Below are 186543 nucleotides of genomic sequence, written 5' to 3'. Positions count from 1 at the left end.
GGGCGGTAGGCTATAAGCGCCCGAAAACTTGGTGACGCGGGGTGGAGCAGCCCGGTAGCTCGTCAGGCTCATAACCTGAAGGTCGCAGGTTCAAATCCTGCCCCCGCAACCAAAAATTACAATAACTCTCGACGTATCTACATTTGCTACGGATCAGCACCCTTGTCGGCAGACGTTTGTCGTGAAATCTGGTTGCCGTCCGTCAAAGGTCCGAGTGTCGCTTTGCATTTTGAAATGGGCAAATCGACCGGTTCGCCTAACGAGGCCGCCTTGCCGCGGCAAGCTTGCCTGCATAATCTAACGCGGCCAGCATATTGACATGGTTTGCAATGCCCGTACCCGCAATATCGAAGGCGGTTCCATGATCGACTGAGCATCGGTCGATTGGCAATCCAAGCGAGACATTGACGGCGGTGTCGAAGGCGATGAGCTTGATCGGGATATGACCCTGATCGTGATATTGCGCGATCACAAGATCGAAAGCACCGGTATTAGCACGGTGATAGACCGTGTCCGCCGAGATCGGACCTTCGACGTCGATCCCTTCCTTTCTGGCTTTCGCCACGCCCGGCGCGATCCTTTCATCGTCCTCATCGCCAAATAACCCCCCTTCACCACAATGGGGGTTCAGGCCAGCAACAGCTATGCGGGGTGTCTGCAGGCCCATGCGACGAAGATGATTGTGGCCGGTTCGGATGGTCTCGTAAATCCGCTCGGGGGTCGCTCGCGCTATCGCCTCTTTCAGAGAGACGTGAGTCGAAACATGCAGAACATTGAGCGTCGGCGAGGCAAGTAACATCCAGGATGTTTTGCAACCGGTCAAATGCGCCAGCATTCCCGTGTGGCCGTCGTAGTGATGGCCCGCCGCATTCAGAGCTGCCTTGTTGATCGGAGCGGTGACAATGCAGGAGGCCGCATCAGATGTCGCAAGTTCGACCGCCTTTTCGATATAGCGGAACGATGCCTCGCCGCAGGTGTCAGAGAGCACACCGAACCGGCCAGGCAATCCGTCGACTGGCACGTCGATCACCTGCAGAGCGGCGGTGTCGCCGTCACCGCCCTGAGGGCGTAGGGAAAGGTCGAGGTCACAGGCGCGCACGGCGCGCTCAAGGGTTGCGTGGTCGCCAATCACGGCGTAACGCGCGCGTTCTTGCGGCTTCAGTTCGGCCATGGCCTTCACCGTCACCTCAGCGCCCACGCCGGATGGGTCGCCCATGGTAATTACGATGGGTTGTTCGGGCATCGGGTCTCTCCAGAGGACAATTTCATGATGGCGGCGCCGTCAGCGCAGAGCGAGTTCGTCGTCGTTGACGCAATAGGGAGGCGGATCTCCGGCGAAGATTGCGTCGAGGCTTTCAATGACCATCAGACCGACATTTTCGAGCGCTTCTCGCGTATCGGCGCCGGAATGCGGGGTAAAAACCGCGCGCGGATGCTGGAAGATCGGATGCGATACATCCGGCGGTTCGCTTCGGTAAGCATCGATCGCAACCCCGCCGAGACGCTCCTCTTCGAGTGCTGCGGCAACCGCGTCGAGATCGACCACGTCGCCACGCGCAAGATTGATGAGCTTGGCGTCGGGCTTCATCAGCGAAAGCGCCCTCTCGCCGATCAATGATATATTATCCGCTCCGCCGAACACATGAAGAGAAACATAGTCGGAAACCGCCAGCAATTCGTCGAGCGGGAGAAACGAAATCTCATAATTCCGCGCGAAAGCCTCGTCGGGAAATTTTTCGGTCGCGACGACCTTCATACCGAGTCCGACAGCCAATCTGGCCAGGCGTTTTCCGATATTACCAAGCCCGACAATACCGAGCGTCTTGCCGCCGAGTTGGGTGCCAATTTGCCGGTTCCATCCCCCAGAGGCCACGGAGATATGGCCCTGGGGTATGAAGCGGGCCATCGAGAACATCAAACCCACCGCCAGCTCGGCCACAGCATCGGCATTTGCGGCGGGCGTGTTGCAGACAGGAAGCCCGGCGGTGGTGCACGACGCTATGTCGATATTGTCGATTCCAACGCCATGCTTGACGACGCCCTTGAGATTTACGCCAGCGGCCAGTGTTTCCGGCGTAACGGGAACGAGGCCGACCACCAGCGCGTCGGCCCGCCCGATCTCTTCGGAAAGCCCGCCATCGGCTTTCTCCGTGTCAATGCAGCGGATGAATTCCCATCCACGATCGGCGATCAGCTCCGGAATCCGGCCATGCCTGCCAAAGCCGGGGGAGGTAGTGACGACAACCGGCATCAGATCAACTCGTATTTTTTCAGGATCGTCTCGATCTGCCTGTCCTGTTCGGGATCCGGCAGCAGAGCCGGCTGACGCGATGCGCCGACAGAATGATCCATGACCCAGAGCGCGCGCTTCACCAGAGCGGGCGGATAGCCGAGCTTGTAGAGATCGGTGCGGAAGCTGCCATAGGTTTCCTGCGCCCTTGCTGCACCCGCTTCGTCGCCGGCGTTGAAGCAGTCGACGATCTGCGCCAGCACGTCGGGCATGACGTTGCCGAGGCCTGAAATCGCACCTCTTGCGCCGTTCTGGAATGCCCAGTGGACCAGATGGTCGGGGCCGGAATAGACGTCAAAACTATCCTCTTCACGGCCGATCGCCATATAGGCTTCCAGCGTATCCTGCGCGCCGCCCGAATCCTTTATGCCGGCGATATTACCGTGTTCCGACAGCCTGCGGGCGGTCTCTGGCTCGATGTGGTTCTGGGTCCGGGCCGGAATGTCGTAAAGGTAGACCGGAGTGTCCACCGCATCGGCGACCGAGGAGAAATGCCGGATGAGCGCATCTTGCGTGCAGGAGATGAAAAAGGGAGTGATAACGGCAATGCCATCGACGCCGATGCGGTCGAACTCCTTGGCCAGAAGCACGGTTTCGTACGTCGCGGGCATACCGGCATTGACGATGATCTTGGTTTTACCAGCCACTTCTTCAACGACCTCTCGGGTCAGCTTGACCTTCTCATCAAAGGTCAAGGCGGAGAAATCACCGTTTGTGCCTGCGCACATGATATGATTGCCGGCAGCAACCTGTCGACGCACCTGCGTACGGGTGGCGTCATAGTTGATCGTCTCATCGTCATTGAAACACGTGACCAGCGCGACGAACGCTTCTTTTTTCGAATTCATTGAGACTCCGGCTTTGATTGGTTTCGTTCTGCGCGTCTGCGTACAAGTGCGCCGGCGACCAGTGGCCAGCCAGCCGACAAAACAGTGAGGGCGAGGAAAAGGAGTGTGATCGGTGTCGATACGAAGGCGATGACATCGTCATGGGTCTGAAGAAGGCCCCGCCGCAGGTTCGACTCCAATAGGGGACCAAGTATCAGGGCAATACAGAGTGCTGCCTGGCTGAAACCGAATTTCTGCATACCCCAGCCCAAGACGCCGAAGCCGACCATCGTATAGAGATCGACCGGGTTCAGGTTGATCGCAAAGGAGCCGATGAAGCAGAAGATAACGATCGACATGGCGAGGAGGCGGCGAGGGATCATCAAAATGCGGCTGAAAACCGGGATGAGAGCCATGCCGAAGATGAACATGAAGATCGTCGCGATGAACGTGCCGCCGAATATTCCGACCACGACGTCGGGATTGGTCTGAAAAAGCATCGGGCCTGGAGCAAGACCCTGAATTAGCAGGCCGCCCATCAGGACCGCCGTCACGACGTCACCCGGAATACCAAGAGCCAGTAGCGGAATAAGAGCAGCGGCGCAGACCGCATTATTGGCCGACTCGGTGGCCGCGATTCCTGGTGCATATCCGGTGCCGAATTTCTCCGGCGTCTTCGATGCGCGGCGGCATTCATTATAGGAGATCCACGAAGCCGTGCCCGACCCGGTTCCCGGCACGATACCGATAAGAGTGCCTATGATTGAGCCGCGTAGAAGCGCGCCTCGACTTTCCTTCATCTCGGACCGGCTCGGCCAGCGACCCGATACGATTTTAATCGGCTCTTCCTTAGCGGCAATTCGCTCCATCTGGGTGAACACTTCAGAGAGTGCAAAGAGGCCGATCAGTGCAGGAGTAAACGCGAAGCCCGAAGCAAAACCCTGGACATTGAATGTATAACGCAGAACGCCGGAAATCGGGTCGGCGCCTACCGTGGAAATGAGAATGCCGAGGAGGCCCGAAATCGCACCTTTCAGTAGATCGCCGGATAGAGAGGCGATGATCGTCAGGCCGAACAGCGCAAGGGCGAAATATTCAGACGCGCCGAACTCCAGGGCAATCCCGGCAAGTTGAGGTGCAAGCGTCGCCAGAACGACAGCAGCGATGAGGCCACCTACGGTCGAGGCGATCGTCGCCATTCCGAGCGCCCGTCCTGCTTCGCCCCTCTGCGCCATCGGATAGCCATCGAGAACTGTGGCGGCCGATGCAGGCGTGCCGGGCGTTCGCAGCAGGATGGACGATACGCAGCCTCCGTAAATACCGCCGATATAAATACCGATCAGCATGTTGAGACCCATAACGGGCGTCATGCCGAAGGTAAGGGGAATTAGAAGGGCGACACCCATCGTTGCAGTCAGTCCTGGCAACGCCCCTATAATGAGGCCGCCAAGCGTGCCGGCTGCTATTGTCAGCAGAATCTGCGGCTCAAAGAGTGGGGTAAGAAAGGCGATGGATTCCATGGTCCGCCCTGGGGGCTGTACGACAGCGGCCGTCTTCGTGAAAGAAAACCGGGGCGGCTTGGCGGCCCCGGTCCAATATCAGACGCCATCGGCGCCTGTTCTGATCAGTTATTCATCTCGAGCATGTGGAGCTTTTCGAGCACCTTTTTCGACGTTTCCATGTCTTTCCTGGCTCGAGCCTCAAATGCTTCACCGTCCTCGTACACAACAAACTCACCCATATCGGTCAGCGTCTTCCGAAACTGCTCATCATTGGCCACTTTCTCGACGGCATCGCGCAGCCAGGCCCGCGTATCTTCATCCATTCCTTTCGGACCAATCAGACCCTTCCAGGAGGACCAGGTGAAATCGACACCCTTTTCGACGGCTGTCGGCGTGTCCGGGAAGAGATCGATGCGCTCGTCTTCCATGACAAAGAGTGGGCTCATCTGTCCGGCTTCCGATGCCGCCAAAGCCTCCGCCGGTGAGGCGACCATCGCGTCGATATGACCGCCGATGCAGGCGGTGCGCGCTTCTGACGATCCGTTGAACGGCACGGACTCAATCGTGATGCCGGCGGCGTCCGCGAAAGCCTCTGCGGATATCTGGTTGGCGCCGCCGGCGCCTGAGTTGCCGACCTGGGGTGCTTTGTCCTTGGCATATTCGACGAACGCGTCGTAGTCGGAGAACGGAGCGTCAGCGCATGCCACCATGACCTGGAGCGAGCGGGCGTAGAGACCGATAAACTCGACATCGTCCAGTTTGTAGTCCGTTCCGCCGATTAGCGGTTTGATGACGAGCGGCCCTTGAGCGCCGGCACCCAGCGTATAGCCGTCCGCACGGGCATTGAGAGCGGCCGACGAACCTATCGCACCTCCGCCGCCTGGCTGATTGCGTACAACCATCTGTCCGTCGAAGAGGCGTTCGAACGTTTCGGCCACGACACGCATGGAGAGGTCCGTCGATCCGCCCGCAGAATATGGCACGACAACCTGGATGGGCCGCTGTGGGAAATCCGCGGCGAATGCTCCGGTCGCAGCGGTGGTCGCGAAAGCGGCGCCCATAAGGATAGATTTTAGCATTTGTTTCCTCCCTTTGATTTCAGATAATCGATGGCTATTCACGGCAGCCATACGGACAGCAGTTTTGTAAAACCGTAGTAGATGGCCAGGGTCATACCGACTGGAAACAGGACGATGATGAGCCAGTTACGCTCACCCAGCAGAAGCAGGCCAAGAATGAATGTCGCTAATGTCGAAGGCAGATAGCCTATTGGCATGAAGGATGCGGCATAACCGATCATCAGAAATGTAAAGCCAGCCATAGCCAGAAGCACCCGTCGGCCTGGTATCGCAATGTTCGCCGCTGCTTCATTTTCCATACGAAGCGCACGAACAATCAGCACAAGCGAAAGCATGCCGATTAAGGCAATCGTCAGCCATGGGACAAAACTCGGGCCTGCCGCGCCGGGGTTGAAGCCCTGCTTGATGAAGGTCGTGCGCCAGCTAGCGAATCCGCAGAAGGCCAATAGCCCGCAGCCGATCCACAAGTCCGCCTTCCTTTCCCTCAATATCATTTTGGCCTCTCCTGAGAGGACGGACACGAATGTCACGTCTCTTGAAAGTCGCGACACACTGTCAGCGATATGATAACATGTCAACTGAAGCAGAAAAAGTTTGAGTTATCGAGCCGTTTGCGAAGGCCTTTCTGGGGAAAGAATAGCTCGATTGAACGGAAATTATTCAGTATAAATCATTGAAAACAAGATAATTATGGCGATTTCACCCGTAACTTCCATGGCGCCGTCGTCTGACGTAAACATCCGTGTCGTCTTATTTGACAAGTCAAAAATTTGTAATTTATATGTCCTGAACTGCAGCTTGCCGCGAGGAAGTTCGGCTGCACGCTAGGATGAACTCGTGAGGACCGTGATGTACAATCTGACTACACCCGTCGAGTTACGACGTCCCGCGCTGGTGCACTACGGCAGCGGCGCGCTTGCAAAGCTGGCGGATTGGGTTGCGGCCTCCGGTTTTAAAGCGCCTTTTGTCGTCGCCGATCCGATCAATGCAGTTCGACTTTCACTGCTGGGTCTCGGTGAGGTCAATTGCTTTGGAGATGTTGTTCCCGAGCCTGGCAGCGATAATCTGGAAGATGCTGTTTCGGCTGCCAAAGGCGCCGATGTCGTGATTGGTTTCGGTGGCGGTTCGGCCATGGACCTTGCAAAGCTGGTTGCCGTAATGGTGGATCAGCCGGTTGAGCTATCGGACATCAGCGGTGCCAATAAAGCGCCCGCGCGCAAAGTAGGATTGGCCCAGATTCCGACGACGGCAGGCACTGGTTCGGAGGTCGGGACACGCGCCCTCGTCACCGATCCCGAGACCAACAGCAAGGTCGCCACGGAAAGCCCATACATGCTGGCCGATATCGCGATCATCGATCCTGACTTGACCATGACGGTGCCACCGCACATCACGGCAGCAACCGGTGTCGACGCGATGGCCCATTGTGTCGAGGCGTTTACTTCTAAACGTTCTCATCCTCTCATTGACGACTATGCGCTGCGTGGGATCCAACTGGTCGGCCGCTATTTGCAAAGGGCAGTTAAGAATGGCAACGACGCGGAGGCGCGCGCCGGGTTGTCGCTGGCGGCTTTTTATGGCGGCATTTGTCTCGGCCCGGTCAATACGACCGCAGGGCACGCACTTAGTTATCCGCTCGGCACGCAGTACAAACTGCCGCACGGAATCGCCAATGCGCTTATTTTCCCGCATGTTCTCGCCAAGAACGCTGAGGCTTGCGCCGAACAGACCGCCGCGATCGCTCAAGCGCTCGGTTTTAGAGGTGGCGATAGTGCAGAAATACTCGCCGGTGCTACCGCCTTCTGCAAAAGCCTCGGTCTCGACATGCGACTTCGCGCATACGGCGTGAAGGAAGATAGTTTGCGGGCTATGGCCGAGGAGGCTCATGCCATCCGCCGTCTGCTCGACTGGAACCCGCGTGAACTGTCGGTTGACGATATTGAGGCGCTATACCGGCAGGCGTACTGACCGACACAAGGTGCGACCGTGCAAGGCGATCAAATGAAGCGTGATCGAGTCTTTATCGTTGCCGATGACCTTACCGGCGCCTTGGACAGCGCGGCCACATTTGCCGAACACGGAGCGCGCGTTAGAGTTGCGTGCACTCCTGACAATTTGACAGAAGCGTTGGCTTCTCCAGCGGACGTTGTCGCGGTTGCGACCGGCACCCGTGAATTATCGGAGTCTGATGCGCGCGATGTGGTTACCTCGGTGGCGCGGCATCTGGCTGAACACAAGGGGCTACTTTTCAAGAAGGTCGACAGCCGTTTGAAGGGAAATATCGCGGCCGAAATAGATGCACTGATACCTTCGGAAAAAACACTTTTCTTCAATCCGGCCGTTCCAAAGCTTGACCGCTACTGCATGGATGGCGCTGTGGTTGGAAGCGGAATTGATGCACCCATCCCGGTGGCCGGGCGACTGGGCCGTTCGATCAAGATTTGTGACGCGCGAACTCAGCAGGATCTGATCGAACAACTGCCGAATGCGTTGGGGGAATCGGCGTTTGCAGGCGCGGCAGGTTTGGCGGAGGCGTTGGCATGCCGGCTTTGGCCAGAGGGAATAAAGATACGCCAGACACGCCCAACACTTCCCGCAATGATGGCCGTGGGTTCACGCGATCCTGTGACAGGCGGGCAAATCGAGGCTCTTGGAAATGTCCCAATTGTCACTGCGCCCAATGGTTTTTGCAGGCAGTTTCCTCAAGTTCCTCTCCTGCTCATTCGCATGACGCGGGGAGCAGAGGAAATCTCACCCGGAACTGCCTCTGACGAATTCGCGAAAACCCTCGAGCATGCCTATCGATTCCTGAGCCCGACGACCATTTTTGCCTGTGGCGGCGAAAGTGCGGGCGCGCTGCTCCAACGACTCGGCGTTGGACAGTTGGATGTTGATGGTGAGGTCATGCCTGGGATGCCTGTCGCGCGCTGCATTGGCCAGGTCCACTTATCGCTGATCACCAAATCGGGCGGGTTTGGGCAGCCTGATGCTCTGGTGAAACTTGTCAAATTACTGAATCTTCAATAGGTCGTGGTGCTGTCGACATCGGGGATTTGAATGGTAACGGCTAAGACGAAGACGCGGATGCCTCTAGCGGAGCAGGTCTATCGCTCGCTTCATGGGCGGATCGCCAATGGCGATTATCCCGCAAACGAGAAGTTACCACCCGAAATGAAGCTGGCCGAAGAGTTCGGCGTGTCTAGACCGGTGCTGCGAGCCGCGCTGGAGCGTCTGCGAAAAGAGGGTGTGGTCAATTCCCGTCAGGGTGCCGGTACCTTTGTGCGGCAAAGCCAGACTAGTGTTCCCATAGGCTTTGCAAAGGTCGAAACGCTTGCCGATGTGCAGCGATGCTACGAGTTTCGAATCAACTTGGAAACCGAAGCGGCGGCTCTTGCGGCTGAGCGCCATAATCCTGGCCTGCTGGCGGAGACCGAGCAGGCGCTTGAACTTTTGCGTGCGGCAACGGGCTCTTTGCAACATCGCGAAGATGCTGACTTCATGTTTCACAGCAGTATCGCGCGGGCATCGAACAACCATTATTTCGAGGCCGCTTTTCGTGCGCTGCGTGACCACGTGAATGTGGGCATGAAACTGCACGGTGAGTCGCTCATGAATGACGGACGCAAGGGTCTGGAAGAAGTTCTCGCCGAACATACGGATATATACGAGGCCATTCGTAACCGCGACCCTGAGGAAGCGCGCGCCCGGATGCGTCTGCATCTGGAACATTCGAGGGATCGCCTGTTCGGCGGTGGTCAGTTCGATCTCAGGCTCACCTGATCAGAATTGTCAGGCCGCGCCTGAGTGACAGCGAGTTGAACGCGACGCTCAAAACCAGCGGCCAACGCGGCGGCTAATATGCCTCATCGGCCCACAGAACGCGGACGGCAGTCGTCGCAGCCGCCGTACGGTTTTCCACGCCGAGTTTGGCGAAGATCTGTTCCAGATGCTTGTTCACCGTCCGGTGGCTCATCTCCAGAATATCGCCGATCTCCTTGTTCGATTTTCCGTGAGCGATCCAGAGCAAGACCTGCGCTTCGCGGACGGTCAGATCGAATGTCTGCCCCAGGCGTTCTTCGTCAGTCCCTCTGCTTCGATCCAGAAGCCTAATGAGAAACTGATCGGAGCCTGCTTCGACCACCCGCATTTCCAGCGCAATGCCGCTCTGCTTGAGACTGAGGGGCTTGTCGTTTTCCTCGGCCAGCCATTCGACGACGGCTACAGGCAATCGCTGGTTTTCGCCATTCGGCAAGCCGGCACGCTCGAGCAATTCAGCGGCTTGGCGCGTCGTCCAGTGAATCGCGCCATGGGGCGATACAGAAAGGATATGCCTTCCGGTCGCATCCAGCGCCTTCTGCGCGGATCGCTGGCGGTGAAACTGCCCGAGGTGGACATTCATGCGTGCGAACAGTTCATCCAGGTTGATGGGCTTTGCAATAAAATCGACCGCACCGGATGCGAACGCATGGACGACATGCTCCGATTCGTTGGCCCCAGTCATGATCATGACCGGAACGTGCTGCAGCCGTGGATCGGCGCGGACCATCTCGGTCGTTTCGAAACCGTTGATGCCAGGCATTCGCGCGTCCATGAGGACCATGTCGGGCAGGGCGCGTCCAATTGCCTTTAGAGCCTCAAGACCAGAATGGGCCGCTTCGGCCGCGAAGCCATGAAAGCTGACGGCGTCCTTCAGCATCGCAGCGGTTTCTGGTGAATCGTCGACAATGAGGATGGCGGGTTTTGGGGTCATGGTCATTGCACCAGATCGGCTGGCGCTCGCGCCAGAATCGTCAGAATGGTATCGGCACGACCGCGCTCGGCCAGATCGCGGATCGTATCGCAGAAGGCTTTGAGATCAGGATCGCGCTGCTCGATTTCACGCAATACTGCGACGAGCGAACGCAGAAAGCCGGTGCGAGCCAGTTTCTCCAGTTCACGAATGCGCTCGTCCGATGGCCACGTCCAGCTTTCCGATGCTGCCAGCCACCGCGCTTCCTCGCTCTCATTGGTCCATTGGAGTGATAGAAGCGTACCGAGCGCTTCGATCAGATCGGCGAAGGAAAATGGCTTTGTCAGATAGCTATTGTAGAGCGCCTGATATTCGGGCCGGTTTCTTTCCGGTCCCGCTTCAGCTGATATCATGACGATTGGCAGATCGGGATCCGACGCCCGCAATCGTCTGGCGACCTGCCAGCCATCCATATGCGGCATGGCGACGTCCAGCAACGCAAGATCGACCGGTGATATGGCCGCCGCCGACATCGCGGATCGTCCATCGACCGCTTCAATTACTTCGAAGCCGATCGGTTCCAGAAATTCGCGCGTAACCGCTCGGTGATTGGAATTGTCGTCGGCAACCAGAATACGCCGACGACACCCGACATAACCCTTCGGAAGCGGCTGCTGAACCTGGATTTCCTCTCCCTTGTGGGCTGAGCCGAGCATTATTCGCAGTGTAAATGTCGTACCGACGTCCAGTTCGCTTTGAACGGAGAGGTCGGCACCCATTATGTCGACGAGAAGTCTTGTTATGGCCAATCCGAGGCCAGTGCCGGGGGCGGCGTATTGGTCAACACCTTCCGCGGCTCGTTCGAAGGGAAGAAAGACCCTCTCCAAATCTTCCGGCGCGATGCCGATGCCGGTGTCCGCGATTGTGAACACGGCGATCTGGTTACGGTACGCAACGCTGAACCGGACGTCTCCTTCACGTGTGAATTTGACGGCATTGGAGAGAAGATTGATGAGAATTTGGCGCAACCGCTTGCCGTCCGTCCAGACATAGTCGGGAAGCGTCGCCGGTGGTTCGAATATGAAAGCGACATTCTTGTTCGCGGCCTGCAAACTGAACATGTCGATCAATTGGTCGAGGAGCGGTTTAAGCGCGACCTTATGCCGGAAGATTTCCAGCTTGCCCGCTTCGATCCGCGAAATGTCGAGCAGGCCGTCGATCATTAGCGTCAGGTGATCGCCGCTTTTCTTGATCGTGCGGGCCGCATTGCCTACCGGCGTTTCAGGCTGGGCCTGCCGTTCAAGAAGCTGGGCATATCCGAGTATCGCATTAAGGGGCGTACGCAGTTCGTGACTCAATCCGACAACATAACGGCTCTTGGCGAGATTGGCCTTCTCCGCGACTTCCTTGGCCTGTTGCAGTTGACGATCCGTTTCCCGGTGAGCGGCGATTTCGTCGATCAGAAGTCCGGTATGCCGACGCACTTCTTCCTCTGCTCGCGAATGGCTGTCCTGGGCAAGAACGACCAGCCAGACAATGACGCCAGCGGCGATCATCATGATTGCGTAGAGTTTCAGAAGCAGCGTATCTGTCGCGGCGTTGCCAAGACTGCCATTTAACTGACCGTCGAACGAAGCGAACACGAAAACGATCGCCATGACGATGGCCGTACAGGCCATGATGCCCAGATAGCGCGCAAGGGTCGAACCCAGCCAGCGCTCGACATTTTCGTGGTGAAAGGCAAGCTTACTGACGGCGCCGTGCATCTGCGCGCCGAGCCTGCCCTGCGGCTTGCAGCCATCGCCGCAGCGGGCGTCCAGAGAACAGCATAATGAACAGATCGGCCCGGAATAGACGGGGCAATGCGCCATGTCCTCGCCATCGTATGAATATTCGCAAATGCAGCAGGTCTTCAGACCCGGCGCAGAAACGGTCGGGTCTGGCTGACGGGCGAGGTAATATCGTCCCTCCGTCAGGAACGCCAAGAGTGGCGCCACCAAAAAGGTGACTGCGATGGCGACGTAGGAGTAAAGCGCCTCGGCGCTGGAGCCGAGGAGACCGAAATAGGACGCGATCGAAACGCCGATGCCGATCATCATCGCTCCGAACCCAACCGGATTGATATCGTAAAGGTGGGCGCGGCGAAACTCGATCTCTTTCGGTGAGAGACCGAGCGGCTTGTTGATGACGAGGTCCGCAACGAGAGCGGAAACCCAGGCGACGGCAAGGATGGAATACAGGCCGAGAATATGTTCGAACGCCCGATACATGCCGAATTCCATCAGCAGAAGACTGATGAGCACATTGAAGACAAGCCAGACCACCCGTCCGGGGTGATTGTGCGTCAGCCGGCTGAAGAAATTCGACCATGCGATGGAGCCCGCATAGGCATTGGTGACGTTGATTTTAGCCTGACAGATAACGATGAAAATTCCGGTCAGGCCGAGCGCCAGTTCGGGCGTGGACACCATCTGGGAGAAGACAGTGTGGTACATGTAAACGGGGTCCGATGCCTCGCCAAATCCTGTTCCATTGGCGAAGGCGTAGTAGGCGAGAAAAGAACCGGCGAGGATCTTCAGCGCTCCGATCACGATCCATCCCGGCCCCGCGCTGACCATTGCCACCCACCAGTTCAGATGACCGATTTTCGAGCGTTTCGGCAGAAAGCGCAGATAGTCGACCTGCTCGCCGATCTGCGCGATCAGCGAAAAGAGAACCGCCGATGCCGCTCCGAAGGCAGCTATCCCCACCCCGCCGTCCAGCGCGCCATATAGCCCGGTATAGCCGGTCCAGTTGCTTACCGGTTGAAAGCCGTTTGCCGCGATGAACACGAACGGCGCCAGCTGGAGCACGATCCATATAGGCTGGGTCCACGCCTGAAAGCGGCTGATGAAAGTAATGCCGTATAGAACAAGCGGGATTACGCCTAGCGATGAGACGATGTAGCCGAGCCATAGCGGCATACCGAGCGTGAGTTTCAGCGCCGTGGCGACAATGGCCGCCTCGATGGCAAAGAAGATGAAAGTGAAACTGGCGTAGATCAACGAAGTCAGCGTCGATCCGAGATAGCCGAAACCCGCTCCGCGCGTCAGAAGGTCGACGTCGACCCCGGCGCGGGCCGCGTGCCATGAGATGGGCAGGGCAGCCAGGAAGATCAGGCAGGATGTGACAAGGATAGCGGCGAGCGCATTCGAGAAGCCGAAGGAAAGGGTGATTGCTCCACCGATCGCCTCAAGCGCCAGAAAGGAAACCGCTCCGATAGCTGTATTGGCGATCCGTCCGGGTGAAAACCGCCTGACGCGATACGCCGTAAAGCGCAACGCACAGTCTTCCATTGTTTCGTCGGCCACCCAGCGGGAATAGGTGCGCTTCAGGCGGGCGATGCGGAACGTCTGCGACATATAGCCTCTCGCCGCGAAATTGGCCTGCCGCCGATTTCGCCTGATCTATCAGAAAATAGCTTCTTTGCTGCAGGCGCGAAGGTCAAGAAGCCGGCCAATTTTTCAACGACGGCAGTTAAGTTGAACGGTCCAAAAGCCATAGTTTCCTAGGAAAATCCTCCGATTGACCAACCGCCAACACGTGAAATCAGGCTATGGGGCATTTAACGCACCTTCCATACGTTAAATGGCCCATTGTTGCGTTGCAAAAAGCGTGGCCGGATACCCCTCGACCGGCGAGGTTCGTCGGATCTGAACCCTACAAGACCTTCAGAAACCGAGGGGTTTCCCATGACGCATTCGCGCTCTCGTGGTGCAGGCTTTCGCATGAGCCGCCGCCAGCTTATGGCGGGCATCGCTTCCATCTCCATCCTGGCATCGGCCGGTATTCCCGCCCTTGCTCAAGACAAGCCGCCGACATCCGAAATAAACACGACCGGCCTGGCGGTAACCGACGATACCGTAACGGTCGGCATCCTGCATTCGATCACCGGCACCATGGCGATTTCCGAGACCGGTTCGGTGCAGGCCGAAAAACTGGCTATCGAACAGATCAATGCGATGGGCGGCGTGCTCGGACGCAAGATCGAGTATATTCAGGAAGACGGCGCGTCCGACTGGCCGACCTTTGCCGAAAAGGCCAAGAAGCTGCTTGTTCAGGACAAAGTGGCTTCCGTTTTCGGATGCTGGACCTCGGCATCACGCAAGGCCGTTCTACCCGTTTTCGAGCAATATAACGGCATGCTCTATTACCCGACCTTCTATGAGGGCCTGGAAGAGAGCCCGAACGTTATCTACACGGGTCAGGAAGCGACCCAACAGATCATCGCCGGCATCGACTGGGTCGCCAAGGAAAAGGGGGCAAAGACGTTCTACCTCCTTGGTTCCGACTACATCTGGCCGCGCACCTCCAACAAGATTGCGCGCAAGCACATCGAAAAGCTCGGCCTCGAAGTGGTGGGCGAGGAGTACTACCCGCTCGGCCATACGCAGTTCAATTCGGTCATCAACAAAATCCGCCTGAAGAAGCCGGACGTCATCTATGCGATCGTCGTCGGCGGCTCCAACGTTGCTTTTTACAAGCAGCTCAAGGCGGCTGGCATCGATATGACGAAGGAAAAGCCGCTTCTGCTGACCATTTCGGTGACCGAGGACGAGATCCGCGGCATCGGCGGTGAGAACATCGAAGGCGCTTACGCCGCGATGAAATATTTCCAGAGCCTCGATAACGAGAACAACAAGGAATTCGTCTCCGAGTTCAAAAAGATGTGGGGAGACGACATGGTGATCGGCGACGTGACCCAGGCCGCCTATCTCGGTCCATGGCTCTGGAAGGCGGCGGTCGAAAAAGCCGGCAGCTTCGACATCGACAAGGTGCGTGAGGCATCGCCGGATATTGAACTCGACACCGCCCCAGAGGGCTACGTGAAGATCCACCCGAACCATCATCTCTGGTCCAAGACCCGTATCGGCCACGCCATGCCGGACGGTCAGTACGAGGTCGTCTACGAGACCGAAGAACTGATGGAGCCGGATCCTTTCCCGGAAGGCTATCAATAAGCCAGCCGGGTTGCACACTCCTCCACGCTTCGGCGTGGGGGAGCCTCCCCTCCTTTTCCTATCCAACAGGAAGGCCGGCATACGGCCGGAGCGACGGCGATGATTGGTGATTACACATACAGCGAATTCTTCTCCATCCTGGCAATGCAAGGCTTCGCCGGGCTGATCCTCTTCTCCGTGTTTGTTCTGATGGCTCTCGGGCTGGCTATTATTTTCGGCCAGATGGGCGTCATCAACATGGCGCACGGGGAGTTCATGATTCTCGGAGCTTATGTCACCTATCTTTGTTCGAACTTCGTGTCGAACTACGCGCCGGCTCTTTTCCCGATCTACTTTTTCGTCGCCATGGCGTTGGCGTTCCTGGCCTCATTCGCGCTCGGCGTCCTGGTCGAATGGGCGATGATCCGCCATCTCTACAAGCGACCGCTCGACACGCTACTGGCGACCTGGGGGCTGTCACTTGTCCTGCAGCAACTCTACCGCTCCGTTTTCGGCGCACGTGAGGTCGGCGTTACGCTGCCCGACTGGCTGATGGGTTCGGTCGCCCTGACCGACATTGTCGAAGTGCCGATCAACGGGCTGTTCGTGATGGGACTGACACTCGCCATCACCGTCGCGGTCTATTTCATCATGTTCCGCTCCGGATGGGGCAAGCGCGTCCGCGCCGTCATGCAGAACCGCATCATGGCCGGTGCTGTCGGTATCGATACACGACGCGTCGACCGTATGACGTTCGGCCTTGGCTGCGGCATTGCCGGGATCGCGGGTGCGGCCTTCACCATGATCGGTTCGACAGGACCGACGGCAGGCCAGCTTTATATCGTCGATACCTTCCTCGTCGTGGTCTTTGGCGGCGCGGCCAGCCTTCTAGGCACCATCGCATCGGCCTTCACCATCTCCCAGGCCCAGTCGACCATGGAGTTCTTCATGAGCGGGTCCATGGCGAAGGTCCTCACCCTGCTCACCGTCGTCATCATTCTGATGCTCCGGCCACAGGGTCTCTTCACCCTCAAAATCCGTCAGTGAGGCAATGGTCATGAACGCGATGTCCAACCCCTTCTTCACCCGGTCCGGCTGGCTCTATCTCGCTATTCTCGCGGCCATACTGCTCGTCGTCTTTCCGCTGGCGCTCGATCCATTCCGTCTCAATCTGGTCGGCAAATATCTGACATATGCGTTTGTCGCGCTCGGACTGGTTCTGTGCTGGGGCCATGGCGGCATCCTCAGCCTGGGGCAGGGGGTCTTCTTCGGCCTCGGCGGCTATTGCATGGCCATGTTCCTCAAGCTCGAGGCCTCGTCTCCCGAGAATACGGCCATTCAGTCGACGCCCGGCATCCCGGACTTCATGGACTGGAACCAGGTGACTGCCCTGCCGTGGTGGTGGGAACCCTTCCGCTCGCTGCCCTTCGCGCTGTTCGCCGTGATCGCAGTACCCGTCATCTTCGCCTTCATCATCGGCTTTGCGATGTTCACCCGGCGGGTCGGCGGCGTCTATTTCGCGATCATCACACAGGCCGTCGCCGCGATCCTGACGATCCTGATCATCGGCCAGCAAGGCTATACCGGCGGCGTCAACGGCATCACCGATCTGCGGACCTTGCTCGGTTGGGATATCCGCACCAACGACGCCAAAACGATCCTTTATTTCGTCTGCGCCGGGTTGCTGATCGCTTCGCTTCTATTGTCGCAGGCCGTGCATGTCTCCAAGTTCGGCCGGCTTCTGATCGCTATCCGCGACAAGGAGGATCGCGTCCGTTTCTCCGGCTACAATGTGGCGGCGTTCAAGATTTTCGTCTTCTGCTTTGCGGCGGCCCTGGCGGCGATCGGCGGCGCGATGTTCACGCTGCAGGTCGGCTTCATGAGCCCCTCCTTCGTCGGCATCGTGCCGTCGATCGAGATGGTGATATTCGCTGCGGTCGGCGGACGCCTTTCCCTGTTCGGCGCAATTTACGGTACGCTGCTCGTCAACTACGCCAAGACGTCCTTTTCGGAGAGTTTTCCCGAACTGTGGCTCTTTGCCATGGGCGGCCTGTTCATCGCGGTGGTGATGGCGTTCCCAGACGGTATCGCCGGTCTCTACAACCGCTATCTCGCTCCACATATCGCCCGGCTTCTCGGCACCATGCGCAAGCGTGACGCCGAAGGTCATTCCCTCGCCAACCCTGCGGAATGACAGGAGGAAAGAATGAACGCCGTATCTCCTCAAAAGGACTTCCTTCTTTCGGTCGAAGGGCTCACCGTTTCCTTCGATGGCTTCAAGGCGGTCAACGATCTGTCCTTCTATATCGATGAGAACGAGATCCGCGTCATCATCGGCCCCAACGGCGCCGGAAAGACAACGGTCCTGGATCTGATTTGCGGACGCACCAAAGCGACCTCCGGGTCGATCAGGTTTCGCGATACTGAACTGACCAGCCTGAAAGAGCACCAGATCGTCCATCAGGGCGTCGGGCGGAAATTCCAGAACCCCTCGATTTACGAAGAACTGACCGTTTTTGAAAATCTGGAGCTGTCGTTTCCGCGGGGCCGCAATGTATTCGGCGCTCTCGCCTTTCGTCGCGACGCGGAAGTGCGGGACCGGGTGGAAGAAATCGCAGGGATGGTTTTCCTGCACAATCAGCTTCACACGCCGGCTGCCATTCTGAGCCATGGCCAGAAGCAATGGCTGGAGATCGGCATGCTGCTGATCCAGGACCCGACACTTCTCATGCTGGACGAGCCGGTGGCGGGAATGAGCGTGGGCGAACGGCTGAAAACCGCCGAACTGCTGCACACCATCATCAAGGACCGCTCGGTCATCGTCATCGAACACGACATGAAGTTTGTCGAGGACATCGCTCACCGGGTCACGGTGATGCATCAGGGCAAGGTACTGTCCGACGGCAGCATGACGCATGTGCAGAACGATCCCAAAGTCGTTGAAGTATATCTCGGGCACTGAGGAGAACGATCATGCTCGCAGTCGAAAACCTGCATGTCGCCTACGGCGAAAGCGAAGTGATCCACGGTATGAATTTCGACGTCGCGCCTGGCGAGATCGTCGCAATCATGGGCCGTAACGGCATGGGCAAGACGACGCTGATGAAGTCCCTGATGGGCGTCGTGCCCTCATCGAAAGGCGAGATCGTCGTCGATGGGGCTCATGTCGAGAGCGAGGAGAGCTTCAGGAGGGTCGCAAACGGTCTCGCATACGTGCCGCAAGGCCGCATGATCTTTTCGACCATGACGGTCCGGGAGAACATTGAAACGGGCCTGACCGTCACCGGCGAACGCAAAGTGCCGGGCGACATATACGAACTCTTTCCCGTTTTGCTCGAGATGAAGGATCGACGGGGCGGTAACCTGTCCGGCGGTCAACAGCAGCAACTCGCCATTGCCCGCGCGCTCGCCAGCAAGCCGAAGGTCTTGCTGCTCGATGAGCCGACAGAAGGCATCCAGCCCTCCATCATCAAGGATATGGCCAAGACGCTCCGCCAGATTCGGGATGAGCGGGGCTTGTCCATTGTCGTCTCCGAACAGGTGCTGAGCTTCGCGCTCGATATCGCCGACCGCGTGCTGGTGCTGGAGAAGGGCGACATCGTTCACGAGAGCCCACGAGACGGGATCGATGAGAAGAAGGTGGCCGGCTTCCTGTCGGTCTGACTGCCCCAATCACCCGTATTTTTTGGAAATTTGAAGCCTGCGAAAGGAAAACGACATGGCCGACACGCTCATTTCCGTCGATCTCAGCGAGAGCCCGCACACCAATGAGAATATTCATAACCGCTGGCATCCGGATATCCCGATTACCGTGTGGGTCGATCCGGGCGATGAATTCAAGATCGAAACCTATGACTGGACCGGCGGGCAGATCAAAAATGATGACGACGCTGCTGACGTGCGCGATGTCGAACTTGAACAGGTCCACTATCTCTCCGGCCCGATCGGCGTAAAAGGCGCCGAACCGGGAGACCTTCTGGTTGTCGATATTCTCGATATCGGCGCGAAAGAAGAAAGCCTCTGGGGCTTCAACGGCTTCTTCTCCAAGCAGAATGGCGGCGGCTTTCTGACCGACCATTTTCCGGAAGCACAGAAATCCATCTGGGACATCAAGGGCATGTTCACCGAATCCCGCCATGTTCCTGGCGTGAAATATGCCGGTCTCATCCATCCCGGTCTGATTGGGTGCCTGCCTGATCGGGCCATGCTCGATATGTGGAACGAGCGTGAGGCCGCACTGGTCGCGACCGATCCGGAGAGGGTGCCGGAACTGGCCGCCCTGCCAAATACCCAGTCGGCGCATATGGGTAAGATGACCGGCGAAGCCCGTGACACGGCTGCTGCCGAGGGCGCACGGACAGTGCCGCCGCGCGAACATGGCGGCAATTGCGATATCAAGGATCTGTCGCGCGGTTCGAAAATCTACTTCCCGGTCTATGTGGAGGGCGCTGGCCTCTCCATGGGCGATCTGCACTTCAGCCAGGGTGACGGCGAGATCACCTTCTGCGGTGCCATCGAGATGGCCGGCTGGCTGCATCTTCGCGTCAATCTCATCAAGGGCGGCGTCGCAAAGTACGGGATCAAGAACCCGATCTTCAAGCCATCGCCGATCACGCCAAAATATGACGACTACCTGATCTTCGAGGGTATCTCTGTCGATGAGGGCGGCAAACAGCATTATCTCGACGTGCATATCGCCTACCGGCAGGCCTGCCTCAACGCCATCGAGTATCTGAAGAAGTTTGGCTATTCCGGCGCGCAAGCCTATGCGATCCTTGGTACTGCCCCGTGTCAGGGCCACATTTCCGGCGTCGTCGACATTCCGAATGCCTGTGCGACGCTATGGCTGCCGACGGATGTCTTCGAATTCGACCTGATGCCTGGCGTGGACGGACCGACGAAATATCTCGACGGCTCCATCGACGTGCCGCTGGCCCCCGATCTCTGAGGCAATTCCAATGCCTTTCTATGACTACAATTGCAGCGAGTGCGGGCCGTTCACTTCGGTCCGCACCATGGAAAAATCCGCCGAACCTTGCACCTGCCCCGATTGCGGGCAGGATGCGCCACGCGCGTTTCTCACAATGCCCTTCGTGGCAGGAATGGATGCAGCACGCCGCAACGCCTTCGCCACAAACGAGCGTTCGGCTCATGATCCCAAGCGCAGCAGCCAGACGGGACATGGACCGGGCTGTTCGTGTTGCTCGTCGGGAAAAAAGAACCGCAAAACGCTGACGAGGCCGGACGGCTCGAAAAGCTTTCCGACCGCAAGGCCGTGGCAGATCAGCCACTGACCGGGATCGTACAGTGCATGTCGCGCCGGGATGTTCGCGTCGCGGCATGTTCTAAAGTACAAGGATTATCGATGTGGGATTGCGTTGCAAAGCGTTGAACCCGGTGTGATCCTTCCGGAATGGCGAGGAGATTTGGCTGGTCGCTTTTGCGGTCGGCTTTACCAATACTGATAGGGCTTGCGGCGATCTGTTCGGGCGTCCGAGCGAACGGACTGACCGCTCAGGAGGCGAGGGGGTTTGTCGAGCCGCCCTACAGCCTGGGGGAAGAGTTTGCCGAGGACAGTTGGCAGCTGGTCAACCTCGACGGGCGCGTAGCGGGCTACGGTTTTGCTTCGGAACCTCGGTCGCCTTTGCCCGGCTTTTCCGGCGCGCCGATCAATCTCTTCGTACAGGTCACGACCGAAGGCCGTTTCATCGATGTCGACCTGATCGAACACAATGAGCCGATCTTCGTCTCCGGCCTCGGCGAGGCGCCATTTCGCGAGTTTGTGAGCCAGTACAAGGGCCATTCGATCACGGACACACTTGTCGTGGGCGTGCCCTACGGTTCGTCGAGTGAGGGCTCTTCGCTGGTTTATCTAGATGGCGTTACCAAAGCCACGGCGAGCGTCAGGATTGCTCATGAATCGATCTTGGCGGCTTCCTTTTCCGTAGCGCGCGAAAAGATGCAGGGGGTCGGCGCATCCTCTACTGCAAGGCCCGATCTGACCCATGACGAGAATCTCAGTTGGAGCGATCTGGTCGAACAGGGAATCGCTAGCCGCCTTGTCGTGACGAACGCCGAACTGCAGGAAGCCTTTGCGGGCTCGATCTGGGCGAATGACGATTCTTTAGCGCTGGACAATCCCGATGGCATTTATCTCGATCTTTGGGTCGTCGATATCGGCCCACCGGCCGTCGCAAGAGCTGCTCTCGCGCCGGGCACATTGCGTGAACTGCAGAATTTCCGCGAAGTCTCGGAACATGACGAGCCGATCCTTCTGATAGAGGCCGGACGCCACGGCCTCGTCGGCGAAGAATTCGTCCGCAACACCAGTCCTGACCTCATCTTCGCCGAACAGGGCGGCCTGCCGGTCGCGCTGCGCGATGCGGACTTTCTGATCGACCTCAAACCGGATGCGCCAGAGGGAAGGGCGCTTGTTTTGCGTACCGACCGCAGGCTGGGTTTCAATCCCATCGAAAAGTGGACCCTTTCGATCCGCGCCATCCGCGAACATGGCTCCTTTCAGCCCGAAATTGGCAAGGCGGACTTTTCCCTGAGCCACAAGACGGATGAACGCTTCTTTACCGTCAACCGTCCCCCCGATCCGCCGCCGGTCTGGCTGCAGGCGGTGCAGAACAGAAGCGCGGATCTGGCCGTTCTCGGAGCCGGGCTGGCGGGTCTCTTTATCCTTCTTGGCATGAAGATGAATGCTTTTGCAGGCCATCGCCATTTCACCGCGTTTCGTCTGGTCATCCTCGCTGCGGTCACGTGTTTCGTGGGCTGGTGGGGACAGGGCCAGCTATCCGTCGCCACGCCGCTGGGCGTGACCCGCTCTCTTGTCGAGCAGAAATCACTGGCGTTTCTTCTGTACGATCCGTTCTCGCTTGTGCTCTGGCTGGCGACGATCCTGGCGTTTTTCTTTTGGGGGCGGGCGCTCTTCTGCGGCTGGCTTTGCCCGTTCGGCGCGATGCAGGAGTTTACCGCAAAGCTTGCGCGTCTGCTTCGCTTGCCGGAGATCGAGGTGCCAGATCATCTCGACAGGATCTTGTCGAAGCTCAAATATGTCGTGCTGGCGCTTATGGTCGGCGCCGCACTGTTCGCTCCCGGTTTGAACGACAGGCTGATCGAGATTGAACCGTTCAAGACAGCCGTAACGACCTACTTCGTCCGCGAATGGTACTATGTCGCTTACGCGGCCGGGTTACTCGTGCTTTCCATGTTTCTGTTCAAGGGGTTCTGCCGCTATCTGTGCCCGCTCGGCGCGGTCATGGCCATTGGTGGAATGCTGCGGATGCGCAAATGGATCGATCGGCGCGTTGAATGCGGTACACCCTGTCAGCTTTGCAAGGTAAAATGCAGCTATGGCGCCATCGGGAAGAGCGGCGCTATCAAGTATGATGAATGCTTTGGCTGCCTCGATTGCGTGGCGATTCATGACGATCCGGAACGCTGCGTGCCACTTGTGTTGGCGGCGAAGGGCAAGAAGCGTGGGCTCAAGCTGTCTCCTTCTGGTCAACCAGCCACCGCTTCATAGACGTTCGGTTTACTCTCACGCTCTTCGCATAGAGCCTCGTCCATCCGCCATAGAGTTTTGAGCGCGATGAGCGTGGAGGGTGAGAACAGATGGTGCGCCGAGTGTCTCACGCTTTGAAATAGCAAGGAAAGCGATCAGCCGTGCGAACGCAAAAAAGAAAGCGCCCCGGAGGGCGCCTTCAGTCGCTTGGGAGCAACAAGCTTTGTTTTATTGAGCGGCCAGTTGCTTTGGCAGCTTGAAGGTCCAGATCATACCGCCCTGATTGAGGTAATTGACCTTCTTGGCGACTTCACCGCCCCATAGCGGCACCGCGCCACCCCAGCCGGAAGCGACTGCGACATATTGCTCGCCGTCCATCTCCCAGGTGACAGGCTGACCGACAATCCCGGAGCCAGTCTGGAAGCTCCAGAGTTCGTCACCCGATTCCGCATCGAACGCTTTGAACTCACCCTCCGGGGTTCCGGTGAAGACCAGGCCGCCAGCGGTCGTCATCACGCCGCCCCATAGCGGAGCATCGTTCTTATATTCCCACTTGATGTCGCCCGTGGCAGGATCGATCGCTTTCAACGATCCGATATGGTCTTCGAAAATGGGCTTGATCGTGAAGCCGGAGCCGAGATACGCAGCGCCCTTCTTGTAGGAGACAGGTTCGTTCCAGATATCCATGCCCCATTCGTTTGAAGGCACGTAGAAATAGCCCGTGTCCTGGCTGTAAGCCATTGGCATCCAGTTCTTGCCACCCAGGAAGGACGGTACGGCGAAAACGACCTCGCCCTTGCCGCCATCGGCTGCTTTAGACGGGTTACCGGGACGATTGGCTTCGTTAAAGATCGGTCGCCCGTTTTCGTCTATGCCTTCGGCCCAACTGATGTTTTTCACGAAAGGTGTCGCGTTGACGAAGGCGCCGTCTTCACGGTTCAGCACGTAGAAGAAGCCGTTTCGATCTGCTGTTGCCCAGCGCTTATTGCCCTCGGAGTCGGTGAACGGCACCATCTCGTTCACACCGTCGAAGTCCCAGCCTTCGCGCGGCGTCGTCTGAAAGTGCCATTTGATCTCGCCGGTGGCCGGATCCATGCCGATCCGAGAGGCGGCGTAAAGATTGTCGCCTTCATTGCCTTCCGGATTGCCTGCGCCGCGCAGCCAAGAGTTCCATGGGGCGGGGTTGCCCGCACCGAATACAATCGTATCGGTTTCGGCGTCGTAGCTGCCACCGAGCCAGGTCGCGCCGCCGCCCGTCTTCCACATATCGCCCGGCCAAGTCGCGTTCAGTTCGCCGGTCATGGTGCTTTCTTCGCCCTTGAAGGTTCCCATGTGCCCCTCGATCACCGGGCGGGTCCAGACCAGATCGCCCGTTTCAGCATCGCGGGCCTGCACTTCGCCGACAATGCCGAACTCGCCACCGGAATTGCCGGTTATGACAAGGCCGTTCACGATCAGCGGAGCCGATGTGTAGGAATAACCGGCGCGGTAGTCGGCGATGCGATCGCGCCAGACGACGTCACCGGTCTTAAGGTTCAGCGCGACAAGCGTCGCGTCGAGTGTGCCGAAGTAAATCTTGTCGCCGAAGATCGCTGCGCCACGATTGATGACGTCGCAACAGGGCAGGATGCCTTCTGGAAGGCGGGCGTCGTATTGCCAAAGTTCTTTACCAGTCTCGATATCGATGGCGTAGAGACGGGAATAGGAGCCCGTCACATACATTACGCCATCATAGACCAGCGGCTGGGTCTCCTGACCTCGCTGTTTCTCGCCGCCTAGCGAAAAAGCCCAGGCGGGAACGAGGTTCTCTACATTGTCTTTGTTGAGGGTCGTCAGCGGCGAATAACGCTGGAGATGCCGGCCCATGCCGTTCGTCAGGATGTCGCCGGTCGTCTGCGTATCGTTGGCAAGATCCTCTTCCGTCACCCCTTTGGCATCGGCCGCCATCGTCTCGCTTGTATCGGCGACTTTAGCGGGCTCCGTCGAATCTTGTGCATAGGCCGCGCTGCTAGCCAATATAGCGGCAAACGCCAGAATGAAGCTCTTCTTCATCAGGTTCCTCCCAGTTGAGTTGTGCGTATCGACGGGTGCACGGTCCTCCCCGGAGACACCCTCGGAAAACGGCCGGTCCCGTGTTCCCTTCAAACGCTAAGTGGAAACGCAGCCACCCGCTATTGTACCAAGGTGCAGACCTTGCGTTCTAATTCAAAATTATAATATAAATCAGTATCTTATTTAAAATTTTTGATGTGGTATGGTCGAAGGACCAGCTCGCTCTTGCGCTAGGAGAGCGTAAAGATCACTCGCATTAGACGCTGCCGGACAACAGGACTGAACGGGGGATGCTTCGTTGATTAGTGGAGTGCAAAAAAAACTCCGCCTAGAAAAGGTTCTTGTCGTAACGCCCTTCATCGGCATCGGGCGTGACAGCCCGATAATCGTAATCCGATTTCTGCAGTTCAATCGCTGCCGGTTCGCCAGCGGCTGCCGCACGATCAACCCATCGCTGCCCAGCCTCGGGGTCGGGAGCAACGCCACGGCCGCGGAGGAGGTCCAGACCGTAATTCAGCTGCGCGATGGGATCACCAATATCGGCGGCCTGCCGATCCCATTTCGCAGCCGATTCCGGATCGATATCGGAACGGCCAAAGCCATTCTCTTCCATGTACGACATCCAGGTCATCGTGCCGGTGTAGCCGGCTTCGGCGCACTTGCGAAAAATGGTGCGCGCGTCGACATGGTTGCCCATCTTGGTCATGATGTAACCTTGGGCGCAGGTCATCATGTCGACTTCGCCGCGCGTTGCATTTTCGATGGCTCGATTGAGCGTCATTTCATCGGGATTAAGCGTGCCGAACTCGTTCTGCTGCTGACTACCGGCATCGAGTTGCCAGGGGTCTTGCTGGGGCTGTTCGTTTGCAGCAGCCGGTTGGGCGACAAAGATGAAGGCGCCAAAGACCGCATGGGCCAGTAAGAACTTTTTCATGGCCGATTCCTCCAGATCGGGAGCGTATCTCGAAGACAGACGGCCTTCTATATGGCCTTTCGTACAGTCTCATTGGCGGTTGCCGGGTGGAATGGTCGAATCTCAAGGTGACGGACGATAGGCCACGCCCCACGGGAAACGGCCGACCTTAATGGTCTTAATCGGCTCGAGTTTCTCGACATCGATTACCGTGACATCGCCCGACACGCCGTTGGTCGTGAAGAGTAGGCTCTCGTCGCCGTTAAACGCCATGTGCCAGACCCGACGCCCGACCAGCAGATAATCGATGACCTCATAGGTTTTCTGGTCGACGACGGCGACGTGGTTGGACGGGCCGAGTGCAACAAAGACGTAGCGCCCGTCTTTCGTCATCTCGAACCCGACCGGTTGTACGCGGTCCTGATGAACGCCCTGAATCTTAAAATTGATCTTGGCTTTCTCGGTCTGGCTAGCGACGTCGAATACCGTAACGGTTCCGCCAATTTCCGCAGAGATCCACAATTCGCTGCCATCATGCGTGAACTCGGCGTGGCGCGGCCTCTGATCGACAAGCGTGTTGGCAAACAGCTTATCGGTTTCGGTATCGATCCAATGCGCCATATTCGTCGTTTCCGACGTTGTAATGGCGATCTTGCCATCGGGGGAAACGGCCATGCCTTCCGGCTCTATTCCAACATTGATCTGCTCGATCACTCGGCGCGTTTCGGTATCGACAACGGTGGTGATCGCATCGTCTTCATTGGCGATATAAAGTCGCCGATTGTCCGGATGGAGCACAAATTGCTCGGGGTCCTCGCCCGATGGCAGATCGTGCAATATCTCGCCAGTCGCCGGGTCGATGACCTGCACGGCATCGCTATCGGATGCGCAGACGTAAAGCACATCATGGTCTCTGGAGAATGTGATACCACGTGGGCGTTCTCCAACCTCGATCGTCCGCACCACTTCCATTGTTTCGATATCGATGACCGAGAGTGTGTCATCCTTCTCGTTCGAGACCCACATTTCATCCGCCGCTGCGGAAGTCGTAATCGCTATCGACATAAAGACCGCAGTGGTTTTCATTGATTTTATAAGCATTTCATTGTCCCGTGACGAAAGCCCGGCAGCCGGACTCGGGCTGATCCAAACCAAGCGTATCGAGTTCATTGCGCTGATGAAGAAATCCCTCTAGCGGGGCCATAGCGACGAGAGCGCGCGGATGGGTGAGGGGGATCGGCTGGCGCAATTGGCCGTTCCATGTGCGATAGGTGAGGGGGCGACCTTTGAAACCGGCCAGTTCGAAGCGATCTGATAGTATGTAATCCCTAACGGTCACAGCCTCGGCAGACTGAGAGCGCGTGACGGCTTCGCCGATGGTTCGCACAGCGGCCCATGCGGCGTAATCGACGGCAAACATCTCGCGGTTTGCCAGATATGAAAACCGCCTCTGCAACTGTGCCGCACCGTGCTGTTCGACGGCAGCGCTCCAGCCCGATGGTACAATACCCTCCGACCCGCCCACCGGTCGCGGCAGCCATGTGTTGTAGAGAACGTAGCGACCATAATCGTGTTTTTCATCTGCGATCACCAGCATGTCGTGGTCCGGCGCAGCTTGCAGGAAAAGGGGCACTTCGGCGGCGGCGTTGCGTCGCATGTCGGCCTCGAATGTCCAGACCATGTGTTCACGAAGTGACAGGCGAAATTTTGTGGCCGAATGCGTAAAACTATCGGCAAGCGCGATGTCGGCTTTGCTTTTCGACCCGATCAAAACCCAATTCGTCCAGCGTTTGCTGGCCGCGAATTGAGCCAATGCATCGGTCAGCATGGCTCGGGATGGATGGGTGTGGAGCAGATTGCTGCGGCACGCGCTGTCTCGAAGATCGTTATCCGCCAGATTGGTATTGATAACGATAGCCGTCTGCGCTTCCGGTATATCGGCCAGCGCAAGCATATCGTCACGCGGGGCTTTGACGACAATAAAGGGCGTTTGCGAGAGAAGTTTTCGGGCGGCCTGCAGGAAATTGCCATCCGGCTCGACGATTGAAGAATTCAAGGTCCATGATTGGTTGAGGAAGCTTCCTGTGGTCGCATTGTCCTTTAGGGCTAGCTGTGCACCGGCAATGCCGAGATCGTCAGGCGTCTTCTCTAGATTCGACAGAACAGGCGGTGGCGGAACGCGACGTTCTATATAGCCGACGACGACATCGGTCTGATCTTGAGCGGTGGCTGGCATTGAGCCGCATATTGTCAAGATAAGCGCGATTGTCGCGCCCATTATCAATGGCGCCAATGTCATAATTGGCATTCTGCCAGTCCTCCCAGAAACGCAGTCGACAGGAACTTGACACCGCCATCGGATTTCGTCGCTTGTGCTTAAGTACCAATGCGCCACACAAGCACAGCGGGTATATCGGCAGCATCTACACGGGAGGATGCTAGATGCGAAGCTGGGCTCTGTTGAGCGCCGCCATTCTAGGCGCGTCGACTATAACGATAATATTCGATGACGCCGTTCTGGCGCATGGCGACGTCGCCCCGCAGGCGGTCGACACGTCTTCACTACCCACACTTGACGGTGAGTGGCTTCTGGAAAATCCCTGGCGTGATCCTGAAAGCGAAAACTGGGCGACTGCGGTTCGTGTCGGCGCATCGGGCTACAACCAAAACTGTGCGCGTTGCCATGGGCTTGAGGTAATTTCCGGCGGGCTGGCGCCCGATCTTCGCTATCTGGAAGCCGACGAATTCGGTGACGAATGGTTTTTGGAACGTTTCCGGCACGGTTATAGGCAGAACGGCATCACCAAGATGCCGGCATTCGGCGACCTGCTCGGACAGGAAGCGGCGTGGGCCATTCGAACCTACATAGAAACCCGTCCGGATGACGGCGCTCTCGACGACCACGACGATCGGCTTCACGACATTCTCGGCGAACTCAAAGCCTTGGCGCAAAATGCGGATGCAGCCTCCGATGATCAGATCGAGGCATATAAGATCGAATTGAGTGGCATTGCGGAGGAGATCAAGACAGCCTCCGGCGCGCCGAAGGCCGACTCTGTGGCCTCCCGCGCTGCAGCAGCACTCAACGGGTCCGATAACAGTCTTGATGAGACGGTGGAAATCATGACCATCGGTCTATCCGCAGCAGAATGATGCGCTGGCTGTTGCTGGCATTGCTGATGGTCTGGGCGCAGTTTGCCAGCGCCCAGAATTGCCGCGACATGCAATTTGGCGATCAGGCCCCTCGGCCGCCGCAAAATGCTTCTCGAGACATTATCGGCCAAAGTCTCGACCAGATCGTCGAGCGCGGCTGGATACTTTTCGCTGTCTACGAGGATTTTCCGCCCTTTGTCTTCACGAAGGATGGCAAACGGACCGGTATCGATATCGAGCTGGGCGAGTTGATCGCCGATGCTCTGGGCGTTGAGGCTCGTTTCAACGTCGTGCAGGCTGACGAGAATGTCGATGCCGACCTCCGCAACCATGTCTGGAGAGGCACCATTGTAAGTGGGCGCATCTCCAACGTGATGCTGCATATACCTTACGATAGAGAACTACAGTGCCGTAACGAACTCGTGGTTCTGACTGGCCACTACTTCAATGAAGAGATCGCTATCGCCTATCGGAAGGATGATTATCCGGATGGTGGGCCGACGCCACCCTATTTCCGGTATGACACGGTGGGTGTCGAAAACGACTCGCTATCCGATTTCTATCTGAGCGGCATGGCCAATGGGCAGATCGTGCCGAACATGACACGCTATACGTCCACCGAAGCTGCGATGGCAGGCCTGAAAAACGCCGAGGTGAAGGCTGTGATGGGCCCACTCACCCAACTCCAGTTCGGAAAAGACGAGACGATAGCGGTGCACCAGCCGCCACTGGTCGGTCTGGCAAGAGGAAACTGGACGCTGGGCGTTGCCGTCCGCCACAATTGGCGTCCGCTGAGTTATGCGGTGGATGACGCCATTCGGGCGGCGGTGGAGGACGGACGCATGGCCAGGATTTTCAATCGATACGGTGTAGATTACAACAAACCGGAGTGGTGAGAGGAGCGGGCGAAACCGTGGGAGCGCATCACAGGGCAATGGGAGGAGGGCCGCATGATACTATCCGTAGCAGAAGCTTCGCGTCGTTGCCCGCGGCGGTTATGAGCGAGGCGGTCAATTTCCGGTTCCTGGTGATCGACGATCACCCGATGTTTCGCGAAGCGCTTCAGTCCGCCATTCGGGCCGCCTATCCAAAATCCGAGATCGTGGATGCCGCGTCGCTGGCCGAGGCGAACAAGGCGCTGGCGGAAAACGCCAATTTCGATCTCGCACTGCTCGATCTCGCTATCCCCGATACGGAAGGCTATTTCGGCCTGCTTGAGCTACGCAATCAGCATCCGCGAATGCCTATTGTCGTCGTTTCCGGCCATGAGGAAGCACATATTATTCGGGACGTTATGGCGCAGGGCGCGTCTGGCTTCGTTCCGAAATCGACCCCCCGCGGCACTTTGGCCGACGCAATCGCCAGGGTCATTCAAGGCGATATCTATCTGCCGGAGGATTACTCACCGCCGGTGGATGTCGAACAGCCCGAACAGGACCGCCTCGCGATACTCGGCAAACTGGCATCGTTGACGCCGCAGCAATTGAGGGTCACCCGCATGGTGCAGAGTGGGCTTCTCAATAAGCAGATCGCCTATGAGCTTGGTGTCGGCGAAACGACGGTCAAGGCACACGTCTCTGAAGTTCTGCGGAAGCTGAATGTTCACAGTCGCACACAGGTGGTGATCGAGCTCAGCAAGCTTGACGACAAAGATCTCAACCGTTTTCAAACCGAGGAATGATCCATCGGCCATCGGCGGTTGAAGGGTTCGACTTCTTCAGACGCTCTAAGCCGTTGGACCTTCTTCCTGATGCGCGAGCATGTGACTCATCAACGCTCTTAGTTGGGCTGGTTTGACCGGCTTTTGCATCATTTCCATTTTCATCTGATCGGCCAGATATTCCAGCTCGCGGCTCGCATTTGCCGAAACGATCAGGGCCGGGATGCGCCTTTTGGTGAGGGCGCGAATGGCGGCAACCGCCGATGTGCCAAGGTCGCCGTCATCCAGGTTCTGGTCAGCGATGATCAGATCCGGCACGGTTTTGCGGTCCAGAACGAGCCGCATCGTTTCGTCAAGAGACGACACTGCGATCACATCGAGTTGCCAGGAACGCAGCAGTGAGGCCATCGCCTTGGATACGGCGGGATCGTTTTCTATGAGCAGGATCGTCCGCCCCTCGATACTCGTGCTTTCGATTTGGCGTGTTGAGGGCGTCGATGGCAGGCTTCCGATAGCTCCCATTGCAGTAAGTGGCAGAGTCAATCGAAAGCGCGTTCCCTTACCTGGTTTCGACGACACAGCGAGCCGGTATCCGAGTGCGTCGACCATTCGCCTGACGATCGACAGTCCCAGACCCAGGCCTTGTTCAGCATAGGTCAGCCGTCTTCCGCGCTGAAATTCCTCGAATATCCTGTCGATATCGCTGGGATCGATGCCACACCCGGTATCGTAGATATCGATCACAATACCGTCGCTTCGATCTCGTACGCCGACAAGAACTCCTCCATGAGTGGTATAACGCAGCGCGTTCGATATAAGATTCTGTAGAATTCGCCTGATCATGGTCTTGTCGGAGCGGATATTCAGCGGCTGGCACCGCACCGTCAATTTCAATTTCTTCAGCTCGGCGAACGGCTGAAATGTTTCCTCCAATGACCTTAGAAGCTGATCGAGAGACAGGTCGGACAGGCTGGGTTTCACGGCGCCGGCATCGAACTTGGAGATTTCCAGCAGGGTGCGCAGCAGTTCCTCGATGGAGGTCATGGATCGATGCATCTGTTCGACCAAACGCCGACCTTCTTCCGTTGTCTGCTCATCCTCCAGCAGTGAGAGCGACAGAAGCGACGCGTTCAACGGCTGCATCAGGTCGTGGCTGGCTGCAGCGAGAAAGCGTGTCTTCGACCGGTTCGCTTCTTCGGCTGCTTCTTTTGCCGAGGCAAGTTCATGGTTGCTCTTTTCGAGGCGTCCGAGAGTAGTGGAGAGTTCGTCTGTTCTCCGCCGAACCTGCGCCTCGAGATTAAGCGCCGTCTGGAAGAGCGAAAACGAGTTGCCGTGATGGTTGGTGTCGCTTTCCACACGGTTCATCAACACGCGGTTGATACGCCGGAGTTGTTCGACGTCCTCGATCTCTTCGATTCTCATTGGGTAGCCTGATCTTTCTCAGTCGGCAGGCCGAATGCGACGCCAGTCAACGTCTGATTGAGATGCATGGACCGGTATTGTTCGCCGTAGGTGTTGAAGCCTATCACGTGGTTTTCCGCGTAAAGATGTGAAATCTTCTGAGTGATCTGACGATTGCGCGCGTCGATCCGACGCAGCACACAGTCGAATCCAAGAACGAAGTCGATGGTCCCGAGAGAAGAGCGAATTGAATCCAGTGTGGTTTCGGTGGAGCGCGCCATACCAGTCGGTTCGGCAACGGTCAGCACGATGCCGTCGTCTATGGCGCAGAAGAACGAGAGCGATCCATCGTCGTTTACCTTCTGGATCGACCGACAATAGAGCTCATTGCCGATCCGAACGACCAGCGGATGGGAAGCAAAGGTCATGGGTGAAAGCGACTGCGGATCGACGCCGATAATCTCCGCATAAACTTCCGCAGCGTTTTCAGCGTTCAATTCGTAGACGATACGGCGGGCAGGGTCTGACCGGGTGACGACAAGCCTTTCTTTGGTCGGGACAAAATTTTCTGTCTTGAAGACCTGATGCGGCAGGTCGGATGCAATGAGCAGCAATATGGTACCGCCGCGTAGAATTTCTCCATTCAGGATCAAACATGTTTTGCTGAAGTCGAGGCCGTCGCCCGCCGATCCGCCGAGCAGCGGCATATCTTCCAGGCCCCAGTGCAGCGTGGCTGCTACTGTTTCCTCATCGAACGACATGCCGTCTGTAATGCAGAGAGCAAAGCTTTGTCCTTTATCCGACATTTCCTGTCCGGCCAGGAATTGGCGGCGGAATGCGGCAACGTCTTCGGCGGATTCGCTAAGGGACTTCGTCTGATCGAAAGTCATTGGCGCCGCTTCAACATGAAAATGGCGCTTGGGCAGAAGGATAACGATCAGTTGCCCCTCGGTTACGCCCAGCGGGGTAAGCTCGCCTGCCGTCGAACACGCTGCATAAGACAGGTTCGGCGCGGCCTCGGCCATAAGGCCTACGATCTCTTCCGGCTCGATCATCGATTTGGAAAAATGGATCAGCGCAAAGGCGGCTTCTGCAGCGGCATCGGAGAGCGCGCTGGCCATGTCTTCACCCTTCTCAACTGCTTCATCCGCCGTGTAGAGGCAGACCGCGCCGCATTCATAATGAACACGATGACATCTCATTCCTATCCTCCCAAGGGATGGTGCAAGCACGCCGATCCCTTTGCCTAATACCCTAGGCGCGGGTCTTCAGCCAATCGAGTGTGCTAAAGTACAGTATGCTGGCCGGCGCTCGCGAAAGTTCGACCGGCATCATCGTATTTGAGACCGCTCGGCCCTGTCATCTTCGACGCTGTACACGTTTCCGGACCGTGAGCGCATGTTTCGGCATCTGACAATCGAATGTGATAGATACAAGCTGCGCGTGATCTTGTGGGAAGGAGGATTCAGCACGATGCGACAATTGCTAGCTGTTCTTATTCTCATCGCTGCCGTTCAATTCAGTTTCCCCGTTTTCTCGGCAGAGTTGCTCATGCTCGAACAGCCTGGCTGCCCTTGGTGCGCGCGCTTCAACGAGGAGATCGCGCCGACCTGGCCGCGAACGAAGGAAGGGCAGCGCGCGCCGTTACGCCGTGTGGATATAACCGAGCCATGGCCGGACGATCTTTCCAATATTCGTCGCGAGATTTTGACGCCGACTTTCGTCTTGATCGATGATGGCGAGGAAATCGCGCGGCTGCGCGGCTATCCCGGCGATGAATTTTTCTGGTTCCGGATCGGCGAGATGCTTGACCAGCTACCTCCGCCGGGTCAGCCGACTGAAACTGACTAAGGATGGGCTACCGCTTCGAACGGCATTGCGCGAAATGGGCCAAATACGCAATCGCTGTTCCTGACGCTTTGAAAACGAGCAGATACGCTCTCCTGCAACTTGCAGGAGAGCGTCATGGATTTCGTTCCGCTAATCGATACGGTCGGTGAACCAGCCACAGCGGCAATCATAGGTCTTGGCCTCGGCGCAGTATTTGGTATCGCACTGGAGCGGAGCGGCTTTTGCACGCGCTCGGCGGCCATCGAATTGTTTCGTAACACCAAAGGCCGTGCGCTGCCTATTTGGCTAATCGGTTTCGCGCTCTGCGTCGCTCTCGTTCAGGCGATGATCTGGTTTGGCGTCATCAATGTCGGCGAGTCCCGGTTCTTTGCCACCCCGCAAAGCCTGTCAGGTGCAATTGTTGGCGGGGCGCTGTTCGGGATCGGCATGGCGCTTGCCCGCGGCTGCGCATCGCGCCTGGTTGTATTGGGAGCGACTGGCAATTTACGGGCCATCTTCACTATTCTGGTAATCGCCGGGACCGCCTGGGCGACATTTCAGGGTCCGCTCGTGCCATTGCGCGACGCCATTGGGAGCTTGTTGAGTTCGGCAGCGCTGGGCGGCAACGATATCTCTGCACTGAGCGGGTTGGGCGATGCCTTCGGTCCCGTCTTTTCCTTGGCGCTCATTGTCGCAGCGGCGGCATTGGCGGTACGTCGTCGCCTTTCGCCGGCCTACGCCTTGGGCGGTGCCGTTGCAGGCGCGACGGTCGCATTTGGTTGGTACGCGACGTATCAATTTTCCGGGCAAGTCTTCGATCCGGTTCAGCCGGAGAGCCTTTCCTACATGCGGCCGCTGGCGAACACGCTGAATTTTCTCGGAGGCGGTGGCGCTGTCGACGCGCTTTCGACAGATGTTGGAATTATCGCCGGCACGATAGCCGGTGCATTTCTGAGCGCTCTCGCTTTCCGCAATTTCCGTATTCAAACCTTTGCAGAGACAGGCGTGCCGTCGATCTGGCGGTATGCGGCCGGTGGCGTTCTGATGGGCTTCGGCGGTATTCTCGCGGTGGGATGCACAATCGGCGCGGGCTTCACCGGAGGATCGGTGCTGGCGGCAACAGCCTTGGTCGGCCTGGCGATGATGATACTCTTCGCCGGTCTGACCGATCTTGTCTTAGGCAGCTTCGACAAGCGCGCTGCCAGCCGAAAGCCCGCGCAGCTCCAGCCAGCCGAATAGGCCGAACCTTCTTCCTCGAACTGAAGAAAAGGGCGTCATCGACGCCCTTTTTCGCTTTCTATGTGCCGAAAATGTCTTTCGTGATCGCCTCGTACCAAGCCACCGACTCTTCATAATTGGCTGCGCGGATAGCGGGTTCTTCGCCGGTCTGACTGATAAAACTCGCTGTCGAAGTTATCTTGCCGTCGTTCGGCTCATATTGCGCGCCGACCTTCACATCGTTCTGGGTTGCGATCAGGCTCCAGCAAGTATTGGCATAGCGAGCTGGAAATTTTCGCGCGTCGGTCAGATCGGCCAGGATCGCATTCGCGGCGACTTTGGCTTGGCTGTTGGCCGAAAAGCCGCTCTTTGGCATGTCGCCGGCTATGGAAGCGTCGCCGATGACGAAGATGTTCTCATCCATCGTTGAGCGCATACTCTCGGCATCGATAGGGCAGTAACCGCTATCATCGGTAAGGCCTGCTGCCGATGCGATTTCACCGGCCTTTTGCGCCGGCACGATGTTCAGAAGCGCCCCCTGGAACGTGTCGAAATCCGTCTCGACGGTCCCGGCTTTTGCATCGACATTCTTGATGCCACCATGGATGTCCGGGCCGATCCATTCGATCATACCCGGATATTCCTTCTCCCAGCCTTCAGAAAACAAACCCTGCTTAGAAAATTTCGGCTTGGGATCCAGAATGATGATCTTCGCTTCCGTAAAACCCTTTTCTTTGAGCACATGAGCCATCATCGATACCCGCTCGTATGGTCCGGGCGGACAGCGATAGGGGTTAGGCGGCGGGACCATGACAATCTGGTCGCCATCTTTGAGGGCGTCGAGCTTTTCTTTCAGTAGTTTGGTTTGTGGCCCGGCCTTCCATGCGTGCGGCGCAATCTCCACGTCCGCTTCGGTATAACCTGGGACGGAATCGTAGATCAGATCGATGCCCGGCGCGACGACCAGCATGTCATAAGCATGCGTCGATCCATCGGCGAGCTGAACCGTCCTGGCTGTCTTATCTATCCCGGTGGCAGTACCGGTGACTTTCTTGACGCCCAGCCGGGTCAGCGCATCCCAATTATGGGTAATGCTCTCAAAACTGCGCAAGCCGCCGATATAAAGGTTGGAGAAAAAGCAGGTGGTGTATTCCTCATCTTGATCGATGAGGGTGATCTCCAACGCATCGCCAGCATCACGCGCCAATTGGTGGGCGATCGTCCCACCACCCGCTCCGCCGCCAATAATGACGACTTTTGGCTTTTCGCCGTTTTGCGCAAATGAGAAGGACGGTAGCGCCACGTTTGCCAGCGCGGTCGCGCCAAGCAATGTGAATTGTCTTCTGGTCAGCTTTGCCATGCGATATCCTCCCGTTTCCGAACCAATCTAGCAGGAACCTAAGGAGACTGGCAGGCGCTTATTGTCCCTGTTCTGAGTACCAAGCGGCAAGAGACGCAATTTCCTCGTCGCCCTTCGTCGCCATTGCCGTCGTCATGACCGGATTTTCCCGATAGCCAGTTCGATATTCCACCATGGCTCGGATCAAATCCTCACGACGCCAACCCGCGATGGATGGAATGGGCGAGTCCTTTGCAGTTCCCGCGGGTGCGTGGCACGCGACGCATTCTCCCGAAAGATATTCGCCGTAGTCCGTATCGCCTTCAATCTGGATTATCGTCTCGACAGCCCTCTCGACCTCTTCATAGCTGGGATTGGTCTCCGCCATGGCGGCGGTGCCAAGGAGCATGGGCGCGATGAAACAAAACGAATGGGCCAGACGATGCAGTGAATGGCTCTTAGTCAATCGCACCTTCTCCCAGTTCGTCCTGCTCGTCACTATCGGCATTGTCGGGGGTCACGTCCAGCACCCGGGCACGCATGGTGATTTCTGCCGGCCCTTCCTTGCAATCCTTCATGCACAATTCGGCCTGCGCATTCTCCGCATTCTGCGGCTCGCTCTGGCGGTCGTCAGGCTTGAAGCCATCATGGTTCGGCAGATCGATTCCGCTGAAATTCTTGCTATTCAACTCGAAGTCGTCTTTCACCAGATCGTTCAGATAGAGCAGATAGGCCGTCACGGCATAGGTTTCGTCGTCGGTCAGCGAACGCGCGTCCCCAAAGGGCATGGCACGGTGAACGTAGTCGTAAACCGTTGAAAGATAAGGCCAATAAGAGCCGATCGTCTTTTCCGGACGTTCATCGGTCAGTGTTCCCTGACCGCCCGCCAGAACCGGCCAGCGGCCTTCGCCTTCACCAAACGCACCGTGACAGGACGCGCAACGTTCGTCATAAATCCCTTCGCCTTCCGCCACCGTACCGGACCCCTCTGGCAATCCCTTGCCATCGGGGCGAACATCGATGTCCCAAGCCGCGATTTCATCTTCAAGGGCAGGGCGGCCGATATTCATGGGGCCACCGCTTGGCGGGGGAGGCGCCATCGCCACGTCCTGACCAGCCGCCTCTTCGTCACCAGCCGATGCATCGACGCTCTCGCCTGCTCCATCCGCAATTTCAGCTTTCGGCGCGGCGGCTACATCTTCACCCGCGCCAGTCTGCTGCTGTTTTTTTGTCTCTTCCGCCATTTCGGCTTCAGAAGCATTGGCCTCCGGCTCGGCTTCCGCCATTCCCGGATTCGATTGTATCGCCCCGTCTGCATTCGCCTGCTCAGGTTTGGCGGCGCTGCCATCATCCGCAAATTGCCGCAGATAGGCGATAATGTCGGCGATTTCCTTATCCTTCTTGAGGCCGGCAAAGGCCATTTTCGTACCCTTCACCTTCTTACGTGGCGCTGCAAGAAATTCGCTCAAATGCTCTTCTGTCCATGCCAGGCCGTTTTTTCCGGCCTCGGTCATCGCCTTGGAATAGCGGAAGCCCTCAACCGCCGCTGCTTTCCGCTCTACCACACCATTTAAAGTGGGGCCGGATTTGTTCTTCGCGCCTGGACCGACTGCATGACATGCAGAGCAGCGCTTGAAAATCTTCTCGCCATTTGCCGCGTCCTGAGCGGAGGCAGGCTGGGCTACGAGGACCAGACCGCCGAGAAAGCCAACGGCAATGAGTGGCCTAAGAAACTTCGACATTTTCTGTCACTCCATCTTGGCGGACATGCCAGGTCTGGATGCCATTGTTGTGATAGATCGAATTCTCACCACGCTCCGCGCGGAGCTGATCCTTCGTCGGCTGGACGTTGCCTGCCTCGTCGATGGCTCTGGATTGAAGAAAGAGTTCGGCGCCGTCCCAGTCGAAATCGTGATAGAAACGGTAGACGCCCTTCGATGTGCCGCCCTCAAGGCGCGCTTCCGACCAGTTGCGGCCGCCGTCGATGGAGACATCGACTTTCGCAATCCGCCCATGGCCGCTCCAGGCCAACCCGGTGGCAACAGTTCGCCCTTTGCTGTGAGTCAGCGGCGCCTGCGGCGAAGGGTTGGTTACGACGCTTTTGACGTCCATCACCCAGGTGTGACGGCGGGCGACGCCGTTCGCCAGCAGATCGGTATATTTGCTGGTTTCCTCGCGCTGCGCCCATGGCTTATCGCCGAGTTCAAGCCGGCGTAGCCACTTGATCCACATATTACCTTCCCAGCCCGGCACGACGAGCCGAACCGGATAACCCTGCTCTGGTCTGAGCGCTTCGCCATTCATCTTGAAGGCGATCAGACAGTCATCCATGACCTTCTCGATCGGGATGGAACGGGTCATTGCCGCCGCGTCAGCACCTTCGGCCAAAAGCCATTTGGCATCGGCCTTGACGCCGGCTTCCTCCAATATGAAACGAAGCGGGATGCCGGTATATTCGACATTATGGATCATGCCGTGCGTGAACTGGCAGCCATTGAGCTGCGCGCCACGCCACTCCATACCGGAATTTGCAGCGCATTCGAGGAAGTAGACACGATTTTCGCGAGGAAAACGTTTGAGATCATCCATCGTGAAGACGAGGGGCCGGTCGACCAATCCGTGGATCATCAGACGATGATCGGCGGGGTTAATTACCGCGACGCCGCCATGGTGCCGCTCGAAGCAGAGACCACTTGGGGTAATCGTCCCATCGAGCGCATAAAGCGGCGTGAAATTGACAGATGACGTGGCATCGGCCGTTAGCCAAGGAACGTTGCGGCGTACAATGTCCGCTTCGAACTGGCTCGGAGACCCATAAGGCGACGCGTCGACGCCGTCTCCGAGATATCGGTTCCAATCCTGAATCTCGGTAATTTTCGGATCTGGCTGCGCGGCTTTCACACCGCTTGCAACGGCCAGTGTGCCGCCCGCAGCGGTCAGACCGGCTTTCAAAAACTGTCGACGCGCGTTCGGTATGCGACCGCGCGCTTTAGCGGACTCCACCATCGGCTCCTCCCGATACTTAAAGTATTCGAATATGAATATGTATCAACCGAGCCGGCTTGTCCACCTGATTTCAGCGACAGACAGGTTTAGATGCCGACAACCTTTACGACATCGGCTCCGGATGCGGTCACTGTCTGCTTTCGGGCGATATAGTTTTCCATGACATCCCAAATTGCAGGGCCCTCGACGTCTTCGTTGACCGAAGCCCAGCCTGCCACGACATAGTTCTTCTCCAGTTCGATGGGTTCGCCGGTCGCGGTCATGGTCATGTCTGAAATGCGGTTGCCGATCGTTTCTTTCGGCGCGCAGGTATAAGCCATGCCGCCAACGCGAACCATGTCGCCTCCCTGCTGGAAATAGGGATCTGTGTTGAAGAGATTGTCGCAGACGTCTTCCATGATCTCCTTGATCTGCTGGCCGGTGAACTCCAGCCGATAGACAGAAGGGTAGGTCATCGATGTCTGGTTATGCAGGTCGTCGATTGTTATGTCCTGACCGGGAAGCAGAGTCGCGCCCCAGCGGAAGCCGGGTGAGAAGGCCAGTTGCGCGTCGCGTTCTTCGATCATTCCCTGACAGATCACATCGTCCCATGTGCCGTTGAAATTACCCCGCCGGTACAGAAGCTCGTCGGCCTGCCCGATAACGCGATTGAGTTCGCTCTCATAAGGTGTGCGGATTTCGTCGATCTTCGCGCTCATGGCCGGATCGGGCGCGATCACATCGGAGAAGACTGGAATTGTCCTAGACTGGTGTGCCGTGACCTTACCATCCTTGATCTCCAGATCGACGCGGCCGACAAATTTGCCATGACTGCCCGATGCGAGGAGCAGCGTCTTTCCGATCTCGATAGCGCGCGGTATGGCGTCATGCGTGTGACCGGTCAGGATGACATCGATACCAGGGACGTCACGCGCCAGTTTCTGATCGACATCAAAGCCGTTATGCGACAGCAGGATCACAACCTCAGCGCCATCGGCACGCGCCTTCTCAACCTGCGCGGAAATGACTTCAGGCCGAATGCCAAAGCTCCAGTTCGGGATCATCCAGCGCGGATTGGCGATAGGCGTGTAGGGCATGGACTGGCCGATTACCGCGACCTTGTGGCCTGCCACTTCCTGCATCATGGCGGCTTCGAAGACGGGTTCGTCCCAGGTGGTGTCGAAGACGTTGGCCGAAAGGAAGGGGTAATCCAGCGCGTCGATCAGTTCGAGCACGCGGTCCTCGCCATAGGTGAACTCCCAATGGCCGACCATTGCATCCGGCTTCAGCAGCGCCATGGCGTCAACCATGTCCTGTCCCTTGGTCTGCAGGGAGGTGTAACTGCCTTGCCACGTGTCGCCGCCGTCAAGCAGCAGAACATTGCCATCGCCCCGTTCGGCGCGAACCGCATTTACGACCGTTGCGATCCTGTCGAGCCCACCCATCCGGCCATAGGTTTTGGCAAGGTTCACATAGTCGACCATCGTATGGGCATAGGCGAGGGCGCTGCCCGGCGTCAGATCGAAGTGCTTCAGGAACGCTTCGCCGACGAGGTGAGGAGGCACGCCTTCGAACATGCCGACACCGATATTCTCACTTGGTGGCCGGAAATAGATGGGCTTGAGCTGGGCGTGAATGTCGGTGACGTGAAGGATGGTGAGATCGCCGGTTGCGTCGAAGGCAAGCAGATCGTCCTGTGTCAGCTGCTGTTGCGCAGCTAGACGCGTGACGTTGGAGGAAAAGCCTATCGTGCCGGCGGCAACCGCCGTCCATTGCAAAAACTCGCGACGGGTGAACATGGCGATCCTTCCCGGCGGTGCTCTTCTCGCCGCCGACTGACAATGTCATATGTGACGAAAAACGAACCGGCCGCTTTGCAGCCGGCTCGCGCAACTTACTGACGAACCGCGGGTGTCTCGACCGAAAGGCCGGAGCCGCGCCAGGTCACATAGGTCTCCAGCGCCATCAGATCGTCGGAAAAGGCTTTCGGAAATTCGGCGCGTGTATCGCGGATGCAGCCACGGAAACGGTTATGGACCGAGACCAGCGCGCTCTGCTTCAGACGATAGGTGGGAAAGCCGTTGACCTGACCCTGCGACAGATGATCCGCGCGGATCATATTGCCGCTGTGGTCCTCGTGACAGTTCGAGCAGGAGAGGTTCAACTGGCCCGTCCGGGTGTAGTACATCTCCTTGCCCTGATCCCACCATTTCTGCATTTCGCCCTCGCTCAGATCGAGCTTGACGGGCATGCCGAGAGACTGGTGCTTGATGAAGGCTGTCAGCGCCTTCTGCTGAGGCGCGTCGAACTTGTAAGGCTCCGCGCCCATGTTCTCTTCGCGACACTTATCGATCTGCAACTCGATATTGATCGGCCGTTTGGAGTCCGCGTCCCATTTCGGGTACGACGCGCCAACGCCTTTCATGTCCTCTTCGGGATTGGCGTGGCAGGATTCGCAGGATTTGCCGGCCGAACCCTCGACCACAGACCAGAGTTCCGCTCCCTGTTCGACACCGAACATTCCTGGGTTCTCGAAGCTGTCCTCTTCCAGCGCGCGTGTCTCCGGCTCACGATAAAGCCAGCCGGAATAGAGCGTGTCGAAGGGGTGGCCTTCCGGCGCGGCCGCTGTGACGGCTATTTTCTCGCCGTCGATGGAAAGCTCTGCTTCTGCCGGATCGCCATAAGCCGTTACAAGCATGGCGGGACTGGAGAACAGCGCCAGCACCGATGCTGCCAGGATCACCTTTGTCTTCACCGTTTCGTCCTCCCTTTCGATCCGGCTGGCGCTCTCTGCGCCATCATGAACATTCGGTTGCGTACCGGCTTACGCCACTTCGATGGCCTCTTCGGTCTCGTAGACCGATCCATCATCGTCTTCCCATTTGAAGTGAAATGTCCCGCTCTCCGGCACCTTCACGGAAAACTCGAAATATGGGTTCGACGAGATGGCTGGCTCGATATCGGCTTCGAATACAGGCTTTTCGTTGAACGTGACCGTGAATTTGTTGATGATCTGGCGGGGGATGACCTCGCCATTCTTGTCCTTGCGCTGACCCGATTCCATTTCGTGGCTGATCAGTGTCTTAACGGTGATCACTTCACCAGCGCTTGCCGATTTCGGCAGTTTGACACGGGGCTTGGAAGCCATGTCCTGTACCTCCTGAAAACTGTTCTCGGTGGCGGGGCCTCGTCAGCCGCCGCAACCGCCGATTGTGACCTTGACCGGCGCCTTTGCCATATGGACGTCGCCATTGGCCATCTTCGCCACGGCAACCACGTCCTGTGTTTTGGCCAGCCGCATGCGTGTTTCTGCCACGGCCTCACCGGACAGTTCCGTGAACTTGAACGTCACGACATCCGGGTTGGGGTTGCCATCTGCGAGGATCATGATCTCTTCGACCATATCATCGCCTTCCATGGCGCTATCGACCGAAACGCCGACAGGAACCGAGTTGCCGTTTTCGGCGATCTCCGGCGTATTGAGCGTCAGCTTGCCACCGGTCTGCGGCTCCTTGCCGCCGGCAAATTCCCTGACCTTCGCCATTGCATCTTCGGGCGTTGCGTTGGCGATACCGACCGGAAGGCCGATAGCGGCCACGGTGGTGGCGGCGCCAACGATGCCCAGTACGCTACGTCTATTCATTTCCATCGGGTGAACCTCCTTCACCATCTCATTCCTTCAGTGTCTGCAAATAAGCGACCACGTCCTCGACCTGCTGGGCGGACAGGATCGTCTTGCCTACCAGGTCCTCACGGACATGCTTGCCCACGTCCAGCGTGTAGAAACCTGGCATGATCGTACCGTCGTATAAGGCCTTCTTGGGATTGACCACGATGGCGCGTAACATATCGGGCTCGTAACGGTCGCCGACACCATCCAGCGAAGGCCCGACATTGCCTTGGAACGGTGCATCGAGAGTGCTGACCTGATGGCAGGCCACACAATTGCCGAGCTTGCGATCGGTCAGCACCTTCTGACCGGCCTCAGCCGATCCAGCCTGTGCGGCGACCGGCGTTTCAATTCCCCCGCTGTCGCTGAACGCCACAGCCTCCGGCTTTACATCCTGAGCCATTGCGGAACCTGCAAGGGCCACCGCTCCAAATCCGGATGCCACAATCAGGGCGCGAAGTGTCGATGTCATGCGGCTCCTCCCTGCCATTTCCGCCCTCCCAAGCGGCTTTCATCATACGCTAGCCAAATGCCATACCGCTGGCAAGGACAAATAGTCATATGGATATATAATGATTTATTCATTGGGGATAGCACCGGCCTTTCGAGCCTCTTCAATCTTGCGAGCGTGGTATTTCTGAAAATGCTCTTCCCCCTCATAGCCCTTTTCATTCACCCATTTGAACATATCGAGAAAGGTGAACTTACCGAATGCACCCGGCATGGATGCAACCGCCGCTTTTGATGCCGGCATGGATTCGTCAGGAACCTCGTCGGGCATGAAAAGGATCGTCGGCGTATAGAGCAAACCCCATTTCCGGGCGGCACTCTTCTCTGTCAGCGATTCGCCATCCAGATCAGTCACCTCCTCGTCGCCGAACATATTGTACTGAACGACCTTGAAATTCTCGTTGATATAATCGCGCACCTCGGGATCGCTCAGCAGTTCTTCATGCATACGCTTGCAATAGATGCAGCCGCGCTGTTCGAAAACAAGCGCGAGACGCTTCCCTTCTGCCTTGGCATCTTCAATGTCTTCGGCAACGTCACGGAAGGTGACGGCGAACCAATCCTGCTTGTGTAAACCGTCCGGCCCGATTTCAGCACGGACGCCAAATGTCAGCACGGCGGCGGCCAATCCCGCCAGTGCGATTTTCAATACGTGTCGCATAATGGGTCTCCTCAACCGATGGACATGAAGAAGTCGGGGAAGGCGTCGAGCATCCATTGCGCAATAGCGCTCATGGAGCCAGTCATGAACAGGATACCCGTGATGATCAGCAGAACGCCTACGGCGATCTCGACGGCACGCATGTGTTTCTTCAGTCGACTGGATAATTCGATAAAGCGCGCGACGAATATGCCGGCCAATATGAAGGGAGTGCCGATCCCGAGCGAGTAGGCTGCGAGAAGTCCAGCGCCGCGTCCGGCCGACCCTTCCGCGCCGGCGACCATGAGAATCGACGCCAGAACCGGGCCCACGCACGGCGTCCAGCCAAATGCGAATGCGAGACCCATCACGTATGCTCCGACCAGACCCGCAGGTTTCGAACGGACATCGATCCTCGCTTCGCGATATAGAAAAGCGATACGAAACACGCCCAGAAAGTGCAGGCCCATAATCAGGATCAGCGCGCCGGCAATGATCGAGAAGATATCGAAATACTGGACGAGCGTCTGACCGAGAAGACTGGCGCTGGCGCCAAGCGCAACGAAAACCGTGGTAAAACCCAAAACGAAGGCGACGGACGAAAAAGCAATGCTGCGGGTCTTGGCTGAATCCAGCGTGTCGCTGCGCATATCGCCGAAGCTTACGCCCGCCATCCAGGCCAGATACGGCGGGACGATCGGTAAAACGCAAGGTGAGATGAAGGACAGAAGCCCCGCAAGAAGTGCCGCTGGATAGCTTACGTCCAACACAGAATTGCTCCCCATTCCGTACGGCCCGGCCAGAGAATAGCCAAACCGTTCGGGAAACATGCGCTGGTTCCTATGTTTTGGCAATGCTGGTACAAGAGACAGGCAGATGTCATATGTAGATTTCTGTGGCACCCGCATTAATCACAACGGCTTTTGAGAATGTCTCTTCCGAACGTCACGCTAGAAACAACTGATGACGAGAGGGCGGAATATGTACGCCGCGCACGAATCGCCAGCGATCTTCTGAAGGCGCTGTCGCACGAAACGCGGCTGCTGTTGCTCTGCCTGATGCACGAGCGGGAACGAAGTGTGTCGGAACTGGAAGATCTGCTCTGCATGCCGCAAGCGACGGTTTCGCAACACCTGGCACGATTGCGTTATGACCGCCTGGTTACGACGCGGCGTGAAGGCCGAATGATTTATTACTCGATTGTCGACAGCGATATCGCCGACCTCGTTGCACAGATTTATCAGACTTTCTGTTCTCCAGAACGGGTGGCCCGAACCTAGCCTGCACATTTCCGCAGCTTGGAAGGCACTTTCCTTTCTGGGCGGTTTCAGTCAAATTCGGACGGCATGCACGGGAGGGAGGTCCGTCATGACCGAGACAGCATGGCTGTTACCATTATCCGGTGTCGGTGTCGGCATCGTCATGGGTTTTGTCGCCCGCCGCTATCACTTCTGTACGCTCGGCGCTTTCGAACGTTGCTGGTACGCTGGCGACAGCACGCGGCTCCGCAGCTGGGTTCTGGTTGCGCTCGTGGCCGCCATGTTGACTCAGCTCGCGCAGTTCTTCGGTTTCGTTGACGGTAGCCGAACTTTTTACGCTACCCATCCTCTCAATCTTCTTGGAGTGACGCTCGGCGGGCTGATGTTCGGCATTGGAATGGCACTGGTCGGCACATGCGGGTTTGGCGCATTGATAAGACTGGGTGGGGGCAGTTTGCGCGCCGCGGTCGCTCTGACGGGGATCGCTTTGTCAGCGCTTGCGGCGCAGCGGGGAATAACAGCGCAGGGCCGCGTCGCCATGACCGAACCTTTTGATATGGTGATTTCCACCGAACACGGATCCACGCTGGCCGGGCTGCTCGAATCTTTCGGCCTTTCAATTCTGACGATACCGACGATGCTCGTCGTCTTTCTGACGATCGGCTACTGGATCTTTCGTGATGCCGGGTTTCGCGCCGACCGCGAGAGAATTGGGGTTGGGCTGGTGCTGGGCATCTGCGTGGCGCTCGGTTGGCTGATAACCTCATACTTCGCTTCCATCGCCTTTTTCCCGGTTCAACTGGAGGCGGCCAATTTCGTCGGCCCCGTCGGCGATGCGCTTTTCCAAATCGTCGTAACGACCGGTGCGATGCCAGATTATGCGGTGGGCCTCGTTATGGGCGTCGTACTTGGCGCGGCGGTTGCTGCTTGGACGGCTGACGATATCCGTTGGGAGGCTTGCGACGATGCGCGCGAATTATCGCGTCACATCTTCGGCTCGTTCCTCATGGGCACGGGCGGGATCATGGCGCTCGGCTGTACCATTGGACAGGTCGTGTCTGCCGCCTCGGTCTTTGCGCTTTCGGCACCGCTCGCCTTTGCATCCATGGCGCTCGGTGCGCGTATCGGACTTTCTCTGCTGCTGGAGGGCAGCCCGCTGGCGTTTCTTCGGCGGAGCACGCAGCCTGCGGAATAAAGCCGCTATCCGGCAGGATCGGTAACGAAAACGTACGCGCCGTCGCCGGCGTTCTCCGCATGACCGAAGCCAGGGTGCGGCAGATGAAACCCGATCAGCGCAATATCGTCGGATACGAGCCGGTCGAGCAGCATTTTCCTCGTCGCAATGCCCTTTTGAGGGTCCGTGTCGCTGCCGCTTTCCCATTCGGGATGGGCGAATGAAATGATCGGATGGGTCAAAGCATCGCCGCCGATCAAGACCGGCCGGTCACCGCCATGGACCACAAAGGAGATATGGCCAGGCGTATGGCCGGATGTATCCATCGCCTCGATGCCAGCCACGATCTCGGCACCAGGTTGAAAAAGAGAGATTTGCTCTTCGATCAACGGCATACGGTTTTGCGCGCCGACGACGAAAGTTTTGCGCGCTTCCGGCGTCTTCTCCAACGTATCTTCTGCCGACCAATACGCCCACTCCGCTTCGCTCATATGATAGGCGGCGTCAGGAAAGAGCAGGTCGCCAAAATCATCGGTCAGGCCCCAGAAATGATCGGGATGGGCGTGTGTGAATACGACATCGGTGACGTCTTGTGGATCGATGCCGGCTTCTTCGAGGGCATTGGGGAGTTCGCCCGCGCTCGGCATGAAATTCGGTCCCGAGCCGACATCGAAAAGAATCAATTTATCGCCGCGCCGCAAAAGCGTCACATTGCAGTCCGGCGTCAACGCCTCAGGTGCTTCTTCGACCATCAATGCGGTAGCGATTTCGGCTTCCGGCCGTCCCGGAAGAACGAATGAGAGGGGCAGGGTGAGATTGCCGTCCGACAGCATGAGCAACTCGCCATCGCCGACGCCGTGGCGGCCGAGTGCGAAGGATGAGCCACCCAAGAGCATGGATGACCCGAGCGCTGCCATGCCAGTCAGGATGTCTCGTCGATTGGGAACCATCATCGTCATCACCTTTCCTCCTATCTTCCTATTCGAATATATTAATGGCTACCGGCGACCAAAGGTCAAACAGAAGGGGGCCGTTCGCGATCTGTCGGATAAATGCATGGTCGATGGCGCAAATCTACAATACCGCGCTCAGCGAACCGGCTTAACTCAGTCATGGTGACACGCGGCGGAGTCCGTTCTGATGACGCATTTTTCGGCTCTTTCGCTGCTGAGGCACGCTCTTGGCGGCAACAAGAAGTGGGAAGAGCAGTGGCCGAATAGCGAGCCAAAGGCCGAATATGATGTCATTATCGTCGGCGCAGGCGGTCACGGGCTGGGCGCTGCCTATTATCTGGCCAAAGAGCATGGCATCACAGACGTCGCGGTGATCGAGAAGGGCTGGCTCGGCGGCGGAAATACCGGTCGAAACACCACGATCATCCGTTCCAACTATCTCTACGATGAGAGCGCACGGCTCTATGACCACGCCCTCGATCTTTGGGAAGGGCTCAGCCAGGAGCTGAACTACAACGTCATGTTCTCCCAGCGCGGCGTGATGATGCTGGCGCATAGTGTGCACGACGTTCAGAGCTTTCAGCGTCATGTCCACGCCAACCGTTTGAACGATGTCGATAATCGCTGGCTGACGAAAGAAGAGGCGAAGGCCTATTGTCCGCCGCTCGATATTTCACAAACTGCGCGCTATCCGGTGATGGGAGCGGCATTGCAGAAGCGGGCGGGCACCGCGCGACACGATGCGGTGGCTTGGGGCTATGCGCGGGGTGCGGCGGCGCGCGGCGTTGACATCATCCAGAACTGCCCCGTTACAGCCATCCGGAGCGATGCGACCGGCGCAGTGGAAGGCGTGGAGACGCCACGCGGTTTCATCAAAGCGAAGAAGGTTGCCGTTTCGGCGGCGGGCCACACATCGGTCGTCATGGATAGCGCTGGCGTTCGCCTGCCTCTGGAAAGCTATCCGTTGCAGGCGCTGGTCTCCGAACCGGTGAAGCCGATCTTTCCCTGCGTCGTCATGTCGAACACGGTTCACGCCTATATCAGCCAGTCCGACAAGGGCGAGCTGGTGATCGGCTCCGGCACCGATCAATATACGAGCTATTCGCAGCGCGGCGGCCTGCCTCTTATCGAACACACTGTCGCGGCAATCTGCGAAATCTTCCCAATCTTCAACCGAATGCGGATGCTACGCAAATGGGCCGGCATTGTCGATGTGACACCCGACCGCTCGGCCATTCTCGGCAAGACACCGGTTCAGGGTCTCTACGTCAATTGCGGATGGGGGACAGGGGGGTTCAAGGCGACGCCCGGCGCGGCCCACACGCTGGCCTGGACAGTCGCCAAGGACGAGCCGCACCCGATCAACGCGCCCTTCACGCTGGAACGCTTCACAACCGGCAGACTGATTGACGAAGCGGCTGCTGCCGCCGTTGCACACTGAGGGAAAAGACCGTGCTTCTCATCCACTGTCCCTATTGCGACGAGACACTGCCGGAAGCCGAGTTCGCCTATGCGGGCGAAGCCCATATCGTGCGGCCTGACAACCCGGCGGACGTGTCGGATGAGGAATGGCGGGATTTCCTTTTCATTCGCAACAACCTGAAGGGTCCGCATTACGAGCGCTGGCGGCACATTCACGGCTGCGGCCGTTTCTTCAACGCCGTGCGCAACACGGTTACCGACCGGTTCCTCACCACCTACAGGGCGGGTGAGAGGCGTCCTGATCCTGAATCGCTGCCGGAGGATGGACAATGAGCCGTTTCCGCGTCGCGGGTCGCGGCCGCGTCCAGCAGGATAGACCGGTTTGCTTTACCTTCGACGGTCAGACCATTGAAGGCTGCGCGGGCGACACTGTGGCCTCGGCGCTGCTGGCCAATGGCCGCCATTTGATGGGCCGCTCGTTTAAATATCATCGGCCGCGCGGTCCGGTGACAGCCGGAACCGAAGAGCCCAACGCGCTAATCGGCACCAGGCGCGGCGAAGGGCAGTTTGAGCCCAACACGCGCGCGACCGCGCAGGAAATCTGGAACGGCCTGGACACGACCAGTCAGAACAAATATCCGAGCCTTTCATTCGATGTGGGCGCGCTTAACGACAGCCTTTACATGCTGTTTTCTGCCGGCTTCTACTACAAAACCTTCATGTGGCCGCGTTCCTTTTGGGACAAGGTTTATGAGCCTTTTATCCGGGCCGCCGCAGGGCTGGGCGTTTCGCCGAGCGAGCCGGACCCGGATCATTATGCGTCGCGCTATCTGCATACCGATGTGCTGGTGGTGGGTGGCGGCCCGGCCGGGCTGGCCGCAGCGAAAAGTGCGGCGGAAGCCGGTTTGCGTGTGGCTCTGGTCGATGAGAATTCGGAAATGGGCGGCACGCTGCTGAGTGAGCCGCAGGCAGAAATCGATGGTAACGCCGCATGGGACTGGCTGGCGGAGGAACTTGCGACGCTCGATGCGCTCGGTGTGCGCATAATGACGCGCACCACTGCCATTGGCTATTATCATCAGAACATGGTCGGCCTCTGCCAGAAGCTGACCGACCATCTGGAAACGCCCGATCCCGATATGCCGCGCGAACGGCTGTGGCGGGTGCGGGCGCAGCAGGTCATTCTCGCACAGGGCGGGTTGGAAAAACCGCTTGTCTTCCATGGGAATGACCGCCCCGGCGTCATGCTGGCCGGTTCCGCACAGACTTATCTCAACCGCTATGGCGTGAAGGTTGGCGACAGGCCGGTCATCGTCACCAGCCATGACAGCGCCTGGCATGCGGCCTTCGATCTGGCCGATGCCGGCGCTGATGTGCAGGCCATTGTCGATACCCGCGCCAATCCCCGTGCCGATTTCATAACGGGAGCAGAGAAGCGCAACATTGAAGTGCTTGCCGGCCATACAGTGACGGGCACAAGGGGGCGACTGCGCATCAAGGCGGTGCGCATCAATTCCGTGGCGGACGGAAAGGTTGGCGCGGCACGAACTCTTACCTGCGATTGCCTTCTGATGTCAGGCGGCTGGACGCCATCGCTTCATCTCTTTTCGCACACCAAGGGCACGTTGAGATGGGACGACGAGTCCCAGACCTTTTTGCCAGATCGGAAAGCCGAAGCCTGTCAGATCGCGGGAGCGGGCAGGGGGCTTTGGGGCATTGAGACTGCCCTTAACGATGGTGCAGCGATGGGCGCTGCCGCGGCCGAAGAACTAGGACATTCGGTGAAGGCGACGGCTCGCTCCGTCCAAAACGACCGCACCGGCTCAGGCGTCACTCACACGGAACTGCCGACAGACCGCAATCCTTCGCGAACCAAGGCCTTTGTCGACTTTCAGAACGATGTGATGGCCAAGGATCTGCGGCTGGCGGTGCGCGAGGGTATGCGCTCCATCGAGCACGTCAAACGCTACACGACCAACGGCATGGCGACCGATCAGGGCAAGATGTCGAACATGAACGGGCTGAACATCGCAGCCGACGCATTGGGCAAGCCGCAGCCTCAGGTGGGGCTGACGACGTTCCGCCCGCCCTATACGCCGACAACGTTCGGTGCCTTTGTAGGTTATCACAAGGGCGATCATTTCGACGTCACACGCAAGACGCCGATCGATGGCTGGGCCGAGGAAAATGGCGCGGTGTTCGAGCCCGTCAGCCTGTGGCGAAGGGCGCGATATTTTCCTCAGCCCGGCGAAGACATGGATGCAGCCGTTTCGCGCGAATGTCGCGCCACGCGCAAAAGCCTCGGCATGTTCGACGCCTCCACGCTCGGCAAGATCGAGGTGGTCGGGCCGGACGCCGTTGAATTCATGAACCGGATGTACACCAATCCATGGACCAAGTTGGCACCAGGACGCACCCGCTATGGGCTGCTACTCGGCGATGACGGCTTCATCCGCGACGATGGCGTGATCGGACGTCTCACCGAGGACCGCTTTCACATCACCACCACCACGGGTGGGGCGGCGCGTGTCCTGAATATGATGGAGGATTACCTTCAGACCGAATGGCCGGATCTGAAGGTCTGGCTGACCTCGACGACCGAGCAATGGGCAACCATCGCGCTGAATGGACCGAACGCACGCAATCTGCTCTCACCCTTCGTCGAGGGGCTTGATATTTCAGACGGGGCGTTTCCGCATATGTCCATCGCCGAGTGCACGGTTGCCGGCTATCCGGCGCGGCTCTTCCGCGTCAGCTTCACCGGTGAACTCGGCTTCGAGGTCAATGTACCAGCGCGTCATGGCCGCGCATTGTGGGAGACGCTGTTCGAAGCGGGCCAACAATTCGACATCTGTCCCTATGGCACCGAAACGATGCATGTTCTGCGCGCCGAAAAGGGGTTCATCATCGTCGGCCAGGATACGGATGGCACGGTCACCCCATACGATGCGGGGCAGGGCTGGGCCGTCGGTAAGAAAAAGCGCGACTTTGTCGGTATGCGGGCGCTTCAACGTCCCGATCTCACCGCAAAAAACCGCAAGCAGCTTGTCGGCCTTCTAACAGAGGATAGCCGGACCAAGCTGGAAGAGGGCGCGCAGATCGTGCTCGATCCGAACCAGTCAAAGCCGATGAGAATGGTCGGCCACGTGACATCGTCGTATCATAGCGACGCGGCTGGGCGGCCCATTGCGTTGGCGCTTGTCGAGGGCGGGCACAATCGTATGGGCGAAACGGTCCATATTCCGATGCCGGACACTGTAGTGAAAGCGACGGTTACCGGCACAACGTTCTACGATCCCGACAATGAGCGGCTGAAGCTTTGAAGCGAACGCCAGTGGAGGCAAACAGATGACGGTTCATGTCGATCTTCTGACGGCGCGCCAGTTGGCGGCAAGCAGCGTGGCCACCATTTCACTTCTTGCGCCGGGGTCGCGATATTCGTTGCGGGTTGGCGAGACGGATCGCGACGCGTTATCGCAGGCTCTCGACCTCGCTCTGCCCGAGAAAATTGGCGAGTGCAGCCGGCGACATAACACCGAGATTCTCTGTCTCGGACCGGATGAATGGATCGTTCTTTCACCTGAGTCTGACGCAGGCACCATCGCGCAAGCCTGTGCTGCGGTTTATGACGCTGCACCGCATAGCCTGACCGATATTTCAGACCGCGAGGTGACTGTTCTTATCGAGGGGCCGAAGGCCGCAGAACTGATGACGCTGGGCTGTCCGCGCGATCTGGAAAAATTGCCCAACGGGCAGGGCCGTCGCACCGTTTTCGATGGCGTCAGCGTCATTCTTTGGCGTGACGGGCCGCAGCGTTTTCGTCTGGATGTCTGGCGCTCCTTCGCTTCGCATGTGATTTCCCTTCTTGCGACCGGTTGTGGGGAATTAGCTCTTGAATAAGCAGTGAGCGGACCGTGTTTCTCTCTGTCTTCGAGATATTCAAGGTGGGGATTGGCCCCTCTTCCTCCCACACTATTGGTCCGATGATCGCTGCTTCACGCTTTCTCGACGATCTTCGAGGCGATGAGGTCGGGCGACCAGGCGCGGGACGTCCGGCGGCGCTTTCGGTGACGTTGCATGGGTCGCTGGCCTTTACCGGTAAAGGCCATGCGACCGATCGCGCCGTGACTCTCGGTTTGAACGGCCTCTTGCCCGATACGCTCGACCCAGACCGGGCGGGAGATATGGAAGCCGGTATTCGTTTGTCGGGAACAGTCGTTCCGGAAGGACTTGAACCGTTGAGGTTCGATCCTGAAACCGACCTCGTTTTCGACTACGGGCCACCGTTGGATGGCCATCCCAACGGGCTGGTTTTCCGTGCCTTCGACAAAGCCGGCATCCTCTATCACGAAGAAACCTATTTCTCGGTCGGCGGCGGCTTTGTCGTCACCGAGAGCGAGCTTCGCACGCAGGAGAACGACGCCGACGGTCTAACGCAAAAAAGTACGGGCCAGGAAGTGAAAGACTGCCCCTATCCTTTTGCTACCGCGAAGGAAATGCTGGCGATGGGGGCAGCGTCAGGCAAAACCATTGCGGAGATGAAGCGCGCCAATGAGCACGCGATTCATGGTGAGGCGCTCGACGACAGGTTGAAGGCGATTTGGCAGGCGATGGATGGTTGCATCACGCGCGGGCTCGAACAGGAGGGCATTCTGCCTGGTGGCCTTAAGGTAAAGCGACGCGCCAAGGCTATTTATGACAAGCTTTGCGATGAGCGCGGCAGTAACATGGCGCAGCCCCATGTCGTCAATGATTGGCTGAGCGTCTACGCCATGGCGGTGAACGAGGAAAATGCTGCCGGCGGCCGGGTGGTGACATCTCCGACCAATGGCGCGGCGGGCGTACTGCCCGCCATCGTTCGTTATTACCGGACCCATTGCGTCGGTTCGACCGACAAGGGCGTTGCCGACATCCTGCTGGTTGCGGCGGCCATTGGTGGGCTGATCAAATATAACGCCTCCATTTCCGGCGCCGAAGTCGGCTGCCAGGGCGAGGTAGGATCCGCTGCCGCCATGGCAGCCGCCGGCCTCTGCGCGGCGCTCGGCGGCACGAACGAACAGGTGGAAAACGCCGCCGAGATTGCGCTGGAACACCATCTCGGCATGACGTGCGACCCGGCCGCGGGCCTCGTGCAGGTGCCTTGCATCGAACGCAATGCGCTTGGCGCGATCAAGGCCGTGTCAGCGGCCAGCCTTGCCCTTCGCGGCGATGGCAAACACTTCATGCCGCTCGACAATTGCATTCAGGTGATGCTGGAAACTGGCCGAGATATGAGTCAAAAATACAAGGAGACGTCGACCGGCGGCATTGCCGTCAATATCCCAGAATGCTGAGCTGTAAACCAGCGTCGGTCGCGATTTCGCTATTGCTCGATCAAAGCGAATTTATCCACATCGACCAAGCCTTTGTCCGAAATCTTTAAGTGGGGGATGACTGGCAGCGGCAGGAAAGCCAGCTGTAGGAACGGCTCTTCGAGTGTCGATCCGAGAGCGAAGGCCGCCTGGCGCAGATCGTGCAGCGTGTCGCGCACCGTTTCATAGGTTTCGAGGCTCATCAGACCGGCGAGCGGCAATGCAATCTCTCCGGTGACGAACCCATCGTCAACGACCACGAAACCGCCCTTGAGTTCCCGCAACCGGTTGGCGGCAACGGCCATATCTTCGTCAGACGCGCCGATAACGCAGAGATTGTGGCTGTCATGGCCGACCGTCGATGCAATCGCGCCCTTCTTCAGACCGAATCCCTGAACGAAACCCTTGCCGATATCGCCGTTCTTGCCATGGCGCTCGATGACGGCAATCTTCAAAATGTCCCGCTCCAGATCGATCCCTGTTTGGTTGCCGAGCGTCGGTAAACGGAACTGTCGATGCTCAGTGATGATCTTACCGGGCAATACGCCGAGAACGGGCATTTCGCTATCAGAAGCTGGAATGGCGAAATCGGCGGGGTTCAGTTCTCTGGCATGAATGCTGTCGAGGCCAACCGGTTTGACGGGGACGCGGGTGGCGAAGAGAGCATCATTCACGCGGCGACCAGCGGAAAATACTATGTCAACGGCGCAATCTTCCAGCGTGTCGATCAGCACAATATCGGCGCGCCAGCCTGGCGCAATCAATCCGCGATCCTGCAAGCCGAAGGCTCGCGCCGCGGATATCGACGCGGCCCGATAGGCGACGAGCGGATCGACCCCGCCGGCAATAGCGGTTCGGATCATGTAATCGAGATGACCCTGTTCAGCGATGTCGAGCGGATTGCGGTCGTCAGTGCAGAGCGCGATATGCGGCGATAACCTCTCCGTCATAATCGGCAGCAAAGCCTGCAGGTCCTTCGAGACGGAGCCCTCACGGATCAGAATGTGCATGCCCTTGCTAATCTTCTCCAGCGCCTCGTCAGCGCTGGTGCATTCATGCTCGGTGCGGATGCCGACGGACAGGTAGCCATTAAGCTCGGCGCCCGACAGCAATGGTGCGTGACCATCAATGTGTTCGCCTTGAAAGGCTTCCAGCTTCGCAAGCGCAACGGGGTCCTTGTGAATCACCCCGGGGAAATTCATAAATTCCGCCAATCCGATCACCTTGGGATGATCGCGAAAGGATAGTAGGCTTTCTATTGGCAGATCGGCGCCGGATGTTTCCAGATGGGTAGCGGGCACACAGGACGAGAGCTGAACGCGAATATCCATGATGGTATGGAGCGCAGATTCCAGAAAGTATCGTATGCCTTCTGCGCCCAGAACATTGGCGATCTCGTGCGGATCACAGATCGCAGTGGTTACCCCGTGAGGAAGAACACAGCGGTCGAACTCATGCGGCGTCACGAGCGACGATTCGATATGCAGATGCGTGTCGATAAATCCCGGTACGACGATGTGGCCGCTGACGTCGACTTCAGTTCGGCCCTGATACTGGCCGCACGTGCCGACGATCCGTTCACCGCATATCGCAATATCGGAGGCGACCAGCTCACCTGTCACCAAGTCGAAGAAGCGCGCATTTTTCAGAACCAGATCGGCGGGCAGCCGTCCGATGGCCTGATCGATCATGGATTCCAGTCTTTGCATCCGCGCTCTCCCGATCCTACGACATCCGACGCAGAGGCAGTTCCGTCGTCTGCTTCACACGTTTGAGAGTGAAATGTGAATTTACGGCCGCAACGCCGGGCAGATGCAGAAGCACGCGCTTTAGATATCGCTCATAATAGCTGATGCTATCGACGACCACGCGCAGAAGAAAATCGCTCTCTCCACTCATCGAATAACATTCCATGATTTCCGCCTGCTGAACGGCAGCGCGCTCGAAGGCTTCGAGTGTTTCCTCATCATGCCGGTCCAACCGGATGCTGGCGAAGATGTTGATCTCAAGGCCGAGCTTTTCGGCATCGAGCAGTGCGACACGCCCGCGTATCACGCCTTCGCTTTCCAGCCTCTTCATCCGTCGCCAAAGGGGAGTGTTGGACAGACCGACGGTTTCGCCCAAATCAGCCATCGAAACCGAGCAATCCCGCTGCAATGCATCGAGAATTCGCAAATCCGTTTCATCTGGAAGAAACATGCCACGATTGGCGGTCATTGGCGTGCCTGCATACTCAAATAACTATCCTCAGCGAGATAATAGGGACAGTTTTTCTGCCAGTCACGCGATATCATTGCTGAAACCTTTGGGAGGAGGCGTAATGAAGAACAGGACCGAACTCTCGCTTTATGTGCCGGAGCCATCTGGTCGGCCAGGTGATGAACCTGACTTCAGCAATGTCGCGCTTCAGGACGCGGGCGAGCAGCGCTGCCCCGACACGCTGACACCCGAGATCGAACTGCGGGACATGCCGTACGGCCTGATCCGGGTTTTGGACGATGAAGGAAAGGCCGTTGGGCCGTGGACCCCGGACCTGCCTGCGGACCACCTCCTTCGCGGACTGGACGCCATGGTGCGGACCCGCATCTTCGATGACCGCATGTTCCGGGCGAACCGGCAGGGCAAGACAAGCTTCTATATGAAATCCTCCGGCGAAGAGGCGATCGGCGCGGCACAGTCTCTGTGTCTTGGCGAACGGGATATGTGCTTCCCCACCTATCGCATTCTGAGCTGGCTGATGGCGCGCGATTATCCGATGACGGCGCTCGGCAATCAGATCTTCTCCAACGCCGAAGATCCGTTGAAGGGCCGGCAGATGCCGGTGCTCTACTCAGCACGCGACTACGGTTTTTACTCCATTTCAGGCAATCTAGGCAGCCGGCTCGGTCATGCGGTGGGCTGGGCGATGGCCTCCGCCTATCGGCACGACGACAGCATCGCGCTGGGTTATGTCGGTGAGGGGACCACCGCAGAAGGCAATGTCCACGAGGCTTTGACCTTTGCGGGGGTCTATCGTCCGCCTGTCATTCTATGCGTGACCAACAATCAATGGGCGATTTCGTCTTTTTCGGGCATTGCGGGCGGTAACAGGACGACTTTCGCGGCAAAGGCGTTGGCATACGGCATTCCCGGTCTGCGCGTGGACGGCAACGATTTCCTGGCCATCCACGCCGCGACCAACTGGGCGCGGGAGCGGGCACTTGGCAATAAAGGCGCCACGCTGATCGAACTGGTCACCTATCGCGCGTCGGCCCACTCCTCCAGCGACGATCCGACCCGCTACCGCCCGAAGAATGAGGACAAGGCGTGGCCGCTCGGCGATCCGATAGAGAGGCTGAAACAGCATCTGATCGTGCGCGGCGATATGACGGAGGACGATTATCGGGAACTCTACGAGGATTGCGAGAAAAGGGTGCGCGCTTCGATCCGCGAAGCTGAGGCCATCGGCACGTTAGGGCAGTCCAAACCCAGCGTTAAGGCCATGTTCGAGCAGGTCTTCAAGGAGCCGGACTGGCGGCAGATCGAACAGAGACGGGAGGTGGGATACTGATATGACAGCCATGAACATGGTTCAGGCCCTGAACTCCGCACTGGACGGAAAGATGAACGAAGATCCCGATATTCTCATCTTCGGTGAAGACGTTGGGTATTTTGGCGGCGTTTTCCGCGTCACCGACAAATTGCAAGAGAAATATGGGCTCACGCGGTGTTTCGATACGCCGATCTCCGAGGGCGGTATCGTTGCGACCGCAATCGGCATGGGCGCTTACGGGTTGCGACCTGTGGTCGAAATACAGTTCGCCGATTATATCCTGCCGGCTTTCGACCAGCTCGTTTCCGAAGCCGCGCGGCTGCGCTACCGCTCCAATGGCGATTTTTGGGCGCCGATCACGGTTCGGGTGCCGTATGGCGGCGGCATCTTCGGCGGTCAGACCCACAGCCAAAGCCCAGAAGCGCTGTTCGCCCATGTGGTGGGCCTGAAATCCGTCATTCCGTCCAATCCGTACGATGCGAAAGGTCTTCTGATCTCCGCCATCGAGGACGATGATCCGGTGATCTTTTTCGAACCGAAACGGCTTTACAACGGCTTGTTCGAAGGTCGGCCGGACGATGCCGTGAAGCCATGGAAGAACCATCCATTGGCCGATGTGCCGGAAGAGATTTATCGTATTCCGCTCGGCAAGGCGCGGACGGTACGGGAAGGGTCGGACGTTACCGTTCTGGCCTACGGCACCATGGTTCATGTGGCGCTGTCCGCCATTGAGGAGTGCGGGATCGACGCCGAACTGATCGATCTACGCAGCATCGTGCCGCTCGACATCGACGCCATCGTGGAGTCGGTAAGGCGAACCGGGCGCTGCGTCATCGCACACGAAGCGTCTCGCTATGGCGGGTTCGGCGGCGAATTGTCGGCTCTCGTGCAAGAACGCTGCTTCTACCATCTGCGCGCGCCGATCGAGCGCGTCACGGGTTGGGATACGCCTTACCCCCACGCCTTCGAGTGGGATTACTTCCCCGGCCCACAGCGCGTCATCGACGCCATGCAGCGCACGCAGGAGGTGTGAAGATGGGCAAATATGCATTCCGCCTTCCCGATATAGGCGAAGGAATCGCCGAGGCAGAGATCAGCGAATGGTATGTCGCCGTCGGCGACACGGTCGAAGAAGACCAGCAACTCGTCGATGTGCTGACTGACAAGGCGACCGTCGATATTTCCTCGCCTGTCAGCGGCAAGGTTCTTTCGCTCAACGGTTCCGTCGGCGACATGCTCGCGGTCGGCTCGGTCCTCGTCGAGTTCGAAGTCGAAGGCGACGTCGAGGTCTCCGATGAAGGGGAGGATGACGATAGCGCGTCGGAAGAGGCGGCGACGGAGAGGGCTGCCACTGCGGAACCGTCCAAAAAGGACGAGCCGTCGCACAAGCGGGAGGCACCCGCCGAAGCGAAATCCGAAGAGCCAGCAGCATCGGCAGCCAAGCGGGCGTCTTCTTCACCATCGGGACCGGCGAAACCGACGAGCGGTGGGGCCAAAGATGGATCGCCGGCCATGCGGCGCGGCGCGGCATCTGCAAAAGGTGCTGGCGCGCCGCTCGCTTCGCCTGCCACGCGGCGCAAAGCGCACGAACACGGCATTGCCCTGCAATATGTGACCGGAACGGGACCGGCGGGACGCATTCTCGAAGCGGATTTGGAAGCCTATATCGCCAACGGTGCGCCGACACCGGGCGGCGGCTCCGGCCTGCGCCAGCGCAGCGGTGTGGAAGACATCCGCATTGTCGGAATGCGGCGTCGCATCGCCGAGAAGATGCAGCAGTCAAAGCGCAGCATTCCGCATTTCTGTTATGTCGAGGAATTCGACATAACGGCATTGGAGGAGCTTCGCGCGGCGATGAATGCGGGGCGTAGCGACGATCAGCCCAAGCTGACCGTGTTGCCCTTCCTGATCCGTGCCGTGGCGCGTCTCCTGCCGGACTATCCCATGCTCAACGGCCATTACGACGAGGCCGAAGAGGTTTTTCGGGCGCATGAAGCGTTCCACGTGGGTATCGCCACGCAGACCGAGCGCGGCCTTTCGGTGCCGGTCGTTCGCCATGCCGAAAGCCTCGGCGTCTGGGATTGCGCCGCCGAAATCCGGCGTGTCGCGGCAGCGGCGCGGGAGGGCACGGCCAGCCGTGACGAGCTCAGCGGCTCCACGCTGACGATCACCAGCCTCGGGCCGCTCGGCGGCATTTCAGCGACACCAGTCATCAACCATCCGGAAGTGGGGATCATCGGGCCGAACAAGATGGTGGATCGTCCGGTCGTGATCGACGGGCGAATTGAAATCCGCAAGATTATGAACGTGTCTTCCTCCTTCGATCACCGGATTGTCGATGGCTATGACGCTGCGCGGTTCATTCAGGATCTCAAGCGCCTGATCGAATGCCCCGCCCTGATTTTTGCCGAGGACGCGTAATGAAGACGATCGAAACGAAGGTTCTTGTCATTGGCGGTGGCCCGGGCGGCTATGTCGCGGCCATCCGTTGCGGGCAACTGGGCCTGAAAACGACGCTCGTCGAAGGCGAACGGGTCGGCGGCGCTTGCCTGATCCGCGGCTGCATTCCCTCCAAGGCGATGATCCATACGGCGGCATTGTTCGACGCGATGTCGCGCAGCAGTGAAGCGCCGATGCATGGTATCAGCCTGCCAGAGCCGCCGTCCTTCGACATGCAGGGCTGGACGGGCTGGAAAGACGGGATCGTCGACCGGCTAAATGGCGGGGTCGGCTCGCTTCTGAAGCGCGCGGGCGTGAATGTTGTCTCCGGCTGGGCAAAGTTCTCCGATGCCCGGACTTGCAAGGTCGATAGCGGTGACGAAGCAGTCGAGATCAGAGCCGAGCATGTCATTCTCGCCACCGGCTCAATACCCGTGGAACTTTCGAACCTGCCTTTTGGCGCCAACATTATTTCTTCCACCGAGGCGCTGTCGTTGAACGAATTGCCGGAACGGGTCGTCATCGTTGGGGCGGGTTATATCGGCTTGGAAATAGGCACTGCCCTGCAAAAACTTGGGTCCGACGTCAGCATCGTGGAAATGCAGGACGATATCTTGCCGAGCTACGACAAAGATCTCGTCGCGCCTGTCCGAAAGTGGCTCGAAGATAATGACGTTGCGCTCCATCTCGGAGCAAAGGCGCTTGGCCTGTCGGAAAATGGCGCATCGCTGCGCATCGAAACCCGCGAAGGCGATGAGGTGAAGCTGCCGGCGGACAAGGTTCTGGCGGCTGCCGGCCGCAAGCCTGCGACGGATGGTTGGGGTCTCGAAGAGATGGCCATCGAAATGGACGGCCCCTTTATCAAGATCGACTCTCGGTGCGCCACTTCGACGAGAAATGTCTGGGCCATCGGCGATGTGACGGGTGAGCCGATGCTGGCGCACCGCGCGTCGGCCCAGGGCGAAATGGTTGCCGAGATCATTGCCAGCGAAAAGCGGGTTTTCAATCCGATGGCCATTCCGGCCGTCTGCTTCACCGATCCGGAGATCGTTTCGGTTGGGATGACTCCGGACGAAGCGGGCGACGAGATCGTAACCGGAATCTTTCCGCTTCGCGCCAGCGGCAGGGCGATGACGCTGGACGCAGCTGATTCTGGTGGGTTTGTCCGTGTGCTGTCACGTAAGGACGACCGGCGGATTGTCGGCGTTCAGGCGGTCGGGGCGGAGATTTCGGAGCTGGCGGCAGCTTTCACCCAGGCCATCGAGATGGGTTCGGTGCTGGAAGACATCGCTGGCACGATCTACGCCCATCCGACGCTCGGCGAAGCCTTCCACGAAGCGGCGCTCAAATCGCTCGGTCACGCCATTCATGCTTAAAGCGGCGAGGCGCTCTAGCGGTCGGCGGTCTCCCAGTCCGGATTGATCCAAGGTTCAACATTTTCGGCGGCCAGGGGCGCCTTGCCTAGAATATGATCGGACGCCTTCTCACCAACCATGATGGATGGGCCATTGAGATTGCCATTGGTGATACGCGGGAAGATCGAACTGTCGGCGAGACGCAGCCCGTCTACGCCGATCACCCGACATTGCGGATCGACCACCGCCATCGGATCGTCTGCAGCGCCGATGCGGCAGGTGCCGCATGGGTGATAGGCGCTTTCGGCGTGGTCGCGGATGAAATCGTTCAGCGCCTCGTCGGACTGTACGGCGTCGCCCGGCTGAATTTCCTTGCCGCGATAGGGATCGAAGGCTGGCTGGCTGAAGATTTCGCGCGTCAGGCGAATGCAGTGGCGGAAGTCTGCCCAATCCTCCTCATGTGACATGTAATTGAAGGCGATGCGCGGATCGTCCTTCGGATCGGCCGAGCGCAGCGTGACTTCGCCGCGCGATTTCGAGCGCATAGGCCCGACATGCGCCTGAAAGCCATGGCCTTCTGCCGCCGCCTGACCGTCATAGCGCACCGCGATTGGCAGGAAGTGATACTGGATATCCGGATATTTCACACCCGGCTTGGAGCGCAGGAACGCCGCGCTTTCGAATTGGTTCGACGCGCCGAGACCCTTCTTGAAAAACAGCCATTGGGCACCGAGCAAGGCCTTTGAGAAAAGGTTCCAGTGCTTGTAGAGCGTGATCGGCTGCGTGCAGGCCTGCTGAATATAAAGCTCCAGATGGTCCTGCAAATTCTGGCCGACGCCGGGCCTGTCGGCGACGATATCTATGCCGTGCCCGACTAGATGCGCTGCCGGGCCAATGCCGGACAGCATCAGCAGTTTCGGTGAATTGATCGAGGACGCCGCGACGATGACCTCGCGATTTGCAGAGACGGTTTCGATCTTGCCGCCGCGGCGCTCGACCTCGACGCCTGTCGCGCGGCCATTTTCAATGACGATCCTGCGGGCCAGGCATCGAACCATCGTCAGATTGCTACGCTTCAGCGCCGGTTTCAAATAGGCGTTTGCGGTGGACCAGCGGCGGCCCTTCCAGACCGTATGCTCCATCGGACCGAAGCCCTCCTGCTTCTCGCCATTGTAATCGGGCGTCATCTCAAAGCCGGCCTGCGCGCCGGCTTCGACAAAGGCGTCGAATAGCGGATTGGCGCGTGGACCACGACTGACATGAAGCGGGCCATCGGCGCCGCGCCACGATGAGTCTCTGTCATCGCCGCCGTGCCAGCTTTCCATGCGCTTGAAATAGGGCAGGACGTCTGCATAGCCCCAACCGGCTGCGCCGCTCTCACGCCAATGGTCGAAATCCATCGCGTGACCGCGTACGAACACCATGCCGTTAATCGAGGACGACCCGCCGATCACCTTGCCGCGCGGCGTGGCCAGCCGACGTCCGCCGAGATGGGGCTCCGGTTCGCTGCGATAGCCCCAATCGTAACGCGCCATGTTCATCGGGTAGGATAGCGCAGCCGGCATCTGGATGAACGGCCCCGCATCGGTGCCGCCATACTCCAGCACGATGACCGAGTGCTTGCCGTCTTCGCTCAATCGATAGGCCATGGCAGCGCCGGCGGAACCCGAGCCGATGATTACATAATCCGCTTGCATGTTCATTCCCCGCCGCTTTCGCGGCTCCGCGTGTCAGTAGGGCGCCTCGACATCGCCCATTGCGACGTAGACCGACTTGATCTGGCTATAATGTTCGATAGCCGCCTTGGAATTCTCGCGGCCGACGCCGGAGAGCTTGACCCCGCCGAAAGGTGCTTCGACCGGCGTTAGATTGTAGGTGTTGATCCAGCAGGTGCCGGCTTCCAACGCCGCGACGACGCGGTGCGCGCGCGTCAGGTCGCGGGTGAAGACCCCAGCGGCCAAGCCGAACGGCGTATCGTTAGCGCGCGCGATGACCTCACATTCGTCGCTGAATGTCAGAATGGAGAGGACCGGGCCAAATACCTCTTCGCACGCGACGGTCATTTCGTCCGTGACGCCTGTGAAGATGGTCGGCTCGATATAACAGCCGGTATCGGCCAGACCGTCCGGTACACCGCCGCCATATGCCAGTGTCGCGCCTTCTGCTTTCGCCATTTCGATATAATTCAGCACTTTCTCGCGCTGGGCCTTGGAAATGAGCGGGCCGAGTTGCGTCTCCTCATCACGTGGATCGCCGATCTTCGCGGTCTTCGTCCTCTCGACCAGCCGCGAGACGAAATGGGCTTCGATGTCGTTGTGAACGAAGACGCGCGTACCGTTCGAGCAAATCTGGCCGGTCGAATAGAAATTGCCGTTGATCGCCGCGCTGACGGCATTCTCGATATCGGCATCTTCGAAGACGATCAGGGGCGACTTGCCGCCGAGCTCCATTGTGACATGGCGGATGCCGTCCGCCGCGCCGGCATAGACTTTTCGGCCTGTCGGCACCGAGCCGGTCAGCGAGACCTTGTCCGTGCGCGGATCGGTGGCAAGAGCCGCGCCGACATCGCCATAGCCCTGCACCACATTGAAAAGACCAGCCGGCGCGCCGGCCTCGATGAAGATCTCGGCCAGCTTCAGCGCGCAGAGGGGAGTCACCTCAGAGGGCTTGAACACCATTGCATTGCCGCAGGCCAGCGCCGGCGCGGCTTTCCAGCAGGCGATCTGCGTCGGATAGTTCCAGGCCCCGATGCCAACGCACACGCCAAGTGGTTCGCGCAACGTGTAGACGAAATCGCCGCCAAGCGGCATCGTCTCGCCCGTGATCGTCGCGGCAAGGCCCGCGAAATATTCCAGCGCATCGGCGCCGGAAGCAGCATCGGCTACCAAAGTCTCCTGAAGAGGCTTGCCGGTATCGAGAGTTTCCAGTTCGCTCAGTTCTCGATTGCGCTCGCGCAGAATATCGGCAGCGCGGCGCAATACGCGGCCGCGTTCAACCGGCGCGAAGCCCGTCCATTCCTTCTGCGCACGCTTTGCCGACGACAATGCCTTATCCACAATGGCCGGGGTCGCCGAATGCAGCCGCGCGATGACATCGCCAGTTGCAGCAAAAACGCATTCGATTGTCGCTCCAGCGCCATCTTCGCAATAGGCGCCGTCGACGAAGTGACTGGCGGTGGGTTGCGCGTCGATCATCATTCACCCCTCGGAAAGCGCTGTGCGTCTTCAAGAATGTTCAGATCCATATGATTGCGCATGTAGCGTTCCGACGCTTTTTGTAGTGGCTGAAAATCCCAAGGGTAGTAAGCGCCATTGCGCAGCGCGCTGTCGACCACGTGGCGGCGCGCCTGACTTTCACGAACAGCGGCGTCGAACTGGCCCATATCCCAAAGGGCTTCCACCGAAGCGGCGAAGCGCTCCGCGATTTCGGAATAGTCTCGGTCGTCCGCCAGATTGTTCTGTTCGTGTGGGTCGGTCTCCAGATCGAAGAGTTGCGGAGGATCGATTTCGCAATGGACGTATTTCCATTGGCCTTCCCGCAGCGCCACCATCGGAGCGTATGAACCTTCGGCAGCGTATTCCATGCGCACGGGTGCAGTGCGAGGCTCCCCATTGGCGACCGGAACAAGCGTTTCGCCATCGGTCCAAGGCATGATTTCGCCAAGATCGACGCCAGCCAGATCGCCAATCGTCGGCGTCACATCCATCGTGCTGACCGGCGTTTCTATGAGGCCTGCGGGCATAGCTGGAGCGGAGATCATCAGAGGGACGCGAGCCGAGCCTTCCCTGAAGCTCATCTTGAACCACAGACCGTGCTCGCCAAGCATGTCGCCGTGGTCGGACAGGAAAACGATGATCGTGTTCTCGGTCTGACGGGTCGCGTCCAAGACATCGAGAATTTCGCCGATCTTGTCATCGATATACGAAATGTTGGCGAAATAAGCGCGGCGTGAGCGGCGTATGTCTTCGTCGGTTATATCGAATGCGTGAAAGTCGCTCGCCTCCAGTAATCGCTTGGAGTGGGGGTCCTGTGCTTCGTACGAAATGGCGGGCGTCTGCGGCCAAAGATGCTCGCAATCCTCGTAAAGATCCCAGTATTGCCGCCGCGCGACATAAGGATCGTGCGGATGGGTGAAACTCACCGTCAGCATCCATGGGCGATTATCGTGACCGCGCCCCAGATCGTAGAGTTTGCGGGTGGCGTGATATGCCACCTCATCATCATATTCGAGCTGGTTGGTTATCTCGGCGGTTCCGGCATTCGTGACCGATCCGAGATTGTGATACCACCAGTCGATACGTTCGCCGGGTTTACGATAGTCAGGCGTCCAGCCAAAATCGGCCGGGTAAACGTCAGTTGTCAGGCGCTCCTCGAAGCCGTGCAACTGGTCGGCGCCGACAAAATGCATTTTGCCGCTGAGGGTCGTCTGATAGTCAGCGCGACGCAGATGATGGGCATAGGTCGGCACGTCCGAAGCGAACTCGGCAGCATTGTCGTAAACCCGAGTCCGGCTCGGCAGTTGTCCTGCCATGAAGCTGGCGCGGCCCGGAGCGCAGAGCGGTGAGCCCGTGTACGAGTTGGCAAAGCGGGTGGATCGGGCGGCCAGCTTTTTCAAGTTCGGCGCATGCAGCCATTCGGCAGGTCCGTCGGGGAAAAGCGTCCCGTTGAGCTGGTCTACCATCAGAATAAGAATATTGGGACGATCGGTCATTGAAGCCCTTCGCGCGCAAGCCAGAGGTCGAGGTAGTCGTTAACGAGTGCGTGAACGTCGGTTCGCGATGGCGCGACGTCCTGCAAAGCATGGCGGATGTAAAAACCGTCGATCATCGAGGCGAGGCCCTGCGCGACCTTTTCAGCCGTCTCTTCATCGAAAAGCTGGCGCAGGTCGAAAAGCAGGTTGGAATGGAGCCGCCGCGCATAGACACGCAACAAGCGGCTCGTCTCTTCCGAATGAAGTGACTTCACATAAAAATTCAGCCAGGCCGAGACAACATCGCGATCGAATTGTTTCGGCTCCAGGCTGGCGTCAATAATCGCCCGAACGCGTTCTTCGGACGTCCTGGCCCGTTTGAGTCGCTTGCTGACGCTTTCCTTAAAAACCACTAGAATGTGACGCATGGCCGCAAGGAAAATCTGCTCCTTGGAACCGAAATAGTGGTGCGCGAGCGCTGGCGAAATGCCGGCACGCCGCGCGATCTGGCTAACAGGCACATTGAGACTGCCGACTTCGCCAATCTCGATAATCGTGGCTTCGATCATCGCTTCACGCCGGATTTTTTCCATTCCGAGCTTCGGCAATTCGACATTCCTCCCGACTAGACCTTTACATTACACAATTTGTCCTTTTGATTGAGCGCTCAATCAATAAAAAGTCAACCTCGACCTTCCGAAGGAGACAAAATGAAACGTTTTCCGATCGCACTGACTGGCGCTCTGGCGCTATCACTGGCTTCTAGCGCGGCATACGCAGCCTGCGAAGAAGTCGTGATGTCCGATGTCGGCTGGACCGATATCACCACCACAACATCCACTGTAAAACAGGTTCTTCAGGCGCTGGGCTATGAAGTGGACGTGAAAGTCCTCTCGGTGCCGGTTACCTTCGCCTCGCTGGAGAAGGATGACGTTGACGTTTTCCTTGGCAACTGGATGCCGGCGCAGACCAGCGCCATACAGCCCTACCTCGATAGCGGTGAGATCGAGCAGGTTGGAGTTAATCTGGAAGGCACGAAATACACGCTGGCCGTACCGGCCTATACGTATGACAAGGGCCTGAAGAGCTTTGCCGATATCTCAAAGTTCGAAGACGAGCTCGACAGCAAGATCTACGGCATCGAGCCCGGCAATGAGGGCAATGCCTACCTCGTCAGCCTGACCGAAGGCGACAAGATGGGACTCGGCAACTTCGAGGTCGTTGAAAGTTCGGAACAAGGCATGCTCGCCCAAGTCGGGCGCGCCGTTAAGGCGGACAAGGATGTCGTCTTCCTCGGCTGGGAACCGCACCCCATGAACGCCAATTTCGAACTGAAATATCTGACTGGCGGCGAAGACTTCTTCGGGGGAGAGGGCGTCGTGCATACCGTGACACGCAAAGGGTATGTCGAGGAATGTCCAAATGTCGGCGAGCTACTCAAGAACGTGAAGTTTTCCCTTGAGATGGAAAACGGCATCATGGGTGAGATTCTCGACAATGGCGTCGATCCCGACAAGGCGACATTGAAGTGGATCCAAGCCAACTCCGACACTGTCCTTGGCTGGCTTGATGGCGTCGAGACTGTCGACGGCGAGGACGGAGCCGCCGTCGTGAAGGAAGAGTTGAAGCTCTGATCGAAAAATCGGCCCGCGTCTCGCGGGCCGATCTGTTTCAAGGGGACATGTTTTGGACTGGCTGACCGAGTACAAGATACCCATCGGCGCATGGGCTAGCGATGTCATCGACTGGCTGACGGATAATTTTTCGCCATTTCTCGATGCCCTGGCTGAATCGGCGGAAGGGCTGATCGACGGTCTGCTGTGGCTTTTTCAGACGCCGCATCCGCTCATCATCATCGCTATTTTTGTCGCTCTGACATGGTGGCTGCAGCGCCGTTGGACGACCTGCGCCTTGGTGTTGTTCGGCTTCCTCTTCATTTACAATCAGGGCTATTGGGAGACGATGACGGAGAGTCTCACACTCGTCATCTCCTCATGCATCGTCTGTATGGCCGTTGGCGTACCGATCGGTATCGCGGCAGCGCACCGGCCAAAACTCTATCGGTTCATCCAGCCGATTCTCGATCTGATGCAGACCCTTCCGACATTCGTCTATCTCATTCCCGCCATCGTGTTTTTCGGAATCGGAATGGTGCCGGGTCTCATTGCTACCGTGATCTTCGTCCTTCCCGCTCCCATTCGTCTGACATATCTTGGGGTTTCGTCCACGCCCAAACCATTGCTTGAAGCCGCCGATGCTTTCGGTGGCACCGCAAGGCAGAAGCTTTGGAAGGTCGAACTGCCCTACGCTCTTCCGCAAATCATGGCGGGCCTCAACCAGACAATCATGCTTTCACTCTCCATGGTGGTTGTCGCCGCACTGGTTGGCGCGGACGGATTGGGCGTGCCGGTCGTTCGTGCCCTCAATCAGGTGAATACAGGCCTCGGCTTCGAAAGCGGATTCGTTATCGTGGTCGTCGCCATCATCCTCGACCGCATGCTGCGCCTCAATCAGGAATGAGCGATCAGATGGAAAAAGCCGTCGTTTTCGACAATGTCAGTATTGTTTTTGGCGATGAGCCCGAGAAAGCTCTGCCCTTGATGGACAAGGGCATGAGCCGTGCCGACATTCAGCAGGAAACCGGTCAGATACTGGGTGTTCACAACTGTTCGCTTTCTGTAGGGCAAGGGGAAATCCTTGTCCTGATGGGACTTTCCGGGTCCGGTAAATCGACGCTTTTGCGGGCCGTTAACGGGCTGAACCCCGTCGTCAGAGGGGCCGTGCGTGTGACGACTGGCGGCGAGACGCTGGACCCAAACGATTGCAGCAAACGTGAACTGCTGCGACTACGCCGCCAGAACGTTGCCATGGTCTTCCAGCAATTCGGTCTTCTGCCTTGGCGTAACGTGCTGGACAATGTCGCACTGGGCCTTGAATTCAGCGGCTTGAGCCGAACGGAGCGCGAGGAGAAAGCCCGTGCCCAGCTCGAATTGGTCGGCTTGGCGGATTGGGCAAACTATCAGGTCGCGGAACTTTCCGGCGGAATGCAGCAGCGCGTGGGCTTGGCTCGGGCCTTTGCAACCGAAGCGCCAATCCTGCTTATGGATGAACCGTTCTCTGCACTCGATCCGCTCATACGCAACCGACTACAGGATGAACTTCTCGAACTGCAGGACCGGTTGAAGCGGACGATCGTGTTCGTCAGTCACGATCTGGACGAGGCCTTCAAGCTCGGCAACAGCATCGCGATCATGGAAGGCGGCCGTATCGTTCAAAGCGGCAATCATCAGGACATCATAGCCAATCCGGTCAACGAATATGTCGAGGACTTCGTTGCCCATATGAATCCGTTGACGGTGTTGCGCGCTTGTGACGTGATGTCGAACGAAACCGATGTTTCGTCCGATACGACCGTGACAGGCGAAACGCCAGTTGGCGCTATCATCAACATATTGGCCGATGGTGCGGTTCGAGTGCAGGTCGTCAACGAGGCGGGACAGCCAGTGGGCTCTATCGGCCAAAAGGAGATCGTAGCAGCGCTACGATCCAACACGTCCAGCCACGCTGCTTAGGATGGGAGAAGCAGGATGAACGAAAGGGCGGCGGTACGGGCGAAAACAGGCCAGACGCCGAACCTCCGTATCGGCTTCCTTCTCGCCGACGGGTTCACCCTCTCGGCTCTTTCTCTTTTTATCGACGCGCTGAGGCTCGCCGCCGACGAGGGTGACCGCTCAAGACCCATACGCTGCGATTGGCAAATCCTTGCCGCCCGCCCGGAGCCGATACGTTCGAGCGCCGGTCTGTCCATCAGCCCAACGGGCGCCCTGACCGATCCGATCGCGTTCGATTATATCGTCGTGGTCGGTGGGCTTTTACACATACGCGAACAGATGGATCGCGCCGGCCTACTCTATCTGAAAAAATGCGCTGAGGCGGGCGTGCCGCTTGTCGGCGTTTGCACCGGCTCATTCATTCTTGCGCGGGCAGGCCTGATGACAGGTCGAAGGAGTTGCGTAAGCTGGTTTCACTGCGATGATTTTGCGGCGGAATTTCCCGATCACGACGTCGATGCGGACCGGTTGTTCATCGATGACGAAGATCGGATCACCTGCGCCGGCGGCGGAGGTGTCGCCGATCTTGCCGCACATCTGATCCGTCGCCACCTCGATGCCACAGCGGCGCAGAAAAGCATGCACATACTTCAGCTTCAGTCGGCCCGCTTGGGAAGCGACGCGCAGCCGCATTCCATGCCGGCGATCAGCGACGACAGTCGCGTTCGTCGCGCCATACTTCTTATGGAGCAAAGCGTTTCTCGCCCGATGACAGTCGACGCCATCGCGCTCAGGCTGAAAATCTCCAGTCGGCAGTTGGAGCGCCTTTTCCGCGATGCGACCGGCGCCAGCCCGGCTTCGATCTATCGGCAAATTCGTCTGCGCCACGCCCGGCAACTGCTTTTGATGACAGAGAAGAGCGTGACCGATATCGCCGTTGAAACAGGCTTCTGCGATGCCGGACATTTCGCCCGTCAATTCCGCGCCTTTTTCGGAGAACCCCCGCGTCGCGTCAGGTCAGCGCACAATCTCCGGCAGGAAGATGCGCGAACGGTTTGAAGCGTGTCGTTGACATGAACAAATCCGACGCTGGAAATTTTTTACACCGGTCGTTGAACCAGAGGCTGGTGAACTGAAAATCTCGGATTTCATACACTTGCTGCCCGGTTCTTGGACAGAATGACCAAATTTCAGGCCATGTCGGTTTTGTCCTGAAATCCGTCGCAGCAAATCAAGCGGAGCAATCTGTTCGCAGTCATCATCGATACTAGAGAATGCCGATCTTCTTCCGCCAGGAGGTTGCGATAATGATAACGACAAAAAGCCTCGCACGAAGGTGCTGGACGAGTGACGTCCACGGCGAAGTGTTTTTTTCCGGCGCCGATGTCTATCGTTGCGGAACGGCGGCATGGCGATCATTATCCCTTCATAGGACACTATCCCACACGGTTCATTCGAGGGGTGTTCGCAATGGTTGATCTGATGTCGCACCTGACCCATCGCGTGAAGGGTCACACGCTGGACGCGCCATTTTATACCGACCCCGACATTTTCGACGCCGATATGGACGTCATTTTCGGCCGCCACTGGTTGTTTGTCGGTGTGGAGCCTGACGTTCCCGAGCCTGGCGATGTGATGGTGGTGGATATCGGCAAAAATTCTGTGCTGATCCTGCGCGATGACGACGAAGAGATCCGTGCGTTTCACAATGTCTGTCGCCATCGTGGGGCGCGCCTGATCCACGAGGAGAAGGACACGGTCGGCAACATTATGTGCCGTTATCATTCGTGGGTGTACAACACGTCCGGCGACCTGATCCACGCCGAACACATGGGCGAAGGATTCGACAAATCCTGCCATGGCTTGAAGCCGGTCCACATCCGATCTCTGGAGGGCCTGCTTTTCATCTGTCTTGCCGATGAACCGCCGACAGATTTCGACGCGATGGCCGAGGTCATGGGGCCTTATATATCACCGCATAATATTCGCGAGACCAAGGTTGCCTATCAGCACGATCTGATCGAGCCCGGCAATTGGAAACTGACGATGGAAAACAACCGCGAATGTTACCATTGCGGGGCCAATCACCCCGAACTGACTGTCCCGCTTTTCGCCTACGGCTTTGGTTTCGCGCCAGAGGAACTGAGCGATGAAGAGCGCGATCATGCCGAGCGCTACGCCTGCACGCTGAAGGACAGCCATAAGGATTGGGAGGCGTTGGGGTTGCCTTCGACTGAAATCGACCGGCTCGACGATATGATCACCGGCTTCCGTACCGAACGTCTTCCGCTCGCAGGCGATGGCGAGAGCCACACGATCGATACGAAGCGCGCCTGCAAAAAACTGCTCGGCAATCTGACCAATGCGAAGGCCGGCGGCCTGCATTTCTGGACGCAACCCAATTCCTGGCACCATTTTCTCGGCGATCACGCGATCGTCTTTTCTGTGCTCCCACTCGATGCGGAGCGTTCGCTGCTGCGAACGAAATGGCTCGTTCACAAAGATGCAGTCGAAGGCGAAGATTACGATCTGGACAATCTGATCGGTGTCTGGATGGCAACCAACCAGCAGGATTCAGACCTGGTCGGTTTCTGTCAGCAGGGGGTGCGCAGCGACGGCTATGTTCCGGGACCGTATTCGCCGCACACAGAGATGCTCGTGGAGAAATTCTGCAACTGGTATGTCGGTCGGATGCTCGCTCATCTGTCCGAAACACGCGCTGTCGCATAACAATTCGGAGTTACGGACGGAATGGACATCAGCAGCGAGCTGCCGCCCCCCAATCCGGTACCGACCGGATATTACCGTTGGGAACCGGACGAAGACGACGTTCTGATCTGTCGCGCTGTGCGCGAGGAAACGCACGACGTCAAAACCTTTGTTTTTGCGCCCCGTTTTCAGCGTCAGTTCGAATTCGTCTCCGGTCAGTTTCTTACCTTCGATTTCGATATCGATGGCGAAACATTTCACCGCTGCTACACCATCTCGTCGCCGCCAAGCCGGCCTGACACTGTCTCGATAACGGTCAAGCGAGTGCCGGGCGGCCCGGTCTCCAATTGGCTGCACGATTATTTCAGGCCTGGCATGATGCTTAAGGCAACCGTCCCGATGGGAGAATTCTCCTGGGCCGGAATGCAGTGCCAGAAGTTTCTCTTCCTCTCTGGCGGTTCCGGCATCACGCCGCTCATGTCGATGACGCGCAGCTCCTACGATCTGGCTCTCGTTTCCGATATCGCCTTCGTTCATGCCGCCCGCACTCCGGCGGACATTATCTTTCGCGATGAGCTTGAATTCATGAGCCGCCGCAACCGGTCCATCCGGCCATTTTTCACGGTCGAGGATAACGCGCCTGGCCAGAGCTGGGCCGGTTATCGCGGGCGGTTGTCGCGGTCGATGCTGAACGTCATCTGTCCCGACTTTCTGGAACGCGAAGTATTCGTCTGCGGTCCACGGCCCTTCATGGCGGCCGCCAAGGCGCTTCTGGAAGAGGCGGGTCTCGACATGGATCGCTATCACCAGGAAAGCTTCGACTTCGACGATTTTACCGACGAAGCGCAGGAAACCATCGCGGAAGCGGCTGGGGAACTGGATTCCGACGTCAAACGCTATCGTGTCGAATTCACAAAGACCGATCGCGTTGTCTATTGCCCGGCAGACATAACGGTCCTTGAAGCGGCAAGACGGGCTGGTATGAGACTGCCGTTTTCCTGCGCCAAGGGGCTATGCGGGACCTGCAAGTCGAAGATCGCGTCCGGAACGGTCGAGATGACGCATAGCGGCGGTATTCGCCAGCGGGAAATCGACAAGGGCATGGCTCTGCTCTGCTGTTCCAAGCCGACAAGCGATCTGGTCGTCGAGCGTTAGGAGCCAGCCGATGATCGCCCATGCCGAAGCGCTGCTGAAACCTTTGACGATCAAAGGTCTGACCATCCGCAACCGCGTGATGTCCACGTCTCATGCGCCTGGTTACGGCGCCGATGGCAAGCCGAAAGAACGCTATCAACTCTACCACGCCGAGAAGGCCAAAGGCGGGATCGGGCTGACCATGTTCGGCGGTTCTTCGTCGGTCGCGCTGGACAGCCCAGCCACCCCTTGGGCACAGATTTCCGTCGCCGACGACAGCGTTATTACTTATTTCCAGAGCTTCGCCGAGCGCATCCACGGGCACGGCGCCAAGCTGATGATACAGCTGACCCATATGGGCCGTCGGACACGCTGGGACACGGACAACTGGCTTCCAGTCAAATCCGCCTCGCCCTATCGAGAACCGGCGTCCCGGTCGATCCCGAAAGAGCTGGAGACCGAAGAGATCGCGCGGATCGTCCGCGATTTTGCTGATGCTGCACGGCGCTGCAAGGAGGGTGGTCTTGACGGCTGCGAAATTTCCGCTGCCCATGGCCATCTCGTCGACCAGTTCTGGTCGCCATCCGTCAACCACCGAACCGACGAGTATGGCGGATCCCTGCAAAACAGAATGCGTTTCGGCATTGAGGTGCTCAGCGCCATGCGTGAGGCTGTCGGCGACGATTACGTCATCGGTATCCGCATGTCGGGCGACGAAATGCTGAAAGGCGGTCTGACACATGAGGACTGCGTCGAGATAGCAGCGGAATATGCGCAGCGCGGGCTGGTCGATTTTCTTAACATCATCGGCGGGCAGGCGCGCGACGATATTGCCCATGCGGTCTCGATCCCGAATATGGCGTTTCCCGTCGCACCGTTTCTATCACTGCCCTCCGCCATTAAGCGGGAGGTCGATGTGCCCATCTTCCATGCGCAGCGCATTACGGATCTGGCGACGGCTGCGCGCGCCGTTCATGAGGGCCATGTCGACATGGTGGCGATGACGCGGGCGCACATCGCGGACCCGCATCTGGTCAACAAGCTTTCCGACGGCCGCGCTGACGATATCCGCCAATGCGTTGGGGCCGGTTACTGCATCGACCGGATTTATGTGGGCGGCGATGCGCTTTGTATCCAGAATGCGGCGACCGGCCGCGAGGCAACCATGCCGCATGTCATCGCCAAGGCGGATAAAGCGAAAAGGGTAGTGGTCGTTGGCGGCGGCGTCGCCGGGCTGGAGGCCGCGCGTGTCCTTGCCCATCGCGGTCACGACGTCACCTTGTTCGAGAAAGAAGAACGGCTCGGCGGACAAATCAATATCGCTTCGAAGGCGACATGGCGTGAAGCGCTCTCCGGCATTCCGCGATGGCTGATCGGACAGGTCGAAAAGCTGGGCGTCGATATTCGCCTTGGCGTACCTGCTGATGAAGCGGCCATTCAGGCGCTCGATCCCGACATCGTAATCATGGCGACCGGCGGACTTCCCAATTTTGGTCACGCCGCTGGGTCGGAGCATGCCATCACCACCTGGGACATCCTGACAGGCGTGGTCGAGCCGTCCGGGACCGTTCTGCTCTACGACGAGATGGGCCAGCACAATGCCGCTTCCGTCGCCGAACTTCTGGCCAAGCGCGGCTGTCTCGTCGAGATGGCGACGCATGATCTGATGATTGCCCAGGAGATCGGTACGACAAATCTGCCGGTGCATTTGCGCGAACTCTACAAGCTCGGCGTGGTCATGACGCCGAATATGGAGCTGATCGAAATATACCCGGAGGGCAACCGGCTGATCGCCGCGCTGCGCAATACCATGACCGATGCGGAAGAGGAGCGGGTGGTCGATCATGTGGTGGTCGAGTACGGCACTCTGCCGTGTGACGATCTTCATTTGGCACTGAAGGATGGCGCTTCGAACAAGGGGCTGACCGATCAGCGGGCACTCGTCGCCGGCGAGCCGCAACCTAATGGCGGTGACGGCTATGCGCTTTATCGGATCGGCGATGCGGTTGCGGGCCGAAACATTCACGCCGCCATCTACGACGCGCTGCGCCTCTGTAAGGATCTCTGAGCGCCATGGGCGCGGCGGCCTATCTTCCCTGGCTGATCCTCGCGATGATTGTCGTCGCCGTCGTCCAGGTTGCGCGCCGCATCCTGCTCTGGCGACAGGGACAGCCCGCTAGCGTGGATTGGCTGGCAGGTCTTATGGCTCTACCGAAACGCTACCTTGTTGACGTCCACCATGTGGTGGATCGCGACAAGGGTGCATCGCGGATGCACGTTCCTGTGGCAGCGGGTCTTGTCACCGCTTGCGGCCTATCGCTTCTGAGTTTTATTCCCACACTAGGCTCTTCGCCACTATGGTGGGGTTTCATTGCAGTCGCCTTCACCGCCATGCTAGCGGGCAGCTTTCTGGTCGCCTTGCGCCGCTATCCCGAGAAATTGTCACGGCTGTCCGCTGGGCGGTACCAGCGTATGCCATTGTTTCTTCTGGCGTTCTCCGGGGGCGGAGCCCTAACGGCGGGCCTTGCCGCGATTGGCAATCCGCTTCCGGCATTGTCACTGCTGACGCTGTTCGTCGCGGCACTCGGCGGTATCAGCCTGGCGTTGGAGACCGCGCGGGGTCCGATGCGCCATGCGCTGGCTGGAGCGAGTCATCTCGTCGCTCATCCGCGTCCGCACCGTTTCGGTCCTGGCCGGGACACGGCTCTGCGCCCGCTCGATATGGAGGGTCAGAAATTCGGTGTTGAAACGCCGTCCGATTTTGCCTGGAACCGCTTGCTTGGCTTTGACGCCTGCGTGCAATGCGGGCGATGCGAAGCAGCTTGCCCAGCCTTTGCCGCCGGGCAGCCTCTCAGCCCGAAACATCTGATTGCCGATCTGGCCCGAGCGCAGCTGAGGAGCGCCGGGCCTGACTATGGCGGTGCGCCTTACCCGAACGCTCGTCCCGTCGCCGGCAGGGGCGGGATGGATCAGCCGGTTATCGGTCTGGGCGGCCTAATCCATCCTGACACGCTCTGGTCTTGTACGACCTGCCGTGCCTGCGTCGAGGAATGCCCGATGATGATCGAGCATGTCGATGCCATCGTCGATCTGCGGCGATTTCAGACATTGGAACGGGGCGCTGTTCCAGACAAGGCTATAGAGCCGCTCGACAATATGCGAGGCTGCGACGAACAGAACGGACAACTGCTTTCGGCTCGCGCTGATTTTGCTGTCGCTTTGGGGGTGCCGGTCTTTCGGGACGTTGGAGAGGCCGACATTCTGCTGTGGCTGGGGCAGGGCGCCTACGATCTGCGATATCAGAGAACGCTACGTGCGCTTATCCGTTTGCTGCAAATGGCCGATGTCGATTTCGCCGTGCTGGGTGAGGAGGAGCTCGATTGCGGCGATCTGGCGCGCCGGCTGGGCGACGAAGCGACATTCCAAAGGCTTGCCAGCGCCAATATCGAGGTATTGTCCAATTACCGTTTCCAGCGGATTCTCACCGCCGATCCTCACGCTCTGCATGTATTGAGAAACGAATACAGCCCGTTTGGCGGCCATTACGAGGTGGTCCATCATACGGCATTTCTTTCAGAGCTGCTGGAAGGCGGACATTTGCCTGCAGGAGCAGTTCAGACCGCTGCGGCCGTTACCTATCACGATCCCTGCTATCTCGGCCGCTACAATGGCGAGTTCGACGCTTCGCGGGCCGTGCTCGACCGGATTGGAATCGAACGACGAGAAATGACACGCAGCGGGCGACGCGCAATGTGTTGCGGCGGCGGAGGCGGCGCGCCCGTCACCGATATTCCCGGTGATACCCGCATTCCCGATCTGCGGATGGCTCAGGCGGGCGATACCGGCGCGGGCATCGTCGCTGTCGCCTGTCCTGGCTGCACTGCGATGCTCGAAGGTGTGATCGGGCAGAGACCCGATGTCCGGGACATTGCGGAACTTGTGCTGAACGCGGTGGAGCAGGGCGACGAAGAACGACTGTCTGCAAATCACTCCCGACATGCGGTGCCGGCGTGAACCGTCAGCGTCGCAACCCGCGTGCCGAATGGGCGAGTCGCTCGACCGCTACCCCTGCAGGGCCGCGTTTCGACCTTAGCCAGAAAAATCGGCCGTCAGAACGGCCCCGGCACGATCCTCGTGCTACTCTCGCTGCGTCGCAGATAGGCGGCTATCCGCGTATGCGAATTGATCGCGGCATTCGTTCGCCTGCCCCCAAAACGACCCCTGCGCAGCAAAACCCCGTTCAAAATTCCCCACAAATTCGCATCATCGAAACGCCGGCTTTTCATGTCGTTGTGGTTGTCGATGCAGAGAAAGGACGGTTGTCGCGGTTCGACCGTCAGCTTATCGGCGCGGCTCGCCTTTTTGCGGACGCGGGAGAGGGAAACGGCGCGGTGATCGCGGTTGTGCCCGCTTCGACCGATGATCTCGGTGAAGCCGGTGCCGACCGAGTGGTTTTTGCGGGCGCAGGCGCGCAAGCCGATGCTTCGTTGTATGTTATTGATTTGCTTGCTCTGGATGAAAAGCTTCAGGCTCGCCATTGGCTGTTTGCCGAAACTAGCCGCGGCGGCGATTTGGCGCGACGGATGGCGGTCAAGTTGCAAGAGCCGATTCTCACGCAAATCGAACATTTAACTGCCAGACAGGCGGTTCGCGCCAGCCATGCGGCAACCCGTGAAGAGGCAGGTCGACCGCCTCGACTGATGACAATCGAGGAGGATCGCGTTTCAGCCTACGCAGACATAGCCTGCGAAGCGCGCCCGATCAGTATCGAGACACAGCCGAACGCAGGCATCGCAAGCGCCATCATCGCGAGCAGATTGATCCCCGGCGATCCGTCTTCGATGCCTCTTGCCGAGGCCGACTTCGTCGTGTCGGCAGGAAACGGTGTGACGGATTTCAAAGCCTTTTACGATCTCGCGTCGGCACTAAGAGCCACACCCGGCGCGAGCCGGGTTGTCTGTGATGCGGGCTTGATGCCCCGCGAGGCGCAAGTCGGCGCATCGGGAACCGTACTGGCTGCCGATTGCTATTTCGCGTTGGGTATCGCCGGTGCGCCTCAACACCTTCAAGGTATTGCCGGATGCGAGCACGTCATTGCCGTCAATACCGACCTTCATGCCGCAATGATCGAACGCGCAGGCCTGGCCATCGTTCAGGATGCGCAGAAAGTCATGCCAGCGTTGCTGCGGCTGTTAGAGGCGCGACGAGGATGAAAGCCGTCGTTCTGATATCGAAGGGACGCCATCCCGTCAGCGGACGCGCGGTCTTGCTGCGACTGGAAGCGCAGGCAATCGCTCTTGCACGGACGCTCGATCCGCAGTGCCGCGGAGTTCACGCAGGGCCCGATGTTGAAGGCGTGAGCGATGCGCTTGGGCATGGGCTGGACGGTCTCGATTTTCTTGTGATCGGTGAAGCAGCGGATCCAGTGCCCGCGCTTGCCTCCTACCTTCTCAAAAACCCGCCTGACGTGATTTTTGCCGGGCGCCGGGGGCAGGGCGGTGAGGATACCGGGCTTTTCCCCTATCTACTTTCCGACGCACTTTCTTTGCCATTACTGAATGACGTCGTTTCGGCATCGCCTTCAGCCAATCCGGGTACGGCACGTTTCGACCAGACGCTGACAAAGGGCGCGAAACGGCAGGTGACGCTACGTCTGCCTGCCATCATTACCGTTCACCCAAATGCCCCAGCGGCTCTACCCTTTGCCTATGCCAAAGCCATCCGTGGTTCGGTGGATCGACACGAAGGACTTTCCGTCGCCAAGTCACCGTCCAATCTAGAGGAACGTCCGCACCGCTTTCGACCGAAGTTGATGAGGCAGGCCGGATCTGGCGTTACGAGCGGTGAGGGCGTCATCCTCGATCCAGATCCAGACGATGCAGCACGGATGATCATCGACCATCTTGAGAAGCTGGGCGTGCGCGAATTTGGTTCGCAGCAATTGCGCTCTGAAGATGTGGGGCGTCCGGAGGTCTGATTTTGTACAATGCGATCTTTTGATTGTGCGTTCGAGAAATAACGGTTTGCCGAACAGCGTTACCCTTGCCGCCCTACCGTTCTTGCCTTTATTGAACGGTGACGTTGCCATGCAGCAGGCAGCATTGTAGCGAACTCGGTTCGCGGGTGCGAAGGAGGATTTGGTGAAAAAGATATACGGTTCGGCCAGAGAAGCTCTCGATGGCGTGCTCGAAGATGGCATGCTGATCGCAGCGGGCGGTTTTGGACTTTGTGGTATCCCGGAACTGCTTATCGAGGCGATCCGCGAGAGCGGCGTAAAGAACCTGACCTTTGCATCCAACAATGCAGGCGTTGACGATTTTGGCATCGGTCGGCTTCTGCACACCAAGCAGGTCAAGAAAATGATGTCGTCCTATGTCGGGGAAAACGCCGAATTCATGCGGCAATATCTCGATGGCGAACTGGAGGTCGAATTCAATCCACAGGGTACGCTGGCCGAGCGTATGCGCGCCGGCGGCGCCGGCATTCCCGGATTCTACACCAAAACGGGCGTCGGCACGATGATCGCGGAAGGCAAGGATCACAAGGACTTTGATGGCGAGACGTACATCATGGAGCGCGGAATCTTCGCCGATCTTGCGATCGTGAAAGCATGGAAGGCGGATGAGACCGGCAATCTGATCTTCCGCAAGACAGCGCGCAACTTCAACGTGCCGGCAGCCATGTGCGGTAAGATCTGCGCTGCCGAAGTGGAAGAGATTGTGCCCACCGGTTCACTTGATCCCGACTGCATCCACCTGCCAGGTATTTATGTGCATCGGCTGATCCAGGGTGAACACGAAAAGCGGATCGAACAGCGGACGGTCCGCCAGCGTGAGGAGGCCTGAGCAATGGCATGGGATCGCAACCAGATGGCTGCTCGAGCGGCCAAAGAACTCGAAGACGGTATGTACGTCAATCTGGGGATCGGTATTCCGACACTGGTGGCCAATTACATTCCGGACGGTGTCAATGTCACTTTGCAGAGTGAAAACGGTATGCTGGGCATGGGGCCGTTTCCCTATGAAGGAGACGAAGATCCGGACCTGATCAATGCAGGCAAGCAGACAATCACCGAACTCCCGCACAGCGTCTATTTCGACAGCGCCACCAGCTTCGGCATGATCCGCGGCGGCAAGATCGCGATGGCAATTCTTGGCGCTATGGAGGTTGCCGAAAACGGCGATCTGGCCAACTGGATGATCCCCGGCAAGCTCGTGAAAGGCATGGGTGGGGCGATGGATCTCGTCGCCGGCGTCGGCCGCGTCGTCGTCGTCATGGATCATCAGAACAAGAAAGGTGAGTCCAAGGTGTTGACGGAGTGTACCCTGCCACTGACCGGCGCGGGCGTTGTAGACCGGATCATCACAAATCTGGGCGTGCTGGATGTCGTCGAAGGCGGGTTGAAGATCGTCGAACTGGCCGATGGCGTCGGTGAAGACGAGCTTCGCGAAGCGACGAAAGCGACGATCGTCGCCTAGCGATGCGCTAAATGTCATCCATCAGCGATCATCATGGGCAGCCGCACGAGAGTGCGGCTGTTTCTTTCCGCAAAGACGCGATCTGGATCGGCTGTCTTTTCCTGTATTTCGCCGCACTGGTGGCGGCTCGATCCCTACTCGGTGGCGAATCGCTAAATTGGGACGATGCGGAATTGCCGGTCGTGGCGGACCTGTACAGACCGGGCTACGGCCCGCAACTGCCCCTTTATCACTGGTATCAAAACGCCCTGTTCGACGTATTCGGCATCTCGGTCTTCACGATCGCGCTTGGCCGCGATCTTGTCCGACTTCTAAGCGCCATCATCATGTACGTGTTCGCGCGACAGGCCGTAAGACCGCTTACTGCGTTTGCGGTGACGCTCGGTCTGGAACTCAACATCCATTTCGCCTGGTACGCTCAACGAGCTTTTTCCCATAACAATTCCGCAATCCTGTTCGGACTTCTCGCGACGTTCGTTTTCTGGCTGGCGATCAATGCGCCGCGATCCTGGAGCAAATGGCTCCTGTTCGGCGGCGTTTGCGGGCTGGGACTTCTGTCGAAATACAATTTCCTTTTCGTGCCTGTCACTCTGGTTCTCACGGCAGTGAGCGACCCACGTTTTCGAGACGACCTTTCATGGGCGCGTATCCTCGTGGCGTTTGCGCTGTCGGTAGCTATCGCAGCCTTTCCTTACCAGTGGATCGCGAACAATTTGCAGCTTGCGACCGGCGCATCTGGATCTCTCGACCTCGATACGAGCAGTTTTTTCGCAACCCGGATAAGCGGCCTTTTCGAACTCGGACAAGCGATCGCCTCCAATGCGGCATTGAGCGGCGCTTTGGCTTTGCTGCTGTGGGCCTTTACGCGCACGCGGACGGCTGCTCCGCCGCGAAACGCCGAGAGTTGTTGCGAAGAGTCTGAGAGGCTTGGCCGATTTCTGCTTCGCTATCTCGTCTGTTTTTCCCTCATCCTAGTCATCGGCGTATTGATTGCCGGGATCGGCAATGTACGTGACCGATGGCTTCTGCCGGTCTTCTGCCTGACCGGGCCGACGGCGGTGCTGCTCATCTGGCATCGCATCAGCCCTATGGGCCGGGGTATCCTTGTGGGCATCTGCAGTTTCATCGCGCTCGCCGTACTCATCGGCCATCCGCTCGAAAGCCGCTACTGGCGCGACCGCGGCAATGCACCGTTCGGCCCTGTGATTGAGACGATGGAAGAGGCAATGGGCGCCGGAGCCGGTACCTATGTCGTTGCGCCATTCCAATGGAACGCTGGCAATCTGAAACATCGTCGCCCAGACTGGATCGTCGACGACTACCGGCTCTTGCGCTTCGATGATCATGGAAGCCGACCGTTCCTTTTGGTTCTCGACAATAGACCGTCCAATATCAGTCTATGGTTGAAACGATTCGGTTCCGATTATAGAGCGTGCGCGGATCGACCGTCGCAGGCGGTTGACACGAAAGACAGCGATCCCGGTGAAAGACGGCTCGATTTTCAGATCTTCTGGATTTGCCCCAACGGACCGCCAAGACCGAACGAGTGATTATCGTGCCCGTCCTTTCCATCGTCATTCCCATGAAGAACGAAGCGGGTAATGTCCGCCAGCTCGTCAGTGAAATCGACGAGGCGTGCTCGGATTTACCGGACTACGAAGTGATCGTAGTCGATGACGGATCGGAGGACGATACCGGAGAGATTGCAAGATCGCTGATCGCTGGCGGAAAATCCGTCCGCGTGTTGCGCCACGCGAAAAGCGCCGGTCAAAGCGCGGCCGTTCACAGCGGAGTCCAGGCGGCAAGGGGCCAGTTCATCGCAACGCTGGATGGAGACGGACAGAACCCGCCATCCGAAATTCCCACACTGGTTGCACCGCTCCTCGACCCTGATCGTGATAAGCGCCTCGGTCTGATCGCGGGTCAGCGAGTCGGCCGACAGGATAGCTGGTCGAAGAAATTCGGCTCGCGTTTCGCAAATGGGTTGCGCAGTCGCGTCCTGAAGGACGGCACACGCGATACGGGATGCGGCCTGAAAGCGTTTCGCCGCGATGCCTTTCTAGCGCTGCCGTTCTTTAATCACATGCATCGTTACCTGCCGGCGCTTTTCACGCGCGATGGGTGGGCCGTTGGCCATGTCGACGTCGCGCATCGCTCACGCGGCGAGGGGCGTTCGAACTATTCGAATTTTCAGCGCGCTCTCGTGGGTATTCCGGATTTGCTGGCCGTGGCCTGGCTTATCAAGCGACGTAAGACAGCCAACAGCGCTGCCGAAACGCTGACCGCTTTCGAGCAGTCGGAGCAAACGCAGTGAACCCGGACGATATTCTAAGGTTTCTGAACGTCACCAACTGGGGCGAGTTCTGGTGGGTCATTGTGGGTCTTGCCGGACAGCTTATGTTCACCGGGCGCTTCCTGGTGCAGTGGCTGGCCTCCGAGCGCGTTCATAAGTCGGTTGTGCCGGTTGCCTTCTGGTGGTTCTCCATTGGCGGCGGCGTCATGCTCCTGCTTTACTCGATCTGGCGGAAAGATCCGGTCTTCATTCTCGGCCAGTCGCTTGGCGTCTTCATCTATTCGCGCAATCTCTGGCTGATCCGGCAGGAAAAACGCGGCTTGCGCTGACCGCTCCTTGCATTGTCCGTCAAGACACCCCAAAACCCGCATTCATTTCTTTGAAACGGGAGATATCCCATGCCGACCTATCGTTCACGCACCACAACACATGGCCGCAACATGGCGGGCGCGCGGGGCCTATGGCGCGCAACAGGCGTGAAAGATGGCGATTTCGGCAAGCCGATTATCGCGGTGGTCAATTCCTTCACGCAGTTCGTACCGGGCCATGTCCATCTGAAGGATATGGGTCAGCTCGTAGCGCGTGAAATCGAAAGCGCCGGGGGAATCGCCAAAGAATTCAACACGATCGCGGTCGATGACGGCATCGCGATGGGCCATGACGGTATGCTCTACAGTCTGCCGAGCCGCGAGATCATCGCCGATAGCGTGGAGTATATGGTCAACGCCCATTGCGCCGATGCGATGGTGTGTATTTCCAATTGCGACAAGATCACGCCTGGCATGCTGATGGCGGCGCTCCGCCTCAATATTCCTGTCGTTTTTGTTTCGGGCGGGCCGATGGAGGCTGGCAAGGTTGTGTGGGAAGACGGCAAGGAGCAGAAACTCGATCTGGTCGATGCAATGGTCGCAGCGGCGGACGATTCCGTTTCGGACAATGAAGTCGCCGCTATCGAACGCAGCGCCTGTCCGACATGCGGCTCCTGTTCCGGGATGTTTACGGCCAACTCCATGAACTGCCTGACGGAAGCGTTGGGCCTTGCATTGCCTGGCAATGGCTCGACGCTGGCGACCCACGCGGATCGCAAACGGCTTTTCGTTGAAGCCGGTCATCTGATCGTGGATCTGGCGCGCCGTTATTACGAGCAGGATGACGAACGGGTTCTGCCGCGTTCGATTGCCGATTTCGATGCCTTCTCCAACGCCATGACGCTGGACATCGCCATGGGCGGTTCAACCAACACAGTCCTGCATCTTCTCGCGGCCGCCTACGAAGGCAAGGTCGACTTCACGATGGCCGATATCGACAAATTGTCTCGCAATGTGCCTGTTCTCTGCAAAGTCGCGCCTTCGATTCAGACCGTGCATATGGAAGACGTGCACCGCGCGGGCGGCATTATGGGTATTCTCGGTCAGCTCGATAATGCCGGTCTAATCAACACATCATGCCCCACGGTCCATTCGGAAACGATTGGCGATGCGCTCGATCGCTGGGATGTTGTCCGGACGGATGCCGAAAATGTCCATGATTTCTACCGTGCGGCGCCAGGCGGTGTTCCCACCCAGGTCGCGTTCAGTCAGGACCGTCGCTACGACAGCGTCGACGCCGACCGAGAAGGCGGCGTCATCCGCTCAAAGGAACACGCATTCAGCCAGGATGGCGGTCTTGCCGTTCTGTTCGGCAACATTGCCAAGGATGGCTGCATCGTGAAAACGGCAGGCGTCGATGAAAGCATTTTGAAGTTCACAGGTCGCGCGCGTGTGTTCGAGAGCCAAGACAGCGCTGTGTCAGCAATCCTGACCAACAAGATCGTCAAGGGCGATGTCGTCGTCATCCGTTACGAAGGCCCCCGCGGAGGACCGGGGATGCAGGAAATGCTCTATCCGACGAGCTATCTGAAGTCGAAAGGCCTCGGGAAGGATTGCGCTCTCATAACGGATGGGCGTTTTTCGGGCGGTACATCCGGTCTTTCGATTGGACATTGCTCGCCCGAGGCGGCGGAAGGCGGCGCGATCGGTCTGGTTCGGGAAGGCGATACGATCGAGATCGATATCCCCAACCGTACAATTCACCTGGCTGTCGATGACGCCGAAATGGCCGCTCGCCGCGAAGAGCAGGACGAACAGGGCTGGAAGCCGGTCGAGAAGCGGACTCGCAAGATCACGACCGCGTTGAAAGCTTACGCTGCCCTGACAACGAGTGCTTCCAAGGGAGCCGTTCGGGTGGTCGAAGATTAAGTTCGGCTTCCAAAGAAATTTCTGATGAACGGACCGGTCTGCAACGACCGGCCTTTTCATTTGTCTGCGGTGCTTCATTTGCAGGGTCGAAAATCAACGGCTGGAGATGAAGCGAGTGACCATCGAGACGCGGCAGACCAAACCCTTCGACGATCAGAAGCCCGGCACGTCGGGCCTGCGCAAGAAAGTGCCGCACTTCCAGCAAGAGAACTATGTCGAGAATTTCGTTCAGTCGATCTTCGACGTGGCGCCCAAAGAGCCCTCTAAGACGCTGATCCTTGGCGGCGACGGGCGCTTCTTCAATCGTGAAGTGATCGGCCGTGTTATTGCGATGGCTGCCGCAAATGACTGTGAACACGTCGTCGTCGGGCAGGGCGGCATCCTTTCGACCCCTGCGGCTTCCAACCTGATCCGAAAGCGCGGCGCGTTCGGTGGGATCATTCTGTCGGCAAGCCATAATCCCGGCGGTCCGAACGAGGATTTCGGGATTAAATTCAATACAGCCAATGGCGGTCCTGCTCCGGAAAGCGTGACAGGCGCGATCTTTGAGCGCACGAAAGCGATTTCGGCGTATCGCATCGATCCAGACATTTCAGTCGATCTCGAAACGCTGGGTGAAACCGATCTCGGTGATCTTATCGTCGAAGTCGTCGACCCGGTTGCGGACTACGCGGCGCTGATGGAGGAACTGTTCGACTTCGGCAAAATCCGCGACCTTTTCGAATCTGGTTTCACCATGGCGTTCGACGCCATGCACGCCGTTACCGGCCCTTACGCGCATGAGATCTTCGAGAAGCGGCTGTGTGCACCAGAGGGTACGGTTCGCAACGGTACGCCGAAGGAAGATTTCGGAGGGCATCATCCGGACCCAAATCTTGTCCATGCCAAGACGCTCTATAATGACATGATGAGAAGCGACGGTCCTGACTTCGGAGCGGCATCTGACGGCGACGGCGACCGCAATCTCATTATCGGCAAACATATTTATGTGACGCCGTCCGACAGTCTTGCCGTATTGGCGGCCAATGCGAAGCATGCAAAAGCCTATGCTGACGGTTTGAAGGGAATCGCCCGTTCGATGCCGACCAGCGCTGCCGCCGATCGCGTGGCCGAGGCGATGGGTCTGCCAATTTATGAGACGCCGACGGGATGGAAGTTTTTCGGCAACCTTCTTGACGAAGGTTATGTCACCATCTGCGGCGAAGAAAGCGCCGGAACCGGAGCGGACCACGTGCGCGAAAAAGACGGGCTATGGGCCGTCTTACTTTGGCTCGCCATTCTCGCCAGCCGCAAGCAGAGCGTTAGGGGAATTCTGGAAGAGCACTGGCAGCAATTCGGACGCAACTATTACGCCCGCCATGATTTCGAGGAAGTCGAAAAGCCGGTAGCCGAACGGTTCATGGCTGAATTGACGGCGATGTTGCCGCAACTGGGCGGCAAGGCTGCGGAAGGCTTTCAGGTCCGATCTGCTACGGACTTCGCTTATAAAGACCCTGTCGATGGCTCCGTCACGGAGCATCAGGGCATTCGCATTCGGTTCGAGGACGGCAGCAGGGCGGTGTTCCGCCTGTCCGGGACAGGCACGGTGGGAGCGACCCTAAGGGTTTATCTGGAGCGATTTGCACCGGGACCCGATGGACTCGATCGCGACGTCGGAGAGATGCTGGACCCGCTTATCGAGGCTGTCGATGCGCTGGTCGGCTATCGCCGTGCGATAGGGCGAATGGAGCCTGATGTCGTGACCTGATCAACCATTTTTCCAACATCGAAAAATATAAGCGTTATCAGAAATATTAACGCAACGACGATCGCGCCGGCACGTTTCCCTTCCGAACGTTAACAAAGAAGGGAATGCCCCATGCCTACCGCAACAGGACACACCACCGCCATTCGCGCATCGCGCGTTATCGGAACCACCGTTTATAATCCGACGGGCGATAAAATCGGTGAAGTCGAAGACGTCATTTTGGACAAAACGTCCGACACCATCAAATTCGCCGTCGTTGGTTTCGGCGGTATCCTGGGTGTTGGCGAAAAGTATCATGCCGTGCCGTGGGCCTCGCTCAATTACGAAGACAGTCAAGGCGGCTATGTCGTGCCGTACAGCAAAGAGCAGCTCGAAGCCGCCCCTCAGGACAGCATTCACGAGTTGACCAAGGACGACGGTATGCGGGCTCAGACAAGTGCCGTCAGCTATTACGGCGCGCTCTAATTCGCTTTTTTAATCGAATTAAACCCGGCGATGTGGATATTTCGCCGGGTTTTCCATGTCTGGCGTTATGACGCGTTGAAAGGCTCTGAGGGTTCGCCTATGGGAAGGCTGAAATAGAACAAACAACAAAACCCCTGGGGACTTTCATGACCGAAATTATCGACATTGTCGCCCGCGAAATCTTGGATAGCCGCGGCAATCCGACCGTCGAGGTCGACGTTATTCTGGAGGACGGTTCGTTCGGTCGTGCCGCCGTTCCGTCAGGCGCTTCAACGGGCGCATATGAGGCCGTTGAGCTACGCGATGGCGGCAGCCGTTATTTGGGCAAGGGAGTTCGGAAAGCCGTCGATGCCGTCAACGGAGCAATTTCCGACAAGATTGTCGGGATGGATGCCGAAGAACAGCTCGCCATCGACGCCGCGATGATCGAACTCGATGGCTCCGATAACAAGGGCAAACTCGGCGCAAATGCGATTCTCGGCGTCTCGCTTGCGGTCGCCAAGGCGGCTGCCGAGGCCGCCGGCATGCCGCTTTACCGATATGTTGGGGGACCGAACGCCCACGTCCTGCCCGTTCCGATGATGAACATCATCAATGGCGGGGAACATGCTGATAATCCTATCGATTTCCAGGAATTCATGATCATGCCGGTCGGCGCAGAGACGCTGGCCGAAGCGGTGCGGATGGGTTCCGAGGTGTTCCATACACTGAAGAAAGATTTGTCCGCGGCTGGCCATAATACGTCGGTCGGAGATGAAGGCGGATTCGCACCCAACATCAACAGCGCCGAAGCAGCTCTCGATTTCATCGTCAAGAGCATCGAAAAGGCAGGATACAAGCCGGGCGAAGACATGTTTCTCGCACTGGATTGCGCCGCTACCGAGTTCTACAAGGACGGCAATTACGTCTATGCCGGCGAGGGCAAGAAGCGTTCGTCAGAAGAGCAGGCCGACTACCTTGCAAAACTCTGCGGTACCTATCCCATCATCTCCATCGAAGACGGTATGGACGAAGACGATTGGGACGGCTGGACCGCTCTGACAAAGGCGATTGGCGGCCGCGTTCAGCTTGTCGGTGACGATCTCTTCGTAACCAATTCGGCGCGCCTGCGCGACGGTATCGCCAAAGGCGCGGCCAACTCGATCCTCGTCAAGGTCAATCAGATCGGCTCACTTTCCGAGACGCTCGACGCCGTCGAAACAGCGCATCGCGCCGGTTATACGGCAGTAATGAGTCATAGGTCCGGCGAAACCGAGGATGCCACGATTGCCGATCTGGCGGTGGCAACGAATTGCGGGCAGATCAAGACCGGGTCCCTGGCTCGCTCCGACCGGCTTGCCAAATACAACCAGCTTATCCGTATCGAGCAGCAGTTGGGCAGCGCCGCTTCTTATGCGGGACGTTCGATACTCAAAGGCTAAGAACCCGAAGTTCTCTTTCACTGAAGCCGGCCCTAGTGGCCGGCTTTTTCATCGGCGGTAACTTCACATTAAGTGCGAATCGCGCTTGTTTAACCGATGTTCCGACAAGGATGGGAGCCGGAAATGTGGACCCGGCAATATAGACGCAAACGTTGGAAGGGGCTTGTCCTGCCAGTCCTGACCGGGCTTTGCCTCGTCTATTTTTCACATCACACGGTACAGGGCGACTACGGGACCGAGGCGAACGCTCGACATGAAGCGCGCCTTGCGGAATTGCAAGACGAGTTGGCTGCGCTGTCGGTTCGTCACGGCGAACTGGAAAAGCGCGCCATTCAGTTGCAGGATGGCACCATCTCGCGCGACATGCTCGACGAGATGGCGCGGCGGCAGCTCGGCGTTATCGGGCCGAACGAATTGATAATTCGCCCTTAAGCCCTTGCCACTTACGAAAAAAGCGTCAGCATAGCACCTATTCGGCAGGCGAATGGGAGGATGAGACGTTCTCGTCTATGAAGCGCCTACCGCAACGGTACCGGCGCAAAAGCCGGCGAAGGGAGAGTCAATGGCAACCAGTCGTTCAACGGCAGCGAATAAACGCTCAACCAGTAAATCCGGTCAGACCCGACGTTCATCGGGCGGGGCGAAAAAGACTGCGGCGACAGCTGCGCAGAGCCAATCCGATCTTATCCGCAAACCGCCGGAAATCGCCAAGTTTACGACTGAGGAAGACAAGCAGGCCTATCGCGACATGCTGCTGATCCGCCGCTTCGAGGAGAAGGCGGGACAATTGTACGGGCGCGGCCTCATCGGCGGCTTCTGCCATCTTTATATCGGTCAGGAAGCGGTCGTTACCGGCGTTCAGATGGTCCTGAAAGAGGGCGATCAGGTGATAACCGCCTATCGCGACCACGGCCATATGCTGGCGACCGGAATGGACCCGAAAGGGGTCATGGCCGAGTTGACCGGCCGCCAGGGCGGCTATTCCAAAGGCAAGGGCGGCTCGATGCATATGTTCAGCCGCGACAAGCATTTTTATGGCGGTCACGGCATTGTCGGCGCTCAGGTCGCGCTGGGCACCGGCTTGGCGTTCGCCAACAATTATCGTGGCAACGACAATCTGTGCTGCACCTATTTCGGCGATGGCGCGGCCAATCAGGGCCAGGTGTACGAATCCTTCAATATGGCATCGCTCTGGGATCTTCCGGTGATCTACATCATCGAGAACAATCAGTACGCGATGGGCACCTCGGTCACGCGTTCTTCCGCCGAAACCCATTTCAACCAACGCGGCGTCTCCTTCCGTATCCCCGGCATGGAAGTGGACGGCATGGATGTCCGGGCGGTGAAGGCAGCCGCCGAGGAAGCGGCCGATTTCGTCCGCGGCGGCAATGGTCCGATCATCCTGGAGATGAAGACTTATCGCTATCGTGGTCATTCCATGAGCGACCCGGCGAAATATCGCTCGAAGGAAGAAGTCGACAAGATGAAGGATCGCGAGCACGATCCCATCGAGCGGGTGAAACTCCGGCTGATCGATGGCGGGATGAGCGAGGACGACGTCAAAGCGATCGACAAGGAAATTCGAGGCATCATCAACGAGGCCGCCGAGTTCGCGCAGAACGATCCGGAACCCGATCCCTCCGAATTGTGGACCGATATTTACGCCGAGGACGGAAGCGAGGCCGCCTGATGTCCGGGCCTTCCATTTGCTCCAACGCTCCATTCGATCAATCAGACAACATCCTGCGCATGGCTCACCGCTATGGCGCTGCCGCAGGGAGGACCGCCCATGACCATTGAAGTCACCATGCCCGCTCTTTCTCCGACGATGGAGGAAGGCACACTCGCCAAATGGCTGAAAGCCGTAGGGGATAAGATCGAACCCGGCGAAGTGATCGCTGAGATCGAGACCGACAAGGCGACCATGGAAGTGGAAGCCGCCGACGAAGGCACGCTCGGCAAAATCCTCGTCGAGGAAGGCACCGAAAACGTCAAGGTCAATTCGGTGATTGCCGTTCTTCTTGAGGAAGACGAAGACGATAGCGCGTTGGAAGGTGCCGGCTCTTCCAGCGGCGGCGCAGCCGAATCCTCTGAGAGCAACGGCGCCGATCCTCACGCCGCACGCGGCTCCGACGGTGCCAGCGGTGAAGGCGGACAAAGCGACGGCGATACCGTTGCCGATATGGATGCGCGGCGGGTTCCTGCAGAGGGCAAGGTTCATCCGGAGCCGAAAAAGCCGGACCCGTCTGGACTTCCAGAGGTTCCAGAAGGAACCGAGATGGAACCAACGACTGTGCGCGAAGCGCTTCGCGACGCCATGGCCGAAGAGATGCGCAGTGACGATCGCGTCTTCGTCATGGGCGAAGAGGTCGCCGAGTATCAGGGCGCCTATAAGGTCACTCAGGGGCTCCTGGACGAGTTTGGCTCAAAGCGCGTGGTCGATACGCCGATCACCGAGCACGGCTTTGCCGGCGTCGGAGTCGGTGCAGCCATGGCGGGCCTGCGGCCGATTGTGGAGTTCATGACATTCAACTTCGCAATGCAGGCGATCGATCACATCATCAATTCTGCGGCCAAGACGCGCTACATGGCGGGTGGCCAGATGGGATCGCCCATCGTCTTCCGCGGGCCGAACGGTGCGGCGGCGCGCGTGGCTGCTCAGCACAGTCAGGATTATGCGGCCTGGTATTCCCACGTTCCGGGTCTGAAAGTCATTCAGCCCTACAGCGCGGCGGACGCCAAGGGACTTCTGAAGGCCGCTATTCGTGATCCTAACCCCGTTGTCTTCCTGGAGAATGAAATTCTCTACGGTCAAACTTTCGATGTGCCCAAAATGGATGACTTCGTCCTGCCGATCGGCAAAGCGCGCATTCATCGCTCGGGCAACGATGTCACCCTGGTCAGCTTCGGCATCGGCATGACATACGCGATCAAAGCCGCCGACGAACTGGCGGGCATGGGAATCGAAGCGGAGGTCATCGATCTGCGTACGATCCGCCCGATGGATCTCGATACGGTGATCGAGAGCATCAAGAAGACCAACCGCCTAATCACCATCGAAGAGGGTTTCCCGCAATCGTCGGTCGGCGATTACATCGCCAACCAGGTTCAGCGCCGCGCCTTCGATTATCTGGATGCGCCGGTCATCACGATTGCCGGCAAAGACGTTCCGATGCCGTATGCCGCCAATCTTGAAAAACTTGCCCTGCCGAATGTCGGCGAAGTGATCGAGGCCGCGAAGGCCGTGACGTATAAGGACTAACGCCATGGCTATCGAAATTACCATGCCCGCCCTTTCTCCCACGATGGAAGAGGGCAACCTGGCCAGTTGGGCCGTAAAGGTCGGCGACAAGGTCGAACCCGGCGACGTGATCGCCGAAATCGAAACAGATAAGGCAACGATGGAAGTCGAGGCCGTCGACGAAGGTGTCATCGCCGAAATCCTTGTTGAGGCCGGCACAGAAGGCGTGAAGGTCAATGCCGTGATCGCGCTTCTGGCCGAAGAGGGCGAGGACCCGGCCGATGTAAAAGGCGGCGGTGGGTCGAAGAGCGCCGACGCCGCGCCGCAAAAGGACCTTCCCGATCCGGAAAAGGCCGCTGCGCGTGACGATGCGAAAGTTTCGGAGACGTCCAGCGATGGCGGAGCCGGCCATGGCAAACCACAGCCAGCGACTAGCGCCAGTGGCGGAAAAACAGATGTGCCGGACAGTGTGAAAGCCGGTCCTGCCCCTACCAAGGATGGTGAGCGTATTTTCTCGACACCACTGGCCCGTCGCGTCGCGCAGCAGAAGGGGATCGATCTTTCCTCGTTGGCAGGTTCTGGACCCCGCGGCCGGATCGTGCTGGCCGATGTTGAAAGCGCCAAGCCCAGCGAAGCGGCGAAAGCTACAGATGCGCCCAAGGGTGGAGCTGCAGCGGCAGCACCGGTTCCGATGGCTGACGATGCCGTCCTCAAACTTTTCGAGGAAGGCTCTTACGAACTCGTCAAGCATGACGGGATGCGCAAGACAATCGCCAAGCGGCTGGTCCAGGCCAAGCAGACGGTGCCGCATTTTTATCTGACGCGCGACGTCAACATCGATGCATTGCTGAAGCTTCGTAGTCAGATCAACAAGTCAGCGCCGATGACAAAAACGGACGACGGCGAAAAGCCGGCCTACAAGCTGTCCGTCAACGACATGATCATCAAGGCGATGGCGATGGCTCTTCAGGCTGTTCCCGATGCGAATGCATCGTGGACCGAGGAGGCGATGGTCAAGCATAAATACTCCGATGTCGGGGTAGCCGTGGCTATTCCCGGCGGGCTTATTACGCCGATTATCCGCAAAGCCGAGCAGAAGACGCTATCGGCGATCTCAAATGAGATGAAGGATATGGCCACACGCGCTCGAGACCGGAAACTCAAGCCCGAAGAGTATCAGGGCGGCACCACGGCCGTATCCAATCTCGGCATGTTCGGAATCAAGCACTTCTCGGCTGTCATCAATCCGCCGCACGGCACCATTCTGGCGGTCGGCGCAGGAGAAAAGCGTCCGATCGTAAAAGACGATGCGGTTGCCATCGCCATGATGATGACCGTGACGCTCTCTGTCGATCACCGGGCAGTTGACGGAGCTCTCGGCGCCGAGTTGCTCGACGCGTTCCATGGCTTCGTCGAAAACCCGATGAGCATGCTGGTGTGACCATGGAGGTTGCCTATCGACCCGCGCGCCGTGAGGACGCGGCCGATCTCGCTATCCTTGCAGACATGGCGGGGCATGGTCTGCCACAGTGGTTCTGGCACGGAGCGCGGGAACGGGAAGGCTTCTCGTCGGTCGTCGAAGTCGGACGCAATCGTGTTCGCTCCGACGATCACGCCATGAGTTGGAGAAAGATGCATGTGGCGACGGTGAACGGTGAAATAGCCGGGATGATTCTCGACTATCCGCTTACCGACAAAAACAGCGACACGGATATTGCCGAGTGCGGACCGGTCATCGCCTCGCTGCTGCTGCTGGAGAACGATTTAGCGCCATGCTGGTACATCAACATGCTGGCGGTCTATCGCGATTTTAGAGGGCAGGGGATTGGCGGTCAGCTGATTGAGGGCGCCAGGGAACGGGCACTGGAAGCAGGGTATAAACGGCTAGGATTAGGAGTTGAGGACGACAATCCAGCCGTTTCTCTTTACCGCCGCTGCGGCTTTGAAAAAGTCGGACAGCAAAATTACGAACCGTTCGGCGGTGTGAAGGAAGCCGGCCACTGGTATGCCATGCATGCTGAAAGCAAGCCGGCGTCATGAAAACCGTCCTCGCCTTCGGCGATTCGCTGACATGGGGCTTCGATGGGCCGACGCGGACGCGTCACCCGTTCGAAAAGCGTTGGCCGAACGTTCTTCAGGCCGAACTGGGCAGCGACTATCACGTCATCGCCGAAGGGTTGAATGGGCGCACGACTGGCTATGACGATCATCTGGCCGATTGCGACCGTAACGGCGCGCAAATTCTTCCGACGCTATTGCATAGTCATTCGCCGCTCGATCTGGTCATCCTCTTTCTTGGCGTAAATGACCTCAAACCATTCACCGGGGCAGGGGCTCGTGGAGCGGCGATGGGGATGGCCCGGCTGGTCGAACTGGTCCGTCATCATGCATGGCCAAGCAACGAAAATTCCGGTTCGCCTGAGATTATCATTGTATCGCCGCCACCGATCCAGAAACCGGACGATCCTGATTACGGCGACACATTTGCCGACGCGATCGAGGATTCGAAGAGTTTCGCACGACGCTATGCCGATCTTGCGCGCGACCGAGGGTGCGGGTTCTTTGATGCCGGAACAATCGTGACGACCGATCCGCATGACGGCATTCATCTCGACGCGGGTAGCACCGCGGCGCTCGGTCGGGCTCTTGCGCCGGTCGTTCGAGAGCAACTTCAAGACAGACAGGGCTGAGGGAGAATACTCATGGCCGATTACGACGTTATCATCATCGGTTCCGGCCCTGGCGGCTACGTTACCGCCATTCGCGCATCTCAGCTCGGCTTGAAAACGGCGATTGTCGAGCGTGAGCATCTCGGCGGCATCTGCCTGAACTGGGGTTGCATTCCGACAAAGGCGCTGCTGCGAAGCGCCGAAATCATGCATTATGCCGACCATATCAAGGATTACGGCCTGACAATGGAAGGCACCGTCAAGCCCGACGCCAAAGCTGTGGTCGATCGTTCGCGAGCTGTTTCGAAGCGGCTTAATAACGGCGTCGGTATGCTCATGAAGAAGAACAAGGTCGACGTCATCTGGGGTGAGGCAAAGCTGACCGGCAAGGGTAAGATCAAAGTCGGCAAACCACAGAAGAAGGCGATGGAGCCCCAGGTTGCGCCGCCCAAGGGCACCAAAGGCGAGGGCGAGTATTCGGCCAAGCACATTATCATCGCGACGGGCGCCCGTCCGCGTGCGCTACCCGGCATCGAGCCGGATGGCGAGAAAATCTGGACCTATTTCGAGGCGATGGTGCCTAAGGAGCTGCCGAAGAGTTTACTCGTCATGGGGTCCGGCGCGATCGGGGTCGAATTCGCCAGTTTTTACAACGCTATGGGTGTCGATGTAACGGTAGTCGAAGTGCTCGACCGGATCATGCCAGTCGAAGACGCTGAGATTTCAAAGATCGCGCAGAAGCAGCTTGAGAAACAGGGCATCAAGTTTCGCGTGAAGACAAAGGTCGCCAAAGTCGAGAAGACCAAATCTGGTGTTAAGGCCACGCTTGAAGCGGAAGGCGGAAAAACCGAAACTGTTGAAGTCGAGCGGTTGATTTCCGCGGTCGGTGTGCAGAGCAATTCTGAAAATCTCGGACTCGAAGATCTAGGCGTTAAGATCGATCGCGGCTCCATTGTCGTCGACGGTTATGGCAAGACAAATGTCGATGGCGTCTACGCCATTGGCGACGTTGCCGGACCGCCCATGCTGGCGCACAAAGCCGAGCATGAGGGCGTGATCTGCGTTGAAAAGATCGCCGGCGTAAAAGGCGTCCACGCACTCGACAAGTCGAAGATTCCAGGCTGTACCTATTGTCATCCGCAGGTCGCATCGATCGGCCTGACGGAGGCAAAAGCCAAGGAAGCCGGTTACGACCTTCGTGTGGGCCGTTTTCCTTTCGTCGCCAACGGCAAAGCCATCGCGCTCGGCGAAGATCAGGGTCTTATCAAGACGATCTTCGACAAGAAAACCGGTCAACTGCTCGGCGCGCACATGGTCGGCGCAGAAGTTACCGAACTCATTCAGGGGTTTGTCGTCGCAATGGGGCTAGAAACCACCGAGGAGGAACTCATGCACACGGTTTTCCCGCATCCGACTTTGTCGGAAATGATGAAAGAAAGCGTGCTCGACGCCTATGGCAGAGTGCTCAACGCCTAGTGAGCCGACTCCCCATGCAGGAACAAAACGTTAAGGCAGGCATTATCAAAGCAGACATTCTAATGCCTCATCTCAATACTAGGGAGAAATTTTATGGGTTTTCTTGCTGCGATCATCATCGGTGGCCTGGCAGGCTGGCTGGCCGAAAAGGTCATGAAGAGCGACATGGGTCTTCTGATGAACATCATTCTTGGTGTCGTCGGCGCTATCGTACTCAGCTTCATTCTGCAGATTTCCGGACTTGGAAGCGGTGCCGGCGCATCGTTCTCCTGGGAATATCTGCTGACCGGCTTCGTCGGCGCATGTCTCCTGATCTTCATCGCGCGGCTTTTCCGCCGCTAAACAAAACTGCATAGCTGCTTTGTGCGAGGCCGGGCGGGCCATTCAAAATCCGCCCGGCCTTTGCTATGTCCGGTGCAAAGCGGCAGAGCAGACTTTGCCGCCAGGAGAAACAGAAGCCTTATGGTCACAGTCCTAGACACCAATGTTTCGCGCCCGCGTCATCCGGAAAAGATGAAGCGTCCTGAGAACGAGGTGCAGAAAAAGCCGGCATGGATTCGCGTCAAAGCACCTGTTTCTAAGGGTTATAACGAGACAAAGGCGATTGTCCGCGACCACAACCTCGTGACGGTCTGTGAAGAGGCGGGCTGCCCGAACATCGGCGAATGCTGGCAGAAAAAACATGCCACCTTCATGATTATGGGCGAAATCTGCACGCGCGCCTGCGCCTTCTGTAATGTAACAACAGGCCGTCCGCTCCCGCTCGACCCGGCCGAGCCGGCAAATGTTGCCGAGGCGGTCGCGCAGATGGGGCTCAAGCATGTTGTCGTCACCTCCGTCGACCGTGACGATCTTTCCGATGGGGGAGCGCAACATATCGCCGATACGATCTACGCGATCCGCGAACGCGCGCCAGAAACCACGATCGAGGTTCTCACCCCTGATTTTCTGCGCAAAGAGGGCGCGCTGGAAATCGTCGTGAAGGCCAAGCCCGATGTCTTCAATCACAATCTGGAAACCGTGCCATCGAATTACCTGACTGTGAGGCCGGGTGCGCGCTACTTCCACTCCATTCGTCTGCTGCAGCAGGTCAAGGAAATCGATCCAACCATCTTCACAAAAAGCGGCATCATGGTCGGGCTTGGAGAGGAGCGTAACGAGGTACTGCAATTGATGGACGATCTGCGGGTCGCCGATGTGGATTTCATCACAATAGGCCAATATCTCGCGCCGACGCGTCGGCACCATCCGGTCATTCGCTTTATTCCGCCTGACGAGTTCATGAGCTACGAGACCAGCGCGCGCTCGAAGGGCTTCCTCATGGTTTCCGCCAGTCCGCTGACCCGCTCCTCTCACCATGCCGGAGAGGATTTCGCCAGATTAAAGGCTGCCCGAGCCGAGCGCGATGCAACCATCCTGACAAGCTGAGCGGCGACAAGACCGATATGCCAAGTTTCAAAACCACGAGGGTCGTCGCCCATAGCGCGGACGAGATGTTTGCCCTCGTGGCCGACGTGCAAGACTACCCGCAGTTTCTACCCATGTGCGAAGCGCTGAATGTCCGTTCCAGAAAGGAACGTGATGGCAAAACGCTTCTGCTGGCTAATATGACCGTTGGGTACAAGGCCATCCATGAGACCTTCACCAGCCAGGTGCTGTTGAAATCCCAGGAGAGGAAGATCGACGTGTCATATGTCGATGGGCCTTTTCGCTACCTCGACAATCGCTGGGTGTTCGAGGACCGGGGCGAGGGGCACAGCGCCGTGCATTTCGCCATCGATTACGAATTTAAAAGCCGCATTCTCGGCGCCCTCATGGGCTCGATGTTCGACCGAGCCTTCCGTGCATTTGCAGAGGCCTTTGAAAGACGGGCGGACGAAATCTATTCGTCATCCTCGACAGAAAAAGCGCCGGAACGGCCGGTGTAAACCGGCCGATAACCTATCGCGCCTTCAACGCGCCGAGGATCATTTCGAGCGCGTGCTTCGTTGCCGCCTTGCGGATCGCCTCACGACCTTCGTCATCGAAGACACATTGCTCGCTGCGGACGATGCCTCCCGGCGCGGCCAAGCCGAAACAGACCAGCCCAACCGGCTTTTCCTCCGTTCCACCGTCAGGCCCGGCGATGCCGGTGGTCGAGACAACAAGACGTGCAACGGAACGACGCTTTGCGCCGACCGCCATTTCACGCGCGGTTTCGCCCGACACGGCGCCGCAACGGCGGAGCGTCAATGGATCGACACCCAGCATATCCATTTTGGCTGCATTCGAATACGTAACAAAAGCCCGGTCGACCACAGACGACGATCCGGGAACGGAGGTCAGTGCGGAGGCAACCATGCCGCCGGTGCAGCTCTCTGCCGTCCCGATCATCAGACGTCGGTGTTCCGCAAGCTTGAGAATCTCGCCGACCAATTCGGCAGTGTCTTCACTCATTTCGTCACGTCTCCGGGGAAAACCACGCTGGCCGTCGCAATGGCGGCGATACCTTCACCGCGACCGATGAACCCCATCTTCTCATTGGTCGTCGCCTTTACGGAGATACGGTGCTTGGCGATCCCGACAAGCTCGGCCAAGCGGTTCGTCATGGTTTCGCGGTGCGGACCGATCTTCGGCTCTTCGGCAATCAGAGTCACGTCCACATTCGCGATTTGTCCGCTTTTCTTCCGCACGAGATTGACCGCCTGCTGAATGAATACGGAAGAATCAGCGCCTTGCCATTGCGGATCGGACGGCGGAAAATGCGTGCCGATATCGCCCGCGCCTATGGTGGCAAGCAGCGCGTCTGTCAGCGCGTGGAGACCCACATCGGCATCAGAATGCCCCGCCAGCCTGCGGTGAAAAGGAATTGCCACGCCGCAAAGGATCACCGCGTCGCCATCTTCGAAACAATGGACGTCGTAACCGTTACCAACGCGCACGTCCGGAAGGGGCGCGAAACTAGGTTCTGCCAAGGAGATATCCTCCGGAAATGTGATTTTCGGATTGGCCGACCGACCGCGTATAACGCGCACGGCCATGCCTGCTTGGGCTGCAATTGCCGCATCATCGGTGGCATTTTCGACGCCGGCAGCCAGGGCGTTTTCGTGCGCGCTCATGATCGCGCTATAAGCAAATGCCTGTGGCGTTTGGGCCCGAATAAGCGTCTCTCGGTCGACCGTCCCCACGATAACGTCGCTCGCATCGACCGATTTGACTGTATCGGTCACCGGCATGCCAACGATAAGACCGGTTTCTGGCTGGAGATTGTCGATCACGGCATCCAATGTCTCACGGCCAATCAGCGGCCGCGCCGCATCGTGGATGAGAACAAAATCGGGTGGTCGTTCCGCCATCGACCTCAGGCCCGCGAGTACGGAGAGCTGCCGCGTTTGTCTTCCATGGATGAGCGAGAGGCGCTTTCTGTCGAGTGGCGCGATGGCTTCTTCCGCCAGTTTCTCGTCATCGGGATGAATGGCGATGATAACTTTCGCGATCTCCGGATGGTCCAGAAAAGCACGGACAGTATGCCGGAGGATCGGTTCGCCAGCCAGAAGCCGGTACTGTTTCGGGCCATCTTCGCGTCGGCCCGCACGTTCACCGCGCCCGGCCGCCACAATGAGCGCTGCGATTGTTTCACTGCGGTCCATTGGCACAATTTTCCCCTTGGCCCCATTGGCTTGCGGGTTTAGGCGCAGGTCATCGGCAATGAAAGCGAAAAACTGACACTGCCTTCTCTTGATGCAAAAACATGCAATGGTTAGAGTTTAGGCAGAGTGATAAAGGTATCTGTTCGATGGCGTCGGCCAATGTTCCTTCCACAAACCGCTTGAACACGCCATTTTCGGTCGGCGGACTGACGATCTTCAATCGCATTCTGCTTGCACCGATGAGCGGGGTCACGGATTTGCCATTTCGCCAGCGGGCGGAGCGTGCGGGCATCGGCCTGACCGTCGCAGAAATGGTCGCCAGCGGCGAGTTGGAGCGCGAACGGTCGGAGTCGATGCGACGTATTCGCCATAGTGGATCGGGACTACGGGCGGTGCAGCTTGTCGGACGTGATCCCGAGACCGTCGGAAAGGCAGCCCAGTGGCTGGCCGAGAATGGCGTTCAGATCATCGATATCAATATGGGTTGTCCTGCAAAGAAGGTAACGGGTGGCGCCTGTGGCGCGGCGCTCATGACCGAGCCGGATCGTGCGCTGCGGATTGTGGAGTCGGCGGTTGCGTCAGCGGGCGAGAGTGTCGTGACGGTCAAAATGCGACTGGGATGGGATCGTACGTCCATCAATGCGCCGGAATTGGCCCGTCATCTTGTCGATGCTGGTGCGAGAATGATTACCGTTCACGGGCGAACACGCGAACAACGTTATACCGGAACCATCGACCCCGATGCTATCGCCAAGGTGCGGGCCGCGGTGCCGGACGTCGCCTTTATCGCCAATGGCGATGTCAGCAACGCGCAAGAGGCCGAGCAGTTGATGCGTCGCACCGGAGCCGACGGAATCATGATTGGACGCGCTCATTACGGCCAGCCTTTTCTCGCGGCTTCGATCCTTGGAAATGGCTGCGCGCCGGCGAAAACCGATTTACGGGACTATATAATCGAGCACTACGAAGCCATGCTTGAGGAATATGATGTTCAGCGTGGCAGCAGACATGCCCGCAAACATCTCGGCTGGTATCTCGACCGGTTTCTGCCCGACAGCGATGCCGCGCAACGCCAATCCATCATGACCGCTCGCGAACCGAGCCAGGTGATTGGCCTTCTCACCGAAGCCTTCGGGGCGCAATCTTTTCAAGAGGCGGCATGACCCAGAAGCGGGCGATCAAATCGGCTGAGCCAGCGCTGGCGGAAAGTCTGCTGAACGCAATCCAGCAGCCTATCGCGCTGATCGATGGAGATGGCACCATCGCTTATGCCAATGCTGATGCGGAATCGCTCTTTCGGAGCAGTGCGTCGGTGCTGCAGCGCATGAAACTGGCGGACTTCATTCCGTTCGACAGCCCACTCATGGCTCTGATTGACCAAGTGCGCCAGCAGGGCGCGCCGGTGACCGAATACCGCGTGGACATCTCCTCGCCACGGATTGGGGCGGATCGCCTCGTGGATCTCTATGTCGGCCCTGTGCCGGACCAGAGGGACGCCGTTCTGGTCGTTTTTCAGGAGCGATCGATGGCAGATAAGATCGACCGGCAGATGACCCATCGGGGCGCCGCGCGTTCGGTCACTGGCCTCGCCGCCATGCTCGCTCATGAAATCAAGAACCCGCTTTCCGGAATCCGTGGCGCGGCCCAGCTTCTGGAAAGCTCTGTCGATCAGGACGACCGGCCGCTCACTCGCCTGATTATGGAGGAAACCGACCGGATCGTCGGGCTGGTGGACCGGATGGAAATCTTCTCCGACGAAAGGCCGGTCGAGAAAACTCCCGTCAATATTCACGTGGTATTCGATCATGTCCGCGCCATCGCGAAGAACGGATTTGCCAAAGACATTGTCTTTGAGGATTTCTACGATCCGTCCCTGCCGCCCGTATTCGGCAATCGCGACCAGTTGATTCAGATCTTTCTCAACCTCATCAAAAACGCTGCCGAGGCTGTCGCTCCCAAAGGCAAGGAGGGCAAGATCACTCTTACGACCGCCTTTCGTCCCGGCATCCGTCTGTCGGTCCCTGGCAGCAAGGAGAAGGTCTCTCTACCGATGGAGTTTTGCGTTCACGATAACGGTCCGGGCGTTCCGGACGATATGTTCCCCTATATCTTTGATCCCTTCATTACCTCGAAGATCAATGGGTCAGGCCTGGGACTCGCCCTCGTCGCCAAGCTGGTCGGCGAGCATGGGGGCGTTGTGGAATGCGACAGTTCTTCGAGCGGGACGACCTTTCGAGTCCTTATGCCGGCATGGAAGGAAGGAAAAGCCGCTCCAGCCGAAGCCAAATTGAAATCGGAGACGGCGCAGTGAGCCACACCATCCTCGTTGCAGATGACGATGCGGCCATCCGCACCGTTCTCAACCAGGCGCTCGGACGCGCCGGTTACGATGTTCGAGTGACATCGAACGCGGCGGCGCTATGGCGCTGGGTTTCGGCGGGAGAGGGCGATCTCGTCATTACCGATGTGGTCATGCCGGATGAAAACGCTTTCGATCTGCTGCCGCGCATTCGCAATGCCCGGCCCGATCTGCCGGTTCTGGTCATGAGTGCGCAGAACACCTTCATGACTGCCATACGAGCTTCGGAGAAGGGCGCATACGACTATCTGCCGAAGCCTTTCGACCTGACCGAGATGCTGAATATCGTCAAGCGCGCGCTTGCCGAACCGAAAAAGCTGGCGGATCGTGGCGAGGATACCGGCGAAACGATGCCGCTCGTCGGGCGCAGCGCCGCCATGCAGGAAATCTACCGGATGCTGGCGCGGATGATGCAGACCGATCTAACGGTCATGATTACCGGCGAGTCGGGTACGGGTAAGGAACTGGTTGCGAGCGCGCTGCACGAATATGGCAGGCGTCGTAACGGTCCATTCGTTGCCGTGAACATGGCGGCAATACCCCGCGAACTGATCGAGTCGGAACTCTTCGGGCATGAGAAGGGCTCATTTACCGGAGCGCATAGCAAAGCAACCGGTCGCTTCGAGCAGGCCGATGGCGGTACGCTTTTTCTCGATGAGATCGGCGATATGCCGATGGAGGCACAGACGCGGCTTCTCCGCGTTCTGCAGCAGGGCGAATACACGACCGTCGGTGGCCGGACGCCGCTGAAAACGGATGTCCGCATCGTTGCAGCGACGAACAAGGATCTGCGTCAGGCCATCGCGCAGGGTCTGTTCAGAGAAGACCTCTTCTATCGTCTGAATGTCGTGCCAATGCGTCTGCCGCCACTCCGGGAACGCGCCGAGGACGTGCCGGACCTGATCCGTCATTTCTTCCGCAAGGCCGGCGAACAGGGGCTCAGCGACAAGAGAATAACAACCGAGGCAATGGATCGGCTGAAGCGCTATTCCTGGCCGGGAAATGTGCGTGAACTGGAAAACCTCGTCCGTCGCCTTGCCGCCCTTTATCCACAAGACACGATTGGCGTCGATATCGTCGATGCCGAACTGTCGCCTATCCAGCAGGAGAACACTGCTTCCGTACCGGCGGAAATTGCCGAGAACGCCAGTCTCGGCATGGCGGTCGAACAGTATCTTCACCGGTATTTCGATGAATTCGGCGACAATCTGCCGCCGCCCGGGCTCTATCAGCGAATCCTGCACGAGGTTGAATATCCCTTGATCCTCGTCGCTATGACGGCGACCAGGGGCAACCAGATCCGCGCCGCCGAACTGCTTGGCCTGAACCGCAACACATTGCGCAAGAAAATCCGTGAACTCGGGGTCAACGTCTATCGGACCAATCGTCATTCAAACTGACCAGCGCCGCAATTCCGTCACGTCTCATCCGTAATCCGGACACCGGATATCCGTTGCCGATTAGCCACAACTGTTGCATATTCGGCACGGGAGAGCAGGGGTGGAATGACGCTGGCTGAGGCGAATTTGGTGGAGGATGGCAGCGAAGGCTGGAGCGACCGGCGTCGCGTAAGCATTCGCCGTGGCGCGGCGCTGATCATTCTGACGCTGATCGTGGCCCTTGCCAGCTTTACCGTTTTGACCGGGCTGACGCCAATCGACCCGGACAGAAACACCACGATTGTCCTTATCGTCATCAACCTGGTTTTAGTCGGCCTGTTGGTCTGGTTGATCGGTCGCGAACTCATCCGCATCATAGCGGCGCGGCGTCGGGGCAGGGCGGCCGCTCGTCTCCATGTCCGGCTTGTTGCTCTATTCGCTCTGGTCGCAGCTCTTCCGGCGATCATGATCGCTGTCTTTGCCTCCGTGACCTTGAATATCGGTCTCGACCGATGGTTCGAAATTCGTACGCGCACGATTATCAATTCATCGCTCGCCATCGCCGACGCTTATGTCCGGGAAAACGCGGCGAACCTCCAAGGCACCACACTGGCCATGGCGGAAACGCTGGATGACAACCGCACGGGCTTCATATTGGACAAGACCGGGTTTCGGTCGTTGATGACACGGCAGGCCCAGGGCAGGGCGCTTGCCCACGCGGCCCTCATCGATTCCACGGGCGCGTTTGTGATGCAGGCCGAGACGACAGCCAGCTTCGCAATGCCGATACCGCCGCAGGAAGCGGTGGATCGCGCTGCTGACGGCATGCCTGTGATGATCGAACCGCGACTTCGGAACATCGTCGGTGCAATTATCAAATTGCGCGAGCTGGAGGGCCTTTATCTCTTTACGGTGCGCCTGGTCGACCCGCAGGTCATACGCGCCCGACAGATCGTCGGTACGAATGTTGGCGAATATCGCACACTCGAAGCCAACAGGGCCACCTCGCAGATCGCGTTCGGGCTGCTCTATCTCGGCGTGACGCTGGTCGTCATTCTGTCGGCCATCTGGACCGGTATCGCGGTTGCCGACCGTTTGGTTCGCCCCATCCGACAACTCATTGGCGCCGCCGATGAGGTTAAGGCAGGGAATCTGAGGATATCGGTTCCGGTGCGTCCAGAGGATGGCGATATGGCCAATCTCGGGCAAACGTTCAACGAGATGGTTCACCGTCTCGACAGCCAGCGAAACGATTTGCTGGAAGCCAATCATCAGGTCGATGAGCGCCGCCGGTTCTCCGAGGCCGTTCTCGCGGGTGTGACGGCGGGCGTCATCGGTATCGACGAGGACGGGCATATCACGATCGCCAACAGGGCGGCGCGCCAGAACTTGTCGATCGGCGGCGACGCGCTTGGCAAGAACCTCTCGCATATCCTGCCTCGTATCGGTCGGGTGTTCGAAATCGCAAGACGTTCGGGAAGACCGATCTTCCGCGACACGGTGACGTTCATCCGTGGCGGGACCGAGCGAACCTACAATGTCCAGATCACGATGGAAGAAGCCGGCGAGGGGAGCGGGCAATCCTGGGTTGTAACGGTCGACGATATTTCCGATCTGGTACAGGCGCAGCGCTCGACCGCCTGGGCGGACGTCGCGCGGAGGATCGCACATGAAATCAAGAACCCGCTAACGCCTATTCAGCTTTCCACAGAGCGCATTCAACGGCGCTATGGCCGCAAGCTGACCGAGGACCGTGAGGTTTTCGACCAGTGCACGGAGACCATTATCCGCCAGGTCGATGACATTAAACGCATGGTGGACGAATTTTCCGCATTTGCGCGTATGCCAAAGCCCCAGATGGAATTGTCCGACCTTCGTGACGTGTTGCGGGAAGCGACATTCCTTGTCGAGGTCAGCCGAGACGAGATCGATTTCGAGTTGGCGCTCGGCGACGATCCACTGATGGGTACTTTCGACCGCCGCCTTTTGGGGCAGGTCTTCGGTAATCTCATAAAAAACGCCGCCGAGGCAATCGATACGGCGCGAGACACCGAACCCGACCATAAGGGCGCTATTCGCGTCGAAGCCGAGCATCGAGGAGAGATGATAGAAGTGCGTGTGCTGGACAATGGCTGCGGCCTGCCCGGCGCAGACCGCCAGAAGCTGTTGGAGCCCTATATGACGACCCGCACCAAGGGGACAGGGCTCGGTCTGGCGATTGTGAGAAAGATTGTCGAGGAACACGCTGGAGGGCTCGGTCTTCATGACGCGCCCGCCAGGTTCCACGGCGGCCGGGGGGCTATGATTGTAATCCAGTTACCGGCGCGGGATGTCGAAAAGCCCCCCGTCCGGACCAATGCCGAGGTGAGTGATGCAAGCTGATATTCTCGTAGTCGATGACGAACAGGACATTCGCGGCCTTGTCGCGGGTATCCTCGACGATGAGGGCCATGAAACGCGTCAGGCGCATGATAGCGACAGCGCGCTGGCAGCGATCAATGACCGTGTGCCCCGCCTGATTTTTCTGGATATATGGCTTCAGGGATCGAAGCTGGACGGGCTTGCTCTGCTGGATGAGATTAAAAAGCTCCATCCGCATCTGCCTGTCGTCATGATTTCGGGCCACGGCAATATCGAAACGGCGGTCTCGGCTATCAAACGTGGGGCGTATGATTTCATTGAAAAGCCATTCAAGGCCGACAGGCTCCTATTGATTGCCGAACGTGCGCTGGAAGCCTCAAAGCTGCGCAGCGAAGTCACTCAACTGCAGAAACGTTCCGGCGAAAGCGTCGAACTGATCGGCCAGTCATCGGCAATGAACGCCTTGCGAGCCACCATCGAACGCGTGGGACCGACCAATAGCCGTGTCATGATCGTCGGATCGTCCGGGGCAGGAAAAGAAAAGACGGCGCGGGCGATTCATGCGGCTTCAACGCGCGCGAACGGTCCGTTCGTCACCATCAATGCCGGCGCGATGACGCCGGAACGGATGGAGATCGAGCTGTTCGGCACGGAGAGCAATGGCGGTGAACGGAAGGTCGGCGCGCTCGAAGAGGCCCATCGCGGAACCCTCTATATCGACGAAGTCGCGGATATGCCGCGTGAGACGCAGAACAAAATTCTCTCGGTTCTCACCCACCAGCAGTTCGAACGGGTAGGCGGAGCACGACGAGTGAAGGTGGATGTGCGGATCATTTCCTCCACCTCGCAGAATCTGGAAGCGATGATTGCCGAAGGCCTCTTCCGCGAGGATCTCTATCACCGTCTTGCGGTCGTCCCCGTGGAAGTGCCATCGCTGGCGAAACGGCGCGAAGACATTCCCTATCTCGCGGAGTATTTTATGGGTCAGATCGCTCGCCAGACCGGCATCAAGCCGCGACGGATCGGTGATGACGCCATGGCAGTTCTCCAAAGCCACGATTGGCCGGGCAATGTGCGCCAGTTGCGTAACAATATCGAGCGGCTGATGATTCTGGCGCGCGGCGGCGATGCTCAGGATGTGGTTAGCGCGGAAATGCTGCCCTCGGAGATCGGCGATATGTTGCCGAATACCCCTTCATCGTCAGAGACGCACATTATGACCTTGCCGCTTCGCGAGGCCCGTGAAATGTTCGAGCGTGACTATCTCGCCGCGCAAATCAATCGTTTCGGCGGCAATATCTCTCGTACGGCGGAGTTTATCGGCATGGAACGTTCGGCACTTCACCGCAAGCTGAAATCACTCGGCGTTTAAGGGCAACCTCTCTCTATGCGCATAATTATCTGCGGCGCCGGTCGCGTTGGCTACGGCATTGCCGAACGACTGTCGTCGGAAGAACATGACGTCACGGTTATCGACACGGCCGTCGATCTGGTGCGTCAGGTTCGCGACACGCTCGACGCCAGGGGCATTGTCGGGCATGGCTCGCACCCCGACATTCTGGAACAGGCAGGCGCGGCTGACGCCGACATGATGATCGCCGTCACCCTGCACGACGAAGTGAACATGGTAGCGTGCCAGGTCGCGCATTCGCTGTTCGATGTGCCGACCAAGATTGCGCGTATTCGTGCCCAATCTTATCGCCAGGGCGCATATCAAGACCTCTTTTCTCGCGATCACATGCCGATCGACGTCATCATTTCGCCAGAACAGGAAGTCGGTGAAATGGTGCTGCGGCGGATCGCCATTCCAGGCGCAACCGATGTCGTTCGCTTCGCCAATGACAATGTGGTCATGGTCGCTATCGAATGCGCGGAAGAATGTCCGGTCGTCAACACCCCACTCAGCCAGCTCTCCGACCTCTTTCCGGATCTGCGCAGCACCGTGGTTGGCATTCAGAGAGGCGAGCGCCTCTTCATTCCCCATTCCTCCGACCAGATGTATGCCGGCGATACGGCCTATGTCGTCGCAGACACCTCGCAGGTGAAACGCACCCTAGCGCTTTTCGGTCACGAGGAGCCGGCTGCGCGGCGCATCGTCATCGGCGGCGGCGGCAATATCGGCCTTTACGTCGCCAAAGCCATTGAGACGCGCGGCACGGGTGCGAGGGTCAAGATCATGGAGGCCAACCGCGAACGGGCGGCGCTCATCGCCGACCAGTTGCGCCGAACGGTTGTTCTGCACGGTAGCGCGCTCGACCAGAACCTGCTGATCGAGGCGGATGTGGCCGATGCCGATCTGTTCGTGGCGCTGACCAATGACGACCAGGTCAACATCCTCTCCGCCGTGATGGCCAAACGGGTTGGATGCGGTTCGAACCTCGTCCTGATGAACAACCCATCCTATCACGAATTCTCGCGGCTTCTCGGCATCGATGCCTTCGTCAATCCACGATCGGTGACGATCAGCCGCGTTTTGCAGCATGTGCGCCGTGGGCGCATCCGTGCCGTGCATTCAGTACAGAAGGGTGCGGCTGAGATTATCGAAGCCGAAGCGCTGGAGACGTCGCCTCTGGTCGGTACGCCGCTGCGCGAGGCGAACCTGCCACCCGGAGCCCGGATCGGCGCGATCTACCGGAACGGCAAAATCATTCGGCCGACAGGGGAGACCAAGATCAAACCTGCCGACAGGATCGTGATCCTCGCCATGCAGGAGGCGGTTCGCGATGTCGAACAGGTGTTCCGCGTCAGTCTGGAGTTCTTCTAGGCGAAAGAGCGTTCTGCACTGAATACGCTGGCCGGTTGCGCAGTCGCCGTCAGTTTGATAACCGCGCAGACCGCAGCCGATCTGTTGTCCGGGCAGAGAAGCGATTATGATGAACCGGATCACGGGGGGCACTGGCAGAGATGCAGTGAAAAAAATGGCAGATCGATCGCAAAATCTCCAAGACCTTTTTCTAAATACTGTCCGCAAGAACAAGACCTCGCTGACGATCTTTCTCGTCAATGGCGTCAAGCTCACCGGCGTCGTGACGTCCTTCGACAATTTCTGTGTTTTTCTGCGGCGGGATGGCCATTCGCAACTTGTTTACAAGCACGCCATTTCAACCATCATGCCGAGCCAGCCCGTACAGCTCTTCACGGGTGAAGTGGACGAAGGCTGATTGACAGATCATCTCGAGGACGGCGAAGAAGACGCCAAGCGAAAAGGACCGGTCGCGTTTCAGATCGTCAATGACGATGCGCCGACACGCGCCGTCACGATAACGCCTGTTCTTCCGTCCCGTTCAAAAGACCGAGTTTCCGATGGCGCGGAGCCGGAGAGCCGTCGCGAACCTGCCGCACGGCAGGAGGAGACCATAGGCCTTGCCGAGGCCATCGGTCTGGACATCCGCCACAGCGAAATTGCGCAGGTCAACCGGCCCCGTCCCGGAACATTGCTCGGCAGCGGCAAGATAGAAGAACTCGCGGCAATAGTGGGTGAAACAGACAGCGAAGTCGTCATCGTGGATCATGCGCTGTCGCCGGTTCAGCAGCGCAACCTCGAGCGCGAGCTGAAGGCGAAGGTGCTGGATCGAACTGGGCTTATTCTGGAAATTTTCGGTGAGCGGGCCCGCACGAAAGAAGGTACGCTTCAGGTTGAGCTTGCACATCTGGAGTATCAGCGTGGACGGCTGGTGCGATCCTGGACTCACCTTGAGCGCCAGCGGGGCGGCGCAGGCTTTCTTGGTGGACCTGGCGAAACGCAGATCGAAGCGGACAGGCGCATACTCCGCGAGAAGATAGGCAAGCTGAAACGAGAGTTGGAACAGGTGCGCCGCACCCGTGAACTGCATCGCGCCAAACGCCGCAAAGTTCCCTACCCGATCGTTTCAATCGTCGGTTATACCAACGCTGGAAAATCTACTCTTTTCAATGCATTGACCGGGGCAGGGGTGCTCGCGCAGGACATGTTGTTCGCCACGCTGGACCCAACCCTTCGGCGCCTGAAACTGCCGCACGGTACGGATGCGATCTTTTCGGATACCGTCGGTTTCATATCTGAATTGCCAACGCATCTGGTGGCCGCGTTCCGAGCCACGTTGGAAGAGGTCGTCGAGGCCGATCTCATCATTCACCTGCGCGACATGTCCGATCCCGACGCCAACGCGCAAGCCCATGATGTTTCTGCCATTTTGGCTGATCTCGGCGTTAAGGTAGACGATGACCGTAAGGTTTTGGAAGTCTGGAACAAGATGGACCGCCTTCCGCCGGAAGCGCGCGCCCATTGGGAAGAGCAGGCCATGGCAGGTCATACTGTAGCGATCTCTGCGATTGAGGGCAGGGGGATCGATGATCTTCTCGCCGCCATCGAAGAGCGCCTGGCTGGCGCCATTCGAACGATGTCGCTGACATTATCACCGACCGAACTACGACATCTCGACTGGATCTATTCCAACAGCGATGTTCGTGCGCGAACTGATGAAGAAGACGGATCGGTGACACTTGAGCTTGCCCTTACGGGCGAAGCCATGGTGACACTGCAGAGACGTATCGACCGTACGCTCTGACGCATCTGCTTTTGCTCCACCCGCTAACTTTTGAGCTTTTCAGCCTCTTTCGCCGCTTTCCAGGCCTCTTCCATCTCGTCGAGACTAGCCTCATCAAGCGATGATCCCGCGGCCAGCACCGCTTTTTCGACGGATGTCAGCCGCCTGACGAATTTCCGGTTAGTTCCGCGCAGAGCGTCTTCGGCATCTATCTTCAAATGGCGCCCAAGATTGACGAGCGCAAAGATCACATCGCCGAGTTCGTCCTTCCGGTCCGATTTGTCGCCGCTCTCGATCGCCGCACGAAGCTCGCCGATTTCTTCCTCGATTTTGTCTAGAACTTCATTCACTTCCGGCCAATCGAAACCGAAAGCGGCGGCCCGCTTTTGCAGTTTTTCGGCACGGCTCAGAGCGGGCAGGGCGCGCGGCACTTCGCCGAGAGGGCCGTTCTTCACCTCCGTTGGCAGTCCGGCGGCAATCTTTGCCTGACGTTTTTCGGCTCGTTCCTCAGCCTTAATATCATCCCACATAGCGTTGACCTCATGGACCGGCTTCGGACCAGCGTCGCCGAAAACATGTGGGTGACGACGGATCATTTTGCGGGAAACCGCCTCGACAACGTCGCCGAAATCGAAATGGCCTGCCTCATTCGCCATCTGCGAATGGTACACGACCTGCAACAGCAAATCGCCGAGCTCATCCTTTAGATCGACCATGTCGTCGCGCTCTATGGCATCGGCGACTTCATAAGCCTCTTCGATCGTATACGGCGCGATAGAGCGGAAATCCTGTTCGATATCCCATGGACAGCCCGTCTCTGGATCACGAAGGCGCGCCATGATCGATAGCAAATCCTTGATCTGTTTCGTCGCGATCATTGCGTCATCCAATCTGCTGTTTTCATAGAGGTAACGCCGCCAAGGCTGACCGGAAGGCGTTTTCACGATAAAGCAAGGTCGTTCCACAGCTAATGACAGGACGATTCGTGGCAGGCATCATCATATCGATCGGCGGTTTGTTCGGGTTCTTCGGCGTCGCTGCAGCCGCCTATTCGGCGCACGGCTCTGCGGACAGCCGGCTGACTTCTGCCGTCGCGCTCATTTTGCTGGCTCACGCGCCTGCGCTCGTCGCTCTCGCCAGCCACTTGCCGCGTTCGAAAGCCATCGCGATCGCCATCGTCCTAATCATCGTCGGCGCCAGTCTTTTCTCTGGCGACGTCATGCTCAAAGCGCTCGGCCGGGAAGGGCTGTTCTGGCGCGCTGCGCCGACCGGCGGCATCGCATTGATGGCAGGTTGGCTGGCCGTGGTCGTTGCCGGCTTTCTGCACCGGGGCTGATCTGTTAGCCTCATCCACTAAATATATGAGTTTCAACATCCAATGGCTTTGACCGACCATCTCGCCAACCGGGCGTCCGAAATCGCCGAATGGCGTCAGGATATTCACGCAAACCCCGAACTGCTGTTCGATGTGCATCGGACGGCCGGTTTCGTGGCCGAGCGGCTGGAGGCTTTCGGATGCGACGAGGTTGTAACCGGCATCGGGCGAACGGGCGTGGTCGGGCTTATTCATGGGCGGAATGGAGCTGTTGGCAGGACCATCGGCCTCCGGGCTGATATGGATGCGCTGCCCATCGCTGAGACCACCGGTGTTCCATGGGCATCGAAAGTCCGTGGGAAAATGCACGCTTGTGGCCATGACGGTCACACCGCAATGTTGCTGGGCGCAGCGCGCGAACTCTGCGACGAACGCAATTTCAACGGCACCGTGGCCGTGATCTTTCAGCCGGCTGAAGAGGGCGGTGCGGGTGGCCGTGTCATGGTCGAAGACGGTCTGATGGAGCGGTTTTCCATCGATCAGGTTTTCGGGATGCACAATTTGCCCGGCCTGCCGGTGGGGCAATTTGGCATGCGAACCGGGGCAATCATGGCATCCGCCGATTATCCGGAAATCGAGATATTGGGGAAGGGCGGCCACGCCGCCATGCCGCACACTACCGCCGACCCCATGGTCGCCGCCGCGCAGATGATCGTGTCGCTGCAAACCGTGGTTTCGCGCAGTACGGACCCGCTGGAAGCCAATGTGGTTTCGATCACCAAGCTCACCGCCGACAGTTCGGCGTTCAACGTCATTCCGGAACGCGTCACATTGGGCGGCACGGTGCGCACATTATCACCGAAGGTACGCGACGAGACAGAGGCCAATGTCCGTCGGGTCGTCGAAGGTGTCGCAGCGGCGCACGGCGTCGGGGTGACGTTCCGCTATCGGCGCGGCTATCCGGTTACCGTGAATAACGCCAGCGCCGTAAGAACGGCCATCGCCGCCGCCCGCAAGGTCGCAGGTGACGATGAAGTGATCACGGACCATCCGCCGATGATGGGCGCGGAAGACTTCGCCTACATGCTCGAGGCGCAACCGGGTGCCTATATCTTTGTCGGCAATGGCAATAGCGCAGGTCTGCACAGTCCCAATTACGACTTCAATGACGATGCGATACCGCACGGTGTTCGCTATTGGGTTGCGTTGGCTGAAACGGCGCTCAACGAAAATCTCTGAACAATTTAGAACGGCAGAGCCGCTTTATCTGCAAAGGGCACCTTGTGTCTGCCCATCAACACCATCACTGTAATTGGCATAATATTGGTTATGGAACTTATATGTTATGCTAAGGCGTTGAAATGATTCATAGTGTAAGCGCACTTCGTCTGATGTGGATTTGAGAATCGAAATGGCGCATGGCTTAAGCCGCACCGCGCATTGTTCTCAACGCGTCCGCTTACTCAGCGATCGGCAGTTCGACGACCAGCCCGTCATAGCCGGGTTCAACATGGTCCGGCGTCTCAGCCATAACCGTATCGTAGTCGAGCGGTGTGTGCATATGCGTCAATACGGCGCGCTTTGGCTTCAGATGGTCGACCCACTCGACTGCTTGTTCGAGGCTGAAATGACTTGGATGCCGCCGATACTGAAGAGCATCGATGACCAGCAGATCGAGACCGTACAACTCGGCAATGCTCTCTGCCGGCCAAGCCGATACGTCAGTACAATATGCCATCGGTCCGATACGAAAGCCCAGAGAATGGATCGAGCCGTGCTCCTGATAAAGCGGCAGAAACGAGATCGACCCTCCGTCGCCTTCGATTGAAAACGGTTCACCGGCGGCTATTTCGTTTCGGCGCAAAATCGGCGGGTAAGCCGATCCCGGCGGCGTTTGATAGACATATTGGAAGCCATCGAAAATGCGCTTGAAGGTTGCGGCATCGGCATAGGTTTCGACCAGCGCGCCCTGCGTCAGCCAATACCCGCGAAGATCGTCGATTCCGTGCAAATGGTCGGCATGAGCGTGTGTGTAAACGACGCCATGAAGCTCCGACACGCCGGCCTGGATCATTTGTTGACGAAAGTCAGGTCCGGTATCGATCACCACAGTGGTCATCTGACCGTCTTCGGTGATGCGCTGGATCAGTGCCGACGCACGCTGCCGGCGGTTCTTCGGCTGACCGGGGTTGCAGTTTCCCCAGTCACCTGTCAGGCGCGGCACGCCCGGCGAAGACGCGCATCCAAGCATGGTGAAACGAAGCGTCGCCACGGTTTCAGCCCACCTCCGGCAATGGCGGCATCTTGCTAAAACAGCGCAGGCAGTTCTGCGTTGTCAGTGTGGCCATTCGTTCGGTATCGACGCCATGGCATTCGGCTAAAACTCTATTCGTTTCAGCGACATAGGACGGCTCATTGGTTTTGCCGCGCCAGGGTTGCGGCGCCAGATATGGCGCGTCGGTTTCGACCAATAATCGGTCTTGCGGGATATCTGATGCGATGGCCCGTAATTCTTCTGACCGTTTAAACGTCAAAATCCCGGAGAAAGAAACGTAACCGCCTAGTTCGATGGCCGTTTCGGCAAGCGGACGTCCGGCCGAGAAGCAATGCATGATGAAGGGGAAGGCCCCCTTCCCGCTTTCTTCACGCAGGATCGCCGCGATATCGTCGTCGGCATCGCGAGCATGGATGACGAGCGGCAGGCCGCTTTGTCGTGCGGCGGCAATGTGCGTGCGAAAACCGCGTTCCTGATCGTCTCGCGGCGCGTTGTCGTAGAAATAATCGAGTCCGGCTTCGCCGATTGCAACGCATTTGTCGTGCGCGGCATGGGTAAGAAGATCCTCAACCGTAACATCTGGCTCTTCCGCCGCCTGATGTGGATGGGTGCCAACAGAGAAGAATATCTGCTCATTGGCCTCGGCCAGCGCACGAAGCGCTTCCACACGTTTGACACGCGTCGAGATAGTGACCATGCGACGAATGCCAGCGTCCTTCGCCCTTGAAAGGACCCCTTCGAAGTCTTCCTGCAATTGCGGAAAATCCAGATGACAGTGACTGTCGATCAATGTCACGACTGTTAAGTCCCCTTCCCTTCCGCTTCGTCCTTCTCGACGAAACGTGGGAAGACGCCTGTCGGTTTCGGAAGCGATTGGTCTGCCTTCAGCTCAAAGGCCACATCGACATGTTCGAAGAAGCGCTCATTTGCCGGGACGGCTAGAAGATCGAGCAGCTTGCCTGCGGCTTCCGGAATGACCGGCTGAGCCAGGATCGCCAGAATTCGTAGCGTCTCAGCAGTTGTCCAGAGCACAGTCGCCATGCGGTCCGGATCGGTCTTCTTGAGCGCCCAAGGTTCCTGACCGGCGAAGTAGCGGTTCGCTTCCGACACGGCGCCGAAAATGGAGCCGAGCGCGGCGTGGATGCGTTGGTGAGCCATCGCCTCCCGCGCGTCTTTCAGCGCCCCCCTCGCCTGCTCCAGCATAGCGGTGTCTGCGGTAGTAAGGTCGCCGCGTCTAGGCACGACGGCGTCGCAATTCTTCGCGATCATGGACAGCGAACGCTGCGCCAGATTGCCCAGATCGTTGGCGAGATCGGCATTGATGCGCGCCACGATGGCCTCATGGCTATATGAGCCATCCTGTCCGAAGACGGTTTCGCGCATCAGGAAATAGCGGAGCTGGTCGCGTCCATAGGCCTCGACGAGATTGAACGGGTCCACGACGTTGCCGACGCTCTTGCTCATCTTTTCGCCCTTGTTGAGCAGGAAGCCATGCGCGAAAACCCGCTGCGGCAGTTCGACCCCGGCGCTCATCAGAAATGCCGGCCAGTAGACGGCGTGGAAGCGAATGATGTCCTTGCCGATGATATGCACGTTGGCAGGCCAACAAGCCCACTCTTCCGCGTTTTCGTCGGGATAGCCCGCGGCGGTGATATAGTTTGTGAGCGCGTCGACCCAGACATACATGACGTGATCGGTATTGCCGGGCACCGGCACGCCCCAGTCGAATGTCGTACGGCTGACTGAAAGGTCGTTCAGGCCGCCTTTGACGAAGCTTATGACTTCGTTACGCCGCTCGGCCGGTCCAATGAAATCCGGGTTTTTCTCGTAATGCTCCAGAAGCTTGTCGCCATAAGCGGACAGCCGAAAATAGTAGCTCTCCTCTTCCACCCATTCGACAGGGGAGCCCAAAGGCTCGCGACGAATCCCGTCGTCGCCAACCGTCGTTTCCTTCTCGTCGAAAAACGCCTCCTGCCGAACGGAGTACCAGCCGCCATAGGTGTCGAGATAGATATCACCGTTCTCTTCCATCTTACGCCACAGCGCCTGGCAGGCCTCGCGATGACGCGGTTCGGTGGTGCGAATGAAATCGTCATTCGAGCAACCCAAAACCTCGACCATCCGTTTGAAAACGGCGGAGTTGGTGTCGGCAAGTTCGATGGGCTCAATACCCTCGGCCAGAGCCGTCTGTTGCATTTTTTGGCCGTGCTCATCCGTGCCGGTCAAAAACATCACCGTTTTGCCATCGAGGCGCTGAAACCGCGCCAGCACATCCGTCGCCACCGCCGTATACGCATGGCCGATATGGGGAACGCCGTTCGGATAAAAGATCGGCGTGGTGATGTAGAAGCGATCGTCGCTCATCGTCTCTCTCGATTGGAATGCCGGTTTTCGACTTGCGGTCCAGATAAAGCAAGGTCTGGCTGCTGGAAACCCGTGCCTCGCCTTGAAAAGTCTCAGTCCCGAAAAATCAGTTCATGAACGTCGCGCAGGGATTTGATGACGTGATGCCGCCGGTCGAGATTATATGTCCGGACTGCTTCGACAGCTTCGTTGAACTGGCCATGGTAGACAGACAGGCGATTGGCATTCGCACTTTCGCCGGCCAGAGCCCGCGTGTGCGCGAGCTGCGTAAGCTGATCATCGACATAGCGATTGAACTGATCGAAGGCATCGTTGCTTCCGCGTCCGCCCACCGAGGCCGCGGCGGCCTGCGCCGTCTGCAGATCGAAAGCATTGTGTCTCAAAATGCCGTCGACCGCCTCGGCGATATCCAATCCACCGAATGCCAGAAGAAGAATAGCGCGCCGAACACTGCCCTCAGCCAATGCGCAAATCCGCTCGTAGTCGCCATCTGGCGGCTCAGCGACGCCGAGCCTGACAAGGGCCGTCTTCATGTCTTCCGCACCGAGAGGCGCAAGCCGCATCATCTGGCAGCGGGAGCGGATGGTAGGCAGCAAGCGGCCCGGAGCGTGGGTGATCAGCAGAAATAGAGTATTTTTTGGCGGCTCTTCCAATACCTTGAGCAGCGCGTTGGCGGCATGGATATTCATATCTTCGGCCGGATCGACAATGACGATCCGGTAGCCGCCGTCACCGCTCGTATGGCCCAAAAACCGGCCTATGGAGCGAACCTCTTCAGCGGTAATGCGGGTGCGGAACGTTTTCGATTTTGCATTGAATGGCCGGCGAATATGCATGATACCGGGATGGGCGCCGCTCGCCACCTGCCGGAAAAGGCTGTCCGGCACAGCGAAATCCGGCCCCGTGGCAGGCGCCTCGTTCCGTAACGGATGAAGAAGCAGATAACGCGCGAGCTGAAACGCCAGCGTCGCTTTTCCGATACCGAAGTGGCCGGCGAGCATCAGCCCCTGAGGCAGCCGACCATTCCGATAGCTGCCCTGAAGTCGATCCCACGCTTCGTTATGACCAATGGGCGCGCCGGACAGGGATGGCGGCGGTACGCCATCGAGGTCGTCATGGGCAGGCTGGGCCAATTCCTCGTCTGTCGCGATCATAATGACGATGACTGTTTGGCTACCGGAGAAAGATCGATGCCGAGACGCTCCGTGACAATTGCGGCGACCGCCTTCTCGACACGGTCCACCGTTTGGGATGCATCAATGATTGAAAAGCGGTCCGGCTCATCATTGGCCATTTGGAGAAACGCTTGTCGGCGTTTTTCCTGATCCTGCATGCGATCCGCCTCAAACCGATCCGGCTGTTCAGACCGACGTCTCGTATCCGCCCGGTCCATTCCCTCCTCGACATCAAGGTCGAGCAGAAGTGTAAGATCGGGTTTCAGGTCGCCGAGCGCCAGTTTCTCCAGAAGATCGAGTTCTTCGCCGGAGACCCCTGCCCCGCCCTGGTATGCCCTCGTCGAATCGATAAACCGGTCGCAAAGCACATCCTGCCCCTGCCGTAATGCGGGCCGGATCAACTGCCTGACATGGTCGGCGCGGGCGCTGGCAAACAGGCAAGCCTCCGCCAAGGGGCCAAGGGACTTCGCCTCTCCCGATAAAAGCGCTGCCCGAAGCGCTTCCGCAGCCGGCGTGCCGCCAGGCTCGCGCGTGACGCGGACGCTTCGCCCCGCGCGCTGCATGGTTCTGGCCAGGCACCGCATCTGCGTACTCTTGCCCGAGCCCTCACCACCCTCGAAGGTCAGAAAAAAACCTCTATGCTCCATGGTTCAGGCTTAGTGCGCGCCAGGCAGGAATGGCAATGGCCAAGGCGCAATCCTTTCAGGAATTCTTGATCAGGATGCTGTTGTCCATGGCAATTTAACGTTACGGAGCCAGCCAAAAGCCAGTTCGCCCAGCGCGTCGGCTGCGCGAGTGAACAACCCCTTGCTCGGCACATTGGCGGCCGCCAAAAGAGGCACGCTGACCGTCTGGCGGTCATTGACCCGAACCACGAGCCTGGCGATTTCATCACCGCGTACAACCGGGGCAGCTATCGGTCCCGAATACTCGATCTGAGCGGTCACGCCCTGCCCGTCTATCGGGATAAGCGGTTTGAATGTCTTGGCCAATTTCAGCGCAACCGTTTCGCTCGTGCCGCCATAAACCGGAACGGTCTCCACGATATCGCCGGCGCTATAAAGCGGCCTGCGCGCAAAATCTTCCAGCGCCCAATCGAGAAGCTTTCTTGTCTCCTGAAACCTCTCGTCACGGCTCGTCAGCCCACCCATTGCAAGAAAGACGCGCCGGTCTCCCGCCGCCTTAGTGGCGACAACACCGAACCCGAGCGATTCATTTTGCCCGGTCTTCAGGCCGTCGCCGCCGATGCGCGGCGACAATGCCGGATTACGATTGCGCTGGAAAACCTTATTCCATTCAAAGGCCGGTTCGGCGAAGATGGGCCAATATTTCGGGTAGGTCCGATGAATATGCCGGGCAAGCGTCACAAGATCGGCCATTGAGACAACCTGCTCCGGATCGCTTAAGCCAGATGCGTTGCGAAAGCTGGAATCGGAAAGACCCAGTTCCGCTGCGCGACGGTTCATGCGCTCGGCAAATTTTCCCTCCGACCCTTCGAGATTTTCCGCGATGGTGATGGCCGCATCGTTACCGCTTTGCACCACGATGCCGCGCAGTAGATCGATAACCGGCACTTCTTCCTTCGGCTTCAGGAACATTGCGACGGAACCGCTCGGCGCACCGCCGGTTCGCCAGGCATTTTCAGACACCGTAAAAATAGTGTCTTCGAGAACCCTGCCGGCCTTTAGTTCCGACAGAAGCACTTCAGCGGTCATGAGCTTGGTCAACGAAGCAGGCTCGACCTTCTGATGAATGTTGCTCGACAACAGGACGGTGCCATCCGCCTCATCCAATAGCAGAACCTGTTTGGCGGCCGTCTCTATTGGCTCAGCCAAAACAATCCGATCGGCCGACAAAAGGCAGAGCGCCAAGACCGATCCGCCAAATATTCGATAGATCATCGATTCTCTGACGATGTCGAAAGAATGCGTGCGAAAATGTTTTGCGGTGTCCAAGACGGTATCGCCATATAGCCAAGCGGATGAGCCGCGGTTTCATGGCCGAAACGCTCGCGGCTGACGGGTCGTTCTCGATGTTGGGGAGCGGTCTTGCTCTCTTTTTCCTGTTCGCTGCCCGGCAGCAGCTTCGCTGCACCTTTGTGAAGTGTCGCGACCCCCGCGCCAACTGCTTCTACACCGTCCCGTACCTGATCGGCCATCGCAACGGCTATCGACGCGCCAGGCAAACGGGCGGGCTTGGCGCCGTCCTCGCTATAGCTCGCCAACAGTTTCTGATTATCGACGCCGCCAAGAGGTGCCTTGCCGAGATATTCCAGTTTGATTTCGGTATGGCCCGCGCGGTGAAAGCCCAGCATCACAGCCGCTTTCTTGGAGAGATCCGCTACGCGATCGTGCGCGTAGGGACCACGATCGTTGACGCGCACGACCACCGAGCGGCCGTTTCTCATATTCGTTACACGCGCATAGCTGGGCAGAGGCAAGGTCGTGTGAGCGGCTGTCAGGGCATCCTGATCGAATACTTCGCCATTGGCCGTCATTCGCCCGTCAAAACCAGGTCCATACCAGGACGCACGGCCAATGCGCGTATAGCCCGGCTCGTCTTTCGGAACATAAAGCCGGCCCTTGATCTTATACGGCTTGCCTATTTTGTAACTGCCGCCACCGCGACGGAGCCGCGTTCGTTTTTCCAGCGCTGGCGCAACCGGCGAGGCAAATGCCTGCTCAAGCGGTAGAGCCGAGCCGGCCTCACCCTCTTTGTCTTCGAGAAGAGCCATTTTTTCTGCGCCCGACTCATCGCCGTCACCGGACTGGTCTGGTTTCTGGGAAGCACTAGCGGCGTTGTTGTCCGGTAGCGAAAACGATTTGGAGGCCTGGGGCGTCGAGGTGCAGGCAACAAGCACGCCGCTAGCAAAAATCAGGGCCGTTGCCGTTCCAAGGCCAGACAGGCGATCCATTGTTAAGCCCCTCGCAATCGCAGCGCCGGCAATTTGCCGGAACCCCCTCATAGTCATGATTCCGGTTTGCCGCCAGAATGCGGCGCTCAAGTGGCAAGGCTGTGGCTAATCGATCACGCTTGCGGCAATCGGCATCGCGCCCTATGAAGCGCTGCATCGACGGATGGGTGGCCGAGCGGTTTAAGGCACCGGTCTTGAAAACCGGCGTGCGGGAGACCGTACCGTGGGTTCGAATCCCACCCCATCCGCCAGAAGCCGTTGCTCGGCAAGGCCTCCAAGCGGCGGAAACCTTGGAATTCATAGGGTTTTCGTTTCTTCTCGTCGCTACTTGTTTCGTGCAGTATCGTTCGCGGATTACCCCATTGAACTGCCGGCCCGCCCAGGCGAAATTTACAACAGCGAACCCAAAGTGGTCCCGGTTGGATACGCGCTGGTCCGGCGCGAGTATTTTGTACGACGGCTCATCGGAACCGGCTACGTTTTGAAGCGCGAAAACTGGATCATAGAGCCGGTGCTAAACTGACCGACCTTAAAAACAAACGTTGCGGCGGCGGGCTTCAGCTTGCCGCCGTTTTCCATGAATCTGGCTATTCATTATCTGTTTCATAATCTTCTTCAGGACTATCAAAGATGTCTGCCTGTCTGCTGATTGGCGGAGCAGGAGCAAAACGTAGAACTTCGAGCACCTTATAATGTGATTTCTTTTGCTTCCCGTCCTGACCGAGAGGGGTCGTAATCTCAAGACGGACTTGATACGAATCTTCGACCATAGCTCCGCCGCGTTCGATTGCTTCTTCGGCGATATTAGTTTCTGATATATCGGCGTATATGACTTCTTTTCCCATACGGAAACGCCACTGCTTGGCATCGGCCTCATATACCGGGCTATAAACCGTTAGCCATGCCGGAGTAACATCGATGTCCGGCTCCTTATCTACGGCGTCTCCAATGCCAGCATTACAAGACGCGATTATCGCGTCCGCCTCCTGTTTGGTCACAACTTCCTTCGGATCGTCGTTTTCTCTTACTTCCAAACGGTCAAAGCCGTCCTGTCCCACGGGCGCCAACGCGTCTCTCGCCGCCTTTAAAGCCTTTTGACTTTGCGACAGATTAAATACGGCAGGATGAACATGTACGGTATTTCCATCACCTTCTACGCGAACCTCCACCCGACCCGTGTTGTCCTCATCGACATATTCCCGAGCTTCAACAATTTTTCGGCCATTTCGCCATTTGAGGAAGCCAAGAAAAGAAAGGCCTCCGCCACTTCCGATCAGACCCACCCATTCCAATATTTCTTTAGCGTCTTTAGCAGTCTCGGTTCCAATCAGTGTGCGAATTTGCTCAATGAAACTCAGCACAACTTCAAAATTGATATTGAAACATTTGTGCTCGAAATCAGAAACGACCATCACTTTGGCAACGGCAGATTTTCCATTCACTTGCGTGTTTGCTTCACGAATCAATTGACCGAAGGCCATCAGAGCAGGCGCCAACGTTTCCACGTCAATCGAATGATCGTCGTGCCGGGTCTCCCCATCATAGGCAACTGAGAACTCATGCTTGCTCATTTCGTATTCTTCTGTCGCCAATACACATTCTCCAGCCCGATAAACCGGCAGTAATACAACACATATTTCGAAATCGGTGGAGTCACCCTGTTCCTGTTGTCCGGCGATCTGCGGAGCGCGTTTGATTCCAACCAACCGGTAAATTGCCACATGCCACTGAGCATCACAGGAAATCGGACATTTGTTTTCTGTTTGTTCTCGAAAAATATCCGTTGATCGTAAACCTTTCAAGTCACGCAGGCAGGCGGGTAACTCAATTAAATTCGCGCCACGTCACGCGTAAGCATCATCGCGTCTGATGATGAACCTCAATGATCGGCAGGTGATCCCGAAGGTGACCCCAAGGATCTTTTTGGTGATCAGAATTTAATAAAATCAATGCTCTATATGTCATTATTGGCGGACACCCCATCCGCCAGCGTGCTCACCCGGCAAGGCGGTAACAACCTTATATTCCTTCGGTTTCGGCCAAAAGCTGTGCGTTGCCGCCCGCCGCCGTCGTGTCGATACAAAGATGGCGTTCATAGGTCACGTGGCCGAAATCGGGCATTTCGCTGATCAATGGCACTATCGGTCCCGACCTCTTCGCCAGCGCTCGTGCGTAAAGACGACCATGCTGCTCACCGCCCCACCAGACAGCGCCGGATATGCCATCGATCTTCGTAAGGACGGACGGTTCGACATCGCCATCGACCCTCACTGAGAGTCCGCCAAGAGCGGAAATTGCCTGTGCCTGCTCGTCAACTGCTCTCCTGCCGGGGCCAAGACAGAGGATGGGAGGGCGGGTGACATAGCTCAGGCGATTGCTTTCTCCCGTTGGGCCGGGCAGATCGACCACGCCGATCAGTGTTCGGTGACCTTGATTCATTATTGCAGCGTCGAGGCGGTCTTTTTCCATTGCGGCCTCCCAACTGTCGGTCGTGAGCGGCGCATTAATTTTCGTGAATCTCGCCAGATAGTTCGGACCGCCAGCTTTTGGCCCGGTGCCCGACAACCCCTCGCCACCAAAAGGCTGACTGCCGACGATCGCGCCGATCTGGTTGCGGTTCACATAGGCGTTTCCAACCTCGATGCGGTCCGTCACTGCCTGAACACGGCCATCGATGCGGGTGTGCAATCCGAACGTCAGTCCGTAGCCAGTGGCATTGATGGCGTCGACGACGTCATCAATTTCGTCCGCAGCATAGGTACAGACGTGTAGCACCGGACCGAAGATCTCACGTTGCATCTCGGCAATGCCGCCAATTCTGATGAGGGCCGGCCCCACGAAAGCGCCCTCTGCTGAAGCGGGACACTGCTTGATAAGCCGTCCATCCTTTCCGGCTTTGTCGACATAGGCCTGAATTTCGTCGCGAGCGGCCTTATCGATGAGCGGACCGATATCTGTTGCGAAGGACCAAGGATCGCCGATAACAAGTTCGTCCATCGCGCCCTTCAGCATTTCCAGCAAGTTTTCGCCGATATCTTCTTGCAGATAAAGGCAGCGAAGCGCCGAGCAGCGCTGCCCGGCCGACTGAAACGCCGATGCAACAATGTCACGAACCGCCTGCTCTGGCAGCGCGGTACTGTCGACGATCATGGCGTTCAGTCCACCCGTTTCGGCGATGAGGGGCGCGCCGGGCGCCAAATGGTCGGCCATCGCTTTCCGGATCGCAAGCGCTGTCTCGGTCGAGCCTGTGAAAGCGACGCCGTCCACTCTGCTATCGGACGTCAGCGCAGCTCCAATCAGTGCTCCCTCGCCCGGCAGCAGCTGAAGCGCGTGGCGTGGCACACCGGCTTCGTGAAGCAGCCGGACAGCGTGCGCGGCGATCAGCGGTGTCTGTTCGGCTGGTTTGGCCAGAACGCCATTACCGGTCGCGAGCGCGGCCGCGATCTGGCCGGTAAAGATGGCAAGAGGGAAATTCCACGGGCTGATACAAACGAAACGGCCTCGGGCGGGATGGCCCACCTCTCCTGCCCTCGCTGCATAATAGAGAAGAAAATCCACCGCCTCGCGTAGTTCTCCAATGGCGTCGAGAACCGTCTTGCCGGCCTCTCTCTGAAGGATTGCGAAGATCGTTCCAAAATCTCGTTCGTAAAGCTCGGAAGCGCGCTTCAGGATCGCGGCCCGCTCGTCCACCGATGCCTGCCAGGGCCGCGCCGCCGCCAAGGCTGTTTCGACATCTTCAAGGCTGGCTTCGGTGACTGAACCGATCACCTCGCCGGTTGCTGGATTGCGCCGATCCGCCATCCTGACCGATCGAGTGTCACCGGCAATAATTGGTTCGGCATCCGCGATGTCTCGAGTCCCTCTTGCATCGTCGATCCCATCCAGACCCATTTGGGTGTTGATGTCGAAACCGGCGGAGTTGGCCCGTTCCGGCAGAAACAGTTCCGGGCCGCGCCTTATATGAGGGTTCGGGATGGAGCCTGCTTCCTTCAACTCCTCGAATGGACAAGACGCCACGTCTTCGGGCGCGATACGTTCGTCAACAATCTGGTTCACGAAGGATGAGTTCGCGCCGTTTTCGAGCAATCGCCGCACAAGATAGGCCAGAAGATCACGATAAGCGCCGACGGGCGCGTAGACGCGGCACCTCGTTTTGTCTTCCTGCTTGACGATGTGGTGAAGCCGGTCTCCCATTCCGTGCAGGCGCTGAAACTCGAAACTGTCTTTTTCGATGTTTTGCGTCATTCGCAGGATGGCCGCTATGGTGTGCGCGTTATGGGTGGCGAATTGCGGATAAATGCGGCCTCGCATCCGAAGCAATTTTTGTGAGTTGGCGAGATAGCTGACATCGGTCGATGCTTTGCGGGTAAAGACTGGAAAGTCTTCCAATCCTGCGACCTGCGCGCGTTTGACTTCCGTGTCCCAGTAGGCGCCTTTGACCAGCCGGACCGTGATTTTACGATCGAGTGCCTCAACGAGTTGATGAAGCCAGTCGATGGTAATTCCCGCGCGGCGACCATAGGCCTGGACAACGACGCCAAATCCGTCCCATCCTGCCAAGGCCTGATCTGCCAGAACAGCCTCAATGACCTTAAGCGACAGTTCCAGCCTGTCGGCTTCTTCGGCGTCGATATTCAAATTCATATTTGCTGAAGCGGCCTTGCGGGCCAGTGCCGTGACGACCGGAACCAGTTCGACCATCACCCTGTCGGAATGCGCTACTTCATATCGGGGGTGGAGCGCTGAAAGTTTAATCGATATGCCAGGATTACGCCGGAAGTCTTTGTGGACGCATCGTTTTGCGATAGCGTCTATGGCGCGCTCATAGCTGCGACGGTAGCTTTGCGCGTCTTCATCGGTCATCGCCGCTTCGCCAAGCATATCGTATGAGTAGGTGTAGCCCTTCTCCTCAGCAATCCGGGCACGGTCTAACGCTTTCTCGATAGTTTCGCCGAGCACGAATTGATGCCCCATCTCCTTCATGGCGCGTGCGACGGCCGTTCGGATGACGGGCTCGCCGAGACGTTTGACCGCACCTCGGAGATGGCTTGCAATACCGGGACCACGGTCCTCGAGCACACGGCCGGTGATCAGCAAAGCCCAGGTGGAGGCATTAACGAGGCTGGATGCGGATTTGCCCAGATGACGCCCCCAGTCCGATGGAGCGATCTTATCCTCGATGAGATCTTCGATTGTCTGCACATCCGGCACGCGAAGCAGCGCCTCTGCAAGGCACATCAAGGCAATGCCTTCGTCAGTGGACAGCCCGTACTCGGCCAGGAAGATCTCCATCAGGCCCGGACGGCCATCTTTCCTTATCTTTGAAACCAGTTCCGTCGCGTGGCTCCTGATAGCCTCGCGATCGGTCCCCGCCAGATCGACATATGCACAGAGGTCTTCGATCAATGCCGTTTCAGGTGCGAATTTCATCGCCTCGATATCGGAAAGATGGACCGTTTTCTTTGCCATGGACCGTTCCTCAGAGAATTTTCAACGGCAAGGATAGCCTGTTCATCCCAGGCGATGCGTCTAAAATGATCGAGATAGCAGGCGGAGTGGACAAAAAATGCGGGATACCGAGCCGAACGGTACAGTCGATCTAGACCGGATTGACCGGACGATTCTGAAAGAGCTGTCGAAGGACGCCCGTCTCAGCATGACGGAACTGGCCAAGCGCGTCGGCCTATCCAAGACGCCCGTATCCAGCCGTGTAAAACGACTGGAAGAAATCGGCGTCATTACCGGTTACCATGTTGGCCTGTCATGGCAGAAGCTGGGGCTGGGGCACATCTGCTTCGTCGAGATCCGGCTGGCCGATACACGTCAAAAGGCTCTTCAAGCCTTCAACGATGCGGTCAGGGACATTCCTGAAATCGAAGAATGTCACATGATCGCAGGTGGTTATGATTATCTTTTAAAAGTCCGGACGAAGGACATTCAATCGTTCCGGTCGGTTTTAGGCGAGTGTATTTCCGCCCTGCCTCATGTGTCATCCAGCTCCAGTTACGTCGCGATGGAGGCGGTAAAAAGCCGCTTCTGAAAATCCGAATGATCAGTCTGGCAACAGGATCGATGCGCCCTTTGTCTCGCGTGCTTCGAGCGCCCGATGCGCTTCAGCCGCATCTTTCAAAGCGAAGCGCTGGCCGATTTCGATTTTAACCGTGCCGTCGGCGAGCCACCCGAACATCTGGGAAGCGGCTTCATCCAATGACTGCCGATCCGCTATGTAATGGTAAAGCGTAGGCCGAGTGACATAGAGCGAACCCTTCTGGGACAGAAGGCCCAGATCGAACGGCTCAACCTTGCCGGAAGACTGGCCAAAACTGACAAGAAAACCGCGTGGGCGAAGGCAGTCGAGCGATTTCATGAGAGTGGTTCGACCCACGCTATCATAGACAGCGTCACACAGAGTGCCGTCCGTCAAGGTCTTCACGCGTTGGACAAAGTCCTCATTATTGTAGTCGATCAGTTCGTCGTAGCCGTGCGCTTTTGCGAGATCGTGTTTGCCCTTCGATGCGGTCCCGATCACGCGTGCGCCGATATGACGGGCGATCTGGCCGGCAATCAGTCCGACACCGCCGGATGCGGCATGAAACAGGATCGTGTCGTCTTTCGTGACTTTATATGTTTCACAAAGCAGGTAGCGCGCCGTTAAGCCCTTGAGCATAGCGACTGCAGCGAGTTCGTACGAAACGCCGTCGGGGATAGCGACGGCGCGGTCGGCGGGCAAATTCCGTTCTTCCGCGTAACCGCCGAGACCGATCGTATAAGCGACGCGGTCGCCAACACGAAAGCGCGTCACGTCGTCTGCCACGGCTATGACTTCGCCAGCGCCTTCATTGCCGGGTGTGAAGGGCGTCGTCGCAGGATAGAGACCGCTTCGAAAATAGGTATCGATGAAATTCAGACCTATCGCATGATGGCGGATGCGGATTTCGCCGGAGCCGGGCTCCAACGTCTCGACCTCTTTCCATGACATGGCGTCCAGCCCGCCGGTTTGTTCGACGACGATGGCATGATTGCTCACGGCGTTACTCCCTCTTTTCGGGAGCAGCTAGCGCCATTGGAACGGCCTTCAAGAAACCGGTTTGCGGTTGGCCGCTGCGCACCATATGGACAAAGGGTTCTTTGCATGAAAGGCGCCATGATGGATTCGCACGATCGCATCGCCGTTATCGGAACCGGTCCAGCCGGTCTTATCGCTTCGCTTTGTCTGGCGCATACGGGTCATTCGGTCCGTCTCGTTGGACCTGCAGTCGATCATGCCGACCCACGAACCACTGCTCTGATGCAACCGAGCCTTGCGGTTCTTGAAAAGATCGGGATGCGGCATGCCATCGAAAACGCGGGCGCGCCGTTGAGAGTGATGCGCATCGTCGACGGAACGACACGGCTGATCCGCAGTCCCGCCGTTGCCTTTCATGCTTCAGATATTCAGGAACCGGCCTTTGGCTTCAACATTCCAAATGCGGAACTGAACCGCCTGCTTGACGAAGCTATTTCCGAACAGCCTACGATCCAAAGGATCGTTGCGAAGGTGGAGAGCTATTCACCTGCGGAAACAGGGGTCCGTGTCCGGCTGGATAATGGCGAGCGTCTGGTTTGCAACCTTGTGATCGGAGCTGACGGACGGCAATCCAGGGCACGCATCGCAGCCGGGATTTCTCATATGCCCGCTCCATTGCCGCAATCGGCCTTCGTGCTTTGTTTCGAACACGAATTTCCTCACGACAACGTCTCGACCGAAATTCATACCGAAAGCGGTCCATTCACTCAGGTACCCCTTCCCGATCCGCGCCGGTCCAGTCTTGTCTGGGTGGTTCCGCCTCATCGAGCCGAAAGGCTCTTGCAAACCGATGACGAACAGCTCGGCCACATCATTGAAGAGCGGATGCAATCCATGCTTGGAAAGGTTTCGGTTGCGGGTCCGCGCGCCGCCTTTCCACTCAGTACGGCACTACCGCCGCGCTTCGGCGACAGGCGGATCGTGCTGGTTGGAGAGGCCGCTCATGTCTTTCCGCCTATCGGTGCGCAGGGACTCAATCTTGCAGTACGCGATATCGCCGATCTGACTGCACTGGTGCCACAACCGCCCGCAGATCCGGGAGCATCCGACATTATCGAGGCTTATAATCGCACCCGGCGATCGGACATCATGATGCGTTCCGCCGCGGTCCGTTCGCTCAACCGTTCGCTTCTATCTGACATGCTTCCAGCGCAGATGGCCCGCGCCGTCGGCCTCGACGCGCTTCGGCGTGTCGGTCCTTTACGCGACTTTTTCATGCGTGAAGGCATGTCGCCTGGCAGCGGCTTCAAAGCGATCAGACGCGAGGTGCGCGACGCATTACGGGAACAGGTCGACCGGTACCGCCCCCGCCCGCATAAGCCACAGGATCGCCGTTACCGTCACTATTGATGTAGCTGTCGTCACCAGGACGCTGGCCGAGGCCCGTTCGGCCCAAACCTCGTATTGCTGCGCCAGAACGAACACGTTTGTCGCTGTCGGAAGCGCCGCCAGGAGGATGGCGGACTGGATCCAGACCGGATCGAAATTGCCGACCGCACTCAAGATGATCCAACAGAGAAGCGGATGTACGATCAATTTGAGCGGTACGATCAGCGACAGTTCGACTGGTACCCGACGCAAGGGACGCAACGCCAGAGTGACACCCATGACGAACAAGGCGCATGGGGCAGCGGCGTTGGCGAGATAGTCAAGCAGGCGCTCCACAGCGACTGGTGGCGTGAATTCCAGCGCCGCCGCCCCGACGCCGACGATTGTGGCAAGGATAAAAGGGTGAAGCAGAATACGCTTGGCGACATCCAATACGAGCGCTCCGGGCGAACGATCGACTGTTCCGGACAGCGCCATGAGAGCAGGCACGACAGCAAAATGCAGGGCGTTCTCGAAAGCAAAGATAAGCGCCACTGGAACGGCCGCGCTTGCTCCAAAGGCCAATAGCGCCAGTCCCGGTCCCATATAGCCGATATTGCCATAGGCTGCTGCAAGGGCGGTGATAGTGGCGCGGGGCATCGCGCGATAGCGCAGCAACGAGAACGCAAACATCAGAGCAAAAATCAGATAGGTGCTCGCCGAGGAGCCAACGATGTAGCTCCATTCGGTCAGCTTTTCGATCGGGGTCTTTGACAGAAGCTGAAAGAAGAGCGCGGGCAAAGCGATGTAGATGATGAAAATGTTCATCCAGCCCAATGCTTCGACGGGCTGGCGGACGATTTTGCCTGCGCCGTAGCCAAGAACGATCAGGCCGAAGAACGGCAGAACGAGAGCGAAGATATCGGCCATGGATTATCGGTTGATCGTTGAAGAAAGTTGGAAGCGCGGACAGGCGCGCCTGCGATAGACTGCACTGCACCAGAAGACCGCTGTGTGGCAAGGGCTGGCAGATGGCCCAGTCAGTTGGAAGCATTGCAAAAGGCTTCGCACTGCACCAAATACTCCACTTGGATTTGAAAGGTTCGTTGGTGCAGAAAGACGCACGTTTTCATATCGGGCAGATCGTCAAACACCGCATTTTCCCTTTTCGCGGTGTTATTTTCGATGTCGATCCCGTCTTCGACAATACCGAGGAATGGTATGAAGCCATCCCGGAGGCCATTCGGCCGTCCCGCGACCAGCCCTTCTACCATCTATTCGCTGAAAACGACGAGACGGAATATGTCGCTTACGTTTCGGAACAGAACCTTCTGGCCGACGATAGCGGACTGCCTTTACGAAATCCGCAGATCGCAGACTATTTCGAAGTCAACAGCGATGGCCGGTTCCTGCCCAAGGATATTCCGTTGAACTGAGAAGGTGCGCATTCGAACTTGAATTAAAAAAACGGAGCCTGAACGGCTCCGTCTTCGTTTCGGCGATCGGGATCGGATCAGTTGGACTGGCCGGAGTCCTGCTGTTTCTCGCGGAACTTCTTGACCCATTCCTCCCGCTTCTTCTTCAGTTCTTCGCTCTGAGCGCTCTGCTGAGCGGCCAAAGTCGAGGCGTCGATCGGATCACCGTCATGCGCGGAAGCAAAACCGCTCAACGTCACCGAGACGGGAGTCTTCTGACCCATCGGATTAAGCGAGATGATCGTCAGCTTCCCGCCCTTACGGAAGGCATTGATCTGCTTTTCCGTGATCGGCGCCTGGGCGATGCACATAGGCGAAGGACGAAGCGGACAGATCGTGAAGTCCAGCTTTTCCATCTGACCGCTGTCAACCTGAAGGCCGACGCCGGCAGACAGAACACGCTCCGGCGGAAGAACAACGCGAATGCCGCGCTTGGTCTCGGAGCCTTTTGTCAGTTCTTCGACATAAACCGCGGTCACCAGCTGGCCGCTTCCCGATGCGATCTGCACAAACTGGGTCTGGCAGCTCTTTTGATCGGCCTTGTCCTGGCAAAGCTTCGTCCACTGGTTCGGACCCGGCGCCTTCGGAGCGTCCTGCGCCATCGCGATGGCCGGAAGTCCGAGCATGCCGGCGGCAAGCACGAGACACCGCGCGGTGTTATTCAGTGCTGTCATGTTATATCCCTCTGAAAATCAAAACCGACGGTTCACTCGCCGCCTCACGTAGCGACAAATCGGTATCGTCCGTGTTTCCCGATCAAATTGGGCGATAGAATGACGTTTCGCCGCCCAATTTGTGCCGTGGCGATAGGCTGATATTTTGGCAACAATCGAATCCCCTGCTGGCAAGGTTTCCATGATCAAACTCCATAGAATGCGCAAGCTTTTTCCTGTTTCGACCACCGCGTGGACGGGCATCTCCATGGCTGCAGCCATCTGCGTAACGCTGGTTTCCAGTCCTGTTTTTGCCGAGCCTTCTCATGCTATCGCCATGCATGGCGAACCCGCATTGCCGGCGGACTTCGATCATTTCCCTTACGCCAATCCCGATGCGCCGAAAGGCGGCAAGGTCACATATGGCCTTCCCGGAACCTTCAATTCCGTCAATCCCTTCATCATTCAGGGAGATGGCGTAAGGGGACTGAACGATCTGGAAGTCGGCATGAACGTGTTCGAGCCTTTGATGGCGCGATCTTACGACGAGCCGTTCACGCTGTACCCGCTCATCGCCGAATCGGTCGAGACGGATGCCGAGCGCAGCTTCGTTGAGTTCCAGATCGATCCACGAGCCGCTTTTTCGGACGGCAAGCCGGTGCGGCCCGAAGACGTGATGTTCACGTTCGACCTCCTCGCGGAAAAAGCCAATCCGCGATACAAGCGCTTGCGCGACAAGATTTCCAAGATGGAAAGGGCCGGCGAACGCGGCGTTCGTTTCACGCTCGATCCGGAATTACGCGACCGCGAATTGCCGCTCATCATCGCCATGATGCCGGTTCTTCCCGAGCATGCGATCGATCCGGAAAACTTCGACAAATCGACCCTTGAGCCGATCATCGGCACTGGGCCGTATACGCTCAGCGAGGTTCGGCCCGGCGAGCGTGTGACTCTGACCAGGAACCCCGATTATTGGGGCAAGGACATTCCGTCCAAAAAAGGCTTCGATAATTACGATCAAATCCAGATCGTCTATTATCGCGATCAAACGGCCCGGTTCGAATCCTTCAAGAAGGGTGAAATCGACATTCAGATCGAACAGAGCCCGTTCGCCAACTCCGATCCCGCGCGGTGGGCCAAGCGATATGATTTTCCCAGGGCGATTTCGGGCGATGTGAAGAAATCGACTTTTGAATCCGCCTTGCCATCCGGTATGCGCGGTATCGTCTTCAATACGAGGCGGCCACCGTTCGATGACCCGAAAGTGCGGCGGGCCATCGTCAATCTCTTCGACTTCGATTGGATCAACCGCAATATTTTCGACAATGCCTATGTGCGGATCGGAAGCTATTTCGACAATTCCGTTCTGAACTCACAGGAAGCGCCCGCGAGCGAAGCAGAAAAGGCGCTATTGGCGCCTTATTCCGATCAGCTTCTTCCCGAGATTCTGGCTGGACAGTGGACGCCCCCATCATCCGATGGCACGGGACGGGATCGAGACTTCGTCCGCAACGCTCTTAGCCTCTTTGAGGATGCCGGATACAAGCTGGAGGGCCGGCAGTTGGTTGGCCCGACCGGCGAGCCGCTCTCTTTCGAATTGATGATCGATGGCAGCGATGGCGAGATGATCGCGCTTTCGTGGCAGAAAACACTGGCGCTCCTAGGTATCCGGCTCAATTTGCGAAAGGTGGACACGGCTCAGTATTTCGAGCGGCGCAAGCGCTTCGATTATGATGCGCTTATCCATTTCTATTCGTCGTCACTATCTCCGGGCGCCGAGCAGATCGGTCGTTGGTCGTCGGTTGCGGCAGATGCTGAAGGGTCGTTCAACTTCGCCGGCGCAAAGGATCCCGCCGTCGACGCCATGATCGACGCCATGCTGGCGGCTAAAACGCAGGAGGAGTTTCGGGCGGCGGTTCATGCTTACGACCGCGTCCTCCTGTCTGGCTTTTACGTGGTCCCGTTCTATTTCATGAGCGAACAGCGTGTCGCGCACGATGCCGATCTCGCCTACCCGCAGAAGACAGCGCTTTACGGTTTTCAGTTGCCGACATGGTGGCGGCAGAGCGCAGCGAAACAATAGCCCGTTAGGAAGATGATTTGAGCCAGAGCTTTCCCAGCTCCACCAATCCGCTTTTGCTGGACGTTGTCTCCGACGTCGTCTGTCCGTGGTGCTACATCCACTTTCGACGTTTGGAAGCGGCGCGGCAGTCCCTCCCGGAAATACCGCTGGCAATTCGCTGGCGGCCTTTCCAACTCGACTCTACGATCCCGCCAGAAGGCGTGGAGAGACGGTCCTACATGCTAAAAAAGTTCGGCAGTCAGAAGCGGCTCGACCAACTCAACGAAGTGGTTCGCAAAGAAGGTCAATCCGTCGGCATCGATTTTGCCTTCGCGAAAATCGACCGCTCACCCAACACGCTAGACGCTCATAGGGTTCTGCACTGGGCAGGTACGGAGGATCTCGCGGTCCAGCACCGGCTCGTCGAAAGGCTTTTCGTTCTCTTCTTCGAAGAGGGAGGCGATTTGTCCGATCACGAGACGCTCGCTGAAGCTGCGAAGGACGCTGGTATGGACAAGGCAATCGTTCTTCAGCTTCTTGCCGGCGACGCCGACAAGGATCTCGTCCGTGAAGAGATCGCACAGGCCAATGAGATGGGCGTGCAGGGCGTGCCTTTCACCCTGATCGAACAGCGATATGGTCTTCCGGGCGCTCAAACGCCTGACGTCTTGGCAGATGCCCTTCGGCAGGTCGCCGGGGCGAAGGCAGAAGGTCAGTTCTGACCCTCGCCTGATTTTACTTCGCCCGGATCAGGCCGCTTCCGCATCGCCTTCGGCCATCTTGGCCAGTTGCGCCATGATGACAGCACTACCGGACAAGCGTTTCTCCGGTGTGGGTAGATCGCGTACAAACACGATCGACTGATCGGGGCGCAGTTTGGCCATGGCTCCCTGCCGACCGATATGCTGAACCAACGCCGCAGGGTTTGCGAACTCCTGATTACGGAAGGAGATTACCACGCCTTTGGGGCCGGCTTCGAGCTTTTCGACATTGGCCTTGCGGCAGAGCGCCTTGATATACACGACCTTTAACAGATGCTGCACCTCATCAGGTAGAGGGCCGAAGCGGTCGATCAGTTCAGCGCCGAAACCGTCAATATCCTGCGGCTCTGTCAGTTCAGCCAGACGACGATAAAGGCTGAGACGCAGATTGAGGTCCGGGACATAACCCTCTGGTATGAGGACCGCCGTGCCGATGGTGATCTGCGGCGACCAACTGCCAGACCCGGCGTCTTCCTCGCCTCTGATTTCAGCGACAGCCTCTTCCAGCATCTGCTGATAAAGTTCGTAGCCGACCTCACGGATATGGCCAGACTGCTCTTCGCCGAGCAGATTGCCCGCGCCGCGCAGGTCGAGATCGTGGCTGGCTAACTGAAAACCCGCGCCCAGGGTATCAAGGCTCTGCAGAACTTTCAGCCGGCGTTCGGCTTGCACTGTGAGCTTCTTTCGGACCGGCAGCGTCAGTAGTGCGTAGGCCCGCTGCTTGGAACGGCCGACGCGGCCCCGGATCTGGTAAAGCTGGGCCAGGCCGAACATGTCAGCCCGGTGCACCACGAGCGTGTTCGCCGTGGGCACATCGAGGCCGCTTTCGACGATGGTGGTCGATAGCAGAACATCGTACTGGCCATCATAGAAAGCGTTCATGACATCGTCGAGTTCCGTCGGCGGCATCTGCCCATGGGCAACCGCGACTTTCAACTCGGGCACGTGTTCATCGAGAAACTGCTTGACCTCGCCGAGGTCGGAAATTCGCGGAACGACATAGAAGCTCTGGCCGCCGCGATAACGCTCGCGAAGCAGCGTCTCGCGAACCACCATCGCGTCGAAAGGCGATATGAAGGTACGAACGGCCATCCGGTCCACAGGCGCTGTGGTAATAAGCGACAGTTCGCGGACGCCCGAAAGCGCCAGTTGCAGGGTGCGTGGGATCGGGGTCGCCGATAGCGTCAATACATGCACGTCCGAACGCAGCTCCTTGAGCCGTTCTTTATGTTTGACACCGAAATGCTGCTCTTCATCGATAATCAGGAGACCAAGCCGCTTGAATTTTACGCTGGAGCCAAGCAATGCGTGCGTGCCGACAACGATATCGACATTGCCGTCCGTCAGGCCTTTTTTTGTCGCCGCCAGTTCCTTTCCACCCACAAGACGACTGGCTTGGCGCACGGTGACGGGAAGGCCGGCAAAACGCTGGCTGAAAGTTCGAAAGTGCTGACGGGCAAGCAATGTTGTCGGCACGACGACAGCGACCTGAAATCCCTCCATGACAGCAGCAAAAGCACCACGCAGCGCCACTTCGGTCTTGCCGAAACCGACATCGCCGCAGATCAGACGGTCCATGGCGCGCCCGGATGACAGATCGTCCAGCACGGCATCGATAGCCATCTGCTGATCCTCGGTTTCCTCGTAAGGAAAGCGAGCGGCAAATTCACCGTAGATACCCTCTGGCGGGGTGAGACGTGGCGCTGACTTCATTTCGCGTTCCGCGGCGATACGGATCAGTTTGTCGGCCATGTCCAAAAGGCGCTTCTTGAGCTTGGCCTTGCGCGCCTGCCATGCTCCGCCGCCCAACCGATCCAGCGCCGCATCGGTTCCCTCACCGCCGTAACGCGACAAAAGCTCGATATTCTCGACCGGCAGGAACAGCCTGCCATCGCTCGCATAGTGTAATTCGAGGCAATCATGCGGGGCGCCGGCGGCTTCGATTGTTTTCAGTCCGACGAAGCGTCCAATGCCGTGTTCGGAGTGCACAACCAGATCGCCCGTCGAAAGCGACGATAGTTCAGAAATGAAATCCGCCGCCTTGCCCTTTCGCCGGCTGCGGCGAACGAGCCGATCGCCAAGAAGGTCCTGTTCCGCTACGATCGACAGATCGTCGCTTTCGAAACCGTTCTCGATGGGCAGAACGGCCAACCCGATGGTCTGCCCTTCAAGCCTCATCGCCGCTTCAAGACTGGCAACAGGCTTTGTCCCGCCCAGCCCGTGCTCAGCCAAAATGCCGGACAAGCGGTCGAGCGAGCCATCCGACCAGGCCGCGACGATCAACCGCTTCGACTGACCGCGTAGCGTAGCAAGATGCTTCACGGCGGCATCGAAAACGTTGGTGTCCGGCTGGGCGCGCTCCTCAGCAAAGTTGCGGCCGCGTCTCGCACCGCCGTGCGCAATGCGGCGGCCTTCCGTGAAAGGCTGATCGAAAGGCGTGAGATCAATCCTCTCGCGCGCAGAACAGCGCTCCTCGACCTCGGTAAGCGTCATATAGAGACGGCCGGGCGGAAGCGGATGATAGGGAGCGGACTGGCCAGCCGTCTCCGCGCCGCTGTTCTTTCGGCTTTCGAAATGATCGACGATCTGCTTTTCGCGTTCCTCTAGCGCTTCCGCCGCCAGATGGTCGAAGACCACCATCGCCTCCGGCAGAAGATCGAAGACCGTGTCCATTCCCTCGTAAAATAGTGGCAGCCAATGCTCCATACCGGCAAAGCGGCGGCCTTCGGAGATCGACTGATAGAGGACATCGTCGCGTCTCGGCGCGCCAAACGCCTCGATATAGCCGCGCCTGAAACGGGCGATCGCATCCGATGTCAGCGTCACTTCAGAGACAGGCTGCATGGTGAACCGGTCGAGTTGCTTCGACGTTCGCTGAGTAGCAGGATCGAAGCTCCGAACCGTTTCCAGTTCATCACCGAAGAAGTCTAGGCGGACGGGTTCTTTAGCGCCCGGAACGAAAAGATCCAGGATGCCGCCTCGAACCGCATATTCGCCGACTTCGCGCACAGTGGCGACGCGCTCGAACCCATCCGCTTCCAAACGGCGAACAAGCGTGTCCATTTCGAGAGTTGCGCCGGGCCGGGCATGAAAAATCTGTTCGGCCAGAACCGAGCTCGGCGGGAAGCGCTGCAGCACCGCGTTGGCGGATGCCAGAATAATGGCCGACTCGCCGCCCTGGGCAAGATTGGTGAGGGCTCCGAGTGCGTCCAGTCGACGGGCGGCCGCATCGGCACCCGGCGAAACGCGGTCATAAGGCAAACAGTCCCATGCCGGCAGTGTGACGATACGCGTTTTCGGAGCAGCAAACCTCAGCGTGTTCTCGAAATCCGGCAGCCGGTTGCCATCCCTTGCAATGAAAAGGATCGGCCGCTTTCCTGCGGCGGCAATCAGACGTGTTAGCGCAAAGGGCTCGTAGTCATCCGATACGCCATCAGCGATGACGGGTGCGGTCCCGGCCGGCAACTGAATATTGGATAGGATTGTCATGCAGTCAGCCGATGCTCTGGCGGCGATGGACGATAATGGACGCCAATAAAGGCCCGTCCCATTGCGGTGGAATGGCTTTTTCTCCCAACACCCAGCGGTAAAGATCCTGATCGTTCTCGCTCATCAGCGCTTCGAACTGATCGAGCGTTTCGTCATTAAAATCAGCAATGCGCTCGTCGGCAAAAGGTCCGAGAATAAGGTCCATTTCCCGCATGCCGCGATGCCAGGCTCTGAAAAGAAGTTTCTTGCGCCGCGGATCATCAATGGACGCGCTGCTGATCTGGGTGCCACTCATTGTCCGGACCTCTTGAATCGAAGACAGCCATATAGGCCGGGCAGGCCGTTCTGTCAGCCATTGGAGGGTGCCGAATGTCCCCAATTAAAACCGTCTGCTGCTTTCGCCCGTTCGCGCACCGTCTATATTGCGTCGATGCGCCCTTCCCTTCTCGATCCGCTCTTCGCTCCTGTCACCAGCCTGCCCGGCGTTGGCCCAAAAGTCGCGGATGCAATTGCCCGGATCGTGCCAACTGCCGGCATGGAAAATACGGCGCGGATCGTGGATCTGCTGTTCTGCATGCCGACCCGTGTCATCGACCGCCGCGACGTTACGACAATCGCCGACGCCATCCCCGGCACCATCGCTACACTTCGTCTTCGGGTCGACCGGCACCAGCCGGCGCCGCGAGCCGCGCGAAACGCGCCATACCGCGTTTTTTGTCAGGATGAGACAGGCGAGATCGCGCTGACATTTTTCCGCGCCCATGGCGAGTGGCTGACGAAGCAATTGCCCGAAGGCGAAATCGTAATGGTTTCGGGGACGTTGGACTGGTTCAATGGCCGCGCTTCGATGGTTCATCCCGATGCTATGGCGAGAGAGGAAGCCGGTGGATTGCCGCCTATAGAGACCGTCTATCCCGGCACGGCGGGCTTGGCACCCAAAACGCTTCGCAAGGCCATAGATAGCGCGTTGGAGCGGATACCGAACCTTCCAGAATGGCGTGACCCATCTGTAAATCGCGACGACGCCTCCCGACCGCCCCCGACCTTTCAGTCGGCTCTCGAACGACTTCACGATCCGCAGGAGCCAGACGATGTTTTGCCGGATAGTCGGGCATGGCGGCGTCTTGCCAGAGACGAGTTGTTGGCCGGTCAACTCGCCATCGCGCTGGTCCGTGCGCGGCTTCGGCGGCGCGGCGGACGGGCATTCTCAAGCGACGGAGCCGGTCCTCGAGCTATCGAAGCAGCCCTACCCTTCCAACTGACGGAAGGACAGCGCGTGTCGATCGCGGAAATCGCGAAGGATCTCGGTGAACCGGAAAAGATGCTACGACTTCTCCAGGGCGACGTGGGAAGCGGCAAAACAGTGGTTGCCCTGATGGCTATGGCGCACGTAGCCGACGCAGGTGCGCAATCGGTTCTTATGGCGCCAACGGAAATTCTGGCGCGCCAGCATTTTTCGACGATCAGGCCCATAGCAGAAGCGGCCGGGCTTAAGGTTGCTATCCTGACAGGACGTGACGGCACTGGCGTTCGGCAACCGGTGCTGGACGGTCTGGCCGACGGTTCGATCGATATATGCGTTGGTACGCATGCCCTCTTTCAGCAGGGGGTCACCTTTCATGATCTCGGCTTTGCGGTCGTGGACGAACAGCATCGCTTCGGTGTCCACCAGCGTCTTGCCCTGTCTGCCAAGGGCCTGAACCCCGACCTCCTGGTCATGACGGCCACGCCCATTCCGCGGACGCTCGTTTTGACGGCCTTCGGGGATATGGACGTGTCGCGACTGACCGAGAAGCCGGCTGGCCGCCAGCCCATTCAGACAGCCAGCCTTCCCATCGAGCGTCTATCCGAATTGGCCGCACGCCTGGAAAAGGCCATCGCGGACGGTCGCAAGGTCTACTGGATCTGCCCTCTGGTCGAGGAATCGGAGCAGAGCGATCTCGTCAGCGCGGCGGAGCGTCATGCCTGGCTCGGCCAGCAACTGGGCGCAGACCGCGTCGGTCTCATCCATGGGCGGATGAGTGGACCGGAGAAAGACGCCGCCATGGCGGCGTTCAAGGCCGGGCAAACCCGACTGCTGGTCGGCACGACGGTGATAGAAGTGGGCGTCGACGTGCCGGACGCTTCCATCATCGTGATCGAGCATGCAGAGCGTTTCGGCCTTTCACAACTGCATCAGTTGCGCGGCCGTGTCGGCCGAGGAGCCGATGCCTCGTCTTGTGTGCTACTGTTTCGCGGACCGCTGAACGAGATTGCTGAAGCACGGCTGAAAGTGATGCGAGAGACCGAAGACGGTTTCCGGATCGCCGAAGAAGATCTGCGGCTACGTGGAGAAGGCGACCTTCTGGGCACCAAACAGTCCGGAACGCCCGGCTTCCGTGTCGCCCGGCTCGATGTTCACGCCGACCTTCTGGCCGAAGCCCGGCAGGAAGCCCGCTTGATCCTCGCCACCGATCCGGACCTGGCCGGGCCGCGCGGCGAAGCTCTGCGAATTCTGCTCTATTTATTCGACCGGGACGAAGCGGTGCGGCTTCTCCGCGCAGGCTAGTGGGTTACGCCGCATCTGCATCAGAGCGGGGCTTGTCCGAAAGATCCGCCAGCGCTTCGATCGCCCGTGTCGTTTCCATTTCCTCGGGCGAAACAAGACCGCCGGAAATAATCAGCTTGGCAGCATCCTCCACCGACATATTGAGAATGTGGACGTCTTCATGCGGTACAAACAGCAGAAAGCCGGAGGTCGGGTTTGGCGTCGTCGGTACGAAGACCGCCAGCGAACCTTCCGGCCCGCCTGTCACCTGCTGTACCTCGCCGCGAGCTTCGGTCGAAACGAAGCAAAGCGCCCACATGCCGGGTCTCGGATATTCGATGAGCGCTGCCTGCTGAAACGAATTGGTTTTTTCGCTCAATACCGTTTCGAGAATCTGTTTCAGCGCCTTGTAGATATTACGGACCAGCGGCATTCGGCTGACGAGGTGCTCACCGAAGCGAAGAATCGCCTTGCCGACGAAGTTTGCGGTGAGAAAACCGATCAGCGTGATGCCGATAAGCGCAAGTATCAAACCGATGCCGGGGACCGGAAACGGTAGATAGGTATCTGGATTATAGACGCTCGGTATGAGCGGTTTGATAAGCCCATCGACCCATTCAATAAAGCCGAGTGCTATCCAAGCGGTGATCGCTATCGGCGCCAACACGATGAAACCTGTCAGGAAATAGGTGCGGAGCCGGCTCATAGGGTCTGCCAACAGGCCTCTTAACTGTGGTGCAGCGCAGAATTTAGGATGGTTCTGCTTAACCTTCCAGTGTCCGCTACTCCACGGTCACACTTTTTGCCAGATTTCTCGGCTGATCGACATCGGTGCCCATAAAAACGGCAGTGTGATAGGCAAGAAGCTGAATCGGCAACGCGTAGATAATCGGCGCGATGAAGCTCGGCACGTCAGGCATGACAATGGTCTTCAACGTGTCGACGCTGGACGCGGCCGCGCCTTTCGCGTCGGTTATCAAAATGATCTTTCCGCCGCGCGCCGCGACTTCCTGCATATTGGAGACGGTTTTCTCGTAGACCGCATCGAACGGGGCGATCACGATCACCGGCAAGTCTTCGTCGATCAGAGCGATCGGCCCATGTTTTAGCTCGCCGGCAGCATATCCTTCTGCATGGATATAACTGATTTCCTTGAGTTTTAATGCACCTTCCATCGCCAGCGGAAAGGCCGTGTCCCGACCGAGATATAGAACATCGGAAGCGTGGGCGAGATCACGCGAAAGATCGACGATGTCTTTTTCAACCTTCAGGGCCGCCGTCATGAGCCGCGGCAGCTCCATCAGATCGTGGACCATCTCTCCAATGGCCTCGTCGGACAGTGTGCCTCGTGCCTTGGCTGCGTGGATCGTCAGCGAAGCGAGCGACGCCAATTGGCAAGTGAATGCTTTTGTGGAGGCGACGCCGATTTCCGGTCCCGCAAGAATAGGGAATACGGTGTCGGATTCGCGTGCGATCGTTGACTCTCGGACATTGACGACAGCGCCTATTTTTAGCCCCTCGCCTTTGCAGTAGCGCAGTGAGGCCAGCGTATCGGCCGTTTCGCCGGATTGTGAAATGAAAAGCGCGGCATCGCCTTCGTCCAGCGGCATCTCCCGATAACGAAATTCGGACGCGATATCGATGTCGACCGGAAGGCGGGCATAGCGCTCAAACCAGTATTTTCCGATTAATCCCGCGTAATAGGCGGTTCCGCAAGCGCTGATGGAAAGGCGGCGGATCGAGGCAAAATCGATCTCCGAATCCAAATGTCTCGGTGCGTCATTGGCGAGATCGAGATAGTAGGCAAGCGTATGGGAAACGACTTCGGGCTGCTCCAAAATCTCTTTCTGCATGAAGTGGCGGTAGTTTCCGCGGTCAACAACGATTGCGCCGGTCGAGCTTTTCTGCGCCTGCCGCGCAACCGCCTGCCCTTCCGCGTCGAAGATTTCGGCACCGCCGGCATGGATTACCGCCCAGTCGCCATCCTCGAGGTAAGTGACGGAATCGGTAAAGGGCGAAAGCGCGATGGCGTCAGAACCCAGATACATTTCACCGTCGCCATGGCCGATAGCGAGCGGCGGCCCGTTGCGCGCCGCGACCAATAAATCCTCTTCCCCCTCAAACAGCATCGCGATTGCGAATGCGCCTCGCAGCCGGCCTATCGCCTCATGCGCGGCATCTTTCGGCTCGCGACCGGCTTCGATGAGAGAGGAAACAAGATGGGCGACCACCTCCGTATCGGTCTGGGATGCGAATTCATAACCTGCCGCCTGCAACTCACTCCGCAGCTCTGCAAAATTTTCGATGATCCCGTTATGGACGATGGCGATCTTTGCGGAAAAATGAGGATGCGCATTGGTCTCGTTGGGCACGCCATGTGTCGCCCAGCGCGTGTGGCCGATACCGATATTGCCGGCCAGCGGCTTTTCGTTCAGCTTCGATTCGAGATTGGAAAGCTTTCCTTCGGCGCGCCGCCGCCCTAGGTGGCCATCTTCCAGGGTCGCGACACCGGCGGAATCGTAGCCCCTGTATTCCAGCCGCTTCAACGCATCGACGAGAAGCGGCGCCACTGGCCGTTTACCGATAATTCCAACAATGCCGCACATAGCGCCTCTCAAACTTGCCCGATGTCGTCGCCTATCAGGCGAGCCGCATCAGGCGAAATAAAATTGCGTATCGTTATGGTAATGCGTCACAAAACCGGTGCGATTATTATGCCGCGAACCCGTCTTCATGACTTTTGTCGCTTTTGAGCCTCCAGGCTCTGACGAAGCACTTTGGCCCGTCCATCCATGTTGACCTGACGGCCTCGGGCAATAGCAAGGGCATCGGCTGGAACGTTCAGTGTCAGTACCGATCCCGTCGCGACATAAGCGCCCGATCCGACCTCAATCGGCGCGATCAACGATGTGTGAGTGCCGACAAAGACATCCTCGCCGATTGTCGTTCGATGCTTGGAATAGCCGTCATAGTTGCAGGTCACGGTGCCGGCGCCGATATTGCTCCGCGCTCCTATTTCAGCATCGCCGATATAGGTCAGATGGTTGACCTTCGCGCCTTCACCTATGCTAGCTTTCTTGACCTCGCAGAAATTGCCGACCTTGGAATTCTGAGCCAGTTCCGCACCGGGGCGAAGCCTGGCAAACGGCCCAACCTCTGCGTTGTCGGCGATTTTGGCGCCCTCGATATGACTGAAAGCCCGGATGGTGACCCCGCCGCCAACCGAGACCGACGGGCCGAACACGACATTCGGTTCGACGAGCGTATCCTGACCGATAACGGTATCCCAGGAAAAATGAACGCTTGCGGGCTGCATAAGCGTTACACCGTCGACCATCATCCGGTGCCGGGTCCGACGCTGCCAGATGGCCTCCGCTTCGGCCAGTTCGACCCTGTTATTCACGCCGAGAACGGATTCGAATGCGATTTCTCGGGCGACCACCTTATGGCCCTTTGCACGTGCGAGAGCCACGATATCGGTGAGGTAGTACTCGCCCTTGGCGTTCTCATTGCCAATGCCATGAAGGAGTTCCAGTGCATGCTCGCCGGCGATGGCCATCAATCCGCCGTTGCAGAACTGGATTTGCTTTTCGAGGAAGGATGCGTCCTTCTCCTCCCGAATATCGATGAGTTGACCGTCTTCTTCTATTAAACGGCCATATCCGAAGGGATTTTCGGTGTAGAAGCCCATGACCGCAACGCATGCGCCCTCAGCCAGCGCATGACGTGCCGTTGCCAGATCTTCGGGACGAACCAAAGGCGTGTCGCCGAAAAGGACCAGAATGTCGTCCGCGCCGTCCTTGATAGCCTCGGATGCTGCCAATACCGCGTGAGCCGTACCCAGCCGTTCTTGTTGCAGATAGGTAGTGACCTTTGCAGCATGGGGCGTAGCGACGGCTTCCACCGTCTCGGCATCGCGTCCGACCACAAGCGCCACGCGGTCGCTTCCCGCCGCGGCAGCCGCTCGCACCACATGCGCCGCAAGCGGCAGGCCGGCAATCTCATGAAGAACCTTTGACCGGTCGCTTTTCATGCGTGTGCCCTCGCCAGCGGCAAGGACAATCGAAAGACAGCTGCGTTCGGTCATGAAAGACTCTTGATATTGTGAGAATCGGCCGGGCACCGGCGGCGTCGCCGGTTATGGCCGTTTATCAAAAGCCTCCGCCGCCGCCAAGCGATGCAAACCAGTCACCCGATCGTAGCAAAGCCCGGAAAGGTTTCGAGCAGCAGGTTCGCGGTGTACTGAATACCGCCTGTCAGGAACGCGATGCCGGCCAATACCAGAAGACCGCCCATCACTTTTTCAACTCGGCCCATCTGAAGTCGGAAGCGCTGGAGAAAGCGCATGAAAGCGCCTGAGAAAAACGCAGCGATCAGAAAAGGAATGCCCAGGCCAAGGGAGTAGACAGCCAACATTATGGCGCCCTCACCCGCCGTGCTACGCCCGGCCGCCATTGTCAGGATCGAACCCAGTACAGGGCCGATACACGGAGTCCAGCCAAAGGCGAACGCCAGCCCCATCAGGTAGGCGGCGAAAGAATTGGCGGGACGGCCTGAGTGATTGATCCGCGCCTCTCGTGACAGAAGCGGAATGCGGATGATTCCGAGGAAGTTCAACCCCATAAGAATGATGAGCAATCCAGCGACCACCGCCAGCGGCTCCTGCCACGTTCGCAGGAAGCGGCCAATAGTCGAAGCGCCAACGCCGAGAAGCACAAAAACGGTAGAGAAGCCGAGTACGAAGGCAACTGCAGCGATAAACAAGGCGCGGCGCGGCGCGACACGGCGCGTTGGCTCGCTCGACCCTTCGGGTATAGCAGGGCCGCCACGAAACTCCTCGACCGAAACACCGGCCATATAGCAAAGGTAAGGAGGAACCAGCGGTAAAACGCATGGCGAAAGAAAGGAGAGCGCTCCCGCCCCTAGAGCCGTCGCATATCCGACATCAATCGCCATTTGCGCCGTCCGTTTCCGATCTGTTTTCGATGCACCGTGGTCTCAGAAGATCGGAACATATCCGAGAGACGTTACGTTGGTGAGCGCGCAGGGGTTCGAACCCTGGACCTACTGATTAAAAGTCAGTTGCTCTACCAGCTGAGCTACGCGCTCGCTCACGGCTTCACGGCATCGCCTTGGCAAGCCGCGCGGACCATAGTTTTGGCGGCCTATGCGGTCAACCGCCATTGTTCGGTTTTTCGTGACAGAAAAGCGAAGATATCTCAGCGAAGCGAAGCGATGATCTGGCGCACCCGCTCGTCTCGTTCTCTGGCGCTGTCGCCACCCATTACCGTCACGACATAGCGGCGCGGTCCCTTTTTCACCGACGTCACGATATTGAAGCCAGAAGCGCGGATGTAACCGGTCTTGATGCCATCCACCCCGGGGTCCTTCAACAAATGATTGTGACCACGGATCGTGCGTCCGCGAAAGGTGAACTCACGCTGACTGAAATACGGATAATACCGCTGGTGATTCGTCATGAGAAGAATGCCGAGCGTCGTCATGTCGGCAGCCGTCGTCACCTGTCCGGCGTCAGGCAGGCCGGAGGCGTTGACAAAGCGCGTCGAGCGAAGACCGAGCTGGCGAGCGCGCGAGGTCATGGCCTGAGCGAAGGCCGTTTCGCTTCCGTAGAGATGCTCGCCAACAGCCGCAGCGACATCGTTTGCGCTTTTGACAGCCAAGGCGCGAATGGCCGTATCCACGCTGATCTGATCGCCTGCCTTCAGACCCAGCTTGCTGGGCGGCTTTGCCGCGGCGTAAGCGCTGACAGGAATGGTGGCTCCCCGGTCGATGCGTCCTGCCTCTATAGCGTCGAACAGCATATAAAGCGTCATCATCTTGGTGAGTGAAGCCGGATACCGCACCGCGTTTGCATCCTGGGTGAGGACAACGCGTCCACTGCCGACATCTACCACATGCGCCGCGTAGCGAGCCGAGAGAGGCGCTCGGGTCTCTGCCGGCATCGTTTCGAGAACGGATTGCGTCGAACAGCCTGCCAGTGCCGGTCCCAACACCAATGAGATGGCCAAAGCGCATGCGCGCCAAACTGTTCCCGCCTTCATGATCATCCGTGTGTTTGAAACATTTTGCCCGGAACCATCATAATCCGTTGGATACGAAAGCAACAACGATGCGAGTTCATATGTCACCGATTCCCGGAAGCTGCGTCCCTAGCGCAACAGGGGCGGCGTACAAAAGTACGCCGCCCCTGCGTTCAGTTCTCAGATCCGATCAGCTGTCGGCTGCAACCTTCATCGACACGATCGCATCCGGGTTGCTGACAGGTTCACCGCGCTTGAGCCGGTCCACATGCTCCATGCCGTCGATAACCTGCCCCCAGACCGTGTATTGGCGGTCAAGGAAACCGGCCTCGTCGAACACGATGAAGAACTGGCTATTGGCTGAATCCGGGCTCTGCGCGCGCGCCATCGAACAAGCGCCGCGTCCGTGGTGGGCGTCATTGAACTCGGCTTTCAGGTCGGGCTTATCGGACGCGCCACGACCCGCCATCCGCTCGTCGAATTTCTCTCCACCCTTCTTGCCGAACTGGACGTCGCCAGTCTGCGCCATGAAGCCGTCGATGACCCGATGAAACACCACGCCATCATAGGCCCCTTCCCGCGCAAGTTCCTTGATGCGGGCAACATGGTTCGGCGCCAGGTCGGGCTTAAGTTCGATGACGACCGCTCCCTGCGTCGTTTCGAGAAGAAGCGTGTTCTCCGGATCCTTGATTTCAACTTCCGTCATTCAGTCATTTCCTTCTTTATTTCTGTTCGAAATTCGGTTGTCAGCAACCGGCTGCGAGCGTCGCTTTTTCAATTCTGTCGGGCGACGATACAGAGCCGTTCGGACCGTCCCCTTTGGCAAGTGCGTCAACGGCATCCATGCCGCTCTCCACTTCGCCAACGACGGTGTAGTCGCCATTCAGGAAAGACCCTTCCTGAAACATGATAAAGAACTGGCTATTGGCGGAATCCGGGCTTGCCGCGCGAGCCATACCGACCGTGCCGCGCTCAAAAGGCGCATCAGAAAATTCGGCAGGCAAGTCCGGAAGGTTCGAGCCGCCAGTACCGGCCCTGCCAGCCACGTAACCATCCTCCATGTCGCCGAACTGCACATCGCCCGTCTGCGCCATAAAGCCATCGATCACTCGGTGAAAAGCAACATTGTCGTATTCGCCGCCACAGACGAGTTGTCTGATCCGCTCGACGTGTTTCGGTGCAATGTCCGAACGCAGTGCGATGCTGACCTCACCGGCCGGCAATGTCAGTACCAGCGTATCGTCGGGTTCCACTCCGTAGGCGGTCGATGCAAGCAGAAACAAAGAAAGGCCTGCCATCAGGCCGGTCGCGGTATTTTTCATAGATAGCCTCGTCGATCAGAATTTGTTGCGCAGCGCTGCCACGACTTGCGGCGGCACAAATGGCGTCACATCGCCATCCATGGCTGCGATCTGCCGGACCAATGTAGCGGTAATAAACGCCACGTCAGGGGATGGAGGTAGAAAAACCGTCTGCACGTCCGCCGCCATGACGCCGTTCATGCCGGCCATCGGCATTTCGTAGTCGAGGTCGGAGCCGTTGCGCAGTCCCCTTATGAGAATGGTTGCGCCCACCTTGTTTGCGGCGTCGACGACAAGCCCCTCGAACGGCGTCACCTCGATACGCTCTTTTTCAAAGCGCTCGGCGGAGCTTTCGAGAATAAGTTCCCGCCGCTCTTCAAAAGTGAAAAGCGGTTTTTTCGATGGATGGATACCGATTGCCACGACGAGACGATCGCACAGCGTCAAGGCGCGACTGATCAAATCAATATGGCCGTTGGTAATCGGGTCGAAACTTCCGGGAAAGATTGCCGTTCGCTGGGTCATGACGGTCTTGTAGAAGCGTCCGCCGTGTGGAGCAACCACGCGCCTATCCCAACAGTGAATATGCCGTTCAAACACGGTTCATAAGAAAAAGTGCAACTTTTCTTCGCCTCCGCCGTTTCAAAATCGCAAGGAGAAACAACCATGCTTATTTTGATGCTCGCTCTGACAATGATGATTGCCATGATGATCGCCACTTTGGTAACGGCGCATCAGGAATCCGAAAAGCGTCGGAGTGTGGAATTGCGTATCCGATCCACGCCATTCGGCAAGGTTCGGCGTATTTGATCCTTACGGGAAGTATTTCCATTACCGACTGATATTTTGAGAGGGTCTATTTCGGCCCAAGATCAAAGGGGCCCGCCATGAGAATGGCGGGCCCCAATTTTTTGACATTTAATCAAAGCTCATTCGGTCTGGTCGTCCGGATCCGATTGGTCGACCGAAGCTGTAGCTGTTGGGTTGGGTGGTGACACTTCATCCACGTCGGACGAAACGATGGTGTCGTCAACCGCCTCTTCCTCTTCCGGCTCCGGGATGCGCTCTACCGATACGACCTTCTCTTCCTCCGATGTGCGGAAGATGGTCACACCCTTGGTCGCGCGACCAGCAAGCCGAATACCGCTGACCGGCACGCGTATGACCTGACCGCCATTGGTCACGAGCATAATCTGATCGGCGGTTTCGATCGGGAAGCACGCGACCAGTTTACCGATTTCCTTTTCGCGACCAGCGGCCGTGGCGCGGATTCCCTTGCCGCCACGGCCCGTCACACGAAAATCGTGTGAAGAGGACAGTTTTCCGAAGCCGCGGCTGGAAATCGTAAGCACCCACTGCTCCCGATCCGCCATTTCACGATAGCGATCCGCATCCAGTACGAAATCGTCCGAAACGACCTCATCGTCCGTTGTCGTTTCCATGTCCTCGGCATCGCCCAGCCGCCGTTCCGCCATCGACTGGCGTAAGTAAGCAGCCCGCTCGTCGCCAGACGCATCGGTGCCCGAAAGGATGGCCATGGAGATAACAGTGTCATCCGCCGCCAGATTGATGCCGCGGACACCTTGGCTAGACCGTCCGCCAAAGACGCGCACATCCCCGACACGGAAACGGATACACTGCCCGCCTGCCGTCGTCATCATAACGTCATCCGTGTCGGTACAGGTTTCGACCGCCAGGATTTCGGTGTCGTCGCCCTCATCGAACTTCATGGCGATCTTGCCATTCCGGTTGACCTGAACGAAATCCGACAGCTTGTTACGGCGAACCGTCCCGCGCGTCGTTGCGAACATGACGTCGAGTTCGCCCCAACTCTCTTCGTCCTCAGGCAATGGCATGATCGAGGTAATCCGCTCATTGTCCTGCAAAGGCAGCATGTTGCGCAGGAACTTTCCGCGCGATTGAGGCGTACCGACCGGCAAGCGCCAGACCTTTTCCTTGTAAACAATACCGCGGGACGAAAAGAACAGGACGGGTGTATGCGTATTGGCGACAAAAAGGCGGGTTACGAAATCCTCGTCCTTCGTCGACATGCCCGAGCGGCCCTTGCCGCCACGGCGCTGCGCACGATAGATCGATAGAGGGACGCGCTTGATGTAGCCGGAATGGCTAACCGTCACGACCATGTCTTCGCGGGCGATCAGATCTTCGTCGTCCATGTCGGCGACGTAATCGCAGATTTCCGTCCGGCGCGGCGTACCGAACTCCTCCTTCACAGCATGCAGTTCATCCTTGATGATCTGCTGAACGCGTGCGCGGGACGACAGGATGTCGAGATAATCACGAATTTCGGTAGCGATTGTTTCCAGTTCATCGGCGATTTCGTCACGGCCGAGCGCCGTCAGTCGCTGAAGGCGCAGCTCGAGAATGGCGCGGGCCTGCTCTTCGGAAAGATTATAGGTCCCGTCATCATTGAGCTTGTGACGCGGATCGTCGATCAGTTCGATCAGCGGCGCGACGTCCTTCGCAGGCCAGTGACGCTCCATCAGCTGTTCGCGCGCGATTTGTGGGTTCGGCGCGTTACGGATAAGGGCGATCACCTCATCGATATTGGCCACAGCGATAGCGAGACCAACCAGTACATGAGCCCGGTCGCGCGCTTTGTTGAGCAGGAACTTCGTGCGCCGCGTGACAACTTCCTCGCGGAACGCGACGAAGGCGCGCAGCATGTCGAGCAGGTTCATCTGCTCCGGTTTGCCGCCGTTCAGTGCGACCATATTGGCGCCGAAGGACGTCTGGAGCGGCGTGAAACGGTAAAGCTGGTTCAGCACGACATCCGCTGACGCATCGCGCTTTAGCTCCACGACGACGCGATAGCCGGAGCGGTCGCTTTCGTCGCGAATATCCGAAATACCCTCAATGCGCTTGTCGCGCACGAGTTCGGCCATCTTTTCGATCATGCCCGCCTTGTTCACCTGATAGGGCATTTCGGTGATGGCGATACACTCGCGATCGCCACGCAACTGCTCGATCGTGGCGCGGCCGCGCATTGGAATGGAGCCGCGTCCGCTCTCATAGGCCGAGCGGATGCCGGCGCGTCCGAGGATCAGGCCGCCGGTCGGAAAATCGGGTCCGGGGATGATCTCGGTCAGCCGTTCGATATCGATGGCGGGATCGTCGATCAGCGCGACGCATCCATCGACCAGTTCGCCGAGATTGTGCGGCGGGATATTGGTCGCCATACCGACCGCAATACCGCCGGAGCCATTGACGAGAAGGTTGGGAAACCGCGCCGGCAGTACCTTCGGCTCGCTTTCCGAACCATCGTAATTGTCCTGAAAATCGACGGTGTCCTTGTCGATATCTTCCAGAAGCTCGTGAGCAAGCTTGGCCAAGCGGCTTTCGGTATAACGCATCGCCGCCGGCGGATCGTTGTCGATCGAACCGAAATTGCCCTGCCCGTCGATCAACGGATCACGCAGGCTCCAGTCCTGCGCCATGCGCACCATGGAATCGTAAATCGCCGCGTCGCCATGGGGGTGATATTTACCCATCACGTCACCGACGATACGCGACGATTTCACGTATTTGCGGTTCCAGTGATAACCGCTCTCGTTCATCGCATACAGAATACGGCGATGCACGGGTTTGAGGCCATCTCGGACATCCGGCAACGCACGGCTGACGATCACGCTCATGGCGTAGTCGAGATAGGAGCGCTGCATCTCCTCGATGATCGAGATGGGCTCGAAGCCTTCGCCGTCAGAGCCGCCTGGCGGTATGGTCTGGTCAGTCACGTGTGAATACGTTTCCCGCTTAGAATCACTTGTCTTCTATATAGGGGTTCTCGCCGCCGATTGCGCGTGTCATGGACTGGCGAGACGCCACTATCCAGAGCTTTTGAAGGATTTCGGCCGTGGAACCAGATCGACTGCTAGAACCTTTCGCCACGCTGTTCGTCACAATCGATCCGATCGGGCTGGCGCCGCTCTTTCTTGCGCTCACCTCAGGCATGGACCGCAGCGAACGGAACCATGTCGCCATGCGGGGGGCGCTGACCGGGCTTGGCATCCTGCTGCTCTTTACCGTGGCCGGGCCGCTTATACTGAACCTGTTTGGGATCACCTTGCCGGCGTTCCGGGTGGCAGGTGGGCTTCTGCTGTTCTGGATCGCCTTCGAAATGATCTTCGGCAAACGGGAAGACCGCAAATCGAGCAATGTGAAACAGGCCAGAAGCCGAACGGAACTGGCCAATCTGGCAGTCTTTCCGCTGGCTATTCCACTTATCGCGGGGCCTGGCGCCATATCCGCGACGATTTTGCTCTCAGAACGTTTTCCCAGCCCGTCGGAACGTCTTGTCCTGATCGCGATTGTCGTCTTCGTCGTGGCGCTCTGCTATATTTTCTTCCGTATCGCAGACCGGATAGACGTCTATCTCGGTGAGACGGGACGGTCCGTGCTTACACGGTTACTCGGCGTCATTCTTTCTGCCCTGGCCGTGCAATTCATGGCCGATGGGATCAGAGGGCTTATCAATGGCTGACATGTCCGGCTAAACCTATGCGGGGGTCAGCGGTTCGTCTCCAGAAGCACGCGGCGTTCGTCATCGCTCCAGCCATGGACAGGGTCGTGTGCGCGAATAACGACTTCTCTCACGTCTGACGGGATCGCAACCTCCGACAGACTGCGGGTGAAAGGCTGCTCATTAACGTGCGGGTGAAGGAGAACTCGTTCGCCAAGCACCTCTCCTTCCGGGCTCAAGACCTGCCATTTATCGGCATAGTGATCCCAACCCTCGTCCTTATGGCGAAGCGCGACATGAAACGTGTAGCGGCCCACTTCGTTTCGCTCGTAACGAACATCGATGATCTCGACATCGCCCGCCAGGGCGGCGGAAACGGCTCCGGTAAAAAGACAACACACAGCGACCGCGGCTCTGATCATTATCCATTCTCCTCTCCGGCGGAGCCGCCGATCGGCCTAGAACGGTATATCGTCGTCCATGTCGGAATAGTTGCCGCCGCCTCCCGAGCCGCCACCCCGGTCTCCACCGCCGCCATAATCATCGCCGGCACGGCTGGAGCCGAAATCGGACCCGCCGCTACGGCTCATATCGCGACCGCCGCCGCCACCTTCACCTCGGCTATCGAGCATCTGCAGCTCCCCGCGGAAATTCTGCAGAACCACCTCGGTAGAATAGCGGTCATTGCCATTCTGGTCCTGCCATTTGCGGGTCTGCAACTGTCCTTCGATGTAAACCTTGGCGCCTTTTTTGAGATATTGTTCGGCGACCTTGGCGAGGTTTTCGTTAAAGATCACAACATTGTGCCACTCGGTTCGCTCGCGCCGTTCGCCACTATTGCGATCACGCCAGTTTTCCGATGTCGCAATACGCATATTCACGACCCTGCCGCCATTGTTCAGAGATCGTATTTCCGGGTCGGCTCCGAGATTGCCTACCAGAATGACCTTATTGACGCTGCCTGCCATTATGTTTCCTTCCGCATGATTGACGCGCTATGGGGCACGACGATTTGGCGCGACCCTATACCCTTCCCTCCGTGTCAGACCACCCCTAGCCACGGGTTGACAGGGCTTCATCAACAATTCTATGTTCCTATTATGTTCTCGATGCTGTCAAGCGGATCATCGGGAGAGCCTCTAAAGTTTCTCCGGGCGACAGATTGGATGGAAAAGGAGCAATGGGTTGAAGCAGTTTGGGCCACGATAGCGTTCACATTTTCTGAACCCCTCGTGAATGGCGCGCTCAAAGGGTGTTCACTCGTTCTTCCGTACGGTTAGATCGTCGATTGGACGCTGTAATGGAGCGGTTAGCAATCTGTTGGCCAGCGTACTTTCTTATCGAGAAGCACTCAGTGTCCCAAGCAAAGAGGAGCCTGTCATGTCCCCCCGTAAGAGAACTCTATCTATCATCGCATTCGTAGCCTTGGCCTTGCCAGCTGTGACCGTAATCGATGCCTCGGCACAGAGTACCGCCGAGCCGCTCAAACAGGTCGTCAAACCCAATTTACGGTTGAAGACCCCCGCCATGGAATCTGAACGAAGCGCTTCCAGCCGTCCTCAATGCGCACCTGAGGCCTTTGAAGCTTACGGCCGGTCCGCCGCGGTTCGGCGCTCTACCCGCGAAGAACGAGCCAAGCGAAGGGCTGTGCGCCGGTGGACGCGAGCGATCGAAGGGCGGGATATTCTGCCCAGAAACCGCGGCAAGCCGGTTTACGGCACCGATTATTCCGACTTCAGCAAGGCGAAGGTGATTTCGTTCAACTGTGCTGGCCGGCCACTTACCTGCAAGCTTGTTGCCCGGCCCTGCCGCTAAAGGGCACGCATTGAAAACAGGCGGCGCCGAATAATGTCGGCGCTGCCTTGCTCCCGCCAATCTATGTCAGGATGGCAGCCTGAAAGCGCTCGACATCGCCGATCGAATACCTACCTTCAGCGGAAACAGAATTCCCGAAAGCACCGATCCTTAGAATGGCCGAAAGCAAGTTCATATCCGTGCGCGGTGCGCGCGAGCACAATCTTAAAAATGTCGATCTGGACCTGCCGCGCGACAGTCTGATCGTGATGACGGGGCTGTCCGGCTCCGGCAAGAGTTCGCTGGCCTTCGACACGATCTATGCGGAGGGTCAGCGGCGCTATGTGGAGTCGCTATCGGCCTATGCGCGGCAGTTTCTCGAGATGATGCAAAAGCCGGATGTCGACCAGATCGACGGGTTGTCGCCGGCCATTTCAATCGAGCAGAAAACAACCAGCAAGAACCCGCGCTCGACTGTCGGCACCGTGACCGAGATCTATGACTATATGCGTCTTCTGTTCGCGCGGGTCGGCGTTCCCTATTCGCCCGCGACAGGGTTGCCGATCGAGAGTCAGACCGTCAGTCAGATGGTCGATCGTGTTCTGGCGCTGGACGAGGGCACGCGACTCTATCTGCTAGCGCCAATCGTCCGCGGCAGAAAAGGCGAATACCGCAAGGAACTGGCCGAACTTGAACGCAAGGGCTTTCAGCGGGTGAAGGTGAATGGCGAATATTACGAAATCGCCGACGCCCCTGCGCTCGACAAGAAATACAAGCACGATATCGATGTTGTTGTCGACCGACTCGTGGTTCGCGACGATATCGGACCCCGTCTTGCGGATTCCATCGAGACGGCGCTGCGGCTTGCAGACGGGCTCGCAGTCGCCGAGTTTGCAGATAAGCCGCTGCCTGACGAGAAACTGGCTGCCGCCGGCGCCAATCGCAACAAGAACGAAACGCATGAACGCGTCATGTTCTCGGAGAATTTTGCCTGTCCGGTATCTGGCTTTACGATTTCGGAAATCGAGCCGCGCCTGTTCTCATTCAACAACCCCGCCGGCGCGTGCCCGGGCTGTGACGGCATTGGCCACCAGCAGGCCATCGATGAGGATCTCGTCATCCCGGACAAGGATGTCGTGGTGCGCGAGGGAGCTATTGCGCCGTGGTCGCGATCGTCCTCCCCATACTATCTTCAGACGTTGATCGGCCTCGGCAAGGCTTACGGGTTCGACGTATCCGACCGCTGGCGTGATTTGTCCGCAGAGGCAAAAAAAGCGATCCTTTACGGTACCGGCCGCACCAAGGTGGCGTTCACCTACGATGACGGGATGCGATCCTACAAGACGTCGAAGACCTTCGAGGGCGTCATTCCGAACCTTCAGCGCCGCTGGAAGGAGACCGAAAGCGCCTGGTCGCGTGAAGAGATCGAGCGCTACATGGCGGCAACCCCCTGCCCGACCTGTGGCGGCTATCGGCTGAAACAGGAAGCGCTCGCGGTAAAGGTCGACGGGCTGCATATCGGCGAAGTCACCGAGCAGTCGATCAAGGCGGCCGATGCCTGGTTCTCCGACCTCGACGAGCGGTTGAACGAGAAGGACCGCGAGATCGCCTATCGCATCCTGAAGGAAATTCGCGAGCGTCTGCGGTTTCTCAACGATGTCGGCCTCGATTATCTGACGCTGTCGCGCAATTCGGGCACGCTCTCCGGCGGCGAGAGCCAGCGCATCCGCCTCGCCAGTCAGATCGGTTCCGGTCTGACCGGCGTTCTCTACGTTCTCGACGAGCCGTCTATCGGCCTGCACCAGCGCGACAATGACCGCCTGCTCGACACGCTCAAGCATCTGCGCGATCTCGGCAATACCGTGATTGTGGTGGAGCATGACGAGGATGCCATCCGCACCGCCGATTATGTTGTCGATATCGGCCCTCATGCCGGTGTTCATGGGGGCGAAGTTGTCGCAAAGGGCACTCCTGCGGAGATCATGGCGAACCCCAATTCGCTTACCGGCCAATATCTGTCCGGCGCGCAGGAGATCGCGGTGCCGAAGAAACGGCGCAAGGGCCAAAAGGGGCGACGGCTCAAGGTCGTCGGTGCGAAGGGTAACAACCTTCAGGACGTCACAGCGGAACTGCCGCTGGGCACCTTTTCCTGCGTCACCGGCGTATCCGGCGGCGGCAAGTCGACCTTCCTGATCGAAACGCTGTTCAAAGCGGCGAGCCGAAAGGTGATGGGCAGCCGTGACCACCCTGCCCCGCACGACCGGATCGAGGGGCTGGAATTCATCGACAAGGTGATCGATATCGACCAATCGCCTATCGGGCGGACGCCTCGCTCCAACCCGGCGACCTATACCGGCGCGTTCACGCCGATCCGCGACTGGTTCGCGGCGCTGCCGGAATCAAAGGCGCGCGGCTATCAGCCAGGCCGCTTTTCGTTCAACGTAAAGGGCGGGCGCTGCGAAGCCTGCCAAGGCGATGGGGTCATCAAGATCGAGATGCACTTCCTGCCAGACGTCTATGTCACTTGTGATGTCTGCGACGGCAAACGCTACAATCGTGAGACGCTGGAAGTCACTTTCAAAGGCAAATCGATTGCCGATGTGCTCGATATGACAGTCGAGGAAGGCGTGGAATTCTTCTCGGCCGTTCCTGCCGTTCGCGACAAGCTGGAGACGCTTGAGAAGGTCGGGCTCGGCTATGTTAAGATCGGCCAGCAGGCGACCACGCTCTCCGGCGGCGAGGCCCAGCGCATCAAGCTCTCCAAGGAACTTTCCCGCAAGGCGACGGGCCGGACGCTCTACATTCTCGATGAGCCGACCACGGGTCTGCATTTCGCCGATGTGGCCAAACTTCTCGACGTGCTTCACGAACTGGTCGAGCAAGGCAACACTGTCGTCGTGATCGAGCATAATCTGGAGGTCATCAAGACCGCCGATTACATTCTCGATCTCGGACCGGAAGGCGGCACTGGCGGAGGCGAACTCGTCGCATCGGGCACGCCGGAGGAGATTGCGAAAGAAGAGCGTTCCTATACGGGCCATTATTTGCGCCCGTTGCTCGGCCGACCAGCCGGGAAGCCTTCTGTCGAGGCTGCGGAGTGACGGCATCGGGAAACATCCGCGCCGGTATTGGTGGCTGGACGTTCAAGCCATGGGACGAGTCGTTTTATCCGGACGATCTAACCAAGAAACGCCAGCTCGAATATGCCAGCCGGCAGCTCAAGACGATAGAGGTCAACGGAACCTACTATGGCAGCCAAAAGCCGGCCACCTTCGCGAAGTGGCGTGAAGAGACGCCCGACGGTTTTATCTTCTCAATGAAGGCCAGTCGCTACTGCACCAACCGGAAGGTTTTGGCCGACGCCGGCGAGTCCATCGAGAAATTCATGGCACAGGGTCTTACGGAGCTGGGCGACCGGCTGGGTCCGATCCTCTGGCAGTTTATGGGCACCAAAAGCTTCGATCCGGACGACTTCGAAGCGTTTCTCAAACTGCTGCCGCAGAAGCAGGACGGCATCTCACTGCGTCACGTCGTCGAGCCGCGGCATGACAGTTTTCTGACGCCGGACTTCATCAAGATGATCGCAAAGCATGGCGTTTCGACCGTCATCGCCGATCATGACGACTATCCGATGTTCCCGGATATCACGGCGGATTTCGTCTATGCCCGTCTCCAGCGAGGCTCGGACGAAACGAAGACCTGCTATCCGCCAAAAGAGATCGACATGTGGGCAGAGCGCTTCAAGACCTATTCGAAAGGCGGCGTGCCGGACGATCTCGATCTGATCGCTCCGGACCGGGAGGTCGCCGAGAAGCCGCGCGATATTTTCGCCTTCTTCATTTCCGGCGGAAAGGTCAATGCGCCGACGGGAGCGCGAAGGCTGCAAACCGCTGTCGACGGCTAAAGCATGATGCCCCGGCGCATCTCTGCGCCGAGGTGACAATATTCTTCTGCTAGATTTTACTGTGCCGTCACAACCGACATGACAAGCTTGTCATCCACGCGGACAGGGCCATCCTCCTTGGCGCCGAGCGAATATTCGAAAACACCCGTCTTCATACCGCCGTCTTCGCCATGAACCATCAGCATGAGCTGATCGCCCGATGCGATTTCTTCCTGCAGGATTGCCGATACGTTTTCGTTTTCACCGGCCACGAGGGGTGCATAACCGACGACCGGACCCGGTTTGGCGCCGTCCTCGGTGCGGTGCACGACGAGCCAGCCATTGGCAGGGGCTGTCACACTTTCCGCCATCACGGTGCCGCCACTCATATCCTGATCCGATGCGCTCACCGCAGCGGTGGATTGAGCGGAAGCTGCAGAAGCGAAGCCAAGAGCAACAACGGAAAGCGAGGTGGCAAAAATCTTATTCATAGAGTGTTCCTTTTCAGGGGTGGGGTTCACCCGATCAAGGACGGCGACGACGGCATGAAAGTTTCAGCCAACCGAATTTCTGGCTTTAGGGACTTGATGTCATACCGAGACACGCTGCGCTCATGAACAAGATTACGATGGTGCCCGAGATCGTCGCCATTGGTTTGTCAGAGTGATCGCCAATCGGGCTTGAAACGGGAAAAATCCATTGACTGGGCTGCCATTTCGCTCGCCGTGTCGTCAGCCTCCGCGTCCTCAAGCAAAAATCCGGCCGCGTTGCGCACTCTGTCGCGTTCCCAATCGAATGTAAGCGCTTTCTCAACATAGGCGAACGCGATTTTCGCCTGCCGTCGTAACGGGGCGTTATACTCCGTTGGCAGGATTTGATGGAGGGACCGGAGACTTAGCTGCAGTTCTTCCGCAACCTCGACCGAGCCCGCTCCATCGCGCCCGATTCCCATAAAAGCCGATGAAATAAGAGCGTCCGGTGAAATCGCCCGTACGCGAATGCGATCGTCCGCTTCCCATTTTCCGATATTCTGTGCATCGATCCGGGCATTGTTGAAGACCGAAACGACCGTATCGATAATATCGATGGCGGTGCCGGGATCATTGATGCCGGGCGACAGAGCCCGCTCGGCGATTTCGCCTAAAATCCGCAATCCCATTACCGGATCTTCGCTAAGCGTACGGACAGGCCCCACTTCAAAACAGTCCCGCAAGGCGTCTTCGGTTTCCTCATCGATTTGCACGCCGCGTACCCAGATGAGAGGATCACGGGGAGAGACCGTGGCGCCTGGAATGGCGTCGACGAAAACACCCCATGAGCCATCGCCCATTGCGGCGCGAATATCCTCGCAACTATAGCCAATCACAATCCCGGCTTTTCGGGGATATATCGGTCGGCCATCCTGGGGCGGCGCTTCGTCCAATTCGGCCAGAACCCCCATCCGCGCCGGATTGGCAATGTATTTGGCCAGCAGCTGCGTTGCGTGGTCGGCGACCCGCTCGATGGTATGGCGCAACTGGCCCATACGCGTGACATGATCGATCCAGTAAACGAAAGTTCCGACAACCCAGATGAACACGGCCAGCGTCATCATGAACAGAACGACCCGACCGGGTGAGCCGAAATAGCTGAAATTGACGCCGATCAACCCGATCATGGCGAAAATGAAAGCGCCGATAAAGCTGGAGATTGCCTGCCGCGTGGAGGTATCGGATACAACAATTTCAAAAGCGCGGGGGGTCGTGCTGCTCAGCGCCGCGTTATAGGTCGATACCATCACGGAGACTGCGAAAGTCGCTACCGCCAACATGGATGAAGCAATGATCGTCAGAAGGCTTTCGATGGTCTCCACCGACACGTCCAGGAAGGCAATCTCCGGAATAAAGGTGTCAGTGGTGGTCGCAATCGTCACCGTCGCGATCGCCACGACGCAATAGACGGCGGGACGAACCCATAGACGCCCCTTGAGCCAACGCCAGAAGCGCTTGAGTCTGATCCTCATGCTTTATTGCCTTTTCTGACCTTGGAGTTGCTGCAGAACGGCTGGCAATTGGTCGGGCAGATCGTCCGCCGTCAATCCCGTTCCGAAGCGACGGGCAGCCTCAGAATGAAGCCACACTGCCGCACAGGCCGCCTCGAATCCCGGCATTGATTGCGCGCACAGACCTGCGATCATGCCTGCCAGCACATCGCCGGAACCCGCCGTCGCAAGTAGCGGCGTGCCATTCGTATTGATGGCTATGCGCCCATTCGGCTCCGCAATGATTGTGTCAGGCCCTTTGAGAAGCACAATCGCGCCCGCACGACCAGCGGTTCTCGACGCCTTCTCTGTTTTGGGCCTGCTGTCCGAAGCCAGGTCAGGAAAAAGGCGGGCGAACTCGCCCGAATGCGGCGTCATAATAACCCGATGACGTGATCGCCCGATCGCGTCGAATAAGATGTCCGGCTCATCGTGAAAACTAGTCAAGGCATCGGCATCCAGGACAATGGTTCGGTTCGGACCTTCCTCAGCATTCGAAACCAGACAGCCCAATACGATTTCACGAAGTTCCTGACCGACGCCGTAGCCCGGACCGGCCACCAGGGCACGCTCCCTGCCCTTGGCAACGCGCTCTATCACGGCTTTGGGTGAGGCTGCCTGGTTCACCATGATAGCCGTTACGTGCACGGCATGAATGTAAGCGGCGCGCTCCGGAGCGATCAGGGTTATGGCCCCTGCCCCGACTCTGGCGGCGGCACGCGCGGAAAGCCGCGATGCGCCCGTCGAGAGCGCGTTACCCGATAAAACCGCCGCCCCGCCGCGATCATACTTGTGAGTATCGTCTTGCGGCATCGGTAGATCGGGCAACCAAAGCGCGGGACCATTCAACCGATAGCGTGGTTCGATGATCTGCAGGACCTTTTCGTCGATGCCGATATCTTCGACGTAAAGTTCTCCGCAATGAGCCCGACCCGGATAAAGCCAATGACCTGGTTTGCCGCGAAAAAACGTAACCGTATGTTCGGCCGTGATAGCCGTTCCATGAACCTGTCCGTCATCGCCGCCAATACCGCTCGGCACGTCCACTGCAACGATGCAGGCGCCGGATTGGTTGGCTTTTTCTATTGCATCGGCGGCGTCGCCTTCAATGTCTCTGGAGAGCCCTGCCCCAAAAAGTGCGTCAACGATCAGAACAGCCTCATGAGGAGCGAATTCGGCAATTGCGTGAACCGTTCTCCCCCATTGCGTTTTCGCCCATGCCGCATCGCTATCGGGGCGCGGCTTTCCCAATGCGTAGATCGTCACATCGCGCCATTCAGCCGCGAGTATCGCTCCAAGAGCGTATCCATCCCCGCCATCGTTTCCCGGGCCGCAAAGGACCTGAATTGACTGGTCGGGCTTTGCGATAGAGCGTATCAGGCGCGCTACCGCCTCGGCTGCATTGCGCATGAGGGTGACGCCTGCAACGCCGCTCTCTATTGTCAGCCGGTCAGCCTGACCCATGTCCTGCGTCGAAAGAAGATGCATGCTCGCTACCCATTGATCGGGGGAGATAGATGCAAGCGATTTTGGATCAATCAACCGTAAACGCAAAAATGCCCGGTCAGGACGCGCTTAACTTGAATGCAAATTGCTCATCATTTAGGCATTGGCTTGAATAGTATACATCGATCCAATCCAGCCGGTTCCGGCTGCCCGGTCTTTTACAAAGCCGGCCAAGGACTGGCACGGATCATGCTTAATTCATACCGGGCGGGCACCTAGCACCCGGTCACTTCATCAGGGGAGGCCTCCAAATTCCATGAAAAAGATCGAAGCGATCATCAAACCCTTCAAACTGGACGAGGTGAAAGAGGCGCTGCAGGACGTTGGACTGCAGGGAATCACCGTTACGGAAGCCAAGGGGTTTGGACGCCAGAAAGGTCACACCGAGCTTTATCGGGGCGCCGAATATGTCGTGGACTTTCTACCGAAGGTAAAAGTCGAGATCGTCCTTCCCGACGAAAGTGTGGAAGCGGCCATCGATGCCATCCGCAATGCCGCCCAGACAGGCCGGATCGGCGATGGCAAGATTTTCGTTTCCGCCATCGAAGAAGTGATCCGCATCCGCACCGGAGAAACCGGCGCCGATGCCGTATGATTGGGACGAGCACCTTCCCTCTCTCACAACTGGCGCCAGCCAGTGAAAAGCCAACCGCGTAACGAACCCAAGGGGAACGCATAGAATGACTTCGGCTAGCGATATCGCAAAGCAGATCAAAGACAATGATGTGAAATTCGTGGACCTGCGCTTTACCGACCCGCGCGGCAAGATGCAGCACGTCACAATGGACGCCAGCCTCTGCGACGAAGATCTCTTCGCCGAAGGCGTGATGTTCGACGGCTCGTCCATTGCCGGCTGGAAGGCGATCAACGAGTCCGACATGCTTCTGATGCCGGATACCGATACGGCGCATGTCGACCCATTCTTCGCCCAGTCCACCATGTCGGTCTTCTGCGACATTCTCGACCCGGTTTCCGGCGAGTCGTACAACCGCGACCCGCGCGGTACGGCCAAGAAGGCAGAAGCCTACATGAAGGGCGAAGGGATCGGCGACACCATTTATTTCGGCCCGGAAGCCGAGTTTTTCGTTTTCGACGACGTCAAGTTCAGCACCGATCCGTACGATACGCGCTTCCAGCTCGACAACATCGAACTGCCGACGAATATGGGCGCGGATTACGAGACCGGAAACCTTGGCCACAGGGTACGCACCAAGGGCGGCTACTTCCCGGTTCCGCCGGTAGACAGCGCGCAGGACATGCGTTCCGAGATGCTGACCGTTCTGACCGAGATGGGCGTCACGGTCGAAAAGCATCACCACGAAGTTGCGGCTGCCCAGCACGAACTCGGCATCATGTTCGACGAAATGGTGCGCAACGCCGACAAGATGCAGATCTACAAATACGTTGTGCATCAGGTCGCAAGCGCCTATGGCAAGACGGCGACGTTCATGCCGAAGCCTGTCTACGGCGACAACGGCACCGGCATGCATTGCCACCAGTCGATCTGGAAAGGCGGCGAGCCGACCTTTGCCGGTGACCAGTATGCCGGTCTTTCCGAGAGCTGCCTCTATTACATCGGCGGCATCATCAAGCACGCTAAAGCGCTGAATGCCTTCACCAACCCGTCGACGAACTCCTACAAGCGTCTCGTGCCAGGCTTCGAGGCTCCGGTTCTGCTCGCCTATTCGGCGCGCAACCGGTCTGCGTCCTGCCGTATTCCGTTCGGCTCCTCGCCCAAGAGCAAGCGCGTCGAGGTTCGCTTCCCGGATCCGACGGCTAACCCTTACCTCTGCTTCGCTTCCATGCTGATGGCTGGCCTCGACGGTATCAAAAACAAGGTTCATCCTGGCGATGCGATGGACAAGGATCTCTACGATCTGCCGCCGGAGGAACTGAAAGACATCCCGACGGTCTGCGCTTCTTTGCGTGAGGCCTTGGAAAGCGTCGATGCCGACCGGTCCTTCCTGACGGCAGGCGGTGTCTTCGATGACGACCAGATCGATGCCTATATCGACCTGAAGATGGAAGAAGTCATCCGCTTCGAACACACGCCGCACCCGGTCGAGTTCGACATGTACTACTCTGTCTGATCGACAGTTCTTGTGACAAAAGGAAAGGCCCCGGTTTTGCCGGGGCCTTTTTCATTCCGCTGCATTTTATGACATGAGGCGAATGTGTCAGCGCCTGGCTGCATGAAAAAGATCGGCGGCAGCTTTCATCTCGATCCAGCGCGTCTCGCGCCGCTTCCGCGCTTCGTAATCCTCACCCCATAGCGCGATGTTCCAGTCTTCATCGACGTGAGCAGCGGACCAGGCGGTCTCCGCATCGAATTTTTCTGCCGCAACTGCAAGCGCCAACATGACCGAGCCTGTCAACGTCGTCATGGAATGAATTGCTGCAAGCTGAAATGGGTTATCATAGGTTGAGATATGACGCGAAATCGTCTCCAGCGCGTCGGCGGGCTGCTCGGTAAACACAATGCCGCCCGTCGTCTTAAAATCTGCGCCGATATCGTCGCATAGCCAGACCAGTACGGGGTCCCAGGCCCGGCGCTGATTCTCTACCAGACCTTCTGGCGCTTCGGCCCTGTAGCAGAGCAAATCAGACCCAGCGAAGCGAACCAGATCATCAGCGACCGCCATCATATTTTCTGCAACCCCTTCAGCCGCGCTGTTGGCCAGGCGGAAAACAGGCATTTTCAAGGGGTCAAGAACATCCACCTGATCGGCGAACTCATTCGCCACGAGTGCGGCCATGTCCCTTGTCGGGAAAGCCAGAACTTTCTGACCAGGCGTTTTCACCACCCGCCCGTCCAACAGCACAGCATATCCGGAAGAATCGTCGGTCTCCCCGACATCTGCGTTTTTGTAGAAGCGTTTTGGCAGCGGACGTCGCATCTGCTCACGGGCTTTTTGGGTGGGATCGGAGGCGGTATCCTGGCCCCCCTTTTCGATCGACTCCAGTTGATCGCGCATAGACCCGCTTCCCTTCGTTTCCTACACAGCCTCAGGCAGACACGTCAGAAGTTGATCCGGCCGCGACAGGACCACCTCCGCGCCTGCACGCCGCAGCGCATCGACTGAACCATAGCCCCAATCAACGCCGATGGCCCTCGCGTCGGCGGATACGGCCATCTCCATATCGTAAACCGTATCGCCAATCACCAGCGTATCTGCGGGCTCCATTCCCGTCTCCGAGCAACATTCCCACACCATTGCGGGGTGGGGCTTGCTAGGACAATCATCTGCGGTTCGCACCGTCACGAAGTGATCGCCGAAACCATGCGCGGCAAAAACGCTGGCGACACCCCGTCTACTTTTGCCGGTCACGATGCCCAGCAAAACGTCGTCTCTCATTTCAAGCGTGGCGATCAATTCAGCGATCCCGTCATAGATCGGATCGGCGTATTGTCCGGCGAGCCGCATACGATGATAGTGCTCCTTGTAGCGCTGAACCAGATGCGGCACATCCGACGCCGCATTTGCGGGAAGGAGTTCGGCGATAGCCAGGTCGAGGCTGCGACCTATGACATTGCGTGTCGCTTTTGTAGGCGGCAGGGGTAGACCATGTTCCGCAAAGGTCGCGTCCATAGTGGCGCAGATCAGCCCAGCGCCGTCCACAAGAGTGCCGTCGCAATCGAAGAGAACGAGTTTCATTCGCCCTGCTCTGATTGTTCCGCCGCGTTTTCGTCCAGCCCGAGCAGATTCCAGCTTTGCACCATGTGCGGCGGCAGCGGCGCGGTTACGTCCAAAACACCGCCATTTGGATGGGGAATGCGAATTCGCCGGGCGTGCAAATGCAGCTTATTCTGTATGCCGCCTGGAAAATCCCAATTGTGATCGGCCTCGAAATATTTGGTATCGCCAATAATCGGATGGCCGATATGCAATGCATGCACCCGTAACTGATGGGTTCGACCGGTCTCCGGTTCCATCTTCAGCCAGGCAAGATCCTGACCGGCGCGCTCAATCACCTCATAGGTCGATAGAGCGTGATCCGCCCCTTCCCGACCATGACGAACGTTTCTCATACGATCGCCGTCCGGCGTCGGCTCCTTGACCAGCCAGGTCGATATTCGGCCGCTTGCCGGTTTTGGCACGCCCTTCACCAGCGCCCAGTAGGTTTTCTGGGTCGTGCGGACGCGAAATGCTTCGGTTAATTTCTGAGCTGCACCGCGTGTCCTGGCTACGACCAGGACGCCGGACGTATCTCTGTCGAGCCGGTGTACGAGCCGTGGCTTTTCGCCTTTCGGGCTGCGCCAGGCTTCCAGCATGGAGTCGACCGAGCGAAGGATGCCGGACCCACCCTGCACGGCGAGGCTTGCTGGCTTGTTGAAGACCAAGACCTTCTTGTCCTCGTGCAGCAGCATTGACGATAACAGGTCGCCATCGGCTCTGTCCCGCATTGTCCGGTGCGTCAGCGGGCCGGATTGCTTGCGATCCGTTGCCATGGGCGGGATGCGAACTGTTTGTCCTGGCTGGAGCCGAGTGTCGGACTTCACCCGGCCGCCATCGACCCGTACCTGTCCACTACGCAGCAGCTTTTGTAGCGCGCCGAAACCGAGTCCCGGATAGTGCGATTTGAACCAGCGATCGACGCGCATACCTGCTTCGTCTGCATCCACTGTTATCTGTTCCACTCCGGCCATGGCGGTCCTGTTGATGGCATCGCAATATTGATCGACCGCAGCAGACCGTTTCTGCCTGAGGCCGATCAAGGGCAGAGCCCTTTTTGAGAGGAAGTGTCCTAACCGGCCATGCGCCCCAAGGCCAGCCCTGCAAACAAGGCTAAAATGGCAAGGACGACGCTGGCCGCGACATAGAGAAGCGACTGTGTGGCTTCGCCCCTCTCCCATAGGGTCGCGACATCAAGGCTGAATGAGGAAAATGTGGTGAACCCGCCGAGAAAACCGGTCGCAAGAAAAAGCTTCCATTCGACACCCGGCAGACGCGGCAAAACCCAGCTTACAATCACACCCATGATAAACGAGCCCAGAATATTCACTGTCAGGGTGCCTACAGGAAAGCCGGGTCCAAACAAGCGGAACGTTCCTATACCAACGAGATGCCGTGACAGAGCACCAAGCGCCCCACCCGCCATAACCGCAAAAAAACCCTGCATGCCCGGTCCCCAATTTACAATTCACGATTGGCATTAACAGTCGCGCATGAGGCTCGCCAGAGCCATGTTCGAGGCGTATAGAAGATGCGCGTTTTTTGCATACCAAATCTCTCAATTTGCTGCCTTATTAGCTCACCGAAATATAAAGTCATTTTGCCTTATTCTCGCGATTTCAATTGCTTGAAGGATTCTATGTAAGCTGAATCTGATATTGCATTGCGATATCGACGTCATATGGCTATCACATTTCCATCGAGCACCTTTTTCGTCGCCCGAAACCCATTTGTTGCCAAGGCATTACGCTTTCACCAACCATCGGCTCATTAGCGCCATCGTATGGTGCTGAGTTCAATGTGTGGTGCCGAGCGCCTGTTTTGCGGCGGCGCAGCAAATCTGCGGGTACATTTATTTTGTTATATTCTGAATCTGTTTCCTCTTCGTCCATGCCATCGCTCTATCTGAGAGCTATCGGATATCTCTTCCCGGAAAAGAAACGCGTTACTGTCATCTGCGGCGCCAATGTCGCTTTGGCTGCCGTTGCGGTTTATGAGCCCGTTCTTCTCGGTCATGTCTTCGATGCGATCGCCGGCAATGGCGTGCTCGTATCGGAGTTGGCGCTCTGGCTGGCCGTAGGCGCCTTCAACATCGTTGCCTTCATTCTCGTCGCCCTCGCCGGCGACCGTCTGGCCAACAAAAACAAGATGAGAGTGCTTCTCGAAAGCTACGAGCACGCGATGCGCCTGCCTCTTGCCTTTCATCAGCAATCTGGCGGGTCGCGCGTTTTGCATACGATGCTGCGCGGGGTCGATACACTGTTCGGCCTATGGTTGGACTTTATGCGGGTTCATCTGGCGACCGTCGTCGCTTTGATCTTCCTGGTCCCGACCGCGCTGGCAATGGATTGGCGGCTCAGTGTGGTTCTCTTTTCTCTGGCCGCGGCATATGCGGCGACAAGCCGCTTTGTTATGGGTAAGACCGAGAATGGGCAGCGCGCGCTCGAACAGTCGAACCACCGCGTCTTTGGGCATGTGACTGACACAGTCAGCCATGTCGGCCTTCTACAAAGCTATAACCGCATCGCGACGGAAACGAATACGCTGCGCATTTTTGCGCGGCGTCTTCTGGACGAACAATATCCAGTTCTCAACTGGTGGGCGATTGCGGCCACGTTGAACCGCCTTGCATCGACACTTTCCATGGCCGTCGTTCTCTTGATCGGCAGCATGCTGGTGAGCCGTGGCGAGCTTGCGATCGGTGAAGTCGTCGCATTCACCGGTTTCGCCGGCCTGCTTATCTCGCGCCTCGACCAGATCACCGGCTTCCTTAATCAGCTTCATGACAGCCGAGCGCGCCTTCAGGCGTTCTATCAGTTGGAAGACCAACAGGGTGGAGAGCTGACCGGCGCAAATCAGTGCGCAATAGAACATGTCTCCGGGGCGGTTCGCTTCGAGAATGTCTCCTTCTGCTATCCATCATCAAGCCGCGGCGTGACAAATATCGACTTCGAGGTACTGCCTGGCCAGACGGTCGCGCTTGTCGGGCCGACCGGCTCAGGTAAGAGCACGATCATCAACCTGCTACAGGCGGTGCAGTCGCCATCCGAAGGGCGGATAACCATTGACGGGACCGATATTAGCGAGGTGTCCCAGCACTCACTGCGTAAGAATATCGCGACGGTCTTCCAGGACCCATCGATCCTGAACAGAACCATTGAAGAGAATATCCGTGTCGGCCGGGAACCGGCCAGCCATGACGAGATCGTCCGGGCTGCGAAAGCGGCGTCGGCGGACGGTTTCATCGAATGCAAGGATGGTGGTTACAACGCCTCGGCTGGCGACCGCGGCGGCTGCCTTTCCGGCGGTGAACGTCAGCGTATAGCCATTGCCCGCGCCGTGCTGAAGAACGCACCGATTCTGGTTCTGGACGAAGCGACAAGCGCACTGGACGTGGAAACCGAAAGCAAGGTTCAGATGGCACTCGATCAGTTGCGGCAGGGTCGGACAACTTTTGTGGTGGCGCACCGGCTTTCAACGATCCGCGATGCCGATCTCATTCTCGTCATCGAGGACGGCCGTATCGTCGAAAAAGGTCAGTATCAGCAACTGGCTGCTACTGGCGGCCGATTTGCCGATCTCCTGGCCGCTGGCGGCTTTCAAACCGAGCCGGTGGACCCCATTTCCATCGAGCAGGCAGGAAGCAACGTTCAGCCCTTTCCCCGCTCACGGCGCAGCTTGCTCCAATATTCCAGCCGTTTGCCGATGTCCCGTTCGAAACCACGATCGACGGGCCGGTAATATTGCTGCCGCTCCATCGCTTCCGGAAAATAGTTCTGGCCTGAAAAGGCGTCGGGCTGATCGTGATCGTATCGATAACCTTCGCCGTTGCCCTCTTCCTTCATGAGCTTGGTGGGCGCATTGAGGATATGCCGTGGCGGCAAAAGCGACCCGTTTTCCTTGGCGCTCCGCATAGCCGATTTGTAAGCTGTGTAGGCTGCATTGGATTTGGGAGCGGTCGCAAGATAGATGGCGGCTTGCGCGAGAGCCAGTTCGCCTTCGGGACTGCCAAGATAGTCATAAGCGTCCTTGGCGGCATTTGTTATGACAAGCGCTTGCGGATCGGCAAGGCCGATATCCTCGCTGGCCATGCGGATGAGCCGGCGGCCAAGAAAGAGCGGATCCTCGCCAGCGTCCAACATTCGGCAGAGATAATAGAGAGCGGCGTCCGGATCTGAGCCTCGCACTGCCTTATGCAGCGCCGAGATCAGATTGTAATGCCCATCCTGGCCCTTATCGTATATCGGCGCACGGCGCTGAAGGATGGATTGCAACTCATCCGCATTGAGTGTTTCACCTATTTTGGCGGAGCGCCAGATTTCCTCTGCCAGCGTCAACGCGGCCCGCCCGTCACCATCCGCCATGCGGACCACAACGGCGCGCGCATCGTCATCCAGTGGTAAGGCCTTTCCTTCCGCTTCTTCTGCTCGGGCCAGAAGCAATTCGATGTCATCCGTTTGCAAGGAGCGGAAGGTGAGAACACGGGCGCGCGATAGCAATGCCGCATTCAATTCAAAACTCGGATTCTCGGTCGTCGCCCCGACGAGAATGACTGTACCGTCCTCCATGACCGGCAGAAAACTGTCCTGCTGCGCGCGGTTGAAGCGATGGATTTCATCAATAAACAAAAGCGTCTGCCGACCCTGCGAGCGGCGCAGGCGAGCTGCTTCGAAAACTTTCTTCAGATCGGCCACACCGGAGAAGATCGCCGAGATTTGTTCGAATGAGAGGTCCGTTTGACCTGCCAGCAGGCGTGCGACAGTTGTTTTCCCTGTCCCGGGCGGTCCCCAAAAAATCATCGAGCCCAGAGTGCCGGACGACCGCATACGCGTCAGCGCGCCCTCCCCGCCTGTCAAATGCGGCTGTCCGACGACTTCCGACAATGCGGTCGGCCGAAGACGATCAGCGAGAGGCCGGTTCGGCGATCCGCTACCGGAACCCTCGTCGAGTTCACCTTCGTGTTGCTGGAAAAGATCGGCCATGGATCGTTCGACTAGAAATTGAACATCTGGCGGTATGTCCGACCGTCGCGGATCAAGGAGATACGCCAGAACCGCGATCCTTCGTCGACGACGCGCTTGAGAGCCGCAGCGCTGTCGATCATGTTCCCATTCAATTCGACGATCGCATCGCCTGGCTGAAAGCCGTAGGCGGCTGCAACCGATTCCTTTTCAATACCGACCACGACCGCGCCACTCGATGGCGCGCCTTTCAGTTGCATCCGCTGTGACAACGCCGTCGTCAAATCAGCAATTTGCGCTCCGGCAAGCGGCTGCTCGCCAGCCAGTAAAATTGCGTTGGCCGACAGGTCTGGCGCACGCGCTGGCGTGCAGACGATCTGCATCTCTTTCCCATTCCGCAGAATCGTGAATTGGGCTTTCGTGCCGATCGGATGGGTTGCCAGCCGATAGCCAAGCGCGTCGGGATGCTCGATGGGCCGGCTATCCATTGCCAAAATTGCGTCGCCGGCCTCGATATCGCACTTCTCGGCGGGGCTGTTTTCGATCACATCGGCGACGAGCACGCCGCGTGGACGATCCAAACCCATCGCCTCGGCGATATCCTTTGTCACGGGAGAGAACGCCGCGCCCAGCCAGGGCCGTTCGAAGCGTGTTTCGCCAGCCTTGGCTGCGGCAAGAAAGGCCCGCACCATGTTGGCAGGAATGGAAAAGCCGATCCCGTTCGATCCGCCGGAGCGTGAATAGATTGCCGTATTGATACCAGCAAGATGGCCATCCATATCGACCAATGCGCCACCTGAATTGCCAGGGTTTATTGCTGCATCGGTCTGAATGAAGAAATTGAAGTCGGAAACGCCGACATGATTTCGGGCAAGCGCCGAAACGATGCCGCTTGTCACGGTCTGACCGACGCCAAACGGATTGCCAATGGCAAGGACAAGATCGCCGACCTCCATGGAGTCGCTATCGGCGAAGTCCAGAGCCGGCAGGTTGCTGCCGTCATCCACGCGGAGGATCGCCAGATCGACGCTCTCATCGCGCAGCACGATTTCCGCTTCGAGTTCGCGACCGTTATTCAGCGCGATGCGAACCTCGTCTGCGCCTTCGATAACATGGTTGTTTGTGACCACCAGACCCGATGGGTCCACGATAACGCCGGAGCCGAGTGAGGATGGTCTGCGCCTGGAGCGGCTGGGACTTCGGCGAAAAAACTGATCGAAAAAGGGATCGCCCTCAAAGGGCGAGCGCTGCGCGCGGGCCATTTGCGTTGCATAAACGTTGACCACCGCAGGTGCGGTTTCTCGAACCAAGGGCGCGAAGGACATCTTCATCTCGGAAGCGCTTGCCGGAACCTGTCGTTCAACCGCGACGCTCTCGCTGTCACCGCGCAATTGGTTCAGAAGTCCTTCAAGGGTTGCATTTGCGGCTGAAGCGCTGCCAGCAAAGCCGCCCCCAAGGCAGAGCATCAGAAAAATCCAAGCGGTGCGAATCATAGGCCTCATCCTCGTCTTCACGACAGTTTCCGATATGCGCCGAGCATGGTGAAGGGATGACATGCCATAGGAGACGAAAAAGGGACGGCCTTTCGACCGTCCCTCCTCATTCTTAACGATGCATGGAAGCTTATGCTTCCTCTGTTTCCGCCTCGGCTTCCGCTTCCATTCGCTCACGATCGGCCTTGCCCTTGGCGTCCTCGTCGCGATCGACGAATTCGATCACTGCCATCGGCGCATTGTCGCCGTGCCGGAAGCCGGCTTTCATGATGCGAAGATAGCCGCCATTGCGCTCTGAGTAGCGCGGTGCGACCTCATCGAAGAGGCGCTTGGCTGCAGCTTCGTCCTGGATCTGCGATGCCACCATCCGGCGGGCGTGCTGATCGCCTCGCTTGCCGAGTGTGACAAGTTTTTCGACGATCGGACGCAGATCCTTTGCCTTCGGCAGAGTGGTGACGATCTGCTCGTGAGTGATGAGCGATGCCGCCATGTTTGCGAACATCGCCTTGCGATGCTCGTGAGTGCGGTTGAATTTCCGGCCCCGGTTACCGTGACGCATGAGCCTGTTCCTTTCGTTTCAATCGAGAGGACGCGTTCGCGCCTCAGTATTGGTCTTCGTAGCGCTTGGCCAGTTCGTCGATGTTCTCCGGCGGCCAGTCCGGCACTTCCATGCCGAGGTGAAGGCCCATGGAGGCGAGAACTTCCTTGATCTCGTTCAGCGACTTGCGGCCGAAATTCGGCGTACGGAGCATCTCGGCTTCGGTCTTCTGAATGAGATCGCCAATGTAGACGATGTTGTCGTTCTTCAGGCAGTTCGCCGAGCGGACCGAAAGCTCCAGCTCGTCGACCTTCTTCAGAAGCGCCGGGTTGAAGGCCAGTTCGCTGGCCTGTTCCGTCGCGCTTTCACGCTGCGGCTCTTCGAAGTTGACGAAGATCGAAAGCTGATCCTGAAGAATGCGCGCCGCGTAGGCCACGCTGTCCTCACCGGAGATCGAACCGTCCGTCTCGATCGTCAGCGTCAGCTTGTCGTAGTCAAGCACCTGGCCTTCACGCGTGTTCTCCACCTTGTAGGAGACCTTGCGCACCGGCGAGAACAGCGCATCGACCAGAATAAGCCCAATGGGGCTGTCTTCGGAGCGGTTGCGGTCTGCGGGCTCGTAGCCCTTGCCGTTATCGACGGTGAATTCCATGCGCACTTCCGCATCGCGGTCGAGCGTACAGATCACGTGATCGGGATTGAGGATCTCGACATCGCCGACAGTCTGGATGTCGCCAGCGGTAACGGTTCCAGGTCCGGCCTTGCGCACGACCATGCGCTTGGGGCCTTCGCCGTCCATTTTGATGGCGATTTCCTTGATGTTCAAAATGATGTCCGTAACATCTTCACGGACGCCAGGAACGGATGAGAATTCGTGCAGAACGCCGTCGATCTGGACGGCCGTTACAGCCGCACCCCGCAGGGAGGAAAGCAGCACACGGCGCAGCGCATTGCCAAGCGTCAGGCCGAACCCGCGTTCAAGCGGCTCGGCAACCAGCGTCGTGACATTGCCCTTTTTGGACCCGACCTCGATCTTGTTCGGCTTGATCAGTTCCTGCCAATTTTTCTGGATCATTCGGTTTTCTTCCTTAGTGGGCCTACCACCATCCATTCGTGGCAGGCTGGGAGGAAACGGTCTTCGGCCGCCCGCGTCTTCCGCAAAGACGGCCAATGGCGGAAACGGATCAGACGCGCCGCTTTTTCTTGGCGCGAACACCGTTATGGGGGATCGGCGTCACATCACGGATCGACGTGATGGTGAAACCCGCCGCCTGCAATGCGCGAAGAGCCGACTCACGACCAGAGCCCGGGCCGCGAACTTCGACCTCAAGCGTGTTCATGCCGTGATCCATCGCCTTCTTGGCGCAATCTTCGGCAGCGATCTGAGCGGCGAACGGGGTCGATTTGCGCGACCCTTTGAAGCCCTGCGCACCGGCGCTCGACCAGGCAATCGTGTTGCCTTGTGCATCGGTGATGGTGATCATGGTGTTGTTGAACGTGGAGTTCACGTGGGCGACGCCCGACGAAATATTCTTGCGTTCGCGACGGCGCACGCGAGCGGCTTCTTTAGCCATTCCATTTCCTTTCAATCGATATCAACGCCGCCGTAATGCCGGCGGCTACACCAGATGTCCGCTGCTCCGCATCGACCGGCGCAACGGACGAATCCAATTACTTCTTCTTGCCTGCAATGGCCTTTGCCGGGCCTTTGCGGGTGCGGGCATTCGTGTGGGTGCGCTGGCCGCGAACCGGCAGGTTACGGCGGTGACGCAGACCGCGATAAGCGCCGAGATCCATCAGACGTTTGATGTTCATCGCTGTCTCACGACGAAGATCGCCTTCGACCTGATAGTCGCGATCGATCGTTTCACGAATCTGAAGCACTTCGGCGTCGGTCAGTTCGGCGACCCGACGCTCAGCGGGAATGCCCGCCTTCTCGACAATATCCTGTGCAAATTTTGCACCGATGCCGTGGATGTACTGAAGCGCGATCACGACGCGCTTGTTCGTCGGTATGTTGACGCCGGCAATACGGGCCATCTTTATCTCTCCATTTGGGCCGGCTCGCAGCCGGCGCATTGTTTCGACCCGCGTCCGGTGGAGGCCGGCCCTTGCAGGTTCCTGCCGCGGAAATGACGAAAGGCCCCGATGGGGCCCATCCAGTTCCTTTTCCGGGAGGACGAAGGGGCGGTAGCGGAGAAGACTGAACAAGTCAACCCCGCACCCATACTATCGTCGCCGACAAACAATATTGCCTGACGGTACCCTCTCTTAGCCGTCCAGCGCGGACTGGATGGCCATTGTGACCTCATCGATGTCTGCCATGCCGTCGACGGGCTGCAGCATACCTTTGGCGTGGTAGTAGCCGATCAGCGGCGCGGTTTCCTTGTAGTAGGCGCGCAAACGGGTTCGCATCGTTTCGGCATTGTCGTCCGCCCGACGCTTGAACTCGGTCGATCCGCAAACGTCGCAGACGCCTTTCTGCTGAGGCTGCTTTTCGGTGTCGTGATAGACCGCACCGCAATTGGCGCAGGTGAAACGTCCCGAAACGCGCTCGACGAGCGCATCGTCCTCGACGCGCAATTCGATGACGGCATCAAGCGGCATTTCCTTCTCATTCAACATCGCATCGACACGATCCGCCTGAGCCAGTGTTCTAGGATAGCCGTCAAGAATGAAACCGTTCTGGCAGTCGGCCTCGTCAAGCCGATCGGAAACGATCTGATTGACGATGTCATCGGATACCAGCTCGCCAGCATCCATGACAGCCTTGGCCCGCCTTCCGACTTCCGTGCCCTGCTGAACGGCAGCACGGAGCATGTCGCCCGTGGACAGCTGAGGGATGTCGTACAGTTTGATCAAACGCTGAGCCTGGGTTCCTTTGCCAGCGCCCGGCGGTCCCAGAAGAATTAATCTCATCGGCCCCTCTTGCCTCCCCGAAGCTTAGATTTCTTGATCAGGCCCTCATACTGATGAGCGATGAGGTGCCCCTGAACCTGCGCCACGGTATCGAGGGTCACAGACACGACGATCAGAAGCGAAGTCCCGCCGAGATAGAACGGAACGCCCGTCGCCGATATGAGAAATTCGGGTAATAGACAGATCACCACGAGATAGACAGCACCGATGAACGTGATGCGTGTCAGGACGTAATCGATATAATCCGCCGTCCGTTCGCCCGGGCGATAGCCGGGGATGAAGCCGGAATGTTTCTTGAGCTGGTCCGCGGTGTCCTTCGGATTGAATACGATTGCCGTGTAGAAGAACGCAAAGAACGCGATCATGAAGGCGTAGAGCGCCATATAGATCGGCTGGCCGTGACCGAGCGCGGCCAGGATCGGCGCCGCCCAGGATGGCATGGTCTCGCTATTGGCGAACCCAGCAAGTGTCGCCGGAAGAAGTAGCAGCGATGATGCGAAGATCGGCGGAATGACGCCAGCCGTGTTCAGCTTGAGCGGCAGATGCGACGTATCGCCCTGGAACATCCGATTGCCGACCTGGCGCTTTGGATACTGAATAAGAAGCCGCCGCTGCGCGCGTTCGAAAAAGACGATCACGGCGATGACGATCACCGCCAGCGCGATGATGGCCAGAATGATGCCGGTCGACAGGGCACCCGTGCGGCCGAGTTCCAGCGTGCCGCCAATGGCGCTGGGCAGACCCGCCACAATGCCGGAGAAGATGATGAGCGAGATGCCGTTGCCGATGCCGCGCGCGGTGATCTGTTCACCGAGCCACATCAGAAACATCGTGCCGCCAACCAGCGTCACCACAGTGGACAGCCGGAAGAACCAGCCCGGATCGATGACGATATTGTTGCCGCCCTCCAGGCCGACCGCGATTCCGTAAGCCTGGATCGTTCCCAGCAATACGGTGCCATAGCGCGTGTACTGGTTGATGATCTTGCGACCCTGTTCGCCTTCCTTTTTCAGCGCTTCGAGCGAGGGAATGACGCTCGTCATCAACTGCACGATAATGGAGGCCGAAATATACGGCATGATGCCGAGGGCGAAGATCGCCATTCGCTCCACCGCGCCGCCAGCAAACATGTTGAACATGCCGAGCACGCCACCGGACTGCTGCTGAAACGCCTGTGCGAACGCATCGGGATTGATGCCGGGCATCGGCACAAAGGTGCCGAAGCGATAGACAAGCAAAGCGCCAAGCGTGAACCATAGACGCTTTTTCAGGTCCTCAGCCTTGGCGAAGGCGGAAAAGTTGAGATTGGATGCGAGCTGTTCTGCTGCCGATGCCATGGAATTCCTCGGGTCGGAACCGGTGGCGGCATTGCGCCCGGCCGATCGAAAGACTGGCCCACCGGATGACGGAGACGTTTGCGGGGTCGGAAATAAGCCCCACGGCGCAATAGCGCAAGCTCAAGGACAAAACCGTCCTCAAAAAGCGAAAGGGCCGCTTCCTTTTTCGGAAGCGGCCCAGCCGAAATCTTTATTCGGCGGTCTTTTCCTTTGGTTCAAGGAGTTTGACCGAGCCGCCAGCCTTTTCGACTTTTTCAGCGGCGCTTTTTGTCGCGTAATTCACTTCGAGCGTAATGCCGTCTTTGATCTCGCCGTTGCCAAGAAGGCGAACGCCGTCTCGCTTGCGACGGACAACGCCGGCTTTCAAAAGAGCGTCGACATCGACCGTCGCGCCTTTTTCAAGCTTGCCGGCGTCGATAGCCTTCTGGATGCGCTCGACCGAGACTTCGTTGAACTTCTTGGCGAAGATATTGGTGAAGCCGCGCTTCGGCAGACGGCGGTAGATTGGCATCTGGCCGCCTTCGAAGCCGGCTACGGAGACACCCGAACGCGACTTCTGACCCTTGACGCCGCGGCCGCCGGTCTTGCCTTTGCCAGAACCGATACCGCGTCCAACGCGCGTACGATCCTTGACCGAGCCTTCCTTGGGAGAAAGTTCGTTGAGTTTCATTTTTCTATCCTCACTCTGCGTCCACGACGCGGACAAGGTGGGACACCTTGGCGATCATGCCGCGCACAGCCGGCGTATCTTCCAGTTCGCGACGGCGATGCATCTTGTTGAGACCGAGACCAGCAAGCGTTGCGCGCTGATCCTTCGAACGGCGGATCGGGCTACCGATCTGCTCGACGGTGATCTTGTCAGCCATGAGCTTCCTCCGTCACGCTGCTTTCTTCGGCGCGCGCTGTATCGATACGACGCGACTGAAGTTCGGCGTATTTAATGCCGCGGGCCGCAGCAACGTCCTTTGGATGCATCTGGTTCTTCAGCGCATCGAAGGTCGCGCGGATCATGTTGTACGGGTTCGAAGTGCCGAGCGATTTGGCAACCACATCGTGAATGCCAAGCGTCTCGAACACGGCGCGCATCGGACCGCCGGCGATGATACCGGTACCAGGCTTGGCGGTGCGCAGGACGACCTTGCCAGCGCCGTGGCGGCCCTTGACGTCATGGTGCAGCGTGCGGCCATCGCGAAGCGGCACAAAGATGAGATCGCGCTTGGCGCTCTCGGTCGCCTTGCGAATCGCCTCAGGCACTTCGCGGGCCTTGCCGTGGCCGAAGCCGACGCGGCCCTTCTGGTCGCCGACGACGACGAGAGCGGCAAAGCCGAAACGGCGACCGCCCTTCACGACTTTGGCGACGCGGTTGATGTGGACGAGCTTGTCGACGAACTCGCTATCGCGATCGTCACGATCGCGGCGGTCGTCCCTACGGTTCTGTGCCATGTTCCTATCCTTGTTCTTTTCCGGAAAACTGGCGGTTTGATTATTAAATGGATCGGCCGCCACTTCGTTGTCACGAAGCAGCGGCGGCCGGTCCATACAGCAATTTAGAAGGTGAGGCCACCCTCGCGGGCCGCTTCGGCGAGTGCCTTCACGCGGCCATGATAAATGTACGGACCACGATCAAAAACGACCTCGGTCACGCCTGCTTCCTTGGCACGTTCCGCGATCAGCTTGCCGACATTGGCAGCCGCATCGACGTTGGCGCCGGACGTGCTGCGCAGATCCTTGTCGAGCGTCGAAGCCGCAGCGAGCGTATGGCCTTTCACGTCGTCGATCACCTGGGCATAGATATTCTGGCCCGAGCGGTAGATCGAAAGGCGCGGGCGGCCATTGGCAACCTGGCGAAGCTTCTTGCGAACGCGGAAAGCGCGTTTCTGGACGGGAGTCTTGTGAGCCATGATCTTCCGTTCCTTACTTCTTCTTGCCTTCTTTGCGGACAATCCGCTCTTCGGCATATTTCACGCCCTTGCCTTTGTAAGGCTCCGGCGGACGGTATTCGCGAATCTTGGCGGCAGCCTCGCCGACAATCTGCTTGTCGATGCCTGACACAGTGATCTCGGTAGGCTTCGGCACAGCAATCGTCACGCCTTCCGGCGGCTCATAGACCACTTCGTGGCTGAAGCCGAGGGACAACTGGAGATCCTTGCCGCGCATAGCGGCACGATAGCCAACGCCATTAATTTCAAGCTTGCGCTCGAAACCGTTCTTCACACCTTCCATGATATTGGCAATCATGGTGCGGCTCATGCCCCATTTGGAGCGAGCGTCCTTGCTGTTGTCACGCGGCTCGATGGCGACAGCGCCATCTTCCATGGCAACAGACACTTCATCACCGAGCGTAAACTCAAGTTCGCCCTTCGGCCCCTTGGCCTTGACGGTCTGACCGTCGACGGTGGCTGTAACGCCATCCGGCACGGCGACCGGTTTTTTACCGATACGAGACATGATCGTATCCCTGTTCTATCGTTTCCGTTGGGCCCGGCTTAGAAGATCTGGCAGAGAACTTCTCCGCCGACATTCTGTTCACGAGCCGAGTGGTCCGCCAGCACGCCGCGAGGCGTGGACAGGATGGAAATGCCCAGGCCGTTGGCGACCTGTGGAATATTCTTCACCGAAGCATAGACGCGGCGGCCTGGCTTGCTCACCCGCTCAATCTTGCGGATGACCGGCTGGCCTTCGTAGTACTTCAGTTCGATCTCGATGTCGGAACGGCCGTTTTCGTATTCCGTGACAGCGTAGTCACGAATGTAGCCTTCTTCCTTCAGAACATCGAGAACGCGCGCCCGCAGTTTCGAGCCAGGCGTCGAGACGGAATTTTTCCGACGTAGGGTCGCATTGCGGATACGTGTCAGCATATCGCCGAGAGGATCATTCACAGACATGCCAATGCTCCCTTACCAGCTGGACTTCTTGAGGCCCGGAATCAGGCCGATGGAACCGAGATCGCGGAGCGCGATACGGCTCATGTTGAGCTTGCGGTAATAAGCGCGCGGACGACCGGTCACGCCGCAACGATTGCGGATACGGTTCTTGGCCGAATTGCGCGGAAGGGCCGCCAGCTGAAGCTGCGCCGAAAAGCGCTCGTCCAGCGGGGCCGACCGATCCATGATGATCTTCTTCAACGCGGCCCGCTTGTCGGCGTACTTCTTCGCCAGCGCGCGGCGCTTCTCGTTTTTCTCAACAGCAGAGACTTTTGCCATAAGAGGCTCCTTTTCGCTTGCCGTTACTGCCGGAAGGGGAAGTTGAAGCCACGCAACAGTTCGCGTGCCTCATCATCCGTCTTGGCGGTCGTGCAGACGATGATGTCCATGCCCCAGATCTGGTCGACTTTGTCGTAATTGATCTCGGGGAAGACGATATGCTCCTTCAGACCCATGGCGAAGTTGCCACGGCCATCGAAGCTCTTCGGATTCAGGCCGCGGAAGTCGCGAACGCGCGGCAGCGCGATCGTGATAAGACGGTCCAGAAATTCATACATGCGGTCACGGCGAAGGGTCACCTTGGCCCCAATCGGCATGCCTTCGCGGACCTTGAAGCCCGCGATGGAGTTGCGAGCACGCGTGATCACCGGCTTCTGACCGGAAATCATCGCCAGGTCTTCGGCGGCAACCGAAGGCTTCTTTGAATCGGCCGTCGCTTCGCCAACACCCATGTTCAGCACAATCTTCTCGAGACGAGGAACCTGGTGCGAATTGCTATAGCCGAACTGCTCGGTCATGAGACCGCGGATCGAGTCATCATACTGAGACTTCAGCCGCGGCGTGTAATTTGCCTCAGCCATCGATCACTTCTCCCGAACTTTTGGCAACACGGACCTTCTTGCCGTCGCGGACTTCGAAACCAACGCGTGTCGGCTTTCCATCCTTGTCGACGAGGGCCAGATTGGACAAATGGATCGCCGCTTCCTTCGTGACGATACCGGCTTCCTGCGTCTGAGTCTGACGCTGATGGCGCTTGATCATATTGATGCCGCGCACTTTCGCACGATCATCCTTCGGCATGACCTCGAGGACTTCGCCGGTACGGCCCTTGTCCTTGCCGGTCAACACCACGACCTTATCGCCTTTGCGAATCTTCTGCATGGTCCGTTCTCCTCAGAGCACTTCCGGAGCCAGCGAAATGATCTTCATATGGCTCTTTGCGCGAAGTTCGCGCGGAACCGGTCCGAAGATACGGGTGCCGACGGGCTCTTTTTTGTTGTCGACGAGAACGGCTGCGTTCTTGTCGAAGCGGATGACGCTGCCGTCAGCGCGACGGATGTCCTTGGCCGTGCGAACCACGACCGCTTTCATCACATCACCCTTTTTAACGCGGCCACGCGGAATGGCTTCCTTTACCGAGACGACAATGATGTCGCCAACGGAAGCGTATTTCCGCTTGGAGCCGCCCAGCACCTTGATGCACTGGACCCGGCGCGCGCCCGAATTATCGGCGACGTCGAGGTTAGTCTGCATCTGAATCATGACTGACCGCCTTCGAATTTCTCGGAAGCCGGGCAAAAGTGCCCTGCCCCCTTGCGATTGATATTCTCGTTAGGTGACCCGATGTCCGATCAGGCCGGCTGGCCGTCGGTGACGACGACCCAGTTCTTGTCCTTCGAAATCGGGCGGCTCTCCTGGATCAGCACGCGGTCTCCAACCTTGCAGGCATTGGACTCGTCGTGCGCCTTATACTTCTTGGTGGAGCGGACCGTTTTCTTGAACAATGGATGGGTGAAGCGGCGCTCGACGCGAACGACAACCGTCTTGTCGTTCTTGTCGGACACCACGGTGCCCTGAAGGATGCGCTTAGGCATATCTCTCAGCCCTTGTTTTCGGCCGCCTTCTGGCGGGCAATGGTTTTAATGCGGGCGATATCGCGGCGTACGATGCGCACACGATCGGTTTTTTCCAGCTGACCGCTGGCGGCCTGGAAGCGCAGGTTAAACTGCTCTTTCTTCAGCTCTGCCAGCTTGTCGTTCAGCTGGTCGGGGCTCATCGCCCGGACGTCGGCGGCTTTCATGGCCTTCCTTCCTCTTACTCGGCGATGCGCTGCACGAAGCGCGTCTTAACCGGCAGCTTGGCTGCACCAAGACGCAGCGCTTCACGTGCAATCTCTTCATTGACGCCGTCGATCTCGAACATGATCCGACCCGGCGAAACGCGGGCGGCCCAATAATCGACAGAACCCTTACCCTTACCCATGCGCACTTCCGTCGGCTTGGACGTAACCGGCAGGTCCGGGAAGATCCGGATCCACACACGGCCCTGGCGCTTCATGTGGCGGGTGATGGCACGGCGAGCGGCTTCGATCTGACGCGCGGTAACGCGCTCAGGCTCGGTCGCCTTAATGCCATAGGATCCGAAATTCAGCGCCGTGCCACCCTTGGCGCGGTTGCTGATACGGCCTTTGAACTGTTTACGATACTTCGTGCGCTTCGGCTGCAGCATCGGTGTTTACTCCAATCGTTCAGCGGGGCGCCGTTTAGGCGTTCTCGCGGCGGCGGCCACCGCCACCCTTGTTGTCACCTTCGGCAGCGCGACGCTCGGAAGCCATAGGATCGTGCTCAAGGATTTCACCCTTGAAGATCCAGACCTTCACGCCGCAAATGCCATAAGCGGTTTCTGCTTCGGCCGTGCCGTAATCGACATCGGCGCGCAGCGTATGAAGCGGCACGCGGCCTTCACGATACCATTCGGTCCGCGCGATTTCCGCACCGCCAAGACGTCCACCGCAATTGATACGGATACCCTGGGCGCCAAGCCGCATCGCGCTCTGAACAGCGCGCTTCATGGCGCGACGAAACGCAACACGGCGCTCCAACTGCTGCGCGATCGACTGAGCGACGAGCGTGGCGTCGACTTCCGGCTTGCGAACTTCGACGATGTTGAGGTGCACCTCGCTGTCGGTCATTTCCGAAAGCTTACGGCGCAGCTTCTCAATGTCTGCGCCCTTCTTGCCGATGATGAGGCCGGGACGCGCCGCATGAATGGTGATGCGGCACTTCTTGTGCGGGCGCTCGATCACGATCTTGGAGACGGCAGCCTGTTTCAGCTCCTTCTCCAGATAGGTACGGATCTTGATATCCTCATGCAGCAACTGGGCGTATTCGCCAGACGCAGCAAACCAGCGGCTGTCCCACGTCTTGTTGATGCCGAGGCGTAGCCCGACTGGATTGATCTTGTGACCCATCAGGCCGTCTCCTCTTCGACTTCGCGCACGACGATCGTCAGATGCGCGAAAGGCTTCTCAATCCGACTGGCGCGGCCACGGCCACGGGCATGAAAACGCTTCATGACGATCGACTTGCCGACAAAAGCTTCGGCAACGACCAGTGAATCGACGTCCAGATCGTGATTGTTCTCGGCGTTGGCGATGGCGCTTTCCAGCGTCTTCTTCACCGTGCCTGCAATGCGTTTACGCGAAAATTCGAGATCCGCAACCGCAGTCTGCGCCTTTTTGCCGCGAATCATGGCAGCAACAAGGTTGAGCTTCTGCGGGCTGACGCGAATGGTGCGCGTTACCGCCCTTGCCTCATTATCCGCAAGGCGGCGTGGGGCCTTAGCCTTACCCATGATTACTTCCTTCTCGCCTTCTTGTCGGCGCCGTGGCCGTAATAGGTCCGCGTCGGCGAAAATTCACCGAGCTTGTGGCCGACCATGTCTTCAGACACGGAGACCGGGATGTGCTTCTGGCCGTTATAGACGCCGAAGGTGAGGCCGACGAACTGCGGCAGGATCGTGGAGCGGCGGCTCCACGTCTTGATCACCTCGTTGCGGCCACCTTCACGAACCTTGTCGGCTTTCTTCAGGAGGTAGCCGTCGACGAACGGGCCTTTCCAGACTGAACGGGTCACTAGGCTGCCCTTCCTTTACTTCTTACGCGCATGGCGCGAACGCATGATGTATTTGTCGGTCTGCTTGTTGGACCGTGTGCGCTTGCCCTTGGTCGGCTTACCCCATGGGGTCACCGGATGACGACCGCCAGATGTGCGACCTTCACCACCACCATGGGGGTGGTCGACCGGGTTCATCACGACGCCGCGAACATGCGGTGTCTTACCGAGCCAGCGCTTGCGGCCAGCCTTGCCGAGATTGATGTTGGCGTGGTCCGGATTGGAGACCGCCCCGACCGTTGCCAGGCAAGCGCCATGAACGAGGCGCTGTTCGCCGGAGTTCAGCCGCAGGATCGCCATTCCGGCGTCACGGCCGACCAGCTGTGCATAGGCGCCGGCAGACCGTGCGATCTGACCACCCTTGCCAACCTTCATCTCCACATTGTGGACGATGGTGCCGACCGGCATACGCTCCAGCGGCATGGTGTTGCCCGGCTTGACATCGATTGCTCCGCCGGAAGCCATCACCTTATCGCCGGCAGCCAGACGCTGTGGGGCGAGAATGTAGGACAGCTCGCCGTCGTCATAGCGGATCAGCGCGATGAAGGCGGTGCGGTTCGGATCGTATTCCAGACGCTCCACCGTCGCTTCAACGTCGAACTTCCGACGCTTGAAATCGATGCGGCGGTAGGTCCGCTTGTGACCGCCACCTATGTAGCGAGCCGTGATCCGACCGTGATTGTTGCGGCCGCCGCTCTTGGTCAGGCCTTCGGTCAACGCCTTGACAGGCTTGCCCTTGTGCAGGCCAGACCGATCGACCAGCACCAATTGGCGCAGGCTCGGCGTAACCGGATTGAATGTCTTAAGTGCCATTGTCTATCCGTCCTTCCGGCTCGCTCTAGAGACCGCTCGTGACATCGATGGACTGACCGTCCTCAAGTGTCACGATGGCCTTCTTGACGTCGCTCTGACGGCCGATGCGACCGCGGAAGCGCTTGACCTTGCCCTTACGGACAAGCGTGTTCACACCTGTGACCTTCACACCGAACAGCGCTTCGACAGCTGCCTTGATTTCCGGCTTCGTCGCCGTTTTGGCGACATTGAAGACCACCTGGTTGTTTTCCGAAGCCATCGTCGATTTCTCGGTAATAACCGGGCTGACGATCACGTCGTAGTGGCTGAGATCGCTCATTTGAACCGCTCCTCAAGAGCTTCGACAGCAGCGCGGGAAAGCACGAGCTTTCCACGACGCAGAATGTCGTAAACATTGATGCCCTGAACCGGCAGCACATCCACATGCGGAATGTTGGAGGCTGCGCGGGCGAAACCCTGATCCACTTCCGAACCGCCGATGAAAAGCGCGTCGGAAATGCCGAGCTTGTCGAACGAGCCGAGCAGCGCCTTGGTCTTGGCTTCCGATACCTTCAACTCGTCAATGACGATCAGGCTATCGCTTTTGGCCTTGGCCGAGAGAGCGTGCTTCAGACCGAGCGCCCGAACCTTTTTCGGCAGATCGTGAGCATGGCTGCGCACGACCGGACCGTGAGCCTTGCCGCCGCCGCGGAACTGCGGGGCGCGGGCCGAAGAGTGACGGGCGCGGCCAGTACCCTTCTGACGATACATCTTGGCGCCCGTGCGCGATATCTCACTGCGCTGAAGCGCCTTGTGCGTGCCCTGCTGCTTCTTGGCGCGCTGCCAGCGGACGACGCGGTAAAGAATGTCGTCGCGCGGCTCAAGGCCGAAGATCGCATCGTCGAGCGAAATCGTGCCGGACTCGTCGCCGGCCATGGTGTTGACCTTAACGTCCATCATTCCGCTCCTTCAGTAGCCGGGGCTTCAGCCTCGGCTTCGGTTGCAGAACCGTTGCTGCGGATCGCAGCCGGCTTCGGCGCATTGTCGGGAAGAGTGCTCTTGACCGCGTCGCGCACTTCGATCCAGGCGCCCTTGGAGCCCGGAACGGCACCGCGAACCAGGATCAGGCCGCGATCGACATCGGTCGACACGATCTGCAGGTTCTGCGTCGTCACGCGGGTCTGTCCCATATGGCCGGCCATCTTCTTGTTCTTGAAGACCTTGCCCGGATCCTGACACTGACCGGTCGAGCCATGCGCACGGTGACTAATCGAGTTACCGTGCGTTGCACGACCACCGCCGAAATTGTGACGCTTCATAACGCCGGCAAAGCCCTTACCGATCGTGACGCCTGAGACGTCGACCATCTGTCCGGGCACGAAATGCTCGGCGGTGATCTCCGCGCCAATATCGATCATGTTGTCTTCGGAGACCCGGAATTCGCAAAGCTTGGCCTTCGGCTCGACGGAAGCCTGTGCGAACTGGCCACGCTGAGCCTTCGCGACATTCTTCACCTTGCGAAAGCCAACGCCAAGCTGCACGGCGCTATACCCGTTTCTATCGGCGGTGCGCTGCGCGACAACCTGACAATTCTCCATGCGGAGAACCGTCACCGGCACATGCTCGCCCGCCTCGTTATAGACACGGGTCATGCCCAGCTTCTGTGCAATGACACCTGAACGCATCGGTTCAATCCTTACATTCTCTCGCGAGCTAGTTTTCGTTCACTGTTCGCGGCTTCGTTTCAGAGGACTGTCACAAGACAGTCATGAAAGCTCCTTAGAGCTTGATCTCGACATCCACACCGGCGGCCAGATCGAGTTTCATCAGCGCATCGACGGTCTGGGGAGTCGGGTCGACAATGTCGAGAAGACGCTTATGCGTGCGCATCTCGAACTGCTCGCGGCTCTTCTTGTCGATGTGCGGACCACGGTTCACCGTGAATTTCTCAATCCGCGTCGGCAGCGGGATCGGCCCACGCACATTGGCGCCGGTCCGCTTGGCGGTCGAAACGATTTCGCGCGTCGACGTGTCCAGAATGCGGTGATCGAACGCCTTGAGGCGGATCCTGATGTTCTGTCCGTTCATGGAAGACAATCCTTATTCGCGGAGCAATGGGCGGTCTCCCGCCCATTGCCGGACGAGGGCTTACTCAGTGATTGCAGCGACGATGCCGGCGCCGACGGTGCGGCCGCCTTCACGGATGGCGAAGCGCAGCTTCTCTTCCATGGCGATCGGCACGATCAGTTCCACGTCCACCGTCACATTGTCGCCGGGCATCACCATCTCCGTGCCTTCCGGCAGCGTCACGATGCCCGTCACGTCCGTCGTGCGGAAATAGAACTGCGGACGGTAATTGGTGAAGAACGGCGTATGACGGCCACCCTCTTCCTTCGTCAGAATATA

Annotated in this window: 175 protein-coding genes, 3 tRNA genes and 1 pseudogene; 81 read left to right on the top strand and 98 right to left on the bottom strand. The window is 58.2% G+C overall.

Annotated features, from left to right (window positions below; translation table 11 throughout):
- Positions 1 to 35: 35 nt before the first annotated feature.
- Positions 36 to 112: transfer RNA gene (locus NIM86_RS15640), tRNA-Met, on the top strand.
- A gap of 144 nt (positions 113 to 256) precedes the next feature.
- On the opposite strand, the gene pdxA is transcribed toward NIM86_RS15640, so the two are convergent.
- The 6 genes from pdxA to NIM86_RS15610 all read right to left on the bottom strand — a co-directional run bounded on the left by pdxA (position 257) and on the right by NIM86_RS15610 (position 6165).
- Positions 257 to 1243, bottom strand: a complete 987-nt coding sequence (pdxA, locus tag NIM86_RS15635) for a 4-hydroxythreonine-4-phosphate dehydrogenase PdxA (protein ID WP_253383479.1) — start codon at positions 1241 to 1243, stop codon at positions 257 to 259.
- Positions 1244 to 1282: 39 nt separating this feature from the next.
- A complete protein-coding gene (locus NIM86_RS15630) occupies positions 1283 to 2251 on the bottom strand; it encodes a phosphoglycerate dehydrogenase (RefSeq protein ID WP_253383477.1) in 969 nt (322 codons plus the stop codon).
- Positions 2251 to 3138 (bottom strand): dihydrodipicolinate synthase family protein, encoded by an 888-nt coding sequence (locus tag NIM86_RS15625; RefSeq protein WP_253383475.1) that lies wholly within the window; start codon positions 3136 to 3138, stop codon positions 2251 to 2253. The genes NIM86_RS15630 and NIM86_RS15625 overlap by 1 nt, the downstream gene beginning before the upstream one ends.
- On the bottom strand, positions 3135 to 4637 hold the full coding sequence (locus NIM86_RS15620; protein ID WP_253383473.1) for a tripartite tricarboxylate transporter permease: 1503 nt from the start codon (positions 4635 to 4637) through the stop codon (positions 3135 to 3137). Before NIM86_RS15620 ends, NIM86_RS15625 begins: the two co-directional genes overlap by 4 nt.
- A gap of 104 nt (positions 4638 to 4741) precedes the next feature.
- Positions 4742 to 5698: a tripartite tricarboxylate transporter substrate binding protein gene (locus NIM86_RS15615; protein ID WP_253383471.1), complete on the bottom strand. Its 957-nt coding sequence runs from the start codon at positions 5696 to 5698 to the stop codon at positions 4742 to 4744.
- Between the two features lie 38 nt (positions 5699 to 5736).
- Positions 5737 to 6165, bottom strand: a complete 429-nt coding sequence (locus NIM86_RS15610; protein ID WP_253383469.1) for a tripartite tricarboxylate transporter TctB family protein — start codon at positions 6163 to 6165, stop codon at positions 5737 to 5739.
- 382 nt (positions 6166 to 6547) lie between these two features.
- Between NIM86_RS15610 and NIM86_RS15605 the strand changes: the two genes are divergently transcribed.
- Genes NIM86_RS15605 through NIM86_RS15595 form a run of 3 tightly spaced genes read left to right on the top strand, consistent with a single transcriptional unit; the run spans position 6548 to position 9478 of the window.
- Entirely contained in the window at positions 6548 to 7666 is a 1119-nt protein-coding gene (locus NIM86_RS15605; RefSeq protein WP_253383467.1) for an iron-containing alcohol dehydrogenase, read from the top strand.
- A gap of 18 nt (positions 7667 to 7684) precedes the next feature.
- Positions 7685 to 8725 (top strand): four-carbon acid sugar kinase family protein, encoded by a 1041-nt coding sequence (locus NIM86_RS15600; protein WP_253383466.1) that lies wholly within the window; start codon positions 7685 to 7687, stop codon positions 8723 to 8725.
- Positions 8726 to 8755: 30 nt separating this feature from the next.
- Positions 8756 to 9478 (top strand): FadR/GntR family transcriptional regulator, encoded by a 723-nt coding sequence (locus tag NIM86_RS15595; protein WP_253383465.1) that lies wholly within the window; start codon positions 8756 to 8758, stop codon positions 9476 to 9478.
- A 73-nt stretch (positions 9479 to 9551) separates the two neighbouring features.
- Here NIM86_RS15595 and NIM86_RS15590 read toward each other — a convergent pair whose 3' ends face one another.
- On the bottom strand, positions 9552 to 10454 hold the full coding sequence (locus NIM86_RS15590; protein ID WP_253383464.1) for a DNA-binding response regulator: 903 nt from the start codon (positions 10452 to 10454) through the stop codon (positions 9552 to 9554).
- Positions 10451 to 13828, bottom strand: coding sequence for an ATP-binding protein (locus tag NIM86_RS15585; protein ID WP_253383463.1), 3378 nt, complete (start codon positions 13826 to 13828; stop codon positions 10451 to 10453). Before NIM86_RS15585 ends, NIM86_RS15590 begins: the two co-directional genes overlap by 4 nt.
- Positions 13829 to 14158: 330 nt before the next feature.
- Between NIM86_RS15585 and urtA the strand changes: the two genes are divergently transcribed.
- From urtA to NIM86_RS15545, 8 genes are all read left to right on the top strand, one after another.
- Positions 14159 to 15427, top strand: a complete 1269-nt coding sequence (gene urtA / locus NIM86_RS15580) for an urea ABC transporter substrate-binding protein (protein WP_253383462.1) — start codon at positions 14159 to 14161, stop codon at positions 15425 to 15427.
- 99 nt (positions 15428 to 15526) lie between these two features.
- Positions 15527 to 16453 carry an urea ABC transporter permease subunit UrtB gene (urtB, locus tag NIM86_RS15575; protein ID WP_253383461.1) on the top strand — a complete coding sequence of 309 codons (927 nt, stop codon included), beginning with the start codon at positions 15527 to 15529 and terminating at the stop codon, positions 16451 to 16453.
- Positions 16454 to 16463: 10 nt separating this feature from the next.
- Positions 16464 to 17600 carry an urea ABC transporter permease subunit UrtC gene (gene urtC / locus NIM86_RS15570; RefSeq protein WP_371872921.1) on the top strand — a complete coding sequence of 379 codons (1137 nt, stop codon included), beginning with the start codon at positions 16464 to 16466 and terminating at the stop codon, positions 17598 to 17600.
- A gap of 12 nt (positions 17601 to 17612) precedes the next feature.
- Positions 17613 to 18368, top strand: coding sequence for an urea ABC transporter ATP-binding protein UrtD (gene urtD / locus NIM86_RS15565; protein ID WP_253383459.1), 756 nt, complete (start codon positions 17613 to 17615; stop codon positions 18366 to 18368).
- Between the two features lie 11 nt (positions 18369 to 18379).
- On the top strand, positions 18380 to 19069 hold the full coding sequence (urtE, locus tag NIM86_RS15560; protein ID WP_253383457.1) for an urea ABC transporter ATP-binding subunit UrtE: 690 nt from the start codon (positions 18380 to 18382) through the stop codon (positions 19067 to 19069).
- A gap of 55 nt (positions 19070 to 19124) precedes the next feature.
- Complete coding sequence (gene fmdA / locus NIM86_RS15555) at positions 19125 to 20354, top strand: formamidase (protein ID WP_253383455.1); 1230 nt, start codon at positions 19125 to 19127, stop codon at positions 20352 to 20354.
- 10 nt (positions 20355 to 20364) lie between these two features.
- The gene (locus tag NIM86_RS15550) at positions 20365 to 20700 is read left to right on the top strand and encodes a zinc ribbon domain-containing protein (RefSeq protein WP_253383453.1); all 336 of its coding nucleotides are present in this window, start codon (positions 20365 to 20367) and stop codon (positions 20698 to 20700) included.
- Positions 20701 to 20819: 119 nt separating this feature from the next.
- On the top strand, positions 20820 to 22937 hold the full coding sequence (locus NIM86_RS15545; protein WP_253383451.1) for a 4Fe-4S binding protein: 2118 nt from the start codon (positions 20820 to 20822) through the stop codon (positions 22935 to 22937).
- 207 nt (positions 22938 to 23144) lie between these two features.
- Here the strand turns inward: NIM86_RS15545 and NIM86_RS15540 are convergent, their stop codons facing one another.
- The 4 genes from NIM86_RS15540 to NIM86_RS15525 form a co-directional block, all read right to left on the bottom strand.
- Entirely contained in the window at positions 23145 to 24863 is a 1719-nt protein-coding gene (locus NIM86_RS15540; protein WP_253383500.1) for a PQQ-dependent methanol/ethanol family dehydrogenase, read from the bottom strand.
- A 433-nt stretch (positions 24864 to 25296) separates the two neighbouring features.
- Positions 25297 to 25902 carry a tetratricopeptide repeat protein gene (locus NIM86_RS15535; protein WP_253383449.1) on the bottom strand — a complete coding sequence of 202 codons (606 nt, stop codon included), beginning with the start codon at positions 25900 to 25902 and terminating at the stop codon, positions 25297 to 25299.
- A gap of 102 nt (positions 25903 to 26004) precedes the next feature.
- Positions 26005 to 26982 carry a YVTN family beta-propeller repeat protein gene (locus NIM86_RS15530; protein WP_253383448.1) on the bottom strand — a complete coding sequence of 326 codons (978 nt, stop codon included), beginning with the start codon at positions 26980 to 26982 and terminating at the stop codon, positions 26005 to 26007.
- Between the two features lies 1 nt (position 26983).
- Complete coding sequence (locus NIM86_RS15525) at positions 26984 to 28189, bottom strand: ABC transporter substrate-binding protein (protein ID WP_253383447.1); 1206 nt, start codon at positions 28187 to 28189, stop codon at positions 26984 to 26986.
- 134 nt (positions 28190 to 28323) lie between these two features.
- Here NIM86_RS15525 and pedF point away from each other — a divergent pair, with 134 nt between their 5' ends.
- The 3 genes from pedF to NIM86_RS15510 all read left to right on the top strand — a co-directional run bounded on the left by pedF (position 28324) and on the right by NIM86_RS15510 (position 30715).
- Positions 28324 to 29034, top strand: a complete 711-nt coding sequence (gene pedF, locus NIM86_RS15520; RefSeq protein WP_253383446.1) for a cytochrome c-550 PedF — start codon at positions 28324 to 28326, stop codon at positions 29032 to 29034.
- Entirely contained in the window at positions 29031 to 29930 is a 900-nt protein-coding gene (locus NIM86_RS15515) for an ABC transporter substrate-binding protein (RefSeq protein ID WP_253383445.1), read from the top strand. Before pedF ends, NIM86_RS15515 begins: the two co-directional genes overlap by 4 nt.
- A 101-nt stretch (positions 29931 to 30031) precedes the next feature.
- Complete coding sequence (locus tag NIM86_RS15510) at positions 30032 to 30715, top strand: response regulator transcription factor (protein ID WP_253383444.1); 684 nt, start codon at positions 30032 to 30034, stop codon at positions 30713 to 30715.
- Positions 30716 to 30760: 45 nt separating this feature from the next.
- Here NIM86_RS15510 and NIM86_RS15505 read toward each other — a convergent pair whose 3' ends face one another.
- Together NIM86_RS15505 and NIM86_RS15500 are read right to left on the bottom strand one after the other, a co-directional pair.
- Positions 30761 to 32116: an ATP-binding protein gene (locus NIM86_RS15505; protein ID WP_253383443.1), complete on the bottom strand. Its 1356-nt coding sequence runs from the start codon at positions 32114 to 32116 to the stop codon at positions 30761 to 30763.
- Positions 32113 to 33297 (bottom strand): FIST N-terminal domain-containing protein, encoded by a 1185-nt coding sequence (locus NIM86_RS15500; protein WP_253383442.1) that lies wholly within the window; start codon positions 33295 to 33297, stop codon positions 32113 to 32115. Before NIM86_RS15500 ends, NIM86_RS15505 begins: the two co-directional genes overlap by 4 nt.
- 271 nt (positions 33298 to 33568) lie before the next feature.
- Between NIM86_RS15500 and NIM86_RS15495 the strand changes: the two genes are divergently transcribed.
- Together NIM86_RS15495 and NIM86_RS15490 are read left to right on the top strand one after the other, a co-directional pair.
- Positions 33569 to 33946 (top strand): transcriptional regulator, encoded by a 378-nt coding sequence (locus NIM86_RS15495; RefSeq protein WP_253383441.1) that lies wholly within the window; start codon positions 33569 to 33571, stop codon positions 33944 to 33946.
- A 114-nt stretch (positions 33947 to 34060) separates the two neighbouring features.
- On the top strand, positions 34061 to 35164 hold the full coding sequence (locus NIM86_RS15490; RefSeq protein ID WP_253383440.1) for a YeeE/YedE family protein: 1104 nt from the start codon (positions 34061 to 34063) through the stop codon (positions 35162 to 35164).
- Between the two features lie 58 nt (positions 35165 to 35222).
- Here NIM86_RS15490 and NIM86_RS15485 read toward each other — a convergent pair whose 3' ends face one another.
- The 11 genes from NIM86_RS15485 to NIM86_RS15435 all read right to left on the bottom strand — a co-directional run bounded on the left by NIM86_RS15485 (position 35223) and on the right by NIM86_RS15435 (position 45057).
- A complete protein-coding gene (locus NIM86_RS15485; protein ID WP_253383438.1) occupies positions 35223 to 36503 on the bottom strand; it encodes an NAD(P)/FAD-dependent oxidoreductase in 1281 nt (426 codons plus the stop codon).
- Positions 36504 to 36561: 58 nt separating this feature from the next.
- Positions 36562 to 36948 (bottom strand): hypothetical protein, encoded by a 387-nt coding sequence (locus NIM86_RS15480; RefSeq protein WP_253383437.1) that lies wholly within the window; start codon positions 36946 to 36948, stop codon positions 36562 to 36564.
- The gene (locus NIM86_RS15475; RefSeq protein ID WP_253383436.1) at positions 36941 to 38224 is read right to left on the bottom strand and encodes a c-type cytochrome; all 1284 of its coding nucleotides are present in this window, start codon (positions 38222 to 38224) and stop codon (positions 36941 to 36943) included. The genes NIM86_RS15480 and NIM86_RS15475 overlap by 8 nt, the downstream gene beginning before the upstream one ends.
- Entirely contained in the window at positions 38208 to 39488 is a 1281-nt protein-coding gene (gene soxC, locus NIM86_RS15470) for a sulfite dehydrogenase (RefSeq protein ID WP_253383435.1), read from the bottom strand. The genes NIM86_RS15475 and soxC overlap by 17 nt, the downstream gene beginning before the upstream one ends.
- A gap of 86 nt (positions 39489 to 39574) precedes the next feature.
- Positions 39575 to 41266: a thiosulfohydrolase SoxB gene (gene soxB, locus NIM86_RS15465; protein ID WP_253383434.1), complete on the bottom strand. Its 1692-nt coding sequence runs from the start codon at positions 41264 to 41266 to the stop codon at positions 39575 to 39577.
- A gap of 95 nt (positions 41267 to 41361) precedes the next feature.
- Entirely contained in the window at positions 41362 to 42165 is an 804-nt protein-coding gene (gene soxA / locus NIM86_RS15460; protein ID WP_253383499.1) for a sulfur oxidation c-type cytochrome SoxA, read from the bottom strand.
- Positions 42166 to 42291: 126 nt separating this feature from the next.
- Positions 42292 to 42615 (bottom strand): thiosulfate oxidation carrier complex protein SoxZ, encoded by a 324-nt coding sequence (soxZ, locus tag NIM86_RS15455; RefSeq protein WP_253383432.1) that lies wholly within the window; start codon positions 42613 to 42615, stop codon positions 42292 to 42294.
- 42 nt (positions 42616 to 42657) lie between these two features.
- A complete protein-coding gene (gene soxY, locus NIM86_RS15450) occupies positions 42658 to 43116 on the bottom strand; it encodes a thiosulfate oxidation carrier protein SoxY (RefSeq protein WP_253383431.1) in 459 nt (152 codons plus the stop codon).
- A gap of 22 nt (positions 43117 to 43138) precedes the next feature.
- Positions 43139 to 43609 carry a sulfur oxidation c-type cytochrome SoxX gene (gene soxX / locus NIM86_RS15445; RefSeq protein WP_253383430.1) on the bottom strand — a complete coding sequence of 157 codons (471 nt, stop codon included), beginning with the start codon at positions 43607 to 43609 and terminating at the stop codon, positions 43139 to 43141.
- A 105-nt stretch (positions 43610 to 43714) separates the two neighbouring features.
- Positions 43715 to 44308, bottom strand: coding sequence for a thioredoxin family protein (locus NIM86_RS15440; RefSeq protein WP_253383429.1), 594 nt, complete (start codon positions 44306 to 44308; stop codon positions 43715 to 43717).
- Positions 44309 to 44319: 11 nt separating this feature from the next.
- Positions 44320 to 45057, bottom strand: coding sequence for a cytochrome c biogenesis protein CcdA (locus NIM86_RS15435; protein ID WP_253383428.1), 738 nt, complete (start codon positions 45055 to 45057; stop codon positions 44320 to 44322).
- 159 nt (positions 45058 to 45216) lie between these two features.
- Between NIM86_RS15435 and NIM86_RS15430 the strand changes: the two genes are divergently transcribed.
- Both NIM86_RS15430 and NIM86_RS15425 read left to right on the top strand, forming a co-directional pair.
- On the top strand, positions 45217 to 45567 hold the full coding sequence (locus NIM86_RS15430; RefSeq protein WP_253383427.1) for a helix-turn-helix transcriptional regulator: 351 nt from the start codon (positions 45217 to 45219) through the stop codon (positions 45565 to 45567).
- A gap of 88 nt (positions 45568 to 45655) precedes the next feature.
- Positions 45656 to 46741: a YeeE/YedE family protein gene (locus NIM86_RS15425; RefSeq protein ID WP_253383426.1), complete on the top strand. Its 1086-nt coding sequence runs from the start codon at positions 45656 to 45658 to the stop codon at positions 46739 to 46741.
- A 5-nt stretch (positions 46742 to 46746) separates the two neighbouring features.
- Here the strand turns inward: NIM86_RS15425 and NIM86_RS15420 are convergent, their stop codons facing one another.
- On the bottom strand, positions 46747 to 47679 hold the full coding sequence (locus NIM86_RS15420; RefSeq protein WP_253383425.1) for an MBL fold metallo-hydrolase: 933 nt from the start codon (positions 47677 to 47679) through the stop codon (positions 46747 to 46749).
- A 181-nt stretch (positions 47680 to 47860) separates the two neighbouring features.
- Here NIM86_RS15420 and NIM86_RS15415 point away from each other — a divergent pair, with 181 nt between their 5' ends.
- Genes NIM86_RS15415 through NIM86_RS15395 form a run of 5 tightly spaced genes read left to right on the top strand, consistent with a single transcriptional unit; the run spans position 47861 to position 54428 of the window.
- Entirely contained in the window at positions 47861 to 49114 is a 1254-nt protein-coding gene (locus tag NIM86_RS15415; protein WP_253383423.1) for a sarcosine oxidase subunit beta family protein, read from the top strand.
- Positions 49115 to 49125: 11 nt separating this feature from the next.
- A complete protein-coding gene (locus NIM86_RS15410; protein WP_253383422.1) occupies positions 49126 to 49428 on the top strand; it encodes a sarcosine oxidase subunit delta family protein in 303 nt (100 codons plus the stop codon).
- Positions 49425 to 52418 (top strand): sarcosine oxidase subunit alpha, encoded by a 2994-nt coding sequence (locus NIM86_RS15405; RefSeq protein WP_253383421.1) that lies wholly within the window; start codon positions 49425 to 49427, stop codon positions 52416 to 52418. Before NIM86_RS15410 ends, NIM86_RS15405 begins: the two co-directional genes overlap by 4 nt.
- A 25-nt stretch (positions 52419 to 52443) precedes the next feature.
- Complete coding sequence (locus NIM86_RS15400) at positions 52444 to 52995, top strand: sarcosine oxidase subunit gamma (protein ID WP_253383420.1); 552 nt, start codon at positions 52444 to 52446, stop codon at positions 52993 to 52995.
- Between the two features lie 14 nt (positions 52996 to 53009).
- A complete protein-coding gene (locus NIM86_RS15395; protein ID WP_253383419.1) occupies positions 53010 to 54428 on the top strand; it encodes an L-serine ammonia-lyase in 1419 nt (472 codons plus the stop codon).
- A 29-nt stretch (positions 54429 to 54457) separates the two neighbouring features.
- Here NIM86_RS15395 and ade read toward each other — a convergent pair whose 3' ends face one another.
- Positions 54458 to 56155 carry an adenine deaminase gene (ade, locus tag NIM86_RS15390; protein WP_253383417.1) on the bottom strand — a complete coding sequence of 566 codons (1698 nt, stop codon included), beginning with the start codon at positions 56153 to 56155 and terminating at the stop codon, positions 54458 to 54460.
- A gap of 16 nt (positions 56156 to 56171) precedes the next feature.
- The gene (locus NIM86_RS15385; RefSeq protein ID WP_253383415.1) at positions 56172 to 56663 is read right to left on the bottom strand and encodes an Lrp/AsnC family transcriptional regulator; all 492 of its coding nucleotides are present in this window, start codon (positions 56661 to 56663) and stop codon (positions 56172 to 56174) included.
- Between the two features lie 103 nt (positions 56664 to 56766).
- Between NIM86_RS15385 and NIM86_RS15380 the strand changes: the two genes are divergently transcribed.
- From NIM86_RS15380 to lpdA (NIM86_RS15365), 4 genes are read left to right on the top strand one after another with little or no spacing between them, the layout of a single operon-like run.
- Positions 56767 to 57996: a thiamine pyrophosphate-dependent enzyme gene (locus tag NIM86_RS15380; RefSeq protein WP_253383414.1), complete on the top strand. Its 1230-nt coding sequence runs from the start codon at positions 56767 to 56769 to the stop codon at positions 57994 to 57996.
- Position 57997: 1 nt separating this feature from the next.
- Positions 57998 to 59011: an alpha-ketoacid dehydrogenase subunit beta gene (locus NIM86_RS15375; RefSeq protein WP_253383412.1), complete on the top strand. Its 1014-nt coding sequence runs from the start codon at positions 57998 to 58000 to the stop codon at positions 59009 to 59011.
- A 2-nt stretch (positions 59012 to 59013) separates the two neighbouring features.
- Complete coding sequence (locus NIM86_RS15370) at positions 59014 to 60399, top strand: dihydrolipoamide acetyltransferase family protein (RefSeq protein WP_253383410.1); 1386 nt, start codon at positions 59014 to 59016, stop codon at positions 60397 to 60399.
- Positions 60399 to 61793 carry a dihydrolipoyl dehydrogenase gene (lpdA, locus tag NIM86_RS15365; protein WP_253383409.1) on the top strand — a complete coding sequence of 465 codons (1395 nt, stop codon included), beginning with the start codon at positions 60399 to 60401 and terminating at the stop codon, positions 61791 to 61793. The genes NIM86_RS15370 and lpdA (NIM86_RS15365) overlap by 1 nt, the downstream gene beginning before the upstream one ends.
- A 14-nt stretch (positions 61794 to 61807) precedes the next feature.
- On the opposite strand, the gene betA is transcribed toward lpdA (NIM86_RS15365), so the two are convergent.
- The 4 genes from betA to betI are packed head-to-tail and all read right to left on the bottom strand — an operon-like array spanning position 61808 to position 67070.
- On the bottom strand, positions 61808 to 63475 hold the full coding sequence (gene betA, locus NIM86_RS15360; protein ID WP_253383408.1) for a choline dehydrogenase: 1668 nt from the start codon (positions 63473 to 63475) through the stop codon (positions 61808 to 61810).
- A 27-nt stretch (positions 63476 to 63502) separates the two neighbouring features.
- Positions 63503 to 64963 carry a betaine-aldehyde dehydrogenase gene (betB, locus tag NIM86_RS15355; protein ID WP_253383497.1) on the bottom strand — a complete coding sequence of 487 codons (1461 nt, stop codon included), beginning with the start codon at positions 64961 to 64963 and terminating at the stop codon, positions 63503 to 63505.
- Positions 64964 to 64965: 2 nt separating this feature from the next.
- Entirely contained in the window at positions 64966 to 66483 is a 1518-nt protein-coding gene (gene betC, locus NIM86_RS15350; RefSeq protein ID WP_253383407.1) for a choline-sulfatase, read from the bottom strand.
- Complete coding sequence (betI, locus tag NIM86_RS15345) at positions 66480 to 67070, bottom strand: transcriptional regulator BetI (protein ID WP_253383406.1); 591 nt, start codon at positions 67068 to 67070, stop codon at positions 66480 to 66482. Before betI ends, betC begins: the two co-directional genes overlap by 4 nt.
- Before the next feature lie 102 nt (positions 67071 to 67172).
- Between betI and choX the strand changes: the two genes are divergently transcribed.
- The 29 genes from choX to NIM86_RS15200 all read left to right on the top strand — a co-directional run bounded on the left by choX (position 67173) and on the right by NIM86_RS15200 (position 98811).
- A complete protein-coding gene (choX, locus tag NIM86_RS15340) occupies positions 67173 to 68096 on the top strand; it encodes a choline ABC transporter substrate-binding protein (protein WP_253383405.1) in 924 nt (307 codons plus the stop codon).
- A 52-nt stretch (positions 68097 to 68148) separates the two neighbouring features.
- Positions 68149 to 68982 carry a choline ABC transporter permease subunit gene (gene choW / locus NIM86_RS15335; RefSeq protein WP_253383404.1) on the top strand — a complete coding sequence of 278 codons (834 nt, stop codon included), beginning with the start codon at positions 68149 to 68151 and terminating at the stop codon, positions 68980 to 68982.
- 8 nt (positions 68983 to 68990) lie between these two features.
- Positions 68991 to 70034, top strand: a complete 1044-nt coding sequence (gene choV, locus NIM86_RS15330) for a choline ABC transporter ATP-binding protein (RefSeq protein ID WP_253383402.1) — start codon at positions 68991 to 68993, stop codon at positions 70032 to 70034.
- Positions 70035 to 70049: 15 nt separating this feature from the next.
- Entirely contained in the window at positions 70050 to 71072 is a 1023-nt protein-coding gene (locus tag NIM86_RS15325) for a GlxA family transcriptional regulator (protein WP_253383400.1), read from the top strand.
- A 411-nt stretch (positions 71073 to 71483) separates the two neighbouring features.
- Positions 71484 to 72743: an SRPBCC family protein gene (locus NIM86_RS15320; protein ID WP_253383399.1), complete on the top strand. Its 1260-nt coding sequence runs from the start codon at positions 71484 to 71486 to the stop codon at positions 72741 to 72743.
- Between the two features lie 21 nt (positions 72744 to 72764).
- Positions 72765 to 73877, top strand: a complete 1113-nt coding sequence (locus NIM86_RS15315; protein ID WP_253383398.1) for a hybrid-cluster NAD(P)-dependent oxidoreductase — start codon at positions 72765 to 72767, stop codon at positions 73875 to 73877.
- Between the two features lie 10 nt (positions 73878 to 73887).
- Positions 73888 to 75924, top strand: a complete 2037-nt coding sequence (locus NIM86_RS15310; RefSeq protein ID WP_253383397.1) for an FAD-dependent oxidoreductase — start codon at positions 73888 to 73890, stop codon at positions 75922 to 75924.
- Between the two features lie 5 nt (positions 75925 to 75929).
- On the top strand, positions 75930 to 77870 hold the full coding sequence (locus NIM86_RS15305; protein ID WP_253383396.1) for a (Fe-S)-binding protein: 1941 nt from the start codon (positions 75930 to 75932) through the stop codon (positions 77868 to 77870).
- A 161-nt stretch (positions 77871 to 78031) separates the two neighbouring features.
- A complete protein-coding gene (locus NIM86_RS15300; protein WP_256478527.1) occupies positions 78032 to 79069 on the top strand; it encodes an electron transfer flavoprotein subunit alpha/FixB family protein in 1038 nt (345 codons plus the stop codon).
- Positions 79066 to 79833 carry an electron transfer flavoprotein subunit beta gene (locus NIM86_RS15295; RefSeq protein ID WP_253383393.1) on the top strand — a complete coding sequence of 256 codons (768 nt, stop codon included), beginning with the start codon at positions 79066 to 79068 and terminating at the stop codon, positions 79831 to 79833. The genes NIM86_RS15300 and NIM86_RS15295 overlap by 4 nt, the downstream gene beginning before the upstream one ends.
- Before the next feature lie 163 nt (positions 79834 to 79996).
- Positions 79997 to 80701 carry a 3-oxoacid CoA-transferase subunit A gene (locus NIM86_RS15290; protein WP_253383392.1) on the top strand — a complete coding sequence of 235 codons (705 nt, stop codon included), beginning with the start codon at positions 79997 to 79999 and terminating at the stop codon, positions 80699 to 80701.
- A gap of 3 nt (positions 80702 to 80704) precedes the next feature.
- The gene (locus NIM86_RS15285; RefSeq protein ID WP_253383390.1) at positions 80705 to 81334 is read left to right on the top strand and encodes a 3-oxoacid CoA-transferase subunit B; all 630 of its coding nucleotides are present in this window, start codon (positions 80705 to 80707) and stop codon (positions 81332 to 81334) included.
- Between the two features lie 11 nt (positions 81335 to 81345).
- Positions 81346 to 82884 carry a glycosyltransferase family 39 protein gene (locus tag NIM86_RS15280; RefSeq protein WP_253383389.1) on the top strand — a complete coding sequence of 513 codons (1539 nt, stop codon included), beginning with the start codon at positions 81346 to 81348 and terminating at the stop codon, positions 82882 to 82884.
- Positions 82881 to 83648 (top strand): glycosyltransferase family 2 protein, encoded by a 768-nt coding sequence (locus tag NIM86_RS15275; RefSeq protein ID WP_371872918.1) that lies wholly within the window; start codon positions 82881 to 82883, stop codon positions 83646 to 83648. The genes NIM86_RS15280 and NIM86_RS15275 overlap by 4 nt, the downstream gene beginning before the upstream one ends.
- Positions 83645 to 83956 (top strand): lipid-A-disaccharide synthase N-terminal domain-containing protein, encoded by a 312-nt coding sequence (locus NIM86_RS15270; RefSeq protein ID WP_253383388.1) that lies wholly within the window; start codon positions 83645 to 83647, stop codon positions 83954 to 83956. Before NIM86_RS15275 ends, NIM86_RS15270 begins: the two co-directional genes overlap by 4 nt.
- Before the next feature lie 69 nt (positions 83957 to 84025).
- Positions 84026 to 85864, top strand: a complete 1839-nt coding sequence (gene ilvD / locus NIM86_RS15265) for a dihydroxy-acid dehydratase (RefSeq protein ID WP_253383387.1) — start codon at positions 84026 to 84028, stop codon at positions 85862 to 85864.
- Between the two features lie 115 nt (positions 85865 to 85979).
- The gene (locus NIM86_RS15260; RefSeq protein ID WP_253383493.1) at positions 85980 to 87611 is read left to right on the top strand and encodes an alpha-D-glucose phosphate-specific phosphoglucomutase; all 1632 of its coding nucleotides are present in this window, start codon (positions 85980 to 85982) and stop codon (positions 87609 to 87611) included.
- A gap of 111 nt (positions 87612 to 87722) precedes the next feature.
- On the top strand, positions 87723 to 88076 hold the full coding sequence (locus tag NIM86_RS15255) for a PRC-barrel domain-containing protein (RefSeq protein ID WP_253383386.1): 354 nt from the start codon (positions 87723 to 87725) through the stop codon (positions 88074 to 88076).
- 146 nt (positions 88077 to 88222) lie between these two features.
- Positions 88223 to 89497 carry a phosphopyruvate hydratase gene (gene eno / locus NIM86_RS15250; protein ID WP_253383385.1) on the top strand — a complete coding sequence of 425 codons (1275 nt, stop codon included), beginning with the start codon at positions 88223 to 88225 and terminating at the stop codon, positions 89495 to 89497.
- A 123-nt stretch (positions 89498 to 89620) separates the two neighbouring features.
- Positions 89621 to 89929 (top strand): septum formation initiator family protein, encoded by a 309-nt coding sequence (locus NIM86_RS15245; RefSeq protein WP_253383384.1) that lies wholly within the window; start codon positions 89621 to 89623, stop codon positions 89927 to 89929.
- A 130-nt stretch (positions 89930 to 90059) separates the two neighbouring features.
- The gene (gene pdhA / locus NIM86_RS15240) at positions 90060 to 91187 is read left to right on the top strand and encodes a pyruvate dehydrogenase (acetyl-transferring) E1 component subunit alpha (protein WP_256478525.1); all 1128 of its coding nucleotides are present in this window, start codon (positions 90060 to 90062) and stop codon (positions 91185 to 91187) included.
- Positions 91188 to 91286: 99 nt separating this feature from the next.
- A complete protein-coding gene (locus NIM86_RS15235; protein ID WP_253383382.1) occupies positions 91287 to 92759 on the top strand; it encodes a pyruvate dehydrogenase complex E1 component subunit beta in 1473 nt (490 codons plus the stop codon).
- Positions 92760 to 92763: 4 nt separating this feature from the next.
- Positions 92764 to 94179 carry a pyruvate dehydrogenase complex dihydrolipoamide acetyltransferase gene (locus tag NIM86_RS15230; RefSeq protein WP_253383380.1) on the top strand — a complete coding sequence of 472 codons (1416 nt, stop codon included), beginning with the start codon at positions 92764 to 92766 and terminating at the stop codon, positions 94177 to 94179.
- 2 nt (positions 94180 to 94181) lie between these two features.
- Complete coding sequence (locus NIM86_RS15225) at positions 94182 to 94778, top strand: GNAT family N-acetyltransferase (RefSeq protein WP_253383491.1); 597 nt, start codon at positions 94182 to 94184, stop codon at positions 94776 to 94778.
- Entirely contained in the window at positions 94775 to 95428 is a 654-nt protein-coding gene (locus tag NIM86_RS15220) for an SGNH/GDSL hydrolase family protein (protein WP_253383378.1), read from the top strand. Before NIM86_RS15225 ends, NIM86_RS15220 begins: the two co-directional genes overlap by 4 nt.
- A 12-nt stretch (positions 95429 to 95440) precedes the next feature.
- Positions 95441 to 96883, top strand: a complete 1443-nt coding sequence (lpdA, locus tag NIM86_RS15215) for a dihydrolipoyl dehydrogenase (RefSeq protein WP_253383376.1) — start codon at positions 95441 to 95443, stop codon at positions 96881 to 96883.
- A 93-nt stretch (positions 96884 to 96976) separates the two neighbouring features.
- Positions 96977 to 97225 carry a GlsB/YeaQ/YmgE family stress response membrane protein gene (locus NIM86_RS15210; protein ID WP_253383374.1) on the top strand — a complete coding sequence of 83 codons (249 nt, stop codon included), beginning with the start codon at positions 96977 to 96979 and terminating at the stop codon, positions 97223 to 97225.
- A gap of 120 nt (positions 97226 to 97345) precedes the next feature.
- The gene (lipA, locus tag NIM86_RS15205) at positions 97346 to 98311 is read left to right on the top strand and encodes a lipoyl synthase (RefSeq protein WP_253383372.1); all 966 of its coding nucleotides are present in this window, start codon (positions 97346 to 97348) and stop codon (positions 98309 to 98311) included.
- Positions 98312 to 98328: 17 nt separating this feature from the next.
- Positions 98329 to 98811, top strand: coding sequence for a type II toxin-antitoxin system RatA family toxin (locus tag NIM86_RS15200; RefSeq protein WP_253383370.1), 483 nt, complete (start codon positions 98329 to 98331; stop codon positions 98809 to 98811).
- Positions 98812 to 98824: 13 nt separating this feature from the next.
- Here NIM86_RS15200 and NIM86_RS15195 read toward each other — a convergent pair whose 3' ends face one another.
- A complete protein-coding gene (locus NIM86_RS15195; protein WP_253383369.1) occupies positions 98825 to 99319 on the bottom strand; it encodes a CinA family protein in 495 nt (164 codons plus the stop codon).
- Complete coding sequence (locus tag NIM86_RS15190) at positions 99316 to 100512, bottom strand: bifunctional 2-C-methyl-D-erythritol 4-phosphate cytidylyltransferase/2-C-methyl-D-erythritol 2,4-cyclodiphosphate synthase (protein ID WP_253383368.1); 1197 nt, start codon at positions 100510 to 100512, stop codon at positions 99316 to 99318. Before NIM86_RS15190 ends, NIM86_RS15195 begins: the two co-directional genes overlap by 4 nt.
- A gap of 146 nt (positions 100513 to 100658) precedes the next feature.
- Between NIM86_RS15190 and NIM86_RS15185 the strand changes: the two genes are divergently transcribed.
- From NIM86_RS15185 to hflX, 8 genes are all read left to right on the top strand, one after another.
- On the top strand, positions 100659 to 101675 hold the full coding sequence (locus tag NIM86_RS15185; protein ID WP_253383366.1) for a tRNA-dihydrouridine synthase: 1017 nt from the start codon (positions 100659 to 100661) through the stop codon (positions 101673 to 101675).
- On the top strand, positions 101672 to 102823 hold the full coding sequence (locus NIM86_RS15180; RefSeq protein WP_253383364.1) for a nitrogen regulation protein NR(II): 1152 nt from the start codon (positions 101672 to 101674) through the stop codon (positions 102821 to 102823). Before NIM86_RS15185 ends, NIM86_RS15180 begins: the two co-directional genes overlap by 4 nt.
- Entirely contained in the window at positions 102820 to 104271 is a 1452-nt protein-coding gene (ntrC, locus tag NIM86_RS15175; RefSeq protein ID WP_253383362.1) for a nitrogen regulation protein NR(I), read from the top strand. Before NIM86_RS15180 ends, ntrC begins: the two co-directional genes overlap by 4 nt.
- 48 nt (positions 104272 to 104319) lie before the next feature.
- Complete coding sequence (locus NIM86_RS15170) at positions 104320 to 106632, top strand: ATP-binding protein (protein WP_371872924.1); 2313 nt, start codon at positions 104320 to 104322, stop codon at positions 106630 to 106632.
- A complete protein-coding gene (locus NIM86_RS15165) occupies positions 106622 to 107983 on the top strand; it encodes a sigma-54 dependent transcriptional regulator (RefSeq protein WP_253383359.1) in 1362 nt (453 codons plus the stop codon). Before NIM86_RS15170 ends, NIM86_RS15165 begins: the two co-directional genes overlap by 11 nt.
- 15 nt (positions 107984 to 107998) lie before the next feature.
- Complete coding sequence (gene trkA / locus NIM86_RS15160; RefSeq protein ID WP_253383357.1) at positions 107999 to 109375, top strand: Trk system potassium transporter TrkA; 1377 nt, start codon at positions 107999 to 108001, stop codon at positions 109373 to 109375.
- Positions 109376 to 109529: 154 nt separating this feature from the next.
- The gene (gene hfq, locus NIM86_RS15155; protein ID WP_253383355.1) at positions 109530 to 109772 is read left to right on the top strand and encodes an RNA chaperone Hfq; all 243 of its coding nucleotides are present in this window, start codon (positions 109530 to 109532) and stop codon (positions 109770 to 109772) included.
- 63 nt (positions 109773 to 109835) lie between these two features.
- Positions 109836 to 111158: a GTPase HflX gene (gene hflX / locus NIM86_RS15150; RefSeq protein WP_253383490.1), complete on the top strand. Its 1323-nt coding sequence runs from the start codon at positions 109836 to 109838 to the stop codon at positions 111156 to 111158.
- Between the two features lie 23 nt (positions 111159 to 111181).
- Here hflX and mazG read toward each other — a convergent pair whose 3' ends face one another.
- Positions 111182 to 112015, bottom strand: coding sequence for a nucleoside triphosphate pyrophosphohydrolase (gene mazG, locus NIM86_RS15145; RefSeq protein ID WP_253383353.1), 834 nt, complete (start codon positions 112013 to 112015; stop codon positions 111182 to 111184).
- A gap of 107 nt (positions 112016 to 112122) precedes the next feature.
- On the opposite strand from mazG, the gene NIM86_RS15140 reads away from it, so the two are divergent.
- Both NIM86_RS15140 and NIM86_RS15135 read left to right on the top strand, forming a co-directional pair.
- Complete coding sequence (locus tag NIM86_RS15140) at positions 112123 to 112473, top strand: DUF423 domain-containing protein (RefSeq protein WP_253383351.1); 351 nt, start codon at positions 112123 to 112125, stop codon at positions 112471 to 112473.
- A gap of 42 nt (positions 112474 to 112515) precedes the next feature.
- A complete protein-coding gene (locus NIM86_RS15135; RefSeq protein WP_253383349.1) occupies positions 112516 to 113691 on the top strand; it encodes a M20 aminoacylase family protein in 1176 nt (391 codons plus the stop codon).
- Positions 113692 to 113911: 220 nt separating this feature from the next.
- Here the strand turns inward: NIM86_RS15135 and NIM86_RS15130 are convergent, their stop codons facing one another.
- The 7 genes from NIM86_RS15130 to NIM86_RS17220 form a co-directional block, all read right to left on the bottom strand.
- Positions 113912 to 114703, bottom strand: coding sequence for an MBL fold metallo-hydrolase (locus NIM86_RS15130; protein WP_253383489.1), 792 nt, complete (start codon positions 114701 to 114703; stop codon positions 113912 to 113914).
- A 25-nt stretch (positions 114704 to 114728) separates the two neighbouring features.
- On the bottom strand, positions 114729 to 115523 hold the full coding sequence (locus tag NIM86_RS15125) for a TatD family hydrolase (RefSeq protein WP_253383347.1): 795 nt from the start codon (positions 115521 to 115523) through the stop codon (positions 114729 to 114731).
- 5 nt (positions 115524 to 115528) lie between these two features.
- Positions 115529 to 117136: a methionine--tRNA ligase gene (metG, locus tag NIM86_RS15120; protein ID WP_371872923.1), complete on the bottom strand. Its 1608-nt coding sequence runs from the start codon at positions 117134 to 117136 to the stop codon at positions 115529 to 115531.
- Between the two features lie 47 nt (positions 117137 to 117183).
- Complete coding sequence (locus NIM86_RS15115; RefSeq protein WP_253383343.1) at positions 117184 to 118245, bottom strand: DNA polymerase III subunit delta'; 1062 nt, start codon at positions 118243 to 118245, stop codon at positions 117184 to 117186.
- A complete protein-coding gene (gene tmk / locus NIM86_RS15110; RefSeq protein ID WP_253383341.1) occupies positions 118242 to 118913 on the bottom strand; it encodes a dTMP kinase in 672 nt (223 codons plus the stop codon). Before tmk ends, NIM86_RS15115 begins: the two co-directional genes overlap by 4 nt.
- Before the next feature lie 69 nt (positions 118914 to 118982).
- The gene (locus NIM86_RS15105) at positions 118983 to 120167 is read right to left on the bottom strand and encodes a D-alanyl-D-alanine carboxypeptidase family protein (RefSeq protein WP_253383339.1); all 1185 of its coding nucleotides are present in this window, start codon (positions 120165 to 120167) and stop codon (positions 118983 to 118985) included.
- A complete protein-coding gene (locus NIM86_RS17220; RefSeq protein ID WP_305884467.1) occupies positions 120164 to 121180 on the bottom strand; it encodes a septal ring lytic transglycosylase RlpA family protein in 1017 nt (338 codons plus the stop codon). Before NIM86_RS17220 ends, NIM86_RS15105 begins: the two co-directional genes overlap by 4 nt.
- A gap of 161 nt (positions 121181 to 121341) precedes the next feature.
- Between NIM86_RS17220 and NIM86_RS15095 the strand changes: the two genes are divergently transcribed.
- Positions 121342 to 121431, top strand: a tRNA-Ser gene (locus NIM86_RS15095).
- Between the two features lie 336 nt (positions 121432 to 121767).
- Here the strand turns inward: NIM86_RS15095 and NIM86_RS15090 are convergent.
- Both NIM86_RS15090 and putA read right to left on the bottom strand, forming a co-directional pair.
- On the bottom strand, positions 121768 to 122982 hold the full coding sequence (locus NIM86_RS15090; RefSeq protein ID WP_253383338.1) for a hypothetical protein: 1215 nt from the start codon (positions 122980 to 122982) through the stop codon (positions 121768 to 121770).
- Positions 122983 to 123199: 217 nt separating this feature from the next.
- Positions 123200 to 126649: a bifunctional proline dehydrogenase/L-glutamate gamma-semialdehyde dehydrogenase PutA gene (gene putA / locus NIM86_RS15085; protein WP_253383337.1), complete on the bottom strand. Its 3450-nt coding sequence runs from the start codon at positions 126647 to 126649 to the stop codon at positions 123200 to 123202.
- 97 nt (positions 126650 to 126746) lie between these two features.
- On the opposite strand from putA, the gene NIM86_RS15080 reads away from it, so the two are divergent.
- Positions 126747 to 127220 (top strand): Lrp/AsnC family transcriptional regulator, encoded by a 474-nt coding sequence (locus tag NIM86_RS15080; RefSeq protein WP_253383336.1) that lies wholly within the window; start codon positions 126747 to 126749, stop codon positions 127218 to 127220.
- A gap of 12 nt (positions 127221 to 127232) precedes the next feature.
- Here the strand turns inward: NIM86_RS15080 and NIM86_RS15075 are convergent, their stop codons facing one another.
- Entirely contained in the window at positions 127233 to 128207 is a 975-nt protein-coding gene (locus tag NIM86_RS15075) for a quinone oxidoreductase (protein ID WP_371872915.1), read from the bottom strand.
- Positions 128208 to 128324: 117 nt separating this feature from the next.
- Between NIM86_RS15075 and NIM86_RS15070 the strand changes: the two genes are divergently transcribed.
- Complete coding sequence (locus NIM86_RS15070) at positions 128325 to 129596, top strand: UbiH/UbiF family hydroxylase (RefSeq protein ID WP_253383335.1); 1272 nt, start codon at positions 128325 to 128327, stop codon at positions 129594 to 129596.
- Here the strand turns inward: NIM86_RS15070 and NIM86_RS15065 are convergent.
- On the bottom strand, positions 129525 to 130484 hold the full coding sequence (locus NIM86_RS15065; protein WP_253383334.1) for an AEC family transporter: 960 nt from the start codon (positions 130482 to 130484) through the stop codon (positions 129525 to 129527). The two genes, NIM86_RS15070 and NIM86_RS15065, sit on opposite strands and share 72 nt — an antisense overlap.
- A gap of 176 nt (positions 130485 to 130660) precedes the next feature.
- On the opposite strand from NIM86_RS15065, the gene hspQ reads away from it, so the two are divergent.
- Positions 130661 to 130990 carry a heat shock protein HspQ gene (gene hspQ, locus NIM86_RS15060; RefSeq protein ID WP_253383333.1) on the top strand — a complete coding sequence of 110 codons (330 nt, stop codon included), beginning with the start codon at positions 130661 to 130663 and terminating at the stop codon, positions 130988 to 130990.
- A 77-nt stretch (positions 130991 to 131067) separates the two neighbouring features.
- Here hspQ and NIM86_RS15055 read toward each other — a convergent pair whose 3' ends face one another.
- Complete coding sequence (locus NIM86_RS15055) at positions 131068 to 131703, bottom strand: invasion associated locus B family protein (RefSeq protein WP_253383332.1); 636 nt, start codon at positions 131701 to 131703, stop codon at positions 131068 to 131070.
- A 181-nt stretch (positions 131704 to 131884) separates the two neighbouring features.
- Between NIM86_RS15055 and NIM86_RS15050 the strand changes: the two genes are divergently transcribed.
- Together NIM86_RS15050 and NIM86_RS15045 are read left to right on the top strand one after the other, a co-directional pair.
- Positions 131885 to 133765 carry an extracellular solute-binding protein gene (locus NIM86_RS15050; protein WP_371872914.1) on the top strand — a complete coding sequence of 627 codons (1881 nt, stop codon included), beginning with the start codon at positions 131885 to 131887 and terminating at the stop codon, positions 133763 to 133765.
- 17 nt (positions 133766 to 133782) lie between these two features.
- Positions 133783 to 134466: a DsbA family oxidoreductase gene (locus tag NIM86_RS15045; protein ID WP_253383330.1), complete on the top strand. Its 684-nt coding sequence runs from the start codon at positions 133783 to 133785 to the stop codon at positions 134464 to 134466.
- 27 nt (positions 134467 to 134493) lie between these two features.
- Here the strand turns inward: NIM86_RS15045 and mfd are convergent, their stop codons facing one another.
- The gene (gene mfd / locus NIM86_RS15040; protein WP_253383329.1) at positions 134494 to 137994 is read right to left on the bottom strand and encodes a transcription-repair coupling factor; all 3501 of its coding nucleotides are present in this window, start codon (positions 137992 to 137994) and stop codon (positions 134494 to 134496) included.
- Between the two features lie 4 nt (positions 137995 to 137998).
- A complete protein-coding gene (locus tag NIM86_RS15035) occupies positions 137999 to 138289 on the bottom strand; it encodes a succinate dehydrogenase assembly factor 2 (RefSeq protein WP_253383328.1) in 291 nt (96 codons plus the stop codon).
- A gap of 135 nt (positions 138290 to 138424) precedes the next feature.
- Between NIM86_RS15035 and recG the strand changes: the two genes are divergently transcribed.
- Positions 138425 to 140542 carry an ATP-dependent DNA helicase RecG gene (gene recG / locus NIM86_RS15030; protein ID WP_253383327.1) on the top strand — a complete coding sequence of 706 codons (2118 nt, stop codon included), beginning with the start codon at positions 138425 to 138427 and terminating at the stop codon, positions 140540 to 140542.
- Between the two features lie 4 nt (positions 140543 to 140546).
- On the opposite strand, the gene NIM86_RS15025 is transcribed toward recG, so the two are convergent.
- From NIM86_RS15025 to coaD, 9 genes are all read right to left on the bottom strand, one after another.
- Positions 140547 to 141227 carry a DUF502 domain-containing protein gene (locus tag NIM86_RS15025; RefSeq protein ID WP_253383326.1) on the bottom strand — a complete coding sequence of 227 codons (681 nt, stop codon included), beginning with the start codon at positions 141225 to 141227 and terminating at the stop codon, positions 140547 to 140549.
- A gap of 76 nt (positions 141228 to 141303) precedes the next feature.
- Complete coding sequence (gene glmS / locus NIM86_RS15020; protein WP_253383324.1) at positions 141304 to 143127, bottom strand: glutamine--fructose-6-phosphate transaminase (isomerizing); 1824 nt, start codon at positions 143125 to 143127, stop codon at positions 141304 to 141306.
- Positions 143128 to 143252: 125 nt separating this feature from the next.
- A complete protein-coding gene (gene glmU / locus NIM86_RS15015) occupies positions 143253 to 144608 on the bottom strand; it encodes a bifunctional UDP-N-acetylglucosamine diphosphorylase/glucosamine-1-phosphate N-acetyltransferase GlmU (RefSeq protein WP_253383322.1) in 1356 nt (451 codons plus the stop codon).
- A gap of 101 nt (positions 144609 to 144709) precedes the next feature.
- Complete coding sequence (locus NIM86_RS15010) at positions 144710 to 145477, bottom strand: cytochrome c biogenesis CcdA family protein (RefSeq protein WP_253383320.1); 768 nt, start codon at positions 145475 to 145477, stop codon at positions 144710 to 144712.
- Between the two features lie 77 nt (positions 145478 to 145554).
- A tRNA-Lys gene (locus NIM86_RS15005) sits at positions 145555 to 145630 on the bottom strand.
- A 110-nt stretch (positions 145631 to 145740) separates the two neighbouring features.
- A complete protein-coding gene (locus tag NIM86_RS15000; protein ID WP_253383319.1) occupies positions 145741 to 146583 on the bottom strand; it encodes a D-alanyl-D-alanine carboxypeptidase family protein in 843 nt (280 codons plus the stop codon).
- A 169-nt stretch (positions 146584 to 146752) separates the two neighbouring features.
- The gene (locus NIM86_RS14995; protein ID WP_253383318.1) at positions 146753 to 147268 is read right to left on the bottom strand and encodes a peptidylprolyl isomerase; all 516 of its coding nucleotides are present in this window, start codon (positions 147266 to 147268) and stop codon (positions 146753 to 146755) included.
- 40 nt (positions 147269 to 147308) lie between these two features.
- Positions 147309 to 147884: a peptidylprolyl isomerase gene (locus NIM86_RS14990; RefSeq protein WP_253383317.1), complete on the bottom strand. Its 576-nt coding sequence runs from the start codon at positions 147882 to 147884 to the stop codon at positions 147309 to 147311.
- Positions 147885 to 147899: 15 nt separating this feature from the next.
- Complete coding sequence (gene coaD / locus NIM86_RS14985; protein ID WP_253383486.1) at positions 147900 to 148388, bottom strand: pantetheine-phosphate adenylyltransferase; 489 nt, start codon at positions 148386 to 148388, stop codon at positions 147900 to 147902.
- 141 nt (positions 148389 to 148529) lie between these two features.
- On the opposite strand from coaD, the gene NIM86_RS14980 reads away from it, so the two are divergent.
- On the top strand, positions 148530 to 148673 hold the full coding sequence (locus NIM86_RS14980; protein ID WP_253383316.1) for a hypothetical protein: 144 nt from the start codon (positions 148530 to 148532) through the stop codon (positions 148671 to 148673).
- Positions 148674 to 148792: 119 nt separating this feature from the next.
- On the opposite strand, the gene gyrA is transcribed toward NIM86_RS14980, so the two are convergent.
- Positions 148793 to 151618: a DNA gyrase subunit A gene (gyrA, locus tag NIM86_RS14975; protein ID WP_253383315.1), complete on the bottom strand. Its 2826-nt coding sequence runs from the start codon at positions 151616 to 151618 to the stop codon at positions 148793 to 148795.
- Between the two features lie 119 nt (positions 151619 to 151737).
- Between gyrA and NIM86_RS14970 the strand changes: the two genes are divergently transcribed.
- On the top strand, positions 151738 to 152364 hold the full coding sequence (locus NIM86_RS14970) for a MarC family protein (protein WP_253383314.1): 627 nt from the start codon (positions 151738 to 151740) through the stop codon (positions 152362 to 152364).
- Positions 152365 to 152390: 26 nt separating this feature from the next.
- Here the strand turns inward: NIM86_RS14970 and NIM86_RS14965 are convergent, their stop codons facing one another.
- Together NIM86_RS14965 and NIM86_RS14960 are read right to left on the bottom strand one after the other, a co-directional pair.
- Complete coding sequence (locus tag NIM86_RS14965) at positions 152391 to 152765, bottom strand: hypothetical protein (protein ID WP_253383313.1); 375 nt, start codon at positions 152763 to 152765, stop codon at positions 152391 to 152393.
- Positions 152766 to 152801: 36 nt separating this feature from the next.
- Positions 152802 to 153311: a single-stranded DNA-binding protein gene (locus tag NIM86_RS14960; protein WP_256478523.1), complete on the bottom strand. Its 510-nt coding sequence runs from the start codon at positions 153309 to 153311 to the stop codon at positions 152802 to 152804.
- A gap of 1002 nt (positions 153312 to 154313) precedes the next feature.
- On the opposite strand from NIM86_RS14960, the gene uvrA reads away from it, so the two are divergent.
- Positions 154314 to 157238 carry an excinuclease ABC subunit UvrA gene (gene uvrA, locus NIM86_RS14955; protein ID WP_253383312.1) on the top strand — a complete coding sequence of 975 codons (2925 nt, stop codon included), beginning with the start codon at positions 154314 to 154316 and terminating at the stop codon, positions 157236 to 157238.
- Positions 157235 to 158041, top strand: a complete 807-nt coding sequence (locus NIM86_RS14950) for a DUF72 domain-containing protein (RefSeq protein WP_253383311.1) — start codon at positions 157235 to 157237, stop codon at positions 158039 to 158041. The genes uvrA and NIM86_RS14950 overlap by 4 nt, the downstream gene beginning before the upstream one ends.
- A 56-nt stretch (positions 158042 to 158097) precedes the next feature.
- Here NIM86_RS14950 and NIM86_RS14945 read toward each other — a convergent pair whose 3' ends face one another.
- From NIM86_RS14945 to NIM86_RS14935, 3 genes are all read right to left on the bottom strand, one after another.
- Positions 158098 to 158511 (bottom strand): hypothetical protein, encoded by a 414-nt coding sequence (locus NIM86_RS14945; RefSeq protein ID WP_253383310.1) that lies wholly within the window; start codon positions 158509 to 158511, stop codon positions 158098 to 158100.
- Positions 158512 to 158678: 167 nt separating this feature from the next.
- Positions 158679 to 160022, bottom strand: coding sequence for a DUF2254 domain-containing protein (locus tag NIM86_RS14940; protein WP_253383309.1), 1344 nt, complete (start codon positions 160020 to 160022; stop codon positions 158679 to 158681).
- A gap of 3 nt (positions 160023 to 160025) precedes the next feature.
- A complete protein-coding gene (locus tag NIM86_RS14935) occupies positions 160026 to 161528 on the bottom strand; it encodes an NAD(P)H-hydrate dehydratase (RefSeq protein WP_253383308.1) in 1503 nt (500 codons plus the stop codon).
- Between the two features lie 274 nt (positions 161529 to 161802).
- Here NIM86_RS14935 and NIM86_RS14930 point away from each other — a divergent pair, with 274 nt between their 5' ends.
- Positions 161803 to 162141 carry a P-II family nitrogen regulator gene (locus NIM86_RS14930; protein ID WP_253383307.1) on the top strand — a complete coding sequence of 113 codons (339 nt, stop codon included), beginning with the start codon at positions 161803 to 161805 and terminating at the stop codon, positions 162139 to 162141.
- 85 nt (positions 162142 to 162226) lie between these two features.
- Entirely contained in the window at positions 162227 to 163636 is a 1410-nt protein-coding gene (gene glnA / locus NIM86_RS14925; protein WP_253383305.1) for a type I glutamate--ammonia ligase, read from the top strand.
- 87 nt (positions 163637 to 163723) lie between these two features.
- Here the strand turns inward: glnA and NIM86_RS14920 are convergent, their stop codons facing one another.
- The 4 genes from NIM86_RS14920 to crcB form a co-directional block, all read right to left on the bottom strand.
- A complete protein-coding gene (locus tag NIM86_RS14920) occupies positions 163724 to 164521 on the bottom strand; it encodes an ATP12 family chaperone protein (protein WP_253383304.1) in 798 nt (265 codons plus the stop codon).
- A 21-nt stretch (positions 164522 to 164542) separates the two neighbouring features.
- A complete protein-coding gene (locus tag NIM86_RS14915) occupies positions 164543 to 165202 on the bottom strand; it encodes an HAD-IA family hydrolase (protein WP_253383303.1) in 660 nt (219 codons plus the stop codon).
- Complete coding sequence (locus tag NIM86_RS14910) at positions 165199 to 166194, bottom strand: RluA family pseudouridine synthase (RefSeq protein WP_253383302.1); 996 nt, start codon at positions 166192 to 166194, stop codon at positions 165199 to 165201. Before NIM86_RS14910 ends, NIM86_RS14915 begins: the two co-directional genes overlap by 4 nt.
- 98 nt (positions 166195 to 166292) lie before the next feature.
- Positions 166293 to 166667: a fluoride efflux transporter CrcB gene (gene crcB / locus NIM86_RS14905; RefSeq protein ID WP_253383301.1), complete on the bottom strand. Its 375-nt coding sequence runs from the start codon at positions 166665 to 166667 to the stop codon at positions 166293 to 166295.
- A 443-nt stretch (positions 166668 to 167110) separates the two neighbouring features.
- Between crcB and NIM86_RS14900 the strand changes: the two genes are divergently transcribed.
- A complete protein-coding gene (locus tag NIM86_RS14900) occupies positions 167111 to 168961 on the top strand; it encodes a glucan ABC transporter ATP-binding protein/ permease (protein WP_253383483.1) in 1851 nt (616 codons plus the stop codon).
- Here NIM86_RS14900 and NIM86_RS14895 read toward each other — a convergent pair.
- From NIM86_RS14895 to NIM86_RS14750, 30 genes and pseudogenes are all read right to left on the bottom strand, one after another.
- The gene (locus NIM86_RS14895; RefSeq protein WP_253383300.1) at positions 168871 to 170202 is read right to left on the bottom strand and encodes a replication-associated recombination protein A; all 1332 of its coding nucleotides are present in this window, start codon (positions 170200 to 170202) and stop codon (positions 168871 to 168873) included. The genes NIM86_RS14900 and NIM86_RS14895 overlap by 91 nt on opposite strands.
- 11 nt (positions 170203 to 170213) lie before the next feature.
- On the bottom strand, positions 170214 to 171674 hold the full coding sequence (locus tag NIM86_RS14890) for a DegQ family serine endoprotease (RefSeq protein WP_253383299.1): 1461 nt from the start codon (positions 171672 to 171674) through the stop codon (positions 170214 to 170216).
- Between the two features lie 130 nt (positions 171675 to 171804).
- Positions 171805 to 172233 (bottom strand): 50S ribosomal protein L17, encoded by a 429-nt coding sequence (rplQ, locus tag NIM86_RS14885; protein ID WP_253383297.1) that lies wholly within the window; start codon positions 172231 to 172233, stop codon positions 171805 to 171807.
- A gap of 43 nt (positions 172234 to 172276) precedes the next feature.
- Positions 172277 to 173287, bottom strand: coding sequence for a DNA-directed RNA polymerase subunit alpha (locus NIM86_RS14880; RefSeq protein WP_253383295.1), 1011 nt, complete (start codon positions 173285 to 173287; stop codon positions 172277 to 172279).
- Between the two features lie 109 nt (positions 173288 to 173396).
- The gene (rpsK, locus tag NIM86_RS14875) at positions 173397 to 173786 is read right to left on the bottom strand and encodes a 30S ribosomal protein S11 (RefSeq protein ID WP_121644789.1); all 390 of its coding nucleotides are present in this window, start codon (positions 173784 to 173786) and stop codon (positions 173397 to 173399) included.
- Between the two features lie 97 nt (positions 173787 to 173883).
- Positions 173884 to 174252 (bottom strand): 30S ribosomal protein S13, encoded by a 369-nt coding sequence (gene rpsM / locus NIM86_RS14870; protein ID WP_094078381.1) that lies wholly within the window; start codon positions 174250 to 174252, stop codon positions 173884 to 173886.
- 231 nt (positions 174253 to 174483) lie between these two features.
- Positions 174484 to 175131: an adenylate kinase gene (locus tag NIM86_RS14865; RefSeq protein WP_253383293.1), complete on the bottom strand. Its 648-nt coding sequence runs from the start codon at positions 175129 to 175131 to the stop codon at positions 174484 to 174486.
- Positions 175128 to 176468: a preprotein translocase subunit SecY gene (gene secY, locus NIM86_RS14860; protein ID WP_253383291.1), complete on the bottom strand. Its 1341-nt coding sequence runs from the start codon at positions 176466 to 176468 to the stop codon at positions 175128 to 175130. Before secY ends, NIM86_RS14865 begins: the two co-directional genes overlap by 4 nt.
- A 190-nt stretch (positions 176469 to 176658) precedes the next feature.
- Positions 176659 to 177138, bottom strand: coding sequence for a 50S ribosomal protein L15 (gene rplO / locus NIM86_RS14855; protein WP_253383290.1), 480 nt, complete (start codon positions 177136 to 177138; stop codon positions 176659 to 176661).
- A gap of 10 nt (positions 177139 to 177148) precedes the next feature.
- Positions 177149 to 177334, bottom strand: coding sequence for a 50S ribosomal protein L30 (rpmD, locus tag NIM86_RS14850; RefSeq protein WP_253383289.1), 186 nt, complete (start codon positions 177332 to 177334; stop codon positions 177149 to 177151).
- Positions 177327 to 177911, bottom strand: a complete 585-nt coding sequence (gene rpsE / locus NIM86_RS14845; protein ID WP_094078382.1) for a 30S ribosomal protein S5 — start codon at positions 177909 to 177911, stop codon at positions 177327 to 177329. The genes rpmD and rpsE overlap by 8 nt, the downstream gene beginning before the upstream one ends.
- 104 nt (positions 177912 to 178015) lie before the next feature.
- Positions 178016 to 178369, bottom strand: a complete 354-nt coding sequence (gene rplR, locus NIM86_RS14840) for a 50S ribosomal protein L18 (RefSeq protein WP_253383288.1) — start codon at positions 178367 to 178369, stop codon at positions 178016 to 178018.
- Between the two features lie 13 nt (positions 178370 to 178382).
- Positions 178383 to 178916: a 50S ribosomal protein L6 gene (gene rplF / locus NIM86_RS14835; protein ID WP_253383287.1), complete on the bottom strand. Its 534-nt coding sequence runs from the start codon at positions 178914 to 178916 to the stop codon at positions 178383 to 178385.
- 38 nt (positions 178917 to 178954) lie between these two features.
- Positions 178955 to 179353 carry a 30S ribosomal protein S8 gene (gene rpsH, locus NIM86_RS14830; protein ID WP_253383286.1) on the bottom strand — a complete coding sequence of 133 codons (399 nt, stop codon included), beginning with the start codon at positions 179351 to 179353 and terminating at the stop codon, positions 178955 to 178957.
- Between the two features lie 12 nt (positions 179354 to 179365).
- Complete coding sequence (gene rpsN, locus NIM86_RS14825; RefSeq protein ID WP_253383284.1) at positions 179366 to 179671, bottom strand: 30S ribosomal protein S14; 306 nt, start codon at positions 179669 to 179671, stop codon at positions 179366 to 179368.
- Positions 179672 to 179694: 23 nt separating this feature from the next.
- Positions 179695 to 180252, bottom strand: coding sequence for a 50S ribosomal protein L5 (gene rplE, locus NIM86_RS14820; RefSeq protein WP_253383282.1), 558 nt, complete (start codon positions 180250 to 180252; stop codon positions 179695 to 179697).
- A complete protein-coding gene (gene rplX / locus NIM86_RS14815; protein ID WP_253383281.1) occupies positions 180245 to 180553 on the bottom strand; it encodes a 50S ribosomal protein L24 in 309 nt (102 codons plus the stop codon). Before rplX ends, rplE begins: the two co-directional genes overlap by 8 nt.
- 12 nt (positions 180554 to 180565) lie before the next feature.
- The gene (gene rplN, locus NIM86_RS14810; protein ID WP_094077927.1) at positions 180566 to 180934 is read right to left on the bottom strand and encodes a 50S ribosomal protein L14; all 369 of its coding nucleotides are present in this window, start codon (positions 180932 to 180934) and stop codon (positions 180566 to 180568) included.
- Between the two features lie 89 nt (positions 180935 to 181023).
- Complete coding sequence (rpsQ, locus tag NIM86_RS14805) at positions 181024 to 181266, bottom strand: 30S ribosomal protein S17 (protein ID WP_253383280.1); 243 nt, start codon at positions 181264 to 181266, stop codon at positions 181024 to 181026.
- 5 nt (positions 181267 to 181271) lie between these two features.
- On the bottom strand, positions 181272 to 181472 hold the full coding sequence (rpmC, locus tag NIM86_RS14800; RefSeq protein WP_139944482.1) for a 50S ribosomal protein L29: 201 nt from the start codon (positions 181470 to 181472) through the stop codon (positions 181272 to 181274).
- 14 nt (positions 181473 to 181486) lie between these two features.
- Positions 181487 to 181900 (bottom strand): 50S ribosomal protein L16, encoded by a 414-nt coding sequence (gene rplP / locus NIM86_RS14795; protein WP_253383279.1) that lies wholly within the window; start codon positions 181898 to 181900, stop codon positions 181487 to 181489.
- Between the two features lie 34 nt (positions 181901 to 181934).
- A complete protein-coding gene (gene rpsC / locus NIM86_RS14790) occupies positions 181935 to 182642 on the bottom strand; it encodes a 30S ribosomal protein S3 (RefSeq protein WP_094077931.1) in 708 nt (235 codons plus the stop codon).
- Positions 182642 to 183025: a 50S ribosomal protein L22 gene (gene rplV / locus NIM86_RS14785; RefSeq protein WP_253383278.1), complete on the bottom strand. Its 384-nt coding sequence runs from the start codon at positions 183023 to 183025 to the stop codon at positions 182642 to 182644. The genes rpsC and rplV overlap by 1 nt, the downstream gene beginning before the upstream one ends.
- Before the next feature lie 2 nt (positions 183026 to 183027).
- Positions 183028 to 183306: a 30S ribosomal protein S19 gene (gene rpsS, locus NIM86_RS14780; RefSeq protein ID WP_094077933.1), complete on the bottom strand. Its 279-nt coding sequence runs from the start codon at positions 183304 to 183306 to the stop codon at positions 183028 to 183030.
- A 15-nt stretch (positions 183307 to 183321) separates the two neighbouring features.
- Positions 183322 to 184158 (bottom strand): 50S ribosomal protein L2, encoded by an 837-nt coding sequence (gene rplB, locus NIM86_RS14775; protein ID WP_253383276.1) that lies wholly within the window; start codon positions 184156 to 184158, stop codon positions 183322 to 183324.
- A 25-nt stretch (positions 184159 to 184183) separates the two neighbouring features.
- Positions 184184 to 184477 (bottom strand): 50S ribosomal protein L23, encoded by a 294-nt coding sequence (locus NIM86_RS14770; protein WP_253383274.1) that lies wholly within the window; start codon positions 184475 to 184477, stop codon positions 184184 to 184186.
- Positions 184474 to 185094: a 50S ribosomal protein L4 gene (rplD, locus tag NIM86_RS14765; protein ID WP_253383481.1), complete on the bottom strand. Its 621-nt coding sequence runs from the start codon at positions 185092 to 185094 to the stop codon at positions 184474 to 184476. Before rplD ends, NIM86_RS14770 begins: the two co-directional genes overlap by 4 nt.
- Complete coding sequence (rplC, locus tag NIM86_RS14760) at positions 185094 to 185822, bottom strand: 50S ribosomal protein L3 (RefSeq protein ID WP_253383272.1); 729 nt, start codon at positions 185820 to 185822, stop codon at positions 185094 to 185096. Before rplC ends, rplD begins: the two co-directional genes overlap by 1 nt.
- Positions 185823 to 185916: 94 nt before the next feature.
- A complete protein-coding gene (rpsJ, locus tag NIM86_RS14755) occupies positions 185917 to 186225 on the bottom strand; it encodes a 30S ribosomal protein S10 (protein ID WP_094078384.1) in 309 nt (102 codons plus the stop codon).
- Positions 186226 to 186285: 60 nt separating this feature from the next.
- Positions 186286 to 186543: pseudogene (locus NIM86_RS14750) on the bottom strand (elongation factor Tu); the annotation flags it as partial.

The sequence above is a fragment of the Notoacmeibacter sp. MSK16QG-6 genome (assembly GCF_024158145.1).
Lineage (GTDB): Bacteria > Pseudomonadota > Alphaproteobacteria > Rhizobiales > Rhizobiaceae > Notoacmeibacter.
This window is presented reverse-complemented; position numbering and strand designations above follow the sequence as displayed.

Bases quoted from the DNA above. Each gene is read 5' to 3' on its own strand.
- rplB (WP_253383276.1), bottom strand. From the start codon at position 184,158: ATGGCACTTAAGACATTCAATCCGGTTACGCCGAGCCTGCGCCAATTG.
- NIM86_RS15440 (WP_253383429.1), bottom strand. From the start codon at position 44,308: ATGCGACACGTATTGAAAATCGCACTGGCGGGATTGGCCGCCGCCGTG.
- rplC (WP_253383272.1), bottom strand. From the start codon at position 185,822: ATGCGTTCAGGTGTCATTGCACAGAAGCTGGGCATGACCCGTGTCTAT.
- NIM86_RS17220 (WP_305884467.1), bottom strand. From the start codon at position 121,180: ATGGATCGCCTGTCTGGCCTTGGAACGGCAACGGCCCTGATTTTTGCT.
- pedF (WP_253383446.1), top strand. From the start codon at position 28,324: ATGCGAAGCTGGGCTCTGTTGAGCGCCGCCATTCTAGGCGCGTCGACT.
- NIM86_RS14880 (WP_253383295.1), bottom strand. From the start codon at position 173,287: ATGATCCAGAAAAATTGGCAGGAACTGATCAAGCCGAACAAGATCGAG.
- pdhA (WP_256478525.1), top strand. From the start codon at position 90,060: ATGGCAACCAGTCGTTCAACGGCAGCGAATAAACGCTCAACCAGTAAA.
- NIM86_RS15430 (WP_253383427.1), top strand. From the start codon at position 45,217: ATGTCTCTTCCGAACGTCACGCTAGAAACAACTGATGACGAGAGGGCG.
- NIM86_RS15220 (WP_253383378.1), top strand. From the start codon at position 94,775: ATGAAAACCGTCCTCGCCTTCGGCGATTCGCTGACATGGGGCTTCGAT.
- rpsM (WP_094078381.1), bottom strand. From the start codon at position 174,252: ATGGCCCGTATTGCCGGCGTCAACATACCGACGAACAAGCGCGTCGTG.
- NIM86_RS15055 (WP_253383332.1), bottom strand. From the start codon at position 131,703: ATGACAGCACTGAATAACACCGCGCGGTGTCTCGTGCTTGCCGCCGGC.
- NIM86_RS15540 (WP_253383500.1), bottom strand. From the start codon at position 24,863: ATGGCGGCCGATGCCAAAGGGGTGACGGAAGAGGATCTTGCCAACGAT.
- NIM86_RS15255 (WP_253383386.1), top strand. From the start codon at position 87,723: ATGCCTACCGCAACAGGACACACCACCGCCATTCGCGCATCGCGCGTT.
- trkA (WP_253383357.1), top strand. From the start codon at position 107,999: ATGCGCATAATTATCTGCGGCGCCGGTCGCGTTGGCTACGGCATTGCC.
- secY (WP_253383291.1), bottom strand. From the start codon at position 176,468: ATGGCATCGGCAGCAGAACAGCTCGCATCCAATCTCAACTTTTCCGCC.
- NIM86_RS15305 (WP_253383396.1), top strand. From the start codon at position 75,930: ATGGGCGCGGCGGCCTATCTTCCCTGGCTGATCCTCGCGATGATTGTC.
- NIM86_RS15535 (WP_253383449.1), bottom strand. From the start codon at position 25,902: ATGAAAAAGTTCTTACTGGCCCATGCGGTCTTTGGCGCCTTCATCTTT.
- NIM86_RS14920 (WP_253383304.1), bottom strand. From the start codon at position 164,521: ATGCGCGATCAACTGGAGTCGATCGAAAAGGGGGGCCAGGATACCGCC.
- NIM86_RS15620 (WP_253383473.1), bottom strand. From the start codon at position 4,637: ATGGAATCCATCGCCTTTCTTACCCCACTCTTTGAGCCGCAGATTCTG.
- NIM86_RS15425 (WP_253383426.1), top strand. From the start codon at position 45,656: ATGACCGAGACAGCATGGCTGTTACCATTATCCGGTGTCGGTGTCGGC.
- NIM86_RS15235 (WP_253383382.1), top strand. From the start codon at position 91,287: ATGACCATTGAAGTCACCATGCCCGCTCTTTCTCCGACGATGGAGGAA.
- rplQ (WP_253383297.1), bottom strand. From the start codon at position 172,233: ATGCGTCACGGTAACCGGGGCCGGAAATTCAACCGCACTCACGAGCAT.
- NIM86_RS15420 (WP_253383425.1), bottom strand. From the start codon at position 47,679: ATGACGATGATGGTTCCCAATCGACGAGACATCCTGACTGGCATGGCA.
- NIM86_RS15500 (WP_253383442.1), bottom strand. From the start codon at position 33,297: ATGAGATGTCATCGTGTTCATTATGAATGCGGCGCGGTCTGCCTCTAC.
- rpmD (WP_253383289.1), bottom strand. From the start codon at position 177,334: ATGGCTGACAAGATCACCGTCGAGCAGATCGGTAGCCCGATCCGCCGT.
- NIM86_RS15325 (WP_253383400.1), top strand. From the start codon at position 70,050: ATGAACGAAAGGGCGGCGGTACGGGCGAAAACAGGCCAGACGCCGAAC.
- soxB (WP_253383434.1), bottom strand. From the start codon at position 41,266: ATGTTCACCCGTCGCGAGTTTTTGCAATGGACGGCGGTTGCCGCCGGC.
- ilvD (WP_253383387.1), top strand. From the start codon at position 84,026: ATGCCGACCTATCGTTCACGCACCACAACACATGGCCGCAACATGGCG.
- betA (WP_253383408.1), bottom strand. From the start codon at position 63,475: ATGAACATGCAAGCGGATTATGTAATCATCGGCTCGGGTTCCGCCGGC.
- rpsH (WP_253383286.1), bottom strand. From the start codon at position 179,353: ATGTCTGTGAATGATCCTCTCGGCGATATGCTGACACGTATCCGCAAT.
- NIM86_RS14940 (WP_253383309.1), bottom strand. From the start codon at position 160,022: ATGAGGATCAGACTCAAGCGCTTCTGGCGTTGGCTCAAGGGGCGTCTA.
- putA (WP_253383337.1), bottom strand. From the start codon at position 126,649: ATGGCAAAGAAAACGGTCCATCTTTCCGATATCGAGGCGATGAAATTC.
- rplP (WP_253383279.1), bottom strand. From the start codon at position 181,900: ATGCTGCAGCCGAAGCGCACGAAGTATCGTAAACAGTTCAAAGGCCGT.
- rpsQ (WP_253383280.1), bottom strand. From the start codon at position 181,266: ATGCCTAAGCGCATCCTTCAGGGCACCGTGGTGTCCGACAAGAACGAC.
- lpdA (WP_253383409.1), top strand. From the start codon at position 60,399: ATGAAGACGATCGAAACGAAGGTTCTTGTCATTGGCGGTGGCCCGGGC.
- urtC (WP_371872921.1), top strand. From the start codon at position 16,464: ATGAACGCGATGTCCAACCCCTTCTTCACCCGGTCCGGCTGGCTCTAT.
- NIM86_RS14945 (WP_253383310.1), bottom strand. From the start codon at position 158,511: ATGAATAAGATTTTTGCCACCTCGCTTTCCGTTGTTGCTCTTGGCTTC.
- NIM86_RS15070 (WP_253383335.1), top strand. From the start codon at position 128,325: ATGATGGATTCGCACGATCGCATCGCCGTTATCGGAACCGGTCCAGCC.
- glmU (WP_253383322.1), bottom strand. From the start codon at position 144,608: ATGACCGAACGCAGCTGTCTTTCGATTGTCCTTGCCGCTGGCGAGGGC.
- mfd (WP_253383329.1), bottom strand. From the start codon at position 137,994: ATGACAATCCTATCCAATATTCAGTTGCCGGCCGGGACCGCACCCGTC.
- NIM86_RS15615 (WP_253383471.1), bottom strand. From the start codon at position 5,698: ATGCTAAAATCTATCCTTATGGGCGCCGCTTTCGCGACCACCGCTGCG.
- soxA (WP_253383499.1), bottom strand. From the start codon at position 42,165: ATGCTTGTAACGGCTTATGGCGATCCGGCAGAAGCAGAGCTTTCCATC.
- NIM86_RS15510 (WP_253383444.1), top strand. From the start codon at position 30,032: ATGAGCGAGGCGGTCAATTTCCGGTTCCTGGTGATCGACGATCACCCG.
- rplN (WP_094077927.1), bottom strand. From the start codon at position 180,934: ATGATTCAGATGCAGACTAACCTCGACGTCGCCGATAATTCGGGCGCG.
- NIM86_RS15245 (WP_253383384.1), top strand. From the start codon at position 89,621: ATGTGGACCCGGCAATATAGACGCAAACGTTGGAAGGGGCTTGTCCTG.
- NIM86_RS14965 (WP_253383313.1), bottom strand. From the start codon at position 152,765: ATGATCAGAGCCGCGGTCGCTGTGTGTTGTCTTTTTACCGGAGCCGTT.
- rpsJ (WP_094078384.1), bottom strand. From the start codon at position 186,225: ATGAACGGACAGAACATCAGGATCCGCCTCAAGGCGTTCGATCACCGC.
- rpsK (WP_121644789.1), bottom strand. From the start codon at position 173,786: ATGGCTAAAGAAGCCGCTCGCGTGCGCCGTCGCGAACGCAAGAATATT.
- NIM86_RS15200 (WP_253383370.1), top strand. From the start codon at position 98,329: ATGCCAAGTTTCAAAACCACGAGGGTCGTCGCCCATAGCGCGGACGAG.
- NIM86_RS15595 (WP_253383465.1), top strand. From the start codon at position 8,756: ATGGTAACGGCTAAGACGAAGACGCGGATGCCTCTAGCGGAGCAGGTC.
- NIM86_RS14935 (WP_253383308.1), bottom strand. From the start codon at position 161,528: ATGCATCTTCTTTCGACGCAGGACATGGGTCAGGCTGACCGGCTGACA.
- rplF (WP_253383287.1), bottom strand. From the start codon at position 178,916: ATGTCTCGTATCGGTAAAAAACCGGTCGCCGTGCCGGATGGCGTTACA.
- hfq (WP_253383355.1), top strand. From the start codon at position 109,530: ATGGCAGATCGATCGCAAAATCTCCAAGACCTTTTTCTAAATACTGTC.
- NIM86_RS15515 (WP_253383445.1), top strand. From the start codon at position 29,031: ATGATGCGCTGGCTGTTGCTGGCATTGCTGATGGTCTGGGCGCAGTTT.
- NIM86_RS15225 (WP_253383491.1), top strand. From the start codon at position 94,182: ATGGAGGTTGCCTATCGACCCGCGCGCCGTGAGGACGCGGCCGATCTC.
- NIM86_RS14900 (WP_253383483.1), top strand. From the start codon at position 167,111: ATGCCATCGCTCTATCTGAGAGCTATCGGATATCTCTTCCCGGAAAAG.
- NIM86_RS15550 (WP_253383453.1), top strand. From the start codon at position 20,365: ATGCCTTTCTATGACTACAATTGCAGCGAGTGCGGGCCGTTCACTTCG.
- rpsN (WP_253383284.1), bottom strand. From the start codon at position 179,671: ATGGCAAAAGTCTCTGCTGTTGAGAAAAACGAGAAGCGCCGCGCGCTG.
- NIM86_RS15415 (WP_253383423.1), top strand. From the start codon at position 47,861: ATGACGCATTTTTCGGCTCTTTCGCTGCTGAGGCACGCTCTTGGCGGC.
- NIM86_RS15625 (WP_253383475.1), bottom strand. From the start codon at position 3,138: ATGAATTCGAAAAAAGAAGCGTTCGTCGCGCTGGTCACGTGTTTCAAT.
- rpsE (WP_094078382.1), bottom strand. From the start codon at position 177,911: ATGGCACAGAACCGTAGGGACGACCGCCGCGATCGTGACGATCGCGAT.
- rplX (WP_253383281.1), bottom strand. From the start codon at position 180,553: ATGCAGAAGATTCGCAAAGGCGATAAGGTCGTGGTGTTGACCGGCAAG.
- NIM86_RS15065 (WP_253383334.1), bottom strand. From the start codon at position 130,484: ATGGCCGATATCTTCGCTCTCGTTCTGCCGTTCTTCGGCCTGATCGTT.
- rplV (WP_253383278.1), bottom strand. From the start codon at position 183,025: ATGGGTAAGGCTAAGGCCCCACGCCGCCTTGCGGATAATGAGGCAAGG.
- NIM86_RS15025 (WP_253383326.1), bottom strand. From the start codon at position 141,227: ATGAGCCGGCTCCGCACCTATTTCCTGACAGGTTTCATCGTGTTGGCG.
- NIM86_RS14960 (WP_256478523.1), bottom strand. From the start codon at position 153,311: ATGGCAGGCAGCGTCAATAAGGTCATTCTGGTAGGCAATCTCGGAGCC.
- soxY (WP_253383431.1), bottom strand. From the start codon at position 43,116: ATGGAAATGAATAGACGTAGCGTACTGGGCATCGTTGGCGCCGCCACC.
- NIM86_RS15135 (WP_253383349.1), top strand. From the start codon at position 112,516: ATGGCTTTGACCGACCATCTCGCCAACCGGGCGTCCGAAATCGCCGAA.
- choX (WP_253383405.1), top strand. From the start codon at position 67,173: ATGAAACGTTTTCCGATCGCACTGACTGGCGCTCTGGCGCTATCACTG.
- NIM86_RS15050 (WP_371872914.1), top strand. From the start codon at position 131,885: ATGATCAAACTCCATAGAATGCGCAAGCTTTTTCCTGTTTCGACCACC.
- urtA (WP_253383462.1), top strand. From the start codon at position 14,159: ATGACGCATTCGCGCTCTCGTGGTGCAGGCTTTCGCATGAGCCGCCGC.
- NIM86_RS14770 (WP_253383274.1), bottom strand. From the start codon at position 184,477: ATGAGCGATCTCAGCCACTACGACGTGATCGTCAGCCCGGTTATTACC.
- urtB (WP_253383461.1), top strand. From the start codon at position 15,527: ATGATTGGTGATTACACATACAGCGAATTCTTCTCCATCCTGGCAATG.
- NIM86_RS15035 (WP_253383328.1), bottom strand. From the start codon at position 138,289: ATGAGTGGCACCCAGATCAGCAGCGCGTCCATTGATGATCCGCGGCGC.
- NIM86_RS15605 (WP_253383467.1), top strand. From the start codon at position 6,548: ATGTACAATCTGACTACACCCGTCGAGTTACGACGTCCCGCGCTGGTG.
- NIM86_RS15080 (WP_253383336.1), top strand. From the start codon at position 126,747: ATGCGGGATACCGAGCCGAACGGTACAGTCGATCTAGACCGGATTGAC.
- NIM86_RS15010 (WP_253383320.1), bottom strand. From the start codon at position 145,477: ATGGCGATTGATGTCGGATATGCGACGGCTCTAGGGGCGGGAGCGCTC.
- eno (WP_253383385.1), top strand. From the start codon at position 88,223: ATGACCGAAATTATCGACATTGTCGCCCGCGAAATCTTGGATAGCCGC.
- NIM86_RS15495 (WP_253383441.1), top strand. From the start codon at position 33,569: ATGCGACAATTGCTAGCTGTTCTTATTCTCATCGCTGCCGTTCAATTC.
- NIM86_RS15475 (WP_253383436.1), bottom strand. From the start codon at position 38,224: ATGTCGAAGTTTCTTAGGCCACTCATTGCCGTTGGCTTTCTCGGCGGT.
- NIM86_RS15320 (WP_253383399.1), top strand. From the start codon at position 71,484: ATGGTTGATCTGATGTCGCACCTGACCCATCGCGTGAAGGGTCACACG.
- NIM86_RS15400 (WP_253383420.1), top strand. From the start codon at position 52,444: ATGACGGTTCATGTCGATCTTCTGACGGCGCGCCAGTTGGCGGCAAGC.
- soxC (WP_253383435.1), bottom strand. From the start codon at position 39,488: ATGGTGGAGTCCGCTAAAGCGCGCGGTCGCATACCGAACGCGCGTCGA.
- NIM86_RS15530 (WP_253383448.1), bottom strand. From the start codon at position 26,982: ATGCTTATAAAATCAATGAAAACCACTGCGGTCTTTATGTCGATAGCG.
- NIM86_RS15505 (WP_253383443.1), bottom strand. From the start codon at position 32,116: ATGAGAATCGAAGAGATCGAGGACGTCGAACAACTCCGGCGTATCAAC.
- NIM86_RS15405 (WP_253383421.1), top strand. From the start codon at position 49,425: ATGAGCCGTTTCCGCGTCGCGGGTCGCGGCCGCGTCCAGCAGGATAGA.
- rplO (WP_253383290.1), bottom strand. From the start codon at position 177,138: ATGAAACTCAACGAACTTTCTCCCAAGGAAGGCTCGGTCAAGGATCGT.
- fmdA (WP_253383455.1), top strand. From the start codon at position 19,125: ATGGCCGACACGCTCATTTCCGTCGATCTCAGCGAGAGCCCGCACACC.
- urtE (WP_253383457.1), top strand. From the start codon at position 18,380: ATGCTCGCAGTCGAAAACCTGCATGTCGCCTACGGCGAAAGCGAAGTG.
- NIM86_RS15210 (WP_253383374.1), top strand. From the start codon at position 96,977: ATGGGTTTTCTTGCTGCGATCATCATCGGTGGCCTGGCAGGCTGGCTG.
- NIM86_RS14915 (WP_253383303.1), bottom strand. From the start codon at position 165,202: ATGAAACTCGTTCTCTTCGATTGCGACGGCACTCTTGTGGACGGCGCT.
- NIM86_RS15490 (WP_253383440.1), top strand. From the start codon at position 34,061: ATGGATTTCGTTCCGCTAATCGATACGGTCGGTGAACCAGCCACAGCG.
- NIM86_RS15310 (WP_253383397.1), top strand. From the start codon at position 73,888: ATGATCGCCCATGCCGAAGCGCTGCTGAAACCTTTGACGATCAAAGGT.
- pdxA (WP_253383479.1), bottom strand. From the start codon at position 1,243: ATGCCCGAACAACCCATCGTAATTACCATGGGCGACCCATCCGGCGTG.
- rplD (WP_253383481.1), bottom strand. From the start codon at position 185,094: ATGGACGTTAAGGTCAACACCATGGCCGGCGACGAGTCCGGCACGATT.
- NIM86_RS14910 (WP_253383302.1), bottom strand. From the start codon at position 166,194: ATGGCCGGAGTGGAACAGATAACAGTGGATGCAGACGAAGCAGGTATG.
- rplR (WP_253383288.1), bottom strand. From the start codon at position 178,369: ATGGCTCACAAGACTCCCGTCCAGAAACGCGCTTTCCGCGTTCGCAAG.
- choV (WP_253383402.1), top strand. From the start codon at position 68,991: ATGGAAAAAGCCGTCGTTTTCGACAATGTCAGTATTGTTTTTGGCGAT.
- NIM86_RS15115 (WP_253383343.1), bottom strand. From the start codon at position 118,245: ATGATCGCGACAGACGAGGAATTGGCCCAGCCTGCCCATGACGACCTC.
- NIM86_RS15000 (WP_253383319.1), bottom strand. From the start codon at position 146,583: ATGAAGGCGGGAACAGTTTGGCGCGCATGCGCTTTGGCCATCTCATTG.
- NIM86_RS15190 (WP_253383368.1), bottom strand. From the start codon at position 100,512: ATGGACCGCAGTGAAACAATCGCAGCGCTCATTGTGGCGGCCGGGCGC.
- mazG (WP_253383353.1), bottom strand. From the start codon at position 112,015: ATGATCGCGACGAAACAGATCAAGGATTTGCTATCGATCATGGCGCGC.
- NIM86_RS14890 (WP_253383299.1), bottom strand. From the start codon at position 171,674: ATGATTCGCACCGCTTGGATTTTTCTGATGCTCTGCCTTGGGGGCGGC.
- NIM86_RS14995 (WP_253383318.1), bottom strand. From the start codon at position 147,268: ATGACGGAAGTTGAAATCAAGGATCCGGAGAACACGCTTCTTCTCGAA.
- NIM86_RS15370 (WP_253383410.1), top strand. From the start codon at position 59,014: ATGGGCAAATATGCATTCCGCCTTCCCGATATAGGCGAAGGAATCGCC.
- NIM86_RS14990 (WP_253383317.1), bottom strand. From the start codon at position 147,884: ATGAAAAATACCGCGACCGGCCTGATGGCAGGCCTTTCTTTGTTTCTG.
- ade (WP_253383417.1), bottom strand. From the start codon at position 56,155: ATGCAAAGACTGGAATCCATGATCGATCAGGCCATCGGACGGCTGCCC.
- recG (WP_253383327.1), top strand. From the start codon at position 138,425: ATGCGCCCTTCCCTTCTCGATCCGCTCTTCGCTCCTGTCACCAGCCTG.
- NIM86_RS15180 (WP_253383364.1), top strand. From the start codon at position 101,672: ATGACCCAGAAGCGGGCGATCAAATCGGCTGAGCCAGCGCTGGCGGAA.
- glnA (WP_253383305.1), top strand. From the start codon at position 162,227: ATGACTTCGGCTAGCGATATCGCAAAGCAGATCAAAGACAATGATGTG.
- NIM86_RS15285 (WP_253383390.1), top strand. From the start codon at position 80,705: ATGGCATGGGATCGCAACCAGATGGCTGCTCGAGCGGCCAAAGAACTC.
- NIM86_RS15525 (WP_253383447.1), bottom strand. From the start codon at position 28,189: ATGCCAATTATGACATTGGCGCCATTGATAATGGGCGCGACAATCGCG.
- NIM86_RS15585 (WP_253383463.1), bottom strand. From the start codon at position 13,828: ATGTCGCAGACGTTCCGCATCGCCCGCCTGAAGCGCACCTATTCCCGC.
- lipA (WP_253383372.1), top strand. From the start codon at position 97,346: ATGGTCACAGTCCTAGACACCAATGTTTCGCGCCCGCGTCATCCGGAA.
- lpdA (WP_253383376.1), top strand. From the start codon at position 95,441: ATGGCCGATTACGACGTTATCATCATCGGTTCCGGCCCTGGCGGCTAC.
- NIM86_RS15185 (WP_253383366.1), top strand. From the start codon at position 100,659: ATGGCGTCGGCCAATGTTCCTTCCACAAACCGCTTGAACACGCCATTT.
- NIM86_RS15165 (WP_253383359.1), top strand. From the start codon at position 106,622: ATGCAAGCTGATATTCTCGTAGTCGATGACGAACAGGACATTCGCGGC.
- soxZ (WP_253383432.1), bottom strand. From the start codon at position 42,615: ATGGCTTCCAAGCCCCGTGTCAAACTGCCGAAATCGGCAAGCGCTGGT.
- glmS (WP_253383324.1), bottom strand. From the start codon at position 143,127: ATGTGCGGCATTGTTGGAATTATCGGTAAACGGCCAGTGGCGCCGCTT.
- tmk (WP_253383341.1), bottom strand. From the start codon at position 118,913: ATGGAGCATAGAGGTTTTTTTCTGACCTTCGAGGGTGGTGAGGGCTCG.
- NIM86_RS15280 (WP_253383389.1), top strand. From the start codon at position 81,346: ATGTCATCCATCAGCGATCATCATGGGCAGCCGCACGAGAGTGCGGCT.
- NIM86_RS15385 (WP_253383415.1), bottom strand. From the start codon at position 56,663: ATGACCGCCAATCGTGGCATGTTTCTTCCAGATGAAACGGATTTGCGA.
- NIM86_RS15105 (WP_253383339.1), bottom strand. From the start codon at position 120,167: ATGATCTATCGAATATTTGGCGGATCGGTCTTGGCGCTCTGCCTTTTG.
- NIM86_RS15295 (WP_253383393.1), top strand. From the start codon at position 79,066: ATGAAAGCCGTCGTTCTGATATCGAAGGGACGCCATCCCGTCAGCGGA.
- NIM86_RS15130 (WP_253383489.1), bottom strand. From the start codon at position 114,703: ATGCTTGGATGCGCGTCTTCGCCGGGCGTGCCGCGCCTGACAGGTGAC.
- NIM86_RS15195 (WP_253383369.1), bottom strand. From the start codon at position 99,319: ATGAGTGAAGACACTGCCGAATTGGTCGGCGAGATTCTCAAGCTTGCG.
- rpsC (WP_094077931.1), bottom strand. From the start codon at position 182,642: ATGGGTCACAAGATCAATCCAGTCGGGCTACGCCTCGGCATCAACAAG.
- NIM86_RS15375 (WP_253383412.1), top strand. From the start codon at position 57,998: ATGACAGCCATGAACATGGTTCAGGCCCTGAACTCCGCACTGGACGGA.
- NIM86_RS15380 (WP_253383414.1), top strand. From the start codon at position 56,767: ATGAAGAACAGGACCGAACTCTCGCTTTATGTGCCGGAGCCATCTGGT.
- betC (WP_253383407.1), bottom strand. From the start codon at position 66,483: ATGACCGATCGTCCCAATATTCTTATTCTGATGGTAGACCAGCTCAAC.
- NIM86_RS15300 (WP_256478527.1), top strand. From the start codon at position 78,032: ATGCGAATTGATCGCGGCATTCGTTCGCCTGCCCCCAAAACGACCCCT.
- soxX (WP_253383430.1), bottom strand. From the start codon at position 43,609: ATGACATCGACACTTCGCGCCCTGATTGTGGCATCCGGATTTGGAGCG.
- crcB (WP_253383301.1), bottom strand. From the start codon at position 166,667: ATGCAGGGTTTTTTTGCGGTTATGGCGGGTGGGGCGCTTGGTGCTCTG.
- NIM86_RS14930 (WP_253383307.1), top strand. From the start codon at position 161,803: ATGAAAAAGATCGAAGCGATCATCAAACCCTTCAAACTGGACGAGGTG.
- NIM86_RS15315 (WP_253383398.1), top strand. From the start codon at position 72,765: ATGGACATCAGCAGCGAGCTGCCGCCCCCCAATCCGGTACCGACCGGA.
- uvrA (WP_253383312.1), top strand. From the start codon at position 154,314: ATGGCCGAAAGCAAGTTCATATCCGTGCGCGGTGCGCGCGAGCACAAT.
- rpmC (WP_139944482.1), bottom strand. From the start codon at position 181,472: ATGAAAGCCGCCGACGTCCGGGCGATGAGCCCCGACCAGCTGAACGAC.
- rplE (WP_253383282.1), bottom strand. From the start codon at position 180,252: ATGGCTGAGGCAAATTACACGCCGCGGCTGAAGTCTCAGTATGATGAC.
- coaD (WP_253383486.1), bottom strand. From the start codon at position 148,388: ATGACCCAGCGAACGGCAATCTTTCCCGGAAGTTTCGACCCGATTACC.
- NIM86_RS15485 (WP_253383438.1), bottom strand. From the start codon at position 36,503: ATGGCAAAGCTGACCAGAAGACAATTCACATTGCTTGGCGCGACCGCG.
- NIM86_RS15590 (WP_253383464.1), bottom strand. From the start codon at position 10,454: ATGACCATGACCCCAAAACCCGCCATCCTCATTGTCGACGATTCACCA.
- urtD (WP_253383459.1), top strand. From the start codon at position 17,613: ATGAACGCCGTATCTCCTCAAAAGGACTTCCTTCTTTCGGTCGAAGGG.
- NIM86_RS14895 (WP_253383300.1), bottom strand. From the start codon at position 170,202: ATGGCCGATCTTTTCCAGCAACACGAAGGTGAACTCGACGAGGGTTCC.
- NIM86_RS15545 (WP_253383451.1), top strand. From the start codon at position 20,820: ATGGCGAGGAGATTTGGCTGGTCGCTTTTGCGGTCGGCTTTACCAATA.
- NIM86_RS14980 (WP_253383316.1), top strand. From the start codon at position 148,530: ATGCTTATTTTGATGCTCGCTCTGACAATGATGATTGCCATGATGATC.
- NIM86_RS15630 (WP_253383477.1), bottom strand. From the start codon at position 2,251: ATGCCGGTTGTCGTCACTACCTCCCCCGGCTTTGGCAGGCATGGCCGG.
- NIM86_RS15230 (WP_253383380.1), top strand. From the start codon at position 92,764: ATGGCTATCGAAATTACCATGCCCGCCCTTTCTCCCACGATGGAAGAG.
- NIM86_RS14865 (WP_253383293.1), bottom strand. From the start codon at position 175,131: ATGAGATTAATTCTTCTGGGACCGCCGGGCGCTGGCAAAGGAACCCAG.